Origin of the sequence: Ramlibacter cellulosilyticus, from assembly GCF_014297465.1 — a bacterium.
In the GTDB taxonomy this organism is placed as follows: domain Bacteria; phylum Pseudomonadota; class Gammaproteobacteria; order Burkholderiales; family Burkholderiaceae_C; genus Ramlibacter; species Ramlibacter cellulosilyticus.
In genome coordinates, this window is the sequence record NZ_JACORT010000011.1 from 1 (window position 1) to 209,655 (window position 209,655).

At 70.0% G+C, this 209,655-nt stretch carries 183 protein-coding genes, 5 tRNA genes and 2 pseudogenes; 51 read left to right on the forward strand and 139 right to left on the reverse strand.

What is annotated here, in order from left to right; all coding sequences use genetic code 11:
• From H8N03_RS26055 to H8N03_RS21375, 27 genes are all read right to left on the reverse strand, one after another.
• A partial coding sequence (locus H8N03_RS26055) for a class I SAM-dependent methyltransferase (protein WP_222623092.1) occupies window positions 1-1,866 on the reverse strand: 1,866 nt, incomplete at its 3' end.
• A 75-nt stretch (window positions 1,867-1,941) separates the two neighbouring features.
• Window positions 1,942-2,868, reverse strand: coding sequence for an NAD-dependent epimerase/dehydratase family protein (locus tag H8N03_RS21250; RefSeq protein WP_187078239.1), 927 nt, complete (start codon window positions 2,866-2,868; stop codon window positions 1,942-1,944).
• Window positions 2,865-5,153, reverse strand: coding sequence for a glycosyltransferase (locus H8N03_RS21255; RefSeq protein WP_187078240.1), 2,289 nt, complete (start codon window positions 5,151-5,153; stop codon window positions 2,865-2,867). The genes H8N03_RS21250 and H8N03_RS21255 overlap by 4 nt, the downstream gene beginning before the upstream one ends.
• Window positions 5,150-6,580 carry an ABC transporter ATP-binding protein gene (locus H8N03_RS21260; RefSeq protein ID WP_187078241.1) on the reverse strand — a complete coding sequence of 477 codons (1,431 nt, stop codon included), beginning with the start codon at window positions 6,578-6,580 and terminating at the stop codon, window positions 5,150-5,152. The genes H8N03_RS21255 and H8N03_RS21260 overlap by 4 nt, the downstream gene beginning before the upstream one ends.
• Window positions 6,570-7,406 (reverse strand): ABC transporter permease, encoded by an 837-nt coding sequence (locus H8N03_RS21265; protein WP_255428331.1) that lies wholly within the window; start codon window positions 7,404-7,406, stop codon window positions 6,570-6,572. Before H8N03_RS21265 ends, H8N03_RS21260 begins: the two co-directional genes overlap by 11 nt.
• Window positions 7,403-7,948, reverse strand: a complete 546-nt coding sequence (gene rfbC / locus H8N03_RS21270; RefSeq protein WP_187078242.1) for a dTDP-4-dehydrorhamnose 3,5-epimerase — start codon at window positions 7,946-7,948, stop codon at window positions 7,403-7,405. Before rfbC ends, H8N03_RS21265 begins: the two co-directional genes overlap by 4 nt.
• Before the next feature lie 267 nt (window positions 7,949-8,215).
• Window positions 8,216-8,291, reverse strand: a tRNA-Phe gene (locus tag H8N03_RS21275).
• Between the two features lie 117 nt (window positions 8,292-8,408).
• The gene (locus H8N03_RS21280; protein ID WP_187078243.1) at window positions 8,409-9,125 is read right to left on the reverse strand and encodes a response regulator; all 717 of its coding nucleotides are present in this window, start codon (window positions 9,123-9,125) and stop codon (window positions 8,409-8,411) included.
• A 39-nt stretch (window positions 9,126-9,164) separates the two neighbouring features.
• Entirely contained in the window at window positions 9,165-11,432 is a 2,268-nt protein-coding gene (locus H8N03_RS21285) for an ATP-binding protein (protein ID WP_354005159.1), read from the reverse strand.
• Complete coding sequence (locus H8N03_RS21290) at window positions 11,429-12,037, reverse strand: DUF4390 domain-containing protein (protein WP_255428332.1); 609 nt, start codon at window positions 12,035-12,037, stop codon at window positions 11,429-11,431. The genes H8N03_RS21285 and H8N03_RS21290 overlap by 4 nt, the downstream gene beginning before the upstream one ends.
• Window positions 12,012-13,364: a 16S rRNA (cytosine(967)-C(5))-methyltransferase RsmB gene (rsmB, locus tag H8N03_RS21295; protein ID WP_187078244.1), complete on the reverse strand. Its 1,353-nt coding sequence runs from the start codon at window positions 13,362-13,364 to the stop codon at window positions 12,012-12,014. The genes H8N03_RS21290 and rsmB overlap by 26 nt, the downstream gene beginning before the upstream one ends.
• A 46-nt stretch (window positions 13,365-13,410) precedes the next feature.
• Window positions 13,411-14,688 (reverse strand): NAD(P)/FAD-dependent oxidoreductase, encoded by a 1,278-nt coding sequence (locus tag H8N03_RS21300; protein ID WP_187078245.1) that lies wholly within the window; start codon window positions 14,686-14,688, stop codon window positions 13,411-13,413.
• Between the two features lie 8 nt (window positions 14,689-14,696).
• Window positions 14,697-15,002 carry a c-type cytochrome gene (locus H8N03_RS21305; RefSeq protein WP_187078246.1) on the reverse strand — a complete coding sequence of 102 codons (306 nt, stop codon included), beginning with the start codon at window positions 15,000-15,002 and terminating at the stop codon, window positions 14,697-14,699.
• 72 nt (window positions 15,003-15,074) lie between these two features.
• Window positions 15,075-15,638: a LemA family protein gene (locus H8N03_RS21310; protein WP_187078247.1), complete on the reverse strand. Its 564-nt coding sequence runs from the start codon at window positions 15,636-15,638 to the stop codon at window positions 15,075-15,077.
• Between the two features lie 55 nt (window positions 15,639-15,693).
• Window positions 15,694-19,920, reverse strand: coding sequence for a DNA-directed RNA polymerase subunit beta' (gene rpoC, locus H8N03_RS21315; protein ID WP_187078248.1), 4,227 nt, complete (start codon window positions 19,918-19,920; stop codon window positions 15,694-15,696).
• 22 nt (window positions 19,921-19,942) lie between these two features.
• Window positions 19,943-24,055: a DNA-directed RNA polymerase subunit beta gene (gene rpoB, locus H8N03_RS21320; RefSeq protein ID WP_187078249.1), complete on the reverse strand. Its 4,113-nt coding sequence runs from the start codon at window positions 24,053-24,055 to the stop codon at window positions 19,943-19,945.
• Window positions 24,056-24,301: 246 nt separating this feature from the next.
• Window positions 24,302-24,685 (reverse strand): 50S ribosomal protein L7/L12, encoded by a 384-nt coding sequence (gene rplL, locus H8N03_RS21325; RefSeq protein ID WP_187078250.1) that lies wholly within the window; start codon window positions 24,683-24,685, stop codon window positions 24,302-24,304.
• Between the two features lie 46 nt (window positions 24,686-24,731).
• Window positions 24,732-25,238, reverse strand: coding sequence for a 50S ribosomal protein L10 (gene rplJ / locus H8N03_RS21330; protein ID WP_187078251.1), 507 nt, complete (start codon window positions 25,236-25,238; stop codon window positions 24,732-24,734).
• A 269-nt stretch (window positions 25,239-25,507) separates the two neighbouring features.
• The gene (gene rplA, locus H8N03_RS21335) at window positions 25,508-26,221 is read right to left on the reverse strand and encodes a 50S ribosomal protein L1 (RefSeq protein WP_187078252.1); all 714 of its coding nucleotides are present in this window, start codon (window positions 26,219-26,221) and stop codon (window positions 25,508-25,510) included.
• 2 nt (window positions 26,222-26,223) lie between these two features.
• Window positions 26,224-26,655: a 50S ribosomal protein L11 gene (gene rplK, locus H8N03_RS21340; RefSeq protein WP_169422694.1), complete on the reverse strand. Its 432-nt coding sequence runs from the start codon at window positions 26,653-26,655 to the stop codon at window positions 26,224-26,226.
• A 126-nt stretch (window positions 26,656-26,781) separates the two neighbouring features.
• Window positions 26,782-27,387, reverse strand: coding sequence for a transcription termination/antitermination protein NusG (gene nusG / locus H8N03_RS21345; RefSeq protein ID WP_187078253.1), 606 nt, complete (start codon window positions 27,385-27,387; stop codon window positions 26,782-26,784).
• Window positions 27,387-27,770, reverse strand: coding sequence for a preprotein translocase subunit SecE (gene secE, locus H8N03_RS21350; protein ID WP_187078254.1), 384 nt, complete (start codon window positions 27,768-27,770; stop codon window positions 27,387-27,389). The genes nusG and secE overlap by 1 nt, the downstream gene beginning before the upstream one ends.
• A 95-nt stretch (window positions 27,771-27,865) precedes the next feature.
• Window positions 27,866-27,941 (reverse strand) — tRNA-Trp (locus H8N03_RS21355).
• A gap of 60 nt (window positions 27,942-28,001) precedes the next feature.
• Complete coding sequence (gene tuf, locus H8N03_RS21360) at window positions 28,002-29,192, reverse strand: elongation factor Tu (protein ID WP_187075737.1); 1,191 nt, start codon at window positions 29,190-29,192, stop codon at window positions 28,002-28,004.
• A 73-nt stretch (window positions 29,193-29,265) separates the two neighbouring features.
• Window positions 29,266-29,340 (reverse strand) — tRNA-Thr (locus H8N03_RS21365).
• A 31-nt stretch (window positions 29,341-29,371) separates the two neighbouring features.
• Window positions 29,372-29,445: transfer RNA gene (locus H8N03_RS21370), tRNA-Gly, on the reverse strand.
• Window positions 29,446-29,527: 82 nt separating this feature from the next.
• Window positions 29,528-29,613 (reverse strand) — tRNA-Tyr (locus H8N03_RS21375).
• A gap of 149 nt (window positions 29,614-29,762) precedes the next feature.
• Between H8N03_RS21375 and H8N03_RS21380 the strand changes: the two genes are divergently transcribed.
• Entirely contained in the window at window positions 29,763-30,887 is a 1,125-nt protein-coding gene (locus H8N03_RS21380; RefSeq protein WP_187078255.1) for a patatin-like phospholipase family protein, read from the forward strand.
• On the opposite strand, the gene H8N03_RS21385 is transcribed toward H8N03_RS21380, so the two are convergent.
• From H8N03_RS21385 to H8N03_RS21435, 11 genes are all read right to left on the reverse strand, one after another.
• Window positions 30,888-31,619 carry a uracil-DNA glycosylase gene (locus H8N03_RS21385; protein ID WP_187078256.1) on the reverse strand — a complete coding sequence of 244 codons (732 nt, stop codon included), beginning with the start codon at window positions 31,617-31,619 and terminating at the stop codon, window positions 30,888-30,890. It lies immediately after the preceding gene.
• Complete coding sequence (gene trpC / locus H8N03_RS21390; RefSeq protein WP_187078257.1) at window positions 31,619-32,410, reverse strand: indole-3-glycerol phosphate synthase TrpC; 792 nt, start codon at window positions 32,408-32,410, stop codon at window positions 31,619-31,621. The genes H8N03_RS21385 and trpC overlap by 1 nt, the downstream gene beginning before the upstream one ends.
• A 1-nt stretch (window position 32,411) precedes the next feature.
• The gene (gene trpD, locus H8N03_RS21395; protein WP_187078258.1) at window positions 32,412-33,440 is read right to left on the reverse strand and encodes an anthranilate phosphoribosyltransferase; all 1,029 of its coding nucleotides are present in this window, start codon (window positions 33,438-33,440) and stop codon (window positions 32,412-32,414) included.
• Window positions 33,441-33,450: 10 nt separating this feature from the next.
• Window positions 33,451-34,122: a LysE family translocator gene (locus H8N03_RS21400; RefSeq protein ID WP_187078259.1), complete on the reverse strand. Its 672-nt coding sequence runs from the start codon at window positions 34,120-34,122 to the stop codon at window positions 33,451-33,453.
• Window positions 34,123-34,126: 4 nt separating this feature from the next.
• Window positions 34,127-35,167, reverse strand: a complete 1,041-nt coding sequence (gene ltaE, locus H8N03_RS21405; protein ID WP_354005160.1) for a low-specificity L-threonine aldolase — start codon at window positions 35,165-35,167, stop codon at window positions 34,127-34,129.
• A complete protein-coding gene (locus tag H8N03_RS21410) occupies window positions 35,164-35,736 on the reverse strand; it encodes an anthranilate synthase component II (RefSeq protein ID WP_187078260.1) in 573 nt (190 codons plus the stop codon). The genes ltaE and H8N03_RS21410 overlap by 4 nt, the downstream gene beginning before the upstream one ends.
• 85 nt (window positions 35,737-35,821) lie before the next feature.
• Entirely contained in the window at window positions 35,822-36,265 is a 444-nt protein-coding gene (locus H8N03_RS21415) for a GxxExxY protein (RefSeq protein ID WP_187078261.1), read from the reverse strand.
• A complete protein-coding gene (trpE, locus tag H8N03_RS21420) occupies window positions 36,262-37,782 on the reverse strand; it encodes an anthranilate synthase component I (RefSeq protein WP_187078262.1) in 1,521 nt (506 codons plus the stop codon). The genes H8N03_RS21415 and trpE overlap by 4 nt, the downstream gene beginning before the upstream one ends.
• Before the next feature lie 249 nt (window positions 37,783-38,031).
• Window positions 38,032-39,018: a glutaminase A gene (gene glsA, locus H8N03_RS21425; RefSeq protein ID WP_187078263.1), complete on the reverse strand. Its 987-nt coding sequence runs from the start codon at window positions 39,016-39,018 to the stop codon at window positions 38,032-38,034.
• Window positions 39,019-39,028: 10 nt separating this feature from the next.
• Window positions 39,029-41,668 (reverse strand): aminopeptidase N, encoded by a 2,640-nt coding sequence (gene pepN / locus H8N03_RS21430; protein ID WP_187078264.1) that lies wholly within the window; start codon window positions 41,666-41,668, stop codon window positions 39,029-39,031.
• Between the two features lie 4 nt (window positions 41,669-41,672).
• Window positions 41,673-42,827, reverse strand: coding sequence for a zinc-binding metallopeptidase family protein (locus H8N03_RS21435; protein WP_187078265.1), 1,155 nt, complete (start codon window positions 42,825-42,827; stop codon window positions 41,673-41,675).
• Window positions 42,828-43,019: 192 nt separating this feature from the next.
• On the opposite strand from H8N03_RS21435, the gene H8N03_RS21440 reads away from it, so the two are divergent.
• On the forward strand, window positions 43,020-43,607 hold the full coding sequence (locus H8N03_RS21440) for a chalcone isomerase family protein (RefSeq protein ID WP_187078266.1): 588 nt from the start codon (window positions 43,020-43,022) through the stop codon (window positions 43,605-43,607).
• On the opposite strand, the gene H8N03_RS21445 is transcribed toward H8N03_RS21440, so the two are convergent.
• The 3 genes from H8N03_RS21445 to H8N03_RS21455 form a co-directional block, all read right to left on the reverse strand.
• A complete protein-coding gene (locus H8N03_RS21445; RefSeq protein ID WP_187078267.1) occupies window positions 43,608-44,282 on the reverse strand; it encodes a phosphoglycolate phosphatase in 675 nt (224 codons plus the stop codon). It abuts the gene before it with no gap.
• Between the two features lie 75 nt (window positions 44,283-44,357).
• Window positions 44,358-44,591 (reverse strand): hypothetical protein, encoded by a 234-nt coding sequence (locus H8N03_RS21450; protein ID WP_187078268.1) that lies wholly within the window; start codon window positions 44,589-44,591, stop codon window positions 44,358-44,360.
• A gap of 139 nt (window positions 44,592-44,730) precedes the next feature.
• Window positions 44,731-46,887 (reverse strand): catalase, encoded by a 2,157-nt coding sequence (locus tag H8N03_RS21455; protein ID WP_187078269.1) that lies wholly within the window; start codon window positions 46,885-46,887, stop codon window positions 44,731-44,733.
• Between the two features lie 374 nt (window positions 46,888-47,261).
• On the opposite strand from H8N03_RS21455, the gene H8N03_RS21460 reads away from it, so the two are divergent.
• Window positions 47,262-47,570, forward strand: coding sequence for a hypothetical protein (locus H8N03_RS21460; protein WP_187078270.1), 309 nt, complete (start codon window positions 47,262-47,264; stop codon window positions 47,568-47,570).
• On the opposite strand, the gene rpe is transcribed toward H8N03_RS21460, so the two are convergent.
• The gene (rpe, locus tag H8N03_RS21465) at window positions 47,567-48,256 is read right to left on the reverse strand and encodes a ribulose-phosphate 3-epimerase (RefSeq protein WP_187078271.1); all 690 of its coding nucleotides are present in this window, start codon (window positions 48,254-48,256) and stop codon (window positions 47,567-47,569) included. The two genes, H8N03_RS21460 and rpe, sit on opposite strands and share 4 nt — an antisense overlap.
• A 55-nt stretch (window positions 48,257-48,311) precedes the next feature.
• Between rpe and apaG the strand changes: the two genes are divergently transcribed.
• Genes apaG through H8N03_RS21500 form a run of 7 tightly spaced genes read left to right on the forward strand, consistent with a single transcriptional unit; the run spans window position 48,312 to window position 53,615 of the window.
• Window positions 48,312-48,692 carry a Co2+/Mg2+ efflux facilitator ApaG/CorD gene (apaG, locus tag H8N03_RS21470; protein ID WP_187078272.1) on the forward strand — a complete coding sequence of 127 codons (381 nt, stop codon included), beginning with the start codon at window positions 48,312-48,314 and terminating at the stop codon, window positions 48,690-48,692.
• 10 nt (window positions 48,693-48,702) lie between these two features.
• Window positions 48,703-49,956, forward strand: coding sequence for a cation:proton antiporter (locus H8N03_RS21475; RefSeq protein ID WP_187078273.1), 1,254 nt, complete (start codon window positions 48,703-48,705; stop codon window positions 49,954-49,956).
• A 16-nt stretch (window positions 49,957-49,972) separates the two neighbouring features.
• A complete protein-coding gene (locus tag H8N03_RS21480; protein ID WP_187078274.1) occupies window positions 49,973-51,133 on the forward strand; it encodes a YbdK family carboxylate-amine ligase in 1,161 nt (386 codons plus the stop codon).
• A gap of 13 nt (window positions 51,134-51,146) precedes the next feature.
• Entirely contained in the window at window positions 51,147-52,109 is a 963-nt protein-coding gene (thiL, locus tag H8N03_RS21485) for a thiamine-phosphate kinase (RefSeq protein WP_187078275.1), read from the forward strand.
• On the forward strand, window positions 52,106-52,597 hold the full coding sequence (locus H8N03_RS21490; RefSeq protein WP_187078276.1) for a thermonuclease family protein: 492 nt from the start codon (window positions 52,106-52,108) through the stop codon (window positions 52,595-52,597). Before thiL ends, H8N03_RS21490 begins: the two co-directional genes overlap by 4 nt.
• 5 nt (window positions 52,598-52,602) lie before the next feature.
• Window positions 52,603-53,136, forward strand: a complete 534-nt coding sequence (locus H8N03_RS21495) for a phosphatidylglycerophosphatase A family protein (RefSeq protein ID WP_187078277.1) — start codon at window positions 52,603-52,605, stop codon at window positions 53,134-53,136.
• The gene (locus tag H8N03_RS21500; RefSeq protein ID WP_187078278.1) at window positions 53,133-53,615 is read left to right on the forward strand and encodes a CinA family protein; all 483 of its coding nucleotides are present in this window, start codon (window positions 53,133-53,135) and stop codon (window positions 53,613-53,615) included. Before H8N03_RS21495 ends, H8N03_RS21500 begins: the two co-directional genes overlap by 4 nt.
• A gap of 30 nt (window positions 53,616-53,645) precedes the next feature.
• On the opposite strand, the gene H8N03_RS21505 is transcribed toward H8N03_RS21500, so the two are convergent.
• From H8N03_RS21505 to H8N03_RS21570, 14 genes are all read right to left on the reverse strand, one after another.
• Window positions 53,646-53,927, reverse strand: a complete 282-nt coding sequence (locus H8N03_RS21505; protein ID WP_187078279.1) for a hypothetical protein — start codon at window positions 53,925-53,927, stop codon at window positions 53,646-53,648.
• 87 nt (window positions 53,928-54,014) lie between these two features.
• Window positions 54,015-54,236, reverse strand: coding sequence for a hypothetical protein (locus tag H8N03_RS21510; protein WP_187078280.1), 222 nt, complete (start codon window positions 54,234-54,236; stop codon window positions 54,015-54,017).
• Between the two features lie 113 nt (window positions 54,237-54,349).
• Window positions 54,350-54,757 (reverse strand): PIN domain-containing protein, encoded by a 408-nt coding sequence (locus H8N03_RS21515; protein ID WP_187078281.1) that lies wholly within the window; start codon window positions 54,755-54,757, stop codon window positions 54,350-54,352.
• Window positions 54,741-55,958 (reverse strand): THUMP domain-containing class I SAM-dependent RNA methyltransferase, encoded by a 1,218-nt coding sequence (locus tag H8N03_RS21520; protein WP_187078282.1) that lies wholly within the window; start codon window positions 55,956-55,958, stop codon window positions 54,741-54,743. Before H8N03_RS21520 ends, H8N03_RS21515 begins: the two co-directional genes overlap by 17 nt.
• Before the next feature lie 124 nt (window positions 55,959-56,082).
• Entirely contained in the window at window positions 56,083-57,639 is a 1,557-nt protein-coding gene (locus tag H8N03_RS21525; RefSeq protein WP_187078283.1) for an RNA polymerase factor sigma-54, read from the reverse strand.
• A 25-nt stretch (window positions 57,640-57,664) separates the two neighbouring features.
• Window positions 57,665-58,450, reverse strand: a complete 786-nt coding sequence (lptB, locus tag H8N03_RS21530; RefSeq protein WP_187078284.1) for an LPS export ABC transporter ATP-binding protein — start codon at window positions 58,448-58,450, stop codon at window positions 57,665-57,667.
• Window positions 58,450-59,103 carry a lipopolysaccharide transport periplasmic protein LptA gene (lptA, locus tag H8N03_RS21535; protein WP_187078285.1) on the reverse strand — a complete coding sequence of 218 codons (654 nt, stop codon included), beginning with the start codon at window positions 59,101-59,103 and terminating at the stop codon, window positions 58,450-58,452. The genes lptB and lptA overlap by 1 nt, the downstream gene beginning before the upstream one ends.
• A 111-nt stretch (window positions 59,104-59,214) precedes the next feature.
• Window positions 59,215-59,865, reverse strand: a complete 651-nt coding sequence (locus H8N03_RS21540) for a thiol:disulfide interchange protein DsbA/DsbL (RefSeq protein WP_187078286.1) — start codon at window positions 59,863-59,865, stop codon at window positions 59,215-59,217.
• A 71-nt stretch (window positions 59,866-59,936) separates the two neighbouring features.
• On the reverse strand, window positions 59,937-60,596 hold the full coding sequence (locus tag H8N03_RS21545) for an SPOR domain-containing protein (RefSeq protein WP_187078287.1): 660 nt from the start codon (window positions 60,594-60,596) through the stop codon (window positions 59,937-59,939).
• Between the two features lie 2 nt (window positions 60,597-60,598).
• A complete protein-coding gene (gene argS, locus H8N03_RS21550; RefSeq protein ID WP_187078288.1) occupies window positions 60,599-62,272 on the reverse strand; it encodes an arginine--tRNA ligase in 1,674 nt (557 codons plus the stop codon).
• 141 nt (window positions 62,273-62,413) lie between these two features.
• Window positions 62,414-62,872: a DUF2214 family protein gene (locus H8N03_RS21555; protein ID WP_187078289.1), complete on the reverse strand. Its 459-nt coding sequence runs from the start codon at window positions 62,870-62,872 to the stop codon at window positions 62,414-62,416.
• Window positions 62,869-63,801: a LysR family transcriptional regulator gene (locus H8N03_RS21560; RefSeq protein ID WP_187078290.1), complete on the reverse strand. Its 933-nt coding sequence runs from the start codon at window positions 63,799-63,801 to the stop codon at window positions 62,869-62,871. Before H8N03_RS21560 ends, H8N03_RS21555 begins: the two co-directional genes overlap by 4 nt.
• 53 nt (window positions 63,802-63,854) lie before the next feature.
• Entirely contained in the window at window positions 63,855-65,039 is a 1,185-nt protein-coding gene (locus H8N03_RS21565; protein ID WP_187078291.1) for a CaiB/BaiF CoA transferase family protein, read from the reverse strand.
• Between the two features lie 294 nt (window positions 65,040-65,333).
• Entirely contained in the window at window positions 65,334-66,287 is a 954-nt protein-coding gene (locus H8N03_RS21570; RefSeq protein WP_187078292.1) for a Bug family tripartite tricarboxylate transporter substrate binding protein, read from the reverse strand.
• A 109-nt stretch (window positions 66,288-66,396) separates the two neighbouring features.
• Between H8N03_RS21570 and H8N03_RS21575 the strand changes: the two genes are divergently transcribed.
• The 8 genes from H8N03_RS21575 to H8N03_RS21610 all read left to right on the forward strand — a co-directional run bounded on the left by H8N03_RS21575 (window position 66,397) and on the right by H8N03_RS21610 (window position 81,044).
• Window positions 66,397-67,377 carry an amidohydrolase family protein gene (locus tag H8N03_RS21575; protein ID WP_187078293.1) on the forward strand — a complete coding sequence of 327 codons (981 nt, stop codon included), beginning with the start codon at window positions 66,397-66,399 and terminating at the stop codon, window positions 67,375-67,377.
• 83 nt (window positions 67,378-67,460) lie between these two features.
• Window positions 67,461-72,959 (forward strand): CHAT domain-containing protein, encoded by a 5,499-nt coding sequence (locus H8N03_RS21580; protein WP_187078294.1) that lies wholly within the window; start codon window positions 67,461-67,463, stop codon window positions 72,957-72,959.
• 87 nt (window positions 72,960-73,046) lie between these two features.
• The gene (locus tag H8N03_RS21585; protein WP_187078295.1) at window positions 73,047-73,730 is read left to right on the forward strand and encodes a haloacid dehalogenase type II; all 684 of its coding nucleotides are present in this window, start codon (window positions 73,047-73,049) and stop codon (window positions 73,728-73,730) included.
• 16 nt (window positions 73,731-73,746) lie between these two features.
• On the forward strand, window positions 73,747-75,945 hold the full coding sequence (locus tag H8N03_RS21590) for a malate synthase G (protein ID WP_187078296.1): 2,199 nt from the start codon (window positions 73,747-73,749) through the stop codon (window positions 75,943-75,945).
• A gap of 132 nt (window positions 75,946-76,077) precedes the next feature.
• Window positions 76,078-78,567: a DUF1631 family protein gene (locus H8N03_RS21595; protein WP_187078297.1), complete on the forward strand. Its 2,490-nt coding sequence runs from the start codon at window positions 76,078-76,080 to the stop codon at window positions 78,565-78,567.
• A 23-nt stretch (window positions 78,568-78,590) separates the two neighbouring features.
• Window positions 78,591-78,812 carry a cysteine-rich CWC family protein gene (locus H8N03_RS21600; protein WP_187078298.1) on the forward strand — a complete coding sequence of 74 codons (222 nt, stop codon included), beginning with the start codon at window positions 78,591-78,593 and terminating at the stop codon, window positions 78,810-78,812.
• Window positions 78,813-78,874: 62 nt separating this feature from the next.
• Window positions 78,875-80,275 carry an MFS transporter gene (locus tag H8N03_RS21605; RefSeq protein ID WP_187078413.1) on the forward strand — a complete coding sequence of 467 codons (1,401 nt, stop codon included), beginning with the start codon at window positions 78,875-78,877 and terminating at the stop codon, window positions 80,273-80,275.
• A 7-nt stretch (window positions 80,276-80,282) separates the two neighbouring features.
• Complete coding sequence (locus tag H8N03_RS21610) at window positions 80,283-81,044, forward strand: class II glutamine amidotransferase (RefSeq protein WP_187078299.1); 762 nt, start codon at window positions 80,283-80,285, stop codon at window positions 81,042-81,044.
• Between the two features lie 134 nt (window positions 81,045-81,178).
• Here the strand turns inward: H8N03_RS21610 and gshB are convergent, their stop codons facing one another.
• From gshB to H8N03_RS21690, 16 genes are all read right to left on the reverse strand, one after another.
• Entirely contained in the window at window positions 81,179-82,141 is a 963-nt protein-coding gene (gshB, locus tag H8N03_RS21615; protein WP_187078300.1) for a glutathione synthase, read from the reverse strand.
• A 20-nt stretch (window positions 82,142-82,161) separates the two neighbouring features.
• On the reverse strand, window positions 82,162-83,109 hold the full coding sequence (locus H8N03_RS21620; protein WP_187078301.1) for an alpha/beta fold hydrolase: 948 nt from the start codon (window positions 83,107-83,109) through the stop codon (window positions 82,162-82,164).
• A 5-nt stretch (window positions 83,110-83,114) separates the two neighbouring features.
• Window positions 83,115-84,584 carry a flavin-containing monooxygenase gene (locus H8N03_RS21625; RefSeq protein ID WP_187078302.1) on the reverse strand — a complete coding sequence of 490 codons (1,470 nt, stop codon included), beginning with the start codon at window positions 84,582-84,584 and terminating at the stop codon, window positions 83,115-83,117.
• A gap of 2 nt (window positions 84,585-84,586) precedes the next feature.
• Entirely contained in the window at window positions 84,587-85,441 is an 855-nt protein-coding gene (locus H8N03_RS21630; RefSeq protein ID WP_187078303.1) for an SDR family NAD(P)-dependent oxidoreductase, read from the reverse strand.
• Window positions 85,442-85,508: 67 nt separating this feature from the next.
• On the reverse strand, window positions 85,509-87,377 hold the full coding sequence (locus H8N03_RS21635; RefSeq protein WP_187078304.1) for a potassium transporter Kup: 1,869 nt from the start codon (window positions 87,375-87,377) through the stop codon (window positions 85,509-85,511).
• Window positions 87,378-87,494: 117 nt separating this feature from the next.
• A complete protein-coding gene (gene gshA / locus H8N03_RS21640) occupies window positions 87,495-88,787 on the reverse strand; it encodes a glutamate--cysteine ligase (protein ID WP_187078305.1) in 1,293 nt (430 codons plus the stop codon).
• Between the two features lie 121 nt (window positions 88,788-88,908).
• Window positions 88,909-90,189 (reverse strand): glutamate-5-semialdehyde dehydrogenase, encoded by a 1,281-nt coding sequence (locus tag H8N03_RS21645; RefSeq protein WP_187078306.1) that lies wholly within the window; start codon window positions 90,187-90,189, stop codon window positions 88,909-88,911.
• A 7-nt stretch (window positions 90,190-90,196) separates the two neighbouring features.
• Window positions 90,197-91,267 carry a DNA polymerase III subunit delta gene (gene holA, locus H8N03_RS21650; RefSeq protein WP_187078307.1) on the reverse strand — a complete coding sequence of 357 codons (1,071 nt, stop codon included), beginning with the start codon at window positions 91,265-91,267 and terminating at the stop codon, window positions 90,197-90,199.
• A 173-nt stretch (window positions 91,268-91,440) separates the two neighbouring features.
• Window positions 91,441-91,623: a hypothetical protein gene (locus H8N03_RS21655; protein ID WP_187078308.1), complete on the reverse strand. Its 183-nt coding sequence runs from the start codon at window positions 91,621-91,623 to the stop codon at window positions 91,441-91,443.
• A gap of 4 nt (window positions 91,624-91,627) precedes the next feature.
• Window positions 91,628-92,884: an ornithine--oxo-acid transaminase gene (gene rocD / locus H8N03_RS21660; protein WP_187078309.1), complete on the reverse strand. Its 1,257-nt coding sequence runs from the start codon at window positions 92,882-92,884 to the stop codon at window positions 91,628-91,630.
• Window positions 92,885-93,044: 160 nt separating this feature from the next.
• Window positions 93,045-93,587 carry an LPS-assembly lipoprotein LptE gene (locus H8N03_RS21665; RefSeq protein ID WP_187078310.1) on the reverse strand — a complete coding sequence of 181 codons (543 nt, stop codon included), beginning with the start codon at window positions 93,585-93,587 and terminating at the stop codon, window positions 93,045-93,047.
• Between the two features lie 2 nt (window positions 93,588-93,589).
• Window positions 93,590-96,205 (reverse strand): leucine--tRNA ligase, encoded by a 2,616-nt coding sequence (gene leuS, locus H8N03_RS21670; protein ID WP_187078311.1) that lies wholly within the window; start codon window positions 96,203-96,205, stop codon window positions 93,590-93,592.
• A gap of 107 nt (window positions 96,206-96,312) precedes the next feature.
• Window positions 96,313-96,729: an ExbD/TolR family protein gene (locus tag H8N03_RS21675; RefSeq protein WP_187078312.1), complete on the reverse strand. Its 417-nt coding sequence runs from the start codon at window positions 96,727-96,729 to the stop codon at window positions 96,313-96,315.
• A gap of 2 nt (window positions 96,730-96,731) precedes the next feature.
• Window positions 96,732-97,394 (reverse strand): MotA/TolQ/ExbB proton channel family protein, encoded by a 663-nt coding sequence (locus tag H8N03_RS21680; RefSeq protein WP_187078313.1) that lies wholly within the window; start codon window positions 97,392-97,394, stop codon window positions 96,732-96,734.
• A gap of 10 nt (window positions 97,395-97,404) precedes the next feature.
• Window positions 97,405-98,280: a 4-hydroxy-tetrahydrodipicolinate reductase gene (dapB, locus tag H8N03_RS21685; protein WP_187078314.1), complete on the reverse strand. Its 876-nt coding sequence runs from the start codon at window positions 98,278-98,280 to the stop codon at window positions 97,405-97,407.
• 7 nt (window positions 98,281-98,287) lie between these two features.
• Window positions 98,288-98,845: an outer membrane protein assembly factor BamE gene (locus H8N03_RS21690; protein ID WP_435531678.1), complete on the reverse strand. Its 558-nt coding sequence runs from the start codon at window positions 98,843-98,845 to the stop codon at window positions 98,288-98,290.
• Between the two features lie 53 nt (window positions 98,846-98,898).
• Here H8N03_RS21690 and fur point away from each other — a divergent pair, with 53 nt between their 5' ends.
• Window positions 98,899-99,327, forward strand: coding sequence for a ferric iron uptake transcriptional regulator (gene fur / locus H8N03_RS21695; RefSeq protein ID WP_187078316.1), 429 nt, complete (start codon window positions 98,899-98,901; stop codon window positions 99,325-99,327).
• A gap of 137 nt (window positions 99,328-99,464) precedes the next feature.
• Here the strand turns inward: fur and hprK are convergent, their stop codons facing one another.
• The 5 genes from hprK to H8N03_RS21720 form a co-directional block, all read right to left on the reverse strand.
• Window positions 99,465-100,415 carry an HPr(Ser) kinase/phosphatase gene (gene hprK, locus H8N03_RS21700; protein WP_187078317.1) on the reverse strand — a complete coding sequence of 317 codons (951 nt, stop codon included), beginning with the start codon at window positions 100,413-100,415 and terminating at the stop codon, window positions 99,465-99,467.
• 13 nt (window positions 100,416-100,428) lie between these two features.
• Complete coding sequence (locus H8N03_RS21705) at window positions 100,429-100,896, reverse strand: PTS sugar transporter subunit IIA (protein WP_187078318.1); 468 nt, start codon at window positions 100,894-100,896, stop codon at window positions 100,429-100,431.
• Window positions 100,897-101,007: 111 nt separating this feature from the next.
• Entirely contained in the window at window positions 101,008-101,337 is a 330-nt protein-coding gene (gene hpf, locus H8N03_RS21710; protein WP_187078319.1) for a ribosome hibernation-promoting factor, HPF/YfiA family, read from the reverse strand.
• 246 nt (window positions 101,338-101,583) lie between these two features.
• On the reverse strand, window positions 101,584-101,754 hold the full coding sequence (locus tag H8N03_RS21715) for a hypothetical protein (protein WP_187078320.1): 171 nt from the start codon (window positions 101,752-101,754) through the stop codon (window positions 101,584-101,586).
• Between the two features lie 22 nt (window positions 101,755-101,776).
• Entirely contained in the window at window positions 101,777-101,977 is a 201-nt protein-coding gene (locus tag H8N03_RS21720; RefSeq protein ID WP_187078321.1) for a hypothetical protein, read from the reverse strand.
• Window positions 101,978-102,116: 139 nt separating this feature from the next.
• On the opposite strand from H8N03_RS21720, the gene H8N03_RS21725 reads away from it, so the two are divergent.
• From H8N03_RS21725 to H8N03_RS21755, 7 genes are all read left to right on the forward strand, one after another.
• The gene (locus tag H8N03_RS21725) at window positions 102,117-103,313 is read left to right on the forward strand and encodes a patatin-like phospholipase family protein (RefSeq protein WP_187078322.1); all 1,197 of its coding nucleotides are present in this window, start codon (window positions 102,117-102,119) and stop codon (window positions 103,311-103,313) included.
• A 136-nt stretch (window positions 103,314-103,449) separates the two neighbouring features.
• Complete coding sequence (locus tag H8N03_RS21730) at window positions 103,450-104,442, forward strand: magnesium and cobalt transport protein CorA (protein ID WP_187078323.1); 993 nt, start codon at window positions 103,450-103,452, stop codon at window positions 104,440-104,442.
• A 31-nt stretch (window positions 104,443-104,473) separates the two neighbouring features.
• Window positions 104,474-104,821, forward strand: coding sequence for a hypothetical protein (locus H8N03_RS21735; RefSeq protein WP_187078324.1), 348 nt, complete (start codon window positions 104,474-104,476; stop codon window positions 104,819-104,821).
• A 61-nt stretch (window positions 104,822-104,882) separates the two neighbouring features.
• The gene (locus tag H8N03_RS21740) at window positions 104,883-106,283 is read left to right on the forward strand and encodes a hypothetical protein (protein WP_255428333.1); all 1,401 of its coding nucleotides are present in this window, start codon (window positions 104,883-104,885) and stop codon (window positions 106,281-106,283) included.
• An 11-nt stretch (window positions 106,284-106,294) separates the two neighbouring features.
• Complete coding sequence (locus H8N03_RS21745; protein ID WP_187078325.1) at window positions 106,295-107,209, forward strand: metal ABC transporter substrate-binding protein; 915 nt, start codon at window positions 106,295-106,297, stop codon at window positions 107,207-107,209.
• A complete protein-coding gene (locus H8N03_RS21750) occupies window positions 107,206-107,964 on the forward strand; it encodes a metal ABC transporter permease (protein WP_187078326.1) in 759 nt (252 codons plus the stop codon). Before H8N03_RS21745 ends, H8N03_RS21750 begins: the two co-directional genes overlap by 4 nt.
• An 81-nt stretch (window positions 107,965-108,045) precedes the next feature.
• Window positions 108,046-108,717, forward strand: a complete 672-nt coding sequence (locus H8N03_RS21755; protein WP_187078327.1) for a PA4824 family protein — start codon at window positions 108,046-108,048, stop codon at window positions 108,715-108,717.
• On the opposite strand, the gene H8N03_RS21760 is transcribed toward H8N03_RS21755, so the two are convergent.
• The 9 genes from H8N03_RS21760 to H8N03_RS21800 form a co-directional block, all read right to left on the reverse strand.
• Complete coding sequence (locus tag H8N03_RS21760) at window positions 108,718-109,416, reverse strand: 5'-methylthioadenosine/adenosylhomocysteine nucleosidase (protein WP_187078328.1); 699 nt, start codon at window positions 109,414-109,416, stop codon at window positions 108,718-108,720.
• A 313-nt stretch (window positions 109,417-109,729) separates the two neighbouring features.
• Window positions 109,730-111,328 (reverse strand): ABC transporter substrate-binding protein, encoded by a 1,599-nt coding sequence (locus H8N03_RS21765; protein WP_187078329.1) that lies wholly within the window; start codon window positions 111,326-111,328, stop codon window positions 109,730-109,732.
• Between the two features lie 18 nt (window positions 111,329-111,346).
• Window positions 111,347-112,378 carry a dipeptide ABC transporter ATP-binding protein gene (locus H8N03_RS21770; RefSeq protein ID WP_187078330.1) on the reverse strand — a complete coding sequence of 344 codons (1,032 nt, stop codon included), beginning with the start codon at window positions 112,376-112,378 and terminating at the stop codon, window positions 111,347-111,349.
• Window positions 112,379-112,436: 58 nt separating this feature from the next.
• Entirely contained in the window at window positions 112,437-113,456 is a 1,020-nt protein-coding gene (locus tag H8N03_RS21775) for an ABC transporter ATP-binding protein (protein ID WP_187078331.1), read from the reverse strand.
• Between the two features lie 149 nt (window positions 113,457-113,605).
• A complete protein-coding gene (locus tag H8N03_RS21780) occupies window positions 113,606-114,508 on the reverse strand; it encodes an ABC transporter permease subunit (protein WP_187078332.1) in 903 nt (300 codons plus the stop codon).
• Window positions 114,509-114,510: 2 nt separating this feature from the next.
• On the reverse strand, window positions 114,511-115,524 hold the full coding sequence (locus H8N03_RS21785) for an ABC transporter permease subunit (RefSeq protein ID WP_187078333.1): 1,014 nt from the start codon (window positions 115,522-115,524) through the stop codon (window positions 114,511-114,513).
• A 168-nt stretch (window positions 115,525-115,692) separates the two neighbouring features.
• Window positions 115,693-117,369 (reverse strand): long-chain-fatty-acid--CoA ligase, encoded by a 1,677-nt coding sequence (locus H8N03_RS21790; protein ID WP_187078334.1) that lies wholly within the window; start codon window positions 117,367-117,369, stop codon window positions 115,693-115,695.
• Window positions 117,370-117,391: 22 nt separating this feature from the next.
• Window positions 117,392-118,807, reverse strand: a complete 1,416-nt coding sequence (gene pntB, locus H8N03_RS21795) for a Re/Si-specific NAD(P)(+) transhydrogenase subunit beta (RefSeq protein ID WP_187078335.1) — start codon at window positions 118,805-118,807, stop codon at window positions 117,392-117,394.
• Window positions 118,808-118,822: 15 nt separating this feature from the next.
• Window positions 118,823-120,484, reverse strand: coding sequence for a Re/Si-specific NAD(P)(+) transhydrogenase subunit alpha (locus tag H8N03_RS21800; RefSeq protein WP_187078336.1), 1,662 nt, complete (start codon window positions 120,482-120,484; stop codon window positions 118,823-118,825).
• A gap of 97 nt (window positions 120,485-120,581) precedes the next feature.
• Between H8N03_RS21800 and H8N03_RS21805 the strand changes: the two genes are divergently transcribed.
• Both H8N03_RS21805 and H8N03_RS21810 read left to right on the forward strand, forming a co-directional pair.
• Entirely contained in the window at window positions 120,582-121,694 is a 1,113-nt protein-coding gene (locus H8N03_RS21805; RefSeq protein ID WP_187078337.1) for a metallophosphoesterase, read from the forward strand.
• 65 nt (window positions 121,695-121,759) lie between these two features.
• Window positions 121,760-122,482, forward strand: coding sequence for a hypothetical protein (locus H8N03_RS21810; protein WP_187078338.1), 723 nt, complete (start codon window positions 121,760-121,762; stop codon window positions 122,480-122,482).
• A 55-nt stretch (window positions 122,483-122,537) separates the two neighbouring features.
• Here H8N03_RS21810 and H8N03_RS26555 read toward each other — a convergent pair whose 3' ends face one another.
• The 4 genes from H8N03_RS26555 to H8N03_RS21830 form a co-directional block, all read right to left on the reverse strand.
• On the reverse strand, window positions 122,538-123,101 hold the full coding sequence (locus tag H8N03_RS26555; protein ID WP_187078339.1) for a hypothetical protein: 564 nt from the start codon (window positions 123,099-123,101) through the stop codon (window positions 122,538-122,540).
• A complete protein-coding gene (locus tag H8N03_RS21820) occupies window positions 123,098-123,520 on the reverse strand; it encodes an ExbD/TolR family protein (protein ID WP_187078340.1) in 423 nt (140 codons plus the stop codon). Before H8N03_RS21820 ends, H8N03_RS26555 begins: the two co-directional genes overlap by 4 nt.
• Window positions 123,521-123,523: 3 nt before the next feature.
• Window positions 123,524-123,949 (reverse strand): ExbD/TolR family protein, encoded by a 426-nt coding sequence (locus H8N03_RS21825; protein ID WP_187078341.1) that lies wholly within the window; start codon window positions 123,947-123,949, stop codon window positions 123,524-123,526.
• Between the two features lie 86 nt (window positions 123,950-124,035).
• Window positions 124,036-124,791: a MotA/TolQ/ExbB proton channel family protein gene (locus H8N03_RS21830; protein ID WP_255428334.1), complete on the reverse strand. Its 756-nt coding sequence runs from the start codon at window positions 124,789-124,791 to the stop codon at window positions 124,036-124,038.
• Between the two features lie 55 nt (window positions 124,792-124,846).
• Between H8N03_RS21830 and H8N03_RS21835 the strand changes: the two genes are divergently transcribed.
• The gene (locus H8N03_RS21835; protein WP_187078343.1) at window positions 124,847-125,350 is read left to right on the forward strand and encodes an NUDIX hydrolase; all 504 of its coding nucleotides are present in this window, start codon (window positions 124,847-124,849) and stop codon (window positions 125,348-125,350) included.
• 116 nt (window positions 125,351-125,466) lie between these two features.
• Here H8N03_RS21835 and H8N03_RS21840 read toward each other — a convergent pair whose 3' ends face one another.
• The 25 genes from H8N03_RS21840 to H8N03_RS21960 all read right to left on the reverse strand — a co-directional run bounded on the left by H8N03_RS21840 (window position 125,467) and on the right by H8N03_RS21960 (window position 160,946).
• The gene (locus tag H8N03_RS21840) at window positions 125,467-126,453 is read right to left on the reverse strand and encodes a Bug family tripartite tricarboxylate transporter substrate binding protein (RefSeq protein ID WP_187078344.1); all 987 of its coding nucleotides are present in this window, start codon (window positions 126,451-126,453) and stop codon (window positions 125,467-125,469) included.
• Window positions 126,454-126,538: 85 nt separating this feature from the next.
• Window positions 126,539-127,738 (reverse strand): tricarballylate utilization 4Fe-4S protein TcuB, encoded by a 1,200-nt coding sequence (tcuB, locus tag H8N03_RS21845; RefSeq protein ID WP_187078345.1) that lies wholly within the window; start codon window positions 127,736-127,738, stop codon window positions 126,539-126,541.
• On the reverse strand, window positions 127,722-129,128 hold the full coding sequence (tcuA, locus tag H8N03_RS21850) for an FAD-dependent tricarballylate dehydrogenase TcuA (RefSeq protein WP_187078346.1): 1,407 nt from the start codon (window positions 129,126-129,128) through the stop codon (window positions 127,722-127,724). Before tcuA ends, tcuB begins: the two co-directional genes overlap by 17 nt.
• 60 nt (window positions 129,129-129,188) lie before the next feature.
• Window positions 129,189-130,124, reverse strand: a complete 936-nt coding sequence (locus H8N03_RS21855) for a LysR family transcriptional regulator (protein WP_187078347.1) — start codon at window positions 130,122-130,124, stop codon at window positions 129,189-129,191.
• A gap of 139 nt (window positions 130,125-130,263) precedes the next feature.
• Window positions 130,264-131,577 (reverse strand): hypothetical protein, encoded by a 1,314-nt coding sequence (locus H8N03_RS21860; protein ID WP_187078348.1) that lies wholly within the window; start codon window positions 131,575-131,577, stop codon window positions 130,264-130,266.
• A gap of 80 nt (window positions 131,578-131,657) precedes the next feature.
• Window positions 131,658-132,908: an FkbM family methyltransferase gene (locus H8N03_RS21865; protein ID WP_187078349.1), complete on the reverse strand. Its 1,251-nt coding sequence runs from the start codon at window positions 132,906-132,908 to the stop codon at window positions 131,658-131,660.
• 8 nt (window positions 132,909-132,916) lie between these two features.
• Window positions 132,917-133,795: an FkbM family methyltransferase gene (locus tag H8N03_RS21870; RefSeq protein ID WP_187078350.1), complete on the reverse strand. Its 879-nt coding sequence runs from the start codon at window positions 133,793-133,795 to the stop codon at window positions 132,917-132,919.
• On the reverse strand, window positions 133,792-136,017 hold the full coding sequence (locus H8N03_RS21875) for a glycosyltransferase (protein WP_187078351.1): 2,226 nt from the start codon (window positions 136,015-136,017) through the stop codon (window positions 133,792-133,794). The genes H8N03_RS21870 and H8N03_RS21875 overlap by 4 nt, the downstream gene beginning before the upstream one ends.
• A complete protein-coding gene (locus H8N03_RS21880) occupies window positions 136,011-136,466 on the reverse strand; it encodes a hypothetical protein (RefSeq protein ID WP_187078352.1) in 456 nt (151 codons plus the stop codon). Before H8N03_RS21880 ends, H8N03_RS21875 begins: the two co-directional genes overlap by 7 nt.
• A gap of 14 nt (window positions 136,467-136,480) precedes the next feature.
• Entirely contained in the window at window positions 136,481-137,110 is a 630-nt protein-coding gene (locus H8N03_RS21885; RefSeq protein ID WP_187078353.1) for an ABC transporter ATP-binding protein, read from the reverse strand.
• Window positions 137,107-137,901 (reverse strand): ABC transporter permease, encoded by a 795-nt coding sequence (locus tag H8N03_RS21890; RefSeq protein WP_187078354.1) that lies wholly within the window; start codon window positions 137,899-137,901, stop codon window positions 137,107-137,109. Before H8N03_RS21890 ends, H8N03_RS21885 begins: the two co-directional genes overlap by 4 nt.
• Window positions 137,898-139,016 (reverse strand): KpsE/RkpR family capsule polysaccharide export protein, encoded by a 1,119-nt coding sequence (locus tag H8N03_RS21895; protein WP_255428335.1) that lies wholly within the window; start codon window positions 139,014-139,016, stop codon window positions 137,898-137,900. The genes H8N03_RS21890 and H8N03_RS21895 overlap by 4 nt, the downstream gene beginning before the upstream one ends.
• 16 nt (window positions 139,017-139,032) lie before the next feature.
• Complete coding sequence (locus H8N03_RS21900; RefSeq protein ID WP_255428342.1) at window positions 139,033-140,319, reverse strand: capsular biosynthesis protein; 1,287 nt, start codon at window positions 140,317-140,319, stop codon at window positions 139,033-139,035.
• Between the two features lie 5 nt (window positions 140,320-140,324).
• A complete protein-coding gene (locus tag H8N03_RS21905) occupies window positions 140,325-141,527 on the reverse strand; it encodes a hypothetical protein (protein ID WP_187078357.1) in 1,203 nt (400 codons plus the stop codon).
• 31 nt (window positions 141,528-141,558) lie between these two features.
• The gene (locus H8N03_RS21910; RefSeq protein WP_187078358.1) at window positions 141,559-141,903 is read right to left on the reverse strand and encodes a hypothetical protein; all 345 of its coding nucleotides are present in this window, start codon (window positions 141,901-141,903) and stop codon (window positions 141,559-141,561) included.
• A complete protein-coding gene (locus tag H8N03_RS21915) occupies window positions 141,900-143,282 on the reverse strand; it encodes a cytochrome P450 (protein WP_187078359.1) in 1,383 nt (460 codons plus the stop codon). The genes H8N03_RS21910 and H8N03_RS21915 overlap by 4 nt, the downstream gene beginning before the upstream one ends.
• Window positions 143,279-144,433, reverse strand: coding sequence for a hypothetical protein (locus H8N03_RS21920; protein ID WP_187078360.1), 1,155 nt, complete (start codon window positions 144,431-144,433; stop codon window positions 143,279-143,281). The genes H8N03_RS21915 and H8N03_RS21920 overlap by 4 nt, the downstream gene beginning before the upstream one ends.
• On the reverse strand, window positions 144,430-145,674 hold the full coding sequence (locus H8N03_RS21925; protein WP_187078361.1) for a glycosyltransferase: 1,245 nt from the start codon (window positions 145,672-145,674) through the stop codon (window positions 144,430-144,432). Before H8N03_RS21925 ends, H8N03_RS21920 begins: the two co-directional genes overlap by 4 nt.
• 15 nt (window positions 145,675-145,689) lie before the next feature.
• Entirely contained in the window at window positions 145,690-146,712 is a 1,023-nt protein-coding gene (locus tag H8N03_RS21930) for a capsular polysaccharide export protein, LipB/KpsS family (protein WP_187078362.1), read from the reverse strand.
• On the reverse strand, window positions 146,709-147,866 hold the full coding sequence (locus H8N03_RS21935) for a glycosyltransferase family 4 protein (RefSeq protein WP_187078363.1): 1,158 nt from the start codon (window positions 147,864-147,866) through the stop codon (window positions 146,709-146,711). Before H8N03_RS21935 ends, H8N03_RS21930 begins: the two co-directional genes overlap by 4 nt.
• A gap of 10 nt (window positions 147,867-147,876) precedes the next feature.
• The gene (locus H8N03_RS21940) at window positions 147,877-149,040 is read right to left on the reverse strand and encodes a polysaccharide biosynthesis/export family protein (protein WP_187078364.1); all 1,164 of its coding nucleotides are present in this window, start codon (window positions 149,038-149,040) and stop codon (window positions 147,877-147,879) included.
• Between the two features lie 20 nt (window positions 149,041-149,060).
• Complete coding sequence (locus tag H8N03_RS21945) at window positions 149,061-150,365, reverse strand: HlyD family type I secretion periplasmic adaptor subunit (protein ID WP_187078365.1); 1,305 nt, start codon at window positions 150,363-150,365, stop codon at window positions 149,061-149,063.
• Window positions 150,362-152,059 carry a type I secretion system permease/ATPase gene (locus H8N03_RS21950; protein ID WP_187078366.1) on the reverse strand — a complete coding sequence of 566 codons (1,698 nt, stop codon included), beginning with the start codon at window positions 152,057-152,059 and terminating at the stop codon, window positions 150,362-150,364. The genes H8N03_RS21945 and H8N03_RS21950 overlap by 4 nt, the downstream gene beginning before the upstream one ends.
• Before the next feature lie 92 nt (window positions 152,060-152,151).
• The gene (locus H8N03_RS21955) at window positions 152,152-159,645 is read right to left on the reverse strand and encodes an FG-GAP-like repeat-containing protein (protein WP_187078367.1); all 7,494 of its coding nucleotides are present in this window, start codon (window positions 159,643-159,645) and stop codon (window positions 152,152-152,154) included.
• Window positions 159,646-159,710: 65 nt separating this feature from the next.
• Window positions 159,711-160,946: a glycosyltransferase gene (locus H8N03_RS21960; RefSeq protein ID WP_187078368.1), complete on the reverse strand. Its 1,236-nt coding sequence runs from the start codon at window positions 160,944-160,946 to the stop codon at window positions 159,711-159,713.
• A 252-nt stretch (window positions 160,947-161,198) separates the two neighbouring features.
• Here H8N03_RS21960 and mnmA point away from each other — a divergent pair, with 252 nt between their 5' ends.
• On the forward strand, window positions 161,199-162,344 hold the full coding sequence (gene mnmA, locus H8N03_RS21965) for a tRNA 2-thiouridine(34) synthase MnmA (protein ID WP_187078369.1): 1,146 nt from the start codon (window positions 161,199-161,201) through the stop codon (window positions 162,342-162,344).
• Here mnmA and H8N03_RS21970 read toward each other — a convergent pair whose 3' ends face one another.
• Complete coding sequence (locus tag H8N03_RS21970) at window positions 162,345-163,472, reverse strand: BamA/TamA family outer membrane protein (RefSeq protein ID WP_187078370.1); 1,128 nt, start codon at window positions 163,470-163,472, stop codon at window positions 162,345-162,347.
• Window positions 163,473-163,565: 93 nt separating this feature from the next.
• Between H8N03_RS21970 and H8N03_RS21975 the strand changes: the two genes are divergently transcribed.
• Window positions 163,566-164,825: an alpha/beta hydrolase gene (locus tag H8N03_RS21975; RefSeq protein WP_187078371.1), complete on the forward strand. Its 1,260-nt coding sequence runs from the start codon at window positions 163,566-163,568 to the stop codon at window positions 164,823-164,825.
• Window positions 164,826-165,018: 193 nt separating this feature from the next.
• Here H8N03_RS21975 and H8N03_RS21980 read toward each other — a convergent pair whose 3' ends face one another.
• Entirely contained in the window at window positions 165,019-165,969 is a 951-nt protein-coding gene (locus H8N03_RS21980) for an alpha/beta hydrolase (RefSeq protein ID WP_187078372.1), read from the reverse strand.
• A 42-nt stretch (window positions 165,970-166,011) separates the two neighbouring features.
• Entirely contained in the window at window positions 166,012-166,830 is an 819-nt protein-coding gene (gene cobA, locus H8N03_RS21985) for a uroporphyrinogen-III C-methyltransferase (RefSeq protein ID WP_222623094.1), read from the reverse strand.
• A 102-nt stretch (window positions 166,831-166,932) separates the two neighbouring features.
• Between cobA and H8N03_RS21990 the strand changes: the two genes are divergently transcribed.
• The 9 genes from H8N03_RS21990 to H8N03_RS22030 are packed head-to-tail and all read left to right on the forward strand — an operon-like array spanning window position 166,933 to window position 175,270.
• Window positions 166,933-168,666, forward strand: coding sequence for a nitrite reductase (locus H8N03_RS21990; RefSeq protein ID WP_187078374.1), 1,734 nt, complete (start codon window positions 166,933-166,935; stop codon window positions 168,664-168,666).
• A gap of 18 nt (window positions 168,667-168,684) precedes the next feature.
• Window positions 168,685-168,999 carry a c-type cytochrome gene (locus tag H8N03_RS21995; RefSeq protein WP_187078375.1) on the forward strand — a complete coding sequence of 105 codons (315 nt, stop codon included), beginning with the start codon at window positions 168,685-168,687 and terminating at the stop codon, window positions 168,997-168,999.
• Window positions 169,000-169,009: 10 nt separating this feature from the next.
• The gene (locus H8N03_RS22000; RefSeq protein WP_435531679.1) at window positions 169,010-169,339 is read left to right on the forward strand and encodes a c-type cytochrome; all 330 of its coding nucleotides are present in this window, start codon (window positions 169,010-169,012) and stop codon (window positions 169,337-169,339) included.
• Entirely contained in the window at window positions 169,336-170,526 is a 1,191-nt protein-coding gene (locus tag H8N03_RS22005) for a cytochrome D1 domain-containing protein (protein WP_187078376.1), read from the forward strand. Before H8N03_RS22000 ends, H8N03_RS22005 begins: the two co-directional genes overlap by 4 nt.
• Window positions 170,527-170,533: 7 nt before the next feature.
• Window positions 170,534-171,541 carry a siroheme decarboxylase subunit beta gene (gene ahbB, locus H8N03_RS22010; RefSeq protein ID WP_187078377.1) on the forward strand — a complete coding sequence of 336 codons (1,008 nt, stop codon included), beginning with the start codon at window positions 170,534-170,536 and terminating at the stop codon, window positions 171,539-171,541.
• Window positions 171,538-172,023, forward strand: coding sequence for an Lrp/AsnC family transcriptional regulator (locus H8N03_RS22015; RefSeq protein WP_187078378.1), 486 nt, complete (start codon window positions 171,538-171,540; stop codon window positions 172,021-172,023). The genes ahbB (H8N03_RS22010) and H8N03_RS22015 overlap by 4 nt, the downstream gene beginning before the upstream one ends.
• A complete protein-coding gene (ahbB, locus tag H8N03_RS22020; protein ID WP_187078379.1) occupies window positions 172,020-172,505 on the forward strand; it encodes a siroheme decarboxylase subunit beta in 486 nt (161 codons plus the stop codon). Before H8N03_RS22015 ends, ahbB (H8N03_RS22020) begins: the two co-directional genes overlap by 4 nt.
• Window positions 172,506-172,515: 10 nt before the next feature.
• Window positions 172,516-173,718, forward strand: coding sequence for a heme d1 biosynthesis radical SAM protein NirJ (nirJ, locus tag H8N03_RS22025; RefSeq protein ID WP_187078380.1), 1,203 nt, complete (start codon window positions 172,516-172,518; stop codon window positions 173,716-173,718).
• Entirely contained in the window at window positions 173,705-175,270 is a 1,566-nt protein-coding gene (locus H8N03_RS22030) for a nitrite reductase (RefSeq protein ID WP_187078381.1), read from the forward strand. Before nirJ ends, H8N03_RS22030 begins: the two co-directional genes overlap by 14 nt.
• Before the next feature lie 143 nt (window positions 175,271-175,413).
• Here the strand turns inward: H8N03_RS22030 and H8N03_RS22035 are convergent, their stop codons facing one another.
• The 10 genes from H8N03_RS22035 to H8N03_RS22080 form a co-directional block, all read right to left on the reverse strand.
• Entirely contained in the window at window positions 175,414-176,103 is a 690-nt protein-coding gene (locus tag H8N03_RS22035; RefSeq protein ID WP_187078382.1) for a Crp/Fnr family transcriptional regulator, read from the reverse strand.
• 81 nt (window positions 176,104-176,184) lie between these two features.
• Entirely contained in the window at window positions 176,185-178,092 is a 1,908-nt protein-coding gene (locus H8N03_RS22040) for a cytochrome b N-terminal domain-containing protein (RefSeq protein WP_187078383.1), read from the reverse strand.
• Entirely contained in the window at window positions 178,092-179,513 is a 1,422-nt protein-coding gene (locus H8N03_RS22045) for a heme-copper oxidase family protein (RefSeq protein ID WP_187078384.1), read from the reverse strand. Before H8N03_RS22045 ends, H8N03_RS22040 begins: the two co-directional genes overlap by 1 nt.
• A complete protein-coding gene (locus tag H8N03_RS22050; RefSeq protein ID WP_187078385.1) occupies window positions 179,510-180,007 on the reverse strand; it encodes a hypothetical protein in 498 nt (165 codons plus the stop codon). Before H8N03_RS22050 ends, H8N03_RS22045 begins: the two co-directional genes overlap by 4 nt.
• Window positions 180,004-181,452, reverse strand: coding sequence for a hydrogenase iron-sulfur subunit (locus H8N03_RS22055; protein WP_187078386.1), 1,449 nt, complete (start codon window positions 181,450-181,452; stop codon window positions 180,004-180,006). The genes H8N03_RS22050 and H8N03_RS22055 overlap by 4 nt, the downstream gene beginning before the upstream one ends.
• On the reverse strand, window positions 181,427-182,251 hold the full coding sequence (locus H8N03_RS22060; protein WP_354005161.1) for an SCO family protein: 825 nt from the start codon (window positions 182,249-182,251) through the stop codon (window positions 181,427-181,429). Before H8N03_RS22060 ends, H8N03_RS22055 begins: the two co-directional genes overlap by 26 nt.
• A 10-nt stretch (window positions 182,252-182,261) precedes the next feature.
• A complete protein-coding gene (gene cyoE / locus H8N03_RS22065; protein ID WP_187078388.1) occupies window positions 182,262-183,158 on the reverse strand; it encodes a heme o synthase in 897 nt (298 codons plus the stop codon).
• Between the two features lie 12 nt (window positions 183,159-183,170).
• Window positions 183,171-184,898 carry a cbb3-type cytochrome c oxidase subunit I gene (locus H8N03_RS22070; RefSeq protein WP_187078389.1) on the reverse strand — a complete coding sequence of 576 codons (1,728 nt, stop codon included), beginning with the start codon at window positions 184,896-184,898 and terminating at the stop codon, window positions 183,171-183,173.
• Between the two features lie 10 nt (window positions 184,899-184,908).
• Window positions 184,909-185,448, reverse strand: coding sequence for a cupredoxin domain-containing protein (locus H8N03_RS22075; RefSeq protein WP_187078390.1), 540 nt, complete (start codon window positions 185,446-185,448; stop codon window positions 184,909-184,911).
• Between the two features lie 10 nt (window positions 185,449-185,458).
• Window positions 185,459-185,614: a hypothetical protein gene (locus H8N03_RS22080; protein ID WP_187078391.1), complete on the reverse strand. Its 156-nt coding sequence runs from the start codon at window positions 185,612-185,614 to the stop codon at window positions 185,459-185,461.
• Window positions 185,615-185,723: 109 nt separating this feature from the next.
• On the opposite strand from H8N03_RS22080, the gene H8N03_RS22085 reads away from it, so the two are divergent.
• Window positions 185,724-186,566, forward strand: coding sequence for a COX15/CtaA family protein (locus H8N03_RS22085; protein ID WP_187078392.1), 843 nt, complete (start codon window positions 185,724-185,726; stop codon window positions 186,564-186,566).
• Between the two features lie 151 nt (window positions 186,567-186,717).
• Here H8N03_RS22085 and H8N03_RS22090 read toward each other — a convergent pair whose 3' ends face one another.
• Entirely contained in the window at window positions 186,718-187,164 is a 447-nt protein-coding gene (locus H8N03_RS22090; RefSeq protein ID WP_187078393.1) for a hypothetical protein, read from the reverse strand.
• Window positions 187,165-187,260: 96 nt separating this feature from the next.
• Here H8N03_RS22090 and H8N03_RS22095 point away from each other — a divergent pair, with 96 nt between their 5' ends.
• Both H8N03_RS22095 and H8N03_RS26455 read left to right on the forward strand, forming a co-directional pair.
• Window positions 187,261-187,521 carry a hypothetical protein gene (locus tag H8N03_RS22095; protein WP_187078394.1) on the forward strand — a complete coding sequence of 87 codons (261 nt, stop codon included), beginning with the start codon at window positions 187,261-187,263 and terminating at the stop codon, window positions 187,519-187,521.
• Between the two features lie 100 nt (window positions 187,522-187,621).
• Window positions 187,622-187,951, forward strand: a pseudogene (locus H8N03_RS26455) (response regulator); the annotation flags it as partial.
• Window positions 187,952-188,007: 56 nt separating this feature from the next.
• On the opposite strand, the gene ssb reads toward H8N03_RS26455, so the two are convergent.
• The gene (gene ssb / locus H8N03_RS22100) at window positions 188,008-188,520 is read right to left on the reverse strand and encodes a single-stranded DNA-binding protein (RefSeq protein ID WP_187078395.1); all 513 of its coding nucleotides are present in this window, start codon (window positions 188,518-188,520) and stop codon (window positions 188,008-188,010) included.
• A 24-nt stretch (window positions 188,521-188,544) separates the two neighbouring features.
• The gene (locus H8N03_RS22105) at window positions 188,545-189,756 is read right to left on the reverse strand and encodes an MFS transporter (RefSeq protein WP_187078416.1); all 1,212 of its coding nucleotides are present in this window, start codon (window positions 189,754-189,756) and stop codon (window positions 188,545-188,547) included.
• A gap of 176 nt (window positions 189,757-189,932) precedes the next feature.
• Between H8N03_RS22105 and uvrA the strand changes: the two genes are divergently transcribed.
• Both uvrA and H8N03_RS22115 read left to right on the forward strand, forming a co-directional pair.
• Complete coding sequence (gene uvrA / locus H8N03_RS22110; RefSeq protein WP_255428336.1) at window positions 189,933-192,824, forward strand: excinuclease ABC subunit UvrA; 2,892 nt, start codon at window positions 189,933-189,935, stop codon at window positions 192,822-192,824.
• 87 nt (window positions 192,825-192,911) lie between these two features.
• Window positions 192,912-193,166, forward strand: a complete 255-nt coding sequence (locus tag H8N03_RS22115; RefSeq protein WP_187078396.1) for a GlsB/YeaQ/YmgE family stress response membrane protein — start codon at window positions 192,912-192,914, stop codon at window positions 193,164-193,166.
• A gap of 120 nt (window positions 193,167-193,286) precedes the next feature.
• Here the strand turns inward: H8N03_RS22115 and pyrF are convergent, their stop codons facing one another.
• On the reverse strand, window positions 193,287-194,111 hold the full coding sequence (pyrF, locus tag H8N03_RS22120) for an orotidine-5'-phosphate decarboxylase (RefSeq protein ID WP_187078397.1): 825 nt from the start codon (window positions 194,109-194,111) through the stop codon (window positions 193,287-193,289).
• Window positions 194,112-194,153: 42 nt separating this feature from the next.
• Here pyrF and H8N03_RS22125 point away from each other — a divergent pair, with 42 nt between their 5' ends.
• Together H8N03_RS22125 and H8N03_RS22130 are read left to right on the forward strand one after the other, a co-directional pair.
• Window positions 194,154-195,041 carry a DMT family transporter gene (locus H8N03_RS22125; protein ID WP_187078398.1) on the forward strand — a complete coding sequence of 296 codons (888 nt, stop codon included), beginning with the start codon at window positions 194,154-194,156 and terminating at the stop codon, window positions 195,039-195,041.
• A 109-nt stretch (window positions 195,042-195,150) separates the two neighbouring features.
• Entirely contained in the window at window positions 195,151-197,076 is a 1,926-nt protein-coding gene (locus H8N03_RS22130) for a PAS domain-containing hybrid sensor histidine kinase/response regulator (RefSeq protein ID WP_187078399.1), read from the forward strand.
• A gap of 3 nt (window positions 197,077-197,079) precedes the next feature.
• Here H8N03_RS22130 and H8N03_RS22135 read toward each other — a convergent pair whose 3' ends face one another.
• The 4 genes from H8N03_RS22135 to H8N03_RS22150 all read right to left on the reverse strand — a co-directional run bounded on the left by H8N03_RS22135 (window position 197,080) and on the right by H8N03_RS22150 (window position 202,472).
• Window positions 197,080-198,546 carry a multicopper oxidase family protein gene (locus tag H8N03_RS22135; RefSeq protein ID WP_187078400.1) on the reverse strand — a complete coding sequence of 489 codons (1,467 nt, stop codon included), beginning with the start codon at window positions 198,544-198,546 and terminating at the stop codon, window positions 197,080-197,082.
• Between the two features lie 65 nt (window positions 198,547-198,611).
• The gene (locus H8N03_RS22140; RefSeq protein WP_354005162.1) at window positions 198,612-200,846 is read right to left on the reverse strand and encodes an alpha,alpha-trehalose-phosphate synthase (UDP-forming); all 2,235 of its coding nucleotides are present in this window, start codon (window positions 200,844-200,846) and stop codon (window positions 198,612-198,614) included.
• 170 nt (window positions 200,847-201,016) lie between these two features.
• The gene (locus H8N03_RS22145) at window positions 201,017-201,529 is read right to left on the reverse strand and encodes a MarR family winged helix-turn-helix transcriptional regulator (RefSeq protein ID WP_187078401.1); all 513 of its coding nucleotides are present in this window, start codon (window positions 201,527-201,529) and stop codon (window positions 201,017-201,019) included.
• A 106-nt stretch (window positions 201,530-201,635) separates the two neighbouring features.
• Complete coding sequence (locus tag H8N03_RS22150) at window positions 201,636-202,472, reverse strand: M48 family metallopeptidase (protein WP_187078402.1); 837 nt, start codon at window positions 202,470-202,472, stop codon at window positions 201,636-201,638.
• Between the two features lie 31 nt (window positions 202,473-202,503).
• On the opposite strand from H8N03_RS22150, the gene H8N03_RS22155 reads away from it, so the two are divergent.
• From H8N03_RS22155 to H8N03_RS22165, 3 genes are all read left to right on the forward strand, one after another.
• The gene (locus H8N03_RS22155; protein ID WP_187078403.1) at window positions 202,504-203,874 is read left to right on the forward strand and encodes an AmpG family muropeptide MFS transporter; all 1,371 of its coding nucleotides are present in this window, start codon (window positions 202,504-202,506) and stop codon (window positions 203,872-203,874) included.
• A 288-nt stretch (window positions 203,875-204,162) separates the two neighbouring features.
• A complete protein-coding gene (locus H8N03_RS22160; protein WP_222623096.1) occupies window positions 204,163-204,876 on the forward strand; it encodes a response regulator in 714 nt (237 codons plus the stop codon).
• A gap of 19 nt (window positions 204,877-204,895) precedes the next feature.
• Window positions 204,896-206,086 carry a sensor histidine kinase gene (locus tag H8N03_RS22165; RefSeq protein ID WP_187078404.1) on the forward strand — a complete coding sequence of 397 codons (1,191 nt, stop codon included), beginning with the start codon at window positions 204,896-204,898 and terminating at the stop codon, window positions 206,084-206,086.
• 290 nt (window positions 206,087-206,376) lie between these two features.
• Here H8N03_RS22165 and arsC read toward each other — a convergent pair.
• From arsC to H8N03_RS22180, 3 genes and pseudogenes are all read right to left on the reverse strand, one after another.
• Window positions 206,377-206,733 (reverse strand): annotated as a pseudogene (arsC, locus tag H8N03_RS22170) (arsenate reductase (glutaredoxin)); the annotation flags it as partial.
• 25 nt (window positions 206,734-206,758) lie between these two features.
• Entirely contained in the window at window positions 206,759-207,367 is a 609-nt protein-coding gene (locus tag H8N03_RS22175; RefSeq protein WP_187078406.1) for a carboxymuconolactone decarboxylase family protein, read from the reverse strand.
• A complete protein-coding gene (locus H8N03_RS22180; protein WP_187078407.1) occupies window positions 207,360-208,544 on the reverse strand; it encodes a YbfB/YjiJ family MFS transporter in 1,185 nt (394 codons plus the stop codon). Before H8N03_RS22180 ends, H8N03_RS22175 begins: the two co-directional genes overlap by 8 nt.
• A gap of 65 nt (window positions 208,545-208,609) precedes the next feature.
• Here H8N03_RS22180 and H8N03_RS22185 point away from each other — a divergent pair, with 65 nt between their 5' ends.
• Window positions 208,610-209,470 carry a LysR family transcriptional regulator gene (locus tag H8N03_RS22185; RefSeq protein WP_187078408.1) on the forward strand — a complete coding sequence of 287 codons (861 nt, stop codon included), beginning with the start codon at window positions 208,610-208,612 and terminating at the stop codon, window positions 209,468-209,470.
• Window positions 209,471-209,655: the final 185 nt, after the last annotated feature.

The window sequence follows — 209,655 nt, forward strand, 5'->3', positions numbered from 1 at the left end:
CACGCCGAAACGGATGTCGTCCTCGTACGTCGCACCCGCACCCGGCAGCGGATCGCGGAACTCCGCCGCGCCCGCCACGAGGTAGTGCCAGAACGGGTTCACGCCGCCGTCGCGGATGTCGCGGTACTCCGCGAGGTAGCCCTTCGTGTCGAACGCGTCGGACGGGTTGCGCCCTTCGCGCCACCCTCGCTCGCAGTAGTGCCGCACCGGGTCTTCCGGCGGCGGTTGCAGGTCCGGGTTCATCGCTCGGTAATAGTCCGCGTCGAACTGCCCGGAGTGGCGGATCAGCTCGATCTCAGCGGCGAGGGCCGCCTCCCGCGCTCGCCGCTCGCCGCCGTCGCCGTCCCCCTGGCCTCCGCCGCGATGCGCCTGGCGGCGCGCCGTCACGATGGAATGGAACAGCGGGTTCACGCCCGCCTCCCGCACGTCGGCATGGACCTCGAGGTAGTGCCGGGTGCTGAACCGCGGAGAAGGATCGCGCCCCTCGCGCCAGCCGCGCTCGCAGTAGTGGCGCACGGCGTCGGCCGACGAACCGAGGTCGGCATGCATGCCGCGGTAATAGGCCTCGTCGAACTGGCCGGATGCCCGGATCACCTGCACCTCCGCGTCCAGCGCATCCGGTTCTTCCCCCGGCCCCGTCGCCACGGGCCACGGCAGGGGCTGCCTCTGTTCCGCCGCACCGGCCGCGATGTAGTGCACGAAGGGATTCATCCCGGCTTCCCGGATGTCCGCGTAGGTCGCGAGATAGTGCCGCGTGCTGAAGGCGGGGGACGGGTCGCGCCCCTCCCGCCAGCCGACCTGGCAATAGTGGGCGATGGCGTCCGCCTCCGGCGGCAAGTCGGGATTGGCGGTCCGATAGAACGCTTCGTCGAACTGGCCGGACGCGCGCAGCAGGGCCGCGTCGGCCGCCACGATGTTGCGGCGCGCGTCGCGCAGGCGTCCGCCCAGCGCCCGGACGCCGGAGCGCATGCTGCGCGCGGCGGACATCGTCTTGCGCGCAGGCGCCATCAGGCGCCACGAGGGGGACCGCAGCAGCTCCTCCAGCCGCGCCTCCATGGCTTCTTCGGTGCTGCGGCTTTCCCGCAGCTGCAGCGCGTGGGCGACCAGGAGGCGCCGCAGGGCCGCCTCGCGCCCTTCCCGCCGGCCGATCTCGTTCCGGGCGTCCGCCAGCTCCTGCCGCAGCGCGGCGATCTCCTTCTCGCGCACGACCACGGCTTCCTGGTCGGGGCTGAGGAAGGCGGGGCGCGTCTCCACACCCGTGCGGGAGTCGTAGCCGCTGGAATACACGGCCAGGGAGTCCAGCATGCGCCGTGGATACGCCCCCGCGTGCTGCCTGTCCTTCACGTAGACGGCCACGTAGTCGTGCCAGGCACCGCCGCTTTCGTAGCTGTCGGGCGAGCGCTCGCCCACGAAGGACTCCAGCAGCATCGTGGTCTGCCCGTTGCGGGCCGCCCAGGCCTCGAGCGCACGGCCCGCGTCCGGATAGAAGCGCCAGCAATCCACGGGATAGCGGTGGATGGTGCCGTTGCTGGGAACGTTGATGTACAGCAGCCCCTGCGGCTTGAGCACCCGCAGCATCTCGAGGAACACGAGCCAGAAGAACTGCGAGTGCTCGAAGCACGAGCTGCAGACGATGACGTCCAGGCTCTCGTCCGCGAAGGGCAGCCGGTACGGGTCCTCCAGCACGATGTCGACGCCCTTGCCTGCGACGAAGTCGACGCCGACATAGCCGAGGTGCGGCGGCAGCACGTCGCGCAGCGAACCATTGACGTTCTGCGCGCCGACATCGTGGACCACGGCTCCCTGCAGCGTGGAGCAGTAGGCCTCGTAGAACAGCTTGCCGAAATTCAGGGCGGAGGGATGCATGGGTCTTGGTTTCCTTGTCGGCTGCCCGCCTGGGCAGCCCAGCGGCGGTGCCGCGCGCGGGCGGCACCGGCCTTGCTAGCGTGCGATGGCTGCGGCCGTCATGCGCAGGCCCTCGGCGAGCCCGATCGCCGGGCTCCAGCCCAGTTCGGCGCGCGCCAGCGAATTGTCCAGGACGCTGACCGGCACGTCGAAATTGCGGCCGGGCAGGTACTGCCGCGCCAAGGGCCGCCCGGTCTCGGCCTCGATGGCTGCCGCGAGTTCGTTCAGGCTCACGCCGTGGCCCGAGCCGATGTTGAACACCTGGTGGGCGCCCTCGTAACGCAGCGCACAGGCGAATGCGGTCGCCACGTCGTTCACGTGCAGGTAGTCGCGCGTGACGGAGCCGTCGCCCCAGATCTCCACCGCCTCGCCGCGCAGCGCCCGGTGCAGGAAGGCCGCCACGGCGCCCTGCGCGGTGTCGATCCGCTGCAGTCCCCCGTAGGGATTGGCGATGCGCAGCGACACCGGCCGCAGGCCATGCAGGCGGCCGAACAGGTACAGGTATTTCTCGATCGCCAGCTTGGTGATGCCGTAGGAGACCTCCGGCTGCGTGGGATGGTCTTCCCGGATCGGCACGGACCTCGGGATGCCGTACACCGTGCCGCCCGAGGAGGCATACACGATCCTGCGGACCTGCTTGTCGACCATGAGCGAGAGCAGCCGGAGGGTCGCGACCAGGTTGGTCTCGACGTCGTGGATCGGCGCCTCGTTGGAGTTCTTCGGCAACGTCGTGGAAACGAGGTGCACGACGGCGTCGACGCCCTCGAGCGCCGCACCCAGTGCCGCACCATCCTGGAAGTCGCCCGCGACCCAGGCCAGGCCGGTGGCCTGGACGAGCGGCCGCGGCACCTTGACGCCGGGGCGGTCGAAGCCGCGCACCAGCCATCCTTCGGCAAGGAGCCGCTCCGTGACCGACGCGCCGATGAAGCCGCCGGCGCCGAGCACGAGGCAGGTGCGCGTCATGGCGTCACCTCCGGCCGCCCCGCGGCGGCGACTTCCTGGTACACGCTTTCATACTTGACCACCATGACCTCCGGGTCGAACTTGCGCACGGCATGGGGCACCTGGTCCCGCATGCGCCCGTACGCGACGCTGTCGTTTGCGACGCCCGCCACCACCGTGGCCAGCCTGTCGATGTCGATCGAGAAATCCTCGAGATCGAAGAGTGCGCCGGCGAGGCCGTCGCGGCCTTCCAGCATCCTGGGAATCTCCCCGATCCGGCTGGCGATCACCGGCCGGCCTGCCCAGAGGGAGTCGATCACCACCAGCGGCGCGCTTTCCCCCGGGAACCGCGAAGGCAGGAAACCCATGTCGGCCATCGCGAAATAGTCACGGATGTTCGGCCGGAAGCCGAGGAAGTGGATCGTCCCGCTCTCGTGCACGGGTTTCAGGCGGTCGTACTCCTCGCCCTCGCCGATCAGCACCAGGTGGATCGTGCGCGCGCTGCGCTGCTGCGCCTTGGTCACCGCGAGGATCGCCTCCTCCCAGCCCTTCTCCCGCAGCGCCCGCGAGACGAGGCACAGGACGAAGTCGCCCTCGCCGATGCCGAGCGTCGCCCGGTCGACGGGATGGATGTCCTTCGGCTCCAGCGCGTTGTCGATGCGGGTGAAGCCCTTGCGCGCGCGGAAGTCCGCGCTGAACGGGCGCAGGTTCTTCTCCGCCGTGTAGACCACGCGGTCGATGCGCCGCTCCATCTTCGGCAGCAGCTCCGCGAATGCCTGCGGCGCCATCATCTCGTACATGCCGTGCAGGGTCACGACCTGCCGCACGCCCGGCTGGCGCGCGAGGAAGTCCGCCAGCACGCTGTCCGACCAGGCGTGGTGCGAGTGGGCCACTTCGATGCCCAGGTCCTCGCACAGGGCGCCGACCTTGCCGAGCGCATCGAGTTCGAACAGGGGCACGTCGGCGCGCAGCATGCGCCGCACGCCCGGCTCCGTGGGCGAGTAGCGGAAGTTCAGGAAGCTCACCGCCTGCCCGCGCCGCTTCAACTGGTTCGCCAGCGTGATCGGGAAGGTTTCACCGCCGCCCGCGATCAGCGCGAAGCCGACCATGAGGATGTTGGGTTGGCGCGGCCCCGCGGCCGCGCGGGCGCGGTCCAGGCTGTAGAGGCGATCGAACGCCGGCCGGGTGTCGAAGCCGCGGAGGGAACACCAGTCCTGGTAGGCGGCGTCGCGGTTCGCCTGCAGCACGCCGTCGCCGAGCCGGTAGAGGCGCAGGAGTTCGGTCGCGACCGTTTCGAGCTCCTGGTAATAGGTATCGCGCTTGCGAGTCGCGAAAGCGGTGCCCCGATCGTGCTGGCGGTAGTAGTTCTTCGTGGCGGGGCTGTAGCCCACCAGGCCGCCGCGCACGAGGTGCAGGTAGAAGATCCAGTCGCCGCACAGGCGCAGGTCGCGCCACTTCGCGTCCTGCAGCAGGGGCAGGCTTCCGGGGTGCCGGAACAAGGCGCTGCTGACGTTGGGCACGATGTTCTTCACGCCCCAGGCCTGGTTCACCAGAGCGTGCGCGGAGCGGATGAAGGGCTTGTTCGCCAGTCCGGGGAGGCGCTCGGCCATCAGCCGCTCCATCGGCCACACGACCGTGCCCGCGTCGTCGACGAAGTCCGTGCGCGCGAAGGCGAGCATCACTGCCTCGTTGCGGAAGTAGCGCACCAGCTCGGCCAGGAAGTTGGGCTCGCAGTAGTCGTCGCTTTCCGCGATCCACACCAGTTCGCCCGTGGCGAGCTCCAGCGCACGTGCCCACTGGTGGAACACGCCGCCGGAATTCACCTCGTTGAAGCACGTGCGCGTGTTGCCCGCATGGCGGCGCGCGTAGTCGAGCAGGATCTCGCGGCTGTCGTCGCTGGAGCAGTCGTCCAGAAGGATGACTTCGACGTTGCCGTAGGTCTGGGCATAGATCGAGTCGAGGCGCCGGCGCAGGTAGGGCGCGTGGTTGTAGTTCGGCACGATCACCGAGACCCGGGGCGCGAAACCGGCATCCGGCTCCGGCACCGCACCGTACAACGCATCGGCGGTGCCGGCGAATCCACCGGGAGCGCGCGCCGCGGCCGCGACTTCGATCATCACGCGGGCGCGCCGCCGCAGGCCTGCCCAGCCCTCGTGCCGCAGCACGCGCCAGGCCTTGCCGGCGACCAGCCGCAACGATCCGTAATAGGAGATCGCGCGCCCCAGGCCGGCGAGCGCCGGGAACGGCCTGCTCGCCGCGCGCGCGATGCGCCAGGCTCCGCGACGCAGGACCGAAGCGCCCCTCACGAGCGCTCTCCGGCGCCGGCCTCGGCCGCCACGGGAGCAGGCTCCGTCATGCCGAGGCGGATGTCGATCATCGGGATGCCGATGAGCCCCGTGGCGATCGCGTCGTGGTGCGCACGCACGACGATCGCATCGTGGATCCAATGCAGCTGGCGGTGGTCGGCCTGCGTGCCCTCCGCCAGTGCCACCTGGAACACGTAGTCGCCCTGCGCCAGCCAGGGCATGTAGAACTCGAATTCGGCGCCGAAGCTCGCGCCGGCCTTCACGTGCAGCGGCTTGCCCTGCCACGCCAGGTAGCTGTTGTCGCCGAACACGTTCTGCCCCAGGCGGTCGCGCAGCATGAAGCCGAAGATCGGGCTGCGCACCGGGACGTGGGCCTGCGCCTCGATGCGCATCGTCACCCGCTCGCCGCCGACGACCCAGCTCAGGGGCTCGCCATTGGAGTCCAGCAGGCGCGCGTTGGTGATCGTCGCGTCCTTGCCGCCGAATTCCGCGTCCTTGCGCTCCTCGAACCGGAACACTTCCAGGTCGTTGCGCAGGTTGCTGGCGTTCAGGAAGTCCGCGCGCTGGTCGCGCCAGGCGAGCCCGGGCTGCCGCAGGCGCTCGATGCGCTCTGCGTCGATGGTTTCCACCGCGACCGCGGGCTGCTTCTGCGCCTGCGCATCGAGCGCGCTGAAGAGGTCCTCGAGGTACGCCTCGCAGACTTCCTTGGCCGAGCCCTGCTGCTGCACGCGGCCGGACTGCAGCCAGATCGCGCGGTCGCAGATGTTCATCACCGACGCGGAATCGTGGCTCACGTACAGCAGCGTCCCCTGCTCGCGGAACTTGCGGATGAAGCGCATGCACTTCTGCACGAAGAGCGCGTCCCCGACGGCGAGCGCCTCATCGATGACGAGGATCTCGGCGTCCACGTGCGCGATCACCGCGAACGCGAGCCGCACGAACATGCCGCTGGAGTACATCTTCACCGGCTGCTCGAGGAAGTCGCCGATGTCGGCGAAGGCCGCGATCGAATCGAAGCGTGCCTCGACCTGCTCGCGCGACAGCCCGAGCAGCGCCGCGTTCATGTAGACGTTCTCGCGGCCGGTGAATTCGGGATTGAAGCCCGCGCCCAGCTCCAGCAGCGCCGCCACGCGGCCGGACGTTTCCACCGTGCCGGTGGTGGGACTCAGCGTCCCGCACAGCACCTGCAGCAGCGTCGACTTGCCGGAGCCGTTGCGGCCGATGATGCCGATCGCCTCGCCGCGCCGCAGTTCGAACGACACGTCGCGCAGGGCCCAGAAGTCGCGGTAGTAGTCCTTGTGCCCCAGCCCCGCGAGCCGGCGCATGCGCGGCAGCATGAACTGCTTGAGGCGGTCACGGGGCGTGTCGTAGATGTGGTAGCACTTGCCCACCTCCTGCACGCGGACGGCGAAGTCGCTAGAGGACATCCGCGAACCCCTTCCGCGTCTTCTGGAACCAGGCATACCCGATCCACGCGAACACGCAGGCGCCGACGCTGTACAGGGCCCAGCCCTGGAGGTCCGGCCGCTGGCCGAAGACCATCACGGCCCGCGCCTGCTCGATCACGAACGTCAGCGGATTCACGTGCATCCAGGGGCGGAACGCTTCCGGCACGGCGCTGATCGGGAAGAACACGGGGGACAGGAACAGCAGGACGGTGGTGAGCAGGCCCACCACCTGGCCGACGTCGCGCATGTACACGCCCAGGGACGCGAGGAACCACGCGACACCGAGCGTGAGCAGCAGCAGGGGCGCGACGACGAGCGGGAAGAAGATCGCGGTCCAGGGGATGGAGCCCGTCGCCACGAGGACGCCACCCAGCAGTACGAGGAAGCTCACGGCCGCGTGGAACAGGGCCGCCCCCGCCGTGATCACGGGCAGCACTTCGAGCGGGAAGACGACGCGCTTGACGTAGTTGGCGTTGCCGATGACCAGCGTGGGCGCGCGGTTCACCACCTCGGCGAACAGGCCGTGCACGATGAGTCCGGAAAACAGCAGGATGGCGAACTGGCCGTGCCCGTCGCCGGCTGCCGGGCCGCCGGACCAGCGCGCCTTCAGCACCACGGAGAAGACGAAGGTGTAGACCACGAGCATCAGCAGCGGGGTCAGCAGCGACCACAGCAGGCCCATCACCGAACCGCGGTAGCGCCCCACGACCTCGCGCTTCACCATCGCGGCGATCAGCTCGCGGTTGCTCCAGACACTCCTGGCCAGCGCCGCCGGCGAGGTGCGTGCTGCCGCATGAGGGTTCAAGCGAAGACCTCCGCCTCGCGCAGCGACGCCGCCGCGCTGTCCTTCGCCGAGAGCACCGGCACCAGGCCCGCGGGCCACTCGATGCCGATCTCCGGGTCGTTCCAGGCGATGGAGCGCTCGTGCTGCGGCGCGTAGTAGTCCGTCGTCTTGTAGAGGAAGTCGGCGGTCTCGCTGAGGACGACGAAGCCGTGCGCGAAGCCCGGCGGGATCCACAGCTGCTTGCCGCCTTCGGCGGTCAGCTCGACCCCGACCCACTGGCCGAAGGTGGGGGAGCTCCGCCGCACGTCGACCGCCACGTCGTAGACGGCACCGCTGACGACCCGCACGAGCTTGCCCTGCGTCTGCGCCACCTGGTAGTGCAGGCCGCGCAGGACGCCCTTGGCGCTGCGGCTGTGGTTGTCCTGCACGAACTCGTAGTGGCGCCCGACGGCCGCGTCGAAGGTCTTCTGGTTGAAGCTCTCCAGGAAGAAGCCGCGTGCGTCGCCGAACACCTTGGGCTCGAGGATGAGGACGTCGGGAAGCCGGGTGGGGGTCACTTTCATGGGGCTGGGTCCTCGCCGCGCGCGCTGGACGCGCCGGACGGGAAAGGGGCGCCGATGCTGCAGTCGTCGCCGGTCACGGAAATCATGGGGATGGACACACCGCCCCTCGATGCAGGGCGGCCGCAAATTATCCCATGGGCTGCCGCGCTGGCCGCTCGGCTGTTCGGGGGAAGGCGCCCGTGCCGAGGCCGTCCGATACAACTGCAAAGTGGCAGGCGCAGATGAGGAAACGCCCCCGGAACCGAAGGTTGCGGGGGCGCTGGGATCTGGTGGCCTGGGGCGGAATCGAACCACCGACACGCGGATTTTCAATCCGCTGCTCTACCAACTGAGCTACCGGGCCGTGAGAGGGGAGATTATAGCAGGGAGAAGAGAGCCTTCTCCGAGCAGAGCGCGCGAAGCTCGAATGCCGTGCGTGCCCCCACCCCGACCCTCCCCCGAAGGGGAGGGAGCCAAGGCATCAGGCTGCGGAGCGATCGCGCTTGCCGCGCGAGAGGTCCACGCCCAGCTGCTTGAGCTTGCGATACAGGTGCGTGCGCTCCAGGCCGGTCTTCTCCGCCACGCGCGTCATCGAGCCGCCTTCCTTCGCGAGATGGAACTCGAAGTAACACTTCTCGAATTCGTCGCGCGCATCACGAAGCGGCTTGTCCAGTTCGAACATCTGGCGCGCCTGCGGGCCCATCTCCACCACGGGCGGGATCGCCTGGCCGCCGGTCATGGCGGCTTCGACGGTCAGTTCCTGCACGGGCATCGGCACCACGCCGGCCATGCCGGGCTTGCGCAGCGGCACGGCCGCGGCGGCGGCGCCACCGCCATTGCGCGCGAGTCCCGCTTCCACCGCCTTCAGCAGCTTCTGCATCGTGATCGGCTTCTCCAGGAAGGAGTGCGCGCCGATCTTGGTCGCCTCGACTGCCGTCTCGATCGTCGCGTGGCCGCTCATCATGATCACCGGCATGGTGAGCAGCCCCGTCGTGGACCACTCCTTCAGGAGCGTGACGCCGTCCGTGTCCGGCATCCAGATGTCCAGCAGCACCAGGTCGGGCCGCATGCGCTGCCGCGCCGCGCGCGCCTGCGCCGCGTTTTCCGCGAGTTCGACGGTGTGTCCCTCGTCGTTGAGGATCTCGGACAACAGGTCCCGGATCCCGAGCTCGTCGTCCACCACCAGAATGTTTGCCATTGCCCTCTCTGCCTCGGGCCCGCTTGCCGGGCCCTGTTGTTAACTCGCAACTCCAAATGATAACGACACTTGGGCCCCCTGGATGACACCCTCCGCCATCCGATTCTTCAGATCGATTCGCGCGCCATGCTCATCCGCGATTTTTTTCACGACGGCCAGCCCCAGGCCGGTGCCCTTGGACTTGGTGGTCACATAAGGCTCGAACGCGCGCTTGAGGATGTGGTCCGGGAAACCGCTCCCGTTGTCCTGTACCACCAGCCGCACGCGGCGTGATGCCTCGCTCCATTGCGTGCGCACCAGCACGTCCGGCCGCGGGCGGCCTTCGGTGGCGTCCTGCGCGTTCTGCAGCAGGTTGTGGATCACCTGCCGCAGCTGCTGCGGGTCGCCCAGGATGCGCGGGCACGCCGGATCCAGCTCCGCCCGCACCGGGACGTGGGAGGACCCGCGGGCCTCGTCGCCTTCGCGGGCATAGAGGTGCAGCACGTCGTTGACCAGGCCGTTCAGGTCCACCGGCTTGAGCTCCGCCGCGGGCAGCCGCGCATAGTCGCGGAACTCGTTGACCAGCCGCTTCATCGAGTCGACCTGGTCGACGATGGTGTGCACGGACTTGGTCAGCATCGCCCTTTCCGCGTCCGGCAGCTTGGAGGCCAGCTTGATTTCCAAGCGCTCGGCCGAGAGCTGGATCGGCGTCAGCGGGTTCTTGATCTCGTGCGCCAGGCGCCGCGCGACCTCGCCCCAGGCCTGCGCGCGCTGGGCGGAGACGATCTCGGAAATGTCGTCCAGCACCAGCAGGCGCGAGCCCCCGGGCATGGACGCACCGCGGGCCACCAGCGTCACGAGGTTGGCCGGCACTTCGGGGCCGCGGGAGGTGTTCAGTTCGAAGGGCTGCTGCCAGTGGTCGACGATCTGCGTCTCGGTGAGGAACTCGTCGAAGCGCTGCTGCACCGCCTGCCCGAAGCTCTCCAGCCCCGGCACCTGCGAGATCGGCGTGCCTTCGTGGTCCTCCAGCGGGATGCGCAGGATGCGCGAGGCGCCGGGGTTCGACGCCTGGATGTGTCCTTCGGGGTCGAGCACGATGACGCCCGCGGTGAGGTTGTCCAGGATCGTCTGCAGGTTGGCGCGCGCCGCGCTCACCTGCTCCATGCTCAGTTCGACCGCCTCGCGCGCCTCGGCGAGCTGCTGCGTCATGTCGGCGAAGGAACGCGTGAGGCCGCCCAGTTCGTCCTTGCCCTGCAGCGCGGGCTTGGGCGAGAGGTCGCCGGCCGCCACCTCGCTCACGCCGGCCGCCAGCAGCAGCAGGGGCCGCGCGAGCTGGTTGCCCAGGATGATCGCCAGCAGCACCGCGCCGAACACTGCGAGGAAGAGGCTGAGGGTCAGCGTGCCGATGTACATGCGCCGCAGGCCCTCGCGCGCGAGCGCGCGCTCCTGGTATTCGCGGTTCGCTTCCTGCACCGCGATGGCGTTGGCGACCAGCGTCGGCGGGATCGTCACCGTGGACTGGAGGAAGCGCGCTTCCGCGAGCAGCCCCAGGCTGGGCTGCGGCACCGGCACGATCGCCTTGATGCGCGCGCCGTTGGCCGTGGCGAAGGCCGGGTCCTCCAGCCCCTCGACCACGGTGAACGTGCGCTGCGTGCGCACCGTGCGCAGTTGCTGCGGCGTCGGCCGCTCGGGATTGATCTGGAAGCGCGACTGCCCGGCGCTGGCGATCATCTGGCCGCCGGCGTTCCACAGCACCACGTCGGTGGCGCCGAGCTGTTCGCGGATGCGCTCCAGCGTCAGGCCCGCGGTGGCGTCGGGGGTTTCGGACAGCTGGCCCGCGGCGCTGCGCGTCTTGCCGGCGAGGTCGCTCGAGAGGGTGTCGAGGGTGGCCCGCCCCAGGTTCAGGCCCGCGTCGAGCGCGCCTTCCACCTTCACGTCGAACCAGGTCTCGATGGAGCGCGAGACGAACTGGTACGACACGACGTAGATCAGCACGCCGGGCACCAGCCCCACCAGCGTGAAGATGGCCGCGAGCTTCACCAGCAGGCGGCTGCCGAACTTGCCCCGCCGCAGGCGAGAGGCCAGCCGCACGAACACCCACAGGATGACGGCCAGCAGGAGGCCGGCCACCACCATGTTCAGCACGAACAGGCGGCCGTAGTTGCGCTCGTAGAACTCGCGGTTGTTGGTCGCCTGCGTGAGCAGGAACATCAGCACGATGGCGATGCCCAGGGCCACGGTGACGCCGACCACGATGGCCCAGCGCCACGCCTTCGAGCTTTCGATCAGCTTGCGGGGCGGTCCTTCGGGCGAGCGGGGCGGGTTCACCGGTGTTCGAGGACGAGTCGCTGGTTGCGTACGGCGAGGATGATCCACTCCGCCTGGCCCACCGCGCCGATCTGGAAGGGGCGCGGCAGCTGGGAGACGTCGAGGCGGAAGCGGAAGTCGATGTTGTGCGTGGCGTCGGGGTCCACGTCCGACGGATCGGCGATCCGCCAGCGCGAAACGCGCTGGATGGCGGCGAGGGCCTCGTCCCGGCTGTCGAACATCTGGCCGAGGATCAGGCCCGAGCTGCCGATCGGCTGCGAGGAGACCTGCAGGCGCCAGCGGCGCGTGAGCGGCTGGTAGGCCAGGCGCATGTGCCGGGTCGCGAAGGCCACGCGCTTGTCGTACCAGTACCAGCGGTCGCGGTAGATCGCCGCTTCGGCCACGAAGTACATGGGAATGCCCTTGGCCAGGGCGTCTTCCACGGCCTGCGGCAGCTCGAACTGCACCGTCGCGCTGAGCAGCACGCCGTCATCGGTGCGCTCCACGTGCAGCTGGGTGACCTCGGCCGGGTTCACCTGGGCCCATCCGAGGGGGGCGACCAGCAGCAGGCAGGCGATCAGCCACGACCAGGCACGCCGCTCAATCATCCTGGCGGGCCGGTGCATCCAGTGCACTCTTTTCCAGCACCGCATAGAAGAAGCCGTCGTGGTCACTCGGTGAATTGTCCGGGAGGGGGCCCCCGTCCCCGGCATGGCGGGGCCATAAATGGCCGGGCGCGGGCCGCGAAACGGCCGTGGTGTTGTGCGCAAGAAACGCCCGGACCTGCGCCTCGCCCTCCGCGCGGAACACCGAGCAGGTGCAGTACACCAGCCGCCCGCCAGGTTTCAAGAGGGGCCAGAGCGCAGTGAGCAACCGCTCCTGCTGTTCCGCCAGCTGTGTGACATCCTTCTCGCGCCGCAGCCAGCGCACGTCCGGGTGGCGGCGCACGATGCCGGAGGCGGTGCAGGGCGCGTCCAGCAGGATCGCGTCGAAGAGCTGGCCGTCCCACCAGTAGCCGGGCTCGCCGGCGTCGGCCGTGCGCACGTCCGCGTGCAGCCCCAGGCGCTCCAGGTTCTGGTGGATGCGCTCGCAGCGCACCGGGTCCACGTCCAGCGCCAGCACCTGCGCGCCCGGGGCGAGTTCGCAGATGTGGGCGGTCTTGCCGCCGGGGGCCGCGCAGGCGTCGAGCACGCTCGCGTTGGGCGGCAGGCCGGGCACGAGGAGCTCGGCGGCGAGCTGCGCGCCGGCGTCCTGCACGGACCACAGGCCTTCCGCGAAGCCGGGGATGGCCTGCACGGGGTGGGCGCGGTCCAGCAGCAGGCCGTGCGCGCCGACGGGCTCGGACCCTATGTGCGCGGCGGCCAGCAGGTCGCGCAGGGGCTCGCGCGAGATGCGGTGCGTGTTGACGCGCAGCGTCATGGGCGCGGGACGGTTGTTCGCCTGGAGGATCTCCTCCCAGCGCTGCGGCCAGTCCTGCTGCAGGCGCGCGATCCACCAGCGCGGGTGGTTCCAGTGCGCGACGGGCTCTTCCTCGGCCTCGGCCACGAGCTGCTCGCGCTCGCGCAGGAAGCGGCGCAGGCAGGCATTGATGAAGCCCTGCTGCGGGCGGGTCTGCGGCCAGCGCTTGGCTGCCTCGACCGCCTGGTCGACCAGCGTGAAGGCGGGGTACGGCGCGTCGTCCTCGCTCCAGGCCAGCGCGAGCGCGGTGCAGAGCAAGGCGTCGGCGGCGGGCGGCGGTCCCCGCTTGGCCAGGCGCCGCCGCAGCGCTTCGGCGCGCCCGAGCTGGCGCAGCACCTGGAACGAGAGCGCCTGCGCCGCGGGGCGCAGCGGCGCGTCGACGGCGGCGATCGCGGGCGTGGCCGACTCGCCCCGCCGTACCGCTGCGAGGACGGACGCGGCAGCCTGGAGCTGCCGCCACAGGGGCGGGGAGGACGGATGACTTTCGCTCTGCATCGAGGACCAATGACGTTCACGTCATTGTGTCATCCGCCCTCCGTCCTCACCCGAGCATGTCGGCCCAGATGTTCTGCGCCCAGCTCCAGGCATACGCCCCTTCGGCCGCGTTCGGCACGGCGCTCAGGCCACCCGAGCCGGCGACGGTCTTGAAGGTCTTCTCCGCGGCGACGTACTCGTGCACGCTGGCCACGTGGATCACGTTCGCGTTGTCCACGTAGCTGTAGCAGGTGTTGGTGAGCATCGGACGCGGGTTCACCTCCCAGCCGGAGAGCCGCGCGACGATGGCCGCGGCGGCGACCTTGGCGTGGTTGTTCGCCATGTGGCCGCTCTTGGGCATCAGCGGCGCGACCTGGATCGCGTCGCCGAGCACGTAGACGTCTTTCGCGGCGGTCGATTCGAACGTCTGGAAGTCGACGCCGCACCAGCGGTTGTTGGCCAGGTTGTTCAGGCCCGCCTGCTGCGCGATCGTGCCCGCGCGCATCGGGGGCAGCACGTTGAGCACGTCGGCCTTCACGTCGTCCGGCACCTCGAACCTGACGAGGCCCGCCCGCGCGTCGACGGCCATCACCTTGTGCTGCGGCCGGTACTCCACCATGCCGCGGTACTGCTCGGCCCACACCCTCTTGAACAACGCGCCCTTGGACGTGACGTCGGGGTTGGCGTCGAGCACCAGCACCTTGCTGCGCGGCTTGGCCTGGCGGAAGTACCACGCGACCTGGCACGCGCGCTCGTAAGGCCCCGGCGGGCAGCGGTAGGGCTGCTCGGGAATCGTGATCGCGTAGGTGCCGCCGTCCGGCATCGCCTCGAGCTGCCGCCGCAGGGCGACGGTCTCGGGCCCCGCCTTCCAGGCCTGCAGCACCTGGCCGGACGCGTTCGCCGCCCGCAGGCCTTCGATGGCGTCGAACTGCAGGTCCACGCCGGGTGACACGACCAGCATGTCGTAGCCGATGCTGGCGCCGCCCGCGAGCGTGACCACCTTGCGCTGCGTGTCGACGGCCTGCGCGAGGTCGCGCACCACGCGCACGCCGTGGTTGCGCTCCAGCCCGGTGTACGGGCGCGAGAGCTCGGCGATCTGGCGGCTGCCGCCCACCACGAGGTTCGAAAGCGGGCAGGAGACGAAGGTTTCGTTCGGCTCGATGACCACCACGCCGATCCTGTTCTCGGACAGCATGCGCACGTACTTCGCCGCGGTGGCGCCGCCGTAGCCGCCGCCGATCACGACGACCTGCGCCTTCGCGGGGATGCTGCTGGTGGTGGCGCAGGCGCCGAGGCCGAGGAGCGAAAGAGCCGCGGAGCCCTGGAGGAAGGAACGTCTTTGCATGGCGGGCCTCACTTCTTCTGCGCGGCGAACCAGGCCGCGAGCTGCTGCAACTGGGCGTCGTTGAAGCCCTTCGCGATCTGGTGCATCACCGTGGCCGGCCGGCTGCCGTCACGGAAGGACCGCAGCTGCTCCATCATGTAGCCGGCGGGCATGCCCGCGAGGCCGGGGACCGACGAGCCCTGCACCGCGCGGCCGTCGGTGCCGTGGCAGTTGGCGCAGGTCGCCGCGAGCGTGCGGACCTGCAAGGCATCGGGTGACTGGCCGAGCGCCGCCGCGGGCGCAGCGAGCGCGAGCAGGAAGGGGATCGTTCTCATTCGTGGTCTCCTCGTGGAGAGGCGACTCTACGACGACCGCGGCACAGCGGCAACGACCTTCGCGGGATGGCTTCAGGGCCTGGCGCGCAGCCCGCGCGCGGGCTGGAACCCGAACAGCCAGGCGAGCAGCGCCGCGGGGAACTGCGCGATCGCGTCGTTGTAGTTGCGCACGGCCACGTTGAAGTGCTCGGTGGCCGCCTGCGTCATGCGTTCGAGCTGCTGGCGTTCGCTGCTGAAGTCCTCGGGCAGGCGCGGGCCGGCGAGGTCGTGCGCGTCGTCGCGTTCCGCGCGATCCCACGCCATGGCCAGGACCTCCTGCGCCGCGCCGAGCGCAGCGATGCGCTCCGCGTCCAGCGGCTTGGCGCGCGCGGAACCGAGCGTGGCGGAGAGCTGCGCTGCCGCGCCCTGCAGGCCGCCCCAGAACGCGCTGCCGCCGGTGAACTGCGACTGCGCCTGTTCCTCCTCCGGCGGCACGCAGGCGTGCACCAGCTTCACCTGCTTGGAGAGTTCCGCCTCCAGCGCCGCGAACGCCGCGTTCGCATCGGAGCGCAGGCGCACGAGCCGGTTGTACGCGCCCACCGCCCAGAACAGGGCGAGCGCCGCGAGCACCCAGGGAAGGAAGGACGACGTCTGCATGAAAAAGGGCGCCACCCCGGAAGGGATGGCGCCCGCAGTTTAGGCGGAAAGCCGCTTATTCGGCGGCGGTCGTGCCTTCGTTCGTCTCCGAGCCGGCGCCTTCCGTCACGCTGGCCAGTTCCGCGGCCTCGGCGTCGGCGATGGCGCGGCGCTCGGCCTCGTCCATCTGGTCCTTCGCCTTGCGCGCCACGTGGTAGGCCATGCCGGTGCCGGCGGGGATCAGGCGACCCACGATCACGTTTTCCTTCAGGCCACGCAGCTCGTCGCGCTTGCCCATGATCGCCGCCTCGGTCAGCACGCGCGTGGTTTCCTGGAAGGAAGCCGCGGAGATGAACGAGTCGGTCGACAGCGAGGCCTTCGTGATGCCGAGCAGCAGGTTGCTGTAGGTCGCGTGGATCTTGCCCTCGCCGCGCAGGCGGTCGTTCGTGTCCAGGATCTCGGACCGCTCGACCTGTTCGCCGGCGATGTAGTCGGACTCGCCCGGGTTCTCGACGACCACGCGACGCAGCATCTGGCGAACGATCACCTCGATGTGCTTGTCGTTGATCTTCACGCCCTGGAGGCGGTAGACGTCCTGCACTTCATCGACGATGTAGCGCGCGAGTTCTTCCATGCCCAGCAGGCGCAGGATGTCCTGCGGATCGGCCGGGCCGTCGACCACGGATTCGCCCTTGTTCACCACCTGGCCTTCGTGCACCAGGATGTTCTTCTCCTTCGGCACGAGTTCTTCCCAGACCTTGCCTTCCGGGTCGGTGATCTGCAGGCGGATCTTGCCCTTGGTCTCCTTGCCGAACGACACGGTGCCGGTCATCTCGGCGAGCACGCCCTTGTCCTTCGGCGAACGCGCCTCGAACAGTTCGGCCACGCGGGGCAGGCCACCCGTGATGTCGCGGGTCTTCTGGCCCTCGACCGGGATGCGGGCCAGCACTTCGCCGGGGCCCACGTCCTGGCCGTCGCGCACCTGGATCAGCGCGCCCACCTGGAAGGCGATCGTCACCGAGTGGTCGGTGCCGGGGATCTTCACCTCGTTGCCGGACGGGTCGACCAGCTTCACCTGCGGACGCACCACCTTGGCGGAGCCGCGGCGCTTCGGGTCGATCACCACCAGCGTGGACAGGCCCGTGACCTCGTCCACCTGCTTGGCCACCGTCAGGCCCTCTTCCACGTTCTCGAACTTCACCTTGCCGGCGAATTCCGTGATGATGGGTCGGGTCAGCGGGTCCCAGTTGGCGAGGATCGTGCCGGCCTTGATGGACTGGTCGGCCTTCACCGTCAGCGTGGCGCCGTACGGCACCTTGTGGCGCTCGCGCTCGCGGCCGTGCTCGTCGTGGATCACGATTTCGCCCGAACGCGAGATGACGACCAGTTCGCCCTTGCTGTTGGTCACGTAGCGCATCGTGGTGTTGAAGCCCACGATGCCCGCGGACTTCGCTTCCACGCTGGAAGCCACGGCGGCGCGCGAAGCGGCACCGCCGATGTGGAAGGTCCGCATCGTCAGCTGCGTGCCCGGCTCGCCGATGGACTGGGCAGCGATCACGCCGACGGCTTCGCCGACGTTCACCATGCCGCCGCGGCCCAGGTCGCGGCCGTAGCACTTGGCGCACAGGCCGAAGCGCGTCGCGCAGTTCAGTGCCGTGCGGACCTTGACCTCGTCGACGCCGGCTGCTTCCAGCTCGTCGATCAGGTCTTCGTCCAGCATCGTCGCGGCGCTCACCATGACCGCGCGCGTTTCCGGGTGCAGCACGTCTTCGGCAGCCACGCGGCCGAGGATGCGGTCGCGCAGCGACTCGATCACTTCGCCACCCTCGACGATGGCGCGCATCAGCGAGCCTTCGGAGGTGCCGCAATCGACCTCGGTCACGACCAGGTCCTGCGTCACGTCGACGAGACGGCGGGTCAGGTAGCCCGAGTTCGCGGTCTTCAGCGCCGTGTCCGCGAGGCCCTTGCGGGCGCCGTGGGTGGAGATGAAGTACTGCAGCACGTTCAGGCCTTCGCGGAAGTTGGCCGTGATGGGCGTCTCGATGATCGAGCCGTCCGGCTTGGCCATCAGGCCCCGCATGCCCGCCAGCTGGCGGATCTGCGCGGCGGAACCGCGGGCGCCCGAGTCGGCCATCATGTAGATGGAGTTGAAGGACTCCTGCTCCACTTCCTTGCCGTTGCGGTCGACCACCTTCTCCTTGGCGAGCTGGGCCATCATGACCTTGGACACTTCGTCGCCGGCCTTGCCCCAGATGTCCACCACCTTGTTGTAGCGCTCGCCGGCGGTGACGAGGCCCGAGACGTACTGCTGCTCGATCTCCTTCACTTCCTTCTCGGAGCGCTCGATGATGTCGTGCTTCTGCGCGGGCACCAGCATGTCGTCGATGGCGATCGAGATGCCGGCCTTGGTCGCGAGGCGGAAGCCGTTCTGCAGCAGCTTGTCGGCGAAGACCACGGTCTCCTTGAGGCCGCACTTGCGGAAGGAGATGTTGATCAGCTTGCTGATCTCCTTCTTCTTCAGCGCCTTGTTCAGGACGCTGAAGGGCAGGCCCTTCGGCAGGATCTCGGACAGGAGCGCGCGGCCCGCCGTGGTGTCGAACAGCTTGGTGTTCGGCACGAACTGGCCGGTTTCCTTGTCCTTTTCCCACTCGGTCAGGCGCACCGAGATCTTCGCGGTGAGTTCCACCACGCCGTTGTCCAGCGCGCGCAGCACTTCGGCGACGTCGGTGAAGACCATGCCTTCGCCCTTGCCGTTGGTGCGCTCGCGGGTCGTGTAGTACAGGCCCAGCACCACGTCCTGCGACGGCACGATGGAGGGCTCGCCGTTGGCCGGGAACAGCACGTTGTTGGAGGCCAGCATCAGCGTGCGGGCTTCCATCTGCGCTTCCACGGACAGCGGGACGTGCACGGCCATCTGGTCGCCGTCGAAGTCGGCGTTGAACGCCGCGCAGACGAGCGGGTGCAGCTGGATCGCCTTGCCCTCGATCAGGATCGGCTCGAAGGCCTGGATGCCCAGGCGGTGCAGCGTCGGAGCGCGGTTCAGCATGACCGGGTGCTCCTTGATGACCTCTTCGAGGATGTCCCACACGACGGGCGTGCCGGCTTCCACTTCCTTCTTCGCCGCCTTGATGGTGGTGGCGATGCCCATGGCTTCCAGGCGCGAGAAGATGAAGGGCTTGAACAGCTCCAGCGCCATCAGCTTCGGCAGGCCGCACTGGTGCAGCTTCAGGGTCGGGCCCACGGTGATCACCGAACGGCCCGAGTAGTCGACGCGCTTGCCCAGCAGGTTCTGGCGGAAGCGGCCGCTCTTGCCCTTGATCATGTCGGCCAGCGACTTGAGGGCACGCTTGTTGGCGCCGGTCATCGCCTTGCCGCGACGGCCGTTGTCCAGGAGCGAGTCCACCGCTTCCTGCAGCATGCGCTTCTCGTTGCGCGCGATGATCTCGGGCGCCTTCAGCTCCAGCAGGCGCTTGAGGCGCGAGTTGCGGTTGATGACGCGGCGGTACAGGTCGTTCAGGTCGGAGGTCGCGAAGCGGCCGCCGTCCAGCGGCACCAGCGGACGCAGGTCCGGCGGCAGCACGGGCAGGACGTCCATGACCATCCACTCCGGCTTCATGCCGGACTTCTTGAAGGCCTCGAGCACCTTCAGGCGCTTGGCGTTCTTCTTGACCTTGACTTCGGAGCCGGTCAGGTCGCCGCGCAGCTTCTCGATCTCGATGTCGAGGTCGATGCCTTCCAGCAGGTCCTTGATGCCCTCGGCGCCCATCTTGGCGACGAACTCGTCACCGTATTCCTTGCGCTTCGCGTCGAAGTCGTCCTCGGACATGATGCCGAACTTCTTCAGCGGGGTCATGCCCGGGTCGGTGATGACGTACGCCTCGAAGTACAGCACGCGCTCGATGTCGCGCAGCGTCATGTCCAGCACGAGGCCGAGACGCGAGGGCAGCGACTTCAGGAACCAGATGTGCGCGCAGGGCGCGGCCAGGTCGATGTGGCCCATGCGCTCGCGGCGCACCTTGGTCTGGGTCACTTCCACGCCGCACTTCTCGCAGATCACGCCGCGGTGCTTCAGGCGCTTGTACTTGCCGCACAGGCACTCGTAGTCCTTGATCGGGCCGAAGATCTTGGCGCAGAACAGGCCGTCCCGCTCCGGCTTGAAGGTGCGGTAGTTGATCGTTTCCGGCTTCTTGACTTCACCGAAGGACCAGGAACGGATCTTCTCCGGCGAGGCGATGCCGATGCGGATGGCATCGAAATGCTCGTCCGGCGTGAACTGCTTGAACAGGTCGAGTAGTGATTTCATCTATGAATCCTTCCTGTCTTCCTTAGGTGCGCTCGAGCTCGATGTCGATGCCGAGCGACCGGATTTCCTTCACCAGCACGTTGAACGACTCCGGCATGCCGGCATCGATGGCGTGCTCGCCCTTGACGATGGACTCGTACACCTTGGTACGGCCCTGCACGTCGTCGGACTTCACGGTCAGCATTTCCTGCAGCGTGTAGGAAGCGCCGTAGGCTTCCAGCGCCCACACTTCCATCTCGCCGAAACGCTGGCCGCCGAACTGCGCCTTGCCGCCCAGCGGCTGCTGCGTGACCAGCGAGTACGGGCCGGTCGAGCGCGCGTGCATCTTGTCGTCCACCAGGTGGTGCAGCTTCAGCACGTGCATGTAGCCCACGGTCACGGGGCGCTCGAACTGGTCGCCGGTGCGGCCGTCGTACAGGTGCGCCTGCGTGCGGGTCGCGGTGAGGCCCTTGGCCTTGGCCACGTCCTCGGGGAACGCCAGCTGCAGCATGTTGCGGATTTCCTGCTCCGACGCGCCGTCGAACACCGGCGTCGCGAAGGGCACGCCCTTGGCGAGCTGCGAGGCCATCTCGCGCACTTCCTGGTCGGACAGCTCGGAGAGGTTCTCCTTGCGACCCGACTTGTTGTACAGCTCGTCGAGGAAGCCACGCAGTTCCGCCACGGCGGACTCGCGCTGCAGCATGTCGCCGATGCGCTGGCCGATGCCCTTGCCGGCCCAGCCCAGGTGCACTTCCAGCACCTGGCCCACGTTCATGCGCGAAGGCACGCCCAGCGGGTTCAGCACGATGTCGCACGGAGTGCCGTCGGCCATGTAAGGCATGTCCTCGACCGGGACGATCTTGGACACGACACCCTTGTTGCCGTGGCGGCCGGCCATCTTGTCGCCGGGTTGCAGGCGGCGCTTGACGGCCAGGTACACCTTGACCATCTTCAGCACGCCCGCCGGCAGCTCGTCGCCCTGCGTGAGCTTCTTGCGCTTCTCTTCGAACGCGAGGTCGAAGCTGTGGCGCGTCTGCTCCAGCGAGTTCTTGATGGACTCGAGCTGGGTGGCGATCTCGTCTTCCGCCGGGCGGATGTCGAACCAGTGGTACTTCTCGACGGAGTCGAGGTACGCCTTGTCGATCTTCGCGCCCTTCTGCAGCTTCTGCGGGCCGCCGTTCGCTTCGCGGCCGTTCAGCAGCTTGGCGATCCGGTCGAAGGCGTCGGCTTCCACGATGCGCAGCTGGTCGTTCAGGTCCAGGCGGAAGCGCTTGAGCTCGTCGTCGATGATCTGCTGGGCGCGCTTGTCGCGCTGGATGCCTTCACGGGTGAAGACCTGCACGTCGATGACGGTGCCTTGCGAACCCTGGTCCACGCGCAGCGAGGTGTCCTTCACGTCGGACGCCTTCTCGCCGAAGATCGCGCGCAGCAGCTTCTCTTCCGGCGTCAGCGTGGTTTCGCCCTTCGGCGTGACCTTGCCGACCAGCACGTCGCCCGGCTGGACTTCGGCGCCGACGTAGATGATGCCGGACTCGTCCAGGCGGTTCAGCTGCTGCTCGGACAGGTTCGGGATGTCGCGGGTGATTTCTTCCGGGCCCAGCTTCGTGTCGCGGGCCATCACCACCAGTTCCTCGATGTGGATCGAGGTGTAGCGGTCGTCGGCCACCACGCGCTCCGAGATCAGGATCGAGTCCTCGAAGTTGTAGCCGTTCCAGGGCATGAACGCCACGAGCATGTTCTGGCCCAGGGCGAGTTCGCCCAGGTCCGTCGACGCGCCGTCCGCGATCACGTCGCCCTTGGCGATCTTGTCGCCGCGGGACACGATGGGACGCTGGTGGATGTTCGTGTTCTGGTTGGAACGCTGGTACTTGATCAGGTTGTAGATGTCGACGCCGACTTCGCCGGCGACGGCTTCCGCGTCGTTCACGCGCACCACGATGCGGGTGGCATCGACGTAGTCGACGACACCGCCGCGGTTGGCGGTCACCACGGTGCCGGAGTCGACCGCGGAAACGCGCTCGATGCCGGTACCGACGAAAGCCTTCTCGGGGCGCAGCACCGGCACGGCCTGGCGCTGCATGTTGGCGCCCATCAGCGCGCGGTTCGCGTCGTCGTGCTCGAGGAACGGCACGAGCGAAGCAGCCACCGACACGATCTGCGCGGGCGACACGTCCATGTACTGGATGCGGTCCGCGCCCACCAGGATCGATTCGCCCTTCTCGCGCGCCGACACCAGGTCGCCGGTCAGGCGGCCTTCGGCGTCCAGCGTCGCGTTCGCCTGGGCGATGACGTACTTGCCTTCCTCGATGGCGGACAGGTAGTCGATCTCGTTGGTGACCTTGCCTTCGTGCACGCGGCGGTACGGCGTCTCGATGAAGCCGTACTCGTTCAGGCGGGCGTACAGGGCCAGCGAGTTGATCAGGCCGATGTTCGGGCCTTCCGGCGTCTCGATCGGGCACACGCGGCCGTAGTGCGTGACGTGCACGTCGCGCACTTCGAAGCCCGCACGCTCGCGCGTCAGGCCGCCCGGGCCCAGTGCGGAGACACGACGCTTGTGCGTGATCTCGGACAGCGGGTTGGTCTGGTCCATGAACTGCGACAGCTGGGACGCACCGAAGAACTCCTTCAGCGCCGCGGAGATCGGCTTGGAGTTGATCAGGTCGTGCGGCATCAGCGGCTCTTGTTCCGCCTGGCCCAGGCGTTCCTTCACGGCCTTCTCGATGCGGGCGAGGCCGGTGCGGTACTGGTTCTCGGCCAGCTCGCCGACGCAGCGCACGCGGCGGTTGCCCAGGTGGTCGATGTCGTCCACTTCGCCGCGGCCGTTGCGCAGGTCGACGAGGATCTTCACGACGGCCAGGATGTCGTCGTTGGTCAGCACCATCGGGCCCGTGCTCTCGTCACGGCCGACCTTGGCGTTGAACTTCATGCGGCCCACGCGCGACAGGTCGTACGTGTCCGGGTTGTAGAACAGGCGCTGGAACAGGGCCTGCACCGCGTCCTCGGTCGGCGGCTCGCCGGGGCGCATCATGCGGTAGATGGCGACGCGGGCGGCGAACTCGTCCACGGTCTCGTCGATGCGCAGCGTCTGCGACATGTACGGGCCCTGGTCCAGCTCGTTCGTGTAGATCGCCTGGATGTCCTGGATGCCGGCGGCGCGCAGCTTCTTGAGCAGCGACTCGGTCAGCTCGTCGTTCGCCTTCGCGATGATCTCGCCCGTGTCCGGGTCGATGATGTTGCGCGCGACGACGCGGCCCACGAGGAAGTCTTCCGGCACGCTGATGTGCGTGGTGCCGGACTGCTCGAGCTCGCGGGTGTGGCGGGCGGTGACGCGCTTGTCCTTCGGCACGACGACCTTGCCGGACTTGTCGGTGATGTCGAAGCGGGCGACTTCACCGCGCAGGCGCTCGGAGACGAACTCCAGCTGCGCGCCGCTGTCCATGAGGCGGAAGTTGTCGTTGACGAAGAAGTTCGCCAGGATGGTTTCCGGCGTCAGGCCGATGGCCTTCAGCAGGATGGTGACCGGCATCTTGCGGCGGCGGTCGACGCGGAAGTACAGCACGTCCTTCGGGTCGAATTCGAAGTCGAGCCAGGAGCCGCGGTAGGGGATGATGCGGGCGGAGAACAGCAGCTTGCCCGAGCTGTGCGTCTTGCCCTTGTCGTGTTCGAAGAAGACGCCCGGCGAGCGGTGCAGCTGGGAGACGATCACGCGCTCGGTGCCGTTGATGATGAACGAGCCCTTGTCGGTCATCAGGGGCACCTCGCCCATGTAGACCTCCTGCTCCTTCACTTCCTTCACGACCTTGCTCTGCGGCGTGGAGGACTCGCGGTCATAGATGATCAGCTGCACGCGCGCGCGCACCGCCGAGGCGAAGGTCAGCCCGCGGGTCTGGCATTCGCGCACGTCGAAGGCGGGCTTGGCCAGGTTGTATTCGATGAACTTCATCTCCACGAACCCGTTGTGCGACACGATCGGGAAGGCGGAGTCGAACGCGGCCTGCAGGCCCTCGATGGTGCGCTTCTGGGGCGCCACGTCGGCTTGGAGGAAGGCGGTGTACGCATCCTTCTGCATCTGCAGGAGGTACGGAACTTCGAGCACGCTGTCGCGTTTGCCGAAGCTTTTGCGGATGCGCTTGCGTTCGGTGTAAGAATAGGCCATGAGATCTCCGGGCTAGGTCTCGCAACTGGCGGCCCCAGGACAAGGGGCGTTCTTGGCGGGTTGGCCACTACCAACCTTGGCGGACGGCACCGCGTTGCACGGCGCCCGAACCAAGCAGTCTTCTGCAGTCGGATCAGAAAACACTAGAAAAACTCCTCTCGCTGGGGCAGCTTTTCTGGTGGTCTCTGGAACGGCAAAGGCTGGAGGCCCTTGTCGGGCGCTCCAGCCTCGGCGACCAGGGGCGAATTACTTCAGTTCGACCTTGGCGCCGGCGTCTTCCAGCTTCTTCTTGGCAGCTTCGGCGTCGGCCTTGTTCATGCCTTCCTTGACGGGCTTCGGAGCGCCGTCGACCAGGTCCTTGGCTTCCTTCAGGCCCAGGCCGGTGATTTCACGGACGGCCTTGATGACGCCCACCTTCTGCGCGCCGGCTTCGACCAGCTGCACGGTGAACTCGGTCTTCTCTTCGGCAGCGGCGGCAGCGCCACCGCCAGCACCACCACCGGCGGCCGGAGCGGCCATGGCGGCGGCGGAAACGCCGAACTTCTCTTCGATGGCCTTGACCAGGTCGTTGAGTTCCATGACGGACATGCTGTCGAGCGCCGTCAGAAATTCGTCTTTGTTGAATGCCATTTTGAATGTTCCTGAATAAGTTGGTTACCCGTAGGGACGCTCTGCCTTAGGCGGCAGCAGCGGCGCCTTCTTCCTTCTTCTTCGCCAGCGCGCCCAGCACCACGGCGGTGCGGGAGATCGGCGACATCAGCAGGCCGCACAGCTGGGCCAGCAGAACTTCCTTCGAGGGGATGTTCGCCAGTTGCTTCACGCCGTTGACGTCCAGCGCCTTGCCCGCGAACGAACCACCGCGAATGACCAGCTTGTCGTTGGTCTTCGCGAAGTCGGCCACCACCTTGGCGGCGGCGACTGCGTCCACGGAGAAGCCGTAGATCAGCGGACCGGTCATCTGGTCACCGACGCTCTCGAAGGTCGTGCCCTGCACGGCGCGGCGGGCCAGGGTGTTCTTCAGAACACTCAGGTCCACGCCAGCGCCGCGCGCGGCGACGCGCAGCTTCGTCATGTCGGCGACCGTGATGCCGCGGTATTCCGCCATCACCAGCGTTTGAGCTTTAGCTGCGAGAGCGGCGACTTCCTCGACCACCGCTTGCTTCTCACTGCGATTCAGACTCAAGGTCTACTCCTTTGATTGCGCTCCGGTTGCCCTTCGCGCGCCCTAGTACCAAGCGACCAACCGTCTTCAGAAATCTCTCAATTCCGTCTGTCGGCGGGATCGCCATCTGCGCTGGCTGCATTGATTAAGAGGACTCGCGCCCTCGCCAGCGGTCTTGGATGGCCCCCCGGTTCCCCGGAGGCCCACCACATCGCCGGGTTGCCCCGGCAAAATCAGAGGTGCCCGAGCAATCGCGCCGTGCGCTTCATGGTCCGGCACCTCGTCATGGCTTACGCAGCGGCCTGGCCCTGCGCGTTCACGGTCTGCAGGTCCACGCGGACGCCGAGGCCCATCGTGGAAGACACGGCCACCTTGCGCAGGTAGACGCCCTTGCTCGACGCCGGCTTGGCCTTGTTCAGCGCCTCGATCAGCGCCACCAGGTTGCCCTGCAGCTTGTCGGCGTCGAACGAGCGGCGGCCCAGCGTCGCGTGGATGATGCCGGCCTTGTCGGCGCGGAACTGCACCTGGCCCGCCTTGGCGTTCTTCACCGCGGTGGCGACGTCCGGCGTCACGGTGCCGACCTTCGGGTTCGGCATCAGGCCGCGCGGGCCCAGGATCTGGCCCAGCGTGCCGACCACGCGCATCGCGTCGGGGGCGGCGATCACCACGTCGAACGGCATGTCGCCGGCCTTCACGCGGGCAGCCAGGTCGTCCATGCCGACCACGTCGGCGCCGGCGGCCTTGGCTTCTTCGGCCTTGGCGCCCTGGGCGAACACGGCGACACGCTTGGTCTTGCCGGTGCCGTTGGGCATCACGACAGCGCCGCGAACGACCTGGTCGGACTTCTTCGGGTCGATGCCGAGCTGCACGGCCACGTCGATGGACTCATCGAACTTGGCGGTGGCGGCTTCCTTGACCATGCCCAGGGCGTCGGCCAGGGGGTACAGCTTGGTGCTGTCGACCTTGCCCTGCAGGGCCTTCTGCTTCTTCGTGAGCTTCGCCATGATCAGAGGCCCTCCACCGTGATGCCCATGGAGCGGGCGGAACCGGCCAGCGTGCGCACGGCGGCGTCGACGTTGGCGGCGTTCATGTCCTTCAGCTTGGTCTTGGCGATCTCTTCCAGCTGGGCGCGGGTGATCTTGCCGACCTTGTCGGTATGGGGCTTGGCGGAGCCCTTGTCCAGCTTGATGGCCTTCTTGATCAGGACGGTCGCGGGCGGCGTCTTGATGATGAAGGTGAAGCTCTTGTCCGCGAACGCGGTGATCACCACCGGCAGCGGCAGACCGGGCTCGACGCCCTGGGTCTGGGCGTTGAACGCCTTGCAGAACTCCATGATGTTCAGGCCGCGCTGGCCGAGCGCGGGGCCGATCGGGGGCGACGGGTTCGCCTTGCCGGCCGGGACTTGCAGCTTGATGAAGCCGACAATCTTCTTAGCCATGTCTTTGGTTCCTTGCGGGTGATAGCGCCTTGCGGCTCCCCGGGGGTTGGAGGCTCTTTGCTGGGGTGAACTTCGTTCAACCCAACCTACGATCCGCGCCGAGCCAGGTAGCGCGGATCAGGAAACTCAGGTTTTCTCGACCTGGCTGAATTCCAGTTCGACGGGCGTCGCGCGGCCGAAGATGGTCACGGACACGCGCACCTTGCTCTTCTCGTAGTTGACTTCCTCGACCGTGCCGTTGAAGTCGGTGAACGGGCCGTCCTTGACGCGCACGTACTCGCCCACCGTGAATTCGACCTTGTGGCGCGGCTTCTCCACGCCCTCTTCCATCTGGCCCATGATCTTGGCGACTTCGTCGTCGCTGATCGGGGCCGGGCGGTTCTTGGCGCCGCCCACGAAGCCGGTCACCTTGTTGGTGTGCTTCACCAGGTGCCAGGTGTCGTCGTTCATGACCATCTGCACCAGCACGTAGCCGGGGTAGAAGCGGCGCTCGGACGTGCGCTTCTGGCCGTTCTTGATCTCGACGACTTCCTCGGTGGGCACCAGGATCTCGCCGAACATGTGCTGCATGCCGGCGCGGTTGATGCGCTCCTTGATGTTGCGCTCCACCGCCTTCTCCATGCCGGAGTAGGCGTGGACCACGTACCAGCGCAGGTCGGGGTTGGCAACCTTGGCGGCCGCACCCGGAATCTCCGGCTGGCCTTCGGCCGCGGCGTTTTCGATCTCGCTCATTACTTCTTCCACCCCAGGATCAGGTCGTAGAACACCCACTCGAGGCTCTTGTCGGTCACCCAGAGGAAGAGGGCCATCAGGACGACGAAGCCGAACACGTAGGCCGTCATCTGGATCGCCTCGCGGCGCGCGGGCCACACGACCTTCTTCACTTCCTTGACGGAGTCGCGGCCGAAGGCGATGAACTCCTTGCCCGGCTCCGAGGTGAGGAACACGGCGACGGCGGCCACCAGGCCCACCACCAGCGCGCCCCACTGCGCCACCTGGCCCTGCTTGGCCAGGAGGTAGAAGCCGGCCAGCGCGGCGATCACCAGCGCGATGGCGGCACCCACCTTCGCCTTGTCGGCGCCGGTGGAGACGGTTTCAACTTGGGTCGTGGCCATGGAGCGCGCGTCTTCCTGCGTAAATATTTCGGGTGTCGTTCAAGACACTGAAGCCCGACACACGGGTCGGGCTTGGTTCTGGAGTGCCACTCAGGTGGCAGGGGCAGTAGGAATCGAACCTACAACCTTCGGTTTTGGAGACCGACGCTCTGCCAATTGAGCTATACCCCTCCGGCAACCAGTCGGTTTTTCGGGCAACCCGGCATTATGCCGGATCCCGAAAAACCACAATCACTCCATGATCTTGGCGACGACGCCGGCGCCGACGGTCTTGCCGCCTTCGCGGATGGCGAAGCGCAGGCCTTCTTCCATGGCGATCGGGGCGATCAGCTTGACGGTGATCGTCACGTTGTCGCCGGGCATGACCATTTCCTTGTCCTTCGGCAGCTCGATCGCGCCGGTCACGTCCGTCGTGCGGAAGTAGAACTGCGGGCGATAGTTGTTGAAGAACGGCGTGTGGCGGCCGCCTTCGTCCTTGGACAGCACGTACACCTCGGCGGTGAAGTGCGTGTGCGGCTTGATGGAGCCGGGCTTGCACAGCACCTGGCCGCGCTCGACTTCCTCGCGCTTGGTGCCGCGCAGCAGGATACCGACGTTGTCGCCGGCCTGGCCCTGGTCCAGCAGCTTGCGGAACATTTCCACGCCCGTGCAGGTGGTCTTGAGCGTCGCCTTCAGGCCGACGATCTCGATTTCCTCGCCGACCTTGATCACGCCGCGCTCCACGCGACCGGTCACCACGGTGCCGCGGCCGGAGATGGAGAACACGTCTTCCACCGGCATCAGGAACGCACCGTCCACGGCGCGCTCGGGCGTCGGGATGTAGGTGTCCAGGGCTTCCGCCAGCTTCATGATGGCCTGCTCGCCCAGCTCGCCCTTGTCGCCTTCCAGCGCCAGCTTGGCCGAGCCCTTGACGATGGGGGTGTCGTCGCCGGGGAAGTCGTACTTGGACAGCAGCTCGCGCACTTCCATCTCGACCAGTTCCAGCAGCTCGGCGTCGTCCACCATGTCGCACTTGTTCAGGAACACGATGATGTAGGGCACGCCCACCTGGCGCGCCAGCAGGATGTGCTCGCGCGTCTGGGGCATCGGGCCGTCGGCGGCGGACACGACCAGGATCGCGCCGTCCATCTGGGCGGCGCCGGTGATCATGTTCTTCACGTAGTCGGCGTGGCCAGGGCAGTCCACGTGCGCGTAGTGACGGTTCTGCGTCTCGTATTCGACGTGCGCGGTGTTGATCGTGATGCCGCGGGCCTTCTCTTCGGGGGCCGCGTCGATCTGGTCGTACGCCTTGGCTTCGCCGCCGAACTTGGTCGACAGCACGGTCGTGATCGCCGCCGTCAGGGTCGTCTTGCCATGGTCCACGTGGCCGATGGTGCCCACGTTGACGTGCGGCTTGGTCCGCTCGAACTTACCTTTTGCCATTTTTTTCGACTCCGAAAAAAGTAACGATCACAATCGCTGACTGGTGCAGTCACAGGGAACGCACCACTTGTCGTGGTGCCCTTGGCGGGAATCGGACCCGCGACCTCTCCCTTACCAAGGGAGTGCTCTACCACTGAGCCACAAGGGCGAAATTCTTCAGGGCCTCGATGATGCGCTTATGGAGCGGGAGACGGGAATCGAACCCGCGTCATTAGCTTGGAAGGCTAAGGTTCTACCATTGAACTACTCCCGCGTCGGGTGTGGTTCAAAGGCCGACCCGGGCGCCCGTCACGGCTATCAGCTCACCCAAAACTCATCAATTCAAAGCGTCTCGCTGGTGGAGGAGGCTGGATTCGAACCAGCGTAGGCGTAAGCCAACAGATTTACAGTCTGCCCCCTTTAGCCACTCGGGCACCCCTCCGCGAGGAACCGCAGACTATAGCAGCTTTCGGACGCCCGGACGGCGCCGACTCCCACTTTCCGCCCCGGAACGGCGAGCTGCAAGCTGGCTGACAGGGGCGCGGCGCGCTCTGTCACGACCTTCCGCACGGATGTTGCTACCGTGGGGACATGCGCACGATCAACCTGGCCCTGCAGGGCGGCGGCTCGCACGGCGCCTTCACCTGGGGCGTGCTCGATGCGCTGCTCGAAGACGGCCGCATCGCCTTCGAAGGGCTCAGCGGCACCAGCGCCGGGGCCGTCAATGCGGTGGCGTTCGCCGGCGGCTGGGCCACGGGGCTGGCGCAGGGACGGGACCCGCGCGAAGCCGCCCGCGAGAAGCTCGCCGGCATCTGGTACCGCGTCAGCGCGCTCGGCAGCCTCGGCACGCTGCAGCAGCAGTTCACGCGCATGCTGTGGGGCGGGCTGCCGCCGGAGCTGTCGCCCGGCAACTTCATCGGCAACGCGTGGCGCGGCCTGCTCTCCCCGTACAACAGCAACCCGCTGGACATCAACCCGCTGCGCAAGATGCTGGAGGAGGAGATCGACTTCGGGGCCGTCGCGGCCCAGAAGGAACTGAAGGTCTTCGTTTCCGCCACGCACGTGAACACCGGGAAGGCCGTGGTGTTCACGGGCCGGCAGCTCGATGCCCGCGCCGTGCTCGCGTCGGCCTGTTTGCCGATGCTGTTCCAGGCGGTGGAGATCGACGGGCAGGCGTACTGGGACGGCGGCTATTCCGTGAACCCCGCGCTGTCGCCGCTGATCCAGGAGTGCGCGGCGGCCGACGTGCTGCTCGTGCAGATCAATCCGCTCACGCGCAACCACACGCCGCGCAGCTCCGCGGACATCCTCGACCGCATCAACGAGCTGACCTTCAACGCGAGCCTGCTGACGCAGATGCGCGCGATCGACTTCGTGAACCAGCTGATCGCGGACGGCGCCGTCTCGCACGCGCGCTGCAAGGCCGTGCGCGTGCACCGCGTCGAGGGCGGGGCGGCCCTGGAGGCCTTTCCAGCCTCGAGCAAGACCTCGGCGGACGGCGTGATGATCAACAAGCTCTTCGATGCCGGCCGGATCGCCGCGAAGGAATGGCTCGAGCGCCACTACGAAGCGCTGGGGCACCGGGCCACGGTGGACATCCGCCGCGACTACCTGGACGACACGCGCATGGCGCTCCCCTATCCCGCGCATGCGCTGCCACGCTCCGTGGGGCGCGGCTTCCGGCCGTGGCTGCAGCGCCTGCTGGGGCGCGGCTAGCTACCAGCGGATCGGCGGGTCCAGCAGTTCCTGCAGCCTCGCGAGGTGCGCGGCAGCCTGCTGCACGAATTCCTGCTTGAAGTCGTTGGACGGATGGCGCGAACGCAGCACGCGTTCGGCGGGCACGGGCAACCCGGCCACCGTGGCATCGAAGAACTCCTGCGCCGGCTTGCCCCAGAGCCAGGCCACCGGAACGTCCTGCCCCGCATCGACACGGGTGCGGTACAGCGCACGCACCACCCCCATCGTCCAGTCCTGCCAGCCCACCTTCATGTGGCTGCCGATCTCGCCCTGGCGCACGGTGAGCGCGACGTTGAGCAGCAGCACGCCTTGCCGTGCCCAGGGTTCCAGGTCGGCGATGCGCGGGCGCGAGAAGCCGGGCAGGTGCGTCTCGAAGGCCTTGTAGACGTTGCGCATCGAAGCGGGAATGCCCTTGAGCGAGCAGAACGCGAGGCCCGTCGCATCGCCCGGCCGCGGATACGGGTCCTGGCCGATGACGACCAGCCGCACGTCCTGCGGAGCGACGAGTTCGAACGCGCGGAACGGACGCGCCGGGGCGACCGTTCCGGATTTCGCATCGGCATCCACCTTGCGTGCGATCGCCGCCGCATGCGCATCGAGCCCCTCGCACAGGGCACGCCACGCCGGCGGCAGGTCCTGCCAGGCTGCGGACAGCGGACGCGTGAGCGGCCCGGTGATGTCCTCGAACCCCAGGGGGGACTGCGTCGCCATCAGCTTGCGAACAGCGCCGCGAGTGCCTCGCCGGGCTCCTTGGCGCGCATGAAGGCCTCGCCGACGAGGAAGGCATGCACGCCCGCCGCCCGCATCTTCTGCACGTCCTCGCGCTGCAGGATGCCGGACTCGGTGACCAGCAGCCGGTCGGCAGGGACGTCCGCCAGCATGCCCAACGTGGTGTCGAGGCTCACCTCGAAGGTCCGCAGGTTGCGGTTGTTGATGCCCACCAGCTTCGTCTTCAGCTTCAGCGCGCGCTGCAGTTCCTCGCCGTCGTGCACTTCGACCAGGACCGCCATGTCCAGGCTGCGGGCGACCGCCTCCAGCTCCGCCATCCGCGCGTCGTCCAGGCAGGCCGCGATCAGCAGGATGCAGTCGGCGCCCATCACGCGCGACTCGTACACCTGGTACGGATCGACCAGGAAGTCCTTGCGCAATACCGGCAGGTCGCAGGACGCGCGCGCCTGCTTCAGGTAGTCCGGCTCGCCCTGGAAGAACTGGCGGTCCGTGAGCACCGAGAGGCAGGCGGCCCCGTGCTCGGCGTAGCTCTGGGCGATGTCGGCCGGGATGAAGTCCTCGCGGATCACGCCCTTGCTCGGGCTCGCCTTCTTCACTTCGGCGATGACGGCCGGCTGCCCGGCGGCGATCTTCGCGCGCAGCGCGCCTTCGAAGTCGCGCGTGAGCACGCGGCTGAACGCATCCTCGCGCATCGCCTCCAGCGATTTCTTCTTCTTCGCGGCAGCGACTTCCTCGTGCTTGACCGCGACGATCTTCTGCAGGATGTCGCTCATCTCAGGCACCGAGCGTCTTCGACACGTCCACCAGCTGCTCCAGCTTCGCCTTCGCGGCGCCGCTCTCGAGCGCGGCGCGCGCCCTGGCGATGCCGTCCGCGATGGTGCCGGCGACATTGGCGGCGTACAGCGCCGCACCCGCGTTGAGGATCACGATGTCGCGCGCGGCGCCCTTCTCGTTGTCCAGCACCTGCCGCATCAGCGCGAGCGACTCCTGCGGTGTCTCGACCTTGAAGGAGCGGTTGCTCGCCATCGGCAGGCCGAAGTCCTCCGGGTGGATCTCGTACTCGCTGATCTCGCCGTTCTTCAACTCGCCCACCATGGTGGCCGCGCCCAGGCTCACTTCGTCCATGCCGTCGCGGCCATAGACCACGAGCGCGTGCTCGGCGCCCAGGCGCTGCAGCGCACGCACCTGGATGCCGACGAGGTCGGGGTGGAACACGCCCATCAGGATGTTGGGCGCGCTCGCGGGATTGGTCAGCGGGCCGAGGATGTTGAAGAGGGTGCGCACGCCCAGCTCCTTGCGCACCGGCGCGACGTTCTTCATCGCGGGATGGTGGTTGGGCGCGAACATGAAGCCGATGCCCGTCTCCTGGATGCACCGCGCGATGGCTTCCGGCGACAGGTTGATGTTGAGGCCCATCGCCTCCAGCACGTCGGCGCTGCCGCTCTTGCTCGACACGCTGCGGCCGCCGTGCTTGCTCACCTTGGCGCCCGCCGCCGCCACGACGAACATGGAGCAGGTGGAGATGTTGAAGGTGTGCGAGCCGTCGCCGCCGGTGCCGACGATGTCGACCAGGTTCTTCTTGTCCGCGACGTTCACCTTGGTGGAGAACTCGCGCATCACCTGCGCCGCGGCGGTGATCTCGCCGATGGTCTCCTTCTTCACGCGCAGGCCGGTGACGATGGCGGCCGTCATCACGGGCGAGAGCTCGCCGCTCATGATCAGGCGCATGATCTTCAGCATCTCGTCGTGGAAGATCTCGCGGTGCTCGATGGTGCGCTGCAGCGCTTCCTGGGGGGTGATCATGGTGGGCTCCTTAGCGGGAGGGATTGTCGGCCAGCGCGAGGCGCAGGCCGAAGGCGACGAACAGGGCACCGGCGGCGCGATCGAGCCAGTGCATGCCGCGCTGCACGGCGCCGTGGCGCGTCATCCATGCGGCGGCGAGCGCCCAGCCGGCGTTGATGGCGACGCTGTTCACGTTGAACACCGTGCCGAGGGCGAGGAAGGCGAAGGCCTTGTGCTCCGTCTCCGGCGCGATGAACTGCGGCACGAAGGCGAGGAAGAAGATGGCGACCTTGGGATTGAGGGCGTTCGTGAGAAACCCGCCACGGAAGATGCTCCACAACGATGGCTGTTCGTAGGGTGGCGCCGCGCCAGCGGCGGACGGTGAGCCGCCAGGCGAACCCCACCGTTGCGGCGTGCCCTTCGCAAACACCAACCGCACGCCCACCCACACCAGGTACGCCGCCCCCGCCCACTTCAACACCGTGAACGCCGTGGCCGACGCTGCCAGCAAGGCACTCACCCCCACCGCCGCGGCGAAGATGTGGACGAAACACCCGGCGTTGATGCCCAGGGCCGCGACCACGCCGGCGCGCACTCCGCTCTTCAGCGCGTGCGTGACGATGTAGAGGACGTCGGGTCCCGGCGTGAGGTTCAGCAGGATGCCCGCTCCGATGAACAGCAGCAGGTGCTGGAAGTCCGGCATCGCTTCAGCCCCGGAAGCAGGAGCGGATCGCCGCCACGGCACGGTCGACGCCAGCGGCATCGACGTCCAGGTGCGTGACGAAGCGCAGGCGGTACAGGCCGGTCGCCAGCACGCCCTGCTTCTTCAGGGCGTCCACCAACCCGGCGGACTTCCCGCGTGCGGGCCCCACCAGGTCGACGAAGAGGATGTTCGTGTGCGGTGCCTCCACCTGCACGCCGTCCAGCCCGGCGAGACCTTCGGCCAGCCGCCGCGCGAGCGCATGGTCCTGCGCGAGGCGGTCCACGTGGTGATCCAGTGCGTGGCTCGCTGCAGCCGCCAGCATGCCGGACTGCCGCATCGCGCCGCCCGCCATCTTGCGGATGCGCCTTGCCCGCGCGATCAGGTCCTTCGTCCCGCAAAGCGCCGAACCCACCGGCGCGCCGAGTCCCTTGCTGAAGCACACCGACACGCTGTCGAACAGGCTGGCGATGCGACGCGCTTCCTTGCGCGCGTCGCCGCCCGCTGCCTGTGCAACCGCTGCATTGAAGAGGCGGGCGCCATCCAGGTGCGTGGCGAGCCCCTTGCGCTTCGCCAGTGCCGTCGCCTCCTGCAGGTAGCCGAACGGCAGCACCTTGCCGCCCAGCGTGTTCTCCAGCGCCAGCAGCCGCGTGCGGGCGAAGTGCGGATCGTCCGGCTTGATCGCCGCTTCGATGTCCGCCAGTGCCAGCGAGCCGTCGGCCTGGTGTTCCAGCGGCTGCGGCTGCACGCTGCCGAAGACCGCGGCACCGCCGCCTTCCCAGCGGTAGCAGTGCTGCAGCTGGCCCACGATGTACTCGTCGCCGCGTCCGCAGTGCGAGAGCACGCCACAGAGATTGCTCTGGGTTCCCGTCGGCACGAACAGCGCCGCCTCGAACCCCAGCATGCCGGCGATCTTCTCCTGCAGCGCGTTGACGCTCGGATCGTCGCCGAACACGTCGTCCCCCAGCGGGGCCGCCTGCATGGCCTGCCGCATGGCGGCGGTGGGTTGCGTGACGGTATCGCTGCGGAGATCGACGATCGTGTTCACTTGGCCTGCTCCAGGAAGTTCTTCAGCATCGCATGCCCATGCTCGGTGAGGATGGACTCGGGGTGGAACTGCACGCCTTCGACGGCGATGTCCTGGTGCCGCACGCCCATGATCTCCCCGTCGGGCGTCCAGGCGGTCACCTTCAGCTCCTTCGGGCAGCTCTCGCGCTCGATGGCGAGCGAGTGGTAGCGGTTCACCGTGAAGTGCTCGGGCAGCCCGGAGAACACGCCTTCGCGCGTCGTCGTGATCTCGCTGGTCTTGCCGTGCATCAGCTGCTGCGCACGAATGATCCTGCCCCCGAAGGCAGCGCCGATGGACTGGTGCCCGAGGCACACGCCGAGGATGGGCAGCTTGCCGGCGAAATGCCTGATCGCTTCCACCGAGACGCCGGCTTCCGCGGGAGAGCACGGGCCTGGCGAGATCACGAGCCGATCGGGCCGCCGCTCCGCGATTCCCGCGAGATCGATCTCGTCGTTGCGGAACACCTCGACCTCCGCCCCGAGCTCGCCGAAATACTGCACCAGGTTGAAGGTGAAGCTGTCGTAGTTGTCGACCATCAGTAGCTTCATGAGGCTCTCCTGGAAACAGCCGAACAGCCGGACGCAAAAGTCGCAAAGGTTCCGCAAAAGTCGCGAAAGGGATCCGGTGCATGCTTCATAGCTTGTTCACCATGCGATGGATTCCCTTGGTGACCGGGAATACGTTGAAGTTGATGAGGAGCCCCAGCTTGTGCCCCGAATGACGCAGGTAGGTAAGAAGCTGGGCCCTGTGCGATTCGCCAAGCGCCTCGATGGCTTTGAGTTCGACGACTACCGATTCTTCGACGATGAAATCTGCGCGATACAAAACGCCTATGTCGACGCCCTTGTAGTTGCCGGAGATCGCCGCCTCCTTCCGGTACTTCAATCCCCTCTGTGCGAATTCGACCGCCAGCGCGCCTGAATACGCGCTTTCAAGCAGCCCTGTCCCCAGCACCCTCTGGACTTCGACAGCTGCGCCGATGATCGCGTGCGAACAGTCTCCCTCCACCTCCGGCTGTTCCTTTTGCGACTTTTGCGGAACCTTTGCGACTTTTGCGTCCGGCTGTCCGGTATTCATTCCAGCCCCTCCTCCACCAGCTCGCTCGCCCGCATCAGCGCCCTCGCCTTCGCTTCCGTTTCCTTCCACTCCAGCTCCGGCACCGAATCGGCGACCACGCCTGCCGCGGCTTGCACGTACAGCGTCTGGTCCTTGATGATGCCGGTGCGGATGGCGATGGCGACGTCCATGTCGCCGGCGTAGCTGAGGTAGCCGCAGGCGCCGCCGTAGATGCCGCGCTTGGTGGGCTCCAGCTGGTCGATCAGCTCCATGGCGTGCACCTTGGGCGCGCCGCTCAGCGTGCCGGCCGGGAAGGTCGCCTTGAGCACGTCCATGCTGGTCATGCCCTCCTTCAGCAGGCCTTCCACGTTGCTCACGATGTGCATCACGTGGCTGTAGCGCTCCACCACGAAGGCCTCGGTCACCTTGACGGAGCCAGTCTGCGCGATGCGGCCGATGTCATTGCGCGCCAGGTCGATCAGCATCACGTGCTCGGCGCGCTCCTTGGCGTCTCCCAGCAGCTCCGTCTCCACCGCCTTGTCCACTTCCGGCGTCGCACCGCGCGGACGCGTGCCGGCGAGCGGGCGGATGGTGACCTTCTGGCCTTCGGGCGTCTGCTCCTGCCGCACCAGGATCTCCGGCGAGGCGCCCACCACATGGAAGTCGCGCCCGTCCGCCGTCGCGCCGGTGAAGTTGTAGAAATACATGTACGGGCTGGGGTTCAGCGAACGCAGCGCCCGGTACAGCGACAGCGGCGACTCCGTGTAGCGCTTCTTGATCCGCTGCCCCACCTGCACCTGCATGAAGTCGCCGGCGGCGATCAGCTCCTTCGCCCGCTCGACCGCCTTCAGGTAGTCGGCCTTCGCGAACTCGCGCTCCGCCGGGAAGGTCTCGGTCTGGCGCACGGTGGGCGCGCTCACGGAGTACTTCAGCTGGTCCTTCAGTTCACGCAGGCGGCGCTTGCCGTTCGAATACGCCTCGGGCTTGCCCGGATCCACGTAGACGATCAGGTACAGCTTGCCCGAGAGGTTGTCGATGACCGCCAGCTCCTCGCACTGCAGCAGCAGGATGTCCGGCGTGCCGAGGGTATCCGGCGGGCAGGTCTTCTCCAGCTTCTTCTCGATGTAGCGCACCGTGTCGTAGCCGAAGTAGCCGGCCAGGCCGCCGCAGAAGCGTGGCAGCCCCGGACGCAGCGCCACCTTGAAGCGCTTCTGGTACGCCTCGACGAACTCCAGCGGGTTGCCCTGCGCCGTCTCCACCACCTGGCCGTCCGTGACGACTTCGGTGCGCGCGTCGGCGCCGAAGCCGCTCGCACGCAGGAAGGTGCGCGCCGGCAGGCCGATGAAGCTGTAGCGGCCGAAGCGCTCGCCGCCGACGACGGACTCCAGCAGGAAACTGAGCTTGCCGCCGCCCTTGGCGTGCGCGAGCTTCAGGTACAGGGACAAGGGGGTTTCGAGGTCCGCGAACGCCTCGGCGATCAGCGGAATGCGGTTGTGGCCTTGCAGCGCAAGGCTCTTGAATTCCAGCTCGGTGATCAAGGGTGAGCCTCCACAAGCTCTGCGGCGTGTCGCACGCCGCGGGGGGATCCGAAGTGCCTCCGGGACGGAGGCGCGGGGGCACGGGCTGCCCCGTGCTTTCAGGTGCGCACTTGAACAGGCTTACGCCAGGGCCAGGCTCCCCGGTCGCTGCAACCTGCAATCATCGTGCGGTGGATGAACATACCGGACCAGTGTAGCAAACACTGCCGCGCCGGCCAGCGCGGCAGCAGAAGGGCCGTGCTTTTCGCGCTACGACCGCGGCGCGGGAGCGGAGACGAAGAGGTTCAGGCCCAGGCGCTCCGAAAGGAAGCGGGTGACCAGTTGCCCGCGCACGCTGTTGCCGGCCGCGTCCAGCGGCGGCGAGTACGTGGCCACCGCGCCCTTGCCCGGCGAGACCGTCACGATGCCGCCGCTCACGCCGCTCTTGCCGGGAAGCCCCACGTCGTACAGCCAGAGGCCGGACCGCTCGTACAGGCCCGCCGTCGCCATGACCGCCAGGACGCGCCGGCAGGTGTCGGCGGCGACGACCTGTTCGCTGGTGACGGGGTTGACGCCGCCGCTGGCCAGCGTGGCACCCATCACCGCGAGATCGCGCGCGGTGACCAGCAGGGAGCATTGGCGCGTGTAGACGTCGGTCGCCTCGTCCGGATCGCAGTACAGGCGCTGGTAGCCGCGCAGCAGGTGGGCCACGCCGGCATTGCGCTGGTTGGTCGCCGCCTCGGACCGGTACACGCGTTCGTCGAACGCGAGCGGGCGGCCCGCGAAGCGCGACAGCCCCTGCTGCACGTTCTGCCAGCGCTCCTCGGCGTTCGCGCCGGGCACGAGGCTGGTGGTGGCGATCGCGCCGGAGTTCACCATGGGGTTGGTCGTGCGGTCCGCGCGCAGCTCCACGGCCATGATGGAGTTGAACGCGAGGCCTGTCGCATCCACTCCGAGCCGCAGCGCGGCCTCCTCCGCGCCGAGCGCGTCGCAGACGAGCGCGAAGGCGAAGGGCTTGGAGACGCTCTGGATCGAGAACGCCTGCTCGGCATCCCCCAGCGCGAAGGTGTCGCCACGCGTATTGGCCAGGCAGATGCCGAAGGCGTCCGGATCCGCCTCGGCGAGCGCCGGGATGTAGTCGGCCACCGCGCCCGCGCGCTCGCTGCGGAAGCGCGCATAGGCGGTTTCCACCAGCGCGCGGATCTCGTCGCGCGAGGGCAGCGCGCCGGTGGAGACGAAGGACCGGGACGTGTCCATCGGCGTGTCCTCAGGCCAGCGCCTTGCCCACGACCTCCGCGGTCTCCCGCGAGAGGCCCGGCTTCGCGGCGATCTGCTCCAGGGCCGCACGCATCAGGTCGCGCCGCACCGGCTCGAAGCGCCCGTAGCGCTCGAAGTTGCGCACCATGCGCGAGGCGACCTGCGGGTTCACCGCGTCGAGCAGCAGGGCCTGCTCCGTCATCAGGCGGTAGCCGGAGCCGTCCGCCGCATGGAAGTTCACCTGGTTCACGCCGAAGCTCCCGAGCAGCGCGTACACCTTGTTCGGGTTCTGCAGCGTGAACGCGGGGTGGAGCGTGAGGTCGCGCACGCGCTCCACCGTGCCGGGCAGGCGCGAGAGCGCTTCCGTGGCCAGCCACTTGTCCACCACCAGCGGCTCGTCCTGCCACTTCGCGTAGAACGCGTCGAGCGCCACGCGGCGCTCGGGGCAGTCGCAGTTGGCCAGCGCGGAGAGCGCGGCCAGCGCGTCGGTCATGTTCGTGGCGGTCTCCAGCTGCCGCACGGCCCGCTGGCGCGTCGTGGGCGCACCGAGGTCCATCAGGAAGGCGAGCGACAGGTTGCGCAGCGCGCGCCGGCCGGCGGAGACCGCATCCGGGCTGTACGCGCCCGGCGTTTCGTACCGTTCGTACGCGCCCTGGAAAGCATCGTGCAGCCGCTCCGCGAGGAAGGTGCGCATCGCGAAGCGCACGCGATGCACGGCCAGGGGGTCGATCTCCTGCAGCTGTTCGGCGACGACGACTTCGGGCGGGAGCGATAGCGCTTCGGCGGCGAAGGCCGGGTCCTGCTCCGCGTCGGCGAGCACGCGGCCGAAGGCCTGCGCGAGGTAGTCGGGGAACTGCACGGGCCGTCCCGCGCGGAAGTCCGCGACGCCCACCAGCAGCAGGTCCATGGCGAGACGCTGGCCCGCTTCCCAGCGGTTGAAGGGATCGCTGTCGTAGCCGAGGAGCAGCTGCAGCGCGTCCTCGTCGTACGGGTAGTCGACGAGCACCGGCGCCGAGAAGTTGCGCGCCAGCGAGGGCACCGGCCGCGCCGGCACGTCGAGGAAACGGAACACCTCCGTCTCCCCGCGCAGCGACAGCACGGTGCTGGTGCCGCGCCCGTTCTTCTCGCCTTCGACGCGCAGCGCGAACTCGCGGCCGTTCGGCCCGAGCAGGCCCACGGCCAGCGGGATGTGCAGGGCCTGCTTCGTCGGCTGCCCCGGCGTCGGCGGGCAGGACTGCGTGACCGTGAGCTCGTAGGTGTGCGTCGCCTCGTCGTAGCGGTCGCGCACCGCCAGCCGCGGCGTGCCGGCCTGCTCGTACCAGAGGCGGAACTGGCCCAGGTCGGCGCCGCTCGCCTGCTCGATCGCCTCGACCAGTGCATCGGTGGTGACGGCGTGTCCGTCGTGCAGGCGGAAGTAGAGGGCGATCCCCTTGCGGAAGTTCTCCGGCCCCACGAGCGTGTGCATCATGCGCACGAGCTCCGCGCCCTTCTGGTAGACCGTCGCCGTGTAGAAGTTGCTCACCTGCTGGTACGCGGCGGGGCGCACGGGGTGCGCCATCGGCCCCGCGTCTTCCGGGAACTGGCCGGTGCGCAGGTTGCGCACGGCCTGGATGCGCGCCACCGCACGCGAGTAGCGGTCTCCCGCGTACTGCTGCTCGCGAAAGACGGTGAGGCCCTCCTTCAGCGCGAGCTGGAACCAGTCGCGGCAGGTCACGCGATTGCCGGTCCAGTTGTGGAAGTACTCGTGGGCGACCGTGCGGTCGATGAAGTTGAAGTCCCCGTCCGTGGAGATGTCGGCACGGGCCAGCACCAGCTTGGTGTTGAAGATGTTCAGGCCCTTGTTCTCCATCGCACCCGCGTTGAAGTCGCCCACGGCCACGACGTTGTATTCGTCCAGGTCCACTTCGAGGCCGTAGCGCTCCTCGTCCCACTTCATCGCCTGCTTCAGCGCGTCCAGCGCGAAGCGTCCCTGGTCCAGCTTGCCCGGCTCGACGAAGAACTGCAGCAGCACGCTGCGCCCCGACCGGGTGCGGAAGCTGTCCTGCTCCCGGTCCAGGCGCGCCGCCACCACCGCGAACAGGTAGGAAGGCTTCGGGAAGGGATCCACCCAGCGGGCCCAGTGCCGGCCGCCGCCTTCCGCGCCTTGCGCCTCGAGGTTGCCGTTGGCCAGCAGCACGGGGTAGCGCTCCTCGTCGGCGTGCAGCGTCACGGTGTAGCGCGCCATCACGTCGGGGCGGTCCAGGAACGGCGTGATGCGGCGGAAGCCTTCCGCCTCGCACAGGCTGAAGAAGCCGGTGCTGGAGGTATAGATCCCCATCAGCTTCGTGTTCCGGCGCGGATGGATGCGCGAGCGCGTGGCCAGCCGGAAGGACTCCGGCACGTCGCGGATCGTGAGGTGGCGGGCGTCGGCCTGCCAGCGCGCGGGCACCAGCGGCTCGCCGTCGATCGCCACGGCTTCCACCGCCACCTCGTCGAGGTCCAGCACCAGCGTGCCGGACGCCGCCCCTTCCGGGTTGCGGCGCACGGCGAGCGTCGCCTGCACGAGCGCTTCGTCCTCCGACTGCAGGTCGATGTCGAGCACGACCTCGGGGATCAGGAAGGACGGCGGGCGGTAGTCCTTCAGGTACACGGTGCTGGCGGGCGCTTCCATGGCATCAGAGGTCCGGTTGCGTGCGGGCGTCGAAGACGACCATCTGCACGAACTGCAGCTTGGCCACCGCCGGCTTCGAGAGCACGAAGGGATAGAAGTCCGGCTGGCCCATGCTGCGCGCCAGCTCGTTGACGACCAGCGTCACTTCCGTCCAGCCATTGAGCAGCTCGAGGAAACGCGTCGCATTGGCATCGTCCGGCGCGAAGAGCGCGTCCTTGCCGAAGGGCACCACGTCGCCCTCGATGTCCTCGGCGTCCAGGCCGAAGCCGATCGCGGTGGTGAGCGTGTCCACGGCGTGCATGTAGTGGGCCCAGGTCTCCGCCCAGTCCTCCCACGGGTGCATGGTGGCGTAGGAGCTGATGTACGAGAGCGCCCAGTCCGCGGGCGGTCCCTGCTCGTAGTTGCGCTTGAGCGCCTCCGCGTAGCTCGCGCGCTCGTCGCCGAACAGCTTGCGGAAGGGCTCCAGCCACTTCGTGTCCCAGATCAGCCGGTCCCAGTAGTAGTGGCCCACCTCGTGGCGGAAGTGCCCGAGCAGCGTGCGGTACGGCTCCTTCATGGCGTGGCGAATCTGCTCGCGCTTCGCGTCATCCGCCTCCTCCACGTTCAGCGTGATGAGGCCGCTCGCGTGCCCGGTCATGACCTGCGGCCCGCCCTGGGGCGAACGCAGGAAGTCGAACATCAGGCCGCGATCCGGGTCTTCGAGCCTGGAGCGCACCGGCAGTCCCAACTGGACCAACTGGGAGACCAGCCGTCGCTTGGCGCCTTCGATCCTCGACCAGTAGCGGGCGTTGTCGGCGTCCTGCAGGTCGGGAATCGTGCGATTGAGGCGGCAGGCGATGCAGAAGGCGTGCGGGTTGTGCGCGTACAGCATCCAGTTGCACGCCGCCGGCGAGTTGCGGTTGGCGCAGCACTTGAGGACATCGTCGCGGCCGGGGGTCGTCCAGGTTCCCGGTGTCGGCCCGGCGTCGAGTGCGGCCACGCGCCCTTCGTCCGGCAGGAAGCCCAGCCTCGCGTCGCAGTTCAGGCACGCGGTGTTGTCGAAGAACACATGGTTGCCGCAGCGGCACTTGTAGGAACGGGACATGCGCCGGGCACGGGCGCGGGCGTCGGCGCGCTGCGCCTCCAGCGTGGAGCCGAGCGACTGCAGCAGGTCTTGCATGGAACCTCCAGGGGGAGGAGGCTTTTATAGGAGTGATCGCTCGCCTTGGCGCTTGGACCTAAGGGCTACGGGAGGCCCGTTGTCCAGTGCCATACGACAGGCCGCGGAAGTCACTTAGGCGACTGCAAACCCTGCCCCTTCTTGCCGCAGAATGTGCGTTTTCGTAACAAAACGTTCTTGGAGGAGAGAAGAATGCGCAACCAGTTCCTGGCCCGCATCCTGTTCGCCGCCTGCGCCTTCCTGCCCTTGTGGGCCGGCGCGCAGGTGACGGTCTCGGGCGTGAAGTACGAGGAGGCGATGGAGATTCGCGGCGCGAAGCTCCTGCTCAATGGCGCCGGCACCCGCTACAAGGGTCCGTTCAAGGTGTACGCCGCGGGCCTGTACCTGCCGAAGAAGGCCGGCACGACCGAGGAGGTCCTTGCCCAGCCCGGCGCGAAGCGCATGACGGTGGTCATGCTGCGCGACATCGACGCGTCCGAGCTCGGCAAGCTCTTCGTGCGGGGTGTCGAGGACAACATGGACAAGGCCGCGATGGCCAAGCTGATCCCCGGCCTCATGCGCATGAGCCAGATCTTCTCCGACCACAAGAACCTGAAGTCCGGCGAACAGTTCACCCTGGAATGGGTGCCCGGGACGGGGACGGTGGTGTCCGTGCGCGGCGTGCCGCAGGGCGAGCCCTTCAAGGAGCAGGAGTTCTTCAACGCGCTGATGCGCATCTGGCTCGGCCCCGTGCCCGCGGACTGGAAGCTCAAGGACAGCCTGCTGGGCAAGCAGGCCTGATCAGGTCCGCAGCAGCGGGCCCAGTTCCGCCAGCGAATCGATGAACGCGTCCGCATCCACGGCGCGCACCGGTTCGCCGTGGTTGTACCCGTAGGTCACGAGCACCACCTGGCAACCCGCAGCCCGCGCCGCGGCCGCGTCGTTGCGCGAATCTCCCACCATCAAGGTGGCAGCCGGCGCGGTGCCCAGCGCTTCGCAGGTCTTCACCAGCGGCAGCGGGTCGGGCTTCTTGCGCTCGAAGGCATCGCCGCCGAACACGAGCTCGAAGCACGGTGCCAGCCCCTTGGCCTCGAGCAGGTCGCGGGCGAATTCGCCGGGCTTGTTGGTGAGGCAGGCGAGGCGCAGCCCCGCAGCGCGCAAGGAACGCACCCCGTCCACCACGCCGGGGTAGACCTCGGCGAAGCGCCCGTTCAGCCCGCGGTAGGCGGACTGGTACGCGTCCCAGGCGCGGCCGTACAGGGAAGCCGGCGCGCCCACGTGCGCGAGCACCGAGCGGATCAGGTGCTCGGAGCCCTTGCCGATGAAGCCTTTCACCACCTGCGAGGACACGGCGGGCAGCCGGAGCTCGCCGGCCATCGCGTCCAGGGCCGCGGTGAAATCGCCGAGCGTGTCGACCAGCGTCCCGTCGAGATCGATGATGGCCGCCTGCGGCGGGGAGCGGAAGGACAAGGGCATGCGCCGAGGATAGCGGCCGCGCGGCGCCCAAGAAAAAGCCAGGGCCTGGGCCCTGGCTGTGGGGGGTGGGGCTGTTCAGCGGCCGCGGCGGCTGCTGCTGCCTTCGAAGCTGTCGCGGTCCGGTTGCACGCGCGTCCAGTCGAGGCGCTGGACGCCACGCGGACGGGCGAACCGCTGCGCCGGCATCGTCTCGATCGCGCTGGGGCGCACATAGCCGACGACCTCGCGCTGCCGCTCCGGGTCGATGGCCGCGAAGCCGCGGCCGCCGCTCCAATGCTCGCGGTCGCTGCCGGAAGTCCTGGAAGTCATCCGTGTCTCCTGTGGGTACTGCGAAAAAGCCGGCTTTCACCGGCATTCGCGTGATTGCACCCGCACGTGCGCCCCGCCGCAGTCGGCGCATCCGATATCCGCTTGTAGGATTTCTCCGACGACCGGCCGAGCCCGGGTCCTAGGCGGGGACCTGCTCCACGAGCGACCGCCCCCAGTGCCGGTGCCGGGCGATGGCCGCGATGAAGTCCTGCGCCATCTGCAGCCGCGTGGTCGGCTCGTTGGTGCCGATCACCACGCCGGCCGGCGCGGGCCCGTCGGCTGGCGCGATGCCGGCCGAACGCAGGATCTCCACGGACTCGCCGATGATGCACAGCGCCTTGCAATGCCGGTAGGCTTCCAGCACGAAGTGCACGGCCTGGCCGTCCTTCTGCAGCGCCTGCGCGCTCGCGGCACCGCCGGGTACCAGCACGGCGTCGAACATCACGGACGGCATCGTCTGGAAGGTGTGGTCGATGGGCACCTGCTGGCCGGACGACGAGGCGACGAAGCCCAGGTGCGCGGCCACGACCTTCGTCTGCGCCCCCGCATCGAGCAGCGCCTGCTGGATCACCTTGTAGGCCCCGAGCTCCACGCCCGGTGCCATCACCACCGCCACGCGCCGCGTCTGGATGCCGTTGCCATTGGCCTCCATGCTCAGGGACGGCGCGCTCTCCAGCGCGGGCCGGCCGCGCGGTTCGCGGAAGCCGGCCTGCCCCGCGGCGGACTTCGGGTCGGGCGGGCCGATGCCCAGCGGCTCGGCCACCTTGCGCGCGAGGCGCATGTCCACGTGCGCGAGGTTGTCCACCACGCGCTGGCGGATGGCTGGCGTCTCCACCCGGGAGAGCTCGTACTGCAGGGCCGCGATGATGTGGTCCTTCTCGCAGCTGCTCTGGCTGTTCCAGAACAGCGTGGCCTGCGCGAAGTGGTCGTCGAAGCTGGGGCTGCGCCCGCGGACCTTGCTCGGCTCCACCGCCTCTTCCTGCGTGCGGAAGCCGTGCTCGCCGCCGTCGACGCGGAACTCCGAGCCGCTGCCCAGCGTGTTGGGCTCGTACGAGACGCGGCCGCGCGGGATGCCGGCGCGATGGCGCCCGTCCCGCTGGAAGTTGTGCACGGGGCACACGCCGCGGTTGATCGGCAGCTCCGCGTGGTTCGGCCCGCCCAGCCGCGCGAGGTGCGCGTCCGTGTAGGCGAAGAGGCGGCCTTGCAGCAGCGGGTCGTTGCTGAAGTCGATGCCGGGGACGACGTGTCCGGGGTGGAAGGCCACCTGCTCCGCCTCGGCGAAGAAGTTCTCGGGATTGCGGTTCAGGACCAGGCGGCCGACGACGGTGACCGGCACCTGCTCCTCGGGCAGCAGCTTGGTCGCGTCCAGCAGGTCGATGCCCAGCTTGTCCGCGCGCTCTTCCTCCACCAGCTGCAGCGCGAGCTCCCACTCGGGGAAGTCGCCTCGCTCGATGGATTCCCACAGGTCGCGCCGCAGGAAGTCCGGGTCGCGCCCGGCGATCTTGACCGCCTCGTCGCAGGCGAGCGCATGCTTGCCGAGCTTGGGACGCCAGTGGAACTTGACGAAGTGCGACACGCCCCGCGCATTCACGAAGCGGAAGGTGTGCACCCCGAAGCCTTCCATCATGCGGTAGCTGCGCGGCAGCCCGCGGTCCGACATGAACCACAGCAGCGCGTGCGAGGTCTCGGGCATCAGCGACACGAAGTCCCAGAAGGTGTCGTGCGCCGTCGAGGCCTGCGGCATGCCGTGGTGCGGCTCCGGCTTCATCGCATGCACCAGGTCCGGCAGCTTCATCGCGTCCTGGATGAAGAACACCGGCAGGCTGCTGCCCACCAGGTCGTAGTTGCCCTCGCGCGTGTAGAACTTGACCGAGAAGCCGCGCACGTCGCGCACGGTGTCGGCGGAGCCCTGCGAGCCGGTCATGTTCGAGAAGCGGACGAACACCGGCGTGCGGCTGCCGACCTCCTGCAGGAAGTCGGCGCGGGTGTATTCCACCAGCGGCCGGGTCAGCTCGAAGTAGCCGTGCGCCGCGGCACCGCGGGCGAAGACCACGCGCTCGGGAATCCGCTCGTGGTCGAAGTGCGTGAGCTTCTCGCGCAGCAGGAAGTCCTGCAGCAGCGTCGGGCCGCGCAGGCCCGCCTTGAGCGAGTTGTGGTTGTCCGGCAGCACCACTCCCTGGCTGGTGGTGAGGACGTTCTCGGGTCCCTGCGTGAAGGCTTCGAGCTGCTTCTGGCGGTTGGCGACCGGGTCGCCGGCCTTGGATTTGCGCGAGCCCTCCGTGCGGGAAGACGCCATTGGATCACTCCTGTTGTTGTGGCCCGGACGCGAAACGCGCGCGGGCGGCTCAGCCGTGGTCGAGGTCGAGGACGGCTTCGAGCGTGCGGACCAGTGCGGCGAGCCCGATCGCGGCGATGCAGCCGGCGACCAGCCAGGTGATGACAGGTGCGATCTCCATCCGCTTTCTCCCTTGGGTCATGCTGTGCGGTCCCGCATTGGAGCGCGCCTCAGCCGGGGAGACCGTAGCCCTTCAGCGGGCGAGTTTGTGGGGCGGCGCCGTCACCCCTCGTAGGAGGCTTCCCACAAGGCCTTGGGCATCCGGCTGTCGCCCGAGGCTGCGTCCTACTGTCGCGCCGCGGGCGCCGGGGCACCATGGCCGCAAGGAGAACGGCATGAACGACATGAAGGAAGAAAGACAGGACGACGGCGCGCGTCCGTCACGCAACGACACGGTGACCGCCCAGGGCGAGAACCAGGCACCCAAGGCGCGCCAGCCGCACGAACACGACGAATCCGCGGACTCGCAAGCCGCGGACAGCCCGCAGATCCGGGAGATGGGCGAGATCGCGCACCGCGCCGCCACTTCCGGCCAGCAGGACACGAGCAAGGCGCAGGAAACGGACGCGACCTACCACCGCGTGCGCGAGACCGCCGACCCTGCCCCCGTCGACAAGGCCAGCAAGAACCGGAAGGCGGGTTAAGCGCCGCGCAGCTGCGTGCGCATGGCGTCGATCACGCCCTTGTAGTCCGGCTTGCCGAAGATCGCGCTGCCCGCCACGAACGTGTCGGCGCCCGCGGCGGCCACGCGCGCGATGTTGTCCGTCTTGATGCCGCCATCCACTTCCAGGCGGATGTCGCGGCCGCTCGCGTCGATGCGCTTGCGGGCCTGCTCGATCTTGCGCAGCGTGCTGTCGATGAAGCCCTGGCCGCCGAAGCCCGGGTTCACGCTCATGAGCAGCACCAGGTCGATGTCCTCCAGCACCCAGTCCAGCACGTCCAGCGGCTCCGCCGGGTTGAAGGTGAGCCCCGCCTTGCAGCCGGCGGCCTTGATCGCCTGGACGCTGCGGTGCACGTGCGTCGAGGCATCGGGGTGGAAGCTGATGTAGTCCGCGCCGGCCTCGGCGAACGCCTGCGCCAGCGCATCCACCGGTTGCACCATCAGGTGCACGTCGATGGGCACAGGCGTGCCGTCGGGCTTCTTCGCATGCGGCTTCAGTGCCGCGCACACCATCGGCCCGAAGGTCAGGTTCGGCACGTAGTGGTTGTCCATCACGTCGAAGTGGATCCAGTCCGCGCCCGCCGCCACCACGTTGCGGACCTCCTCGCCCAGGCGGGCGAAGTCGGCGGAAAGGATGGACGGGGCGATGCGGAAGGTGCGCTGGCTCATGGCCCCGATTGTCGCAAACGCTGCCCGGCCGCGCGGCCGGGTTAGCATTCGGCCCATGCCACGCTATGCCTTCGAGGTGCAGGTGCTGCCGCAGTACCTGCCCGAGCAGTCTTCGCCGGGCCAGGGTCTCTGGAGCTTCGCCTACACCATCACCATCCGCAACACGGGGGACGTCCCCGCGCAGCTGATCTCGCGCCACTGGGTCATCACCAACGAGCTCGGGGAAGTCGAGGAGGTCAAGGGCCTCGGCGTCGTCGGCCAGCAGCCGCTGCTGCGGCCCGGCGAATCCTTCGAGTACACCAGCGGGTGCCGCCTGCGCACCGCCAGCGGCAGCATGCGGGGCAGCTACTTCTGCGTCGCCGAGGACGGCGAGCGCTTCGAGGTGGAGATCCCGGCCTTCGTGCTCGACGACGGCGAGCGCCGCGTGCTGCACTAGCGGAGGGCCGATGAACGAAGTGATGGCCATCTGGGCCGAGTGGGTGCGCCCCTCGGCCGGCCTCCCCACCGTGCAATGGTCGCTGCTGCTCGCGCTCGCCGCCGCGGTGGGGCACCTCCTGCAGCGCTACAGCGGCCTGCCCAAGGTGGTGGGCTATTCCATCGTCGGCACGCTCGCGGGCCTGGCGGGCTTCTCCGGCGCGGCCTGGCCACTGCAAGGCGTGGCGCTGTTCCTGCTGGAGCTCGGCGTCGCGGTCGTGCTGTTCGAATCGGGCGGGCGCATCGCGCTGCGCTGGTTCCGCCACAACCCGATGGTGCTGCTGCAAAGCCTGCTCGAGTCGGTGCTCACTGCCGTGGCCGTGTACTACGTGCTGCGCTGGTTCGACGTGCGCGCGAGCGTCGCCGAAGGCGTGGCGCTCATCGCCATGGCGGCCTCGCCCGCGGTGCTGAGCCGCGTGGTGATGGACACGCGGGCGGCCGGGCCGGTCACCGAGCGCGCCCTGGTGCTCTCCACCCTGAGCACCTTCTATGCGCTGACCCTGGTCGCCGCGCGCGCAGGCACGCTGCACCGCGAAGACACGACCTTGTTCGGCACGCTCTACCCGGTGGCGGTGGTGCTCGGCATCTCCTTCGTGGTCGGCGCGCTCGTGGCCCTCGCCATGCGCACGGCGTTGCGCTTCATGAGCCCCGCGAGCGAGAACACCTCCATCCTGCTGGTGGCGCTCATCGCCGCGGGCACGGCGCTGGCCGCGCACTTCGGCGGCTCGGCGCCGCTCGCCGCGCTGATCGGCGGGCTGATGCTCAAGCAGCTGCACCCGCGGCCGTGGGCCTGGCACCGGCAGCTGGGCACGGCGGTGTCGCTGCTGACCATGATGATGTTCGTGCTCGTCTCGGTCGTCGCCGCCAAGGCGGACTGGAACCCGGGCGTCGTGGGCCTCGTGTTCGCGCTGGTCATCACCCGCTCCGCCTGCAAGATCCTCGGCGTGGAGATCGCCAACTGGGGCAGTGGCACGAGCTGGCGCCAGGCCTTCTGGGTCGGCTGCGCCATGTCGCCCATGTCCTCCATCGCCCTGCTGCTCGTGTCGCAGTTCGTGAGCTCCTCCATGTCGCTCGGCCCGCGCATCGCGAGCATCACGCTGCCCGCCATCCTGATGATGGAGATCCTCGGGGCGATCATCGCCACCTTCGCGATCTACCGCGCCGGCGAAAGCGCCAAGCCCTGGGAGCCGCACGACACCTTCGCGCCGGGAGAACTGCGTGGATAGGCGCGAGGAACCGACCATGGAGTCCACCATCCCGCCGTCGCCCGCGCCTGCGCTGGAGACCTTCGGCGAGTCGCGCGCCCTGTCGCTGGGCGTCGAGCTCGAGCTCCAGCTGGTGAACACGCACGACTACGACCTCGCGCCCTACTCGGACGAGATGCTGCGCATGCTGGCGAAGATGCCCCTGCCCGGCTCCGTCGTGCCGGAGATGACCTCCAGCATGATCGAGGTGTCCACGGGCGTGTGCCACTCGTGCACCGACGTGCTGGGCCAGCTCACGCAGCTGCGCGACGGCCTGGTGCGCTGCGCGGACAAGCTGAACATCGCCTGCGTCGGGGGCGGCACGCACCCGTTCCAGATGTGGCACGAGCAGCGCATCTACGACCGCCCGCGCTTCCGCCAGCTCTCGGAGCTGTACGGCTACCTCTCCAAGCAGTTCACCATCTTCGGCCAGCACGTGCACGTGGGCTGCCCGGACGCGGACAGCGCGCTGCTGATGCTGCACCGGATGTCGCGCTACATCCCCCACTTCATCGCGCTGTCGGCGAGCTCGCCCTTCGTGCAGGGGCAGGACACGCAGTTCGATTCCGCGCGGCTCAACTCGGTGTTCGCCTTCCCGATGTCGGGCCGCGCGCCGTACACGCTGAAGTGGTCGGAATTCGAGCACTTCTTCGCCAAGACGACGCGCACGGGCGTGGTCAAGAGCATGAAGGACTTCTACTGGGACATCCGGCCGAAGCCGGAGTACGGCACGATCGAGATCCGCGTGTTCGACACGCCGCTGACGGTGGAACGCGCCGCGGCACTCGCGGGCTTCGTGCAGTCGCTGGGCGCCTGGTTCCTCGAGGAGCAGCCCTTCGTTCCCCAGGAGGACGACTACATGGTCTACACGTACAACCGCTTCCAGGCCTGCCGCTTCGGGCTGGAGGCGGTGTACGTGGAGCCCGCGACGGGCGAGCACCTGCCGCTGCGCGAACACATCCTTCGCACCATGGAGCGCATCGAGCCGCATGCCCGCGCGCTCGGCGCCGCCGCGGCGATCGACCAGCTGCGGCAGTGCGCGGACCGCGGCGCCAACGACGCCCGCTGGCTGCGCGAGACGCAGTCGCGCGAGCGCCTGCTGGCCGAGACCGTCCGCCAGGCGGCGGAGCGCTTCCGGGGCCGTGGGGCCCGGGGGTAAGCTCGCGCCATCCATGGGCGAATTCGACCTCATCGCGCGCTACTTCACCCGACCCGTCCGGCGCAACCCGCTGGGCGTGGGCGACGACTGCGCGCTGCTGCAACCCGCGCCCGGCATGCAGCTGGCCGTCTCCACGGACCTGCTGGTGGAAGGCCGCCACTTCCTGTCCACCGTGGATCCGCGTGCGCTGGGCCACAAGGCGCTGGCCGTGAACCTGAGCGACCTCGCCGCCTGCGGCGCGCAACCCCTCGCCTTCACGCTGTCGCTCGCGCTGCCGCAGGTGGACGAAGCCTGGCTGGCCGGCTTCGCCGAGGGCCTGTTCGCGCTGGCGGACGCGCACGACTGCGAGCTGGTCGGCGGCGACACCACGCGCGGGCCGCTCGCGATCAACATCACCGTCTTCGGCGAGGTGCCGGCCGGGCAGGCGCTGCTGCGCTCGGGCGCGCGCGCGGGAGACGACGTCTGGGTGAGCGGCACGCTCGGCGATGCACGGCTCGCGCTGGAAGCCTTCCGCGGCACGCTCTCGCTGCCGCAGGCCGTCTTCGCCGCCGCCCGCGAGCGCCTCGAGCGGCCGGTGCCGCGCGTCGCGCTGGGCCTCGCGCTGCGCGGCATCGCGAGCGCCGCCATCGACGTGAGCGATGGCCTCCTCGGCGATCTCGGCCACGTGCTGCGGCGCTCGGGCGTGGGCGCCACGCTGGAGGCAGGCCGCGCGGGCGAACTGCTCGCGGCGCTGGCCGACGGCCTCGACCTGGACGCGGAGCGCTGCGAAGACCTCGTGTTCGCCGGCGGCGACGACTACGAGCTCGCGTTCACCGCCTCGCCCCGCCATCGCAGCGCCGTCGAAGCCGCCGCCGCGCAGGCAGGCACGCGCGTGACGCGCATCGGCAGCATCACGCCCGAGACCGGGCTGCGCCTCGTCGACGCGCAGGGCCAGCCGGTCAGCCGCCGCTTCGCCGGCTTCGACCACTTCGCATGAGGCGCGCACTCGGGGCCGCGGCGCTGCTGCTCGCGTGCACCGCGCACGCGGCGGACTTCCGCGCGACGGTCACCCACGTCACCGACGGCGACACGGTTTGGGTGCGGCCGGCGGGCACCACGCAACGCGTCGAGCTGCGCCTGCTGGACCTCGATGCGCCCGAAGGCTGCCAGGCGTTCGGCCCCCAGGCGACGGCCGCCCTGCGCGAACGGGTGCACGGCCAGGTCGTGCAGGTGCGCACGCGGGGCGCCGACGACTACGGGCGCGAGCTCGCGCGCATCGAGCACCGCGGCGAGGACGTGGGGCGCTGGCTGGTACGCAACGGCTACGCCTGGTCGATGCGCTTTCACGGCCGCTCCGGGCCTTACGGGCCGCTGGAGGCGCAGGCGCGCCGCGAGCGCAAGGGCCTGTGGGGCGCGCCCGGCGCCGTGGAGCCGCGCGCCTTCCGCAAGCGCTTCGGGTCCTGCCACGGGCGGGCGCTACCATGAGCCCCATGGACGAAGTGATCGCGAGCCCCGACCTGCTGCCGCCGCGGCGGCCGACCGTGGGCTTCCTGTTCTCGCATCCGGCGCACGCCGTCGCCCTCGGCTTCGGCTGCGGGCTCGCTCCGGTCGCGCCCGGCACGTGGGCGACGCTGTGGGCCTGGATGGTGTTCGTCCTGCTGCAGCAGTGGCTCACGCCCGGGCAGCTCGGCGAGCTGATCGCACTCTCGCTGCCCGTCGGCTGGTGGGCCTGCATGGTGACCGCGCGCAACCTGCGCATCGCCGATCCGTCCGCGGTGGTCTGGGACGAGATCGTCTGCTTCTGGATCGTGCTGTGGCTGTTGCTGCCGGCCGGTTGGGCGGCCCAGGCCGCCGCCTTCGTGCTGTTCCGCTTCTTCGACGCGGTGAAGCCCGGCCCGATCGGCTGGGCCGACCGCGCGTTCAAGGGCTGGGGCTGGCGCGGCGGCTTCGGCATCCTGGCCGACGACCTGGTCGCGGCGTTCTGCACGCTGCTCGTGCTCGCCTTGTGGAGGACCTGGTCATGAACGAACGCGTCCTCGGCCTGTGCCGCCAGCTCGCCGACCGGCTGCAGGCCCGCGGAGCGATGCTCGCCACCGCCGAGAGCTGCACCGGCGGCCTGATCGCGGCGGCCTGCACGGAACTGGGCGGCTCCAGCAACTGGTTCGAACGCGGCTTCGTCCCCTATTCGAACGAGGCGAAGGCGGAGCTGCTGGGCGTGGATCCGGCGCTCATCGCGCAGCACGGCGCCGTCAGCGAAGTCGTGGCGCGCGCCATGGCGTTCGGCGCCGTGCGGCACTCGCGCGCCCAGGCGAGCATCGCCGTGACGGGAGTCGCGGGACCCACCGGCGGCTCGCCGCAGAAGCCGGTGGGAACGGTCTGGTTCGCCTTCCAGGTCGATGGCCAGCTCACGAGCGAGACGCGCCGCTTCGACGGGGACCGCGCCGCGGTGCGTGCGGCGACCGTGGAGCATGCCTTGCAGCGGCTGCTGCAGTTGCTGCCCTGAGGCATGCCGGGCGGGCGCTGCCCGCCGGCTTCATTCCTGGGGAACGGGCCGGCCCGGGGGCCGATGCGCTGCGCGCTTGCGCCGGTTGACGAGACGCGGCAGCAGGAAGGTGCGCCGCAGGCTCTCGCTGGCCGAAGCGGCCGTCGACTTCATGTCGTGCCCGAGGCTGGCGAGCTCCTGGTCGAGCTCCTCGATGCGCTCGGACCAGCGGCCCGTCTGCATCTGGTCCATCGCCAGCACCATCCGCAGCGCCAGCAGGTTGCGCACCAGCCGGGCATTGCGGTCTTCTTCGGGAAAGGTGCTGTCGGTCACGGCTTCGTTCTCTTGTGAGGCTTCCAGCATCCCATGTGCCTGAAGCGCGACGTGTCGGACCGCAGCGTTTGTCACGTTGGCTTGCACCTACTCGGGGCGTAGTACGCCAGCGGTGCGGAACGCAAGACGGCCACTTCCGCGGCAGTGGAGGCACGAGAGGTAGAGCTGGCCCGGCGCCGGGTCGAGCGCGGGCTCGTAGCGGAACCAGCCGCCGGCCCCCAGGCATTCGTCGCAGTGCTCCGCCTGCGCGGCGAGGATGGCGGCGTGGTCGGAATGGGAAGGCGCGTCGAGGAAACGGATCTCGGACATGGTGGGGTGTGCGTCGGATGTGGTGTTCGCAAGCGCACAAAGGTAGCGCGTCCCTGGGCACGGCAGGTCGGCGCGCGGGCGCGACCGGCGTAGGAAACAGTCGCTACCGCGCGTTACGAGGCCCAGCAGGGAAGTGCCTGCACCTCGAGCTGCGCGAGGCGCTTGCGCATGCGCAGCACCTCGTAGTCCTTGCTCAGCAAGGTGCAGCGGTGCGCGACGGCGAGGTCGATGAATTTCTGGTCGTCGGGGTCGCCGCAGGTGACGGGTGCCTTCTGCGGCACGTCCTGCAGGCGCGCGTGGCGGTCGAAGTCCTGCAGCACCGCGTCGGCGCTGCCGCGGTGGAAGAGCACGCGCGCGGCGAGCTTCGGGTACGCGAGCACGCGGGCGAGCTCCTCGCGCATCGCCGCCGTGGCCAGCCAGTGCATCGCACCCGCTTCGAGCCCGTCCTTCAGCGGCAGCGCCTTCGGGTCGCCGAACACCAGCAGGTCCAGCACCACGTTGGTATCAAGCACCAGGCGCATCGGGCTTCCTCGCCGAGCCGGCGACCATGTCGAAGCGGAACAGCCGGCACTCGATCGGGCCGTTCCACATGGGCACACGCCGCGACTCCTTCAGGCGCATGCGCGAAGGCAGCTTGGGGTCGGGCACCAGCACCCAGGCGGTCCAGCCGGGGAAGTTGCGCTTCCAGTGGGATGCGAGCTGCGCGAAGAAGTCGCCGGCCTGCTCCATCTGCGCCTGCTCGCGCCCGCCGCGGCCGCGTCCGGCGACGCCGGCCACTTCGATGCGCTCGCCATAGGGCGGGTTGAGCAGCAGGACGCCGGGCGTGTCCGAGGGCGGCATGCGCTGCAGGGCATCGCCGCCGCGCAACTGCACGGCGTGGGCGACGCCGGCGCGCTCGGCGTTGCGCTGCGCGAAGTCGACCATGCGGAAGGCCACGTCGCTGCCGAACACGGGGGCCGTGGGCGCGCGGCGTGCCGCCTGCGCCTGGGCCTTCAGCGCCTGCCAGTCGCTCGCCGCATGCGGCTTCAGCCGCTCGAAGCCGAAGCGGCGCAGCAGCCCCGGCGCGATGTTGCAGGCAACCTGCGCGGCCTCGATGGCGATGGTGCCGCTGCCGCAGCACGGGTCGTACAAGGGCACGGTCGCGTCCCAGCCGCTGGCGGCGATCATGGCCGCCGCGAGCGTCTCCTTCAGCGGCGCCTCGCCCTTGTCCTCGCGCCAGCCGCGCTTGAAGAGCGGCTCGCCGGAGGTGTCGATGTAGAGCGTGACGTGCTCCGCCGACAGGTGGGCGAAGATGCGCGCGACGGGCCGCTGCGTGTCGACGTCCGGCCGCACGCCGCCGCGGTTGCGGAAGCGGTCGGCCACGGCGTCCTTGATGCGCAGCGCGCCGAAGTTCAGGCTCTTCAGCGGGCTCTGGTGTGCCGTGATCTCGATCTTGAAACTGTCGCGCGGCGTGAACCACTCTTCCCAGGCGACCGCGCCGGCCGCTTCGTACAGGTCCTGCTCGCCGCGGTACGGCTGGTGCGCGAGCTGCACCAGCACGCGCTGCGCCAGGCGGCTGTGCAGGTTGAGCTTCATCACCTCCGGCCAGGTGGCGAGCAGCTGCACGCCGCCACGGGCCGTGCGCACGTCGCGCGCGCCTTCGCCGCAGATGCGCGCGACTTCGTCGGCCAGATAGGTTTCCACCCCGCCGGCGACGGGAAGGAAGAGAGGCAGCTGTTTCATCGTCGTTGTTCGGTGGGGCGTGCGATGCCGGGGTCCGCTGGCGCGGAACCCAGCCTACGCCCGTGGGCCAATTCTCGTTCCGTAGGCTGGGTTGCGCGAAGCGCACCCCAGCTTTGCAGCGCCCTCACAGCTCCTTGCGCAGGTTCGCAGGCGCGATCCGCAGCGCCTCCCGGTACTTTGCCACCGTGCGCCTTGCGCACTCGATCCCCTGCTCCTTGAGCATCTCGGAGATCTGGCTGTCCGACAGCGGTTTCTTCGCGTTCTCGGCGGCCACGAACTGCTTGATCAGCGCGCGCACCGCCGTGCTCGACGCGTTGCCGCCGGTCTCGGTGCCGAGCGCGGAGCCGAAGAAGTACTTCAGCTCGAAGGTGCCGAAAGGCGTGGCCATGTACTTGGCCGTGGTCACGCGCGAGATGGTGGATTCGTGCAGGCCGAGCTCGTCGGCGATCTCGCGCAGCACCAGCGGGCGCATCGCGAGCTCGCCGTGGATGAAGAAGTTGCGCTGCCGCTCCACGATCGCGCTCGACACGCGCAGGATGGTGTCGAAGCGCTGCTGGATGTTCTTGATGAACCAGCGCGCCTCCTGCAGGCGCTGCTGCAGCGCCTGGTGGCCCTCGCCGCGGTGCGCCTTGAGCGCACCGGCGTACACGTCGTGCACGCGCAGGCGCGGCACCACGTCGGGATTGAGCTGCACGCGGAAGTTGGCGCGGGCGCCGCGTCCCACCTGCGTGACGATCACGTCGGGCACGATGATGTTGCGCTCGGCGTCGACGAAGCGGCGGCCGGGCTTGGGCTCCAGCCGCGTGATCATGGTGATGGCGGATTTCACCTGCGCGTCGCTGCCGCCGCACAGCTGGGCGAGCCGCTTCACGTCGCGTTTCGCCAGCAGGTCCATCGGCTGCTGGCACACCTTGATCGCGAACGGGCACACCTCGTCGCCGGGCGTCGCCTCCTGCATGGCGCGCAGCTGCAGCATCAGGCATTCGGCCAGGTTGCGCGCGCCCACGCCCGGCGGGTCCAGGTTCTGCAGCAGGCGCAGCGCCACGGTGAAGCGGTGCACCAGCTCTTCCTGCTGCTCGAGGTCGTCGGGCGCGAGGCTGGCGGCAATGTCCTCCAGCCGCTCCTCCAGGTAGCCGTCGTCGTTGAGCGATTCGATCAGGTAGCGCAGCGCGACGCGGTCGAGCTCGGACAGGCGCAGGGCCAGCGCCTGCCGGTGCAGCCAGGCCTGCAGCGACTCGTTGCCGCGCGCCAGGTCGGTCGCGTCGACCTCGTCGTCCTCGCCCGCGTTGCGGCGCGCGGCAGGCGCTTCGCCGCCCCATTCGCCGTCGTCCGGCACCGTCTCCGTGGTGCCGTCGCCTTCCCAGTTGGGCGCCTGGTCTTCGCCGAAGTCGGGCGTCTCCGACTCCGCGGAGGACGTGGAGGCCGTCTCCATGCTCGCCGTGCTGCCTTCGTAGGCAGCCTCGTGTTCGCCTTCGTCCGGCGCGCGCGCATCCGCGGCGGCGACGCCGAACTCCTCGCCGACGTCCTCCACCTGCACTTCGAGGAAGGGGTTGTCGTCCAGCATCTGCTGGATCTCCTGCCCCAGTTCCAGGGTGGAGAGCTGCAGCAGCCGGATGGACTGCTGCAGCTGCGGCGTCAACGCGAGGTGCTGCGAAACGCGCAGCGACAGTCCCTGCTTCATACTGACAGCGGTCCTTGTTCCTGCCTCACATGCGGAAGTGCTCGCCGAGGTACACCCGGCGCACGTCGGCGTTGTTCACGATCTCGGCCGGCGTGCCCTGCGCCAGCACGCGGCCCTCGCTGATGATGTAGGCGTGGTCGCAGATGCCCAGCGTCTCGCGCACGTTGTGGTCGGTGATCAGCACGCCGATCCCGCGCGACTTGAGGAAGCCGATGATGCGCTGGATCTCGATCACCGCGATCGGGTCGATGCCGGCGAAGGGTTCGTCGAGCAGGATGAAGCGCGGCTGCGTCGCGAGCGCCCGCGCGATCTCCACGCGCCGCCGCTCGCCGCCCGAAAGCGCGATGGCCGGCGAGTCCCGCAGGTGGTCCACCCGCAGGTCCTGCAGCAGGCGCGTGAGGCGCTTCTCGATCTCCTCGCGCGACAGCGCGCGGCCCTCGGCGTCGCGCTGCAGTTCGAGCACGGCGCGCACGTTGTCCTGCACGTTGAGCTTGCGGAAGATGGACGCTTCCTGCGGCAGGTACGACAGCCCCAGGCGCGAGCGCCGGTGGATCGGCATGTGCTCCACGGCCTGGCCGTCGATGGCGATCTCGCCGCCGTCGGCGCGCACGAGGCCGACGATCATGTAGAAGGACGTCGTCTTGCCCGCGCCGTTCGGGCCGAGCAGCCCCACGACCTCGCCCTTGGCGACGGACACGGACACGTCCTGCACCACCTTGCGGCCGCCATAGGACTTCTGCAGGTGGCGCGCTTCCAGCCGGCTGGCCACTTCCGTGGCCGCCCCCGCGTGCACCGTCTCGGCGTCTCCCATCAACGCGACTCCGGTGCGAGGCTGCTGGCCGGACGCAGGCGCGTCGAGGCGGCCGGACGCGGCGCCGATGCGGCAGCCGCGGCGGCGGACGCCGAGCCCGGCGCGGCCGAGGCCGCTGCACGCGGGGCGAGCGTGGCACGCACGCGGCCGCCGGGGTTGGAGGGCGTGGCCGCGGTGGTGCCGCCATCCACGGTGAACTGGTCGTTCGTGTTGTCGTAGGTGATGACGGAGCCGCTGGTCTCGTCGTTCACGGTGGCGCCGCGCAGGCGCCGCATCTCGGCGCGGCCGATGAAGCGCACCTTGTCCGCCTTGCCGTCGTACTCGATGCTTTCGGCCTCGCCCTCGATGAATTCGTCCACGCCTTCGCGCTTCTGGCGGAAGTAGGCCTGCTTGCCGGGTTCGGCCGTCACCACGCCGAACTGGTAGCCCTCCGGGTCCTGGCGCACGGTCATCTTCGCGCCGCGGATCACGATGCTGCCCTTGGTGACCACCACCTTGCCGGTGAAGATGCTGGTCTGCTGCAGGTCGTCGTAGCGCAGCGCGTCCGCCTCGACGTTCATGGGCTTGTTGCGGTCCGCGCGCTCGGCGCCGGCGGGTGCGGCGACGAGGGCGAGGGCGAGCGCCAGGGGAAGCAGTGCAGTGGTGTTCTTCATAGAGGCACGATTCTTGCTGGCATTGTAGCGATCGCGGACGAAAAAGCCCGCATGCGCGGGCTTTTTCCGTGAGGCCGCACGGCAATGCGTGCGGAATCGACGCGCGGCGGCTTATTTGCCGGTGCGGGCCTGGGCGACCAGGTAGTCGACGATCTGCAGGGCGCGGTCCATGTTGCCGGCCATCGTGCCGTCGGTGTAGTACTGGCCGGCGATGCCGAGGGCGGGCACGCCATCCACTTCGTACTGGTCCTGCAGCTGGCGCGCGCGGCGCGCCTTGTTGGAGATGGCGAAGGAGTTGTACAGCTCCTGGAACTTCGCCTTGTCCACGCCGTTCTTCTCCACGAAGGCCAGGATGAGGTCCTCGCGGTTGGTCGGCTGCTTGTTCACGTGGATCTCGTGGAACACCTTGCTGTGCAGGTCCTCCACCTTGCCCATCGCCTCGAGCGTGTAGTACAGGCGCTGCTGCGGCACGAAGTCGTCGCGGAAGGCGACGGGCACGCGCCGGAAGGACACGTCCGGCGGCAGCTTCTTCAGCCACGCGTTCAGCTGCGGCTCGAAGGCGTTGCAGTGGGGGCACGCGTACCAGAAGAACTCCACCACCTCGATCTTGCCCGCGGGGGCTTCCACGGGGACCCTGTTGCCCAGCGCGCGGAAGTCCTTGCCTTCCTGCAGCTTGCGCTGCGCCAGCGCCAGCTGCGGCACGCCGAGGGCGGCGGCGCCCAGCACGATGGCCGTGGCGGCCGAGAACTCGCGTCGATTCATTTCCTGCTTTCTCCTTGAAGACGGTGGGAGCGCCCCGGCGGTGCTTGGTTCCGCCGCCGGGCGGCGCCGCGCTACCGCTGGACGCGGACGAGCGCCGTGTCGAAGCCGCCGGCGTCCAGCTTTTCCTTCTGCCGGTCCGCGTCGTCCTTGCTGCTGAACGGGCCGACGCGCACCCGGTACACCTGGCGGCCGGCCTGCTCGCGCTCCGTGACCTTGGCCTCGATGCCCATGAGGGACAGCTTGGCGCGCTGCGCCTCGGCGTCCTCGGGGGTGCGGAAGGCGCCGGCCTGCACGAAATAGAGGAAAGGATCGCTGCCGCCGCCGGCGCGCGCGGCCGCCAGGTCGCCCAGCGGGTCGGCGGGCGCGGGACGGCCGGTGACGGCGGGTGCGTCGGGCGCCTTGGCGGCGTCCTTCGGCTTCTCGGGCACGACCGCTTCGGAGGCCTTGGCGGAAGGTGCCGCGGCCGTGCCCGGCGCGCTGGCCGCCGGCATGCCCGGCGCGGGCGGCAGGGCCTTGGCCGGGTTCTTGCCGTACAGGGGCGCGTTGGGGTCCCAGTTCTGGTTCTTGCGCGATTCCGCCGCATCCTGCTCGGGCGAGCGGCTCGGGCCCTTGTTCAGGAAGGGCACGGGCACCTTCGTGACGTAGACCGCCACGGCGAGGGCCGCCGCGAGGCCCAGCACGATGCCGATGATGATGCCGACCAGGGTGTTGCCGCGTTGCTTCAGTTTCATGCTCACATCTTGGCCGGGGCACTCACCCCCAGCACAGCCAGTCCATTGTGCAACACCTGCGCGACGGCAGCCACGAGCGCGAGGCGCGCGGTCTTCAACCGGTCGTCATCCACCAAAATGCGCTCGCTGTCGTAGTAGCTGTGATACGCCGCCGCCAGCTCGCGCAGGTAGAAGGTCACGTCGTGCGGCGCGAAATCCACGGCCGCGGCCGTGAGCATCTCCGGGTAGCGCGCCAGCTGCAGCATCAGGTTCTGCGCCGCCGGGTGCTCCAGGGACGACAGGTCCGCGCCCGCCAGGCCGGCCGGGTCGCCGCCCCAGGCCGCCAGCACCGAGCAGATGCGGGCGTGCGCGTACTGCACGTAGTACACGGGGTTGTCGTTGTTCTGCGCCAGCGCCAGGTCGACGTCGAACACGTATTCGGTGTCGGGCTTGCGCGAGAGCAGGAAGAAGCGCACCGCGTCCTTGCTGGTCCACTCGACCAGGTCGCGCAGCGTCACGTAGCTGCCGGCGCGCTTGGAGATCTTCACCTCCTCGCCGCCGCGCATCACGCGCACCATGGTGTGCAGCACGTAGTCGGGGTAGCCCTGCGGGATGCCGACGCCCGCTGCCTGCAGGCCGGCGCGCACCCGCGCGATCGTGCCGTGGTGGTCCGTGCCCTGGATGTTCACCACCTTGGTGAAGCCGCGCTCCCACTTGGTGATGTGGTACGCCACGTCGGGGACGAAGTAGGTGTAGCTGCCGTCGCCCTTGCGCATCACCCGGTCCTTGTCGTCGCCGTAGTCGGTCGACTTCAGCCACAGGGCGCCTTCGTGCTCGTAGGTCTTGCCGGCGTCGCGCAGGCGCTGCACCACCGCGTCGACCTTGCCGCTGGTGTAGAGGCTGGACTCGAGGTAGTAGTGGTCGAAGCGCACCGCGAAGGACTGCAGGTCCAGGTCCTGCTCGTGGCGGAGGTAGGCCACGGCGAACAGGCGCATGCCGTCCAGGTCCTCGACGTCGCCGCTGGCGGTGAACTCGCGGTCGTCGGACTTCACGGTCTTCTTCGCCAGGAAGTCGGCGGCGATGTCCGCGATGTAGTCGCCGTTGTAGGCCGTCTCCGGCCACTGCGGGTCGCCCGGCTTGTAGCCGCGGGCGCGCGCCTGCACGCTGATCGCGAGCGTCTGGATCTGCACGCCCGCGTCGTTGTAATAGAACTCGCGGTGGACGTTCCAGCCCTGCGTGGCGTAGAGGTTGCAGATGGCGTCGCCGAGCGCCGCCTGGCGGCCGTGGCCCACGTGCAAGGGCCCCGTGGGGTTGGCGGACACGAACTCCACCAGCACGCGCCGGCCGTGCAGGGGCTGCTGGCCGAAGCCGGCCCCCGAGGCGAGCACCTCGCGGACCACTTCCTGCTTGGCGGCGGTCTTGAGGCGGATGTTCAGGAAGCCGGGGCCCGCGATTTCCACCGCGTCCACCCAGCGCTGGAAGGCGGGCGTGGCCAGCAGCGCGTCGCGCAGCGTCTCGCCGAGCTGGCGGGGGTTCTTCTTCAGCGGCTTGGCGAGCTGCATCGCCGCCGTGCAGGCGAGGTCGCCGTGCGCGGCGACCTTGGGCAGTTCGAACGCGGCCTTGGCGCCTGCCCCGGGCGACAGCTGTTCGAGCCCGGCCGCGAGGGCGGCGAGCAGGTCTTGTTTGGCTTGGAGCATCGGGGGATTTTACGGGGGGCCCTCCGGTGGGGTTCGCTGGCGCTCACCTTCCGCGGCTTTCGCCGCGCCACCCTACAAGGCGGACCCCCTGTAGGGTGGCGACGCGCCGCGTCGGAAGGTGAGCGAAGCGAACCCCACCGATCAGCCCTTGCCGCCGAAGCCCCGCGCGAGGAACGCCGCCGCCAGCGGGATGACCGGAATGATGTGGGCCTGCAGCATCACCAGCTTGCGCGCGCGCTTCACCTCGTCTTCGGTCGGCAGCGTCCCGTTGGCCCGCAGCGCCTTGCGCCACCGGATGAACCGCAGCGTCGGCGCGATCGAGATCAGCGCGACGACGACGAACAGCGTGAGCTTCAGGTGCAGCAGCCAGTTGCCCCAGTACCAGGACGCGCCCTTCGTGCCGAAGTAGATCCGGACGAAGCCGGTCACCAGCACCGCACCCGCCGCGATGCCGTAGATGCGGTCCACGGTCACGAGGCGCTCGACGACCTGCGCGTTCATCCACTGCGGCCGGCACAGCGCCGCCTCGCTGCTGATGAACACGACGAGCGCCAGGATGGCGGAGATGTGGAGGTACTGGAGGATCGCGTCGAGGGTCATGGGCTGGGTCCCGCCCGCCAGAACTGCGGCTGGGCGTAGTGGTGCTTGAGGAAGTCGATCCACAGGCGCACCCGCAGGGGCAGGTGCTTGCGCTGGGGAAAGACGGCGTAGATGCCGTTGGGCGGCGCGGCGAACGCGGCGAGCACCTCCACGAGGCGCCCTTCGGCGATCTCCTGCTCCACCTCCCAGGTGCTGCGCCAGGCGATGCCGAAACCCTGCACGCACCAGTCGTGCAGGACCTGCCCGTCCGAGCAGTCCAGCGGCCCGGCGGGCTTGAAGTGCGTGATCTCGCCCTCGCCGTTCTTGCCGGGCAGCAGGAAGGCCCAGCCGCGCGTCTGCGAGGCATCGCTCGAGAGCGTGAGGCAGTCGAAGCGCGCGAGGTCGTTGGGGTGCTCGGGGGTGCCGTGCCGCTGGAGGTAGCCGGGCGTCGCGACGCACAGGCGGCGGTTGTCCGCCATGCGCACGCTCACCAGGGAGGAATCCGGGAAGTCCCCCACGCGCACGGCGCAGTCGAAACCTTCCCCCGCGAGGTCGACCACGCGGTCGCTCAGGTTGAGCGAGATGGTCACGTCGCTGTGCAGCTCGCGGAAGCGGGGCACCAGTGGCGCGACGTGGCGGCGGCCGAAGCCCGCCGGCGCGGTGATGCGCAGGTGGCCACTCGCCTTCACGCCGCCCGCACTCACGCTCGCTTCCGCGTTCGCGAGGTCGGCCAGCAGCCGCTGGCAGTCCTCGAGGAAGGCACTGCCCTCGTGGGTGAGCGTGATGCGCCGCGTGGTGCGCACGAGCAGCTTCACGCCCAGGCGCTCCTCCAGCGCGTCCAGCCGGCGGCCCATGATCGCGGGCGCGACGCCTTCGGCGCGCGCGGCGGCGGTGAGGCTGCCGCGGGTGGCGACCGAGACGAAGGATTCCAGCTGCTTCAGCTTGTCCATGCCGCGCTGATTATGCGCGTGCAGGTCAGCAATCCGGCGCTGTCGGGCGCGGATTAGCCTTGGCCGGACAGGCGCGCGATGTCTTCCGGGCTGTATCCGAGCTCGGCCAGCAGCGCGGGGCCATGCTCGTTGAGGCCCGGCGGCTGCAGGCGCAGGGACGGGCGCTGCCCATCGAGCGTCAGCGGCAACAGCGGCACGCGCGTCTCGCGGCCGTCCTGCAGCCGCAGCGGCGCCAGGCCGCCCGTGGCCTGCAGGTGCGGGTCGTCGAACAGCTGCTCCGGCTGCGTGATCGGCGCGAACGGCAGCCCGTTCTTCTCGAACACCTCGCTCAGTTCCGCTGCCGTGTGCCGGGCCAGGCGTTCGCGCAGCAGCGGGATCATCCAGTCGCGCGCGTGCACCCGGTCGTTGTTGGTCTTCAGGCGCTCGTCGGCCAGCAGGTCGGCGTAGCCGAACGCCTCGCAGAACACCTTCCACTGGCCGTCGCTCACGGCAGCCAGGAACACCTGCTCGCCGTCCTTCACGGTGAACACGTCGTAGACGGCCCAGGCGGAGATGCGCGCCGGCATGGGCGCCGCGGGCTTGCCGGTCGCGGCGAACTGCATCATGTGCTGCGCGACGAGGAAGACGTTGTTCTCGAACAGCGCGCTCTGCACTTCCTGGCCGCGGCCGGTCTTCTCGCGTTGCGCCAGCGCGGCCATCACGCCGATGGCGCCGAACATGCCGCCCATGATGTCGTTGACGCTGCTGCCCGCGCGCAGCGGGTCGCCGGGGCGGCCCGTCATGTAGGCGAGCCCGCCCATCATCTGCACGACTTCGTCGAGCGCGGTGCGGTGGTCGTAGGGCCCGGGCAGGAAGCCCTTGTGGCTGACCGAGATGACGCGCGGGTTCAGCTTCGAAAGGGTCGCGTGGTCCAGGCCCAGCTTCTTCATCGTGCCGGGTCGGAAGTTCTCGCTCACGACGTCGGCGGTCGCGATCAGCCGCAGCGCGGCTTCGCGCCCCGCGGGCGTCTGCAGGTCCAGCACGATGCTCTTCTTGTTGCGGTTGAAGAGCGGGAAGAAACCGGCGCCCGACCCGAGCAGGCGCCGCGTGTTGTCGCCTCCCGGCGGCTCCACCTTGATCACCTCGGCGCCGAGGTCGCCGAGCACGAGCCCGCAGGTGGGCCCCATGACCATGTGGGTGAATTCGACGACGCGCAGGCCCGCGTAGGGCAGCGCGTCGGGGATGGGTTCAGGAGGCATGGCGCATTGTGCGGCAGCCCCCGGGAGCCAGGGCGGCAGGGAAACGGGCCTGCGTTGGGCCGAGAAGGGGGTGCAGGCTAGGCGTGGGCGCGGGTCAATCCTTCACGGATTGACCCGTGACCACAACGACGCATGCACCCCCTTATCGGCCCAACCCTCCGGGCCGGGGCTTGGGAGCGTGCCATGCGTTGTTGCAGGCTCCTTGTGTAGTGGACTACACGGCCTCGCCTGCGCCTAGCCTGGCACGCTCCCAAGCCCCGGCGCAGGCCCGTTTCCCTGCCGCCCTGGCTCCGCTCATTCGGCCTTGAAGCCTGACGCCTTGATCGGCGCTTCCCAGCGCTTCAGGTGCGCGACCTGCGTCGCGGCGAGGTCCGCGGCCGGTGCGTGGTTCGGAACGAGGCCGAAGACGTAGATCTTTTCCTGGATCACCGGATCCTTCAGCGCGTCGGCGACGGCGCGGTCGATGCGGTTCACCACGTCCGCCGGCATGCCGGGCGGGCCGTACAAGCCGAAGAAGGCATCGGCCGCCATGTTGATGCCCTGCTCCTTCAGCGTGGGCACGTCGGGCAGCGACTTGGAGCGCTGCTCGCCGGTCACCGCCACGATGCGGACCTTGCCCGCCTTGTGGTGCTCGATGGTCTCGGAGGCCGTGTCCACCATCAGCGGGATCTGCCCGCCGATCAGGTCCTGCGCGGCCGGCGCGCCGCCGCGATAAGCGACGTGGGTGAGCGGCGTGCCGCTCGCCTGCCCCAGCAGCAGGCCGGCGAAGTGCGGCACCGTGCCGGCGCCGGAGGTCGCGTAGTTGGCCTTCGTCGGGTTCGCCTTCATCCAGGCGAGCACCGTCTTCAGGTCCCCTTGCGGGGCGCCGGGCCCGGCGGTGACGGCGAAGTCGAAGGTGACGATGCGCGAGACGGGCGTGAAGTCCTTGACCGGGTCGTAGGGCAGGTTGCTGTACAGCCAGGGCGCGATCACCATCGCGCCGCTCGGCGAGAGCACCAGCGTCTGGCCGTCCGGCGCGGCGCGCTTGAGCTCGCCCAGCACCAGGCGGCCGGCGGCGCCGGGCTTGTTCTCCACGATCACGTTCTGGCCGAGCGACACGCGCATCTTCTCCGCCAGCAGGCGCGCGATCACGTCCGCCGAGCCCCCGGGCGGGAAGCCCACCAGGATGCGGATCGTGCGGTCCTGGGCCAGGGCGGCGGGGGCGGCGAGCGCGGCGCCGGCGAGCGCGGCGAAGTGGCGGCGTTTCATTGTCTTGTCTCCTGCGAGGCGATTGCTTAACAAGTTAAACACTAGACTAAGGACCGCGGCGCGCCCATCCGGTCGCACCCTGAGCAGGTGATTCCAAGGAGACAAGCCAGTGACGGTCATCGACGTCCACACGCACATGTTCACCACGAAGTGGCTCGAACTGCTGCGCGACAAGAGCGGCATCTACAACATCCAGACCCGCCCCGACGGGCAGAAGGAGATCTTCCGCGGCGACACCCCGGTGGTGATCCCGCAGAAGGGCCACTTCGACTGGGAGCTGCGCATCCAGCACATGGACCAGGCGAAGATCGACGTGTCGGTGGTCTCGCTCACCTGCCCCAACGTGTACTGGGGCGGCGAGGAGGTGAGCGTGCTGGCCGCGCGCGAGGCGAACGACAACGTGGCCGATGCGCAGTCGCGCTACCCGGACCGCATCCGCTGGTTCGCCTCGCTGCCCTGGGAGTACCCGCAGCGCGCGGTGGAGGAGCTGGAGCGCAGCTGCGCGAGAGGCGCCGTCGGCGTGATGGTGCTGGCCAACGTGGCGGGCAAGAGCCTCACGGACCCGATGTTCGCGCCGGTCTGGAAGGCGATCGATGCGCGCAAGCTGCCCGTGCTGGTGCATCCCACCGACCCGCCGGGCGTCGACTTCATGGACATGACCAAGTTCGACCTGAGCTGGTCGGTCGGCTTCATGTTCGACACGACGCTGGCGATCACGCGCATGATCTTCGAAGGCTTCTTCGACCAGTACCCCGACCTGAAGATCATCGCCTCGCACGGCGGCGGCACGCTCCCTTACCTGGTGGGGCGCTTCGAGAAGGGCGACGAAGTGGAACTGCCTTCGCGCCGCCAGATGAAGCGCAAGCCCACGGACTACCTGCGCCACATCTACTACGACAGCATCACCTACGACCTGCGGCCGCTGCAGTACCTCATCTCGGTCGTCGGCCACGAGCACGTGATGTTCGGCACCGACTGGCCGCACTGGGTGCACGACACGAAGGGCGCGTTCGCCAATACCGGCGCCCTGCCGGAAGCGCAGTGCCGCGCGATCCGGGGGTCGAACGCGCAGCGCATCTTCGCGCTATGAAGGCGCGCTGAGCGCGCGTTGACGGGCCACGCCGGCCTCCTCCATACTGGCCGCGCGCCTTCCGGGCGCGAGGGAGGAGCGCCATGGGCACCACGGGAACGCCCGGCCCCGCTCCGGCCGGGCCCGCGCCCGCCGGGAGGGAATTCACCTTCGAACTGGCCGGCGAGGAGATGCCGGCGGTGCGCGGCCGCGGCGGCCCCGGTGCCGTGCGGCAGGCCGTGCGGCTGGCGTCCACGCGCGGCGACGCGAAGCCCGTCACCGTCAAGGCACGCACCGGCGAGCACGTGGTCCGCCTGGCGATCGCAAACGGTCCCACGCTGATCCTCGCGCCGGACAGCGCGCACGCCCTGCTCGCGGCACAGCGGCGCGACAAGCGCCGCGAGGCGTCCGCGGCCAACGGTCCCGTCGTCGTCACGCCGCAGCTCGCCTGGCGCGGGCCGGATGCGGGTGCCACGCGCGGCTTCACCGACTGGCTGGGGCAGGCGACGCTCGAAAGCTTCGAGGTGCTGGGCGACGTCGCGCCGGACATCTCCCCGGACCTCGCCGAAGAAGCAGCCGCGCGCGTGCTCGCGCAGAAGCTGGATGCGCAGGTGGTCCCGGGCCTCTACCGCCTGAAGGCCGACCGCTTCGACCAGTCGCTCAAGGATGCGCACGAGCAGCCCCTCCCCCACCTGCAGCCTCCCGCGAACGGACAGGCGATCCTCGTGCTGGTGCACGGCACCTTCGTCGAGAGCCACGGCACCTTCGGCAAGCTGTGGACGGCGCAGGCCGCGCAGGTGCGGCGCCTGTTCGAGCGCTACGGCGAACACGTCTACGCCTTCGACCATCCCACGCTGGGCGCGAGCCCCGTGGCCAACGCGCTCGCGCTGGCGAAGGCGCTGCCCGCCGGCACGCGGCTGCACCTGCTCACGCACTCGCGCGGCGGGCTCGTCGCCGAGGTGCTGGCACGCGCGTGCAGCGGAGTGGTCCCCGCGCGCCAGGACCTCGACGCGCTGGTGCCGGACGATGCGGCGGACCTCGAAAAGCTGTTCGCCGAGGCGCGCGGCAAGGGCCTGCGCGTGGACCGCATGGTGCGCGTGGCCTGCCCCGCGCGCGGCACGCTGCTGGCGTCGCGCCGGCTCGATGCGTACCTGTCCATCCTCACCTGGGCGCTGCAACTGGGCGGGCAGCAGGTGGCCGGGGCGCTCGTCGATTTCCTGCACGGGATCGCGAAGAAGCGCGCGGACCCGAAGGTGCTGCCCGGCCTGCGGGCCATGATGCCGGACAGCGAATTCATCCGCTGGCTCGCGGCGCAGGCGGCGCCGATCGAAGGCGACCTGCGCGTGGTGGCCGGCGACATGCAGGGCGACTCGGTGCTGTCCTGGGTGAAGACGCTGCTCGCGGATGCCTTCTACTGGACCGACAACGACCTGGTGGTGCACACGCGCGCCATGTACGGCGGCGTGCCGCGCGGCGCGATCGGCCAGGGCGGCAACGCACGCTTCCTCCTGGACCGCGGCGGCAAGGTCTCCCACTTCAACTACTTCAGCAACGTGCGCACGGCCACGGCCGTCGTCGACGCGCTCGTGCAGGACGCGCCCGCAGGCTTCGACGTCATCGGCCGCAACTCCTGGGCCGGGCTGGACGCGAGCGGCACGCGTGGCGCCCGCGCCATCCAGCGCTCCGCCGGCTCACCCGCTGCGCCGGCGGCCAGCCGTCCCGCGGTGTTCGTGCTTCCCGGCATCCTGGGCTCCAACATCCGGCGCGACGACGAGCGCATCTGGATCGGCTGGAACTTCATCGATGGCCTGGTGAAGCTGGCGTGGACGCCCGAGACGGCCGGCCGCTTCCACGCGGACGGCCCGGTCGCCGACGTGTACGACGGCCTCATCGAGCGGCTCGCCGACACGCACGAGGTGATCGCCTTCGCCTTCGACTGGCGGCGCCCCATCGAGGACGAGGCCGAGCGCCTCGCGGACGCGGTGGATGCGGCGCTCGCCGCGCGCAGCGCCAGCGGCCAGCCGGTGCGGCTGCTCGCCCACTCCATGGGTTCGCTCGTCGCGCGCACCATGCGCCTGCAGCGCCGCGACACCTGGGACCGCATGATGCGCCGCGAGGGCGCGCGCCTCGTGATGCTCGGCCCGCCCAACGGCGGCTCCTGGGCGCCGATGCAGGTGCTCACGGGCGACGACGGCTTCGGCAATGCGCTGGTGGCGTTCGGCGCGCTGTTCCGCAATGCCGAAGCCCGCGCGGTGCTCGCCGGGCTTCCCGGGCTGATGCAGCTGCAGGCAGGCTTGAACGACCCGCAGCTGCAACTGCACCTCGCGAGCACCTGGGCGGACCTGGCGAAGAAGGACATCGACGCGCTGCTGCGCTACAACGCATGGCACCAGCCCGACGCGCAGCGTGCCGTCTACGGCTGGTCGGCGCCGCCGCAGGCGGTGCTCGAACGCGCCGCCGCCCTGCGCGCCCGACTCGACGAGCAGTTGCAAGGCCTGCACGCGGACGCGTCCCGCATGGCGATCGTCGTGGGCCGCGCGGGCTTCACGCCGGCCGGCTACGCGCTGACCGACGCCGGCCTGGAATACGTGGCCGCGCCGGAAGGCGGCGACGGCCGCGTGCCGCACCGCAGCGCGCAGCTGCCCGGCGTGCCCATGTGGCAGGTGGACGCGCCGCACGGCAAGCTGCCGGAGACGGCGGAAGCCTTCGCCGCCTACCTGGAGCTGCTCACGGACGGCAGCACGAAGCGGCTCCCGCGCATGGATGCCATTCCCGACACGCCCGTGTCCCGCGAGCGCGGCGGCGGCACGCAGCGTTCCGCGCTCGCCCCCGCGCACAGCCGTCCTTCGCGCCGCTTCGAGGACGTGGCGCCGCCCGCCTCTCCCTCGGACCTCATGGACGCCGGCGCCGCCCGCGAGCGCCCCGCGAACGCGCAGGCGCTCGCCGTGCGCGTCGTCAACGGCGACCTGCAGTTCGTGCCCGAGCCGCTGCTGGTGGGCCACTACCGTTCGCTGCAGCTCACGGGCTCGGAGAAGATCGTCGACAAGCTGGTGGACGGCGGCATGGCGCGTTCCATCGCCACGGGCCTCTACCCCGACGCGGTGGGGACGCACCAGGTCTTCGCCAACGAGCGGCGCAACCCGAAGAACCCGCTGCAGATGGCGCGCCCGACGGCGGCCGTGGTCGTGGGCCTCGGCGAGGAAGGCAAGCTCACCGCGGACAAGCTCGCGTTCACCATCCGGCAAGCCGTGCTCGCGTTCGCGCAGCGCATCGCCGACGAGCCGGGGGCGGCGCCCGCGACCTTCGAGCTGAGCGCCACGCTGGTGGGCAGCGGCGGCATGCGCATCACGCCGGGAACGGCGGCGCAGTACGTGAGCCAGGGCGTGATCGACGCCAACGAGAAGCTCGCCACCACGCGCGGCTGGCCCCGCGTGGCGCGGCTCACGCTGGTGGAACTCTTCCTCGAGCGCGCCACCGAAGCCTGGCACGCCTTGCGCCAGCAGCAGGCCGCGTGGGGCGGGCGCCTGCGGCTGGACGGCCAGGTGGAAGTGGAACAGGGCGCGATGCGGCGCTCGCTGGACGCCGGCTACCGCAGCACCACCTACGACTTCATCAGCGCCCTGTCGCAGCGGGACGCGAGCGGCAACGTCTGCATCGCCTACGACCTGGACACGCGGCGCGCCCGCACCGAAGTGCGCGCCCAGCATGCGCAGACGGGGCTGGTGCGCGAGCTCGTCGCCACCGCGTCCAACCAGGCGAACACCGACCCGCTGATCGGCCGCACGCTGTTCAACCTGCTCGTGCCGGCGGAGATCGAGCCCTACCTCGCCGGCACGAACGAGATGGTGCTGGAGGTGGACGCCGGCACGGCCGTGATCCCGTGGGAGCTGCTGAAGTCCAACCCCGACGCCATGCAGGAGGACACGCGTCCCTGGGCCGTGCGCAGCCGGCTGGTGCGCAAGCTGCGCACGGAGAACTTCCGCGAGCGGGTGATGGATGCGACGCCGGACGACGCGGTGCTGGTGATCGGCGAGCCCGCCGCCCCGTCCGACTACCCGCCGCTGGAAGGCGCGAAGGCCGAGGCCGAAGCCGTGATCGCGCACCTCGACGCCCAGCGGCCGCGGGTGGACGTCAGCGCGCTGGTGGACAACAACGACGCGCGCACCATCATCAACGAGCTGTTCGCGCGCTCGTACCGGATCATCCACGTGGCCGGCCACGGCGCGCCGGGGCCGGAAGGCGGCGTGGTCCTGTCCGGCAACACCTTCCTGGGCGCCAAGGAAGTCGCGGCCATGCGCACGGTGCCGGAGCTCGTGTTCCTGAACTGCTGCCACCTCGCGCACCGCGACGTGAAGGACCTGGGCCGCACGCACGACCGCGCGCGCTTCGCCGCCAATATCGCGGAGAAGCTGATCGAAGCCGGCGTGCGCTGCGTCATCGCCGCGGGCTGGGCGGTGGAGGACGGGCCCGCGGAGGTGTTCGCCACCCGCTTCTACGACGCGGTGCTGGCGGGCGCCCGCTTCATCGACGCCGTCGGCGCCGCGCGCGAGGCGGCCTGGCGCGCCAACCCCAACGGCAACACCTGGGCGGCGTACCAGTGCTATGGCGACCCCACCTGGAGCTGGCGCCGGTCGCAGCCCAGCGAACGCGAGCCGGTGGCGAGCCGCGAGGAAGGCCCGCTCGCCTCCGCGTACGGCGTGGCGCTCGCGCTGGAGAACCTGGTGACCGAGGTGCGCTTCGGCTCGCGCACGCCGCAGGCGGCGCTGGACCGCGTCCGCGCGCTGGAGTCGGAGCACGCCGCACGCTGGGGTGCGATGGGCAGCGTGGCCGAGGCCTTCGGGCTCGCCTACGTCGCCGCCGAAGCCCCGGAGCAGGCCCTCGCCTGGCTCGAGCGGGCCATCGCGGCGGAGGACGGCGGCGCGACGCTGCGCGCGGCGGAGCAGCTCGCGAACCTGCGCGCGCGCCACGGCGAGAAGTCGGACGACCTGGCGGCGGTCCGCGCCGGCATGCGCGAGCTGCGCCGCCTGGTGCACCTGCACCCCACGCACGAGCGCATGAGCCTCCTCGGCTCGGCCTGCAAGCGCCTGTCCATGGTGGCCTGGCGCCAGGGCGACGCGCCGGCGGCGGCCCGGGCCGCGGCCAACGGGGCGAAGTGGTACCTGCAGGCGCAGGAGCGGGCCACGGCGGCCGGCGCGCTGGACGTGTTCTATCCCGCGCGCGCTGCGCTCATCTGCGAGATCGCCGCCGCCCTCATGCAGAAACGCGCCCCGGAGATCACGGAGGAGCGCCTGCAGGCCGTGGAGGCCATGACGCGCGCCGCGGCGACGGCACGCCCCGACTTCTGGTCCGTCGCCGGGGTCGCTGAGCTGCAGATGCTCAAGGCGCTGCGGGCCGGCAGCGTGCTGGACAACCTCGACGGCGTGCTGGCCGAGCTGCGCGACCTGCAGGAGCGGGTGCCCTCCGCGGACAACTGGGATTCGGTGCACGCCGAGGCGCGCTTCGTGCTGCTGCCCTACCTCGCGCGGGAGCCCGGCGAGGACGAGTGCAGCGCCGTCCAGGAGCTGCTGGACATCCTCAAGGGCTATGCGGGCACGGAAAGCTGATTCCCGCGCATTACCGGCATCCAGGTCATCAATTCCAGCACTTCCCGGCCATGAATGACGCCGGAAGTTCGGAATACAGTCACCACCATGGAAAAACCGCGCGCGGTGCTGTTCGACGCCTATGGGACGCTGTTCGACGTGTACAGCGTCGGCCTGCTCGCGGAGCAGCTGTTCCCGGGCCACGGCCAGGCGCTGTCGGTGCTGTGGCGCGACAAGCAGATCGAATACACGCGCCTGGTCACCACCAGCAACGACGGCGCGCACTACCAGCCGTTCTGGGAGCTGACGCTCGCCTCGCTGCGCCACGCCTGCAAGCGCCTGGGCCTCGCGCTGAACGCCGAGCGCGAGCAGCAGCTGATGAACCAGTACCGGCACCTCTCCGCCTTTCCCGAGAACCGGGAAGTGCTGCAGGCGCTGAAGGCCCGCAAGGTCGCCACCGGCATCCTGAGCAACGGCGACCCCGAGATGCTGGGCATCGCCGTGCGCAGCGCGGGCCTGGAAGGCCTGCTCGATCACGTCCTGAGCGTCGACGGCGTGCGCCGGTACAAGACGCACCCGGACGCCTACCGCCTCGGCACCCAGGCCACGGGCCTGGCCGCGTCGCAGATCCTCTTCGTCAGCTGCAACGGCTGGGACGCGCTGGGCGCGACCTGGTTCGGCTACCGCACGCTGTGGGTGAACCGCTACCAGCTTCCCTTCGAGGAACTGGGCACGCAGCCCACCCGCACCGGCAGCACCTTGCGCGACGTGCTCTCGTTTTTCCCATCCTGATCTCCGGAGAACAACCATGACCGACAAGACCACGATCCACGGCCTGCAGGTGGACAGCGCGCTCAAGCGCTTCCTCGACGAACAGGTGCTGCCCACGGTGGGCGTCGCCCAGGAAAAATTCTGGCAGGGCTTCGACCAGATCGTCCGCGATCTCGGCCCGAAGAACGCGGCGCTGCTCGCCGAGCGCGACCGCCTGCAGTCCGAGCTGGATGGCTGGCACAAGAAGAACCCCGGCCCCATCCGGGACGCCGCGGCCTACCGCGCCTTCCTCGAGAAGATCGGCTATCTCGTGCCGCAGCCGCAAGGCGCGAAGGCAACGACGAAAAACGTGGACGCGGAGCTCGCGCTGCAGGCCGGCCCGCAGCTCGTGGTCCCCATCCTGAACGCGCGCTATGCGCTGAATGCGGCCAACGCGCGCTGGGGCTCGCTGTACGACGCGCTGTACGGCACCGACGTCATCCCCGAGGACGGCGGCGCCGACAAGGGCCCCGGCTACAACGAAGTGCGCGGCGCCAAGGTGATCGCGCGCGCGCGCCAGTTCCTGGACCAGGCCGCGCCGCTCGCGAACGGCTCGCACGCCGACGCCACCGCGTACAAGGTGGAAGGGGGCCAGCTCCAGGTGGAACTGAAGGGCGGCAAGTCGTCGGGCCTGAAGGATCCCGCGAAGTTCGTCGGCTTCCAGGGCGACGCGAACGCGCCTTCCTCCGTGCTGCTGAAGAACAACGGCCTGCACCTGGACATCGTCGTGGACCGCAAGCACGCCATCGGCCAGACCGATGCCGCGGGCGTGGCCGACGTCGTGGTGGAAGCGGCGCTCTCCACCATCCTGGACCTGGAAGACTCCATCGCCGCCGTCGATGCGCAGGACAAGCTGCTGGCCTACCGCAACTGGATGGGCATCCTGCAGGGCACGCTCACCGAGCAGGTGCACAAGGGGGGCAAGAGCTTCACGCGCGGACTGAACCCGGACCGCACCTACAAGTCTCCGAAGGGTGACGGCGAAGTGCGCCTGCACGGCCGCTCGCTCCTGTTCCTGCGCAACGTCGGCCACCTCATGACCAACCCCGCCATCCTGTGGGACGGCGGCAAGGAGATCCACGAAGGGATCATGGACGCCGTGATCACCACCGCGATCGCGATGGTCGACCTCCAGGGCAAGGGCCAGAACGGCATCCGCAACTCGCGCACGGGCTCCATCTACATCGTGAAGCCCAAGATGCACGGCCCCGCGGAAGTGGCGTTCGCCTCCGAGCTGTTCGGCCGCGTCGAGCAGCTGCTCGGCCTGCCGCAGGACACGGTGAAGCTGGGCATCATGGACGAGGAGCGCCGTACCAGCGTCAACCTGCAGGCCTGCATCGCGGCTGCCCCGGCGCGCGTGGCGTTCATCAACACCGGTTTCCTGGATCGCACCGGCGACGAGATGCACACCGCGATGCACGCGGGACCGATGATCCGCAAGGGCGACATGAAGTCCAGCGCCTGGATCCAGTCGTACGAGAAGAACAACGTGCTGGTCGGCCTCGCCTGCGGCCTGCGTGGCCGCGCGCAGATCGGCAAGGGCATGTGGGCCATGCCCGACCTGATGGCCGCGATGCTGGAACAGAAGATCGCCCACCCGAAGGCCGGCGCCAACACGGCCTGGGTGCCCTCGCCCACGGCCGCCACGCTGCACGCGCTGCACTACCACCAGGTCGACGTGGCCGCCGTGCAGCAGGAACTCGAGAAGATCGACGCGGCCGCCGAGCGCGAGAAGCTGCTCGCCGGCCTGCTCACGGTGCCCGTCGCCGCCGAGGCGAACTGGACGCCCGAGCAGCGCCAGCAGGAGATCGAGAACAACGCGCAAGGCATCCTGGGCTACGTGGTGCGCTGGATCGACCAGGGCGTGGGCTGCTCCAAGGTGCCCGACATCCACAACGTCGGCCTGATGGAAGACCGCGCCACGCTGCGCATCTCCAGCCAGCACATCTGCAACTGGCTGCTGCACGGTGTCGTCACCGAGCAGCAGGTGCGCGAGACGTTCCAGCGCATGGCCGCGGTGGTGGACAAGCAGAACGCGGGCGACCCGGCGTACCGGCCGATGGCGGGCAACTGGGACACGTCGTACGCGTACCGCGCCGCGCTGGACCTCGTGTTCCAGGGCAAGGAGCAGCCCAGTGGCTACACCGAACCGCTGCTGCATGCCTGGCGCCTCAAGGTGAAGGCCGCCGCACGCTGAGGGGCGGGATCGCAGGTCGTCGGCTCCCGGCGACCTTCCATCCCTTGCACGATGTAACACCAGTCACGAATCGGGCGCGCGTGAAGACTTGAGGTGTCATTCGTCGCGCGCGTCCCTAGACTGCGCCGTGTCATGGCCGCTATCCCCGACACGGCACGCCAGTGCATGGACCTCGCCATCGCGGCCGCGCCCGCGATGCTGCAGCGCGCGCTGGACCAGGCCGTCGCCGTCCTGCAGGAAGAAGAACGCCGCTGCACCGGCGTGGCGGAGCGGCGCGAGCTCGCCGATGCCTGGCTGGAGCTCACCCGCCGGCGCGCCGACTGGTCGCAGCGTTTCCCCGCCCTGCTGCGCGACATCGCGCAGCGGCCGTCCCGCGCCGCGCCCGTCGCGGTGGCTGCCACGGCGGACGACGACCGCTTCGGCGGGCTGAGCCTGCTGGACGAGAGCACGCTGTCGCAGGAGATCGAAAGCTCCCGCGTGCTGCAGCTGCTCGCACCGCGCCTGGAGCAGCCCCTCGCCGAGTTCGACGCCCTCATGAGCACGGCCCTCGGCCTGGGCACCGTCGAGCCCGAGCGCAACCCGCTGCGGCCGCAGGTGTTCGCGCAGGCCCTGCGCGACCTGATGCATCCGGCCGTGGAGCCGGCCTGGCCCAGGATCTGGAGCCAGCACCTGGCCGAACCCCTGGCACGCGAGATCGCCACGCTGTACCGCGACGCGGTGAAGCTGCTGCGCGCCGCGCGCCTCACCGAAGCGACTTACCGCGTGTTGCCTGCCGCACCCAGTTCCACCAAGCCCCCCGCTCCTGCTCCCGCCCGCGCTTCGGGCGGTGGGGGCCCGGGTTCATCGGGTCCCGTTGCGTCCGGCGCGCCTGGAGCGGGTCCTTCCGGCGGGTCGGGTTCCGGTACCGGCCCGGGCGGTGGGTCCGGCCCCGGCGGTGGTTCCGGCCCCGGCGGCGCCGCGGGCGCAGGCGCCCCCGGCGGCAGCATCGAGCAAGCCCTCGGCAGCAGCGGCGCCCTCGGCGGCGCCGCATGGGCGGACCTTTCGAACTACGGCCTCGGCGACGAGCTGTTCCAGCATTTCCTCTTCTCGCGCGCGCAGCCCTCGGCGCAAGCGCTGGCTCCCGCGTTCTTCGCGAAGGTCGACGCGCAGCTGCAGGCGATCGAGACGGCCCTGGAAAGCTTCGAGCCTTTCGATGCCGAGGCGGTCGCGCGCAACCGCGGCCTGTCGCCGGTGGAACGCAGCCACCGCGACGTCGGCACGCAGCGCGAACTGGAGACCACGACCTGGGGCCGCTGGGCGCCGGCGCGCGAGCGGGCGATGCACCGCGCGCGCCTCAAGAAGGAAGCCCGCCAGGTCGGCCAGGTGCTGGGCCTGGAAGTCGTGCGCAAGCTCGTGGACCAGGTCGCGCGCGACCCGCGCCTGCTCGCGCCCGTGCGCGAGGCCATCGTGGCGATCGAGCCGGCGCTGGCGAAGCTGGCGCTCGTCACGCCGCGCTTCTTCGCGCAGGAAGACCATGCGGGGCGGCGGCTCGTCGAGCGCGTCGCCGAACGCAGCTTCCGCTACAACGACGAGTTCGCGAGCGACTTCCAGGAGTTCTTCGCCGACGTCCGCACCACCTTCCGCGCGCTCAACGAGCAGCAGGTGCAGGACGACCGCCCCTTCGGCCAGGCCCTGCAGGAACTGGAGGAGCGCTGGACCGGCGAGGACAGCGTCGAGGAGCGCGGCCGCCAGGTCGCCGTCGACGCGCTGCACTTCGCGGAGGCGCGCGAAGCCGAAGCGGCGCAGATCGCGTGGAGCCTGTCGCAGCGTGCCGACCTCGAAGGCGTGCCCGCGGTGGTGCAGGACTTCCTGTTCGGCCCCTGGTCGCTGGTGATGGCGCACGCGCGGCTCACCGACGCGCAGAAGCAGGTCGACCCGGGCGGCTGGAACAGCGTGATCTCCGACCTGCTGTGGAGCGTGAAGTCGGAGCAGACGCTGCGCGACCCCGCGCGTCTCTTCAACACGCTGCCCGGCATGCTGGAGCGCCTGCGCGGCGGCATGAAGCTGATCGGGCAGGAGCCGGCGGACCACGAGACCTTCTTCCAGGCGCTGGAGAAGCTGCACCGCCCCGTGCTCAAGCTGCGCGCGCGCACGCGCCATGCGAACCTCGCGGTCGGCAACGAGCCGCAGCTCGATGCCGCGCTGCTCTCCACGCAGCGGCAGCAGCCCAAGGCGCCCGCGGGCAACCCGTGGCTGACGCCGAGCGAGCTGCAGGCCGCCGGCTTCGACGAGCGCCCGAGCGCGCCGGCGCCGCTGGAGGAGGCCTCGGGCGAGGCGCCGGGCGACGTCGACGTCACCGGCGTCGTGGCCGCCCTGCACCAGGGCTGCTGGGTCGACCTGCATGCGCGCGGCAAGTGGCGCCGCGCCAGCCTCACGTGGGTGAGCCAGCGCGCGACCCTGTTCATGTTCCAGAGCCACGGCGGCGAAGTGCACACCATGACGCGCCGCAGCCTCGAGCGCCTCGTGCGCGAGCGGCAGCTGCGTCCCGTGGAGGCCGGCGCGGTGGTGCCGCGCGCTCTCGACGCGCTGTCGCAGCGCGCGCAATCCGCCGCCCGCAAGCGCGAAGACCCGGTCCTCGCGTAGCGGCGGGGCGCTAAACTGCGCCCGTGCCGAACGAAGCCAGCTCCCCCGCGCCTTCGCGCTGCCCGCTCTGCGGCGCCGCGAACCGCTGCGCCATGGAGCTCGAGCGCGAAACCGGCCTGCCGCAAGGGCCCTGCTGGTGCACGCAGGCGGCGTTCGGCGCCGACCTGCTCGCGTGCGTCCCGCCGGAAGCGAAGGACCGCGCCTGCATCTGCCAGAACTGCGCGCGCGGCGCCGCCGCCGCGTGAGCGGCTCCGGCAGCATCGCCGAACTGAGCGCGCGCCACGGGCCGCGCTACCGCTGGCTGCTGATGTTCTCCGTGATGGTGGGCACGATGGCGTCGCTGATGTCGGCCACCGTCGTCAACGTCGCCATCCCCGGGATGAGCCACGCCTTCGCGCTGAACCAGGAGCGCGCGCAGTGGGTGTCCTCCGGCTTCATGGTGGCCATGACGGTGTCCATGCTCACCACGCCCTGGCTGCTGTCACGCTTCGGCTACCGCCGCACCTACGACGGCACCATGGTGCTGCTGCTGGTCGGCGGCATCGTGGGCGGCGTGGCGCCCTGGTTCCCGCTGGTCCTCGCGGCACGCGTCGCCGAAGGCCTGGCCGCCGGCGTCGTGCAGCCGATCCCCGCGATCATCATGATGCGCGCCTTCGCGCCCTCCGAGCAGGGACGGGCGAGCGGCATGTTCGGCATGGGCGTGGTGCTCGCGCCCGCGCTGGGGCCCAGCATCGGCGGCATCCTCGTGGACCTGTGGGGCTGGCGCTCGATCTTCTTCATGGTGATCCCTTTCTGCCTCGCGGCGATCTGGCTCGCGCACCGCTACCTGCCGGTGAGCGCGCCGGGCGGCAGCGATCCCGGCAAGCACGCCGCGTCGCTCGACTGGCGCGGGTTGCTGCTCGGGTCCGCGGGAACGCTGGCCCTGCTGAACGGGCTGCTGGAAATCCGTGGCGGCGACCGCTGGCTGGCGATCGGCCTGCTGGCGTTCGCCGTCGCGTGCTTCGTCGCGATGACGCTCTGGCTGCGCCGCGCCAAGGCGCGCGGCCAGGATGCGCTGCTGGATCTCGCGGTGTTCCGCCACCGCGCCTACGCGATCGGCAGCCTCGTCGCCTTCATCTACGGCATCGCGCTGTACGGCTCCACCTACCTGCTGCCCGTGTTCATGCAATTGGGACTGGAACTGCCCGCCTCGCACGTCGGCACCATCCTGCTGCCGTCCGGTTTCGTGCTCGCGGTGACGATCGGCATCGCCGGCCGGCTGACGCGCCGCCTGCCGACCAACGTGATGGTCAGCGGAGGCCTCGCGCTGCTGGCCGCGTCGTTCGCGCTGATGCCGACCGTGACCCTGCAGACGGGCCTGGCGCTGCTGGTCGCGTGGGCCATCCTGGGCCGCATCGGGCTCGGCTTCGTGCTGCCCTCCCTGAACCTCGGCGCCATGCGCCCGCTGGACAAGGGCGAGATCCCCCAGGGCGCCAGCCTCATCAACTTCCTGCGCATGCTGGGCGGCGCCGCGGGCGTGAGCCTGTGCGCCATCGTGCTGGAGTGGCGGCTGGCCGCGCACGGCACCGGGCTCGCGGGGCCGACGAGCGTCGAGCGGCTGGCGGCCTTCAACGAATCCTTCCTGATGCTCGCGGGCATCTGCGCGATCGCGATGATTTCCGCGTGGCAACTGAAGGGGCCCCCACAAGGCGACCTGCCTCCCCAATAATCGGGGCATGTGCCAGCTGATGGGGATGAACTGCAACACGCCGACGGACGTGACGTTCAGCTTCGCCGGCTTCGCGCAGCGCGGCGGCCGCACCGACCACCACGCGGACGGGTGGGGCATCGCGTTCTTCGAGGGCAAGGGCCTGCGCCACTTCGTGGACCACCAGCCCGCCTGCGAGTCTCCCGTCGCGGAGCTCATCCGCCGCTACCCGATCAAGAGCCGCAACGTCATCTCGCACATCCGCAAGGCGACGCAGGGCGAGGTCGCGCTGCAGAACTGCCACCCCTTCGTGCGCGAGCTGTGGGGCCGCTACTGGGTGTTCGCGCACAACGGCGACCTGCAGGGCTTCGAGCCGCGGCTGCACGCGAACTTCCGGCCGGTCGGAACGACGGACAGCGAGCGGGCTTTCTGCTGGCTGCTGCAGGAGATGTGGAAGTCCCACGCGGACACGCCGAGCGTGGAGGAACTGACGCTCACGCTGCGCGAACTCACCCCGCGCATCGCGAAGCACGGCCGCTTCAACTTCCTGCTGTCGAACGGCGACGCGCTGTGGGCGCATTGCTCCACCAACCTCTGGTACGTGGAGCGCAAGCATCCCTTCTCCCACGCGCAACTCGCGGACGAGGACCTGAGCATCGACTTCGCGCAGCACACGACGCCGCAGGACCGGGTGGCGGTCGTGGTGACGGCGCCGCTCACGACCAACGAGCAGTGGACGCAGTTCCAGCCGGGGGAGTTGAAGGTGTTCGTGGACGGGGAGGTCCGCTGACGCAGGCGGTGGGGTTCGCTGCGCTCACCGTCCGCGGCTCTCGCCGCGCCACCCTACATCCGATGGCGCATCCCATGTAGGGTGGGCCGGCGAACGCCGGCGAAGGTGAGCGAAGCGAACCCCACCGACGCGACTCAGATCACCGTCCGATCCCGGTCGACCGCCTCCTCCAGCGCATCGACGAACATCGCCGGCACGTCGAAGCCGGTCTGGTTCGTGATCTCCTGGAAGGCCGTGGGGCTCGTCACGTTGATCTCCGTGAGGCAGTCGCCGATCACGTCCAGGCCCACCAGCAGCAGGCCGCGCTCCGCGAGCAGCGGGCCGACCGTCTCGGCGATCTCGCGGTCGCGCTCGGAGATGGGCTGCGCCACGCCCTTGCCGCCGGCGGCCAGGTTGCCGCGGACCTCGGTGCCCTGCGGGATGCGCGCGAGGCAGAACGGGGCCACCTTGCCGCCGATCACCAGCACGCGCTTGTCGCCGTGGATGATCTCGGGCACGAAGCGCTGCACCATGATCGTCGTCGCGCCGTGGTGGTTCAGGGTCTCGATGATGGAGCCGAGGTTGAGCCCGTCGGGGCCGACGCGGAAGATGCCCATCCCGCCCATGCCGTCGAGGGGCTTGAGGATGATGTCGCCGTGCTCCGCATGGAACTCGCGCACTTCGTCGGCGGAACGCGTCACCAGCGTGGGGCTCACGAACTGCGGGAACTCCAGGATGGCGAGCTTCTCCGGGTGGTCGCGCAGCGCGGAAGGACGGTTGAAGACCTTCGCGCCTTCGCGCTGCGCCTGCTCCAGCATGTGGGTGGCGTAGAAGAACTCGGTGTCGAAGGGCGGGTCCTTGCGCATCAGCACCGCGTCGAAGTCGCGCAGCGCCCGGCGCTCGGTGCGCTGCACCTGGAACCATTCTTCCTCCGTGCCGGTCAGCGCGATCTCGCGCACGTCCGCGTGCACCAGGCCGCCGGAGCGCCAGCTCAGGTGGCGCGGCTCGCAGGCCGAGATGCGGTGGCCGCGGCGCTGCGCCTCGCGCATCATCGAGAAGGTGGTGTCCTTGTAGGTCTTGAAGACCTCGAGCGGGTCGGCAACGAAAAGAATGTTCATCAGGGTGGATGTTGCCCGATTCAGCGCAGGCTCGCCCGCGCCGCCTCTTCCAGCCATGCCGCCGTCGCGGCTGGCTGCGTCACCGGCAGCATGTGGCCGCCCGGCACGACCGTGAGCTGCGCCTGCGGTACCTGCGCGCACAGGCCCTCGCCCTGGGCCCGCCAGTCCAGCACCGCGTCGCCTTCGCCGTACAGCACGCGCACCGGCAGCCGCAGCTCGCCGTAGCGCTTCTGCTGGAAGGGCAGGTCGTCCTCCAGCGCGATCATGTCTTCCGACGCGGCGCAGAACGCCGAGGGGCGCAGGCCCAGCATGCCGCCGCCGCGCACGCCGAAGTCGTCCGGCGCCGGTTCGGGCGCGAAGACCGCGCGCACGGCTTTACGCATGGTGAGGATGCCGACCGGCACCGCGAGCGTCCAGGCGATGGAGCGCCGCAGCCAGGCGCGGCGGACCGCGAGCGGCCGGAAGGGCTCGGCCACGTCGCGCACCTGGTGCGTCAGCGGCGCGATCAGCGCCAGTCCGGCGATGGCTTCCGGGTCCTGCAAGGCGGCCGACAGGGCGATCGCGCCGCCCAGCGAATGCCCGACCAGCAGCGGGGGCTGCGGCAGGCGCAGCGCGCGGATGAAGTCGGCGATCAAGCGGCCCTGCGCGGCGACGCCGCACTTCGTCGCATCCGCGCGCGGCGAGCGCCCCGACCCCGGCCGGTCGACGAGGATCACCCGCCAGCGCTGCGCGAGCGCCTCGAGCGGCAGGTAGTCGAAATTCTTCATCTGCCCGGCGAGCCCGTGCACCATGACGAGCGCCGGCCCGGTGCCGAGCGAGCGGTAGTGGATGCGCTCGCCGCCCAGTTCGAGGAACCCGCCTTCGGGCGGGAAGGCCTTCGTGATCCGCGAGGCGACCACGGCGGTGAGCAGCGCGAACGCCGCGAGTGCGGCGACGACGATGAGCAGCAGCGCGAGGAGGAGATGCATGCGTGTCAGCGCACCGGCTCGCCCTGGCGGCCGAAACGCAGCGCGCCGTCGCGCAGCGGCGCGAGCTTCAGGGAGAGCAGGTCGAGCAGGTAGTTCTGGTAGATGCGCCAGGGCTTGCGCGTGCCTTGCCGCGGCAGGGCGTCGGCCGCGCGCTGGATGTAGCCGGATTGCAGGTCGAGCGCGGGACGCGTATCGCCCGCGTCGCCTTCGTGCACGGCCACCGCGACGTCCAGGCGGTGGTCGCGCAGGTAGTTCAGGACGCGGCACACCTGGCGCGCGATCAGTTCCGCCTTGAGCGTCCAGGACGCATTGGTGTAGCCCATGGCGAGGGCGAAGTTCGGCACGCCCGCGAGCATCATCCCCTTGTACGAAAGCGCCTGCGCCACCTCCACCGGGCGCCCGTCCACGGTGATGCGCGCGCCGCCGAACAGCTGCAGCTGCAGGCCGGTGGCGGTGACCACGACGTCGGCCGGCAGGTCCTCGCCCGAAGCGAGGCGCAGGCCCGCGGGCGTGAAGCGCTCGATGCGGTCCGTCACGACGGATGCGCGCCCGGCGCGCAGCGCGGCGAACAGGTCGGCATCGGGGACGATGCACAGGCGCTGGTCCCAGGGCTGGTAGCGGGGCTGCAGGTGCCGCACGTCGACGCCGCTCCTGCGCTGCGCCTGCTGCACGAGCCAGCGGCCCATCGCCTCCGGCCGGCGACGCGCGAGCTGGTAGATCGCCGCGGCGATCAGGATGTTCTTCCAGCGGATCACGCGGTACGCGAAGCGGCGCGGCAGCAGCGCCTGCAGGAAGCGGCCGACCCCATCGCGCGCGGGGATCGCGAGGATGTAGCTGGGCGAGCGCTGCAGCATCGTGACGTGCGCCGCCTGCTGCGCGAGCGCGGGGATCAGCGTGACGGCGGTGGCACCGCTGCCGACGACGACGACGCGCTTGCCGGTGACGTCCAGGCCTTCGGGCCAGTGCTGCGGATGCACCACCTGGCCCGCGTACGCGGCGCGGTCCGGGATCTCCGGCTCGTGGCCGTGCGCGTAGTCGTAGTAGCCGCTGCAGAAGAACAGGAAGCGGCAGCGCACCGTGCGCGCTTCGCCGGCCGCATCGACCTGCACGGTCCAGCGCGCATCGGTGCTGCTCCACGCGGCGCCCGTCACGCGGTGGCGGAAGCGGATGGCGGGCAGCAGGCCCTCCTCGCGCGCCGTGTCGCGGACGTAGTCGCGGATGGCGGGGCCCAGCGCGGTGATCGCATCGCTGGTCCAGGGCCGGAAGGTGAAGCCCAGGGTGAACATGTCGGAGTCCGAGCGCACGCCGGGGTAGCGGAACAGGTCCCAGGTGCCGCCGATCGCATCGCGCCCTTCCAGGATCACGAAGCTGCGGTCCGGGCACTCCGTGCGCAGGTAGTGCCCGGCCGAGATGCCGGAGATGCCGGCACCGACCACCACCACGTCGTATTCGGTCGCGAGGCTGCTGTCCGCCATGTTCAGGATCCCCCCGCCTCCTGCCGCAGGCGCTCGGCGCGACGCATCACGAGGCGCTGGTAGCCGGGCCCGAGGAGGCGCGCCATGATATCCACCACCCGGGCATCGGGACCGACAAGGACGCGACTCGCATTGCGCCGCACGCCGGACAGGATGCGGCGGGCGGCGGCTTCCGGCGAGGTGACCTGGATCATGCGTTCGCCCTGCGCGCGGAAGGCGTCCGCGTCCTGCCCCGTCATGCGCGTGACGGCCTCGTCCACCCGCTGGCTGCGCACGATGCCGGTGGCGACGCCGCCGGGGTGCACGCAGGTCACGCCCACCGGCGCGCCTTCGAGCAGCAGTTCCATCCGCAGCGCCTCGGTGTAGCCCCGCACCGCGAACTTGCTCGCGTTGTAGGCGGACTGGGTCGGCATGGCGATCAGGCCGAACACGCTGGAGAGGTTGACCACGTGGCCGTCGCCGCTCGCGCGCAGGTGCGGGAGGAAGGCCTGCGTGCCGTGGACCACACCCCAGAAGTTGATGGCCATCAGCCACTCGAAATCCTCGGGGCGCACGGTCTCCGCGGCGGCAGCGAGGGCCACGCCGGCGTTGTTGAACACGAGGTTCACCTGACCGTGCCCGGCGCGGCAGCGTCCGGCCCAGGCGAAGACCGCGGCACGATCGGCGACGTCGACACGCGTGGTGGTGCAGCCAGCGCCCGGGGCGGCGACCAGGCGCACCGTCTCGGCGAGCCCTGCCTCGTCGAGGTCCGCCAGCGCAAGACGGGCGCCTTCGCGCGCCAGTTCCACGGCCAGGGCGCGGCCGATGCCGGAGGCCGCGCCGGTGATCGCGGCGACCTTGCCACGGAAGTCCTTCATCCGTCCCCTCCCCGCCTGCCTTCGCGCAGGCGTGCGGGCGGAGTATGGACCAGCCGGACCGGCCCGCCTAGATCTCGACCTTGCTGCCCAATTCCACGACGGAGTTGTTCGGGAGGTTGAGGAAGTCGGCGGCCGCGCTCGCGTTGTGGTGCATCTGCGCGAACAGCTTCTCGCGCCAGCCGGCCATGCCGCCGCCGATGCTGGGCACCACCACGTCGCGCGAGAGGAAGTAGCTGGTGGTCATGGGTTCCAGCTCGCAGCCGCGGGCGCGGATCTGCTCCAGCGCGCGGGGCACGTCGGGGTCGTTCTTGAAGCCGTAGTGCAGGATCACCTGCCAGCAGTCGTGGCCCAGCGACTCGATCTCCGCGCGCTTGTCCAGGCCCACCCAGGGCACCTCGTGGTTGCGGACGGTGACGAAGAGGTTGTGCTCGTGCAGTACCTTGTTGTGCTTCAGGTTGTGCAGCATCGCATTGGGCACCGTCCCCGGTTCCGCCGTCAGGAACACCGCCGTGCCCGGCACGCGCAGCGGCGGCTGCGAGAACACCGACTCCAGGAAGCTCTTGAGGTCGATCGCATCGGTGCGCAGCTTCTCGTTGAGGATCTTGCGACCCCGCTTCCACGTCGTCATCAGCGTGAAGATGAAGCCGCCGATCATGAGGGGGAACCAGCCGCCGTCCACCAGCTTGAGCAGGTTGGAGCTGAAGAAGGCGAAGTCCACGACGAAGAACCAGCCCGTCGCCGCCCAGCACAGCGCAAGGGGGTAGCCCCAGCCGTAGCGGATGACGAAGAAGGTGAGCGTGGTGGTGATCAGCATGTCCAGCGTCACCGCGATGCCGTACGCGGCGGCGAGGTTGCTGGAGGAGCGGAACATGACCACGGCGATGACGATCGCGACGAACAGGCCCCAGTTGACCGCGGGCACGTAGATCTGGCCGGTGTCGCGCACGCTGGTGTGCTCCACGTTCAGGCGCGGCAGGTAGCCGAGCTGCACCACCTGCTTGGTCACGCTGAAGGCGCCGGTGATCAGCGCCTGCGACGCGATCACCGTCGCCATGGTCGCCAGCACCACGAGCGGCACCAGCGCCCAGTCCGGCGCCATCATGTAGAAGGGGTTCTTCACCGCTTCCGGATTGGCGATGAGCAGCGCGCCCTGGCCGAAGTAGTTGAGCGTGAGCGCCGGCATGACCGCGCCGAACCAGGCGAGGCGGATGGGCTTCTTGCCGAAGTGGCCCAGGTCCGCGTACAGCGCCTCGGCGCCCGTCACGCACAGCACCACCGCGCCGAGGATGATGAACGCCGTGCCCGGCTGCTGCCACATGAAGCGAACCGCGTAGTACGGCCACAGCGCCTTGAGGATCTCCGGGTGCTGCACGATGTGCGACACGCCCAGGACCGCGATCGTCATGAACCACACCAGCGTGATCGGCCCGAAGAAGCGCCCTATGCCGCTGGTGCCGCGCTTCTGCACGGCGAACAGCAGCAGCAGGATCACCAGCGTGAGCGGGATCACCCAGTCTTCCAGGTTCGGCGAGACGACCTTCAGGCCTTCCACGGCGGAGAGCACCGAGATCGCCGGTGTGATCACGCCGTCGCCATAGAACAGCGAGGTGCCGAAGATGCCCACCAGCAGCAGCACGCGGCGCAGCTTCGGCTTGTCCTTCACGGCCTGCGAGGCGAGCGCGAGCATCGCGATCAGCCCGCCCTCGCCGTTGTTGTCGGCACGCAGGACGAGCACCACGTACTTGATCGAGACGATGACGGTCAGCGTCCAGAAGAAGATGGACAGGACGCCGTAGACGTTGTCGGGCGTGAAGGGCACGTGCCCGGCGCCGAACACCTCCTTGACCGCGTAGAGGACGCTGGTCCCGATGTCGCCGTAGACGACACCGATGGCGCCGAGGGTCAGCGCGGCGAGCGACGATTTCGAGTTCTGCACGAACGGCCCCGTCCCGGACAGGGAACCGGCGGGGTCTTGAACTTGGGGTGCGTATTGTGCGCCCGACCGGCGGCGCGGGCAGGATTTTTGTTGCAGTGCAACAACCGCCGGTCGGCTCTAGTCGTAGGTCTCGGCGTCGGGATCGGTGGCTTCCAGCTCGTAGCTGGCGGCCAGCATGGCCAGGCGGCCGATCACCCCGTACATGTAGAACCGGTTCGGGGCGCTGGCGCCCGGCTTCTGGCCCGGCTGGGGTAAGCGCGTACTCTCCGCGAAAGCCAGCGGCACGAAGGCCGAACCCGGCGCGTTGAGGTTCTCGTCCGTGCCCCGTTCCGCGTGGATGCGGTAGAAGCCGCCGACCACGTAGCGGTCCATCAGGTACACCACCGGCTCGGCGACGGCGTCATTCATGCGCTCGGCGGTCAGCACGCCCTCCTGGATGATCACGTCGGTGATCGCCTGGCCGGTCTTGACCACGGGCGGCTTGTTCTTCGGCCGCTGGCGGAGGGCGTCGAGGTCCTTCACGTCGCGCACGGTCATGATGCCCATGCCCGAGGTGCCGTTGTCGGCCTTCACGACCACGAAGGGCTTCTCGTTGATGCCGTATTCCTTGTACTTCTTGCGGATCTTGGCGAGCAGCGCATCCACGTTGGTGCGCAGGCACTCCATGCCTTCCTGCTTGAAGAAGTCCAGCTCGCCGCAGCGGTTGAACAGCGGGTTCACCAGCCACGGGTCGATGCCCAGCATCTTGCCGAAGCGCTTGGCCACCTCCTCGTAGCTCTGGAAGTGGCGGCTCTTGCGCCGCACCGACCAGCCCGCGTGCAGCGGCGGCAGCAGGTACTGCTCGTGCAGGTCCTCCAGGATCCCCGGCGCGCCCGCCGTGAGGTCGTTGTTCAGGAGGATGGTGCAGGGGTCGAAGTTCTTCAGCCCCAGGCGCCGCTTGCTGCGCACCACCGGCTCCAGCGTCACCTTGTCGCCGCCGGGCAGTTCGACCGTCGTCGCCTTCTTGATGTCCGGGTCGATCGAGCCGACCTTCACGTTGAGGCCCGCCATGCGGAAGATCTTCTGCAGCTGGGCGATGTTGCTCAGGTAGAAGGTGTTCTTCGTGTTCTCGGGGACCACCAGCAGGTTCTTGGCCTCGGGGCAGATCTTCTCGATCGCCGCCATCGCCGCCTGCACCGCCAGCGGCAGCATGTCGGGCGTGAGGTTGTGCCAGCCGCCGGGGAACAGGTTGGTGTCGACGGGCGCCAGCTTGAAGCCGGCGTTGCGGATGTCCACCGAGCAGTAGAAGGGCGGCGTGTGCTCCATCCACTCCAGGCGGAACCAGCGCTCCACCGCGGGCATGGACTCGAGGATGCGCTGCTCGAGCTCGTTGATGGGGCCGGTCAGGGCCGTGATGAGGTGCGGAACCATCTAGTTCTTCTACTCGGTCTGCGTTACGTGGATCTTCCCAGTGCCGCCGCGGGTCCGGCTCTGCCGGGCCGCTGGGGGCGCCCCCTTGAGGGGGAGGCGCCGCAGGCGCTTCGGGGGTGGGTCATTCCCGGATTTCGCCGTCGCCCAACACGATCCATTTCAGGGATGTCAGTCCTTCGATGCCCACCGGCCCGCGCGCATGGAACTTGTCCGTGCTGATGCCGATCTCCGCGCCCAGGCCGTACTCGAAGCCGTCGGCGAAGCGCGTGCTGGCATTGACCATCACGCTGGCCGAATCCACCTCGCGCAGGAAGCGCTGGGCATGCATGTGGTCGCGCGTGACGATGGCGTCCGTGTGGTGCGAGGAATAGCGGTTGATGTGGGCGATGGCTTCGTCGATGCCGGCCACGACCTTCACGCTGATGATCGGCGCGAGGTACTCCTCGGACCAGTCCTGCTCGGTCGCGTCCTGCACGTTCGCCCCGCGCACCTGCGCGAGGATCGCCTTCGCCTCGGGGTCGCAGCGCATCTCCACGCCCTTGCCCGCGAAGATCGCGCCGATCTCCGGCAGGAAGGCCTTGGCCACGCCGCGCGCGACCAGCAGGCCCTCGCTCGCGTTGCAGGGGCTGTACTTCTGCGTCTTGGCGTTGTCGGTGATCCTGACGGCCATGGCGACGTCGCAGGGATCGTCGACATAGGTGTGGCAGTTGCCGTCCAGGTGCTTGATGACCGGCACCTTCGCCTCGCGCGAGATGCGCTCGATCAGGCTCTTGCCGCCGCGGGGGATGACCACGTCGACGGACTCGGGCATCGCGATCAGCTTCCCGACGGCTTCGCGGTCGGTGGTCTGCACCAGTTGCACGGCCTCCGCGGGCAGGCCGGCGTCGACCAGGGCCTGCTGCACCAGCTTCGCCAGCGCCTTGTTGGATTCGATCGCTTCCGAGCCCCCGCGCAGGATGCAGGCGTTGCCGCTCTTGATGGACAGGCTCGCGGCCTCGATCGTCACGTTCGGCCGGCTCTCGAAGATCATGCCGAACACGCCGAGCGGCACGCGCATCTGGCCCACGCGGATGCCGCTGGGCTGCTGCTTCATGCCGACCACCTCGCCGATGATGTCCGGCATGGTGGCGAGCTGCTCGCAGCCGACCGCCAGCGTCTCGATGATCTTCGGGGTGAGCTTCAGGCGGTCCACCATCGGCGCGGAGAGGCCTGCCGCGGTGGCGCGCTCGATGTCCTTGGCGTTGTCCCGCTGCAGCGATTCCACGTTGCCCCGCAGCAGCGCCGCCAGGCCGCGCAAGGCCTGGCCCTTCTCGGCAGCCGAGGCCGCGGCCATGCGCGCGGAGGCCGCCCGGGCCTGCAGGCCCAGGCTGGCGACGTACTCGGCGATATTCAGCGCATTCATAAGTTCATTATCCCCGGGCCGCCTTAGGCTGGGCTGAGCACTCCAGGCACAGGCCGAGCGCCAGCTTGTGCAAGGCCTGCCAGCCGTCGGTGGGCCAGCCGGGCGCCTTGAGGCCTTTCACGATCCCGTCCACCACATGGGCGCCGTGCAGCAGGTTTTCCAGGGTCGTGGTGGACAGGCGGGGCAGGACGCGCTCGAACAGCTTTTCCTTCAGGCCCCAGACCCGCTGTTCCCGCAGCGCCATGGGCAGCGGGCGGCCCTGCGCCATCGCGTCCTTCACCCGCTTGAGGGCCCGGATGTCCTCGGCCAGCGTGTAGTGCACCAGCACTTCCGCCTCGCCCTCGGCCTGCAGGCCGTCCAGCATGCGCTGCACGCGGGCCACCTGGCCGGCGAGGACCGCCTCGGACAGCTTGAAGACGTCGTAGCGGGCGACGTTGAGGACCGCGCTCTCGACCTGCTCGAAGCGCAGTTCGCCGGCGGGGTAGAGCAGCGCCAGTTTCTGGATCTCCTGGTGGGCGGCGAGCAGGTTGCCCTCGACCCGGTCGGCGAAGAACTGCAGGGTGCGCTGGCCCTCCTCGCCGGCGGCGACGCGCTGCTCGTTCTGCGCCAGGCGCTGCGCGATCCACTGCGGCAGCGCGTTGCGCTCCACCGGCTGGACCTCGATGGCGACGCCGGCGTTCTCCAGGGCCGCGAACCAGGCGGACTTCTTGGTCTGGAAGTCGAGGCGCGGCAGGAGCACCAGCGTCAGCGTGCTGTCGTTGCCCTGGGCGCTTTCGGCGACCTGCTGCAGGGCGGTGCTGCCGTCCTTGCCCGGCTTGCCGGAGGGGATGCGGATCTCGACGATCTGCTTGTCGGCGAAGAGGCTGAGCGACCCGCCGGCGGCGAGCACGGCGCTCCAGTCGAAGTGCGTGCCGGCGACGGTGTGCACGGTGCGCTCGGTGTAGCCCTGGGTCCGCGCCGCGGCCCGGATGGCGTCCGCGGCCTCCTGCACCAGCAGCGGCTCGTCGCCGTGCAGGGTGTAGAGGGGGCGGAGGGCGCGCTGGAGGTGCGGGGGGAGCTGGGCAGGGGCGAGCTGCATGGGGGGAGTTTAGCGGGGGCACGTCGGTGGGGTTCGTTTCACTCACCTTCCGTGGCTTCGCCACGCCACCCTACAAGGGACGCATCGCCGCGAACTTGCAGGGTGGCGCCGCGCCAGCGGCGGACGGTGAGCGAATGCGATCCCCACCGACGGCGCGCAGCGCCGCCGCCCGTTCACGGCAAGAGGGTCATCCACGCCGCCGCCACCAGCGCCACGACCAGCAGCAGGTAGATGAAACCGTGCTCCACGGCTTCGTACGACACCTTGCGCCCCGGCTTGCGGCCGAAGTTGACCAGCAAGGCCAGGGCGATCACGAGCAGCGTGACCGCGACGTACACCAGCCCGTCCGGAGCCATGGCGTCAGCCCTTGGCCAGCCCGAGTTCGCGGTGCCGCTGCACCACCACCTTGCGGAAGATCTCCACCGCCTCGTCCATCAGCTCGTACGTGATCGTCAAGGGCGGGGCGAAGCGGATCACCGTCTCGTGCGTTTCCTTCGACAGCACGCCCGCGGCCGCGAGGCGCTCCACCAGGTCGCGGGCGGTGGTGCAGGACGGCTCGATGTCCACGCCGATCCACAACCCGCGGCCGCGCACGTCGCGGATCAGCGGCTTCACCTCGGCCTGCACCTCGCGCAGCCGCCGGAACAGGTGTTCGCCCTTGGCGGCGCAGTTCGCGACCAGGCCCTCTTCCTCCAGCACCTTCAGGCCTTCCAGCGCCACCGCGGCCGCCAGCGCGTTGCCGCCGAAGGTGGAGCCGTGGCTGTTCGGCACGAACACCGACATCACCTTGTCGTCGGCGCAGAAGGCGCTCACGGGCAGCAGCCCGGCGCCGAGTGCCTTGCCCAGGATCAGCGCGTCCGGCCGGATGCCCTCGTGCTCGAACGCGAACCACTTGCCCGTGCGGCCCAGGCCCGCCTGCACTTCGTCGTCGATCAGCAGGACGTCGTTCGCCGTGCACCACTCGCGCAGCTCGCGGAAGAAGCCCGGCGGCGGCACCAGCACGCCCGCCTCGCCCTGGATCGGCTCGACCAGCACCGCGCACGTGTTCTCCGTCGCCGCGGCCTGGACGCTCGCCATGTCGCCGTAGTCGAAGTGCTGGAAGCCGCCGCAGAACGGCCCGAAGCCGGTGCGGTAGTCCTCCTCGCTCGAGAAACCGATGATCGTGGTGGTGCGGCCGTGGAAATTGCCGCGCGCGACCAGGATGCGCTGCTGCCCGTCGGGGATGCCCTTGACGCGGTGGCCCCAGCGGCGCGCGCACTTGATCGCGGTCTCCACCGCCTCGGCACCGGTGTTCATGGGAAGCGCGCGTTCGAAGCCCGTGACCTCGCTGAGCTTCTCCAGCAGCGGGCCGAGCGTGGTGCCGTAGTAGGCCCGGGACATCACCGCCACCTTCTCCAGCTGCCGGTGCGCGGCGGCCACGATGCGCGGATGCAGGTGCCCATGGCTCACGGAGGAGTAGGCGCTCATCATGTCGATGTAGCGGCGCCCCTCGACGTCCCAGACGAGGCAGTCCTTCGCGTGGTCGACGACCACCGGCACCGGCGCGTAGTTGCGGGCGCCGTAGCGCGCTTCCTTGCCGATGTACGACTGCGTGGCAGAGGTTCCGGTGGCGTCCATGGCGAAGCTCCCTGGTCTGGCCCCAAGATGGGGGCGCCGCGCGCGCGCCGCAAGCGCGCAAGCGCGGCAACAGCCGGAAGGTTGGCACCGCCGGACCGGCGGGGCTGTAGGACCGGTCGCGACGCCTGGCTGCGCCTTTTCCGACAGCGCAGCCGGGCGGTCAGGCCTGCGGGCGGACCGCCGCCAGCCGGCGCATGAGCTGCTGCACCAGGTCCGTCTGCATGTCGCGGTACAGCAGCGACTCTTCCGCCTCCTTGGCGAGCACGGCGGATTCGTTGAAGGAGATGTCGCGGTGCTGCTCCAGCTCGGTGTCCGGGATCAGCTCCCGGCCCTGCGCGTCGCGCACGCGGAAGCGGATGCGGCTGCGCAGCTGGAACTCGGTGACCTGGCCGCTGGAATTCAGGCCGACCACCACCTTTTCGCGCTGCTCCTGCAGCAGGTCGAAGGTGACCTGGCGCGTCGCGGACGCTGCCGCCGGTGCGGAGGCCGCGCTCGCGGCCGGCGCCGGTGCAGCCGCCGCGGTCAGCACGCGGACCTTGCCTTCCGCGGCGACGGAGCGCCGCAGCTCCGCGCCCAGCGGCGAGCTCTCCGGCGCGTTGACCACGAGCGTGTCGAAGGCGAAATCCGGCGGCTTGCGCAGCTGGAAGCCGCAGCCGGCCAGCAAGGCGGCGCCGGCGAAGGAGAACAGGGCTCTTCTCTGCATGCTCAGACCACCACGTTCACGAGCCGGCCCGGCACCACGACCACCTTCTTCGGCGAAGCCCCGCCACCGAACTTGGCGAAGCCCTCGCTGGCCAGCGCGATCTTCTCGATCTCCGCCTTGCCCGCATCCGCCGGCACCAGGATGGAGCCGCGCAGCTTGCCGTTCACCTGCAGCATCAGCTCGACTTCGTCCTGCCGCAGCGCGGCTTCGTCCACGCGCGGCCACGGCGCATCGAGCAGCTCGCCGGCCGCGGTGGCGTAGCCCAGCTCCTTCCACAGGCCGTGCGCGATGTGCGGCGTCACCGGGTACAGCACGCGCAGCAGCAGGCCGAAGCCTTCGCGCAGCGCGGCGCCGGCACCCGCGTCGCCCTCGCCCTTGAAGTCCTCCAGCGCGTTGAGCATCTTCATCGCGCCCGAGACCACGGTGTTGTACTGCATGCGCTGGTAGTCGTAGTCCACCTGCTTGAGCACCGTGTGCAGCTCGCGCCGCAGCGCCTGTGCCTGCTTGCCGTAGCTCGCCGCCTTCGTCTCGCTGCCCGCGCCCAGCTTCACGCCGAAGTTCCACACGCGGCGCAGGAAGCGGTAGCTGCCTTCCAGCGCGGCGTCGTTCCACTCGAGCGTGGCTTCCGGCGGCGCCGTGAACATCGTGTACAGGCGCGCGGTGTCGGCGCCGTACTTCTCGATCAGGTCCTGCGGGTCCACGCCGTTGTTCTTGGACTTGGACATCGTGGTCCAGCCCTCGTAGGTGACCGGCTGCCCGTCGGCCTTCGCCGTGGCGGAGATCACCTTCGCGTGCTCGTCGCGCTGGACGTCCAGCTCGTGCGCCCAGTAGTACTGCTTGCCCGTGGTCGTGCGCGAGAACGCCTCGTTGAGCACCATGCCTTGCGTGAGCAGCCTGGTGAACGGCTCGTCGATCTTCACCAGCCCCAGGTCGCGCATCACCTTGGTCCAGAAGCGCGCGTACAGCAGGTGCAGGATCGCGTGCTCGATGCCGCCGATGTACTGGTCCATCGGCATCCAGTAGTTCGTGCCGCCGGCGACCATGCGGGCATCGTCCTTCGGGTCGCAGTAGCGCATGAAGTACCAGGACGAATCCACGAAGGTGTCCATGGTGTCCGTCTCGCGGCGCGCGGCCTTGCCGCACACGGGGCAGGTGCAGGCGAGGAAGTCCTCGCGCTTGTTCAGCGGGTTGCCGCTGCCGTCCGGCACGCAGTCCTGCGGCAGCACCACGGGCAGGTCCTTCTCGGGCACCGGCACGGCGCCGTGCACGTCGCAGTGGATGATGGGGATCGGCGTGCCCCAGTAGCGCTGGCGGCTGATGCCCCAGTCGCGCAGGCGCCAGGTGGTCTTCTTCTCGCCGAGGCCCTTCTGCTCCAGGTGGTGGGCGACCGCATTCACGGCCTCCTGGTACTTGAAGCCGCTGAAGATGTCGGAGTTGATGGTGACGCCGTTTTCCTTGTCGGCGTACCAGTCCTGCCAGTGCTTGTAGTCGTACTCCTCGCCGTCGACGTGCACCACCTGCACGATGGGCAGGCCGTACTTGAGCGCGAAAGCGAAGTCGCGCTCGTCGTGGCCGGGCACGCCCATCACGGCGCCGTCGCCGTAGCCCATGAGCACGTAGTTGCCGACCCAGACGTCCACCGGCTCGTGCGTGAGCGGGTGCGTCACCCTCAGGCCGGTGGGCATGCCTTCCTTTTCCTTCAGCGCGAGCTCGGCCTCGGTGGTGCCGCCCTTCTTGCAGTCCTCGATGAACTGCGCCAGCTTCGGGTTGCTCTTCGCCGCGTGCGTGGCGAGCGGATGCTCCGGCGCCACGGCGACGAAGGTCACGCCCATGATCGTGTCCGCACGCGTGGTGAACACGTACATGCGGCCGTCGCCGATCGCCTTGCCGTCCTCGCCCTGGATGTCGTGCGTGAAGGCGAAGCGCACGCCCTCGCTGCGGCCGATCCAGTTCTCCTGCATCAGCTTCACGCGCTCGGGCCAGCCGCCCAGGTCCTCCTGCACGAACTGCAGCAGCTCCTGCGCGTAGTCCGTGATCTTCAGGTAGTAGCCGGGGATCTCGCGCTTTTCCACCACCGCGCCGGTGCGCCAGCCCTTGCCGTCGATCACCTGCTCGTTGGCCAGCACGGTCATGTCCACCGGGTCCCAGTTCACCACCTGGGTCTTGCGGTAGGCGATGCCCTTCTCCAGCATCTTCAGGAACAGCCACTGGTTCCACTTGTAGTAGCTGGGATCGCAGGTGGCGATCTCGCGCGACCAGTCGATGGCCAGGCCCATGGCCTGCATCTGGCCCTTCATGTACGCGATGTTCTCGTACGTCCACTTGGCCGGCGGCACCTTGTTCTTCAGCGCCGCGTTCTCCGCCGGCAGGCCGAAGGCGTCCCAGCCCATGGGCATCAGGACGTTGTAGCCGTTCATGCGCAGGTAGCGCGTCAACATGTCGTTGATCGTGTAGTTGCGCACGTGCCCCATGTGGAGCTTGCCCGAGGGATAGGGCAGCATGGAGCAGGCGTAGAACTTCTTCTTGCGCGCATCCTCCGTCACGCGGTAGGCATCGCGCGCGGTCCACTCGGCCTGGGCGGCCTTTTCCACCGCCAGGTGGTTGTACTTGTCTTCCATGATTGGCTGATTGTAGGGAGTAGGGGCTAGGGGCTAGGGGCTAGGGGCTAGGGGTCGCCGCTCCCTGGCCCCTAGCCCCTAACCCCTAACCCCTAGTCCCTGAGCCCCTACTTGCTCGGTTCCGCCACGAACCCGATGCGCGAGAGCCCCGCCTTGTGGGCGATCCCCATGACCTCCACCACCTTGCCGTAGGGGACACCCTGGTCGGCGCGCAGCTGGATCTCGGTCTCGGGATTCTGCTTCGCCGACGCCGCCAGCTGCGTCGCCAGCTGCTCCGGGCTCACGGCCTTGTCGTTCAGGAAAGCCTGTCCGGCCTTGTCGACCACGAGCGTCACGAATTTCGGGGCATCGCCGGGCTGCGTGCCCTCCGCCTTGGGCAGGTCCAGGCGGATGGAGCTGGCCAGCAGGGGCGCGGTGATGATGAAGATCACCACCAGCACCAGCATCACGTCCACCAGGGGCGTGACGTTGATCTCGCTCATCGGCGTGTCGCCCTGGGTGCGCTCCAGCCGGCCGAACGGCATGGCTACTCCGCCTCGGCCGGCTGGCGGGCGCCGTGGGTCAGCAGTTCGCGCAGGTCGAAGGCGAAGCCTTCCAGGTCCGCCTCGATGCGGGCGATCAGCCGGCCGAAGATGTTGTAGCCGAGCACGGCCGGGATGGCGACGGCCAGGCCGGCGGCGGTCATCACCAGCGCCTCGCCGACGGGGCCGGAAACCTTGTCGATGGTGATCTGGCCGGCATTGGCGATGCCGGTGAGCGCGTGGTAGATGCCCCAGACCGTGCCCAGCAGGCCGACGAAGGGCGCCGTCGACCCGACGGTGGCCAGCAGGACCTGCCCGAACTGCAGTCTGCCGAGCACCGCGTGCAACGCGCTGCGCAGGAGGCGCGTGAGCTGCTGCGACCGGTCGCCGGCCGCCGCGAGCGAGCCGGACGGGCTTTCCTCGCTGGCGGCGATCAGGGGCAGCACCAGGGCTTCGCGGTCGAAGGCCTGGACCTTCTGCCGGGCGTCGGCCAGCGACGCGGCCTGCCAGAAGGCGGCTGTACTGCGCGCGACGCCGGCGCGGGCCCGCTGCAGCATCCACGTCTTCCAGAGGATCACCACCCAGCTCGCCACCGACATGGCGAGCAACAGGACCGCCACCACCTGGGTGACGGCGTCGCCCTGGCGAAAGAGGTCGGTGAAACTCATGAATCCAGGTTCAGCGCAGGCCGAGGACGTCGAACATGTCGAACAGCCCCTTTTGCCGGCCGGCGAGGAAGCGCACGGCGCGCAGGCTGCCCTGGGCGTAGGTGGCGCGGCTCGCGGAGCGATGGGTGATCTCGATGCGCTCGCCGGTGCCCGCGAAGAGCACGGTGTGGTCGCCCACGATGTCGCCGCCGCGGATGGTCGAGAAGCCGATGGTGGACGGGTCGCGCTCGCCGGTGTGGCCGTAGCGCTCGTAGACCGCGCAGTCCTTGAGGTCGCGGCCCAGCGCAGCGGCGATGACCTCGCCCATCTTCAGCGCCGTGCCCGAGGGCGCGTCCACCTTGTGCCGGTGGTGCGCCTCGATCACCTCGATGTCGTAGCCGGTGGCCAGCGCCTTGGCGGCCATTTCCAGCAGCTTCATCGTGACGTTGACGCCCACGCTCATGTTGGGCGCCATCACGATGGCGATGTCCTTGGCCACGTCGGCGATCTGCGCCTTCTGCGCGTCGGTGAAGCCGGTGGTGCCGATCACGGCCTTCACGCCCTTCTCGCGGCACATCTTCAGGTGCGCGAGCGTGCCCTCGGGGCGCGTGAAGTCGATGAGGACGTGCGCATGCGACAGGCCGGTGGCGAGGTCCGCCGTCACCGGCACGCCGCTCGCGTGGCCCAGGAAGGCAGCGGCGTCGTTGCCGATCGCCGGGCTGGACGCGATGTCCAGCGCGCCGGCCAGGCGGCAGTCGTCCGAAGCGCGGATCGCCTCGATCAGCATGTGGCCCATGCGGCCGGACGCGCCGGCCACCGCCACCTGGTGCTGCGTGCTGCCGGCCGGCGGCGGCTGCACCGCACCGGTCACGGCCACGTTCCTCAGTGCCTGCGTGGTCTTTCCCATCGCGGCCTCAGCGCACCGACTCGAGCGGCGGGTAGCTGGTGGGCGGCGTGCCGGCGGCCGGCGCGGGGGCCGGCGCAGCGGAAGCCGTCGCGGCCGGCTGGTTCTTCGACTGGAAGGCCCGCAGCTCCGCCTCGGTCGCCTCCAGGCGCGGCACCTTGCCGAGCTTGCGCTTGTTGTCGAGGGTGGTGACGAACTCGGACTCGCTGGGCATCGGGTCGCCTTCCACGCGGTCCATCAGGTCGTCCTTGAAGAAGACGGCGAGGTGGCGCTTCTGCTCGTCGACGCCGCGGCGCTTGAGCGTGAAGACATAGTCCCAGCGGTCGCCGTGGAACAGGCTGGTCACCAGCGGCGTGCCGAGGATGTTGCGCACCTGCTCGCGGCTCATGCCCTTCTGCAGGGCCTCGACCTGTTCGCGCGAGATGAAGTTGCCCTGCACCACTTCCACCTTGTACGGCGTCAGGGTGTTGACGAGGCTGCGGGAGTAGCCGTCCACGGTGCTGCAGCCCGTGAGGGCGGCGAGGAACGCGGCGGCGGCCAGGACGCGGTGCCTCTGGGGCAGGGGCATGGCAGGCATGGAAGGGGCAGGCGATATGATCGGGGCATTGTAGCGGCAGCACCATGGCGAACATCGACGAACTCAAGAGCACGGGACTCAAGGCCACGCTGCCGCGGCTGAAGATCCTGGACGTCTTCCACAAGGGCTCGCAGCGGCACATGACGGCCGAAGACGTGTTCCGCGTGCTCCTGGAGGACCGCTCGGACATCGGCCTGGCCACCGTGTACCGCGTCCTCACGCAATTCGAGCAGGCCGGCATCCTCAGCCGCAGCCACTTCGAGAGCGGCAAGGCCGTCTACGAACTCAACGAAGGCCAGCACCACGACCACCTCGTGTGCCTGGACTGCGGCCGCGTGGAAGAGTTCTACGACGCCGAAATCGAGCGCCGCCAGAACGAAGTCGCCAAGCTCAAGGGCTTCGTGATCGAAGACCACGCGCTGAGCCTGTACGCGCACTGCACGAAGAATCCGTGCCCGCATAAGCCGAAGTAACGGGAGCGGGAACGGACTTCCGGAACGCAAAGGGCGCAAAAGCTACGCAAAGGACGCAAAAGAACAGCCCTTAAAAGGTTTTCTTTTGCGTCCTTTGCGAAATCTTTGCGCCCTCTGCGTTCGGATGTCCGCCTTCTTCAGCCGCCCTTTTCCATGGCACGGCGGTGCCGCTCGACGAACTCCTGGTACGTGTCCACGCCCCGCAGCTGCAGGATGGTGTTGCGCACGGCGGCTTCGACCAGCACGGCCATGTTGCGGCCGGCGACGACGGGGATGACGGCCTTGCGGACGGGGACGCCCAGCACGTCCTGCGTGAGGGGCTCGTAGGGCAGCCGCTCGTACTCGCGCTCCATGGTCTCGCGGCGCACGAGGTGCACGATGAGGCGCAGGCGCATCTTCCGCCGCACGGCCGTCTCGCCGAAGATCGCGCGGATGTCCAGCAGGCCGATGCCGCGCACCTCCAGCAGGTTCTGCAGCAGCTCGGGGCAGCGGCCCTCGATCGTCGTCTGGTTCACGCGGTAAAGATCCACCGCGTCGTCGGCCACGAGGCCGTTGCCGCGCGTGATCAGTTCCAGCCCCAGTTCGCTCTTGCCGAGGCCTGACTCACCCGTAATCAGCACGCCCAGGCCCAGGATGTCCATGAACACGCCGTGCATCGACGTGCGCTCGGCGAAGTGCTTGGACAGGTAGGCGCGCAGCACGTCGATGACGAAGGCCGACGGCTCCTGCGTGGCGAACATCGGGATCTGCGCCCGCTCGCACATCGAGAGCAGCGCGTCGGGCGCGGCCTGGCCGTCCGTCAGCACCAGCACCGGCGGCTCCAGCGTCACGATGCGCGCGATGCGGCGCTTGCAGTCGTCCTGCGTGGCGTTGGTGAGGTACGCGACCTCGCGCTCGCCGAGGATCTGCACCCGGTAGGGATGGATGTAATTGAGGTAGCCGACCAGGTCCGCGCCGGAGCGCGCCTTGCGCACGGCCACTTCGTCGAAGCGGCGCTCGGACGCGCCGAGGCCCGCGACCCATTCCCACTTGAGCTGCCCGCGGTGGTCCTCGAAGAGGACGTCGGCGCTGACGACGGTGGGCTTCAAGCGCGCACCGGCCTTACTGCGGCTGGGCCGAGTGCCAGTCGGCGATCAGCTGGTGCAGCTGCTTCGCGTCCGCGCTGTTGCGGATCCTCTCGCGCAGGGGGGCGTCGCTGAGCAGCTCGGCGATCTCGGAGAGGATCTCCAGGTGCTTCTGCGTCGCCGCTTCGGGCACCAGCAGGAAGATCAGCAGGTTGACGGGCTGCTCGTCCGGCGCGTCGAAGCCGATGGGGCTGGCGAGCTGGAACAGCGCCGCCATCGGCGCCTTCAGGCCCTTGATGCGCCCGTGCGGGATGGCGACGCCGTGGCCGAGCCCGGTCGAGCCGAGGCGTTCCCGGGCGAACAGGCTGTCGGTGATCAGAGCGCGCGACAGGCCGTGCAGGTTCTCGAAGAGCAGGCCGGCCTCCTCGAACGCCCGCTTCTTGCTCGTGGCGTCGACGCCGACCAGGACCTGGGCGGGCGGCAGGATGGACGCGAGGCGGTTCATGGTTAGGTGGGCGGATTATGCACCCGTGGCCGTGCACCGTTCCGCAACGGCCGACCTGACCGCGCCGATGACGAAAAAGGCCCGCGAACGGGCCTTGTTACGTCGTCGCCTTTACATCACGCGTTTGGGCGCGTCGCAGTGGTGGTCCTGCAGGCGGGTCTTGTGGCGGCCGACCTGGCGATCGAGCTTGTCCACGAGTTCGTCGAGCGCGGCGTACAGGTCGTGATGGGCGCTCTCCGCGAAGAGATCGTTGCCCTTCACGTGGATCCTGCATTCGGCGCGCTGCCTTCGTTCCTTCTCCTTCTGCTTTTCAACGGTGAGTAGTACCTTGATGTCCACGACCTGTTCGAAGTGACGGGTGATGCGATCGAGCTTGGTGGTCACGTAACTTCTCAGGGCGGGGGTGACTTCGAGGTGGTGACCGCTGATCGTCAGGTTCATGGAGCCTCCTGGTTGGTTGCAACGTGCGCCCTTGCGGCGCGGGGAAGGAATTCGCTCTCGGATCCGTGCGATTCACTATGCCCGCGGCCCCCGGGAAAGTCCATTGATTTCCCTCAAGGCTCAGGCGCGAATTCGCAAGGGAGCGCAACGCGTGCCGGCACCAAGACAAACGCGGCCCTCGAGGGGCCGCGCAAGCACGAACAGCGGCCGCCAGGCCGCTGTTGCTGAAGGTTCAGGAGATGCGGATCAACGCACGCGCCAGAGCGCAGCGGCGTCGAGGCGGTTCCACTGGCCGGCCGCCTTCGGGTGCGCCTGGGCACCGGGGCGCTCCAGGTTCGCGTGTTCGACACGTTCGGCCTGCGGCTTGTCGCGGGGCGTGTCGTTGTAGCGGTTGGTGGACTTGGGTTCCTTGTACATGTCGGACTCCGTGCGATGCGGCTTAGCTGCCGCTCTCGCTGGTGGGGGTGCGCTTCGGGGCCTGCGAGGAGGGGGTCGTCGGTTCCACGTACATCTGCGCGATGAACGGCCACGCGTGGCCGCTGCGGGACCGGCGGCCGGCCAGGGTGTTGTCCTTGGCCTCGGACGCGGCGGGACGCCAGTTCGAGCGGCTGGCATTCGGGTCGGTCGCTAGCTGGATCATCTCGGCTCCTTGCGGGGTCAGTACCGGGTGGGGGCCCGGGGGGATGGAGCCAATGTAGGGCGGCCTCCTGGACCGTGGTGTCGGACGTTCTGGCCCAGCCGTGTAGGATTTGTCCTGCGCCTCTACAGTAGTTCTACCGATGAGCCTCGGCACCGTCATTCACGAGGGGTTGACGCGACCCGCCCGGGCCCGTGCCCTGGTGCTGATGGGAGGCGGCGCCCGGACCGCCTATCAAGTGGGCGTGCTGGGGGCGATGGCCGCCATGCTGAGGCTGCACCGCGCCCCTCCCGAGCGCTTTCCTTTCCACATCGTCGTGGGCACTTCCGCGGGTGCGCTCAATGCCGCCTACCTCGCCGGCGCGGCGAGCCGCGGGCTGGGCGCGTTCGACGAGTTGCGCAGCTTCTGGGCCGGCCTGCATTGCGGGGCTGTGTACCGCCTCGACGCGCCGTGGTGGGTGCGGTTCAGCCGCATCCTGGCCGCGGCCCGCCTCTGGCGCCATGCGCGCACGCGCGGCGCCATCCTCGACACCATGCCGCTCGTCGACACGCTGCATCGCCGGATCTCGCTCGCGGGCATCGAGGCGTCGCTGCAGTCCGGCGCACTGGACGCCGTGGCGGTCACCGCCTCCAGCTACACCAGCGGCACGCACTGGACGTTCTGCCATACCCGTGCCGACGCCCGCCACGAAGGCTGGAACCGCCCAGGCCGCCGCGCCGAGTTCCAGCCGCTCACCATCGAGCACCTGATGGCGTCCAGCGCCATTCCCTTCCTCTTCCCGGCGACGCCGCTCTGGGTCGATGGCCGCCGCGAGTACTTCGGCGACGGCTCCATGCGCCAGATCTCCCCGCTGTCGCCCGCGATCCATCTCGGTGCGCGCGAGGTGCTGGTGATCGGCGTCGGCCAGCCGGAACGCGCCGGCCTCGCGGGCGCGCCGGCCGGCGTGCCGGGGCTGGGCGCGATCGCCGGCCACGCCATGGCGAGCGTCTTCCACGACACCCTGCAAGCCGACGTGGAGCAGACGCAGCGCCTGGCCCGCACGCTGGACGAACTCCCGCGCGAAGTCGCGGGCGTGCTGCCCTACCACGCGATCGAGGTGCTGGCCCTGCAGCCGAGCGAATCGCTGGACACCCTGGCGCGCGTGCACCTGAAGCTGCTGCCCGCGGGCGTGCAGCGCGCGCTGGGCGGCCTGGGCGCGCTGCGCGAAGGCAGCGGCAGCCTCGCGAGCTACCTGCTGTTCGAGCCCGCTTTCGTGCAGGCGCTCGTGGCGCTGGGCGAGCGCGACGCCTACGCGCACAAGGACCGGTTGCTCGCCTTCTGCGGTGCCGGCGCGGCATAATCGCCGCTTCCCTTTCTCGCCGGAGAGCCCTCCTTGGAAACCTACCCTAGTCGGTAGCTTTCAACGCCCGTGACGCGGCGCGTTGGAAGCAGCCCATCGCCACCGCAGAACACACTACAACGCACGGGACGGAGCCATGCTCAATATCTTCACGCTCGCCAACGGCCGGCTCTTCCAGGAAGAGATCGAGTCGCTGGAGGAGCTCTCCCGCTTCCAGCCGATCTGGGTGGACCTGGAGTCGCCCACGCTCGAGGAGAAGCGCTGGGTCAAGCAGTACTACGGCCTGTCCATCCCGGAAGACGCGATGGACGAGGACATCGAGGAGTCCGCCCGCTTCTACGAGGAAGACAACGGCGACCTGCACATCCGCAGCGACTTCCTGATCGCCGGCGGCGGTGACGAGCCCCGGGCCGTCCGCGTGGCGTTCATCCTGAACCTGATGAACAGCAGCCTGAAGAGCCACGGCGTGCTGTTCTCCATCCACGACGAGGACGTCCCCGTCTTCCGCCTGCTGCGCCTGCGCGCGCGCCGGGCGCCCGGCCTCATCGAGGACGCGAAGGAAGTGCTCCTGAAGCTCTTCGACGCCGACGCGGAGTACTCCGCCGACACGCTGGAAGGCATCTACGACGAGCTGGAGAAAGTCAGCAAGCAGGTGCTCGCGGGCGACGTCACCGACACGCTGGCCGGCGAGGCGCTGGAGGCGATCGCGCGGCAGGAAGACCTGAACGGGCGCATCCGCCGCAACGTGATGGACACGCGGCGCGCGGTGAGCTTCATGATGCGCAGCCGCATGCTCACGGCGGAACAGTTCGAGGAGGCGCGGCAGATCCTGCGCGACATCGAGTCGCTGGACAACCACACGGCCTTCCTGTTCGACAAGATCAACTTCCTGATGGACGCCACCGTCGGCTTCATCAACATCAACCAGAACCGGACGATCAAGATCTTCTCGGTGGCGAGCGTGGCGCTGCTGCCCCCGACGCTGGTGGCCAGCCTCTACGGCATGAACCTGCAGTTCCCCGAGCTGCAGGCCATGGGCCGCGCTGCCTACCCCTACGTCCTGGTGCTGATGGCGGCGAGCGCCCTCGTCCCCATGTGGTATTTCAACAAGAGGGGCTGGCTCAAATAGGCCTGCGGGCGGTCGTATGATGCGCACCGCCATGGCCTTCGCCGCCTTCCGCTCCGCCGTCCGCAGCCGCCGCTTCGCGTGGCTGCTGGCGCTGGCGCTGTGGTTGCCGGTCGCGCAGTTCGCCGCGGCTTCGCACGCACTGCTGCACCTGCATTCGACGGTCACGGAGCAGCGCGATCCCGCGTCGACAACGCCCGGTTCGTGCGACCTGTGCGTGGTCGCCGCCGCCCTGGGCAGCGGCGCACCGGCGCCTTCCGCCCCCGCGCTGGCCACGGCCGCTGCGCCGCAGGCGGCGCCTGCTGCCGCTCCGGGCACGGCCGTCCGCGCGACGCCGCCGCGCTTCTACGCCAGCCGCGCACCCCCGCCCCTGCACGCCTGATCCGCCTTGCCGCGCGCCCGCCGCGCGGCTTCCGCGTCTTCTTTCGTGCAAGGAGTCCACGATGGACCATGGTTTCCGCCGCGCAGCCTGGATGCTGTGCCTGGCCGCGGGCAGCGCCGCCGCGCAGCCCGCTTCCCCCTCTTCCCCTTCCGACACCCAGGCGCTGCGGCGCGAACTCGACGCCATGCGCGCCGAGTACGAGCAGCGCATCCGCGCGCTGGAGCAAAGGCTGCAAGCCGCCGAGGCCAAGGCGGCGACGCAGCCCCCGGCATCGGTTCCGACGCCGGCACCTGCGTCCGCCGTTGCGGCCGCGCCCGCTGCCGCGCCGTCCACGGCCGGCCGCAGCCTGCTCGACATCTCGATGATCCTCTCGGGCCAGTACACCAGCACGCAGCTCGATCCCTCGACCTACCGCATCCGCGGCTTCCCGCTGCCGACCGATGCGGAAGCCGGTCCCGGCACGCGCGGCTTCAGCCTGTCGGAAACCGAACTCACGCTGGGCGCCAACATCGACCCGTATTTCCGCGGCCAGGCCACTTTCGCGGTCACCCCGGAGAATGAAATCGAGGTCGAGGAGGCCTATGTGCAGACCACCGCGCTGGGCCGGGGCCTCACGGTGAAGGCCGGCCGCTTCTTCTCCAGCATCGGCTACCTGAACTCGCAGCACCGGCACACCTGGGACTTCGCGGACGCGCCGCTCGCCTACCAGGCGATGCTGGGCGGCCAGTTCGGCGACGATGGCCTGCAACTGGCGTGGGTCGCACCGACGGACCGCTTCCTCGAACTGCGCGCGGAGGTCGGCCGCGGCCGCTCCTTCCCCGGCAGCGACACCTCGCGCAACGGCCTCGGCGCCGCCGCGCTGTCCGCGCACGTCGGCGACGACATCGGCGACAGCCACAGCTGGCGCGCCGGCCTCTCCTACCTGCAGGCGAAGGCGACGGACCAGGAACTCGCCGAGACCGACACCGCCGGGAACGCGATCACCAACACGTTCACCGGCCGCACCAAGGTGTGGATCGCCGACGCGGTCTATCGCTGGGCGCCCAACGGCAATCCCAAGGTGCGGAACTTCAAGCTCCAGGGCGAATACCTGCAGGCGCGGCGCGACGGCGACCTGGTCGTCGACAGCGAAGGCGCCGCCTCCCCCGGCACCTATGCGGCGAAGCAGTCGGGCTGGTACCTGCAAGGCGTCTACCAGTTCATGCCGCGCTGGCGCGCCGGCCTGCGCACCGAGCGCCTGAGCCCCGGGACGCCCGACTTCGGCGTGAACGCCGGCCTGGTCGACCTGGGCAGCGGCACGCCGCGCCGCAACACCCTCATGCTGGAGCACAACCCGAGCGAGTTCTCGCGCGTGCGGCTGCAGGTGGCGCAGGACCGCGCGCGCGGCAACGGCGGCAGCGACCTGCAATGGTGGCTGCAGTACCAGATGAGCCTGGGCGCGCACGGCGCCCACGGCTTCTGAGGAGCATGGCCATGACATCGATCCACAAGTCCCTCCTCGCCGGCGCCGCCCTGCTGCTCGCGCTGGCGCCCGCCCACGCCGCGCTGCGCGTCTTCGCCTGCGAGCCGGAGTGGGCCGCCCTCACCCAGGAGCTCGGCGGCCCGCTGGTGGAAGTCACGTCCGCCACGAACGCGATGCAGGACGCGCACCAGATCCAGGCCCGTCCGAGCCTGATCGCGCGCGTGCGCAACGCCGACCTCGTGGTGTGCACGGGTGCCGAGCTGGAAGCCGGCTGGTTGCCCGTGTTGCTGCAGCAGTCGGGCAACGACAAGGTGCAGCCCGGCCAGCCCGCGCATTTCGCCGCGGCGGAATTCGTGCGCAAGCTGGACGTCCCGGCCAGCGTCGACCGCTCGCAGGGCGACGTGCATGCGCAAGGCAACCCGCACATCCAGACCGACCCGCGCAACATCGCCGCCGTCGCCACGGCGCTCACGCAGCGGCTGCAGCAGGTGGATGCGGCACACGCCGGCGACTACGCGCAGCGCGGCACGGCCTTCCAGCAGAAATGGCAGCAGGCCGTCGCGCGCTGGAATGCGCAGGCCGCGCCGCTGCGCGGCCTGCCGGTCGTCTCGTACCACAAGGGCTACGTGTATCTCTACGACTGGCTCGGCATCCGCGAGGTCGCCGTGCTGGAGCCCAAGCCGGGCATCGAGCCGAGCGCCGCGCACCTGCAGTCGGTGCTGGCGACCCTGAAAGGCACGCCGGCGCGCTTCGTCGTGTACTCCGCCTACCAGGACCCGCGCGCCACCGAGTGGCTGTCGCGCAATGCCGGCATTCCCGCGGTGAAGCTGCCCTTCACGGTCGGCGGCAGCGACCAGGCCAAGGACCTGTTCGGCCTCTTCGACGACACCGTCGCGCGGCTGCTGGCCGGGGCGGCCGCCAAGTGACGCTGGGCCCGCTCGACTTCGGCATCCTCTGGCCGGCGCTCGTCGCGGGCCTGCTGGTGCTGGTCACCCACGTGCCGCTGGGCGCCCAGGTGCTGGACCGCGGCATCGTGTTCATCGACCTCGCCATCGCGCAGATCGCCGCGCTGGGCGTGATCGCGGCCGATGCCATCGGACTGCCGGAGCACGGCCTGGCCGTGCAGGCAGCCGCCGTCGGCGCGGCGCTGCTCGGCGCGGCCCTGCTCACGTGGACGGAGCGCCGCGTCGCGCGCTACCAGGAGGCCTTGATCGGTGTCCTGTTCGTGCTGGCGGCCTGCGCGGGCATCCTGCTGCTCGCGCACAACCCGCGCGGCGGCGAGCACCTGAAGGACCTGCTCGCGGGCCAGATCCTGTGGGTCGGGCCGCGGCAGCTGCTGGTGCTGGGCGCCGTGACAGCGGTGCTGGCCCTGGCACTGGCGCTGGGCTGGACGCGGCGGCTGGGTGCCTTCGGCTTCTATGGCGCGTTCGCCGTCGCGGTGACCGCCTCGGTGCAGCTGGTGGGGGTCTACCTGGTGTTCACGAGCCTGATCGTGCCGGCGCTCGCCACCCTGCGCTGGGAAGGCCGCAAGCGGCTGGCCCTGGCCTACGGGGTCGGCGCGCTGGGTTACGCGGTGGGACTCGCGCTGTCGGCGCTGTGGGACCTGCCTTCCGGGCCGACCATCGTCTGCGTCCTCGCGATCCTCGCGCTCGTGCTGTCCCTGAAGCCGCAGCGCGCCTGAGCGTCGCTTGCCGGCCGGCTGTTCCGCCGGCCGCCACTCTCCTGCATGATGCGCGTGACGCTTTCTGCTCGGGGGGGACGGATGCGCGCAACGAGAACGAACCTGGGGGTGGCCCTGGCCGCCGCCCTGCTGGCCGCGACGTCCGCGCATGCGGAACGCCACGGCATCGAGTCCGCGGAGATGCTCGCCCGCGGCGACTGCGAGGCCGAACTGACGCTCGACCGCCTGCAAGGCGGTGCGCGCGCCGCGGAAGTGGAGCTGACCTGCCGGGTCGGCCCGGTGCAACTGGGCGGGCAGGCGGAATACGGGCGGGAAGACGGCAGCTCCGCGACCGGCTGGACCGCGGAAGTGAAGTGGTCGCGCCCGGTCGGGGACTGGCGCCTCGGCGTTCTCGTGCTGGCCGATTGGGAGGCGCACCAGCGGCCGCGGCGCGAGTCCGCGTCCCTGGTGGGACTCGCGAGCTACCCGCTGCGGGAAGACCTCCAGCTGCACTTCAACCTGGGGCGCCAGTTCGCCCGCTCCGGCGAGGAAGACAGCGCCCGCAGCGGCGTCGCCGTGGAGTGGGCGTTCCTGCCGCGGTGGACGCTGCTGGCCGAGCGCTACGTGCGCGACACGACGCACTTCGCCCGCGGCACCGTGCGCTGGGCCGCGGGTCGCACGTGGTCGCTCGAACTGGGGCGCGTCCTGCGCCTGGCCGGGCCCGAGCCGTCGCGGTGGGTCTTCGCCGTGTCGCTCGACCTCGACGACGACTGATCAGGCCGTCTCGAGGAACGCCTGCACGATCGCCGCGGAATGGCGGCTCGCGACCTGGTCGATGAAGCTGAGGAAGTCGCCGTGGGCCTCGTCGTCCGCGCGGTCGGACACCGTGCGCACGGCGGCGAAGGGCACGCCGTAGTCGCGGCACACCTGCGCGAAGGCGGCGCCTTCCATTTCCACCGCGAGCGCTTGCGGCAGCGCCTGCTGCAAGGCCACGCTCTCGGAGAGGCTGGAGACGAAGCGGTCGCCGCTCACGACCAGGCCGCGGTGCACGTGCGTGCCGTGCAGGGCTTTCTTCACCGCGGCGGCAAGACGCTCCGTGAGCTCGGGGTCCGTTGCGAAGCGGTCCGTGCCGTACAGGGGGACTTCGTAACGCGGAAAGATCGGCGAAGCGTCGAGGTCGTGCTGCAGGAACGCGTCCGCGATCACCACGTCCCCGCGGTTCACGCCGGCCGCAAGCCCGCCGGCCACGCCGGTGAACACGATGCGGTCGACGGCGAAGCGTTCGATCAAGGCCGTGGCGGTGGTTGCCGCCGCGACCTTGCCGATGCGCGAGAGCACCGCGACGACTTCCTGGCCATGCAGGTGGCCGACCCAGAAGTCGCGCCCGCCCGCCACCTGCTTCTGCTCGTCGGGGAGCAGGGCGAGGACTGCGGAGAGCTCCTCGTGCATGGCGGAGACGATGGCGGTGCGCATGGGCGCATTCTCCCGTCATTCCCGCGGAGGCGGGAATCCAGGAGGTCGAAAAAGGTTCTTCACTGACTTCCGGGAAGATCAAGGAGTTCAGAACGCAGTGGTCGCAGAGATGCGCAGAGGTCGCAGAGAAAACCTCCCAGGGGCTTGGCTGTTCTCTGCGACCTCTGCGTCACCTTTGCGACCTCTGCGTTCTTCTGCTTGAGCCGCCCCGGAGACCGTGAGGGCAAAAAAAAGCGGCCCTGCGGGGCCGCTCCCTGGATCCCCGCCTGCGCGGGGATGACGTGGCTGGGCGCGGCGTCGCCGCGCCACGACGTCACTTGATGTCCACGCCGTAGAAGTTGTGCCGGCCGAACGGCGACAGCTTGAAGTCGATCACTTCCTTGCGCACCGGCTTCAGCTGCACCGCGTGGGCGATGGTCAGCCACGGCTCCTGCTGCTTGAAGACCACCTGGGCCTGCTTGTACAGCGCATCGCGCTCGGCGGGCTTGGTGACCGTCTTGGCCTTCTGCACCAGGTCCTCGAAGGCGGGGTTGCAGAACTTGGCCACGTTGGAGCCGTTGGTCTTGGCCGAGTCGCAGCCCAGCAGGGTGTGCAGGAAGTTGTCCGGGTCGCCGTTGTCGCCCGTCCAGCCCAGCATGCCCATCTGGTGCTCGCCCGCCTGCATGCGCTTGCGGTACTCGCCCCACTCGAAGGTCTTGATCTCCGCCTTGATGCCCACCTTGGCCAGGTCGGCCTGCATCAGTTCGGCGATGCGCTTGGCGTTCGGGTTGTACGGGCGCTGCACCGGCATGGCCCACAGGTCCGTGGGGAAGCCGTCCTTGTAGCCGGCCTCGGCCAGCAGCTTCTTGGCGCCTTCCGGATCGAAGGGCGTGTCCTTGATGTCGTTGTTGTACGCGGACATGGTCGGCGGGATCGGGTTCTTCGCCTGCACGCCGGTGCCCAGGTACACGCCGTCGAGGATCGCCTTGCGGTTGATCGCCATGCTCACGGCCTTGCGCACGCGCACGTCGTCGAAGGGCTTCTTCGTCACGTTGTACGCGAGGTAGCCGACGTTGAGGCCGGGCTGCTCCAGCACCTGCACGTTCGGGTCCTTGCGGATCGCTTCCAGGTCCGCCGGGTTCGGGTACGGCATGACGTGGCACTCGCCCTTCTGCAGCTTGGCCCAGCGCACGGAGGCGTCCGGCGTGATCGCGTACACGAGGTCGTCGATCTTGGCCTTGCCGCCCCAGTACTGCGGGAAGGCCTTGTAGCGGATCACCGCGTCCTTCTGGTACTGCACCAGGTAGAACGGGCCGGTGCCGATCGGCTCCTGGTCGATCTTCTCGGGCGTGCCCGCCTTGAGCATCGCGTCGGCGTATTCCTTGGACTGCACCGCGGCGTAAGGCATCGCGAGGTTCGCGAGGAAGGGCGCCTCGGGCTTGTCCAGCACGATCTTGACGGTGTAGTCATCGACCTTGGTCACCGACTTCAGCAGCTTGGGCAGGCCCATGTCGTTGAAGTACGAGTGGTTGGAGCTCGTCACCTTGAAGAAGGCGTTGTCCTCCTTCCACTGGCGCTCGAATGCGAAGATCACGTCGTCGGCGTTGAAGTCGCGCGTGGGCTTGAACGCGCGGTGGCTGTGCCACTTCACGCCCTTGCGCAGGTGGAAGGTGTACTCCTTGCCGTCGGCGGAGATGTCCCACTTCTCGGCGAGGCCCGGCACGACCTTGGTGCCGCCACGCTCGAATTCGACGATGCGGTTGTAGATCGGCTCGTTGCCGTCGAAGGACGTGCCGGTCGTGTTGACGCCGGGGTAGAAGTTCTCGGGGCTGCCTTCGGAGCAGAACACCAGCGTCTTGGCGCCGGCGCCGGCCGCGGCGGCCAGCGCCAGGGCGGCGACCGCGACATGTTTGCTGAACGGAATTCGCATCATGGGGACTCCTTCGTCGATTCAGTTACCGGACTTGCCGGAGAGGAAAGCATTATGTTCAAGTGCCTCTTCGGGGAAACCCTTGGCCAGGAAGTCGTCCGCGAAGTGACAGGCGACGAGGCGCTCGTCGACGGGGCGCGGGATGGGGCGCTCGCGGTGGCACACCTCCTGTGCGTACGGGCAGCGGCTGGAGAACACGCAGCCCGCCGGCGGATGCAGCGGCGAGGGCAGTTCCCCCTGCAGCACGATGCGCTTGCGCGTGCGTGCACCGATGCCGGGCGTGGAAGCCATCAAGGCGTGCGTGTACGGGTGCAGCGGCCGTGCGTAGATCTTCGGCTTGGGCCCCTGTTCCATCACGTGCCCGAGGTACATCACCAGCACGTCATGCGCGATGTGGCGCACCACGGCGAGGTCGTGCGAGATGAAGAGGTACGCGAGCCGGTACTGCTGCTGCAGGTCCGCGAGCAGGTTGAGCACCTGCGCCTGGATCGACACGTCGAGCGCCGACACGGGCTCGTCCGCCACCACCAGCCTCGGCCCGGGCATCAGCGCGCGCGCGATCGCGATGCGCTGGCGCTGGCCGCCGGAGAACATGTGCGGGTAGCGGTTGGCGTACTCGGGACGCAGGCCCACCTGCTGCAGCATCGCGCGGGCGCGCTCGGCGCGTTCGGCGGGCTTCAGCTGCGTGTTGATCGCGAGCGGCGCTTCCAGGACCGCGGAGATCTTCTTGCGCGGATTCAGGGATCCGTACGGGTTCTGGAACACGAGCTGCACCGCCTGGCGCAGGCGCCGGCGTTCGGCGGCGGGCGTGTGCACCGCGTCGGTGCCGTCCAGCGTCAGCGCGCCTTCGGTGGGCTTCTCGATCAGCGACACCATGCGGGCGAGCGTGGACTTGCCGCAGCCGGATTCGCCCACCACCGCGAGCGTCTTGCCCTCCTCCAGCGTGAACGACACGCCGCCCACGGCCTGCAGCTGCGCGGGCTCGCGGAAGAGGCCGCGGCGGATCGGATACACCTTGCGCAGGTTCTGCGCTTCGACGACGACCTTGGTCATCAGGAAACCTCCGTGCTGCGCACTGCGGTGCGAGCGCCTTCGGGCGGCCGTGCGGCGCTCATGCCGCCACCTCCGGGCGCACGGGCTGGTCTTTCTCGATGCGCTGCACGCGCGACGGATCGCCCAGCGGATAGTGGCAGCGCACCTGGCCGCCCTGCCAGTCGCGCAATTCGGGTCGCACGTCCTGCGAATGCGCAGTGGCATAGGCGCAGCGCGGCGCGAAGAGGCAGCCCTTCGGCCGGTCGAACACGCCCGGCACGACGCCGGGGATCGTGGCCAGGCGATGCCCCGCCTCGCCCTGCTCCGGCAGCGCCGCGAGCAGCGCTTCCGTGTACGGATGCTGCGGCTGCGCGAACAGGTTCTCCACGCGCTGCTGCTCCATCACCTGGCCCGCGTACATCACGGCCACGCGCTGCGCCATCTCGCTCACCACGCCCATGTTGTGCGTGATCAGCACCAGCGCCATGCCGCGCTCCTTCTGGAGGTTGCGCAGCAGGTCCAGGATCTGCGCCTGGATGGTCACGTCGAGCGCGGTGGTCGGCTCGTCGGCGATCAGCAGGCGCGGGTTGCAGGAGATCGCCATCGCGATCATCACGCGCTGGTTCATGCCGCCCGAGAGCTGGTGCGGGTAGTCGTTCATGCGCTGCGCGGCGGCGGGGATGCCCACCTGCTCCAGCAGCTCGATGGCGTGCCGGTGCGCGCTGCGCTTGTCCAGCGGCGAGTGCTGGCGCAGCGCCTCCGTGAGCTGCCAGCCGATGGTGAAGCAAGGATTCAGGCTGGTGGTCGGCTCCTGGAAGATCATCGCCATGTCCTTGCCCACGAGCCGGCGGCGTTCCTTGTCGGAGATGCCGAGCAGGTCGTTGCCCAGGAAGCGCAGCTTCTTCGCGCGCACGCGCCCCGGATACGCGATGAGCCCCATCAAGGCCATCATGGTCACGCTCTTGCCGGACCCGGACTCGCCCACGATGCCCAGCACCTCCCCCTGCTCCAGCGTCAGGCTCACGCCATCGACGGCATGCATGACGCTGCCCTGCGTCGGAAAGTCGACGTGGAGGTCTTCGATTTCTAGGAGTGGCATGGCATCAGTACCGGGAAAGCGGACATCCGAACGCAAAGGACGCAAAGGATTCGCAAAGGTCGCAAAAGGGAACCAAGAAATTCTTCATTGAATTCTTTTGCGTTCTTTGCGTAACCTTTGCGCCCTTTGCGTTCGGATGTTCTTTGTCTTCATCTCTTCAACTTCGGATCCAGCGCATCGCGCAGGCCGTCGCCGAGCAGGTTGAACGCCAGGACCGCGGCGAGGATCATCAGGCCGGGGAAGGTGACGACCCACCAGGCGCGCAGGACGAATTCGCGGGCGTCGGCGAGCATGGTTCCCCATTCCGGAGAGGGCGGTTGCGCGCCCAGGCCGAGGAAGCCGAGTGCGGCTGCGTCGAGGATGGCGGTGGACACGCCCAGCGAGGCCTGCACGATCAGCGGCGCGGCGCAGTTGGGCAGCACCTCGCTGAACATCAGGCGCAGCGTGCCGGCGCCGCTCACGCGCGCGGCCGTCACGTAGTCGCGCGAGACCTCGGCGATCACCGAGGCGCGCGTGATGCGCACGTAGTGCGGCAGCACCACGACCGCCACCGCCAGCATCGCGTTGACGAGCCCCGGCCCCAGGATCGCGACGATCACGATGGCGAGCAGCAGGCTGGGCAGCGTGAGCACGATGTCCATCAGCCGCATGATGAAGATCTCGGTCACGCCGCGGGCGAAGCCGGCGATGAGCCCCAACGCAATGCCCGCGGCTACCGAGATCAGCACCACGGCGATGCCGATCGACAGCGACAGGCGCGAGCCCCAGATCAGGCGCGAGAGGATGTCGCGCCCGATCGCGTCGGTGCCCAGCGGGTACTGCCAGGTCCCGCCCTGCTGCCACGCGGGCGGCTTCAGGAAGGCGGCGCTGTTGGTCGCGTCCGGCGCGTGCGGCGCGATCCACGGCGCGAACAGCGCCAGCAGCAGCAGGAACACGACGACGGCGAGGCCGGCGACGGCGCCCTTGTTGGCGGAGAACGAGATCCAGAACTCGCGCCACGGCCCGGGGGGCGCGGCGCTGACGGGAGCGGACGGGGGCAGGACGGCGGCCATGCTCAGTGCCCTCCCTGGCGGATGCGGGGATTGATCAGGCCGTAGGCGAGATCGACCAGCAGGTTGACGGTCATGACCACCACGCCCAGCAGCAGCATGCCGCCTTGCAGCACGGGGTAGTCGCGGCGGTTGATCGCCTCGATCAGCCACTTGCCCACGCCCGGCCAGGAGAAGATGGTCTCGGTGAGGATCGCGCCGGTGAACAGCACGCCCACCTGCAGGCCGATCACGGTCACTACCGGGATCAGCGCATTGCGCAGCGCATGCACGCCGATCACGCGCAGCGGCGGCAGGCCCTTGGCGCGCGCGGTGCGGATGTAGTCCTCGCCCAGCACTTCCAGCATGGCCGAGCGCGTCATGCGCGCGACCACGGCAAGCGGGTTGGTGCCCAGCACGATGGTCGGCAGGATCAGGTGCTGCAGCGCGGACCAGAAGGCGCCCTTGTCGTCGGAAAGCAGCGAGTCGACCAGCAGGAAGCCGGTCTTCGGCTCGATGAAGTACTGCACGGAGAGCCGCCCCGACACGGGCGTGAGCCCCAGTTGCACCGAGAACAGCAGGATCAGCAGCAGGCCCCACCAGAAGATCGGCATGGAGTAGCCGGTGAGCGACGTCGCCATCACGCCGTGGTCGAACACGGAATTGCGCTTGACCGCGGCGAGGATGCCGGCCGGGATGCCGAGCAGCAGCGCGAACAGGATCGCGCACACGGCCAGCTCGATCGTCGCCGGGAACAGCGCCGCGAACTCGTGCAGCACCGGCGCCTGCGTGATGATGGACTTGCCCAGGTCGCCCTGGAGCACGCGGCCGATGTAGATGGCGTACTGCGTGAGCACCGGCTTGTCGAAGCCGTACTCCTGCACCAGCTTGGCGTGCCGCGCGGCGTCGATCCCGCGCTCGCCCGCCATCGTCTCGATGGGATCGCCGGGGACCAGCCGGATCAGGAAGAACGCCAGCAGCGTCATCCCGAAGAAGGTCGGGATGACCAGCGAGAGGCGGGTCAGGATGAAGCGGAACATGGGACGGGATCAGTGACAGGGAACGGGAACGGACAGCCGGACGCAAAAGTCGCAGAAGCTACGCAAAAGTCGCAAAAGAAGTCAAGAAAACTTCAATGGTTTTCCTTTTCGCGACTTTTGCGGAACCTTTGCGACTTTTGCGTCCGGCCGTCCGCCTTCGGTTTTTCCTCAGCGCTTGTCCCGCAGCTCCCGCCGCAGGATCTTGCCCACCGGCGTCTTCGGCAGGTCCGTGCGGAACTCGATCACGCGGGGCTGCTTGTAGCCGGTGAGGTTGGAGCGGCAGTACTCCTTGACCTTGTCCTCGGTCAGGGCCTGGTCGCGCTTGACGATCACCAGCTTCACGGCCTCGCCGGTCTTCTCGTCGGGCACGCCGACCACCGCGCACTCGGCCACGCCGGGCAGCTGCATGACGACGTCCTCGACCTCGTTCGGGTACACGTTGAAGCCGGAGACCAGCACCATGTCCTTCTTGCGGTCGACGATCTTGAAGTAGCCGCGCTCGTCCATGATGCCGATGTCGCCGCTCTTGAAGAAGCCGTCGGCGGTCATGACCTTCGCGGTCTCGTCGGGCCGCTGCCAGTAGCCCGCCATCACCTGCGGCCCCTTGATCGCGATCTCGCCCGGCTGGCCCTGCGGCACCTCCACGCCGTTGTCGTCCACGCACTTCATGGACGTCGAGGGCAGCGGGATGCCGATGGTGCCGGTGAACTCGGTGCTGGTCACCGGGTTGCAGCTCGCCGAGGGCGAGGTCTCCGACAGGCCGTAGCCTTCGCAGATCGGGCAGCCGGTCTTCTCCAGCCACAGCTTGGCCACGGCGCCCTGCACCGCCATGCCGCCGCCGACCGAGACCTTCAGGTTGGACCAGTCCACCTTGTTGAAGTCGGGATGGTTCGCCAGGCCGTTGAACAGCGTGTTCACGGCCGGGAAGCTGTGGAACTTGTGCTTGGACAGCTCCTTCAGCACCGCGGGCAGGTCGCGCGGGTTCGGGATCAGGATCAGCTTCCCGCCCGTGCGCATGTTCAGCATCATCCCCACCGTGAAGGCGAAGATGTGGTACAGCGGCAGCGCGCAGATCGACGTGGGCTGGTCGCTCGAAGGCACCTTGTCCATCACCGGCTTGTTCCAGGCTTCGGACTGCAGCACGTTGGCGATGACGTTGCGGTGCAGGAGCACGGCGCCCTTGGACACGCCGGTGGTGCCGCCGGTGTACTGCAGCACCGCGACGTCGTCCGGCTTGATCTCGGGCTTGCGCAGCGTGCCGCGCTGGCCGCGGTCGATCGCCTCGTTGAACTTCACCGCGCCGGGCAGGTTGTACGCCGGCACCATCTTCTTGACCTTGCGCACGACGTAGTTCACCAGCGTGCCCTTGAGGCCGCCGAGCATGTCGCCCATGGCCGCCAGCACCACGTGCTTCACCGGCGTCGCCGCGATGCACTGCTGCAGCGTGTTGGCGAAGTTCTCGATGATGACGATCGCCTTCGAGCCCGAGTCCTTGAGCTGGTGCTCCAGCTCCCGCGGCGTGTACAGCGGGTTGACGTTCACCACCACGAAGCCGGCGCGCAGGATGGCGGCCACGGCCACCGGGTACTGCGGCACGTTGGGCATCATGATCGCCACGCGGTCGCCCTTCACCAGGCCGAGGCCCTGGAGGTAGGCGGCGAAGGCGCGGCTGAGCGAATCGGTCTCGCCGAAGCTCAGCTCCTTGCCCATGAAGACGTAGGCCGGGCGGGCCGCGTACTTCGTGAAGCTCTCTTCCATCAGCTGGACCAGCGAGTGGTACTGCGACGCGTCGATGTCGGCAGGCACGCCTTGCGGATAGGCGGCGAGCCAGGGGCGATTGCTCATGCTTCTTGTCTCCTCTTTCTTGTCACTTCAGGGCGGCCAGGACCTCGTCCAGCATCTTCTTGGCGTCTCCGAACAGCATGCGGTTGTTGTCCTTGTAGAAGAGCGGATTGTCCACGCCCGCGTAGCCGGACGCCATGCTGCGTTTCATGACGATCGAGTGCCTCGCCTTCCAGACCTCCAGCACCGGCATGCCGGCGATCGGGCTGGTGGGATCGTCCTGGGCGGCCGGGTTCACGATGTCGTTGGCGCCGATCACCATGGCGACGTCGGTCTCCGGGAAGTCCTCGTTGATCTCGTCCATCTCCAGCACGATGTCGTAGGGCACCTTCGCCTCGGCCAGCAGCACGTTCATGTGGCCGGGCATGCGCCCCGCCACGGGGTGGATGCCGAAGCGCACGTTCACGCCCATCTCGCGCAGCAGCTTCGTGATCTCGAAGACCGTGTGCTGCGCCTGGGCCACGGCCATGCCGTAGCCCGGGACGATGATGACGTTCTTGGCCTCGCGCAGCATCTCGGCCGTCTCCACGGCGCTGACCGGCGACACCTCGCCGGCGGGCTGGGCCGCATCGCCCTTGGCCGCCGGCGCCGCGCCGCCGCCGCTGCCGAAGCCACCGGCGATCACGCTGATGAAGTTGCGGTTCATCGCGCGGCACATGATGTACGACAGGATGGCACCCGAGGAGCCGACCAGCGCGCCGACCACGATCAGCAGGTCGTTGCTCAGCATGAAGCCGGTGGCGGCGGCCGCCCATCCCGAGTAGCTATTGAGCATGGAGACCACCACCGGCATGTCGGCGCCGCCGATGGCCATGACCATGTGCACCCCGAACAGCAGGGCGATGACGGTCATCACGATCAGCGGGATCATGCCCGCCTCGATGGTCTCGGCCCGCAGGAACCCGCGGCCGAACCAGATCACGACCAGCAGGCCGGCCAGGTTGAGCCAGTGGCGGCCGGGCAGCAGCACCGGCTTGCCGCCGATCTTGGCCGACAGCTTGCCGAAGGCGATGAGCGAGCCGGAGAAGGTGATCGCGCCGATCAGGATGCCGACGTAGATCTCCACCTCGTGGATGGTCTTCTCGGCCGGCGTCGGGAACACGGTGGACGTGTCGACGTAGCTGGCGAAGCCGACCAGGCAGGCCGCGAGGCCGACCAGGCTGTGCATCAGCGCTACCAGCTCCGGCATCTGCGTCATCTGCACCTTCTTCGCGGCGAAGAGGCCGATGGCGCCGCCGACGACCAGGGCCCCCACGATCCAGGCGTAGCCGGTGGGCGTGACGCGCGGGCCGAGCACCGTGGCCAGCACGGCCAGGGCCATGCCGATCATGCCGAACACGTTGCCGCGGCGCGCGGTCTCGGGGTTCGACAGGCCGCCCAGGCTCAGGATGAAGAGGATGGTCGATCCGATGTAGGAAACGACGGCGAGGCTTGCGTTCATGTCCGTGCCTCCTTCTTATTTGCGGAACATCGCCAGCATGCGACGCGTGACCGCGAAGCCGCCGAACATGTTGACGGCCGTGAGCGTGAGCGCGAGCACGGCCATGCCGAGGATCAGGGCGTTGGGCCGGTCGACCCCTGCGTCGGTGAGCGGCGGCGCCACCTGGATCAGCGCGCCGATGGCGATGATCGAGGAGATGGCGTTGGTCACGCTCATGAGCGGCGTGTGCAGCGAGGGCGTCACGTTCCACACCACCATGTAGCCCACGAAGCAGGCGAGCACGAAGACGGTGAAGTGCGACAGGAAGCTGATCGGCGCGTACAGCCCCACCAGCAGGAAGAGCACGGCGCCGACGCCGAACATGATGGCCAGCGACTTCAGCGACATCGGCTCGCCGGCGCCGTGGCCGTGCCCCTTGGGCGCGGCGACCACCGCGGCGGCCGCCTTGGGCTTCGCGGCCGCCGCCGGGATCTTCGGCGGCGGTGGCGGCCAGGTGATGTTGCCTTCCTTGATCACCGTCAGGCCGCGGATCGCATCGTCCTCCATGTTGACGTCGATGCGGCCGTCCTTCGCCTTGCACAGCTCCTCGGCCAGGCGCAGCAGGTTGTTCGAATAGAGCGTGGACGACTGCTTGGCCAGCCGGCTCACCAGGTCCGTGTAGCCGATGATGGTGACGCCATGCTTCACCACCGCCTGCCCGGGTTCGGTCAGTTCGCAGTTGCCGCCCTGCTCGGCGGCCATGTCCACGATCACGCTGCCCGGCTTCATGCTGCGCACCATCTCGGCGGTGATCAGCTTCGGTGCGGGCTTGCCCGGGATCAGGGCGGTCGTGATGATGATGTCGGCGTCCTTCGCTTCGCGCGCGTACATCTCGCGCTGCGCCTGCTGGAAGCCTTCGCTCATGACCTTGGCGTAGCCGCCGCCGCCCGAGCCCTCCTCCTCGTAGTCGACCTTGACGAATTCGCCGCCGAGCGAGACCACCTGGTCCGCCACTTCGGCCCGCGTGTCGTTGGCGCGCACGATCGCGCCCAGGTTGGCGGCGGTGCCGATGGCCGCCAGGCCGGCAACACCCGCGCCCGCGATGAAGACGCGCGCCGGCGGGATCTTGCCCGCGGCGGTCACCTGGCCGTTGAAGAAGCGGCCGAAGGCGTTGGCGGCCTCGATCACGGCACGGTAGCCGCTGATGCCCGCCATGGAGGTCAGCGCATCCATCTTCTGCGCGCGCGAGAGCTGGCGTGGCAGCGAGTCGATCGCGAGCACGGTCGCCCGGCGGGCGGCCAGCTGCTGCATCAGCTCGGGGTGCTGCGCGGGCCAGACGAAGCCGACCAGCGTGGCGCCTTCGCGCAGCAGCTGCACTTCGTACGGGGTCGGCGGGCGCACCTTGAAGACGATGTCCGCACGCGACCAGAGCTGCGCCGCATCCGGCACCACCTCGGCCCCCGCGGCGCGATAGGTGTCGTCGGCGAAGTTGGCTGCATCACCCGCGCCGCTTTCGACGGAGACGGCAAAACCGAGCTTGACGAGCTTGGCGACGACTTCCGGCACGGTGGCGACGCGCTTCTCGCCCGCCGCGGTTTCCTTCGGGACGCCGATGCGCAGGGGCGCCGGCGCCGGTGCCGCTGCCAGGGCAGCAGCGGGTTCGCTCGCCGGCGACGCGGCAGGAGCTACGGTTTGCATGGACTCTTCTCCTCGATTGGGGGCGAGCTCTTGATCTTCTGGAGCTGAACGCAAGCTTACATGAAGGCTTGTCGAGCTCCGCAGCCACTCTTCTGTCATGTCGCTGACCACCGTCCTCGCCCTCTCGGCGGTTCTCCACCTTTATATCGGTGCCCGCATCGTTCCCACCCTTCCCTTGTCAGGGGGGATGGCCTTCGCGCTGCTGCTGGCCGCGTCGGCCGTGCTGGTGCCCGCCGGGCTGCTGGCGCGTCGCGTGATGCGCCCACCGGCGGCCGATCGGCTCACGTGGGTCGGCATGCTGTGCATGGGGCTGTTCTCCTCGCTGCTGGTGCTCACCGTGCTGCGCGACCTGCTCCTGCTGGTGCTGCAGCTCGCGGGCGGGCCGGACTGGCGCGTCGCCAGCGGCAGCGCGGTGCCGCTGCTCGCGCTGGCCTTCACGGGCATCGGCTTCCTCAACGCCCGGCTGCCGGCGCGCGTGAAGCGCGTGACGGTGCCGCTGCCCGGCCTCGCCGCCGGCCTGGCCGGCTTCCGCATCGTGCAGATCAGCGACATCCACGTCGGGCCGACGATCAAGGCGGAGTACCTGCAGAAGATCGTCGACCGCGTGAACGCGCTGGAGCCGGACGTCGTCGCCATCACCGGCGACCTGGTCGATGGCTCGGTGCAGGAGCTGCGCGCGCACGTCGCGCCGCTCGCGGGGCTGCGCGCCCGCCACGGCGTCTTCTTCGTGACCGGCAACCACGAGTACTACTCCGGCGTGCACGGCTGGGTGCAGGAGCTGCAGCGCCTGGGCATCCGCGTGCTGCACAACGAGCACGTGGTGCTGCGCCACGGCGGCGCGCCGCTGGTGCTCGCCGGCGTTCCCGATTACGGCGGCCACCACTTCGACCCCGCGCATCGCAGCGACCCTGCCGCGGCCCTCGCCGGCGCGCCGGAAGGTGCGCCGCGCGTGCTGCTCGCGCACCAGCCCCGCACCGCGCCCGCCGCGGCGCAGGCGGGCTTCGACCTGCAGCTCTCGGGGCATACGCACGGCGGCCAGTTCCTGCCCTGGACCTTCTTCGTGCCCTTGCAGCAGCCGTATACGGCCGGGCTGCACCAGCTCGGCCGTTTGCGCGTCTACGTCAGCCGTGGGACCGGCTATTGGGGTCCGCCCAAGCGTCTCGGTGCACCATCTGAAATTGCCGAGCTACTTCTGGCGGCGTCAGTGTGAGTCCTACAGGCCGGCGGCGTGTTGTCCGACGCGGCTGAGCTTGATGCCTACCGAACACTGTCCGGATGGCACGTGCTGCTTTCCTCCCCTTTCCCCTCGCCGGGGCCAGCGCCACCAACGTGGTCTACCTCGGCGCCGCCCTGTGCCGCCGCAAGTTCGAGCTTTACTACCCTGACGGATTCGAGGACGAGACCTACCTGGTCGCCGAGCGCTCGCACAAGGAGCGCGCGCACCTGGAATGGGAGACCGAACTGGCGCCGGCCTCCTTCCGCAAGCTGCTCGCACGCGGCGAGTTCCGCGCGATCTCCGATGCGGCGGTGCGCATCGAGGCGCGGGCAAACCTTTTGTTCTCTTTCGAGCGCATGGCTCTGCGGGACGCGGTGAAGACGCCCGCGGGCGCCCGGCTGTTCGCGACCGAGCTCTACGCTTTCCTGTACGGGCACGGCTCGCCGCAGCGGCGGTTCAACGACTGGATCGAGGCGCTCGCCGACCTGCCGCAACGCAAGAGCCGCGTCCTCACCTGGCCGGTCGCCACCGTCTTCGGCTTCATCGCGCGCCCCGACAAGCACCTGTTCTTCAAGCCGCGTGCGACGCGCAAGGCCGCGCAGCTGTACGGCTACGCGATGACCCACGGCACGGTGCCGACCTGGCCCCAGTACCAGGACCTGCTGACCTTCGCTGCGGTGCTGCGCCGCGACCTGGACCGCAAGCCGGGCTTCAAGGCGCGCGACATGATCGACCTGCAGTCGTTCATGTGGGTGCAGGGCGCTCCGGAATACGAAGCCTGATCACGGCGACGCGGGTCTTGTAGGGTGGCGCGGCGAATGCCGCGGAAGGTGAGCGTCAGCGAACCCCACCGCCCCCACCGCGCGCGAAGCGCCAACACCGCACCCCCTCCTCCGCCATCGGCAGCACGTTGAGCAGGAACACCGCCGCCGCCGCCCCCGCCAGGTACTCCCCCGGCCACGGCACCTCCTTCGCCCGCAGCGCAAAATCCGGCACCCCCGCATCGAACAGCGCCAGCACCTGCTCCCACGCCATCACGGCCAGCAGCGCCAGCACCACCAGCGGCAGGATCTCCATGAAGCTGTGCACCATCTGCTCGAAAGGCCGCACCTCGCGCAGCGGCACCGCGTAGCGCAGCTCGATGAAGGTGGTGACCTCGTGCGCCAGGAAGGCGGCGAAGACCAGCATCAGCACCGCGGCGTCGATCTCCAGCAGCCCCACCGCCAGCAGCGCGATCCCCGCCTCGGCAAACAGGAACCAGTGGAATACGTTCTCCGGCCAGCCGCTGGTGCGTTCGATGGCAGTGCGGCGGTGGCACCACCAGTCCGCGAGGCCGGCGGCGATCCAGACCGGGATCACCGCCCACATCAGCACCAGCTCGGCCGCCTCCTGCAACCTCATGGCGCGAACTGCTCCATCCCCACGATCCCGATCTTCTGCAGGTTCTGCCGCTGCGCGCTGGTGAGCGCCGCCGCGACCGCCTCGTACTTCGCGCGCCGGTCCGGGCGCACGTGGATCTCGGGTTGCTGCGCCTGCCCCGCCGCCTCGCGCAGCTTCGCGTCCAGCGCGGTGCGGTCGGCGAGCGGCTCGCCGTTCCAGAGGAAGCGTCCGGCGGCATCGATGTCGAGCTGCACGACCACGGGCGGTGCCGTTGGCGGCGGCGCATTGCGTCCCGGCATTTCCAGGCTCACCGCCTGCAGCTGGATGGGGATGGTGACGATCAGCATCACGAGCAGGACCAGCAGCACGTCCACCAGCGGCGTCGTGTTGATGTCCACGATCGGTTCGGGATCGGCCTCGGTGCCGGCGCGGATGTGCATGGCTCAGCGCGGTGGGGGTTCGGTGAGGAAGCCGATGCGGGCGATGCCCGCCTGCTGCGCGGCGAGCACCACGCGGCCGATCGCGTCGTAGTCCGCGCGCACGTCGCCGCGGATGTGCAGCTCGGGCTGCGGCTGCATCGCGGAGATCTTGACCAGCAACTGGCGCAGGGACTCGGCGTCCGGCAGGCGCGTCTCGAACCACCAGGTCGCGCCGGTGGCGTCCACCGTCACGATCACGTTCTCCTGCTGCGCGTCGCGCTGCTGGTTCTGCTCGCGCGGCAGGTTCACCGCGATCGAGCTGTTCACGACCGGGATGGTGATGAGGAAGATGATCAGCAGCACCAGCATCACGTCCACCAGCGGCGTGGTGTTGATGCTGGCGATCAGCGGATCCTCCCCGGCGCCGGGGTCCCGGAACTGGATGGCCACTTACATGGCCCCCACGCTCGACGCCTTCGGCATCGAGCTGCCCCCCGAGGGGGCGTTCGCGTCTTGGGGCGGCCCGGCGACGCTCATCAAGCGCCCTTGCCGCCAGTGGCGAGCAGCACCGTGTGCAGGTCGGAGCCGAAGGCGCGCACCGTGTCCATCGCCACCTTGTTGCGGCGGACCAGCCAGTTGTAGCCGAGCACCGCCGGCACGGCGACCGCCAGGCCGATGGCCGTCATGATCAGCGCTTCACCGACGGGGCCCGCCACCTTGTCGATGGACGCCTGCCCCGACGCGCCGATGCGCACCAGCGCGTTGTAGATGCCCCAGACCGTGCCGAACAGGCCGACGAAGGGCGCGGTGGAACCCACCGTGGCCAGCACCGCGAGCCCTTCCTGCGTGCGGCTGTGCACCGTGCCCACGGCGCGCTCGATGCTCTGCGCCACCCAGGTATTGAGGTCCACCTTGCCGATCAGGCCGTCGTGCTTGCGCGTGGCCTCGATCGCCGACTCCGCGATGAAGCGGTAGGGGCTGCCGGGCTGCAGCGCCTCGGCGCCCTGCTGCACCGAGTCGGCCTTCCAGAAGCGTTCGTTGGCCACGCGGCCCTGGCCGCCCATGCGCGACTGCGCGAGCAGCTTGGCGACCAGCACGTACCAGCTCGCCAGCGACATGACCACCAGCAGCACGATGGTGATGCGCGAGACGATGTCGCCCTGCGCCCACAGCGCGCCGAGGCCGTACGGGTTGGCGGCGGCCGGTGGAGCCTGGATGGCGGGAAGGGCGGATTGCGCCGCGGCGGGGAGCGCGGCAAGGGTGGCGAGCAAGGCGGTGGCGGTGCGTAGCATGGAGTGCGGGGAGCCTGCGAGGCCACCATTCTGGCCACAAACAACATAATGCGCCATGGACAACCGTTGGCGACCGAGCGTCACCGTGGCCGCCGTGATCGAGCGTGACGGCCGCTTCCTGATGATCGAAGAAGAAACGCACGAAGGATTGCGCATCAACAATCCGGCCGGCCACCTGGACCCGGGCGAGACGCCCGCCGAGGGCTGCGCCCGCGAGGCGCTGGAGGAAACCGCCTGGCACTTCCGCCCCACGCAGCTCCTGGGCGTCTACATCTCGCGCTTCCAGCGCTCCACGACCGGCGAGGACGTCACCTACCTGCGCTTCGCCTTCACCGGCGAACTGGGCGAGGAGGAAAAGGGCCGCGCCCTGGACTTCGGGATCGTCCGCACGCTGTGGATGACGCCGGAGGAACTGCGCGCCACCGCGGACCGCCACCGCAGCCCGCTGGTGCTGCGCTGCATCGAGGATTACCTGAAGGGGATCCGGTATCCGCTGGAGTCCATCTACTCGGACCCGAGCATCCGCGGCCCGGGCTGGGACCGCGACGAGGGCTCGTAGGCTGGGTTTCGCGCCAGCGAACCCCAGCGATCCCGCGCAGGCGCTGGGGTTCGCTCGCGCGAAACCCAGCCTGCGGTGCGTGCGCGCATCCCGGCCCCGGGAGGCGGACCCGCGGCTCAATCCGCCTTGATCTGCGCCCTCTTCACGATATCGCTCCAGATCTTCTGTTCCCGTGCGATGAACTGCGCGAACTCCTGCGGCGGGCCGCCGCCGCCCACCGCGTTGTCGGTGGCGAAGCGTTCCGTCACCGCGCTGGAGCGCAGCGCCTTGAACGACTCCTCCTGCAGCCGCTTCACGACCTCCGGCGGCGTGCCCGCCGGCGCGAGGATGCCGTACCACTGCGAGGTCTCGAAGTCCTTGTAGCCCATCTCCTGCACCGTCGGCACGTCCGGCAGCGCGGGGATGCGCTGGTGCGTGCCGACCGCGATGGCGCGCAGCTTGCCCGAGCGGATGTGCGCGCCCAGCGCCGGCATGCCCGCCGATGAAGCCTGCGTCCGGCCCGCCAGCAAGTCCGTGAGCTGCGGGCCGGTGCCGCGGTACGGGATGTGCGTGATGTACATGCCGGTCACCAGCTTCAGGTACTCCATCGCAAGGTGCCCCGCGCTCGCATTCCCGGCGGAGCCGTAGCTCAGTTTCCCCGGATTCGCCTTCACGTGCGCGACGAACTCCCGGAAGTTCCTGGCCGGCACGTCCGGGTGGATCACGAAGACGTTCGGCACCTTGGCCAGCAGCGTGACGGGGATGAAGTCCTTGTTCACGTCGTACGGCTGGTTGGCCAGCATGTACGGGTTGACGGCGAGCGTGCCCACGTGGCCGAGGATGATGGTGTGGCCGTCCGGCGCCGCGTGCGCCGCCTCCTGCATGGCCACCACGCCGGCGCCGCCGGGCTTGTTCTCCACGTACACGGTCTGGCCCAGCTGCTTCGTCAGCTCCGCGGCGACGGAACGCGCCACGATCTCCGAGGTGCCGCCCGGCGCGAAAGGCACGAGGAAGCGGACGGACTTCGTGGGCCAGGTGCCCTGCGCGCGCACCCAGGGCAAGGCCAGGGCGGCAGCGGTTCCGGCGACGAAGGTGCGGCGGCGCAGGACGGATGGGATGGCCATGCGGTGTCTCCTCGTTCTTCCCTGCCACCGTACACAAGGGCGTTCCGGACGGGTACCGGCGCAAACCCTGCCGCGCGCTGCTCCTTCAGTCCGCCCCCAGCGCGATCTTGCCGGGCAGGCGTTTTTCGATGTTGTGTTTGAAGAGGGCGGCCGCGCGGTAGACCGCGTGCGCGAACTTGCCGTAAGGCAGGGTGAGGAACAGCGCCAGGACCACCCCGAGGTGCACGGCGAGCAGCAAGGCCATCGCAGCCGTGTCGCGCGCGGCGAGCAGCACCAGGCCCGTCGCGCTCGTGAGCAGCAGCAGGGCGATGAAGCCGCGGTCCATGGGGCGCTGCGCCACGTCGCCTTCCAGCGGATGGCGGCGCAGGTTCAGCCACAGCAGGCCCGCGGGTCCCACCAGCAGCCCGATGCCGCCGAGGGTGCCGAGCACGACGGGCAGGCTCCAGAGCGGATACGGCGCGGGGAGCCCCAGCGCATAGTGGTACAGCGTGGCCACGCTGGTCGCGGCGAAGCACAGGAGGAAGCCGTAGAAGGTGAGGTGGTGGAAGCGCCGGCGCGCGAGCGTGAAGCGGTCGTCGTCCTCGTTGCAGCCGTCGCCGTGGCCCCCGCCGAGATACGTCAGCGCCAGCGCATTGCGCGTCGCCTCGCCTGCCGCTCCCGGCGCGGAGGCACCCGGTGCCACGTCGCGCCAGAAGCGCGCCGCGCCCATCGCGAGTGCGAACAGCACGAACAGGAACACCGCCCCGAAGACGCCGGCCATCAGGTTGTGCGGGAACACCGTGTAGAAGTTGCCCTGCAGGGGACCTGGCCACAGCGTGCCGTGCAGCGCCAGCGCGAGCACCAGGAACAGCGCCAGGCCGAACGCCGTGGCGAGCGCCACCACCAGCCCGTTGCGCGCGTACAGCGCGCCGAATCCGGCCGGCCACGCGTAGTGCGCGTAGGTCTCCCGCCGCACGCGCGCCATGGCCTGCGGCACCGCCACGGCGAACTCGTGCGGCGGCGCGTACTGGCACGCGTGCAGGCAGGCGCCGCAGTTGTGGCACAGGTTCGCGAGGTAGTGCACGTCGGCGCGCCCGAACTCCAGGCGGCGCGTCATCGCGGGGAAGACGGCGCAGAAGCCTTCGCAGTAGCGGCAGGCATTGCAGATCTGCATCTGGCGCGCGACTTCGGCTTCGTTGGCCGTCAGCGGCGCGGCGGGGCGGATGGGGATGACGCGCGGATTCGCGGTCCCGATCCCGTCGGTGTCGGCGCGGGCGCGCTCCACCACGTCAAGCAGCGGCTGCATGCACTTCTCCCTTCAATGCAGCGCGCGCCGCTTCCGTGCCGGCGATGCGGCCGAAAGCCGTGCCTATGCTCATGCCGACGCCGGCGGTGTAGCCCTTGCCGAGCACGTTGCCGGCCATCATCTCGCCGGCGACGAACAGGTTGTCGCTGGGCACGCCGCCGAAGTGCACGGCCGCCTGCTCGTTCGTCTTCAGCCCGAGGTAGGTGAAGGTGATGCCCGGCTTGAGCGCGTAGCCGAGGAAGGGCGGCGTGTCGATCGGCCGGGCCCAGTGCGATTTCACGGGCGTGAGTCCCTCCGTGTGGCAGTCGTCCAGCACCGTGTGGTCGAAGCTGCCGACGCGGCAAGCGGCGTTGTAGTCGGTCAGCGTCTTCATGAACGCGTCTTCCGGCAGTTGCAGCGCGCGCGCCAGTTCCGGCAGGCTGTCCGCGCGCACGCCCGGGAACACCGGCGGCATGAAGCGGCCCACGGCCTGGCTGTCGATGATGCAGTAGCCGACCTGCCCCGGCTGCAGCGCCACGAGCCGGCCCCAGATCGCGTAGCGCTTCGGCCAGAAGTCCTCGCCTTCGTCGTAGAAGCGCAGGCCCTCGCGGTTGACCATGACGCCGAGCGACACCGCATCGACGCGTGTGCAGATGCCGCCGTCGTAGAGCGGCGCGCGGGCGTCGATGGCGACGCAGTGCGACTGCGACGGGTCGCCGATGATGTCCGCGCCCTGCCCCATCATGAACTTCAGCAGCGTGCCCTGGTTGAAGCGGGTGCCGCGGATCAGGAAGTTGTCCGCCGGCCACTCGCCGCGCTCGTTCCGGCCCCAGGCTTCGCGCAGCCACTCTCGGTTGGACTCGAAGCCGCCGGCCGCGAGCACGCAGGCCCTGGCTTCGATGCGCTCGCCGCCCACGAAGGCGGCGACGAAGCGGCCGTCGCGCAGCTCCAGCCGGTCCACGGGCGCGTCGTAGCGGATGCGCACGCCGAGGTTCTCCGCGCTGCGGTAGTACGCGTTGACGAGGGCCTTGCCACCACCCATGAAGAAGGCATTGGTGCGCGACAGGTGCAAGGTGCCGGCGAGCGAGGGCTGGAAGCGCACGCCGTGCCGGCGCATCCAGGGGCGGCAGGTGGAGGAGGCGCGGATGGTGAGGCGGGCGAGCTTCTCGTCGGTGTTGCCGCCGGTGACCTTCAGCAGGTCCTGCCAGAACTCTTCTTCCGGGTAGGCGTCGAGCAGCACGTCCTGGGGCGCGTCGTGCATGCAACGCAGGTTGCGCGTGTGCTGCGAGTTGCCGCCCCGCCATTCGCGCGGCGCGGCTTCCAGCAGCAGCACGCTGGCGCCGGCCTCGCGCGCCATCAGCGCGGCGCACAGCGCGGCGTTGCCGCCGCCGATGACAAGGACATCGATCATGGCGGCGGATTCTGGAGCGGCTTCCCCCGCGCGGGAAGCCTCCGGGGGCTCATGGGGGTATCACGATCCGTGATGGCTGAGCGTCGCGCCGCCCCACCGGCCTGCTTCCACCAGCTCGCGGGCGCAGGCTGCCAGCACCACGCGCACCGCCAGCGCCGCAGGGGAGAGCTCGTCGTCCGAGAGGCTGCACAGGGAGTTGAGCCGCACGACCTGCGCATCGGCGATCTCGGCGAGCTGGAAGCGCTCCTGGGCGTCGGCGAAGCGGCCCAGCGCGGCCCAGGGCTGGATCGTCCCGGCCAGGCCGGCGGCGACCGCGTCCATCAGCATGGTGAGCGAGTCGATCTCGGTGGTGACGTCGGGCTTCAGCCGCGCGCGGGTGAACGCGGCGTCGAGCGTGCTGCGCAGGCCATGGCTTTCGCTGGGCAGGATCAGCGGCCTGCCGCGGAGGTCCTTGAGACGGACCCTCGCCGGGAGCGCCTTCGTGCCCTGGCGTGCCTCGATGAGGAACAGCTTTTCCTCCAGCAGCGGCGTCACGCTCCAGCGCCGCGCCGGATGCGTGTCGAACAGCACGGCGAGATCCAGCTGGCGCGCATTGAGCATCGTGGAGAGGTGGCCGGAGAGGCTTTCGACCATGTGCAGCCGCACGTCGGGGTAGCGCTCGCGCATCGCGCGCATCAGCGGCAGGCCGAGCACCGAGGCGGTGGTGGGCGCGAGCCCCACGCTGACGCTGCCGGACAGCCGCGACTGCTGTGCGGCCCGCATGGCTTCGTCGGCGTGGCGCAGGGCGAGCTGCGCTTCGCGGAAGAACGCGAGGCCGGCTTCCGTGGGGGCGACGCCCTTGGCGCTGCGCTGCAGGAGCCGGGTGGAGAGCTCGCTTTCGAGGCGGCTGATCTGCTGGCTCAGGGCGGACTGCACGACCCCGAGCTCCAGCGCCGCGCGGCTCATGGAGCCGAGTTCGACGACGCGGGCGAAGTAGCGGAGCTGGCGGAGTTCCATGGGGGGATTAGAGCGTGATCGGTGGGGTTCGCTCGCGCTCACCGTCGGCGGCTGTCGCCGCCCCACCCTACTGGCGCCGGTAGGGTGGGCCGGCGAACGCCGGCGACGGTGAACGAATGTGAACCCCACCGATCGGCGCTTACCGCGCGCACTTGTCCGTCAACGCCCGCCCGATCACCGACGGCGCCTGCAGCAACCCACCCGCCGCCGACTCGCGCGTCGGCGCGTGCAGGCAGTCGTCGCGCCCCGCGCCTTCGATGCCCTGCTCCAGGACGCCCTTGCGCTCGCCGCGCCGCAGCTGCTCGTTCGCCATGTCGGCCAGGCTGCGCCGCTGCGTGTTCCAGGGCCCCGGCACGATCGCCCGCGGCGACGGCGGCAGGATCACCGGAGCGGGCGGCAGCGCCGGAGGACGCACGGGCGCGACGCCGGGCTCGCCCCAGCCGGAAGACGGCGCCGGCGCGGCGGCCGGTGGCGCCGGGGCGGCGGGGCCAGGCGCCGTGATGGGGCCGGACGGCGCGGCGGGCGCGGGCGCGGCCGCAGGCGGGCTCGCCACCGGTGCCGCGGGCGCGGGCGGGGCCGGCGGCGCGGGAACCGGTGCAGGCGCGGGAGGCGCAGGCACCGGTGCGGGCGCTGGCGGTGCGGGCACCGGCGCAGGGGCCGGCGGAGCGGGGACGGGAGCGGGTGCCGGCGGCGCGGGGACGGGCGCCGGGGCAGGCGGCGCGGGGACGGGCGCTGGAGCGGGTACGGGAGCCGGTGCCGGTTCGGGCACCGGTACCGGCGCGGGAGCAGGCACCGGGACGGGGGCAGGCGCGGGCACTGGTTCCGGTGCGGGAGCAGGCACGGGCACGGGCGCCGGCGCGGGAACGGGGACAGGTGCCGGCACCGGCTCCGGCACCGGCACAGGAACGGCCGCCGGCACCGGCACCGGCGGCACTTCCACCGGCGGCGGCGGCAGCGGCGGCGCGGGCTCCGGTGCGGCCACGGAAGGAGCGGGCTCCGGCGGCGGCAGCGGCGCCGGCTCCGGCTCCCGCTGCGGCACGCTCAGTTGCGACTCCGTGCGCATGCGCGGCGGCGCCGCGGGCGCCTGCTCGGGCCGCGGCGACTCGCGGCGCTGGCGCTTCGGCTCGGGCTTGCGCAGCTGCAGTTCCGGCAAGGTGTCCGTCGCGCGCAGCGGCATGCTGGACTCCGGCCGCAGCGTGAACACCGACAGCGGATCCCCCGGCGTGCCGGGCGTGGCCTGCGGTGTGATGGCGCGGCTCGGGGGCGGCGCAGCCGGCGCAGGCGGATTCGCGGGACGGATCGCCTGCACGACGACGTAGCGCACCGCCTGCTGCACGGGCGCGTACTGCAGCAGCAGCCACACCAGCGCGACGTGCAGCAGCCCGCTGGCGGCGAAGCCGGCGGGCGACATCCGCTGGCGGGGCAGCGGGATGGAGGCGGGGCGAAGGAGCATTTATGGCGGTGCGCCGGGATAATCGCACACCGCCACGCCGGCCGTGCCTCCGCGCTGCGCGGAGGCGCGCCGCGTCGCGCCTAGGCGTGCCGCTGCGGGTGCACGGCGAGCAGGTCCCACTCGACGTCCTGCCCCGGCGCGACGACCGGGATGCCGTCGGGCCCCAGCCGCACGTGCTCGCGGTGGACCAGTGCATACCCATGGCCACGCAGGAAGTCGTACACCTCCGTGAACTCGTAGCCTGCCTTGCGCATCCAGAAGGGCGCGATCTCGATGAAGATCGTCGGCCGGTCGTTCCGGAGGATGCGCGTCATGCCCTGCAGGACGAACAGTTCGTACGCCTGCACGTCGATCTTCGCGAAGGCGACCCTCCGGCCGCCGGCATGCCTGGCCACGAGGTCGTCGAGCGGGTGCACTTCGACGAGCTCCCCGGGGTTGTCGCGAAAGGTGGTGGTCGTATCGACGCCGAGCTGGCCGAAACTGCATTCGCCGTCGTAGTTGATCGGGTACATCGTGACGTGCCCGTGCTGCTGGCCCGCGGCAGCGTGCACCGCGACGATGTTCTCGCCGCGATTCATCAGCGCGTTGGCCTGCACGAGCTGGCACATGAGCCGCTGCGCCTCGACCGCGACCACGAGTCCGCGCGGCCCGGCCAGCTTCGAGAAGACGACCGCATGGTGGCCGATGTTCGCGCCCACGTCGAGCACCAGGTCGCCGGGGCGGACGTGCTGCCGGAAGATTTCGATGTCGTCCGGCGCCCACGAGCCCACCTGCGCAATGGCGGACGGCAGCAGGTCGTCGGTGCGCAGCGCGAGGAAGTCGCCCCAGTCGCCGTGCACGATCTTGATGCGCTCGTTCAGCAGCGACGTCCTGGCCACGGGTGTCGGCGCATTCCTGAACTGCAGGCCGAGCAGCCACGCCTCGCTGCGGTCGTACGGCCGCCCCTCGACGGGCACCGACTCGATGGTCACCTCGAAGTCCTGCGTCTGCGCCGGCAGGTCGACGATCGTCGTGCCCGCACTCTCCTCCTCGGACAGCACGATGGTGCGCGTGTCGTCGCCGATGGTGACCTTCACGGCCCCGCTCCAGCCGTGGCGAAGGAATTCCAGCCCGACGGTGTCCGGGCTGCAGAGCAACACCAGCGGGCGCTGGAATGCGTACGTCCGCAGGGCTTCGCCCTCTGCCCAGGGGTGCGCCACGCGCTCCCAGCCCGTGCCGAGCACCTGGCGGCAGAGCCTCGACGAAAGCGCCTCGCCCGCCGTGTGCTTGGCGGCGGCGCGCTCGTGCGTGGATGGATCCCGCTGCGAGACGGCACGGATAGCTTCGGCCATTTGTGGTCTCATCCCTTTCTCTTCAGCAGCACGTTGTCGTAGGCGTCGTCGTCGAGGACGTTTACCGGATAAGGCTCGGGCGCCCCCTCGCCTTCGGGAATGCGCATGATCTCCAGCCCGAGGGTTTCGAGCAGCTGCAGCATGTGCGACGGCCGGTAGCCGGCGGCGATCATCTGGCGCGAAGACCATTCCATGACGACCTCCAGCCGGGGCGATTCGGCGATCACCCGGCGCGCGCCCGAAAGAACGCCATATTCGTGCCCCTCCACATCGAGCTTCACGAGGTCGATGGCGGTACCGGCCGGCACGAGGTCGTCCAGGCGGCGCAGCGGCACGTCGACAAGGTCATCCCTGCCATCGGCGGAACGGGTGAGCGACCCGTTGGCGGCGCGATCGGCGGGCACGCACAGCTGCACCACGCCCTCGGCCGCGCCGAGCGCCACCGGGTGGATGTCGATCGGGCACATAGACCAGTTGATCAGCGCGTTGGCCCGCAGCAGCTTCAGCAGCTTGGGGTTCGGTTCGACCGCCCAGACGCGCCCGCTGCCGGAGCCGCCGATGCCGGCGCCCACCAGGCAGGTGAAGTAGCCGAAGTTCGCGCCGATGTCCACGAACTTCAGGTCCGGATGCACGCGGCGCGCGAAGAAGCGCGAGAGGTCGGCCTCCCATTGGCGATAGACCACCAGTTGCGGCGTCATGATCAGGTCGTGAGGATCGACCAGGTATTTCGTGCCGTAGAGCGTCTGCACCAGCAGCTGGTCGTCCGCCAGGCGCACGCCGAACGGGCCGACCAGGCGGCGGATGTCCTGCACCGACTCGCGCAGCGACGCCATCTCGGCGCGAAGCTCCGCCACCTGCTGCAGCAGCTGTTCCTGGATGTCGCTCATGCCACCATCTCCCGCACGGCCGGCGCGGCCTGCGCCCATTCCGCATAGCTCGCGGCGACGCTGCCCGCCATGGCCTCCGTCGTGAAGCGCTCCTCGAAGGCCTCGAGCGCCCGGCGTCCGAGGCGCTCGCGCAATGCCGGCGACGCCAGCAGCTGCGAGAGCTTCTCCTGCAGGTCGGCGGCGTTCCCCGCCTCGAAGAGCAGGCCCGTGTCGCCGTCGTCGACCACCTCCTGGATGCCGCCGATGCGCGCACCGACGCAGGCCTTGCCGTAGCGCATCGCCTCCAGGAACACCAGCCCGAAGGACTCGTAGCGGCTGGGGCCGGCGAAGATGTCGCAGTCCGCGTAGAGGGCATGCAGGTCCTGCTGGCTCACCACGCCGGGAAAGCGGACGCGCCCGATCCAGGGCGCGCCGCCGTGGGCGGCGAGGAACCGGTCCTTGAGCGCCTGCTTGCCGTCGTAGTTGATGGCATGGTCGCCCGCGAGCGTCGCCTCCAGTTGCGGATGCGACTGCATCAGCGCCGGCAACGCGTCCAGCAGCAGGTCCACGCCCTTGCGCAGCTCGAAGCGGCCGACGAACAGCAGCCGGACGACGTCGCGGCGCGGCGCGGCGGATGGAAGCGGAACGCGATGGATGCCGTGCGGCACGACGCGGTACCGGTTGCGCGGAATCTGCAGCCCGTACGCCTGCTCGATGTCGCGCACGATGGCCGTGGAGTTGGCGAGGATGCGGTGCGCCTTCTGCAGCGCCCAGGCCTCGCCCGCGATGATCTTGTCGACGTGCGCCGCCTTGTACTCGGGGTTGTCGAGCCATTCCTTCTTGGTGGGCAGCACCAGCTTGAAGGTGGAGTGCAGGCTGAGCACGGTGGGGATGCTGCCGTCGGCGATGCAGGCGGCGCCCTCCAGGTCCCAGATCGGCGTGGAGACCACGTCGAGGCCGCGCCGCACGTGGATGCGCATGACCTCGTCGTACGCGGTATAGGCGTAGTCCTTGATCACCTGCGGCAGGTCCGGCAGCGCCGGCTCCGTGCGCTGCGGCTGCCAGTGCGGCACGATGCGGTGCACCCAGACGCCCTCCTCGTAGTCCACCGTCGGGTGCTCCGCGCCCTTGGTGACCACGCTGATCTCGTGCCCCGCAGCGGCGAGCCCCACGGCCAGCTCGTGGGTCCAGTTGCCGATGCCGCCGCACTGCGCCGGCGGGTACTCCTGGCTCAGGAAGCAGATGCGCAGGCGCTGCGCGTCGGCGGGGCGGCGCGCGAAGGGAAGGAACGGGCGCAAGAGGCGTTCGCACATCTCGCCTGCGAGGAACACCGGGCGATCGGCGAAGCCACGGTCGATCCCGTCGCGCAAGCCGCGGTCGATTTCGTCGTGCAGGCGCCGGTGGTGCTCCGGATCGATCCGGCCGTGCTCCAGGTACCAGTCGTAGTCGCGCCGCAGGCCGCGGCGGTAGTCCTCGAGGTGGCGCAGCACCTCGTCGAGCGAGCGTGCGGGCGCGCCGTGCCGGATGCAGAAATAGGCCTTGCTCTTGACGGAGAAGTAGATGCTCCTGGGCACCTTGTTCGCGTCGCGCAGGTGGCTGGACGCGTACTTGTGGTGCACCTCCGCGTTCGGGACGTACTCGACGCGCCAGCCGGCGTCGATGAGCCGCACCATCACGTCGGTCTCGTCGAGGAAGTACACGAACTCCTCGTCGAAGCCGCCGATGGCGAGCAGCGCGTTGCGCCGGAACGAGGAATTGGTGCCGGTGAGGCTGGGGAACCGGAACGGCCGCGCCCCGGTGTCGAGCCGACCTTCGGCCAGCGTGTCGAAGCTCTCGCCGCGCCCGAAGCGGTCGCACACCACAGCCTTGCACTGGAAGCTGTACCCCGTGTGGTCGCGGATGTAGCCGCCGACCGCAGCGACCAGGGGGTCCGCATAGCCGGTGGCGAGCTGGTCCAGCCAGTCGGGCTCCGGCATCGCATCGTCATCCAGGAAGCAGACGACGTCGCCCGCGGCCATCGCGATGCCGATGTTGCGCGACATCGAGAGGTTGGCCTGGCCGCAGCGGCCCACCTTCACGCGATCGCGCCAGCGTTCCAGCACCTGCTCGGTGCCGTCGGTGGACGGGCCGTTGACCACGATCACCTCGAACTTCGGGTAGCGCAGCGACTGCAGCGATTCCAGGGTGCGCGGCAGCGTGTGCGCGCGGTTGTACGTGTTGATGACGATGGAGAAGGTCAGCATCGGGGGGACCCCTGGGAAAGATGTTCGGCGGGCTCGTTGGCGGCGGGCTCGCGGCGGCTCAGGCCGGCGACGGCCGCGGCGAGCGCGTCGCGCTGGAAGGCCGCGTGCTGTTCGTGGCGGCCGATGCGCCGCTGCAGTCCTTCGACCGCGGCGCAGGCGAGCTGCTGCTGCACGCGCGCCGACTCGCGCGCGCGGGAAAGCTCGGACTCGAGTTCGGCGGTGCGGCGCTCCAGGTTCTCGAGCTGCCGCCGGAGCGCGTCGATAGTGGAGGCATAGGTGGAGAGCAGTCCATCCATCACCCGCGGCGGCGCCGCCGGTTCGCGGTGGAAGCGCTGCACCCACTTCCAGTAGCCGCGCATCATCGGGCCGAGCACGTGGGGACCGAGCACCGGCACCTGCAGGCTGCGCAGGTAGAACTCCTTCCACTCGGGGGGCAGTTTCTTGGGCATGCGGAAGCTCCTGGTCAGTGGGCCGCCGGCGCGGCATCGACGCGATGCAGCTTGCCGTCGGCGAGCAGGTGGATGACGTCGCAATGGCGGCGCACGTACTCGCCGTCGTGGGACACGAGGATCAGCGCGCGGTCGCTGCGCCTGACGAACAGCTCTTCGTGGCACTTCTCGTGGAAGCGCTCGTCGCCGACGGAGATGACCTCGTCGATGAGGAAGCAGTCGAAGTCGATGGCCATCGACACGGCGAACGCGAAGCGCGCGCGCATGCCGGAGGAATAGGTGCGCACGGGCTCGTGCAGGTAGCGCCCGAGCTCGGAGAAGTCGTCGACGTATCCCAGCTTGTCCTTCGCGTCCTGGCCGTAGATCCGGCAGATGAAGCGCAGGTTGTCGGCCCCGGTGAGGGAACCCTGGAAGGCGCCGCCGAAGGCCAGCGGCCACGACACGCGCATGCGCCGCTCGATGCGGCCCGCGGTGGGCGCCTCCGCTCCGCTCAGCAAGCGGATCAGCGTGGACTTGCCGGCGCCGTTGCGGCCGACGACGCCGATCTTCTCGCCGGGATGGACGGTGAGATCGAGCGCATCGAGCACGGTGGTGAGGCCGTGCCGGGTGGCGTAGCGTTTGGTCACCTCGCGCAGCGTGATCATTCGGGCGTGATCCTCCGGCTGACGTCCCGCACCTGCGAGAGCCCCAGCAGCGTGAGCCCGGCGCAGCAGGAGGCCAGGTAGCCGACGTCGTAGTGGGCGCGGATCGCGGAGCCGAACCAGCCTTCGCGCAGCAGCTCCACGCCATGCACCATCGGCAGCCAGAGCAGGAATTCCTGCACCTGCGGCGAGAAGATGTCGACCAGGAAGGCGGCGCCGGACAGCGGGAACAGCAGGTAGGCCGCAGGGTGCCAGAACTTCTCCAGCAGGTCGGACCGTTCGGCCAGCGCGCCGAGCAGCAGCGCCAGCGAGGCGCCGAACCACGCCAGCAGGAACCACGCCGCCAGCACCGTCAGCGGATCCTCCGGCGGTTCCATCCAGCCGATGAACCAGAACAGCAGCGAGAGCACGACGAAGGACATGGTCGCGCCGCCCGCTTCCAGCAGCAGCCGGGCGAGGAAGATGTCCAGCACCTTCACGTTGCGGTGGTACATCAGGGCGAGGTTCGGCCCGACGCCCCCGATGCAGCGCCCGGGCATGTTACGCCACAGGAGCACCGAGGAATAGCCCGTCACCGCGAACGCGACGATGGGCAGCTGCGCGTGATGCACCTGGGCCAGGCTCCACAAGGCGACGATGCCCAGCGTGAACAGCATGGGCTCGACGAACAGCCACAGGAAGCCGATGTTGTGGCGGCCGTAGCGCGTCAGCACTTCGCGCATCAGCAGGGCGCCGATGACGCGGCGCTGGATGCGCCAGCAGTCGGCAAGACTCGCTTGCGTGGCCAGTCTCATTCCTGGTGCTCCCTGATCCCCGCGAGCAGGAGCGCCAGGATGCCCCAGGCCACCAGGCCCAGCCCCAGCACGGCGATGACGCCGCGCACGCGGCGCGGCTCCTGCGCCATGTCGGGAACGCTGGGCTGCGCGATGCGCTCCAGGTAGACCTGCTGGCGCCGCGCCTCGTTGCGTGCGGTCTCCAGGCTGGTCAGCGCGCTCGCCAGCTGCTTGTTGGCGAAGTCGGCGTCGAGCACGAGGCGCTGGTACATGGGCGCCTTGCGGGTGAGCGCGCCGTTGCCGCCGGTGACCTTGCCCGATTCGGCGTCGATCGCGGCGCGCAGCGTATGGGCGCGGTTCTCCAGCGCCCCGATCTGCGGGTTCTGCGGCGTCAGCGCCTTGATCTGCGCCAGCTGCGTGGAAGTGGCGATCAGCTCGTCCTGCAGCTTCGCGACCTGCTGCAGTTGCACCGCCGCCTGGCGCTCGGGGTCGACCACCCCTTCCGCGCCGCGGTAGTTGGACAACGCGACCGCGGCCTCCCGCGCGCTCTGGCTGGCCTGCACGACTTCTGCCGTGGCGAAGCGGATCATGTCCTGGCGTCCGCGCTCGTTGAGGCGGTTGACCAGTTCCTCGCCCTGCGCCAGCAGCAGCCGGTTGATCGCCGCGGCGTCCTGCGCCGTGTAGGCACGCACGGTCAGCGTCGCGATCGACGAGGTGGGATCGATCTGCACCGACACCATCTTGCGGTAGTAGCGGTGGAGCGCCTCGAAGCTGTCGTCCGGCCACAGGCCCGCGAAGCGGCTGACGCGGTCGATGCCGGGGTCGCCGTACGACTTCCCGACCTTCAGCTGCGTGTCCAGGACCCGCAACGCGTCGCGCGAGAGCACGTAATCCTGCACGGTGTAGTTGTCGTCGGGCGCGCGGCTGAAGCCCACGCCCTGCAGCAGCGACCCGAGCGGCGACGTGACCTGGCGCTGCGGGCTGCGCACCACGAAGCGGCTCTCGGAGAGGTACACGTCCGAGGCGAGGACGCCGTAGTAGACGATCGCCAGCGCCGTCGGCAGCACGACGCACAGCAGGAACAACGGCGAGAGGCGGGAGAAGCGGGAGGACAGCGCCCGCACACGGTCTTTCATGGCAATGCTCTTCATTTCATGGCCAGGCGAGGTCCTGCCGGCGCCCGGCATAGATGCTCGCCGGCATCTGGGTGAGGTTCTTCAACTGCTGCAGGAACGCAGCAGCGGCTTCGGGGTCCGGCGGCGCGCCGTCGCGCCAGAACGAATGCAGCGTGCCGCCGTGCGTGAGGGACGGCAGCCGGTACAGCGCCTCCCCCATCACGACCAGCGGGGTGCCGCTTTCCAGGGCCTGGAGGCCCACGGTGCTGTTGATCACGACCACGCCCCGCGCGCCGCGGCACAGGTCGCGCGTGTCGCCTTCGACGAGGTAGCGCACGCGCTCCCCGATGCCGAGTTCGTTGGCCACGCGGCGGATCAGCGCGCCATGTCCGGCGGCGCCGCGCGACTGCGGATGTTGCTTGAACACGAGCAGCGTGCCCGGCTCGGCATGCTCGGCGAAGGAGTGCATCACCTCCAGCACGAACTCCGCATTGCGCGCATAGCCGCTGTGGTGCCGGATCTGCGAATCGCCGTCGTGCTGCAGCGGCACGAAGAAATAGGGCGCGGGCCCGCGTTGGAGGGAGCGGGCGCACCTCGCATCCCGTCCATGGCGCAGCAGCTTCACGCCCCACGACCGCAGCCAGTAGCGCGCGTAGCGCCAGGGGTTCGCGTCCCGGTGGTGCTCGTACAGGGGAAATGCGCCTTGGTGCAGGCGCAGCGCTGCATAGTGGAGCGCTGCGTGCCAGGCGGTCTGCGCGAAATGCCAGCGGGTGTCGTCGGGCGCCAGCCCGCCGGGCGGCATCCCTCCCGTGGGCGCCCACGCATGGGTCTCGAGCGTGCGGGAGTGGCTGTTGACGCCCCCCAGTTCCATGGTGACGTAGCCGGGCCGGAAGTAGCCCTCCTCCAGGACGACGGCGGGAATCCCCAGTTCCGCAGCGAGCCGCAGGGCCTCCTGGTGGTAGCCACGCGACTGGCCGAACAGGACGATGCAGTCGGGGCGGCGGGTGCGCAGGAACTCCCGCAGGAAGGATGCCCACTCCCCCGGCGCGCCTTCGTAGGGGACGACGTGACCGGCGCGCGCGTCGTGGCGGTCGCCTCCCTGCAGCACGATGCGCGTCACCCGCGTGGCCCGGCGTTCGAGCCAGCGCGCGAGGCGGTCGAAGAACGGGCCCACCGGGCCTTGCAGGAGCAGGACGTCGCGGCTTTCCCGCAGCAGCGCGCACGCGGGGTTGAGCGGCACCGTCTGCCGCCCGGGCGCCGGGGCGCCGCCGCCGAGCGCACGCGCCATGCTGGGTTCCTCGCGCATCCTCAGCGCCGCGGCCATCGCTTTCAAGATCCTTGCTCCCTCGTCTCTTCGCGTCGGGTGCGCACGGGCGATCCTATTGCATCCGGAAACAGCTCTCCCGGCGCCGCCGCATGGCGCGCCGCGAGCGTCCGGGCGCCGGCCGTGATGGAGAAGAAGTCATAGGCGTCGGCGCGGCGGCCGGCCTTCAGGTACTGGAAATGCAAGGTGAACTTGTCGCGTCGCAGGCCGGCGTATTCGGCGGGCTCGAACATCCGGAAGAACCGGGGCGACAGCAGCCTCGGGCCGGCCGGGTGTCCGGCCTGCACCCCGCATGCGGCGAGCGGGTCCACCAGCGGGAAGCAGCAGCCGTCGGGCGGTGCCGAGAAGTCGATCCACGCCACGCGCTGCGACGTGCCCACGGCCAGCAGTTCGTCGCGATACGCGGCAGCCGGCGGCAGCGCTCCGACCACGGGAATGCACTGGCCCAGCGTCAGCAGCGAGAACGCGCAGCGCGTGTCCGCCGGCCAGCGGGCGAGCACGCGCGCGACGACGCTCACGGCAAGGATGGACCCGGACGAATGGCCCACCACCAGGACCTCGTCGTCCGCAGACTCCGCGAGGCGCTGCACGATGCGATCCGCATGCCGGTCCAGGAGGTCGGGGAGTTCGGGCACCTCTCCCCTGGCCTGGCGAACGTGGAACGCCAGGCTGCGCCCGAGCCAGTCCGCCGACCAGGCCATCTGGCGCCGCAGGACGAGGAAAGCTCCGGCGGCGGCAACGACCGGCCCCGCGAGTGCCGCGAGCACGGCACTCTGGGTCCAGGACCAGGCCAGCGCCGCCGCGGCGGTGCCGGCTGCAGGCACCAGCAGCACGAGCGCGCACAGGAGGAGGAACGGCAGGAGGAGCACGAGGGCCGCGACGCGGTGCGCGCGCCAGAGCGTGCGCGCGGCGCCCGAGGCGACGAGGTACAGCGAGGCAGCCACCAGGTCGCGGACGAGGGCCAGGCGTCGCTGCGTCCAGTGCGCGCGCACGATGCCGTCCCACGGCAGGTACTCGTAGCGCGTGCGCACCGTGCAGGCGCCTTCCTGCGCCTCGATGTCCCAGCACGCGCCGCCGCCCTGGACCCGCCGCCGCGGCCCGACCTGCAGCGCGATCTGCCCGAGCTTCTGCTGCTCGGCGGCTTCCCCCGCATAGAGGGCGTGGTAGCGCGCCGCACCGGCGGGATCGAACCCTCCGATGTAGAACACGCTTCTTTGCCGCACTGCCGTCATCGCCGCCTCAGAAGATGGTCTGTTTCTCGAGGCCCTTCTGCAGGGCCAGGTCCACGATCGGCTGCTCGCGCCTGTTCGCGCGCTGGCAGTGGTTGCGCTGGAAGCGGTCGGTGCACCAGATCACCACGCGCGCCCAGCGCCGGTGGCGCTCGCGCCACGCGTGCGAGGACACGCTCTCCCACGCGTAGCCGTTGAAGACCGTCGCGTTCACGAAGTGGTCCAGCGCGCGCACGCCGGCGCGCCCGCGGTGCGTGGGCCCGAAGAAACCCACGACCACCAGGATCAGGTAGCCCACGATCGCCATCGGGACGATGAAGGTCATGAGGACGAAGCCGCCAACCCGTTCCTTCATGCCGCCCTCCTCGCTTCGAGCACCAGGCGCAACCCGTTGGCCGGCCGGATCGTCAGGCGGCCCACCGGCCACGGCACGTGCCCCGCCGCCGGATGGAGCCGGTAGGCGCGCAGCACGGTGGCGAGCACGAGCGCCGCTTCCTGCAACGCGAACGCGGCGCCGAGGCAGGCACGAGGCCCGAGCCCGAACGGCAGCCAGGCCTCGCGCAGGCCTTCCTGGCCGTCGGGCCGCAGGTAGCGGTCGGGGTCGAAGGCGTCCGGCTCCTGCCACAGTTCGCGGTGCCGCTGGATCAGCCAGGGCGCCACCATCACGGTGGCTCCGGCGGGCACCTGCTTGTCGCGCATCGGGCAAGCTGCCGCCGCCTCGCGCGCGAGGAAGCCCACGGGCGGGAACAGCCGCAGCGCCTCGCGGAAGACGTTCCACACGAGTGGCAGTTCCTTGAGATCGTCGACGCGCGGCGCGCGCGCCCCCATGCGCGCCGCGACTTCGGCGTGCGCGCGCTCCTGCACGTCCGGCGCGTTGGCCAGCAGGTGGAGCGCCCAGGTGAGCGCGCTCGCGGTGGTCTCGTGGCCCGCGAGGAACATGACGGCGACCTGGTCCACGACCTCGTCGAAGGCCAGCGCCGCGCCGGTCTCCGGATCGCGTGCCTCCAGCAGGACGGACAGCATGTCGGTCTGCTCCGGCCGCTCGCCGCGGGCCATCGCTTCCATGCGCGGCCGCACCATGGCTTCGATCAGCTGCCGGATCTGCGCCGCCGCACGCGCGCTGCGCCGCCGGTGCCAGGGCATCGTGAACCAGCGCAACCCGAAGAGCGCCGGCAGCGTGAGCGCCGGCGCGACCGCCTGGTAAGCCTGGAAGGCCTGGAACACCTTGCGCGCATCCGCGCCCTCGATCGGCTGCGAGAAGATGGTCCGGAAGATCACGTCGGCGGCGACGTGGTTCAGGTCCGGCTCCAGGTCGTGCGAGCCCTGCGGCAGCTGGCGCCAACGTTCCAGCATCGCCTCGCAGGCGGCGAGCATGTGCGGGAACACCATGTCGACGCTCGCCTGCGAATACACGGCCTGCAGCGTCCGGCGCTGCCGCACCCAGGCCTCGCCGTTCGCGATCAGCAGCCCGCCGCCCAGGAGCGGCTGCAGCGCGGCGACGAGGCGCGGGCTCTTGGGAAACTGCTGCCACTCCTTCACGAGCACCCGCCGCACCAGCGAAGGCTGGTTGACCATGTAGAGGTCCAGGCCTGGCAGGTGGACCTCGCCCATCTGCATGCGGTAGCTGCGCTCGTAAAGCGGCTCCAGCCACGAGCGGCGCGTCGCGCGGAACAGCTCCAGCGGCGATGCGCGCGTGGCCCGCGGCGCGGGGTAGGCGGGGCAGAAGTGCTTCATGCGGGCACTCCCGTGCCGCCGTGCGCGCGCAGCGGCAGCGGCCCCGCGGTCAGCGCGAAATAGTCGTAGCCGCCATCGCGCTCGCCCGCCATGAGGTACTGCAGGTGCATGCGGCGCTTGTCGCGGCGCAGGGCGTGGTACGTGGCCGGCGCGAAGAGCGCATGGAAGCGCGGCGAGACGAAGCGCCGGTCGCCCGGCGGCGGTGCCGCCGCGCCCAGGCACAGCGGCACCGGATCCACCAGCGCGAAGCTGCCCCAGTCCGTCGGCGAGGAGAAGTCGATCCAGCTCACCCCTTCTTCCCGCGCCAGCCGCGCGAGCTCCGCGCGGAACCGCGTGGCAGCGGGCATGAGCCCCAGCAGCGGGATGCAGTGGCCCAGGGTGAGCAGCGACAGTCGGCCGGACAACGGTGCGCCGCGCTCCGCCGCACGGGCCGCGGCGCTGACCGCGAGGATGCTGCCCACGCTGAAACCCACCACCAGCACTTCGTCGATCGCCTGATCCCGCACCTTCTCGTCGATGCGCCTGGCCAGGCGGTCCAGCCGCTCGTCGAGGCCCTGCACCTCGCCCATCGCGTGCAGGTGCGCGAAGCGGTAGATCCGCAGCAGCCAGCTGGTGTGCAGGCTGCGCTCCCAGGCGAGCGCGGCCGCCACGAGCACGGCGGACAGGGCGAGCGCCGCCAGCACGCGCGGCAGCAGTCCGGCGGGCAGCCACGCCACGACGGCCGCGCCCGCCACGACGGCGAGCAGCAGGATGGAGAGCCAGAACAGCGCGGGAAAGGCGAGTGGCACCAGGGTGCGCGGCGCGGCCCCGTGCACCTGCGCCAGCCTCCCCGAGCGCAGCATGGCCCAGTACGTTGCGAGCGCGGCAAGGGCCACGTCGAGCGCGCGCCGCGGCCAGTGCGCCCGTACGAGGTCGTCCCAGCGCACGTATTCGTAGGTGGTGTCCGCCGTGCCGTCCGCGCCGGTCTGGCGGATGGTCCACGTGGCGTTGCCGTCGTCGCCGCGGCGGCGCGGCCCCACCTCGTAGCGGCAGCCAGTGATGCCGGCCTGCGCCGCGGCATTGCGCGCGTACAGCGCGTGGTACCAGCCCGCGCCCTTGGGGTCGAAGCCGCTCACGAAGAATACGTGCCGGCGCTGCACGCGGGCGTTCATGCGTGTGCCTCCACGAGCGTGGCCACCTGCTCCAGCGCAGCCTCCGCCGTCACCCGGGGCGCCAGGCGGCGCGCGGCCTCCGTGGCAGCCGGGGTGGCGAGCAGACGCTCGAGCGCGCCGGGCAGGCGGTGCAAGCCAGCGGCGCCCACCGACGCTCCGGCGCCGAGCGCCTCGATGCGCATCGCGTTGTCGAACTGGTCGTAGCCTTGCGGCACCACCAGCTGCGGGATGCCGGCGCGCAAGGCCTGCGCGCAGCTGCCGATGCCGCCGTGGTGCACGAGCGCGCTCACGCGGGGCAGCAACAGCGGGAACGGCGCATACGGCGTCGCGTGCATGGAGGCAGGCAGCGTCGCGAGGAGATCGGGCGCGACCACGCCGGTCAGCACGCCGCGGCGCCCCGTGGCAATGCACGCCTGCACCGCGGCGCGATGGAACGCCTCCGGCTGGAATGCGCCGGTACCCGGGGCGAACACCACCGGCGCGCTGCCGGCGTCGAGGAACTCCTGCAACGCCGGCGACAGGCCCTCGCGCGCATCCGCTCCATACAGCGCGAATCCCGCCTGCCGCACCTGCGGTGGCCAGTCGGCGGCCGCGGGTGCGAACCAGCCCGGGAACAGCGCCACGCCCGCGAGCGGCGAATGCATCCACTCCCCGAACACGGAGCGCGCGAGCGGCGGCAGGCCGAGGCCGCCGCGCAAGTCCTCGAGCGCGGGCAGCACCAGCGGCTGCAGCTTGCGCGCATCGAGCGCCTTCCACGCGAGCTGCAGCACGGCTTCCGGCACGAGCCGCGGCACGCGCCAGGCGGCGAGCGTCAAGGGGTGCCGCACGCTGCGCAACATCGTCGCGGCGGTGTAGACCGAGATCAGCGGGAGGCGCAGCGCCTCCTGCGCGATGCGCGCGCCCATCGCCACGGGCGAGGCGACCGCGACCCAGCGGCCGGTGCGCTGCAGGCGCTCCAGCACCGCGTAAGTCGGGCGCAGCGCGCCGCGCAGCAGGTAGCGCCAGAAGACGCCGAGGCCGTCGACCGGGTGCCAGATCCGCGGATGGCGCATCGCGGCGTCGTATTCGTCTGCGCTGCCGACGGGCTCCAGCACCAGGCCGGCCTGCGCGACCCAGTGCGCCAGCCGGGGATTGGTGAGGACCACCACCTGATGCCCCCGCGTGCGCAGGTGGGCGCCGATCGCGAGCAGCGGATGCAGGTCGCCCACGCTGCCGAATCCCACCAGTGCCACGTTCGCCATCGCGCGTCCTCCGCTTCAGGCACGGGCCAGCAGCGGCCGCAGCACGCGGCGCCACGCGGCAACGGCGGGGCGCCGCGCACGCAGGGCCAGGAGTTCCTGCACCGCTTCTTCCGGCGAGCAGCGGCGGCCCGCCTCGCGGCTCCAGTACACCGGGTACTCGACCAGCGCGGCGTGCACGAGGCTGTCCAGCGAGAGGGGGCCTGCACGGCGCGGATGCTGCTGCACTTCGCGCGCGAGTCCCCATCCGGCATAGAAAGGCGATCCGTGGCAGACCACCGGCTTGCCCCGCAGCAGCGCCTCGAAACCCAGCAGCGACGTCATCACGTGCACCTCGTCGACCTCTTCGACCAGTGCGGGCACGGACGCTTCGCTGACCACCTCGTCACAGTGCCGCGCCACCTGCGCCTCGTTCTCGCCGCGTGCCCGCAGGCCGGCGACCACGTCGGGGTGGGGCTTGTAGACCAGCCACGCGTCCGGGCATGCGCGCCGCACCGCTTTCACCAGCGCGAGGTTGCTGCGCACCGTTGTGCCGCCCAGGCGCAGCGAGGCGTCGCTTTCGACCTGCCCGCAGGCGAGCACGACGCGGCGGTCGCCGCGCGGGCGGTGCCAGCGGCGCTCGGGCAGGTTGTACTTGGTGAGGCCGGCGGCGACCACCGCCTCGCGCAGCGCCCGGGCGCGGGCGCGCTCGGCGGGACTGCGCTCGCCGCGCTGCAGCAGCGACTCCAGGGCGCTCGGCCGCGTCGCGTCGTAGTAGATGCCGGTGTCGTCGAACACCCAGGAGCTCGGGCGCGTGAGGTCGGCGCCCAGGCCCACGGAGCGCAGGAATCCATCTTCCACGCGCACGATGCGCAGGCCCGCGGGAACGTCGGCCAGAACGGTGCTGCCCCAGGCGAGCAGCGTGCCCTCCTGCGGCAGCCGCGCCGCGGAAGCGAGGAAACGGATGTCGTCGCGGCCGGTGAACTGGCGCAGCAGCGGCCGCTTGCGCAGGGAGAAACCCAGCGCGGCGAGCGGCCCTGGGGTGAACATCGCGACGCTCACTGCAGCGCCTCCATGAAAGCTTCCACCTGCTCGAAGTGGTCGCGCCAGGTCGGCGCGCGGAAACCGGCGAGACGCCCGCATTGCGCGGCGCGGCGGGGCGTCGTGTCGTCGCTGTAGTCGCGTACCGCCTGCACCCAGCCCGGGCCGTCCAGCGGATGCAGGTACTCGGGGATCGCCCCGGCGACTTCGCGGAACACAGCGAGGTCGCTCGCGATCACGGGCGTGCCGAGCGCCAGCGCCTCCACGAGCGGCAGTCCGTAGCCTTCGGCGAAGGACGGGAACAGCAGCGCGCGCGCATGGCGCAGGTAGCGGGCCAATTCCGTGTCGCTGCAACTGCCGACCTCGAGCACGTGTCCGCGCAAGGCCTCGCAGCGTTCGAGCAGGTCTTCGGCGTTCTCGCATTCCCAGCCCCGCTGGCCGATCACCACGAGCTGCGGCGCCGCCGATCCCATCCGCTGCACCAGCTCGCGCCACGCGTGCAGCAGCAACTGGTGGTTCTTGCGCGGCTCGATCGTGCCGAGCACCACGAAGTAAGGGCGCGCGAGCGGCGACGTTGCAGCTTCTCCCGCGAGCTGCGCGCCGGCGATGGGTGCCGCGATCGCCGGCGGCAGGCGCGTGCCCGCGCGCTCGGCGAACTGCCGCATGGAGGCGAGCGTCGCCGCGGAGTTGGCGACGACACCCGTCGCGCCGTCCAGGAGGTTGTGCATGCGCGCGGCGTGCAGCGCCTGCTCGCCGGGCCGGCAGTACTCCGGGTGAGTGATCGGGATGAGGTCGTGCGCGAAGAACAGTGGCCGCTGCGCGGTGCGGCGCATCCAGCGCACCAGCCCGGGCCGGTCGAGCCCCTGGTGGCCGATGTTCAGCGAGAGGCGGTTGCGGCCGTCCTGGCGCGGCCACGGCGGCACGCAACCGCGCGCGACTACCTTGCGCAGGCGCGCGGGCGCGTCGGCCGGTCGCGCCAGGAGCACATCGAAGAGCTGCTGCGACGTGCGGTACGACGCGATGCGGCGCCACTCGCCCCACTGCAGCACGGCCTGCGCGCGCGACCCGAAATGCTCCACGTACGCGGCGCAGACGCGGTCGACGCCCGTGGCCTGGCGGCCATGCACGGCGCGGCCGACCAGCCGGGTGACGTCGATGAGCAGCGCGCCGTCCACGTCACTCCCGCTACTGTCCGAGCGCGCGCACCGTGGCCGTGGGCAGCACGATGGAGGAGATGATGTTCAGGAACTTCTGCAGCTCCGCGCCCTTCGCCGTGGCGACGTACAGCACGTCGCGGTGGCGCATCGGAAAGTCCTGCGCGGCGAAGAAGCTCGCCGGGTCGCGCAGGTCCACCTTGTAGACGACGGGCGCGCGGCCGTCCGCGTCGGTCGGCGCATCCAGCTGGCGCGGGACGACGGCGGGATCCTCGAAGCGGAAGATGAACACGCCGGTGGCGTCGGAGCGGTAGTCCTGGAGGCCGCCGGCGCGACCGAGCGCCTGCGCCAGCGTGAGGCCCTGCCCTTCAAAGGCGAGTTCCTCGTTCTTGCCGGTGGCGCCCAGCACCGTGAGGCTGAAAGGCTGGTGCAGCGCCGTCACCACGTCGCCGGGCTGCAGCACGATGTTCTGCCGCGGGTCGGCGATGATCTGGTCGAGCGGCAGCGCCAGCACCTGGCTGCCGCGCGTGACCTGCAGTTGCATCTTGCCGACCGGTTGCCGCGTGCCGCCGGCAGCGGCGAGCGCGTCGAGCAGGCGCTCGCCCTGCGCCGTGAGCGGCATGCGCAGGCTGTTGTTCACTTCGCCCACGACCGTCACGGTGCTCGTCGTGTTGCGCAGCACGCGCACCATGACCTGCGGCTGGTTGGCCTTGTCGCGCAGGCCCCGGGCGATGTCGTCTTCGATGGCGCGCAGCTCGCGCCCGGCGGCGCGGACCTGGCCGACGAAGGGAACGTTGATGTCGCCGGCGTTGCTGACCATCTGCTCCGGCAGCACGGACGCGCGCGCGGTGGAGGCAGTGCTGCGCGGGTCGAGCAGCGTGCTCGCGAACAGGCTCGCAGGCGGCGCCTCCCACACGGTCACTTCCAGCACGTCGCCGGCGCCGATGCGGAAGCCGGGTTTCTGCGTTTCGCCCCAGGTGCCGGAGAACAGGCGCTGCTGGCGCGAAGCACGCGCCTTGCGGGCGAGCTCCGGCGTGACGTCCAGGACCTGGATGCCGCGCGACGGCTCGGCGTTCGGCGCTTCCAGGATGGCGTCGGTGGACGGGCCCTCCCGCGGCAGGAACGGCGAGGCGCAGCCGGCAAGGGCCAGGGCCAGGAAGGGAAGCAGGATCCGGAAGGCGGGACGCGCGCGCATGGAGGCAGCAGGCAAGGGGTTCAGTGCTCGGTCATGGCGCCGGCGGTCCGGCGCACCAGGGGCTTCAGGAGGTAGGCGAGCAGGCTGCGCTCGCCGGTCTTGATCAGGACGTCGGCGCCCATCCCGGGCTGCAGCTTGCGGTCGCCCAGCTTCTTCCAGCCTTCGGGCGTGATCTCCACGCGCGCGAGGAAGTGGGCTGGGCGTTCGCCCTGCTGCTCGATGCGGTCGGCGGACACCGACAGCACGCGCCCTTCCACGGCGAGGAAGGGCAGGTCGGGGAAGCCGGTGAAGCGCACGTCCGCCGGCAGGCCGGCGTGCACGCGGTCGACGACGTCGGTCGGCACCTGTGCCTCGATCAGCAGGCCTTCGTGCTGCGGGACGATGTCCATGATCTTGGTGCCTTCGACGACCACGGCACCTTGCGCCTGGATCGCGAGGCCGACGACCGTGCCGTCGGTGGGCGACACGATGCGCGTGCGCTTCAACTCCGCGCCGGCGCCGGCGAGCCGCTCGCGCAGTGCGCCGAGTTCCTTGCGCACGTCGGCCGCGGAGGCTTCCACCTCGCGCGCGAATTCGCGCTGGCGCTGCGCGATGCGCAGCGTGAGCTCGGTGATGTTGGCGCGGCTGCGGTCCAGGTTGGCCGTGAGCTCGCTCACCTGCGACGCCACTTCGACCATCATCCGCTCTTCCTCGAGCAGCTTGGTCTTCGACACGAAACCGGCCGCGGCGAGCTCGCGCGTGGACTTGATCTGCTGCTCGACCAGCTCCTGCTGCGCCTTGCGGCCCTTGAGCTGCGCGGCGTAGGCCTTCTCCTGCTCGCGCGCGGATTGCACGGACTGTTCGAGCACCGAGACGTCGGCGGCCAGCGCCGCGCGGCGGGTGGCGAACAGCTTGCGCTCGCGCTCGATGTATTCCTTCGCGGCGGCGGCGTTGTCGCCCTGCAGCAGCTCGGGGTGGAAGGCGATGTCGTTGGTGCGCGCGCTTTCCGCGGCGAGGCGGCTTTCGGCGGCCTTCAGCGCGAGGTACTGCGACTGCGCCGCGAGGAAGTTCGCGGCCACCTGCGAGTCGTCGAGCTGCACCAGCGGCGCGCCGGCCCGCACGACCTCACCCTCCTTCACGTACACCTTCGTGATCACCGCGGTCACGGGGTGCTGGATCGGCTTGCGCTTGGCCTCGGTTTGCACGACGGCGGGGGCCTGCACGCCTTCGTCCAGCGGCGCGAAGGCGGCCCACAGGCCGAACACGCCGAAGGACGCGGCCAGCACGCCGACGCCGAGCCGCACGAGCTTGCGGTTGTCCTGCTGCAGCTGCTCCATCGCGCTCATGCCGCGGCCTCCCTGCCTACCGGCCGCGGGCCCGCGGACTGCTTCAGGACGCTGGCCGTCGGACCGTACACCACCAGCTTGCCTTCCTTCAGCACCAGGATGCCGTCGGTGGCGGTGAGCAGCGACCGGCTGTGCGTGATGACCACCACCGTCGCGCCCCAGCCCTTCATCTCCGCCAGCGCGGAGCGCAGCGCGAGTTCGCCTTCCTCGTCGAGGTTGGAGTTAGGCTCGTCCAGCACGATGAACTTCGGCTTGCCGTAGATCGCGCGGGCCAGGGCCACGCGCTGGCGCTGGCCGCCGGACAGGCGCAGGCCGTCCTGGCCGATGGGGCTCTCGTAGCCTTGGGGCAGGCGCAGGATCAGTTCGTGGATGCCGGCTGTGCGGGCGGCCGCCACGACCTTCTCGTCGTCGACCGCGCCGAAGCGCGCGATGTTCTCGGCGACCGTGCCTTCCAGCAGCTCGATCGATTGCGGCAGGTAGCCCATGGCGGGGCCGAGCTGCTCCTCGTCCCAGTCCGCGAGCGCGGCGCCATCGAGGCGCACGCCGCCGCGCACCGGCGTCCACACGCCCGTGAGCGCGCGCGCGAGGCAGCTCTTGCCGGAACCGGACGGCCCCACCACGCCCACGGCCATGGCGGGCTTGATGCGGAAGTCGATGTCGGCCAGCACCGGCGCCTGGGCACCGGGCGGCACGAGCGTGAGCTGCTCGATCGCGACTTCGCCCACCGGCTCCGGCAGGCGCGTCTTGGTCCGCTCGGGCGGGTTCTGCCGCAGCAGCTTGTCGAGGCGGAAGTAGGCCGCGCGCGCCGCGACGAACTGGCGCCACGAGCCGATGCCCTGGTCCAGCGGCGCCAGCGCGCGCGTCATGAGGATGGACGACGCGATCATGACGCCGGGAGAGATCTGCCCCTTCACCGCGAGGTAGGCGCCGACGCCCAGGATCGCGGTCTGCTGCAGCAGCCGGATCAGGCGGCTGGCGGAGGCGACGAGGCCGACCTGCCGCGCCGCGCCGCCCTGCACCGCGAGTTGCTCGCGCTGCTTCGCCAGCCAGCGCTCGCGCAGCGGCTTGAGCATGCCCATCGCCAGCACGGCTTCGTGGTTGCGGCCGTAGCCGTAGGCGGCCTGCTGGTTGGCGACCTGCAGCGCCGAGGCCTGCTCCTGCGACTGCTGCGACGCGCGGTGGCTCACCCAGGCCAGGGCCACCAGCAGCAGCGCGCCGACCAGGGCCACCAGCGCGAGCGCGGGGTGCATCAGCCAGATCACCAGCAGGAAGACGGGCGTCCAGGGCGCGTCGAACAGCGCGAACGGGCCGGTGCCCGTGAGGAACTGCCGCACGGATGCGGCGTCGCTGAAGGCCGCATCCGCCGCGGCGCCCTTCTCTCGCGCGCGCTGGCGCACGTAGGCATCGAACAGGCGCGGCGACAGGTCCTGGTCCAGCGCGATGCCGGCGTTCACCAGCAGCTGCGAACGCACCCACTCGATGACCGCCAGCACGCCGTAGAGGCCGACCACCAGCACCGTCAGCATCAGCAGCGTGTCGACGTTGCGCGAGGTGAGCACGCGGTCGTACACCTGCAGCATGTACAGGGACGGCAGCAGCATCAGCAGGTTCACGAACAGGCTGAACGCCGCGGCCGACGCGAACACCGTGCGGCTGCGTTCCAGAAAGATCCTGATCTCCTGCACGGGCCCCATGGGCTCCCCCCTCTTCCCGGCCGCGCGAGCGGCTCCTTCACAACAAAAGGGCTGCCCGCCAGGGCAGCCCTCTCACGACCTCCGGGTCGTGCTCAGACGCCGTACGTTCCGTCGGCGTTCAGCCAGACGTTGTCCTGCTCGGGCGCCGTCCAGTTCTGGTCGGCGACCTGCACCACCCCCTGGCCATCGGCGGCGCTGCCGCCCAGCCAGATCGCGTCCGCCCCGGAGGAGCCGTTGCGCCACAGGATGTCGGCCGCGCCGTCGCCGTTGTAGTCGCCGGTGCCGGCGACCTTCCAGCTCGTGTCGACGTTCGCCACCGCCTGGCCCTGGGCAGCGTCGGCGCCGCGCCAGATGACATTGTCGCCGGTCGAGGCATTGCGCCAGAGCACGTCATCCGTGCCGTCGCCGTTGAAGTCGCCGATTCCGGCAACTTTCCAGTTGCTGTCGCCCACCGACGACACCGCCTGGCCCTGGGCGGCGTCGCCGCCGCGCCAGATCGCGTTGTCGCCGGTGGCGGCGTTGCGCCACAGGATGTCGTCGGAACCGTCGCCGTTGAAGTCGCCGATGCCCGCGACCTTCCAGTTCTGGTCGCCGACCGCCGCCACGGCCTGGGACATGGCGCTGCTGCCGGCGTTCCAGATCACGTTCGCACCCGTCGAGACGTTGCGCCAGAGGATGTCCGCGGTGTGGTCGCCATTGAAGTCGCCCACGCCGGCCACCTTCCAGTTGGTGTCCGCGACCGCGTCCACGTAGAAGGTGGCGGCGCTGTCGCCGCTGCCCCAGATCGCGTTCTCGCCCGTCGTGGCGTTGCGCCAGAGGATGTCGGCCTTGCCGTCGCCGTTGAAGTCGGCGAGCGCGGCCAGCTTCCAGGCGGTGGACACGTCGCCGATGGCCTGCGCCGCCGCCGGGTCCGCGCCGTCCCACGCGACGTTGCCGCCGGTGGAAACGTTGCGCCACACGAGGTCGGACACGCCGTCCCCGTCGAAGTCGAAGTCCGTGGCGTGGCGCTCGGTCACGCCGGTCTGGCCCGGGGTGGTCCACTGGTCGCCCGTGACGGGGTACACCGCGATGCCGTCGGCGCTGCTGGCGCCGTTCCAGATCGCGTCGGCGCCCGTGACGGAGTTGCGCCACAGGATGTCGGACTTGCCGTCGCCGTTGTAGTCGCCCACGCCAGCTACCTGCCAGTGCACGTCACCGATGCCGTCGACGAGCTGCTGGTTGCCGGCGTCGCCGCCCTTCCAGATGGAGTTCGCGCCGGTCACCTCGTTGCGCCACAGCAGGTCGGACTTGCCGTCGCCATCGAAGTCGCCGATGCCGGCCAGAGCCCACGCCGGGTCGCCGATGCCCGCCACGGCCTGGCTCGTGGCGCTGTCGCCGCCCAGCCAGATCGAGCTCTCGCCGGAGCCGTCGTTGCGCCACAGGATGTCGGAGCGGCCGTCACCGTTGAAGTCGCCCACGCCGGCGGTGTACCAGCGGGTGTCGGAGACGGTGTCCACGCCGATGGAGGTCGCGACGTTCCCGCTCGCCCAGATGATGCTCTGGCCGCTGGCATTGCTGTGCCACAGGATGTCGGAAGCGCCGTCGCCGTTGAAGTCGCCGATGCCGCCGACGGTCCAGCTGTTGTCGCCCACGGATTCCACCGCGATGGCGCTGCCGCTGTTGCCGCTGCGCCAGATCACGTTGGCGCCGGTGCTGGCGTTGCGCCACAGCACGTCGGCCCGGCCGTCGTTGTCGAAATCACCGATGCCGGCGATCTTGAAGCGCGCGTCCGGCACGCTGTCGATCGGCTGCGTGGTCTCGCCGTTGGCGCCGGACCAGATCGCGTCGTAGCCCGTGCGCGCGTTGCGCCACAGCAGGTCGGACTTGCCGTCGCCGTCGAAGTCCGAAGCCGCCTTGGCCAGCGACAGGGTACCGTCGGCAAAGGACAGGCGCTCGACGTTCGTGAGCACGTCGGTGCCGTCGGCGCCGCCGCTGACGATGTAGCTGCTGCCGCTGCGGGTGATCGTGTAGTCGGCGCGGTTGCCGCCGTAGATCGCCACGTCCAGGCCGCCGCCGCCGTTGATGGTGTCGTTGCCGCCGCGACCTTCGAAGGTCTCGCGCGTCGCGATGTTGCTGCCGTTCAGGACGTCGTTGAACGCCGAGCCGCGCACGCCTTCGATGTTGCGCAGCGTGTCCGTGCCGCCGAAGCCGTCGCTGGCCGTGCCGTCCGAGGCGCCGCCCAGCGTCACGGTGACGCCCGCCGTGCTGCTGTCGTACTGCACGCGGTCGTAGCCGCTGCCGCCGTCGATCGTGTCGTTGCCGGCGTTGCCGATGAAGAACTCGATCGCGTCGTTGGCCGCGTTGCCGCCGGTCAGGACGTCGTTGAAGGCGGAGCCGCGCAGGCCTTCGATGTTCTGCAGCGTGTCGGTGAAGCCCCAGCCGTCGGACGCCGTGCCGGTCGCCAGGTTCGCGGTGACCGCGGCCGTGGAACCGTCGTAGCGCACGAGGTCGATGCCGCCCGCGCCGTCGATCGTGTCGTTGCCGCCGCGGCCTTCGAACTGCTCGGTGACCGCCGAGCTGGAGCCGATCAGGGTGTCGCCGAAGCTCGAGCCCGTGGCGTGGTTGATGTTGTACAGCGTGTCGCTGCCGGCACCGCCGGTCGCAGTACCCGCAGCCAGGTTCACCGTCACCGCCGCGGATGCGTTCTGGTAGCTGGCGCGGTTGCTGTTGCTGCCGGTGGCGTCGATGGCGCCGCCGTCGATCGTGTCGTTGCCCAGGCCGCCTTCGAACTGCTCGAACAGGTTGGTCTCGGTGGAGCCCAGGATGTTGTCGGCGTGGTTCGAGCCGGTGACGAAGTTGATGTTCGTCAGCTGGTCGATGCCGCCCTGGCCGTCCTGCACGATGCCGGTCTGCAGGTTCATCACGATGCCGGTGGTCGCCGAGTTGGTGTAGTTCACCGTGTTCAGGTCGGCGTAGCCGATGCGCTCGGTGATGGCACCGCCGTCCATCGTGTCGTTGCCCGCGCTGCCCGCGAAGTTGTCGCGCCCGGCGCCGCCGCTCATGCTGTCGTTGCCCGCGCCGCCGTCCAGGAAGTCGGTGCCGCCGTTGCCGATCAGGGTGTCGTCGCCGCCGTTGCCGATCAGGTTGTTGGCGTTGTTGTCGCCGGTCAGCAGGTCGTTGAAGTTCGAGCCGCCGATGTTCTCGATGCCGGTCAGCGTGTCATTGCCGGCGGCACCCGTGGCACGGCCCGTCATCAGGTTCACCGTCACCGCGCCGGACACGTTGTTGTAGCCGGCCATGTCGCTGCCAGCGCCGCCGTCGATCGAGTCGTCGCCGAGGTCGCCGTCGATGTAGTTGTTGGCGCCGTTGCCGATCAGCGTGTCGTTGAACTGCGAGCCGCCGATGTTCTCGATGTTGCGCAGCGTGTCGTTGCCGGAGCCGCCCGTGGCCGTGCCGGCCTGCAGGTTCACGGTCACGCCGCTGGTGGCGTCCCAGTACCCGGCCATGTCGCCGGTGCCGGCTTCGCCGTCGAGCGTGTCGTTGCCCTGGCCGCCGGCCATGAAGTCGTTGCCGTCGCCACCGGAAATGGAGTCGTTGCCGGCGTCGCCCCAGAAGTTGTCGTCGCCGCCCAGGCCACTGAGCGTGTCGTCCGACGGCGTGCCGTTGATCGTGTCGGGGCCGGGGGTCCCGGTGTAGTTCACGCCCGGGATGTAGTTCAGGTTGCCGTGGCCGTCGCCGTTGAAGATCTGGAAGTCGGCAGCCTTGATGTTGCCGGTCAGGTCGATCAGCAGGTCCGCGCCGGCCACGGTGTCCGTGCCCACGTACACGCGCGTGGTGTCGGTCGCCGAGTCGTACGCGCCGATCTGCACCTGCCCCATCGTCACCGTGGAGCCGTTCCCGGCCGTCACGCTGCTGACCGTCATGTAGCGGAAATGCAGGTTGTCGTAGGCCCCCAGGTCCGTGATGCGGTCCTGGCCCAGCGGGTTGGACCCGATCTCGAACGCGAAGCTGTCGCCGCCGACGCCGCCCGTGAGGGTGTCGTTTCCGCCGCCGCCTTCCAGGAAGTTGTGCTCGGCGCCACCGACGATGCTGTCGGCGCCCTGGCCGCCGAAGACCTGCAGCTCCTCGACGTTCAGCAGCGTGTCGACGCCGCCCATGCCGTCGGCCTGCGTGCCGCTCGCCAGGGTGGAGGTGAACGTGATGCCGGAAGTGGCGCCCCAGAAGGCGTACACGGCCGTGTCGAAGGTGCCTTCGCCGCCGTCGAGCGTGTCGTTGCCCATGTCGCCCTGCAGGCGGTCGTTGCCGGCGCCGCCCAGGATCGAGTCGTTGCCGACGTTGCCGAACAGGTTGTCGTCGCCGCCCTGGCCGTCGATGGTGTCGTTGCCGCCCTGGCCGTCGATGAAGTCGTTGCCAGGGGTGCCGGACAGGCTGTCGTCCCCCTGCGTAGGCGTGCCGGAAACCGGCGCCGAGTAGGTGATGTTGGCGCCCCACTGGTCGTTGCCGGCGATGAAGTTCGCGGCGGCGTAGTCACCCGCGAGCTCGATCACGAGGTCCGCGCCGGCGACGGTGTCGGTGCCGATGTAGACGCGGGTCGTGCCCATGTTCGCGCTGCCGACCATGACCTGGCCGAGGCCCAGGCCCGACGCGTTGTCGCCGGCCAGGATCGTCGTGCTCACCGTCAAGTTCTGGACCTGGATGTTGTCGCCCCCGTTGCCGAAGTCCGTGATGCGGTCGACGCCGCTGTTCTGGCCGACGGTGTACGAGAAGGTGTCGAAGCCGCCGTTGCCGGTCAGCGTGTCGTTGCCGCCGGTGCCGTGGATCCAGTTGCGCAGCTCGTTGCCGGAGATCGTGTCGCTGCCCTCGCTGCCGTAGACGTTGACTTCCTCGATGTTCTGCAGGGTGTCGTAGCCGCCGGCCGTGTCCCACTGCGTGTTGCCGGCGGAGGCGATGAAGAAGTACTGGCCGCCGCCGCTGCCGATCGTCTGCAGCGAGTAGCTGACGATGTCGTAGCCGGCGCCACCGTCCATGGTGTCGTTGCCGCCCTCGCCGGCGCCGGCGTTGAAGATGTCGTCGCCGTCGCCGCCCAGCAGGGTGTCGTCGCCGTCACCGCCTTGCAGGGTGTCGTTGCCGCCTTCGCCGCGCAGCAGGTCGGTGCCGCCCTGGCCGCGCAGGAAGTTGCCGACACCGTTGCCGATCAGGACGTCGTTGCCGTTCGAGCCGCGGATGTTCTCGATGTTGGAAATCGCGTCGTTGCCGCCCTGGCCGTCGTTCGCGGTGCCCGCGGTGAGGTCCACCATGCCGCCGGCGCCGCCGGGCAGGTTGTCCATCAGGCGGTACTCGTCGATGCCGCCCATGCCGTTGATGGTGTCGTTGCCGGCACGGCCTTCGAAGGTCTCGACCCACGCCGTGGTGTCGCTGCCGGTCAGCACGTCGTTGAAGTTGCTGCCGCGGACCTGCTGGATGTTGCGCAGCGTGTCCGTGCCGCCCAGGCCGTCGCTGGCCGTGCCGTCGCTGGTGCCGCCCAGCGTGACGGTCACGCCGGTGGTGGCGCTCTGGTAGGCGGCACGCGCGCCGCTGCCCTGCACGAAGGCGCCGCCGTCCAGGGTGTCGTTGCCGCCGCGGCCCTCGAACATCTCGAAGATGCCGTTGTTGGCGCCCGTGATGCTGTCGGCGAAGTCCGAGCCCGTGACGAAGTTGATGTTGATCAGCGTGTCCGTGCCGCCCAGGCCGTCCTGCGCCTGGCCCGTCAGCAGGTTGATCACCGCGCCGGAAGTCATGCCGGCGTTGACGTAGTTCACCCAGTTGCCGTCGCTGTAGTTGAACGTGTCGAAGATCGTGCCGCCGTCCAGGGTGTCGTTGCCCGCTCCGCCGTTGAGCGTGTCGGAGCCGTCGCCGCCCTGCAGCGTGTCGTTGCCGGCGTTGCCGATCAGCGAATCGCCGCCGGCCATGCCGCGCAGCAGGTTGTTGCCGTTGTCGCCGGCCAGCGTGTCGTTCCAGCCCGAGCCGCGCACGTTCTCGATGTTCAGCAGCGTGTCCGTGCTGCCCCAGCCGTCCTGCGCGGTGCCGGCCAGCAGGTTCACGTTCCCGCCGGCCGTCTGACTATCCACGCGGTACTCGTCGATGCCACCCTGCCCGTCGATCGTGTCGCTGCCGGCGCCGCCGTCGAAGCCTTCCACCCACGCGGTGGTGTTGCTGCCCGTAAGCGTGTCGTTGTGGGCGGAGCCCCGCACCTGGGAGATGTTGATCAGCGTGTCGGTGCCGCCGAGGCCGTCCAGCGCCGAATTGGTCCCGAGGTTCACGTTCACGCCGGTGGTCGCCGACGTATACGCCGCGCGTGCGGTAAAGCCGCTGTTGAGGAGGCCGCCGTCCAGGGTGTCGTTGCCCGCTCCGCCTTCGAGCTGCTCGAAGAGGTTGCTGTTGGAGCCGGTGATGCTGTCGTTGAACTGGGTGCCCGTGACCCAGTTGATGTTCACCAGCGTGTCGGTGCCACCCTGCCCGTCCTGCGCCGTGCCGGTCTGCAGGTTCACGACCACGCCGGTGGTCGCGCCGTCGAAGCGCACCCAGTTCAGGTCGGAGTAGTTCGCCAGGTCGGTGATCACGCCGCCGTCGATGTAGTCGTCGCCGGCGCCGCCGTTCAGCGTGTCGGCTCCCTCGTCGCCATACAGCTCGTCGTCGCCCGCGCCGCCGTTCAGGACGTCGTTGCCCATGCTGCCGCCGATGGTGTCGTTGCCATCGCCGCCGGACAGCGTGTCCCAGCCATCCATCCCGTCGATGTAGTCGTTGCCGCCGAGGCCATCGATGACGTTGTTGTCCCAGGTGCCGACCAGGTTGTCGTCGCCTTCGGTCGCGCGGTTGTAGACCAGCGATGCGCCCCAGTCGCCGTCGTAGACGGCGAAGTCGGCCGCCGTGAAGCTGCCCACCAGGTCGATCGTGATGTCGGCGCCGGGCGTGTAGTCGGTGCCGATGAAGATGCGGGTCACGCCGCTGGTGGTCGTGCCGACCATCACCTGGCCGCTGTACAGGGCGGCCGGGTTGTCGCCAGCCTGGATGTTGGAGTCGAGCCAGAAGGGATAGGTGGTGCCCTCGGCGTACTCGATGCTGATGTCGTCGCCCGCGCCGAAGTCGGTGATGCGGTCGATGCCGTTGTCCATGCCGACCGTGTAGCCGAAACTGTCGCGCCCCACGCCGCCGGTCAGCGTGTCGTTGCCGCCGTTGCCGAAGAAGATGTTCTGCATCGAGTCGCCGGTGATCGTGTCGCCGGCGGAGCCGCCGTACACGTCGAACTCCTCGATGTTGCTCAGGGTGTCGGTGCCGCCCGCCGGGTCGACCTGCGTCCCGCTCGCGCCGGTGGCATTGAAGTTCAGGGCTGTCGTGCGGCTGCTGTAGTCGTAGGCCACGATGTCGACGCCGTTGCCTCCGTTGACAGTGTCGGAACCGCCCTCGCCCTGGCCGCCCGCCACGATGTAGTCGTCGCCGTCGCCACCGTCGAGGCTGTCGTTGCCGCCCAGCCCGTTGATGTTGTCGTCGCCTCCCAACCCGGAGATCGTGTCCGCCGACGCAGTGCCAGGCAGGTAGTTGTCGTTTCCGTCACCGGTGATATTGGCCATTGATTACGTCTCCAGCAGGGTCGATTTGCGAGGTTTCAGGTTCTAACAGATTGTTTCAAGCCGATCTAGTGTGCCGGCGCGACATCCCCCAAACGGGGTGCCACGATGGACATTTGCCCGGCCAGGCAACGTTCGATGTCGTAGGTGCGCTGCATGCTTTCGCGTGCATTGCGACCGAGGTGAGCATGCGCTTCAGGGTTTTCCAGAACGTCGATCACAGAGCGGGAAAGCTCCGGAACGTCGAAGAAGTCGAAGAGCCGCCCCGTCACGCCGTCGGTGATCACTTCTTCCACCGGGCCGGTGCGGCTGGCCACCACCGTGCATCCCGTACTGAGCGCTTCCATGCAGCTCCAGGAAAGTACGAATGGATACGTCAGGTAAACGTGGCAGGCCGAAACCTGCAGCACGCGCAGGTAGTCGGCATACGGCAGGCCGCCGAGGAAATGGACGCGCCCCTTCGGCAGGCGTGCGCCCACCTCACGCAGCATGGCCTCGCGCCAGGTGCCGCCGCCGGCAGGCGGCGAGCCGTAGCTGACCGCGTCGCGGCCGACGATCACGCAGTGCGCGTTGGGCCGGCGCTCCAGGATTTCCGGCAGCGCCCGCATGAAGACGTGGAAGCCCCGGTACGGCTCCAGGTTGCGGTTGACGAAGGTGATGACCTCGTCGCCGCGGGCGAGGCGCACGCCCGCCTTGGCCAGCTGGATCCAGGCGTCCGGGTTCGGCGCGGCGACCCGCGTATCGATGCCGTCGAACATCACCTGCGTGCGCGCCCGGTACTCCGGCGGCAGCCGGTCCCGCTGCCAGCGCGTCGGCGAGTAGATGGTGTCCGCGGCGTTCAGGGCGTGCAGGTGCACCGTGTTCTTGATGCGCAGGCGCGCGCGCGCCATCACCGTGTCGCGGGAGAACTCGGGGTCGAACAGGTAGTCCGCGCCTTCGGCGTTGTAGAAGAACTCCGCGAAGACCACCAGCCGCGCCTGCGGGAAGACGTCCTTGCAGAACATCGCTTCGCCCCACCCCGGGTGGGCCACGATGATGTCGGGACGGAAGCCTTCTGCCTTCAGCCGCTCCATGGCCGCGGCGCAGGCCTGCGAGCGGATGGCCTTGGTCTCGAAGTCGCCCATGACCGGGTCGACGGGGCGCCGCTGCGGCGCCTTGACCTCGTAGCGCAGGAAGCGCACCCCTTCCACCGGCCGGCCTTCGATGCCGAGCGCCACGACCTCGTGCCCGCGCTGCGCCAGCGCGCGGGCGACGTGCACGAACTGCGCCGGGAAATTCTGGTGGATGAAAAGGAATCTCTGCATGGTGCCCTGTGCCCGCACGGCGGGCGCTCCCGGCACCCGCTGCGCCCGTCCCCGGCTGGACGGCGGCACAGCGCGCGATTACAGCATGCAAGGGTCCGCGGCCCCTACCCCCCGAAAGGAGGTGTGACGCGAAAAAATCCCATGCAATGGCGAGCCTCGTTGGAGGGATGCCACACGGAACCCCGCGGCTCGTTTGGCCGCCGGTGTTTCCGCGCTCCCATGAGGACAAAGCCCCTCGCGGATAATTCCCCCATGCCCACCAAGCCCCGTGTCGTCGTCGGCCTCAGCGGCGGTGTCGACTCCGCCGTCTCCGCCTGGCTGCTCAAGAAGCAGGGCTACGACGTGGTCGGCATCTTCATGAAGAACTGGGAAGACGACGACGACAGCGAGTACTGCTCCTCCAACGAGGACTTCGTCGACGCCGCCGCCGTCGCCGACGTGATCGGCATCGAGATCGAGCACGTCAACTTCGCCGCCGAATACAAGGATCGCGTGTTCGCGGAGTTCCTGCGCGAGTACCAGGCCGGCCGCACGCCCAACCCGGACGTGCTGTGCAACGCCGAGATCAAGTTCAAGGCCTTCCTCGACCACGCCATGCGCCTGGGCGCCGAGAAGATCGCCACCGGCCACTACGCGCGCGTGCGCGAACGCAGCCCCGGCGGCAACGTGCGGCGCTTCGAGCTGCTCAAGGGCCTGGACGAGAGCAAGGACCAGAGCTACTTCCTGCATCGCCTGAACCAGGAGCAGCTGGCGAAGACGCTGTTCCCCGTGGGCGAGCTGCGCAAGACCATGGTGCGCCAGATCGCCGAACAGGTGGGCCTGCCGAACGCGAAGAAGAAGGACTCCACCGGCATCTGCTTCATCGGCGAGCGGCCGTTCCGCGACTTCCTCAATCGCTACATCAGCAAGGAACCGGGGCCGATCAAGGACGAACGCGGCCGCACCATCGGCAAGCACCAGGGCCTGTCCTTCTACACGCTGGGGCAGCGGCAGGGGCTCGGCATCGGCGGCGTCAAGGAAAAGGGCGCCGCCCGCGGGGGCGGCGAGCACGCGCCGTGGTTCGTGGCGCGCAAGGACGTGGCGAAGAACACGCTCTGGGTCGTGCAGGGCCACGACCATCCCTGGCTGCAGTCGTCGGCGCTGGCGGCGGACGACGTGAGCTGGATCGCCGGCGAGCCGCCCGCGCCAGGCCGCTACGCCGCCAAGACCCGCTACCGCCAGTCCGACGCGCCGTGCCGCTTCGCGCGCACCGACGCGGGCTTCCGCCTGGAGTTCCAGGACGCGCAATGGGCGGTGACGCCCGGCCAGTCGGCCGTTCTCTACGACGGCGAGGTGTGCCTGGGCGGCGGGGTCATCGCGTCGTCGGTTCCGGCCTCGCAAGAGGCGGCCGCGGCCTGATCACCGCCAGGCCGACCCCACCATCACGTACCACCCGCGGTCCTGGGTGCTCCAGGCCCAGTCCACGCCGGCCGACAGTCCCAGGCGCCGCGCGATCTCGTAGCGAAAGCCCACGCCCTTGGTGACCGTGTCCGTCCCTTGCGAGAAGCCGGTGTTCGTGCCCCACGCGCGGCCTGCGCCGACGAAGCCGATCGCCGCCCAGCGCGCATCGACGTTCCAGCGCACTTCCGTTTCCACCAGCGCCGTGTGCCGGTCCTGCAGGCGCAGCAGCGGCACGCCGCGCAGCTCCACGTACGGCAGCAGGTAGAACGGGACGTCGCCCCCCGTGCTGCGCGCGTCCGCCCGCGCGCCGATGACCACCGACTTCGCCACCGGCCAGTAGCCGAACGCGTAGCCGCGGTACGCCTGGAAGCGCTGGTCGCTGCCGATGGCGGGGTCGTAGAAGGTGAGGTCGAGCCCCGCCTTGAAGCCGCGCGAGGCAGTGAAGATCGTGTCGCGCGTGTCCGTCTCCAGCGACACGCCGAGTCCCGAGGCCGTGTTCGCGCCCTCGAAGGTTCCCACCACGCCCCCGGGCACGCCGGGGTCGAAGCGGTTCTTCAGGTCGAACCAGTTCCAGCGCCCCACGAGCCAGGTGTCCGACTCGCCGAGCCGCACCATGCCGTGCTGGATGGACACGAGGCCTTCCATGTTGAACTGCCGCCCCGGCCCGTTGCCGCCCGCGCCGAAGAACTCGAGGTTCACGTCCGGCTTCACGACGGCCCCGCGCCAGCGGTAGCGGCCGTCCTCCGAACTCACCATGCCGCCGAGCGCCGCGCCGCGCGTGCCGTTGTCGGTGCCCATCACGCCGGCTGCGTAGATGTCGGGCGGCGCGATGCGGCCCGTGGCCCTGGCTTTCTCCCCGCGCTCGCGCATGGACTCGCGGAAGAACAGCCCCACGACGCCGCCGCCGATGCCCAGCGCAGGCTCGGTGATCAGCAAGGGGACCGGCAGCACGCCCTTGCGATCGAGCAGCCACTCCGACAGGTCGAAGCGGCCGTCCTCCGGGTCGCGGAAGCCCTCGAGCCAGTCGGCCCGGGCGGCGCCGGCCAGCAGCGCGCACAGGAGGGCGAGTGCTCGGGCGATGGGCATCGCGCGATTCTTCCGGCGCGGGCCCGCGGCGCCATCGGACTTTCGTCCAATGAGGAGCACGGGCCCCGCGCGGTGACACTGGCGCGCATGAGGATGGCTTCTTCCCTCCCGCTGCTGCTCGCGGGCGCGGCCCTGCTGGCCGGGTGCGCGCCCGTGGTGCCGCACCTCGCGCCCACCCCCGCCGTGATCAAGGACCCGCGGCTCGACTTCGCGCGGAACCTGCAGCCCGCGCTGCGCACGACGCAGCTGCCGGTGTTCTTCGCGACGACGCGCAAGGCGGTGGACGGGCCGGAGCACTTCGGCAACGGCCAGGCCGATGGCGTGACGCTCGGCGTCGCCACCGTGCGGCTCGGCGAGCCGGGCTGGACCTGGGACCAGCTGCTCGCTTCCGACCTCGCCAGCAGCGTGGCGCAGCCGCGGCCGGGCGAGGTGGAGCTCGTGCAGGTGATGGGCACTGCCGGTCGCGGCGACGCGTTCACGCAGGCGGACCGCGACTTCATCGCGAACATCGACGCGCAGCTCGCGCGCACGAGCAACCGCTCCGTCGTGCTCTACGTGCACGGCTACCGGGTCACCTTCGACGAGGTGGCGGTGCAGATGGGATCGTTCGCGCACTACCTGGGCCAGGGCGCGACGGTCACCTTCCAGTGGCCGACCGGCACGAAGTTCTGGAACTACGTGACCGACTGCCCCAAGGCCCGCCAATTCATCCCCGACATCGCGCGGCTCGTCGCCCTGCTGGCGCAGACGCAGGCGCGCCAGGTGAACCTGCTCGCCTACAGCTGCGGCTCGCCGCTGCTCGCCTCGGCGCTGGCGCAATTGCGCGCGCAGCATGCCGGGCTGGACCACGAGGCGCTGCAGCAGCGGCTGCGCATCGGCAACGTGATCTTCGCGGCGTCGGACGTGGACCTGAAGACGTTCGCGCGCGAGCACGTGAAGCCGGCGCTCGACCTCGCGCAGCAGGTCGTCGTGTACTTCTCGCGCGCCGACCGTGCGCTCGGCTTCTCCTCGCTCATCGCCGGCGCGTCACGCCTCGGTTCGCCGGAACTCGAGGACCTGGAGGAACTGAGCCTGGACGAACTGCGCGTCATGTCCGAGGAGCCCCGCTTCCAGGCCATCGACGTCACCGACGTGCGCGGCGCCCACGAGATGGGCGGCATGAAGGGCCACGGCTACTGGTACGCCAACGAGGTGATCTCGACGGACGTCACGCTGTCGCTTCGCTACCCGATCCCGCCGGAGCGGCGCTGCCTGCGCACGAAGCCGGGGACGAAGGTGTGGCGGATGCCGGAGGATTACGTGGAGTGCGTGGGGAGCCGGCTGCTGGAGGCGTATCCGGCGTTGAGAAGGTAGCAGGGGTCATCGGTGGGGTGTCCGAGGCTCGGCTTCGCCTTCACTTCGGGCTACGTGCCGCCTTCGCGGCACTCGAACGCGTTCGCTCACCGTCGGCGGCTTCGCCGCCCCACCCTACGGGAACCGGCAAACGATGTAGGGTGGGCCGGCGAACGCCGGCGCAGGTGAGCGCCAGCGAACCCCACCGGAAGGCTCACCGCACGAACGCGCGAATCGCATCCGTCAACGCCGTATCCCCCGTATTGATCGCATACACCTCCGACATGTGGCTGTGCCCGCGCAACTGCAGCAGCGGGCCGCAATGGTTCGCGGCGCACAGCGCGGCCTGGGCCTGCTCCGCCTGCTCGTGGAAGTCGGACGGGTCCAGCTCCGCATAGGCCACCAGCATCGGCAGGCGCGACGCGGCCATGCCGGGCAGGGCCGAGCGGCGGGCGTACGCCGACGCATCGGTGCCGAAGTACGACTGCAGCGCCGGGCTCGGCGTCGCGCTCGAAGGATCGAACAGCCCCGACACCAGGATCGCCCCCGCGATGCCGCCGCCCGGCTCCACGTGGAAGCGCGGATGGCCGATGTACTGCGCCACGTGCGCCGCGCCGGCGGAATGGCCCATGAGGTAGATCCGGTTCGGGTCGCCGCCGCGGGCGGCGATGTTCTCGCGCACCCAGGTGATCGTGGCGGCCAGGTCTTCCTGCGCGGCCGGCCACGGGTTCTGCGGCGCGAGCCGGTAGGTCGTGTTCACCGCGACCATCCCGTTCTTCACGGCCCACACGCCGATGTTGTCGTAGAAGGGACTGCCGGGCGCGCGGCGCCCGCCGGCCGTGAAGCCGCCGCCATGCACGAAGACGAGCACCGGGCGCGCCGCACCGCCGCTCTCCGGCGTGAAGACGTCGAGCAGGTTGCGCTGCGGGTCGGGGCCGAAGCGCAGGTCGCGCGCCACGCGCACGCCGGCATACGGTTCGCGCTGCTGCAACGGCGCGTACAGGGCGGCGGTCTTCGGCGGGTCGACCACGCGGCCGATCTGCTGCAGCTGCTGCTCGATCGCGTCGGGCACCTGCGAGGGCACCAGCGCGATCCGCGAGTTCGCGCCCGGGAAGGCGCAGCCCGCGAGCAGAAGGGCGCCGGCAGCGGCGAGATGGATTCGCATGGGGTCTCCTGATGACAGGAGCCCATTATCGAAGCGTCTGCGTCAGCCGTTGGGCCGCGCGGACGCTGCCTGCGTGAACCAGCCCAGCGTGTTGTGCAGCCGCACGACCTCGCCCACGACGATCAGCGCCGGCGCCGCGACGGCCTGCGCCTGCGCGAGCAGGGGCAGCGTCAGCAGCGTGCCGGCCACGACGCGCTGGCCGGGGGTGGTGGCCTGCTCCACCACCGCGGCCGGCGTGTCGGCCGCCAAGCCGTGCGCCACGAGCTGCCGGCAGATGGCGGGCAGCGTGCCCAATCCCATGTAGATCACCACCGTCTGGTGCGGCCGCGCGAGCGCGGCCCAGTCCGGCGCCGCGCCGCCTTCGCGGCAATGGCCGGTGGCGAACACGACCGAGGAGGCGTGGTCGCGGTGCGTGAGCGGGATGCCGGCGTACGCGCTCATGCCTTGCGCCGAGGTGATGCCCGGCACGATCTCGAAGGGCACGCCCGCGGCCGCGAGCGCCAGCGCTTCCTCGCCGCCGCGGCCGAACACGTAGGGGTCGCCGCCCTTCAGGCGCACGACCTGCTCGCCCGCAAGGCCGAGCTCCACCAGCAACGCGTTCGTCTCTTCCTGCGGCAGCGTGTGGCGGCGGTCGCGCTTGCCCACGCAGATGCGGCGCGCGTCGCGCGGCAGCAGGGCCAGCACGCCGGCGCCCACGAGGTGGTCGTGCAGCACCAGGCGCGCGGAAGACAGCAGGCGTGCCGCCTTCACGGTGAGCAGGTCGGGGTCGCCCGGGCCGGCGCCGACCAGCCAGACCTTGCCCGGCGCACGGGTGGACCCGGCGGCGCCCCCGGGCTGGGCGATGGCAGCGTGGATCTTCATGGAGCGCATGGTCACCGCGGCGAACTGCGGCGGCCTTAAGGCAGATCAAGGAAGCGCAAGCGGCCCCGGCGGACGATCACGCCGGACATCAAGGAGAAGACCATGTCGAAACGCGCATTCCGCGCCACCGTCCTGGCGTTCGCCGCGGCCGCGGCAGCCGGGTTCTCGCTGGCGCAGGCCCCGAAGACGGACGCCCACCCGGTGACCCCGGCGGAACAGAACTACCAGGCCGGCGGCTCGCCGCTCGCGAGCGAGCCCATGTACCAGAGCACCAACCCCAAGGCGCCGCCCATGACGCAGGCGGAATTCGACCTCGGGCGCAAGGTGTACTTCGAGCGCTGCGCCGGCTGCCACGGCGTGCTGCGCAAGGGCGCGACGGGCAAGCCGCTGACGCCGGACCTCACGCTGGGCAAGGGCACGGACTACCTCAAGGTGTTCATCGCCTACGGCTCCCCCGCGGGCATGCCCAACTGGCTCACCTCGGGCGAGATGGACGACAAGACCGTCGACGTGATGGCCCGCTACATCCAGCAGGACCCGCCCCAGCCGCCGGAGTTCGGCATGGAGCAGATGAAGGCGACCTGGAAGGTGATCGTGCCGCCGGCCGACCGCCCCAAGAAGAAGATGAACGCGTACAACATCGAGAACATCTTCTCGACCACGCTGCGCGACACGGGCGAGGTGGCGCTGATCGACGGCGACAGCAAGAAGATCATCAACATCGTGAAGACCGGCTACGCGGTCCACATCTCGCGCACCTCGGCTTCCGGTCGCTACCTGTACGTGATCGGGCGCGACGCCAAGATCAACATGATCGACCTGTGGATGCCCAGGCCGGACAACGTCGCGGAACTGCGCGTCGGCCTGGAAGCGCGCTCGGTGGAGACCAGCAAGTACAAGGGCTACGAAGACCGCATCGCGATCGCGGGCGCCTACTGGCCGCCGCAGTACGTGATCATGAAGGGCGACACGCTGGAGCCGCTGAAGATCGTCGGCACCCGCGGCATGACGGTGGACAAACAGGAATACCACCCCGAGCCGCGCGTCGCCTCCATCGTCGCGAGCCACTTCAAGCCCGAGTTCGTCGTCAACGTGAAGGAGACCGGCAAGACGCTGCTGGTGGACTACTCCAACGTCGACGCGCTGAAGGTCACGGAGATCGGCACGGCCCGCTTCCTGCACGACGGCGGCCTCGATTCCAGCAAGCGCTACTTCATGGTGGCGGCCAACCAGAGCAACAAGATCGCCGCGGTGGACCTGAAGGACGGCAAGCTTGCCAGCCTGATCGAGGTCGGCAAGATCCCGCACCCCGGCCGCGGCGCCAACTTCGTGCACCCGAAGTACGGCCCCGTGTGGTCCACCGGCCACCTCGGCGACGAGACCATCTCGCTGATCGGCACCGACCCGCACAAGAACAAGGCGAACGCGTGGAAGGTGGTGCAGACGCTCAAGGGCCAGGGCGGCGGCTCGCTGTTCCTGAAGACGCACCCGAAGTCCAGGCACCTGTACGTCGACACGCCGCTGAACCCGGAGCCGAAGATCTCGCAGACGCTCGCCGTCTTCGACATCGACGCGCTCGACAAGGGTTACCAGGTGCTGCCCATCGCCGAATGGGCGGGCATCAAGGACGGCGGGGCGATGCGCGCGCTCCAGCCCGAATACAACAAGGCCGGCGACGAGGTCTGGGTCTCCGTCTGGTCCGCGAAGGACAAGCAGTCGGCCATCGTCGTGATCGACGACAAGACGCTGAAGCTCAAGACGGTGATCAAGGACCCGCGCCTGATCACCCCCACGGGCCACTTCAACGTCCACAACACCCAGCACGACGTGTACTGATTCGAGAGGAGAAGACAGATGGACAAGCGCATCTTTCTGGCCGTGGCCGCGGTGCTCGCCCTGGGCGCGGCCCAGGCCCAGAACGCCGAGGAAGCCATGAACAAGGCGGGCTGCATGGCCTGCCACGCCAAGGAGAAGAAGGTGATCGGCCCGTCGTTCAAGGAGATCGCCGCGAAGTACAAGGGCCAGGACGCGACGGCGAAGCTGATGGAGAAGGTCCGCAAGGGCGGCTCCGGCGTGTACGGGCCCATCCCCATGGCGCCGAACCCGCCGGACAAGATCAACGACGCGGACCTGAAGGCCGCGGTCGAACTGATCCTCAAGACCTCGTGAGGATGCCGTCGTGACACGGGTCGCCGTCCTCGCCGCACTGCTGCTGGCGCTGGTCTTCCCGGCGCAAGCGCAGGCGCCCGACGCCGCGCGGCAGCGCGAGCTGGTGCGCATGGTGCGGCAGGACTGCGGTTCGTGCCACGGCATGCGCCTCGCGGGCGGGCTCGGCCCGCCGCTGGACGCACAGCGCCTGGCCCAGTGGCCCCTCGAGGCACTCGTGGCCACCATCCACCAGGGCCGTCCGGGCACGCCGATGCCGGGCTGGTCTCCCATGCTGTCGCTCGCGGACGCGACCTGGATCGCGGAGCAGCTGCAGCGCGGCTTCCCGGAGGAACGGCGATGAAGCGCCGCAACTTCCTCGGTGCGGCAGCCGCCATCGCGGCGCTGCCTGGCTGCGCGCCGCTGCCCACCTCGCGCGGCACCGGCGACCTCGGCGTCGTCATCCAGCGCGCGAGCGGCAAGCTGGCCGTGGTCGACACGACGGCGCGCGAAGTGCTCGGCGAGATCGCCGGCCTCGGCGACCTGTCGCACGCGAGCGTGGTGTACGGACGCGACGGCGCCAGCGCCTACGTGTTCGGCCGCGACGGCGCGCTCACGCACGTCAACGTGCGCACGCAGCGCGTGCTCGCGCGCGTGCAGCAGGCCGGCAACAGCATCGGCGGCGCCATCTCGCAGGACGGCAGCCTCGTCGCCGCGCAGAACTACACGCCGGGCGGCGTGCGCGTCTTCGATGCGCGCACGCTCGCGCCGCTGGCCGACATCCCGGCCACCTACACCGCGGCCGACGGCAGCACGCAGCGCTCGCGCGTGGTCGGTCTCGCCGACCTGCCGGGCCGGCGTTTCGTCTTCGCGCTGTTCGACGCGGACCAGATCTGGGTGGCGGACCTCGCCAATCCGCGCGAGCCGCGGATCACGAAGTTCGCCGGCATCGGCCGCCAGCCCTACGACGCGCTGGTCACGCCGGACGGACGCCACTACATCGCCGGCCTGTTCGGCGAAGACGGCCTCGCGCTGCTGGACCTCTGGCAGGCCGAGCCGAAAGTGCGCCGCATTCTCGGCGGCTACGGCCGCGGCGAGCAGCCGCTGCCCGTCTACAAGATGCCGCACCTGCGCGGCTGGGCCGTCGCGGGGCGCGAAGCCTGGCTGCCCGCCATCGGCCGCCACGAAGTGCTGGTCGCCGACGCGCTGCGCTGGGAGGAAGTGGCGCGCGTGCCGGTCGCGGGCCAGCCCGTGTTCGTCATGGCGCGCCCCGACGGCCGCCAGGTGTGGGTGAACTTCGCCGTGCCCGACTACCACCGCGTGCAGGTGATCGACACCGTCACGCGCCGCGTGGTGCGCACGCTGGAGCCGGGCAAGGCGGTCCTGCACATGGAGTTCACGCCGCGCGGCGAGGCCGTGTGGATCAGCTCGCGCGACGACGACCGCGTGTCGGTCGTCGACACCGCGAGCTTCGAGACGCTCGCGCGGCTGGACGTGCCGCAGCCGAGCGGCATCTTCTTCAGCGCCCGCGCCGGGCGCATGGGACTGTAGGCCCGCCATGCACTCCCCAGGCGATGCAGGCAGCACGCTCGCCCTGCTGAACGACTACCAGCGGGACTTCCCGCTGCAGCCGCGGCCGTTCGCGGCGATCGGCCAGCAGCTCGGCTTGCAGGAGCGCACCGTGATCGCGCAGCTGCAGCAACTGCGCGACGCCGGCCAGGTGGGGCGCATCGGCGCCGTCTGGGGCCGCGGTGCCGGCGGGGCGGCTGCCTTGTGCGCCCTGTCCGTTCCGCCCGCGCGCCTGCTGCAGGTCGCCGCGATCGTGAGCCGCGAGCCGGCCGTCAACCACAACTACGAGCGCGAACACGCCTGGAACCTCTGGTACGTGCTCACCGGCACCGACGCGCTCGCGGTGCGCGCGACGGCGGCGCGGATCGCGCACGCGGCCGGCGTGCCGGCCCTCTTCCTGCCGATGGAGCGCGCGTACCGCGTCGACCTGGGCTTCGACCTGCGCGGCGCCCACGCCCTGCCCCGGACCGGCGCCTTGCACGTGGACGCCTCGCAGGCGGTGCAGCCTGCGGACCGGCCACTGGCCGCACTCGCCGAAGCCGGCCTGCCGCTGGAGCCCGCGCCCTTCGATGCCTGGGCGCGCGAACTCGGCCGCCCGCGCGAGATGCTGCTGTGGACCCTGCGCCGCTGGCTGCGGCACGGCACGCTGCGGCGCTTCGGCGTCGTGGTGCGGCACCACGACGTCGGCTTCGCCGCCAATGCGATGACGGTGATCGCGGCACCGCCCGACGAAGCCGATGCGATCGGCATGGCGCTCGCGGCGCAGCCCGGCGTGACGCTGGCCTACCGGCGCGCCACCGCCCTGCACTGGCCCTACAACCTGTACTTCATGGTGCACGGGCGCGAACGCGCCGGTGCGCAGGCCCTCGTCACCGCCGCGCTCGCGGCGACCGGTGCGCAGCGCCTGCCGCACGAGACGCTGTTCAGCGTGCGCCGCTTCAAGCAGACGGGCGGCCGCTACTTCGCGGCCGCGGTGCGCGAGGAGGCCCGGCCATGAAGCCCCGCCCCCTGCCTGCGGGCATCGACCGCGTCGACGCCGCGCTGATCGACCACCTGCACGACGGCTTCCCGCTGTGCGACCGCCCCTTCGCCCGCATCGGCGAAGCGCTGGGGCTGGGCGAAGACGAGGTGCTGGAGCGCCTGCGCGCGCTGCTCGCCTCGGGCGTGCTCACCCGGCTGGGGCCGCTGTACCAGATCGAGCGCGCGGGCGGCGCCTACCTGCTCGCCGCGCTGGAAGTGCCGCCGGCGCGCTTCGATGCCGTGGCCGCGCAGGTGAACGCGCACCTCGAGGTGGCGCACAACTACCGGCGCGAGCACCGGCTGAACATGTGGTTCGTGTTGGCCGCCGATGCGCAGGCGACCGTCGATGCCTGCGTGCGAGCCATCGAGGCGGAGACCGGGCTCGCCGTGCACGCCTTCCCCAAGCAGCGCGAGTACCACGTGGAACTACGGCTGCCTGCGAACCGGGAAAGCACATGACCGCCCTCGACCCCCTCGACCGGCAGCTGATCGCCGCCACCCAGAGCGGGCTGCCGCTGGTGCCGCAACCCTACGAGGCGCTCGGGGCCATGCTGGGCATCTCCTCGCCGGAGGTGCAGGAGCGGCTGGCCTCGATGCTGGAGCGCGGCCTCATCCGCCGCATCGGCGCCGTCGCCAACCACTACCGCCTCGGCTACACGGCGAACGGCATGACGGTGTGGGACGTGGACGATGCGCAGGTGGACGCCCTCGGCGAACGCGTGGGCGCCCTGCCCGGCGTGTCGCACTGCTACCGCCGCCCGCGGGCGCTGCCCGCATGGCCCTACAACCTGTTCGTGATGCTGCACGGCCACTCGCGCGAGGAAGTCGAGCGCCAGGCGAAGGCCGTGGCCGCCGTCCTCGGCGAAGCGTGCCGCGGCCACGACATCCTGTACAGCACGCAAGTGCTCAAGAAGACCGGGCTGCGCCTGGCGATGCCCTGAAGGAACGACGATGCTGCGCATCTCCCAATACCTGCGCGAGGTGGCCGAGGCCGAGCGCACCGGCGCCTGGCCCGTGCCGCCGCCCGCGCGCGGCGCCGGCCGTCCCACGCGCCCCGTGGTGATCTGGAACCTCACCCGCCGCTGCAACCTCACCTGCAAGCACTGCTACGCGCTCTCGGCCGACCACCACTACCCGGGCGAGCTGGACGAAGCGCAGATGCTCGCGGTGCTGGCGGACCTGAAGGCGTATGGCGTGCCGGCGCTGATCCTCTCCGGCGGCGAGCCGCTGCTGTCGCCGCATCTGTGGCCGCTGGCGGCGCGTGCGCGCGAACTGGGCTTCCACCTGGGACTGTCGACGAACGGGACGCTGATCGACGCCGCGATGGCCGACCGCATCGCGGCGCACGGCTTCGACTACGTGGGCATCAGCCTCGACGGCATGCGCGCGGCGCACGACCGGTTCCGCCGGCTCGAAGGCGCCTTCGACCGTTCGCTCGCCGCCCTGCGCCTGCTGCGCGAACGCGGCGTGCACATCGGCATGCGCTACACGATGACGGCCATGAACGGCGAGGAGCTGCCCGCCTTGCTGGCGCTGATGCGCGAGGAGCAGGTGCCCAAGTTCTACTTCTCGCACCTGAACTACGCCGGCCGCGGCAACATCCACCGGGGGCGCGACGCGCGCTTCGAGGCGACCCGCGCCGCGATGGACCTCCTGTTCGAGACGGCCTGGCAGGCCGCGCGCGGCGGCGAGCCGCACGAATTCGTCAGCGGCAACAACGACGCCGACGGCGTGTACCTGCACCAGTGGGTGCGCGCGCGCTTCCCGCGCTGGGCGGCGCCGCTGCGCGAGCGTCTCGTGGCATGGGGCGGCAACGCGTCGGGCGTCGGGGTCGCGAACATCGACAACCTGGGACACGTGCACCCGGACACCATGTGGTGGCACCACGACCTCGGCAGCGTGCGCGACCGTCCGTTCTCCGCGATCTGGGAAGACCGCAGCGACCCGCTGATGGACGGCCTCCAGCGCAAGCCGCGCCCGCTGGAGGGACGCTGCGGCGCCTGCCCGCAGGCCGACATCTGCGGCGGCAACACGCGCGTGCGGGCCCAGCAGCTCACCGGCAACGCGTGGGCCGAAGACCCGGGCTGCTACCTGGACGACGCCGAACTGGGCCTGGCCACCGAGACCGCGGGAGGCCCCGATGCGCTGGCTTGATCGCCTCGCGTGCGCACTGCTCGCGCTCGCGCCCGCCTTCGCCGCGGCGCAGGCACCCGACGCCGCCGCCTTGTACGGCAGCCACTGCGCGGCCTGCCACGGCGCGCAGCGCCTGGGCGGCATGGGCCCCGCGCTGCTGCCGCAAAGCCTGGAACGCCTGCGCAGGGACGACGCGCTGAAAGTGATCCGCGAAGGCCGCGCCGCCAGCCAGATGCCCGCGTTCGGCGACAAGCTGCAGGCCGCGGAGCTCGCCGCGCTCGCAGCGTGGATCTACACGCCGGTGCAACCCGCGCCACGCTGGGGCGAGGACGACATCCGCGCCTCGCGCACTTTCGACGACGCCTCGCGCCAATGGCCGGCGCGCCCGCGCTGGAACGCCGATCCCATGAACCTGTTCGTCGTGGTCGAAGGCGGGGACCACCACGTGTCGCTGGTCGACGGCGACAGGCTGGAGGTGCTGCACCGCTTTCCGTCGCGCTTCGCGCTGCACGGCGGCCCGAAGTTCTCGCCGGAGGGACGCTACGTCTACTTCGGCTCGCGCGACGGCTGGATCACCAAGTACGACCTGTGGAACCTGGCGGTGGTGGCCGAGGTGCGCGCCGGCCTCAACATGCGCAACGTCGCCGTCAGCAGCGACGGGCGCTTCGTGATGGCCGCCAACTACCTGCCGCACACGCTGGCGCTGTTCGATGCCGACCTGAACCTGCTGCGCACCTATGCGGCCGCGACGCTGGACGGCGCCCGCAGCTCGCGCGTTTCCGCGGTGTACGACGCGGGTCCGCGGCACAGCTTCGTCGTGGCGCTCAAGGACATCCCGGAGCTGTGGGAGATCTCGTACGACCCGAAGGCGGAGCCCGTGTACGACGGCCTGGTGCACGACCACCGCATGGGCGAGGCGCTCGCGCGGCCCGGCTACCTGGGCGTGCGCCGCACGCCGCTCGACGAGCCGCTGGACGACTTCTTCTTCGACGACGCCTACCGGCATGCGGTCGGCACCGCGCGCGCCGCCGCCGACGGCAGCACGTCCGCGCAGGTGGTGAACCTGGACGTGCGGCGCCGCATCGCCACGGTGCCGCTGGGCGGCATGCCGCACCTGGGCTCCGGCATCACCTTCGACTGGAAGGGCCGCCGCGTGCTGGCCACGACCAACCTGAAGGACGGCGTCGTGACGGTGATCGACATGGCGCGCTGGCAGCCCGTGAAGCGGGTCGCGACACCGGGCCCGGGCTTCTTCCTGCGCAGCCACGAGAAGACGCCGTATGCCTGGGTGGACGCGATGATGAGCCCCGCGAAGGACACGATGACGGTGATCGACAAGCGCACGCTGGAGCCGGTGCGCACCTTGCAGCCGTCACCGGGCCGGACCGTGGCGCACGTGGAATTCACGCGCGATGGCCGCTACGCATTGGTGAGCCTGTGGGAGAACGAAGGCGCGCTGATCGTCTACGACGCGGCGACGCTGCAGGAGGTGAAGCGGCTGCCGATGGCGAAACCGGTGGGGAAGTACAACGTGGGGAACAAGCTGGCGCGGTCGGAGGGGACGTCGCACTAGGTGGGGGTGGTTCGGTGGGGCTCGCTGGCGCTCACCTGCCCGCGCTGGCGCGCGGCCACCCTACAGGGCTGTGTGATTGGATTTGTAGGGTGGCGCGGCGAAGCCGCGGACGGTGAGCGCCAGCGAACCCCACCGAAAGGCCCTCACTGCTGGTACGCCGCCAACCTCTTCGGATCCCGGATCCGGATCTCCCGCCGATCGATCTCCACCAGCCCCTGCGCCTCCAGCTCGTGCAGCACGCGCGAGAAATACTCCGGCGTGAGCGACAGCCGCGACGCCACCATCGCCTTGCTCACCGGCAGCGACACGGTCACGCCGCCGTCGCCGTCGACGTCGCGCAGCAGGTAGCCGATCACGCGCTGTGCGCCCGAGTGCAGCGTGTACGCCTCCACGTCGCGCACCAGGCCGTGCAGGCGGCGCGACACGCCGGCCAGCATGCGCAGGCTGAAGCGCGGGTCGATCTCGATCTCGCGCAGCACCGCCTGCTTGCCGACGCTGAGCACCAGCGAGTCCGTGAGCGCCTGCGCGCTGACGATGTAGGGCATGCCGGTGAACATCAGCGCCTCGGCGAAGGTGCCGCCGGGGCCGATCAGCTCGATCACCTTCTCCTGGCCCGAAGGAGAGAGCGCGAACAGCTTCACCTGGCCGACCACGGTGACGTGGAACTCCTCGCAAGGCTCGCCGACGCGGAAGACCATGTCGCCACGCGCGAGCCGGCGCAGGCGGCAGCCTTCGGCCAGGCGCGCGAGCTCCGGCGGCGCGATCGCGTGGAACAGCGGCAGCGTCGAGAGATAGCGCGGCAGGTCGAAACTGGGCTGGCCCCGGTTGTCCATGCGGTGCCCTTCCGGGGCCGGCGAAGGGCGGCCCGACCCGCACAGTCTGGTTGCTGCCGGGCGCTTCCCGTTTGCGGGAAATCAAGCGGGCTGCGCGGCGGGCACGAAGGCGTCGGAAAAGCACGACTGCTCGTCCAGCCCGCGGGCCAGGAAGTCGCGCACGGCCGAATCCACCATCCGGACCGAGCCGCAGACGTAGACCTCGTGGCCCGCCAGCTGGGGGAAGTCGGCCAGCATGGCTTCGTGCACGAGACCGGTGCGGCCCGGCCAGTGGTCGTCCGGGAGTGGCTCCGAGACGACGGGGACGTAGCGGAAATTCGCATGCTCGCGCGCCCAGCCCTGCACCAGGTCCTGCAGGTACAGGTCCTGCGGCCGGCGCACGCCCCAGTACAGGTGCAGCGGGCGGTGCAGGCCGCGGGCGAAGGCGTCTTCCAGGATGCTCTTGACGGGGGCGAAGCCGGTCGCGCCGGCGACGAACAGCAGCGGGGCCTGCCCTTCGCGCAAGGTGAAGCGGCCGAGCGGGCCCTCGAAACGCAGCGGGTCGCCGACGCGCATGCCGTCGAAGACGTGGCCGGTGAATCGGCCGCCGGGAATGCGGCGCACGTGCAGCTCGATGCGCTCGCTGCCGCCGGGCGGGCTGGCGAAGGAGAAGGCGCGCCGCTGGCCGTCGTCGAGGAGGATGTGGATGTACTGGCCGGCGCTGAACGCCAGCCGTTCCCCCCAGGGCAGGGCCACCCACAGGCGCATGACGTCGGGGGCGAGCTTCTCCATGGCGTCGATGCGGCCCGTGTGCACGACCGGCGGCGGGACTTGCGCGGGTTGCAACGGCGCATGGACCTCGATCACCAGGTCCTCCTGCGGCACGGCGCAGCACAGGAGCGCCTGGCCTTGCGCGCGCAAGGCGTCGGGTAGCGCCGAAGGTTGGTACGGCCGGTGCGACACCGTCCCCTGGGCGATGGTGCAGCGACAGAGGCCGCACGCGCCATTGCGGCATTCGTACGGCAGCGCGAGACCCTCGCGCAGGCCCGCATCCAGCAGCGTCTCCCCTGCGCGAACGCGCAGCTGCGCCTCGGCGCCCGCGCTGCCTTGCACGATCACCTGGTGTTCGGCCTCGCGGCCGCGCCGGCCCCGCGGCAGCCAGGGCAGGATCGCCAGCAGCGCGGTGCCTGCCCCTGCCAGCGCCCACACCTGCGGGAGAGGCCAGGCAACCATCAGCGGCAGCAGGGCCAGGTAGAACCAGTCGAGGTCGACCGCCGCCACCGCTTGCCGGAGGTCGGCGGGGCCGCCCTGGCTGAGCGCGGGCTGCAGCAGCGACAGCAGCAGCAGCGCCACGAGCAGTCCCGCCGCGACCGGCCGCGGCGGCGCGGTGCGTGCCTTGGGCACGCGCTGCACGTGCACCCACATCAGCAGCAGCACGAACAGCGGCAGGCCGATGTGCAGGAAGGACAGCAGCGAGAAGAAGCGGTCGGTGACGCTCGCCGGGTAGAGGAAGTTGCGCATCAGCGCGCCGCCGAAGATCGGCAGCGCGTCCAGCCACTCGAACACCGCGACGGACGCGTACTGAGCCAGCCGGTCCCAGGGCAGCATGTACCCGTTGATGCCCGAAGCGTAGACCAGCCAGACCAGCACCACGCCCGTGATCCAGGAGAACCAGCGGTAGCCACGGAAGCGGTCGAACGCGAAGTGCCGCAGCAGGTGCAGCAGCATGGTGAGCACCATCGCGTCGGAGGCGTAGCGGTGCAGGCTGCGCAGCACGCCGCCGGCGAACCACTGCCGGTGCGTGATCGCCTCCACCGAGGCGTGCGCCGCGCCGACGCCGGTCTCGAAGAAGGCGTAGAGATAGAGGCCGCTGACCGCGACCACCCAGAACAGGAAGAAGGTGATCTCGCCCAGGCGGTAGAGCGGGTTCAGCCGGTCGCCGAACGCGGCGTTGAACAGCCCCTCGGCGCGCAGGAAGAGCGCTTGCAGCAGGGACTGCAAGGCGCGCATCAGCGTACCGCCGGCCGGCGCATCGCGCGCAGTACCACCACCAGGAACAGCAGGCCACCGGCGATCGCGATCGCGCCGCCCAGGCCCATGAGCCCCATGCCCGCGATCTCGCCCGGCGTGCGCAGCACCTGCCCGGCGCCCGCGACCTTGCGCTGCACGCCGTAGCCGCCCGACCAGACCAGGCCCACGATGTGCATCAGCTGCCCCGCGGCGTACACCCAGGGCTGCGCCGTCGCGAGGCGGCCGGCGGGCGCGGCGTAGCCGAGCGCGGGCAGCAGCTGGTAGGCCATCCCCATGAGCGCCAGCGTCACGCCGACGATGCAGCCGTGGTAGTGCGCCGGGATGCGCACGTTGCTGCCGGTGATGGCGACCCCGATCAGCCCACCGGCGCCGAACAGCAGCACGGAGGAGAGCAGCGCGGCGCGCCAGGGCCGCGCTTGCGGTTTCAGCGGCGGCGCGCTCGCCATTCCCACGACGGCGGCCAGCGCGACGGGCAGGATGGCGACGCCGCCGCCGAGGCGCATCGCCCACGTGAGCAGCGCGCGGTGCTCCACCGACGCGACCGGGTACGCGACGTACGCATAGGGCGTGACGAACACGGCGAGCAGCGCCAGCGCGAACATCAGCAGGGCCACGCGCGGGCTGAGCGGCACCTTCGCGCCGCACGCGCCCGCGAGCCACAGCCAGGCCACCAGCATGAGCAGCGTCCAGGTGAACTGCAGCGCGTGGCCGCCGCCCCAGAAGAGGATCTCGTAGTACGCCTTGCCTTCCAGCGAGGTCGGCACTTCCACCCACGACCAGGCGAACGCCAGCAGTGCCACCGCCGTCGCGACCGCCGCGACGTTGAGGCCGAAGCGCAGCGCGCCGCGGCCGTCGAAAGCGAAGCCGAGGCGCGGTGCCTGCGCCAGCGTGCGCAGCACGAGCAGCGCGACCCCGGCGGCGAACACCAGCAGGCCGCCGAGGAAGAGCGGCCCGGCCAGCACGGGGATGTAGTTGGCCATCACCGGCGTGCCCGCGCCGGTGAAGGGCGCGATGGCCATCGCGGCCGTGCCGAGGGCGCACAGCGCCAGCGCGGCCTGGCCCCAGCGCAGCCCGCGCGCCGGCGTGTGGAGGCTCCACAGCATGCCGGCCAGCGCCGCGAACCACACGAGCACCGACAGGTCCACGTGCACGACCAGCGCGACGTGGAAGAATCCGGCCGCCGGCAGCCAGCTGTTGATGCCCGGCGTGCGCGAAACCACGAGCAGGACGGAGAACAGGCCCGAGGCGACCAGGGCGGCCAGCCCGAGGTGCAGCCAGCCGCGGGCGAGCGCGACACGTTCGTCCGTGGGCACGGTGCAGGCGTAGTCCGTCGCCGATCGCGCGGGAGCGGGGGCGGGCCGCGCATGCGGCGCGGGCAGGACGGCGGGCCAGGTGCTCATGACAACGTGACTCCCTTCTGCGGATCGAAGTCGATGACCAGCACCTGCGCCTCCTTCAGCGTGAGGACCGCTTCGCGCGTGTGGGCGAAGGCGGCGCCGGGTGCGTCCTTCAGGCGGACGGCGATGCGGTGCTCGCCGGCCGGCACCGCGAGGCGGTGGTACACGGTGGAGGCGCCGTCGCGCGACAGGCCGGCGGGCTGCGCCACGTGGCGGAAGACGGTGGCGCCGTCGAGGTCCACCTCGATCTCCACCGGCACGCGCTCGCGCTCGCACTTCAGCGGCGTGCGCATGTTGGCCGGCAGCTTCGCCAGTTCCTCCGGCGTGTAGGGACGGCAGGGCGCCACGCGCTGGCCGTGGTGGATGAAGCTCACCTTCAGCAGGGCCTGACCGGGCGGCAGCGCCTGGTAGCGCGGCCAGTGCGAGAACACGCCGAGGAAGAGGGCGAACGCTCCGTACAGCACGCCCTGCGCCAGCCAGGCTTTCCAGTGCTTCATGTGCCGTCCTCCAGCGCCGCGCGCAGCCGCGCTTCCTCGCCGGCGTCGGCCCAGACGGTGCGCCACCGCGGCGGCACTCCGGCGCGCAGGTGCGGCTCGCGCATTCCGGCGAGGCGCTGCGCCATCCATTGCTGCCCGAGGCGGAACTCGCAGCCGCCTTCGCGGCAGCCGGCGACCACGACCGAATCGGCGCCTTCGCGCAGCGCGTACTCGACGAAGGACGGCGGCAGGTTGGCGATGCAGGGCAGGCCGAGCGCGATCACGTCCGGGGCGCGCAAGGTGGCCACGCGGGCGCCCCGCTCGCAGCCGAACACGACGCGGCGTGCCCCGCGCGCCAGCCCCTCCCGCAGGCGCTCGCGCATGGCACCCATCGGGCCCTGCGGCATGTCGATGCCGGTGACGAAAGCCTGCGTCTTGCGGAACGGCGTCGACGACGGGCAGGCCCCCGCGCAGATGCCGCAGCTCGCGCAGAGCGCAGTATTCACCTGCGCGAGCTGCACGCCCGGGCGTCGCAAGGGGTGCGGCACGAGGGTGATCGCGGCGAAGGGACAGTCGTCGGCGCAGCGGCCGCAGCCATTGCAGTTCGCCGGATCCACGACCGCGACGGGCTGCGCCGGCACCCGCACGAGCGGCAGCGCGAGCAAGCCTGCGAACACCGCCGCGAGCAGCGCCCAGGTGGCCTGCGCCGACGTCGCGTCCACCAGCGGATGCACGAACAGCAGCAGCCAGTCGAAGTCCAGGCGCTGCGGTGCCAGCGCGAGGTCGGCCGGCCCCTGGTTTCCCACGGGCAACACGAAAGCGAGCAGCAGCAGGGCCGCCGACGTCCCCGCCGCGAGCGTGCGATGCGGGAACGCGCGGACGCGGCTGATGCGCTGCACGTGCGTCCAGCTCGCGAACACCAGCAGCAGCGGCAGCCCGAGGTGGACGAACACGAACAGCGAGAACAGGCGGTCGCCCACGCCGCCCTGCAGGAAGTTGCGCGCGAGGGGCGCGCCGAGGAAGGGCAAGGCATCCAGCCATTCGGCCGTCGCGATGGCGGAGAACTGGCCCAGGCGGTCCCAGGGGATCCAGAAGCCCCCGATGGAACTGGCATAGGCAAGCGGGAGCAGCAGCACGCCCGTCGTCCAGGCATGGGTGCGGACACCGGCGTGGTGGCGCAGCACCCCTTCGCGCAGCAGGTGCAGCAGCATCGCCAGCACGAAGGCGTCGGCGGCGTAGCGATGCAGGCCGCGCAGCGCCTGGCCCCAGGGCGTGCGCGAGAGCGCCTCCATGGAGCGATAGGAGCCTTGCGCGGAGGTGTCCAGCAGCGCATACAGCACCACCCCGCTCACCGCCAGCAACCACAGCAGCAGGAAGGCGAGCGCGCCCAGCTGCTTCAGCGGGTTGGCCGCGCCGCCGAAGGCCGCGTCGAAGCGGTGGTCAAGCGCGAGCAGCCAGGCGCGCATCGCGGCGCTCCCTTCGCCGCACCCGCCATTCGTTGAGCATGTACAGCGCCATGGAAAGGATGAAGGTCACGCCGCCCGCAATCTCCCAGGCGAGCGTGTAGTCCACGCGGTAGGTGCCCGTTTCCGGGTCGTACACCGTGCAGAGGATGCGGATGCGGTCGACGACCCCGGCGAGCACGCCCGCGGGCGGGAGCGGCTCGCCCGCGAGCAGCAGTTGCAGGTCGTCGCCCAGCACCGCCGCGGACGGCTCGTTGCCGAGGACCTGCCGCACGATGCGGCCCTGCGCATCGACGAGCGTCACCTGCAGCACGTGGTCGAAGCCGGCCGGCGTGGCGGCGTAGCGGAAGCCGAAATCGCGCGTGAGCGGCTCCACCGTGCGCGCGGGCGCACTGAGGAAGACCCAGCCGTCGCGCCCGACGCGGTGCTGCGCGGCGAAGGCCTTCATCGCCTGCGGCGAGTCCGCCGGCTGGTTGAAGCCGATGCTGGCGACGGCGAAGCGGCCGGCGCCGAAGCGGGCGTCGAGCGTGCGCACCGTCTCGTCCAGCGCACGCGTGCTCGCGGGGCACACCTGGAAGCAGCCGGTGTAGATGAAGCTGACCAGCAGGGGACGGCCGCGGAACGAGGCGAGCGGGACGGGCCGGGCTTCGCGATCGAGGAGGACGTGGTCGGCGGGTACGCGGCCGACGGCGGCAAGGCTGGCGCGCATTGCGTCGGCGGCGTCGAGGGTGGGGACTTCCTGGGCCGCCACCAGCACGGGCGCCAGCGACAGCAGCAGGGCCCGGCAACACGTCGTCCTCACCGTGCGCTCCTCACCGCACCAGCGCATCCACCGTCGTCGCCGCCAGCACCGCACTCAATTGCACCAGCGATGCCAGGAACGACCCGAGCGCCGTCCGCCGCTGCGGATCGCGCGCGAGCAGCCACGCCTTGCGCAGGAAGTGCGCGCCGCCACCGACCGCTCCCAGCGCATGGATCCACCCCGCCCCGAACGCCAGCGGCACCAGCGAGGCCGCCACCAGCGCCACCGTGCTCGCGAACACGATCCACGCCGCGCGCCGGTCGCCCACCACCACGGGCAGCATGGGCACGCCGGCCTGGCGGTAGTCCTCGCGGTTGGCGATCGCCAGGCTCCAGAAGTGCGGCGGCGTCCACAGGAACAGCACCAGCGCCAGCAGCCAGGCCTGCGGACCGGGAACGGGATCGGCGGCCGCGGCGCCGGCCAGCACCGCGAAGCTGCCAGCCAGTCCGCCGACCACGATGTTCCAGGACGTGCGCCGCTTGAGCCACAGCGTGTAGACCACGCCATAGAAGAAGGCACCCAGGAACACATACGCAGCCGCCGCAGGATTCAGCGCCACCCACGCTGCGGCGACCGCCGCCACCAGCAGCAGCGCGATCGCGAGCAGCCATGCCGGATGGCGAGGCAGCGCGCCGGTGGCGAAGGCCCGGCCGCGCGTGCGCGCCATGAGGCGGTCGGCCTCGTGCTCCGCGTACTGGTTGTAGGCGCCGGCCGCGCCGGACGCCCCCAGCACGGAGAGCGCGAGCACCGCGACCTGCGCCACGGTGAGCGCGGCGCCCGGCGTCACCGCCAGGCCCACCAGCGCCGTCACCATGATCAGGACGCCGATGCGCAGCTTGAACAGCGACACCACGGCGCGCGCGAGCGCGAGGCCACGCGGCCGGCAGGCGAGGACGGTGCTGGCCATGGTGCCGACCCTTCAGCTCAGGCCCCAGAGCTGGCCGAGGTACTTCCAGTTGATGAAGTAGTACAGCACGAAGGCCACGAGGAACAGCATGGCGAGCAGGAAGGTGCCCGGTGCCGCGAAACCGGCGGAGCCGTAGCTCTGCGCCACCACCGTCGGCGCCGCGCGCGGCACCGGCGTCGTCTTCGCATTCGGCTTGCCGCTTTCCAGCTTCTTCCCGAACAGCAGGGAGCCCACCGTCACCGTGATGTAGATGCCCCCGCCCGCGATGGCCGCGATGCCGGAGATGCCCACCAGGCCCATCATCAGGTAGGCGGCGCCGGGCCATTCGTACGCGAGCGCCGCGCCCTGGAACGCCATGTCCCAGTGGCGGCGCGACACGCCCAGCGTGCCCGCGCCCATCATCACCAAGACGAAGAAGTACATGGCCAGGCCGAACAGCCACGGCTGCAGCTTCGCCCACTGCGGCAGGATCATCTCGCGCCTGAACAGCACCGGGATGAGGAAGTAGGTCAGCGCCATGAACGACAGCGTGGTGCCGATCACCACCGTGGCGTGGAAGTGCCCCGGCACGTAGATGGTGTTGTGGATCAGCATGTTCAGCTGCTCCGTCCCCATCATCACGCCCGAGATGCCGCCCAGGAAACCGAAACCCACCAGCGAGATGAACATGCCGGAGAACACCGGGTTGCCCCAGGGTGCCTTGCGCAGCCACTCGAACAGGCCGCGCGTGTAGCCCTTCTGCCGCTGCGCGACCTCGATCGCGCCCGGGATGGTCAGGCCGTGGATCATCGAGGCCAGCACCGCGAAGTACATGAAGTAGCTGGTGTTGACCACCTTCCACCCCGTGGACAGGCCCGGGTCCGCCAGCAGGTGGTGCGCGCTCGCGAGCTGCAGGAACAGGATGTACAGCAGGAAGGCGCCGCGGCTCACCCGCTCCGACATCGGCTTGGCGCCGAAGGCGATCGCCGCCACCGCGTACCAGATGGAGATGTGCGCCGCCACGTTGATCTGCTGCGACGAGTGGCCGAAGGCCCACCAGATCGTGCGGTACACCAACGGGTCCACCTGCTTCACGACGCCGATCGACATGAGGAAGGTCGGGATCAGGATGATCGCGCCGGAGGTGATGGTGAACACCGCGATGATCGCCGCCGTGATCGCGCCGAAGGTCACCAGCGGCACCGACCCTTCGTAGGTCTTCTCGCGCTTCGCCACCACCAGCGTGCCGAAGAACACGAAGCACGCGACGAGCGCGCCGACGGCGAACAGGATCAGCCCGAGGTAGAACGACGGCGCCGCCATCATCGGCACGTACGAGGTCATCATCACGCTGGAGCCGCCCTGGAACACCGCCACGTTGTTGGTGACGGCGCCGATCAGCATCAGCGCGAAGGCGAACCACGCGAGGTTGGGCGTGGCGAGGCGGCAGCGCAGGAGCGTGGAAGAACAGAAGTACAGCACCGCGACCTCGAAGAAGATGATCCAGAAGATCAGCATGTCGATGCCGTGCGCGGTGAGCACCATGTAGAAGGTGTCGGCGGCGAGCCAGTGCACCGCCGGCCAGCGCGTGAGCACCACGCCGATGGCGAGCAGGCCGCCGACCAGCAGCGCCACCACGGCGGTCACCGCGTTGGCGATCATGAGCCGCTCCGCGCGCGCCTCGAACTGCAGGCCGCTGCGCGGGCAGGTGCGGTAGGTGGTGCCGTTGGCGCCGGCGGCCACGGGAAGGGTTGCGGACATGGCGGCCCTCCTACTTGACGTACAGGCGGCCCACCATCGCGTGGTGGTTGATGCCGCAGTACTCGTTGCAGACGATCGAGAAGCTGCCCGACTGGTTGGGCGTGACCGTCACCACGTGCTCGAAGCCCGGCACCACCTGGATGTTGATGTTGCTCGGTTGCAGCGAGAAGCCGTGGTTGTAGTCCATGGCCGTGAGGTGCAGGCGGTAGGTCCTGCCCTTCTCCAGCTCCAGGATCGGCCACCAGGCCCACAGGCGCGCGACCAGGTACACGTCGCTGCCCGCGGGCGGCGCGACCACCGGGATCTTCTGGTCGGTCTCCGTGCGGACGGTGTACTTGTCGACGACTTCCTGCGCCTTCGCGGAGAACTTCTCCGGCGTGGTGCGGTAGGTCTCCGTGGACAGGTTCTGGCGGCCGTAGGCGTGCCACCAGACCATCATGAAGAACATCACCATGCACCACACGAAGGCGATGGCGATCCAGGTGCCTTCGACGCGGTCCAGCGGGTGCTTCCACCAGAGGCGTTCCGACGGGGGATGGATGGCGCTCATGACGCGGCCCTCACTTCGCCACCGGGATGGTGAGGATGTCGATCACGCCCCACAGCGTGTACAGCAGCATCGGGATCATCACCCCCAGGAACAGCAGCAGGAAGGGGTTGTCCAGCAACTGCTGCATCCAGGGGACCTTCGCGGAATCGCTCGCTTCCTCGTTCATGACGCCTCCTCGCTCGTTTGCGTGGATCGCATGGTTCGGCCGGGCGGGGTCGTGCGGCCTTGATCTGCGATAAGGATTTCGCAGAAGGTCCGCGGCTAGCATGCGCCGGATGAAAGTGCCGGATGCCCGCCTGTCCCGGCCGCGCCGGCTCGCATGGGCGTGCGCGGTGCTGGTGCTCGCCATCACCAGCCTGAGCGCCTTCATCCGCCTCTCGCGCGCGGGGCTCGGTTGCGAGCCGTGGCCGCACTGCCAGGCGCAGCGCGCGGCGCTCGGGGGAGAGGCGCTGGCGGCATCGGATCCGCCGGCCGTCGTCGGTGCGCGCGTGGCGCATCGCGTTGCCGCGTCGGCGGCGTTGCTGCTGCTGGTGGGGCTGTTGTTCCTCGCGTTCGCGCGGCAGCCCGTGCTGCGCACGCAGGGGCGCCTGGTGCTGGCCCTGCTCGTGGTGGCCGTGCTGCTCGCCGGCCTGGGTCGCGTCGCCGGCGCGTCGCGCGCGCCGCCGGTGGTGCTGGGCAACCTGCTGGGAGGCTTCGCGATGGTGGCGCTCGCGGCGCGGCTCGTGCAGGCGGGCGGGGCGGGGCCGCGCGGCGTGGCGTCGCTGCGCGCGTGGACGTTGGCGGTGCTGGCGCTCGTGTTCGTGCAGGCGGGCCTGGGCGGGCTGGTCGCCGCGGCGCCGACGGCCGCGAGTTGCCAGGGGTCCGGCTTGTGCATGGTGCATCGGGTGGGCGGCATGCTCGTCGTCGCCGCGGTGCTGGCGCTCGCGATCGGCGCGTGGCGGCGGCGTGCTCACGCGATGGGCGCGACGCTGGCAGTGCTGGTGCTGGTGCAGGCGGGGCTCGGGATCTGGCAACTCGCGGGGGCGGTGCCGCTGGCGCTGGGGCTGGCGCACAACGCGGGGGCGGCGCTGCTGGCGGCGGGGGTGGGGTTGTTGTTGCCGGGGCGGGGGAGCGGCTGACGCCGCGCGGTGGGGTTCGCTTCGCTCACCTTCGGCGGCTCGCGCCGCCCCACCCTACATGCCACCGGCAACTTCGCAGGAATGTAGGGTGGCGCGGCGAAGCCGCGGACGGTGAGCGAAGCGAACCCCACCGTGGCTTTTCCGACAGCCCCTAGCCGGCCCCAGGAAAGCCCACCTCCACTTGCGCCTGCAGCGCGAGATCGGGGATGAAGGGCAGCAGCAGTTCCACCACCGTCGGCCGCTGGAAGTGCGCCGGCTTGGTCTCCGGATGCGGGTAGTACCAGAGCCCCTCGTGCACGATGCCCGCGTGGCGCAGCGCGACCGGCATGAGCAGGAAACGTTCCTCCAGTTCGCCGAACCAGCGCAGGCGCCCGTCGAACACCGGCCGCACCGCCGGCGGCAGGTGCGGCGCCAGGTCCACGTTCAGCGTGCCCTGGAAATACGGCGAGAGGTCGACGCCCCGCGCCCGGAAGAACGGAGCCTGCAGCGCGATGGTGCCTGCGGGATACGGGCTGTCCGCCGCGCCCCCGCTCGCCACGCCGTGGCCCGGGACCCGCCGGCCCGGCAGCCAGCGCCACGAGGTCGGATCGTTTCGCACTGCACTAGCGTACACGCGGTTGCGACGGATTGCGGTTTGCTACACCGTGAAGACGACCGGCGTTTCTAGAATCTCGGCCCCTGCCGGGAGAATGCCGTGCCGCAGTTCGGGCTCGTCAACGGAAAAGTGCGCCATGCCATGGACGCGGAGATCGCCTCCGCCATCCAGGCGGCCCGATGTCGCCCGGCCGGCGAACCCCGCCTGTTCCTGGGCGTCCTGAACGAGGACGGCGAGCTTTACCGCTACGTGACGCTGGCCGGCCTGTCGCAGGAACGCCACCTGCGCGCCCGGCTGCAGCAGCTGGGGCTCAGCACGGAGTCCGACCCCGGCGTGCTGCGGCGGCTGGGCACCCTCTGAATTCGACACGCGGCTGCGGCGCAGCCGTGCCGCCGATGGCGCCGGGCTCCTACAGCGCCGTGGCGTCGGCGCCCGTGCAATGGGACAAAAGACACATCCCATGGCGCCCAGGCTCTTCATTGCCGAGGACAACCAGCCCGCGGTCGACTCGCTGGTCGAACTGCTGCAGGCGCTCGGGGTCTGCCAGGTGGTCGGCACCGCCAGCTCGGAGCTCGCCGCCGCCGACTGGCTGCTGAGCCACCCGGAGGCCTGGGACGTCCTGGTCACCGACCTGCTGCTGCTGCCCGGGGGCTCGGGCTTCGGGCTGGTGCGCCATGCCCGCTCGCTCGGCGGCCCACGCAAGGTCGCGGTGTTCAGCGACTTCGTGACGCCCGCCGTCGGCGAGCGCTGCCTGCGGCTGGGTGCGGACGCGGTGTTCCTGAAGTCGGAACTCGACGCACTGGTCGCCTGGCTGCACGGGCTGCACAGCCCGGGCGACGGGGAGGATCAGAAGGGGATGTCGTCGTCCATGTCGTCGAAGCCGGACGCCGGCTTCGAGGCGCCGCCGCCGCCGGAACGCGGTGCGGAGGACGCAGCCGGGGCGCGGCTCGGGGGAGCGGAACGGCGCGGGGCGTCGTAGCCGCCGCCCTCGTCGCCACCCCCGCCCGCCGGGGAGCCCATGCCCTGGCGGCTGCCCAGCATCTGCATGGTGTCGGCGCGGATCTCGGTGATGGACTTCTCCACGCCGTCCTTGTCCGTGTACTTGCGGGTGCGGATGCTGCCTTCGACGTACACCTGCGAGCCCTTGCGCAGGTACTCGCCGGCGATGTCGGCCAGGCGCTCGTTGAACACGACCCGGTGCCACTCGGTGGCTTCCTTCATTTCACCGGTCTGCTTGTCCTTCCACCGGTCGGTGGTCGCGATGGTGACGTTCGCGACCCGCCCGCCGCTGGGGAAGGTGCGCACTTCGGGGTCGCGCCCCAGGTTGCCGACGATGATGACCTTGTTGACGGATGCCATGGTGTTCCTCTGGTTCAGGACGGATTATGTCGCCTGCGCCTCGTCGGCCAGCACTTCCTCGGCCGTCTGGCGCCCCGCCGCCGGCGCGCGCATGGGCCAGGCGACCACCAGCCACAACAGCATCAAGCCAGCGCAGGCGCCGAACAGCCCTGCCCAGCCAACGTCCCGGGCGAGCCAGCCGCCGACAGCGCCGCCGGCAAAAAATCCCAGGGATTGCAGGGTGTTGTACACACCGAGGGCGGCGCCGCGGGACTGCGGCGGGGCCAGGCGCGAAGCCAGGCTGGGCTGCGTGGCCTCGAGCACGTTGAAGCCGCAGAAGAAGAGGAACAGCAGCACCGCGAGCCCCGCGACGCCGGGATTCGTGGAAGTGAGCCAGAGCCCCGCCTGCACCACCAGCACGAGGCCGATGGAGCCCAGGAACACCGCCCGCAGGTAGCCGCGCCGCTCCAGCGGGAACAGCAGCCCGCCCATCACCACGAAGGAGGCGAGCACCGTCGGCAGGTACACCTGCCAGTGCTTGTCCTTGGCGAGGCCGGCCTGCACCAGCAGGGCCGGCACCGCCACCCACATCGCCAGCTGCACGGCGTGCAGCACGAACACGCCCACGTCCAGCCGCAGCAGGGGCGCGTGCGTGAGCACGTCGACGAGCCGGCCGCGCGGCTGGTTCGCCTTCTGCGCGGGGGCCGGAGGCGTCCACCACACGACGACGGCGATGCAGGCCAGCGCCAGCACGCCCGTCACGGCGAACAGGCCGTGCAGGCCGATCCGCGCCGCCAGCATGGGCGCGGCGACCAGCGAGACGGCGAACATCAGGCCGATGCTGGCGCCCACCAGCGCCATCGCCTTGGTGCGGACGACGTCGCGGGTCTGGTCCGCCAGCAAGGCGGTCACGGCGGCCGACACGGCGCCGGCGCCTTGCAGCGCGCGGCCGGCGACCAGCCAGGGCAAGCTGGGCGCCGCTGCGGCCAGGAAGCTGCCGATGGCGAACACCAGCAGGCCCAGCACGATCACGCGCTTGCGGCCGAAGCGGTCGGAGGCGAGGCCGTACGGGATCTGCAGCACGCCTTGCGTGAGGCCGTAGATGCCCATGGCCAGGCCGACCAGCGCCGGGTCGTCCCCGCCGGGGTAGCGCTGCGCTTCGAGCGCGAACACCGGCAGCACGAGGAACAGGCCCAGCATGCGGGCGGCGAAGATCAGGGCGAGCGAGCCGCTGGCGCGGCGCTCGGCGGCCGTCATCCGGCTGGACAGGTCGGGTGGGGAAGCGGTCACGGGATGGCTGGAGGCAAGCGGCATGCCGGGCGTCCCGGCAAACCCCGCATTCTCCGGCATCCGGGCCGGGACCTCCGGACCCGCCTGCCCGACCGCCCTCGCCGCCCTATCATGTCGGGTTTCCCTTGGCGGTCCGAATCCCCTTGAACACGAGTAGCGAAGGCAAGTACCTGCACGAAGCGCTGGGCCAGCGGATCACCATCCGCGGGGCACGGACGCACAACCTCAAGAACATCGACCTCGACCTGCCCCGCTACCGCCTGGTGGTGATCACCGGCCTGTCGGGCTCGGGCAAGTCCTCGCTCGCGTTCGACACGCTCTACGCCGAGGGCCAGCGCCGCTACGTGGAAAGCCTCTCCGCGTATGCGCGCCAGTTCCTGCAGCTGATGGACAAGCCGGACGTGGACATGATCGAGGGGCTGTCGCCCGCGATCTCCATCGAGCAGAAGGCCACCAGCCACAACCCGCGCTCCACGGTCGGCACGGTCACCGAGATCCACGACTACCTGCGCCTGCTGTTCGCGCGCGCGGGCACGCCCTACTGCCCCATCCACGACATCCCGCTGCAGTCGCAGACCGTATCGCAGATGGTCGATGCCGTGCTGGCGCTGCCCGAGGAGACGCGCCTGATGGTGCTGGCACCGGTGGCGCGCGAGCGCAAGGGCGAGTTCACCGAGCTGTTCGCGGAGATGCAGGGCCAGGGCTACGTGCGCTTCCGCGTGGCGGGGCAGGTGTACGAGCACGAGAACCTGCCGAAGCTGAAGAAGGCGGAGAAGCACGACATCGACGTCGTCGTGGACCGGCTCAAGGTCCGCAGCGACATGCAGCAGCGCCTGGCCGAGAGCTTCGAGGCGGCGCTGCGCCTGGCCGAAGGCCGCGCCGTCGCGGTGGAGATGGACAGCGGCAAGGAACACATGTTCAACGCGAAGTTCGCGTGCCCGATCTGCCACTACTCGATCTCGGAGCTGGAGCCGCGCCTCTTCTCCTTCAACTCCCCCGTGGGCGCCTGCCCCGCGTGCGACGGCATCGGGACGATGGAGTTCTTCGACGCGACCCGGGTCGTGGCCTTCCCCGAGCTCTCGCTCGCGGGCGGCGCGATCAAGGGCTGGGACCGGCGCAACCCCTACTACTTCGCGCTGATCGAGAGCCTGGCGCGCCACTACAAGTTCGACGTGGACGCGCCCTTCCAGGACCTGGCCCCGCACATCCGCAAGGCGCTGCTGCACGGGTCGGGCGAGGAGGAGATCCGCTTCAGCTACACGCTGGAGTCCGGGGCGACGGCGGGCCGCAAGGTGAGCAAGAAGCACGCGTGGGAAGGCATCCTGCCGAACATGGAGCGCCGCTACCGCGAGACCGATTCGGCCGCGGTGCGCGAGGAGCTGTCCCGCTACCGCAGCCTGCAGCCCTGCCCCGCCTGCGAAGGCACGCGCCTGCGCAGCGAGGCGCGCCACGTGCGCCTGGGCGAAGGCGGCCATGCGCGGGCCATCTTCCAGATCGGCCACATGACGCTGCGCGACAGCCAGCAGTGGTTCGAGGACCTCGAGCTGCGCGGCGCCAAGGCGGAGATCGCGGACAAGGTCGTGCGCGAGATCTCGAACCGCCTGCGCTTCCTCGTCGACGTGGGCCTCAACTACCTGAGCCTGGACCGCAGCGCCGAGACGCTCTCCGGCGGCGAGGCGCAGCGCATTCGCCTCGCGTCGCAGATCGGCTCGGGCCTCACGGGCGTGATGTACGTGCTGGACGAGCCCAGCATCGGCCTGCACCAGCGGGACAACGACCGCCTGATCGGCACGCTGCAGCACCTGCGCGACCTGGGCAACAGCGTGCTGGTGGTGGAGCACGACGAGGACATGATCCGCGCGGCGGACTACGTCGTCGACATGGGCCCCGGCGCGGGCATCCACGGCGGCGAAGTCGTTTCGCAAGGCACGCCCGCGGAAGTGGTCGGCGACGCGAACTCGCTCACCGGCCGCTACCTCTCCGGCACGCTGGCCATCCCCGTGCCCGCGAAGCGCGTGCGCCTCGGCGAGATGCCGGACCCTCAGGTGATCCGCATCCAGGGCGCGAGCGGCAACAACCTGAAGGACGTGAGCGTCGAGATCCCCGTGGGCCTGCTCACGTGCGTGACCGGTGTCTCGGGCTCCGGCAAGTCCACGCTGGTGAACGACACGCTGTACGCCGCGGTCGCGCGCGAGCTGTATCGCGCGCACGAGGAGCCGGCGCCGCACGAGGCGATCGAGGGCATCGAACACTTCGACAAGGTGATCAACGTCGACCAGTCGCCGATCGGCCGCACGCCGCGCAGCAACCCGGCGACCTACACGGGGCTGTTCACGCCGATCCGCGAGCTGATGGCGGAGACCGCCACGGCGAAGGAACGTGGCTACGGGCCGGGGCGCTTCTCCTTCAACGTGGCGGGCGGCCGCTGCGAAGCCTGCCAGGGGGACGGCGTGGTGAAGGTGGAGATGCACTTCCTGCCCGACGTGTACGTGGCCTGCGACGTCTGCCGCGGCCAGCGCTACAACCGCGAGACCCTGGAAGTGCAGTGGAAGGGCCGCAACATCGCGCAGATCCTCGACATGACCGTGGAGGACGCGTACGAATTCCTCAAGCCGGTGCCGGCCATCGCGCGCAAGCTGCAGACGCTGATGGAGGTGGGCCTCTCGTACATCAAGCTGGGGCAGGCCGCGACGACGCTCTCGGGCGGCGAGGCGCAGCGCGTGAAGCTGGCGCTGGAACTGTCCAAGCGCGACACCGGCCGCACGCTCTACATCCTGGACGAGCCGACGACCGGCCTGCACTTCGCCGACATAGCCCTGCTGCTGAAGGTGCTGCACCAGCTGCGCGACGCGGGCAACACCATCGTCGTGATCGAGCACAACCTCGACGTGATCAAGACCGCCGACTGGATCATCGACATGGGGCCGGAGGGCGGCGACGGCGGCGGCACGGTCGTGGTGGCCGGCACGCCCGAGGATGTGGCGGCGCATCCGCAGAGCCACACCGGGCATTACCTGAAGCGTTTCCTCGCCTGATTCGCACCGGGCGGACCAGCCGGCGCCTACAGGGCGGCCGGGCTGGCCTGCCTACGATCTCCCCATCGACAGAAAGGGAGTACATCCATGGGCATCCTGACCATGATCCTCGTGGGCTTCATCGTGGGCCTGCTGGCCCGCGCGCTGAAGCCGGGCAACGACCGCATGGGCATCATCATGACCACGCTGATCGGTATCGCCGGTTCCTTCCTGGCGGGCTATGCCGGCCAGGCGATGGGGCTCTACACCGCCGGCCAGCCGGCGGGGTGGATCGCGTCGATCATCGGGGCGATCGTGCTGCTGGTGATCGTTTCGATGTTCCGCGGGCGGCGGTATCGGTAAGCGAGAGTGACGCGAACGCTGGGGTGCGCTTCGCGCAACCCAGCCTACGAAATCGGGTTGCGTGCCGGTACGTAGGCTGGGTTGCACGAAGTGCACCCCAGCTCCGTCCACCCTGCCACACTACCCCTTCGCCGCCTCCAGCACATCCCGCGTCCGCAGCGCCTCCCGCCGCGCCGCATCCGCGAAATCCTCGCCGCTCGACGCATAGAGGATCGCCCGCGACGAGTTCACCACGATGGGCGCATCGGCGCGCCATCCCGCCTTCACCGTCGCCACCGCATCGCCCCCCTGCGCCCCGACGCCCGGGATCAGCAGCGGCATCGTCGGCGCCAGCGCGCGCACCCGCTCGATCTCCGCCGGATACGTCGCGCCCACCACCAGGCCCAGCTGCCCGTTCAGGTTCCACGGCCCTTGCGCCAGCTTCGCCACGTGCTCGTACAGCAACGGCTGCCCGTCCACGGAGGCGAGGCGCTGGTTCTGCAGGTCGTCGCCGCCCGGATTGGACGTGCGGCACAGGAGGAAGGCGCCCTTGCCCGGGTACTTCAGGTAAGGCTGCACCGAGTCGAAGCCCATGAAGGGCGACAGCGTCACGGCGTCCGCCTCGTAGCGCTCGAAGGCCTCGCGCGCGTACTGCTCCGCGGTGGAGCCGATGTCGCCGCGCTTCGCGTCCAGGATCACCGGCACGTGCGGGAAGGCCGCGTGCATGTGGCGCACCAGGCGTTCGAGCTGTTCCTCCGCGCGGTGCGCCGCGAAGTACGCGATCTGCGGCTTGAAGGCGATCGCGAGGTCGCCCGTCGCGTCGACGATGCGGGCGCAGAAGTCGTAGATGCGCGTCGCGTCGCCCTTCAGGCCGGCAGGAAAGCGCGTGGGCTCGGGGTCCAGCCCGACGCACAGCAGGGAGCGATTGCGCTGCTGCGCCGCCTGGAGCATCTCGAGGAATGTCATGCGGAGATTCTAGTTTCGCGGGGCACGCCAGAATGACGCCCCATGCATGCCCTCTCGCGCCAGCAGCTCGTCGTCCTCGCCCTCCTCACCGTCACCTGGGGCGTGAACTGGCCCGTGATGAAGCTGGGCGTGAGCAACTATCCGCCGCTCACCTTCCGCGCGCTGTCGATGTGGATCGGCCTGCCCGTGCTGGCGCTGGGCCTCGTCGTGCTGAAAGTGCCGTTCCGCATCCCGCGCACTGCGTGGCGCGAGCTGCTGTGGCTGGCCGCCACCAACATGTTCGTCTGGCACGTGTGCATCATCCTCGCCGTGCGCACGCTCTCCAGCGGGCGCGCCGCGATCCTGGGCTACACCATGCCGATCTTCTCGGCGGTGCTCGGTGCGCTCTTCTACGCCTCGCCGCTGTCGCGCCGCGCGTGGACGGGCGTGAGCGCCGCGGCGCTGGGCGTGCTGCTGCTCCTGTGGCACGAGCTCACCAACCTGGCGGGCCGGCCTTTCGGCGTGCTGCTGGCGCTGGTCGCTGCCGCGTGCTGGGCCCTCGGCACCCAGGAACTGCGCCGCACGCGCATGGAAGCGCCGGCCCTGGCCATCTCCTTCTGGATGACGGCTCTCACCGCCGTGATCATGGGCGGGCTGGCCTGGGCCTTCGAGGCGCCGCAGTGGACCCTGCCGAACGCCACCGCCACCTGGACCATCCTGTTCAACGCGGTCCTGATCTTCGGCTTCGCGCACGCGGCCTGGACCTATCTCGCCCGCGGCCTGCCACCGGTGGCCTCGACGCTCAGCGTCATGATGATTCCCGTGCTGGGCGTGTTCAGCGGCGCCGTGTGGCTGGGCGAGGCCGTCCACTGGCAGGACTGGGTGGCCGTGGGCCTGATGGTGGTCGCCATCGCCTCCGTCCTGTGGCCGGTGCGCCGCCCCGCGCCGTGACGGTGGTCGCTTGTCGTGCGACAGGGATCGGCCGGGCTGTAGGACAAGGCCGCATTCACCTCCCGCGGCACACAGCCGAGACACATCCGATTTCCATAATACGAGGCTCATGACTTCGCCCCTCGGCCTGCGTTCCGACCCCACCCTCGACCAGCGGCTGCAGCTGCTCATCGAGGCCGTCACGGACTACGGCATCTTCCTGCTCGACCCCGAAGGCCACATCATGTCGTGGAACACGGGCGCGCAGAAGCTCAAGGGCTGGCGGCGCGAGGAGATCCTCGGCAACCACTTCTCCATCTTCTACCCGCCGGAGGCGGTGGCCTCCGGCTGGCCGCAGGAGGAACTGCGCCTGGCCAAGGCGCGCGGCCGCTTCGAGGACGAAGGCTGGCGCGTGCGCAAGGACGGCACGCGCTTCTGGGCCAACGTGATCATCACGGCCCTGTACGGGCCGATGGGCGAGCTCACCGGCTACGCGAAGATCACGCGCGACCTCACCGAGCGGCGCAAGCACGAGGAGGAACTGCGCGAGAGCGAGGAACGCTTCCGGCTGCTGGTGGACGGCGTGCGCGACTACGCGATCTTCATGCTGGACCCGAACGGCATCGTGCAGAGCTGGAACGCGGGCGCGCAGGCCATCCACGGCTACGAGGCGAGCGAGATCGTCGGCCGCCACTTCCGGGCCTTCTACCCGCCGGAGACCGCCGAGGCGCGCGCGCCGGAGATCGAGCTGGAACAGGCCTTGTCGCAGGGCCGCGTGGAGGACGAAGGCTGGCGCGTGCGCAAGGACGGCTCCCTGTTCTGGGCGAACGTGGTGGTCACGGCCATCCGCGGCCCGGACGGCGAACTGCGCGGCTACGCCAAGATCACCCGCGACATGAGCGAGCGCCGGCGGCTGGAGGAGCTGGAGCGCTCCAGCCGGCGCATGAACGAGTTCCTCGCCACGCTGGCGCACGAACTGCGCAACCCGCTCGCGCCGATCCGCAACGCCGTCACGATCATGCAGCTGGAGACGCTCTCCAGCCCCGTGCTGCGCAATTGCCGCGACGTCATCGACCGGCAGCTCACGCACGTGACGCGGCTCGTGGACGACCTGCTGGACGTGGGCCGGCTCACCACCGGCAAGATCAAGCTGCGCAAGGAGCTCGTGCGGCTCGCCGACGTCGTCGCGCGCAGCGTCGAGACGGCGCGGCCGCTCATCACGGCGCGGCGCCACTCGCTCACGCTGCAGCAACCGCCGCAGCCGGTGTACGTGAACGGCGATTCCACGCGGCTGTCGCAGATCCTGCAGAACCTGCTGGTCAACGCCGCGAAGTACACGCCCGAAGGCGGCCAGATCACGCTGGCGGTCGAAGCCGTCGACAGCTTCGTGTACGTGAAGGTCAAGGACAACGGCCGGGGCCTCGCGCCCGAGCACCTCAAGTCCATCTTCCAGCTCTTCATGCAGACGGACAGCAGCACCTCCGCCGGCTCGGACAGCGGCCTGGGCATCGGCCTGACGCTGGCGCGGTCGCTGACCGAGATGCACGGCGGCTCGCTGGAAGCGGAAAGCCCCGGGCTCGGACAGGGCAGCACGTTCACCGTGCGCCTGCCCGCTGCCACGCAGCAGGCCGTCGAAGAGGAAGAAGCCAATCGCGAAGACGCGCAGGGCGGCCTGCGCGTGCTGGTGATCGACGACAACCGCGACTCCGCCGACAGCGCCACCGACGTGCTGCGCCTGCTGGGCAACCAGGTCGAATGCGCGTACGACGGCGAGAGCGGCATCGCCATGGCGAAGCGGCTGAAGCCGCACATGATCCTGCTGGACCTCGCGATGCCGGGCATGGACGGGTTCGAGGCACGCAAGCGCCTGCGCGAGCAGGGCACGGCGGACAGCGCCCTGCTCGTCGCCATGACCGGCTTCGGCAACGAGGAGGACAAGCGCCGCACGCGCGCCGCCGGCTTCGATGCCCACCTCACGAAACCGGTGGAACTGGACGCCCTGGTCTCGCTGCTGAACGAAGCCCGCGAGCGGGCGGGCAAGGCGCCGCGCGCCTGACGCTCAGGCCACGCGGAACTGCCCCATCATCCCCGCGTCCTCGTGTTCGAGGATGTGGCAGTGGTACATGAAGGGCGCCTGCGCCGCGGGCTGCGTGAAGCGCACCAGCAGGTCCACGGGAGCGTCGACGAGCACCGTGTCGCGGCGGCCGGCGTCGAGCGGATCGGGCGCGCCGCCGTCGCGGCGCAGCACCTCGAAATGCACGCCGTGGATGTGGAAGGGATGGGGCTGGTCCATCATCATCCCGGGCTGGCTGGACACCTGCCAGATCTCCACGTCGCCGAGGCGGACCTCGTGGTCGATGCGCGCCATGTCGAAGGGGCGGCCGTCGATGCCCTGCCCCATCATGCCCATGCCGCCCATGCCGCCCATGCCGCCCATGCCGCCCATGCCGCCCATGCCCATGCCGCCGCCCATGCCGGACATCCCCATGGTCAGCGTCATCCTGCGGCGGCGCACCGCCTGGCCCGCGGACGGGGTGTCCCAGCGGGCCAGCCGGTCCGGCAAGGCCCGCGGCGCATCGTCGCGCCCGGAGGGCGCGAAGGACACCATGGGCACCAGGCCGCTCGTCGCACGGTGTGCGAGCATCGCAGTGCCGCCGCGGGAGAAGTCCACGATGATCTCGGCCCGCTGGCCCGGCGCGAGCACCAGGCTTTCCAGCGGCACCGGTTCGCGCAGCAAGCCGCCGTCGCTCGCGATCCAGTGGAAGCGGCGGCCGTCCTCGAAGGCGAGGTCGAACACGCGTGCGTTGGCCGCGTTCAGCAGCCGCAGCCGCACGAGCCCCGCGGGGACGCGCGCACGCGGCCCCCGCACGCCGTTCACGAGCATCACGTTGCCGTGCACGCCGTGCATCTGCGTCATGTGGTTGCGCGGGTAGACGAGCGTGCCGGAGCGGTCAAAGGCGCGGTCCTGCAGGACCAGGGGCAGGTCGTCGATGCCGTAGCGCGAAGGCAGGCGCAGCGCTTCCTCTTCGCCATCGGCCACGATCAGCATGCCGGCCAGGCCCGCGTACACCTGCGGGCCGGTGCGCATGTGCGGGTGCGCGTGGTACCAGCCGGTCATGGCGGGCTGGCGGACCGGCAGCAACGGCGACCAGGTGCCGCCCGGCGCGATCTCGTTGTGCGGGCCGCCGTCGACGGCGGAGGGCACCAGCAGGCCGTGCCAGTGCACGGTGGTGGGCTCCTGCAGGTCGTTGCGGACGCGCACCGGCACCTCGGTGCCGGAGCGCAGGCGCAGGGTCGGCCCCAGGAAGCTGCCGTTGAAACCCGCCGTGGCGCTGGCGCGGCCGGGGAAGAATTCGGTGGTCCCCGGCTGCGCGACCAGCGGGATCGGGCGGTCGCCGCCGCCTTCGAGCAGCGGCGGCACCGGTAGCGGCGGTGCTTCCTGCGCCCGCGAACGCAGGGCGAACGCGCCGAGACCGGCTGCCGACAGGCCGGCCACGAAGGCACGGCGGCTCCAACCCTGCGACATGGCTGCTCCTGGCTGTGCAGTGGGGGTGAGGCTCAGAGCCCGCCCCGGCCGCGCAAGTTCCCGGCTCAGGCCACGCTGTGCCGCTGCACGCGGTCCGACACGCGCTGGCGCAGGCGCAGGCGCGCCGCGTCGGCCAGCATGCGGCCGGCCCACCGGTACACGTTGTACTCGTGCACCGTGCTGCGCAGGCTGGCCATGCGTTCGCGCTGTTCCGCGGGCGGCATGGTCAAGGCCTGGTGCAGCGCGTCGGCGGTTTCCTCCACGTGGTACGGGTTGACCACCAGCGCCTCGGGCATCTCGCGCGCGGCGCCGGCGAAGCGGCTCAGGACCAGCACGCCGCGCTCGTCGTCGCGCGCCGCCACGAACTCCTTGCACACCAGGTTCATGCCGTCGTGCAGGCTGGTCACCATGCACACGTCGGCGGCGCGGTACAGGCGCATCACCTGGTCGTGGTCGTGGTGCTGCGCGAGCAGCCGCACCACCGGCGCGTCGGGCCGGCCGAAGCGCTCGTTGATGCGCGCCGTGGCGCGTTCGATGCGTTCGCGGAAGGCGCGGTATTCCTCCAGCGCCCCGCGCGACGGCGCGGCGACCTGCACGAAGGTGAAGCGGTCGCGCCACTCCGGGTGCTTCTCCAGCAGGCGTTCCACGGCGTTGAGCCGCTCGAGGATCCCCTTCGTGTAGTCGAAGCGGTCGACGCCCACGGCGACGCGATGGCCGGCGGGGATGTTCAATCGCTCGAACAGCTCGGTGCGGCATTGGCCGGGCGACGGCCATTCCCGCGCTTCCTCCGGCGAAGGCCACTCGATGGAGATCGGGTAGCTCTCCACCAGCGTGTCCTCGCCGCCGTAGGTGATGGTGGAGTGCTCGTGCTCGATGCGCGCCTCGAGGTAGCGGTCCACCGTCTCGATGAAGTTCTTGCAGTGGTAGCGCGTGTGGAAGCCGAGGATGGTGCTCCCCAGCATGCCTTCGAGGATCTCGCGCCGCCAGGGGCAGATGCCGAAGGATTCCGGGTTCGGCCACGGGATGTGCCAGAAGGTCAGGATGGTCGCGCGCGGCAGCTTGCGCCGCACCATCGCCGGCAGCAGCGCGAAGTGGTAGTCCTGCACCAGCACCACCGGGTCTTCGCTGCGCGCTTCGGCCACCACGGCGTCGGCGAACAGCTGGTTGACGTTGCGGTAGTGCTCCCAGTCCTGCTCGCGGAACACCGGACGCACGTGCGCCACGTGGCACAAGGGCCAGAGCCCCTCGTTGGCGAAGCCGTAGTAGTAGCCCTGCTCCTGTTCCTCGGTGAGCCACAGGCGGCGCAGCTGGTATTCGTCCTCGCCCGGCGGCAGCGGCACGTGGTCGTGCCGGTCCACCGCGGCACGGTCGCCGCTGCCGCTGCCGTGCGCGATCCAGGTGCCGGAGCACGCGCGCATCACCGGCTCCACCGCGGTGACGAGGCCGCTCGCGGGACGCCGCACGACCAGGCTGCCGTCCTGCTGCTTCTCGTGGATGTAGGGCTCCCGGTTGGAGACCACGATCACCTCGTCGCCGCGCAGCTGCGTGCGCAGCAGCGACTGCAGGCGCTCCGCGCTCCAGCCTTCGTCGGAGCGCGGCATGCGGCGGTACTCGTCCTCCAGGTCGCGCAGGCGTTCGCGCAGGTCCGCTGCGAGCGGCGCCAGCTCCGGCGACGGCGGCAGCATCGGCTTGAGCAGGCCTTCGCCGCGCAGCAGCGCGTGCGCGCCCGACACCCAGCCGCGCCAGCTCAGTTGCGCCACGATCACCGTCACCAGCGCGATCGCGCCACCGAGCGTGGCGATCAGGATGATCAGGTACTTGCGCGTGTCCTGGCTGCGGCGCTCGATGAAGCTCAGGTCGTGCATCAGCACGAGGTCGCCGGCGGCCCCCGCCTCGCCGACGATCGGGTGGAAGCTCACGTGCACGGAGCCGCCCTCGATGTTCATCGTCGCGACGCGGTCGGCGGCGACCTCCTTCGCATGGCTGCACTCCAGGTCCTTCGGGAAGCGCGCTGTGCGGCGCAGCACCTGGCCGCTGGGCGAACACCAGCCGATGGCGACCAGGCGCTCGTCCTGCACGGCGCGGTCGAAGATCGCCTGTAGCTTGCGCCCGCGCGTCTCCGCATCCGTGAGCGAGTCGGCCAGCGCGTTGGCCACCAGGTTGCCGCGCATGTCGAGGTCGCGCGCGAACCAGCGCAGCGTCAGCCGGTCCATGAGCGGCACGGCCAGGTAGGCCGTCCCCGTCAGGATGACGACCAGCGGCACCAGGAAGCGCAATTGCAGGCGGAATGTCTTCAGCAACAGGGGTCCTTCGTCTTGATTCAGCAATACATTCTGACAAAACGATTACCGTCGAGTTCCCCGGGGGGCAGACAGCCGGGCGCCCGCTGCCTATACTGCGCCTGCTGTCGAGGACGACGGCGCATTTCAGGTCGCATCCTTCGCCCCGCCCGTGCGGGGCGATTTTTCCTTCAGCGGTCCTCGCTCAGCGGGATGCCGGCGCCGCGCTCGTCGACGCCCAGTTCCTCGATCAGCAGCGCGAGGTCGCGGTCCAGGCGCGCCAGCGCCTTCTTGTCCAGGCGCGCCAGCGCGTCGGGCAGCACCCCGGCGAAAGGAGCGGGCGCCTTGGCCAGCACCTTGGCCGCACGCGCTGTGGTGTGCAGCTGTACCGCGCGCCGGTCTTCGCCACCGCGCTCGGCCAGCACCAGGTTCTTCTCCGTGAGCGACCGCAGCAGGTTGCTCGCCGTCGACTGGTGGATGTCCATCGCGCGCGCGAGCTCGCCCACGCCGATGCCGGGCTGCGCCTGGATGACCGACAGCGCCCAGACCTGCGCACCGGAGATGCCGGCCTTGGTCTCGACGGCGCGGAAGTGGCTCTTGACGGCGTTGAAGACGAGGCGGAAGCGGCGCAGCACCCGCACCGCGGGATCCGCCGCCGCCTCGGGGCCCGCCGCCCTTTTTCGTGGTGTGGTTCGGGTCGGCATGTGCGCCATCTTAGAGGTTCGCGCATCGGTTCTCATCATGCGATGGTGCGCGGCTTACCCTGCGCCACGCGGCGCGGCGTGTTCCTCCTGCGGGCGCGGGGACGCTTCAGCGCCGCGCCACGGCCTGCCGGTAGAGCCCTTCGACGCGCGGGATGTTCTCCTGCAGCCGGCGCATGCGATCGGGGCCGGTGGGGTGCGTGGAGAGGAAGGCGGCGTTGGCGTTGCCGCCCGACTCGCGCCCCATCTTCTCCCAGAGGGTGACGGACGCGCGCGGGTCGAAGCCGGCGCGGGCGCCCATCTCCAGGCCCACGAGGTCGGCCTCGGTCTCGTCGTCGCGGCTGAACTTCAGCGTCAGCAGCTGCGTGCCGATGTTGGCGGCCACGTCGCCGAGCTGGCCCAGGCCGAACAGCTGCGCGCCCAGCGACAGCAGCGCGCCCGTGCCCTGGCTCTTGGCGATGCGCTCGCGGGCATGCTCGCGCAAGGCGTGCGCCATCTCGTGCCCGACGACCATCGCCGTCTCGTCATCGGACAGCTCGAGGCGATCGAGCAGGCCGGTGAACACGGCGATCTTGCCGCCCGGCATGCAGAAGGCATTGATCGACTTGCTGCCGATGAGGTTCACTTCCCAGCGCCACTGGCGCGCACGCTCGTTCCAGCGCGGCGCATCGGCGATGAGGCGCGAGGAGATGGAGCGCAATCGCCGCAGTTGCGGATGGTTCTCCGGCGCCAGCGCGCCTTTCGCGCGCGCCTGCTGCATCAGCTCGCCGTACTGCTGCTGCGCAGCAACCTCGAGCTCGTTCGCCGGAACGAGGCTGCGCACCGTGGACGGTGGCCCGACGTTGACCTGTGCCAGCGCGCCGCCGGCCACGGTGGTTCCCGCTGCGAGCAGGAAGGCCCGCCTGGCCATCCAGGGGGAGGACTTGGCAGCACAGATTCGGCACATGCGCGAATAATAGGGAAGAACAAACCCAACCATGTCAGACCCTACCGCCAACACGGCGCAGAGCCCGCCTGCGCGCCCCAGCTGGGGCGAGACCCTGCGCGTCTACACCGAGCCTGCCACCCTGCGCATGCTGTTCCTCGGCTTCTCGGCGGGGCTGCCCTTGCTGCTGGTGCTGGGCACGCTCGGGTTTCGCCTGCGCGAGGCTGGCATCGACCGGACCACGATCGGCTTCCTGTCCTGGGTGGGCCTGGCCTACGGCATCAAGTGGACCTGGGCGCCGCTGGTGGACCGCATGCCGCTGCCCATCCTCACGCGCTGGCTGGGACGGCGGCGCAGCTGGCTGCTCTTCGCGCAGGTGCTGATCATGGTGGGGCTGGTGGGCATGGGCGTCCAGGACCCCAAGCTCGCGCTCGACCCCGTCGTGTGGTGCGCGGTGCTGGTCGCCTTCGCGTCGGCCACGCAGGACATCGCGCTGGATGCCTTCCGCATCGAGTCGGCCAACACCGAGCGCCAGGGCGCGCTGGCGGCGGCCTACCAGACGGGCTACCGGCTCGCGATGATCTGGGCCGGCGCCGGCGTGCTGTGGATCGCGGCGCGCTCGGAGGTGTCGGTCTCCGAGGTGTACGAGCATGGTGCCTGGCAGACGGCCTACCTGTGGATGGCGGCCTCGATGCTGGTCGGCGTCGCGACCGTGCTGCTGTCGCCCGAGCCCGTGGCGCGTCCGCTGCCGCCCGCCAAGGGCGCGCGCGAGTGGCTGCAGGGCGCGCTGGTCGAACCCTTCGCGGACTTCATCCGCCGCTACCACTGGCATGCCGCGCTGATCCTCGCGCTGATCGCCGTCTACCGCATCAGCGACGTGGTGATGGGGATCATGGCCAACCCTTTCTACGTGGACATGGGTTTCACCAAGGACGAAGTCGCGGCGGTGAGCAAGGTGTTCGGCGTGATCATGACGCTGGTCGGCGCCTTCCTGGGCGGCGTGCTCGCGCTGCGGCTGGGCGTGATGCGCACGCTGATGCTGGGCGCGATCCTCAGCGCGGCGAGCAACCTGCTGTTCGCGTGGCTGGCCGGCGTGGGCCACAACGTGACCATGCTGGTCTTCGTCGTGTCTGCCGACAACCTCTCCAGCGGCATCGCGTCGGCCGCCTTCGTGGCCTACCTGTCCAGCCTGACCAACGTGCAGTACTCGGCGACGCAGTACGCGCTGTTCAGCTCCATGATGCTGCTGCTGCCGAAGTTCCTGGCCGGGTATTCGGGCAAGTACGTCGACAGCTACGGCTACGCGAACTTCTTCGTGGCTACGGCCATGCTGGGCGTGCCGGTGCTGGTGCTCGTCTGGCTGGCGACGCGCAACCTGAAGGTGAAGCCGAAGGAACGGCCGGGGGTGTTCGCGGACGATTGATCGGTGGGGTTCGCTTCGCTCACCGTCCGCGGCTTCGCCGCGCCACCCTACCAATTCGGACCAGTGCAGGGTGGCGGCGGCGCGCTGCCGGAAGGTGAGCGAAGCGAACCCCACCGAAGTGAGCCACCCCTCACCTCCGCCGCGCTACTACTTCACGCGCGAGCGCCCCGACTTCCGTTTGGAGACCTCCGTTTACTTTACTTTACGGCTACGACAAGCAGCCGCGATGGCCGCGGCCGACCATGCCCTGGTCGGGCCCGCCGTCGGGGCCCTTACCGCCAATTTCCCATGCAGCAACTCCTGATGATCGAAGACGACACCCGCCTCGCGCAGATGGTGGGCGAGTACCTCGAGCGATCCGGTTTCGGCGTGACGCACGCGCCCGATGCGAAGGCCGGCCTCGACCTGCTGGAAGCCCCGCCTTCCGGCAGCACGCCCGACCTCGTCGTCCTGGACCTCATGCTGCCGGACATCGACGGCCTGGAAGTCTGCCGCCGCGTGCGCGCCCTCCCTGGCGACACCGGCCGGGTGCCGGTGCTGATGCTCACGGCCAAGGGCGACCCCATGGACCGCATCGTGGGCCTGGAGCTCGGCGCCGACGACTACCTGCCCAAGCCCTTCGAGCCCCGCGAGCTGCTCGCCCGCATCCGCGCCATCCTGCGCCGCCGCGCCGACGGCACGCCGCCGCCGGCCAAGACCATGAAGTTCGGCTCGCTGGAGATCGACCGCGACGCGCGCACGGTGAGCGTGGGCGGCAAGCCCGCGGACCTCACCTCCTACCAGTTCGACCTGCTGGTGGTGCTGGCCGAGCGCGCCGGCCGCGTGCTGACCCGCGACCAGATCATGGAAGCGGTGCGCGGCCGCGAACTCGAGGCCTTCGACCGCTCGATCGACGTGCACATGGGACGCATCCGCGCCGCCATCGAGGCCGACCCGAAGACGCCCAAGCGCATCCTGACCGTGCGCGGCGTGGGCTACGTGTTCGCCAAGCAGCAGGACTGAACGAGGCACACTGGCCCCGATGACCGCCTGGAACGCGCACTGGCGCTTCCCCCTCTATCTCCGCATCTGGCTCGCCGTGATCGTGGCCGTGGGCCTGCTCACGGTGGCCTTCGGCTGGCTGATGCGCCAGAGCTGGGAGCAGCAGCAGGTGCCCGAGCGCGAGGTCGTGATCCTGGACGAGAAGGACCAGGTCATCGGCCAGAGCATGGTCCGGCCGAACCGCGTCCGCGGCCAGGGCTTCGAATTCGAAGTGCCGCTGAAAGACGGCCGCACCATCACGGTGCAGATCCCGCGCCGTCCGCGGCCTCCGGCGGAAAGCGCGCGCATCTGGCCGCCGCGCGGCCAGAGCGGCTTCTTCTGGATGCTGGGCGTGGTCGCCATTGCCGTCGCCATGGGCAGCTACCCCGTCGTGCGGCGCCTCACGCTGCGGCTGGAAGACCTGCGCCGCGGCGTCGAGCGCTGGGGGGAAGGCGACCTCAGCGTGCGACTGCCGGAGGCGGGCAGTGACGAAGTGGCCTTCCTCGCCCGGCGCTTCAACCATGCGGCCGAACGCGTCGAGAACCTGCTGAAGGCCAACAAGTCGCTGCTCGCGAACGCCTCGCACGAACTGCGTTCGCCGCTCGCCCGCATCCGCATGGGCCTGGAGCTGATGGACCCCGAGCCCTCGCCCCGTACTCGCGACGAAATCACGCGCAACATCGGCGAGCTGGACCAGCTGATCGACGAGATCCTGCTCGCGAGCCGGCTCGACGCGCGGGAAGCCGACGTCGGCACCGTCGAACCGGTGGACCTCACCGGCCTGGCGGCGGAGGAAAGCGCGCGGGCCGGCGCGGAGCTGGAGGCGGCCGGATCGGCGAACACGCTGGTGGTGGAAGGCGTGGCCAAGCTCCTGCGCCGCGCCATCCGCAACCTGCTGGAAAACGCGCGCCGCTACAGCAGCGGGCCGGTGACGGTCAGCGTGACGCGGCGCGGAACGCAGGCGGAAGTACGCGTTTGCGACCGCGGCCCCGGCGTGCCGGAGACGGAACGCGAGCGGATCTTCGAGCCGTTCTACCGCCTGCGCGGGGCGAGCGAGCGCGAAGGCGGCGTGGGCCTCGGCCTGGCACTCGTGCGCTCGATCGCGCAGCGCCATCGCGGCAGCGCGCGCTGCGAGGCCAACCCCGGTGGAGGCGCCTGCTTCGTGCTCACCCTGCCCTGTGAGCAAACGTAAGCCGCAGTAAAAGACTCTGAGCGGCTCTCGCCAAAAGCGGGAAAAATCACGAAGATGTTCCCTGCCAGTGCCGGACCTACCGTCCCAGGCATCCCCCGAAAGGAGGATGGACGGAGCGTCCCGGCCGACGAAAGATACATGCACTGTCACGCATCGCCGGACACACGGGATTCAAGTCTCCCAACGACGTCCTTCCAAGGACTTGATACAGCCACCGCAAGGTGGCTGTTTTTTTTGGGTCCCGTAGGCTGGGTTTCGCGCAGCGAACCCCAGCACGCGCGGCGTCAGCCGCGCGGCAGCAACGCGTCGACCTCCTCCGCCGGCCGGCAGACGCGGGTGCCAAGCGGGCTCGCCACCACCGGCCGGTTCAGCAGGATCGGATGCTGCACGACGAAGTCCAGCAACTGCTCCTCGCTCCACTTCGGGTCGGCCAGGCCCAGCTGCGCGTAGACCGGCTCCTTCTCGCGCAGGATCGCGCGCACCGGCGTGCCCATTGCCGCCACGAGCGAGCGCAGCTGCTCCTTCGTGGGCGGCGTCTTCAGGTACTCCACGATGCGCGGCTCGAGGCCCGCTTCGCGGATGCGCGCCAGCACGGTGCGCGAAGTGCCGCAGGCGGGATTGTGGAAGAGGGTGATGTCGTCGCTCATCCCGCCATGATGCCGCGGCCGGCGCTCAGGCCGGGAAGGCGTCCACGCCGGGCCCGGCCGCGCTTGCCTGCGCGGGCGTGCGGGCCACGTTCATCACCCAGCAGACCATGACGAAGTAGCCGATGAGGGAGGCGAGTTCGACCAGGCCCTGCTCGCCGAAAGCCCGCAGGGCCGCGGCATAAGTCGGGTCGCTCGTGCCGTGCGTGGCCAGCAGCTCGCGCGTGAAGTCGAGCGCGACCTCCTCGTCGGGCGGCAGCTGCTTCGGCCGCGCCCCGAGGCGCAGCGCCTCGATCGTGGCCTCCGCCACGCCGGCCTTCACGGCCAGCGGCGCATGCATGGTCCACTCGAACTGGTTGCTCACGTGCCGCGAGACGGCGCAGGTGACGAGCTCGCGGATGCGCGCGTCGAGCACGCTCTCGAAGCGCAGGTACTCCCCCACCTTGGCCGCGCGCTCCAGCAGCGCGGGGCTGCGCAGCAGCGGCAGGAAGGGACCGTAGACGCCCTTGCGCGGCCCGTCGATGAGCGCCTGCGCGGCCTGGCGCTGCGCGGGCGTCATCGCCGACGCGTCGGGCAGGGGCAGGCGTTCACCGGCGGGTTGGGCATAGCCTTGCGGCAGGGGCGAAACATCAGGCATGGACGGTCTCCTGGGAAGTCGTGGGCGAAGCGCGCCGCCACAGCCAGGCGCCGCTGGCGAGCAGCGCGAGGGCTGCCGCCTGCAGCGCGAGCGCGAGGCCGCGCGATGCGAAGACGGGAGTTTGCAGCAGCAGCGCGGACAGCACCGGGCCCGCGATCTGCCCGAGCGCGAAGGCGGCAGTGATGCGGCCCACCCAGCGCACCGCATCGTCCGGCGCGCGCGAGCGCATCTCCTGCACGCCCGCGAGGGTGATGACCATGAAGGTGCCGCCCACGAGCAGCGCGGAGAGCGCGATGGTGGCGCCGTTCACCCACAGGCTGGGCAGCAGCACGCCGACGCCCATCAGCAGCTGGCTCGCGGCCCAGGCCTGCAGGCGCGACGCGCGGCGCATCCACCAGCCCGCCAGGACGGTGGAAAGCGCGGCGGTCGCGCCGAAGACCGGCCAGGCCAGGCCGAACAGGCGCGGGTCGTCGACGACCCCGCGCGCGAGCGCCGGCAGGAAAGTCGCGGGCAGGATGTAGCCGAAGCCCATGAGGCCGTAGCAGGCCACGAGGCCGTGCGTGCCGCCGGGCGCCCGCAGCGGCACGGCGTTCGCGCGTCGCGGTGCCTGCACGTTCGCCACGCGCAGGCTCGTCCCCACGGCCGGCAGCGCGAGCAGCAACGACAAGGCGCCGAGATGGATCCACAAGGTGGACGCCGGCAGCGACCAGGCGGCGGCCAGCAGGCAGTACACGCCGGTGAGCGCGATTCCGCAACCGACGCCCGCGTAGACGATGCCGCCCAGGTCGCCGCGACCCTGGCGCGCAAGCGCGCCCAGGCACCAGACGCTGGTGGCCACGAATACCCAGGCCGAGGCCGCGCCCGCGAGGAAGCGCAGCGCCATCCAGGCGGCGGCGTCGGGCCACGCCATGGCGGCGGTGGTGGCCGCCGTCAACGCGAGCGCCAGCGCGCCCAGCGTCCGCGGCGCGAGCGGCAGCCGCGCGGCCGTGAGCGCCCCGGCGAAGTAGCCCGCGTAGTTGGCCGCCGCGATCCAGCCGCCCAGCGCCAGGTCCAGCTGCCCTTCGCGCGCCATCAAGGGCAGCAGCGGCGTGAACGCGAAGCGGCCGATGCCCATGGCCACTGCCAGCGAGAGCAGGCCCGCGAGGGCGAGCGCAGGGGGTGGCGGGGGCTTGGACATGGGTGCGATTGGACCGAGAATCGTCGCGCCGGACAAATGAATAAATCTGGAGCACCGTTCTCGCCATGAGAAGCATAGACCTCGACAGCCTGGAGATCTTCCGCGCCGTGGTGCAGGAAGGCGGCGTGATCCGCGCGGCGAGCAAGCTCAACCGCGTGCAGTCCAACGTGACCACGCGCATCAAGCAGCTGGAGCAGCGGCTGGGCCGGTCGCTGTTCCGCAAGCAGGGCCGGGGGCTGGTCCTGTCGCCGGAAGGCGAGCTTCTGCTGTCGTACGCGCAGCGCCTGTTCCGCCTCGCGGACGAAGCCGAGAGCGAGCTGAAGGCCGGCCGCGCCATGGGCGTGCTGCGGATCGGCTCGCTGGAGAGCACGGCAGGCAGTCGCCTGGCGCCCATCCTCTCGCGCTTCCACAAGCAGCACCCTGGCGTGGTCGTGGAACTCGTGACGGGCACGACGGGCGCGCTGCTGCAGCGCGTGGCGAATTTCGAGATCGAGGCGGCGTTCGTGTCCGAGCCCTTCACGCCGGGCCCGCTCGCCTCGCGCAAGGTGTTCGAGGAGGAGCTCGTGCTCGTGACCGGCAAGGACGTGGACGCGGTGCGGCGCGCCTCCGACCTCGAAGGCATGACGCTCATCGCCTTCGCGAGCGGCTGTTCGTACCGGCGGCGGGTCGAGGAGTGGCTGGGCGCCTCCTCCATCGCCGCTGTCCGCACGCTGGAGTTCCAGTCGTACCAGGCGATGATCGCCTGCGTGGCCGCGGGCACGGGCTTCGCGATCGTGCCGCGCTCGCTGCTCGTCGCGATGAAGTCCGCGCAGGACGTGCGGCAGCACGAGCTGCCGGCGAAGGTGCGGAGGAACCACACGCACCTGGTGTGGAACGGAACGCCTTCGACCAGCCTGTCGCGTTTGCAGGAGCTGGTGTTCCCGTGACGATCCGGGGCCGCCAGCTGGGGTGCGCCTGCGGCGCAACCCAGCCTACGACAGCTGCGACGCTGAAGTTGACCCCTTTTCGCGGACACCTTACCGTCCTGAAAGGAGGGGTGTCCGATGAGAAGGTTCGTGCCGCCATATCCGGCGGAATTCCAGAAGCAGATGGTGGAGCTGGTGCTCGGGGG

Excerpts from the sequence above, each read along its gene's own strand:
- H8N03_RS21515 (WP_187078281.1), bottom strand. The coding sequence starts at position 54,757 with ATGCGCCTGGTGCTTGATACCAACGTGGTGCTGGACCTGCTGGTGTTC.
- cobA (WP_222623094.1), bottom strand. The coding sequence starts at position 166,830 with ATGAAGATCCACGCTGCCATCGCCCAGCCCGGGGGCGCCGCCGGGTCC.
- H8N03_RS21980 (WP_187078372.1), bottom strand. The coding sequence starts at position 165,969 with ATGCGAATCCATCTCGCCGCTGCCGGCGCCCTTCTGCTCGCGGGCTGC.
- rplK (WP_169422694.1), bottom strand. The coding sequence starts at position 26,655 with ATGGCTAAGAAGATTGTCGGCTTCATCAAGCTGCAAGTCCCGGCCGGC.
- pepN (WP_187078264.1), bottom strand. The coding sequence starts at position 41,668 with ATGGAAGCGCCCGCCAGCACCGTGTACCTGAAGGACTACCGCCCGCCG.
- rplA (WP_187078252.1), bottom strand. The coding sequence starts at position 26,221 with ATGGCGAAGCTCACGAAGAAGCAGAAGGCCCTGCAGGGCAAGGTCGAC.
- H8N03_RS21605 (WP_187078413.1), top strand. The coding sequence starts at position 78,875 with ATGTTCTCCGTGATGGTGGGCACGATGGCGTCGCTGATGTCGGCCACC.
- trpD (WP_187078258.1), bottom strand. The coding sequence starts at position 33,440 with ATGATCACCCCCCAGGAAGCGCTGCAGCGCACCATCGAGCACCGCGAG.
- fur (WP_187078316.1), top strand. The coding sequence starts at position 98,899 with ATGGCGAACATCGACGAACTCAAGAGCACGGGACTCAAGGCCACGCTG.
- rplL (WP_187078250.1), bottom strand. The coding sequence starts at position 24,685 with ATGGCATTCAACAAAGACGAATTTCTGACGGCGCTCGACAGCATGTCC.
- secE (WP_187078254.1), bottom strand. The coding sequence starts at position 27,770 with ATGGCCACGACCCAAGTTGAAACCGTCTCCACCGGCGCCGACAAGGCG.
- H8N03_RS21565 (WP_187078291.1), bottom strand. The coding sequence starts at position 65,039 with ATGCCTCCTGAACCCATCCCCGACGCGCTGCCCTACGCGGGCCTGCGC.
- H8N03_RS21990 (WP_187078374.1), top strand. The coding sequence starts at position 166,933 with ATGTCGAAACGCGCATTCCGCGCCACCGTCCTGGCGTTCGCCGCGGCC.
- H8N03_RS21735 (WP_187078324.1), top strand. The coding sequence starts at position 104,474 with ATGGCCTTCGCCGCCTTCCGCTCCGCCGTCCGCAGCCGCCGCTTCGCG.
- H8N03_RS21260 (WP_187078241.1), bottom strand. The coding sequence starts at position 6,580 with ATGTCCTCTAGCGACTTCGCCGTCCGCGTGCAGGAGGTGGGCAAGTGC.
- H8N03_RS21460 (WP_187078270.1), top strand. The coding sequence starts at position 47,262 with ATGAACGACATGAAGGAAGAAAGACAGGACGACGGCGCGCGTCCGTCA.
- H8N03_RS22175 (WP_187078406.1), bottom strand. The coding sequence starts at position 207,367 with ATGCCTGATGTTTCGCCCCTGCCGCAAGGCTATGCCCAACCCGCCGGT.
- H8N03_RS21705 (WP_187078318.1), bottom strand. The coding sequence starts at position 100,896 with ATGAACCGCCTCGCGTCCATCCTGCCGCCCGCCCAGGTCCTGGTCGGC.
- H8N03_RS21385 (WP_187078256.1), bottom strand. The coding sequence starts at position 31,619 with ATGGCGACGCAGTCCCCCCTGGGGTTCGAGGACATCACCGGGCCGCTC.
- H8N03_RS21555 (WP_187078289.1), bottom strand. The coding sequence starts at position 62,872 with ATGACCCTCGACGCGATCCTCCAGTACCTCCACATCTCCGCCATCCTG.
- H8N03_RS22155 (WP_187078403.1), top strand. The coding sequence starts at position 202,504 with ATGTCAGACCCTACCGCCAACACGGCGCAGAGCCCGCCTGCGCGCCCC.
- H8N03_RS21560 (WP_187078290.1), bottom strand. The coding sequence starts at position 63,801 with ATGGACAAGCTGAAGCAGCTGGAATCCTTCGTCTCGGTCGCCACCCGC.
- ahbB (WP_187078379.1), top strand. The coding sequence starts at position 172,020 with ATGACCGCCCTCGACCCCCTCGACCGGCAGCTGATCGCCGCCACCCAG.
- H8N03_RS21725 (WP_187078322.1), top strand. The coding sequence starts at position 102,117 with ATGAGCCTCGGCACCGTCATTCACGAGGGGTTGACGCGACCCGCCCGG.
- H8N03_RS21805 (WP_187078337.1), top strand. The coding sequence starts at position 120,582 with ATGTCGCTGACCACCGTCCTCGCCCTCTCGGCGGTTCTCCACCTTTAT.
- H8N03_RS21665 (WP_187078310.1), bottom strand. The coding sequence starts at position 93,587 with ATGCAGAGAAGAGCCCTGTTCTCCTTCGCCGGCGCCGCCTTGCTGGCC.
- dapB (WP_187078314.1), bottom strand. The coding sequence starts at position 98,280 with ATGGGAAAGACCACGCAGGCACTGAGGAACGTGGCCGTGACCGGTGCG.
- ahbB (WP_187078377.1), top strand. The coding sequence starts at position 170,534 with ATGCACTCCCCAGGCGATGCAGGCAGCACGCTCGCCCTGCTGAACGAC.
- H8N03_RS22165 (WP_187078404.1), top strand. The coding sequence starts at position 204,896 with ATGACCGCCTGGAACGCGCACTGGCGCTTCCCCCTCTATCTCCGCATC.
- H8N03_RS21440 (WP_187078266.1), top strand. The coding sequence starts at position 43,020 with ATGCGCAACCAGTTCCTGGCCCGCATCCTGTTCGCCGCCTGCGCCTTC.
- H8N03_RS21790 (WP_187078334.1), bottom strand. The coding sequence starts at position 117,369 with ATGAGCAATCGCCCCTGGCTCGCCGCCTATCCGCAAGGCGTGCCTGCC.
- H8N03_RS21250 (WP_187078239.1), bottom strand. The coding sequence starts at position 2,868 with ATGACGCGCACCTGCCTCGTGCTCGGCGCCGGCGGCTTCATCGGCGCG.
- H8N03_RS21715 (WP_187078320.1), bottom strand. The coding sequence starts at position 101,754 with ATGTACAAGGAACCCAAGTCCACCAACCGCTACAACGACACGCCCCGC.
- rfbC (WP_187078242.1), bottom strand. The coding sequence starts at position 7,948 with ATGAAAGTGACCCCCACCCGGCTTCCCGACGTCCTCATCCTCGAGCCC.
- H8N03_RS21590 (WP_187078296.1), top strand. The coding sequence starts at position 73,747 with ATGACCGACAAGACCACGATCCACGGCCTGCAGGTGGACAGCGCGCTC.
- H8N03_RS21950 (WP_187078366.1), bottom strand. The coding sequence starts at position 152,059 with ATGGGGCCCGTGCAGGAGATCAGGATCTTTCTGGAACGCAGCCGCACG.
- H8N03_RS21520 (WP_187078282.1), bottom strand. The coding sequence starts at position 55,958 with ATGAAACAGCTGCCTCTCTTCCTTCCCGTCGCCGGCGGGGTGGAAACC.
- H8N03_RS21865 (WP_187078349.1), bottom strand. The coding sequence starts at position 132,908 with ATGGCCGAAGCTATCCGTGCCGTCTCGCAGCGGGATCCATCCACGCAC.
- H8N03_RS21770 (WP_187078330.1), bottom strand. The coding sequence starts at position 112,378 with ATGACCAAGGTCGTCGTCGAAGCGCAGAACCTGCGCAAGGTGTATCCG.
- H8N03_RS22035 (WP_187078382.1), bottom strand. The coding sequence starts at position 176,103 with ATGGACAACCGGGGCCAGCCCAGTTTCGACCTGCCGCGCTATCTCTCG.
- H8N03_RS21300 (WP_187078245.1), bottom strand. The coding sequence starts at position 14,688 with ATGCAAAGACGTTCCTTCCTCCAGGGCTCCGCGGCTCTTTCGCTCCTC.
- H8N03_RS21570 (WP_187078292.1), bottom strand. The coding sequence starts at position 66,287 with ATGAAACGCCGCCACTTCGCCGCGCTCGCCGGCGCCGCGCTCGCCGCC.
- H8N03_RS21730 (WP_187078323.1), top strand. The coding sequence starts at position 103,450 with ATGCTCAATATCTTCACGCTCGCCAACGGCCGGCTCTTCCAGGAAGAG.
- H8N03_RS22080 (WP_187078391.1), bottom strand. The coding sequence starts at position 185,614 with ATGAACGAGGAAGCGAGCGATTCCGCGAAGGTCCCCTGGATGCAGCAG.
- gshA (WP_187078305.1), bottom strand. The coding sequence starts at position 88,787 with ATGGTTCCGCACCTCATCACGGCCCTGACCGGCCCCATCAACGAGCTC.
- rocD (WP_187078309.1), bottom strand. The coding sequence starts at position 92,884 with ATGGACGCCACCGGAACCTCTGCCACGCAGTCGTACATCGGCAAGGAA.
- H8N03_RS21885 (WP_187078353.1), bottom strand. The coding sequence starts at position 137,110 with ATGATCACGCTGCGCGAGGTGACCAAACGCTACGCCACCCGGCACGGC.
- H8N03_RS22135 (WP_187078400.1), bottom strand. The coding sequence starts at position 198,546 with ATGTCGCAGGGTTGGAGCCGCCGTGCCTTCGTGGCCGGCCTGTCGGCA.
- H8N03_RS22075 (WP_187078390.1), bottom strand. The coding sequence starts at position 185,448 with ATGAGCGCCATCCATCCCCCGTCGGAACGCCTCTGGTGGAAGCACCCG.
- H8N03_RS21970 (WP_187078370.1), bottom strand. The coding sequence starts at position 163,472 with ATGCCCATCGCCCGAGCACTCGCCCTCCTGTGCGCGCTGCTGGCCGGC.
- H8N03_RS21545 (WP_187078287.1), bottom strand. The coding sequence starts at position 60,596 with ATGAAACTGAAGCAACGCGGCAACACCCTGGTCGGCATCATCATCGGC.
- H8N03_RS21900 (WP_255428342.1), bottom strand. The coding sequence starts at position 140,319 with ATGGCCGCGGCGCTGAGGATGCGCGAGGAACCCAGCATGGCGCGTGCG.
- H8N03_RS21680 (WP_187078313.1), bottom strand. The coding sequence starts at position 97,394 with ATGAGTTTCACCGACCTCTTTCGCCAGGGCGACGCCGTCACCCAGGTG.
- rsmB (WP_187078244.1), bottom strand. The coding sequence starts at position 13,364 with ATGCAGAGCGAAAGTCATCCGTCCTCCCCGCCCCTGTGGCGGCAGCTC.
- H8N03_RS22045 (WP_187078384.1), bottom strand. The coding sequence starts at position 179,513 with ATGAGCACCTGGCCCGCCGTCCTGCCCGCGCCGCATGCGCGGCCCGCC.
- H8N03_RS21415 (WP_187078261.1), bottom strand. The coding sequence starts at position 36,265 with ATGAATACCGGACAGCCGGACGCAAAAGTCGCAAAGGTTCCGCAAAAG.
- H8N03_RS22105 (WP_187078416.1), bottom strand. The coding sequence starts at position 189,756 with ATGACGGCCGCCGAGCGCCGCGCCAGCGGCTCGCTCGCCCTGATCTTC.
- H8N03_RS26555 (WP_187078339.1), bottom strand. The coding sequence starts at position 123,101 with ATGAGGTTGCAGGAGGCGGCCGAGCTGGTGCTGATGTGGGCGGTGATC.
- lptB (WP_187078284.1), bottom strand. The coding sequence starts at position 58,450 with ATGGGAGACGCCGAGACGGTGCACGCGGGGGCGGCCACGGAAGTGGCC.
- H8N03_RS21585 (WP_187078295.1), top strand. The coding sequence starts at position 73,047 with ATGGAAAAACCGCGCGCGGTGCTGTTCGACGCCTATGGGACGCTGTTC.
- glsA (WP_187078263.1), bottom strand. The coding sequence starts at position 39,018 with ATGGACACGTCCCGGTCCTTCGTCTCCACCGGCGCGCTGCCCTCGCGC.
- H8N03_RS22160 (WP_222623096.1), top strand. The coding sequence starts at position 204,163 with ATGCAGCAACTCCTGATGATCGAAGACGACACCCGCCTCGCGCAGATG.
- H8N03_RS21455 (WP_187078269.1), bottom strand. The coding sequence starts at position 46,887 with ATGGCGTCTTCCCGCACGGAGGGCTCGCGCAAATCCAAGGCCGGCGAC.
- H8N03_RS21760 (WP_187078328.1), bottom strand. The coding sequence starts at position 109,416 with ATGCGCACCGCCATCGTCTCCGCCATGCACGAGGAGCTCTCCGCAGTC.
- H8N03_RS21955 (WP_187078367.1), bottom strand. The coding sequence starts at position 159,645 with ATGGCCAATATCACCGGTGACGGAAACGACAACTACCTGCCTGGCACT.
- H8N03_RS21655 (WP_187078308.1), bottom strand. The coding sequence starts at position 91,623 with ATGGCTCCGGACGGGCTGGTGTACGTCGCGGTCACGCTGCTCGTGATC.
- H8N03_RS22130 (WP_187078399.1), top strand. The coding sequence starts at position 195,151 with ATGACTTCGCCCCTCGGCCTGCGTTCCGACCCCACCCTCGACCAGCGG.
- H8N03_RS21620 (WP_187078301.1), bottom strand. The coding sequence starts at position 83,109 with ATGCATCTCCTCCTCGCGCTGCTGCTCATCGTCGTCGCCGCACTCGCG.
- H8N03_RS21820 (WP_187078340.1), bottom strand. The coding sequence starts at position 123,520 with ATGCACATCCGCGCCGGCACCGAGGCCGATCCCGAACCGATCGTGGAC.
- tuf (WP_187075737.1), bottom strand. The coding sequence starts at position 29,192 with ATGGCAAAAGGTAAGTTCGAGCGGACCAAGCCGCACGTCAACGTGGGC.
- H8N03_RS22185 (WP_187078408.1), top strand. The coding sequence starts at position 208,610 with ATGAGAAGCATAGACCTCGACAGCCTGGAGATCTTCCGCGCCGTGGTG.
- H8N03_RS22070 (WP_187078389.1), bottom strand. The coding sequence starts at position 184,898 with ATGTCCGCAACCCTTCCCGTGGCCGCCGGCGCCAACGGCACCACCTAC.
- H8N03_RS21960 (WP_187078368.1), bottom strand. The coding sequence starts at position 160,946 with ATGCAGAGATTCCTTTTCATCCACCAGAATTTCCCGGCGCAGTTCGTG.
- H8N03_RS21915 (WP_187078359.1), bottom strand. The coding sequence starts at position 143,282 with ATGAAGCACTTCTGCCCCGCCTACCCCGCGCCGCGGGCCACGCGCGCA.
- H8N03_RS21855 (WP_187078347.1), bottom strand. The coding sequence starts at position 130,124 with ATGGAACTCCGCCAGCTCCGCTACTTCGCCCGCGTCGTCGAACTCGGC.
- lptA (WP_187078285.1), bottom strand. The coding sequence starts at position 59,103 with ATGAAGAACACCACTGCACTGCTTCCCCTGGCGCTCGCCCTCGCCCTC.
- H8N03_RS21810 (WP_187078338.1), top strand. The coding sequence starts at position 121,760 with ATGGCACGTGCTGCTTTCCTCCCCTTTCCCCTCGCCGGGGCCAGCGCC.
- H8N03_RS21740 (WP_255428333.1), top strand. The coding sequence starts at position 104,883 with ATGGACCATGGTTTCCGCCGCGCAGCCTGGATGCTGTGCCTGGCCGCG.
- H8N03_RS21870 (WP_187078350.1), bottom strand. The coding sequence starts at position 133,795 with ATGAGCGACATCCAGGAACAGCTGCTGCAGCAGGTGGCGGAGCTTCGC.
- H8N03_RS21975 (WP_187078371.1), top strand. The coding sequence starts at position 163,566 with ATGGCTTCTTCCCTCCCGCTGCTGCTCGCGGGCGCGGCCCTGCTGGCC.
- H8N03_RS21775 (WP_187078331.1), bottom strand. The coding sequence starts at position 113,456 with ATGCCACTCCTAGAAATCGAAGACCTCCACGTCGACTTTCCGACGCAG.
- thiL (WP_187078275.1), top strand. The coding sequence starts at position 51,147 with ATGGGCGAATTCGACCTCATCGCGCGCTACTTCACCCGACCCGTCCGG.
- H8N03_RS21945 (WP_187078365.1), bottom strand. The coding sequence starts at position 150,365 with ATGAGCGCGATGGAGCAGCTGCAGCAGGACAACCGCAAGCTCGTGCGG.
- H8N03_RS21800 (WP_187078336.1), bottom strand. The coding sequence starts at position 120,484 with ATGCAAACCGTAGCTCCTGCCGCGTCGCCGGCGAGCGAACCCGCTGCT.
- tcuB (WP_187078345.1), bottom strand. The coding sequence starts at position 127,738 with ATGCAGCCGCTGCTTGACGTGGTGGAGCGCGCCCGCGCCGACACCGAC.
- rpe (WP_187078271.1), bottom strand. The coding sequence starts at position 48,256 with ATGAGCCAGCGCACCTTCCGCATCGCCCCGTCCATCCTTTCCGCCGAC.
- H8N03_RS22125 (WP_187078398.1), top strand. The coding sequence starts at position 194,154 with ATGCATGCCCTCTCGCGCCAGCAGCTCGTCGTCCTCGCCCTCCTCACC.
- H8N03_RS22145 (WP_187078401.1), bottom strand. The coding sequence starts at position 201,529 with ATGCCGACCCGAACCACACCACGAAAAAGGGCGGCGGGCCCCGAGGCG.
- H8N03_RS21780 (WP_187078332.1), bottom strand. The coding sequence starts at position 114,508 with ATGGCCGCCGTCCTGCCCCCGTCCGCTCCCGTCAGCGCCGCGCCCCCC.
- H8N03_RS21380 (WP_187078255.1), top strand. The coding sequence starts at position 29,763 with ATGCGCACGATCAACCTGGCCCTGCAGGGCGGCGGCTCGCACGGCGCC.
- H8N03_RS21745 (WP_187078325.1), top strand. The coding sequence starts at position 106,295 with ATGACATCGATCCACAAGTCCCTCCTCGCCGGCGCCGCCCTGCTGCTC.
- H8N03_RS22015 (WP_187078378.1), top strand. The coding sequence starts at position 171,538 with ATGAAGCCCCGCCCCCTGCCTGCGGGCATCGACCGCGTCGACGCCGCG.
- rpoC (WP_187078248.1), bottom strand. The coding sequence starts at position 19,920 with ATGAAATCACTACTCGACCTGTTCAAGCAGTTCACGCCGGACGAGCAT.
- H8N03_RS21525 (WP_187078283.1), bottom strand. The coding sequence starts at position 57,639 with ATGAAGCAGGGACTGTCGCTGCGCGTTTCGCAGCACCTCGCGTTGACG.
- H8N03_RS21540 (WP_187078286.1), bottom strand. The coding sequence starts at position 59,865 with ATGAATCGACGCGAGTTCTCGGCCGCCACGGCCATCGTGCTGGGCGCC.
- argS (WP_187078288.1), bottom strand. The coding sequence starts at position 62,272 with ATGCTCCAAGCCAAACAAGACCTGCTCGCCGCCCTCGCGGCCGGGCTC.
- holA (WP_187078307.1), bottom strand. The coding sequence starts at position 91,267 with ATGCAGCTCGCCCCTGCCCAGCTCCCCCCGCACCTCCAGCGCGCCCTC.
- H8N03_RS21490 (WP_187078276.1), top strand. The coding sequence starts at position 52,106 with ATGAGGCGCGCACTCGGGGCCGCGGCGCTGCTGCTCGCGTGCACCGCG.
- nusG (WP_187078253.1), bottom strand. The coding sequence starts at position 27,387 with ATGAGCGAGATCGAAAACGCCGCGGCCGAAGGCCAGCCGGAGATTCCG.
- H8N03_RS21280 (WP_187078243.1), bottom strand. The coding sequence starts at position 9,125 with ATGGCAAACATTCTGGTGGTGGACGACGAGCTCGGGATCCGGGACCTG.
- rpoB (WP_187078249.1), bottom strand. The coding sequence starts at position 24,055 with ATGGCCTATTCTTACACCGAACGCAAGCGCATCCGCAAAAGCTTCGGC.
- H8N03_RS21290 (WP_255428332.1), bottom strand. The coding sequence starts at position 12,037 with ATGCACCGGCCCGCCAGGATGATTGAGCGGCGTGCCTGGTCGTGGCTG.
- H8N03_RS21580 (WP_187078294.1), top strand. The coding sequence starts at position 67,461 with ATGGGCACCACGGGAACGCCCGGCCCCGCTCCGGCCGGGCCCGCGCCC.
- H8N03_RS21435 (WP_187078265.1), bottom strand. The coding sequence starts at position 42,827 with ATGCAAGACCTGCTGCAGTCGCTCGGCTCCACGCTGGAGGCGCAGCGC.
- H8N03_RS21510 (WP_187078280.1), bottom strand. The coding sequence starts at position 54,236 with ATGTCCGAGATCCGTTTCCTCGACGCGCCTTCCCATTCCGACCACGCC.
- H8N03_RS21310 (WP_187078247.1), bottom strand. The coding sequence starts at position 15,638 with ATGCAGACGTCGTCCTTCCTTCCCTGGGTGCTCGCGGCGCTCGCCCTG.
- H8N03_RS21400 (WP_187078259.1), bottom strand. The coding sequence starts at position 34,122 with ATGCCGGACTTCCAGCACCTGCTGCTGTTCATCGGAGCGGGCATCCTG.
- H8N03_RS21305 (WP_187078246.1), bottom strand. The coding sequence starts at position 15,002 with ATGAGAACGATCCCCTTCCTGCTCGCGCTCGCTGCGCCCGCGGCGGCG.
- H8N03_RS21995 (WP_187078375.1), top strand. The coding sequence starts at position 168,685 with ATGGACAAGCGCATCTTTCTGGCCGTGGCCGCGGTGCTCGCCCTGGGC.
- H8N03_RS22055 (WP_187078386.1), bottom strand. The coding sequence starts at position 181,452 with ATGCGCGCCTGGCTGCTCGCGCTTGACCACCGCTTCGACGCGGCCTTC.
- H8N03_RS22085 (WP_187078392.1), top strand. The coding sequence starts at position 185,724 with ATGAAAGTGCCGGATGCCCGCCTGTCCCGGCCGCGCCGGCTCGCATGG.
- nirJ (WP_187078380.1), top strand. The coding sequence starts at position 172,516 with ATGCTGCGCATCTCCCAATACCTGCGCGAGGTGGCCGAGGCCGAGCGC.
- H8N03_RS21690 (WP_435531678.1), bottom strand. The coding sequence starts at position 98,845 with ATGCCCCTGCCCCAGAGGCACCGCGTCCTGGCCGCCGCCGCGTTCCTC.
- H8N03_RS22040 (WP_187078383.1), bottom strand. The coding sequence starts at position 178,092 with ATGCGCGCCTTGCAGTCCCTGCTGCAAGCGCTCTTCCTGCGCGCCGAG.
- H8N03_RS22050 (WP_187078385.1), bottom strand. The coding sequence starts at position 180,007 with ATGAAGCACTGGAAAGCCTGGCTGGCGCAGGGCGTGCTGTACGGAGCG.
- H8N03_RS21595 (WP_187078297.1), top strand. The coding sequence starts at position 76,078 with ATGGCCGCTATCCCCGACACGGCACGCCAGTGCATGGACCTCGCCATC.
- H8N03_RS21480 (WP_187078274.1), top strand. The coding sequence starts at position 49,973 with ATGGAGTCCACCATCCCGCCGTCGCCCGCGCCTGCGCTGGAGACCTTC.
- H8N03_RS21910 (WP_187078358.1), bottom strand. The coding sequence starts at position 141,903 with ATGAAGGAACGGGTTGGCGGCTTCGTCCTCATGACCTTCATCGTCCCG.
- pyrF (WP_187078397.1), bottom strand. The coding sequence starts at position 194,111 with ATGACATTCCTCGAGATGCTCCAGGCGGCGCAGCAGCGCAATCGCTCC.
- H8N03_RS21920 (WP_187078360.1), bottom strand. The coding sequence starts at position 144,433 with ATGAACGCCCGCGTGCAGCGCCGGCACGTATTCTTCGTGAGCGGCTTC.
- H8N03_RS21475 (WP_187078273.1), top strand. The coding sequence starts at position 48,703 with ATGAACGAAGTGATGGCCATCTGGGCCGAGTGGGTGCGCCCCTCGGCC.
- H8N03_RS21925 (WP_187078361.1), bottom strand. The coding sequence starts at position 145,674 with ATGGCGAACGTGGCACTGGTGGGATTCGGCAGCGTGGGCGACCTGCAT.
- apaG (WP_187078272.1), top strand. The coding sequence starts at position 48,312 with ATGCCACGCTATGCCTTCGAGGTGCAGGTGCTGCCGCAGTACCTGCCC.
- H8N03_RS21785 (WP_187078333.1), bottom strand. The coding sequence starts at position 115,524 with ATGTTCCGCTTCATCCTGACCCGCCTCTCGCTGGTCATCCCGACCTTC.
- H8N03_RS21675 (WP_187078312.1), bottom strand. The coding sequence starts at position 96,729 with ATGCCGTTCGGCCGGCTGGAGCGCACCCAGGGCGACACGCCGATGAGC.
- H8N03_RS21625 (WP_187078302.1), bottom strand. The coding sequence starts at position 84,584 with ATGGCGGACAGCAGCCTCGCGACCGAATACGACGTGGTGGTGGTCGGT.
- gshB (WP_187078300.1), bottom strand. The coding sequence starts at position 82,141 with ATGAACATTCTTTTCGTTGCCGACCCGCTCGAGGTCTTCAAGACCTAC.
- H8N03_RS21890 (WP_187078354.1), bottom strand. The coding sequence starts at position 137,901 with ATGAGACTGGCCACGCAAGCGAGTCTTGCCGACTGCTGGCGCATCCAG.
- H8N03_RS21500 (WP_187078278.1), top strand. The coding sequence starts at position 53,133 with ATGAACGAACGCGTCCTCGGCCTGTGCCGCCAGCTCGCCGACCGGCTG.
- H8N03_RS21755 (WP_187078327.1), top strand. The coding sequence starts at position 108,046 with ATGCGCGCAACGAGAACGAACCTGGGGGTGGCCCTGGCCGCCGCCCTG.
- pntB (WP_187078335.1), bottom strand. The coding sequence starts at position 118,807 with ATGAACGCAAGCCTCGCCGTCGTTTCCTACATCGGATCGACCATCCTC.
- tcuA (WP_187078346.1), bottom strand. The coding sequence starts at position 129,128 with ATGATCGATGTCCTTGTCATCGGCGGCGGCAACGCCGCGCTGTGCGCC.
- H8N03_RS22180 (WP_187078407.1), bottom strand. The coding sequence starts at position 208,544 with ATGTCCAAGCCCCCGCCACCCCCTGCGCTCGCCCTCGCGGGCCTGCTC.
- H8N03_RS21450 (WP_187078268.1), bottom strand. The coding sequence starts at position 44,591 with ATGACTTCCAGGACTTCCGGCAGCGACCGCGAGCATTGGAGCGGCGGC.
- H8N03_RS22005 (WP_187078376.1), top strand. The coding sequence starts at position 169,336 with ATGAAGCGCCGCAACTTCCTCGGTGCGGCAGCCGCCATCGCGGCGCTG.
- H8N03_RS21645 (WP_187078306.1), bottom strand. The coding sequence starts at position 90,189 with ATGAATGCGCTGAATATCGCCGAGTACGTCGCCAGCCTGGGCCTGCAG.
- H8N03_RS21495 (WP_187078277.1), top strand. The coding sequence starts at position 52,603 with ATGGACGAAGTGATCGCGAGCCCCGACCTGCTGCCGCCGCGGCGGCCG.
- hpf (WP_187078319.1), bottom strand. The coding sequence starts at position 101,337 with ATGAACCTGACGATCAGCGGTCACCACCTCGAAGTCACCCCCGCCCTG.
- H8N03_RS21830 (WP_255428334.1), bottom strand. The coding sequence starts at position 124,791 with ATGCTACGCACCGCCACCGCCTTGCTCGCCACCCTTGCCGCGCTCCCC.
- H8N03_RS21940 (WP_187078364.1), bottom strand. The coding sequence starts at position 149,040 with ATGCGCGCGCGTCCCGCCTTCCGGATCCTGCTTCCCTTCCTGGCCCTG.
- H8N03_RS21840 (WP_187078344.1), bottom strand. The coding sequence starts at position 126,453 with ATGGCCATCCCATCCGTCCTGCGCCGCCGCACCTTCGTCGCCGGAACC.
- H8N03_RS21445 (WP_187078267.1), bottom strand. The coding sequence starts at position 44,282 with ATGCCCTTGTCCTTCCGCTCCCCGCCGCAGGCGGCCATCATCGATCTC.
- trpC (WP_187078257.1), bottom strand. The coding sequence starts at position 32,410 with ATGAGCGACATCCTGCAGAAGATCGTCGCGGTCAAGCACGAGGAAGTC.
- cyoE (WP_187078388.1), bottom strand. The coding sequence starts at position 183,158 with ATGGCCAGCACCGTCCTCGCCTGCCGGCCGCGTGGCCTCGCGCTCGCG.
- mnmA (WP_187078369.1), top strand. The coding sequence starts at position 161,199 with ATGCCCACCAAGCCCCGTGTCGTCGTCGGCCTCAGCGGCGGTGTCGAC.
- H8N03_RS22030 (WP_187078381.1), top strand. The coding sequence starts at position 173,705 with ATGCGCTGGCTTGATCGCCTCGCGTGCGCACTGCTCGCGCTCGCGCCC.
- H8N03_RS21765 (WP_187078329.1), bottom strand. The coding sequence starts at position 111,328 with ATGATGCGAATTCCGTTCAGCAAACATGTCGCGGTCGCCGCCCTGGCG.
- H8N03_RS21630 (WP_187078303.1), bottom strand. The coding sequence starts at position 85,441 with ATGAAGGACTTCCGTGGCAAGGTCGCCGCGATCACCGGCGCGGCCTCC.
- leuS (WP_187078311.1), bottom strand. The coding sequence starts at position 96,205 with ATGGAAGACAAGTACAACCACCTGGCGGTGGAAAAGGCCGCCCAGGCC.
- H8N03_RS21895 (WP_255428335.1), bottom strand. The coding sequence starts at position 139,016 with ATGAAAGACCGTGTGCGGGCGCTGTCCTCCCGCTTCTCCCGCCTCTCG.
- H8N03_RS21410 (WP_187078260.1), bottom strand. The coding sequence starts at position 35,736 with ATGAAGCTACTGATGGTCGACAACTACGACAGCTTCACCTTCAACCTG.
- H8N03_RS21610 (WP_187078299.1), top strand. The coding sequence starts at position 80,283 with ATGTGCCAGCTGATGGGGATGAACTGCAACACGCCGACGGACGTGACG.
- H8N03_RS21875 (WP_187078351.1), bottom strand. The coding sequence starts at position 136,017 with ATGCTGACCTTCTCCATCGTCATCAACACGTACAACCGCGCGCACACG.
- H8N03_RS22150 (WP_187078402.1), bottom strand. The coding sequence starts at position 202,472 with ATGTGCCGAATCTGTGCTGCCAAGTCCTCCCCCTGGATGGCCAGGCGG.
- H8N03_RS21835 (WP_187078343.1), top strand. The coding sequence starts at position 124,847 with ATGGACAACCGTTGGCGACCGAGCGTCACCGTGGCCGCCGTGATCGAG.
- ssb (WP_187078395.1), bottom strand. The coding sequence starts at position 188,520 with ATGGCATCCGTCAACAAGGTCATCATCGTCGGCAACCTGGGGCGCGAC.
- H8N03_RS21860 (WP_187078348.1), bottom strand. The coding sequence starts at position 131,577 with ATGCTCCTTCGCCCCGCCTCCATCCCGCTGCCCCGCCAGCGGATGTCG.
- H8N03_RS21880 (WP_187078352.1), bottom strand. The coding sequence starts at position 136,466 with ATGCCCAAGAAACTGCCCCCCGAGTGGAAGGAGTTCTACCTGCGCAGC.
- H8N03_RS22115 (WP_187078396.1), top strand. The coding sequence starts at position 192,912 with ATGGGCATCCTGACCATGATCCTCGTGGGCTTCATCGTGGGCCTGCTG.
- H8N03_RS21720 (WP_187078321.1), bottom strand. The coding sequence starts at position 101,977 with ATGATCCAGCTAGCGACCGACCCGAATGCCAGCCGCTCGAACTGGCGT.